The 230686-nt window shown below is 40.1% G+C and carries 190 protein-coding genes, 1 tRNA gene and 20 pseudogenes (2 of these 211 running past the window's edge); 99 read left to right on the top strand and 112 right to left on the bottom strand.

Annotated features, from left to right (window positions below):
* A protein-coding gene (psbA, locus tag ACX27_RS14195; protein ID WP_062293518.1) for a photosystem II q(b) protein crosses the window boundary here: on the bottom strand, nucleotides 1–377 show its 5' end (the start). 706 nt of this gene lie to the left of the window's left edge; the window shows 377 of its 1083 coding nt (coding positions 1–377); the start codon lies at nucleotides 375–377; its stop codon lies off the left edge, out of view.
* Between the two features lie 812 nt (nucleotides 378–1189).
* On the opposite strand from psbA, the gene ACX27_RS14190 reads away from it, so the two are divergent.
* On the top strand, nucleotides 1190–2335 hold the full coding sequence (locus tag ACX27_RS14190) for a hybrid sensor histidine kinase/response regulator (RefSeq protein ID WP_062293515.1): 1146 nt from the start codon (nucleotides 1190–1192) through the stop codon (nucleotides 2333–2335).
* A 125-nt stretch (nucleotides 2336–2460) separates the two neighbouring features.
* Nucleotides 2461–3844, top strand: a pseudogene (locus tag ACX27_RS14185) (aldehyde dehydrogenase).
* Between the two features lie 51 nt (nucleotides 3845–3895).
* On the opposite strand, the gene ACX27_RS14180 reads toward ACX27_RS14185, so the two are convergent.
* The 3 genes from ACX27_RS14180 to ACX27_RS14170 all read right to left on the bottom strand — a co-directional run bounded on the left by ACX27_RS14180 (nucleotide 3896) and on the right by ACX27_RS14170 (nucleotide 5742).
* The gene (locus tag ACX27_RS14180) at nucleotides 3896–4495 is read right to left on the bottom strand and encodes a sulfite oxidase-like oxidoreductase (RefSeq protein ID WP_062293514.1); all 600 of its coding nucleotides are present in this window, start codon (nucleotides 4493–4495) and stop codon (nucleotides 3896–3898) included.
* A 403-nt stretch (nucleotides 4496–4898) separates the two neighbouring features.
* Nucleotides 4899–5072, bottom strand: a complete 174-nt coding sequence (gene rpmF, locus ACX27_RS14175; RefSeq protein WP_062293511.1) for a 50S ribosomal protein L32 — start codon at nucleotides 5070–5072, stop codon at nucleotides 4899–4901.
* Between the two features lie 160 nt (nucleotides 5073–5232).
* Nucleotides 5233–5742: a hypothetical protein gene (locus tag ACX27_RS14170; RefSeq protein WP_062293508.1), complete on the bottom strand. Its 510-nt coding sequence runs from the start codon at nucleotides 5740–5742 to the stop codon at nucleotides 5233–5235.
* Between the two features lie 199 nt (nucleotides 5743–5941).
* On the opposite strand from ACX27_RS14170, the gene ACX27_RS14165 reads away from it, so the two are divergent.
* Entirely contained in the window at nucleotides 5942–7888 is a 1947-nt protein-coding gene (locus ACX27_RS14165) for a caspase family protein (RefSeq protein WP_062293505.1), read from the top strand.
* An 81-nt stretch (nucleotides 7889–7969) separates the two neighbouring features.
* Here the strand turns inward: ACX27_RS14165 and ACX27_RS30915 are convergent.
* Nucleotides 7970–8348 (bottom strand): annotated as a pseudogene (locus tag ACX27_RS30915) (Mo-dependent nitrogenase C-terminal domain-containing protein).
* A gap of 479 nt (nucleotides 8349–8827) precedes the next feature.
* Complete coding sequence (locus ACX27_RS14160; protein WP_062293502.1) at nucleotides 8828–9568, bottom strand: Uma2 family endonuclease; 741 nt, start codon at nucleotides 9566–9568, stop codon at nucleotides 8828–8830.
* 183 nt (nucleotides 9569–9751) lie between these two features.
* Here ACX27_RS14160 and uvrA point away from each other — a divergent pair, with 183 nt between their 5' ends.
* The gene (gene uvrA / locus ACX27_RS14155; protein WP_062293499.1) at nucleotides 9752–12637 is read left to right on the top strand and encodes an excinuclease ABC subunit UvrA; all 2886 of its coding nucleotides are present in this window, start codon (nucleotides 9752–9754) and stop codon (nucleotides 12635–12637) included.
* A 302-nt stretch (nucleotides 12638–12939) separates the two neighbouring features.
* On the opposite strand, the gene ACX27_RS14150 is transcribed toward uvrA, so the two are convergent.
* A complete protein-coding gene (locus ACX27_RS14150) occupies nucleotides 12940–13485 on the bottom strand; it encodes a cytochrome C (RefSeq protein ID WP_062293496.1) in 546 nt (181 codons plus the stop codon).
* A gap of 216 nt (nucleotides 13486–13701) precedes the next feature.
* Between ACX27_RS14150 and ACX27_RS14145 the strand changes: the two genes are divergently transcribed.
* From ACX27_RS14145 to ACX27_RS14125, 5 genes and pseudogenes are all read left to right on the top strand, one after another.
* Nucleotides 13702–14139, top strand: a complete 438-nt coding sequence (locus tag ACX27_RS14145; protein ID WP_062293493.1) for an RrF2 family transcriptional regulator — start codon at nucleotides 13702–13704, stop codon at nucleotides 14137–14139.
* 95 nt (nucleotides 14140–14234) lie between these two features.
* Nucleotides 14235–15196 (top strand): annotated as a pseudogene (gene cysK / locus ACX27_RS14140) (cysteine synthase A).
* A 15-nt stretch (nucleotides 15197–15211) separates the two neighbouring features.
* Complete coding sequence (locus ACX27_RS14135) at nucleotides 15212–15901, top strand: J domain-containing protein (RefSeq protein WP_062293490.1); 690 nt, start codon at nucleotides 15212–15214, stop codon at nucleotides 15899–15901.
* A 491-nt stretch (nucleotides 15902–16392) separates the two neighbouring features.
* A complete protein-coding gene (locus ACX27_RS14130) occupies nucleotides 16393–17847 on the top strand; it encodes a calcium-binding protein (protein ID WP_062293487.1) in 1455 nt (484 codons plus the stop codon).
* A 148-nt stretch (nucleotides 17848–17995) separates the two neighbouring features.
* On the top strand, nucleotides 17996–19462 hold the full coding sequence (locus tag ACX27_RS14125) for a diguanylate cyclase (protein ID WP_062293484.1): 1467 nt from the start codon (nucleotides 17996–17998) through the stop codon (nucleotides 19460–19462).
* 142 nt (nucleotides 19463–19604) lie between these two features.
* On the opposite strand, the gene ACX27_RS14120 is transcribed toward ACX27_RS14125, so the two are convergent.
* From ACX27_RS14120 to ACX27_RS14110, 3 genes are all read right to left on the bottom strand, one after another.
* A complete protein-coding gene (locus ACX27_RS14120; protein ID WP_062293481.1) occupies nucleotides 19605–20834 on the bottom strand; it encodes a DUF4336 domain-containing protein in 1230 nt (409 codons plus the stop codon).
* 120 nt (nucleotides 20835–20954) lie between these two features.
* On the bottom strand, nucleotides 20955–22397 hold the full coding sequence (cls, locus tag ACX27_RS14115; protein ID WP_062293478.1) for a cardiolipin synthase: 1443 nt from the start codon (nucleotides 22395–22397) through the stop codon (nucleotides 20955–20957).
* 9 nt (nucleotides 22398–22406) lie between these two features.
* On the bottom strand, nucleotides 22407–23243 hold the full coding sequence (locus ACX27_RS14110) for an endonuclease/exonuclease/phosphatase family protein (protein ID WP_062293475.1): 837 nt from the start codon (nucleotides 23241–23243) through the stop codon (nucleotides 22407–22409).
* A gap of 77 nt (nucleotides 23244–23320) precedes the next feature.
* On the opposite strand from ACX27_RS14110, the gene ACX27_RS14105 reads away from it, so the two are divergent.
* On the top strand, nucleotides 23321–23929 hold the full coding sequence (locus ACX27_RS14105) for a hypothetical protein (protein WP_062293473.1): 609 nt from the start codon (nucleotides 23321–23323) through the stop codon (nucleotides 23927–23929).
* A 91-nt stretch (nucleotides 23930–24020) separates the two neighbouring features.
* Here the strand turns inward: ACX27_RS14105 and ACX27_RS35730 are convergent.
* Nucleotides 24021–24356, bottom strand: a pseudogene (locus tag ACX27_RS35730) (DUF2887 domain-containing protein); the annotation flags it as partial.
* A gap of 54 nt (nucleotides 24357–24410) precedes the next feature.
* Here ACX27_RS35730 and ACX27_RS14095 point away from each other — a divergent pair.
* Complete coding sequence (locus ACX27_RS14095; RefSeq protein ID WP_062293468.1) at nucleotides 24411–24911, top strand: DUF1648 domain-containing protein; 501 nt, start codon at nucleotides 24411–24413, stop codon at nucleotides 24909–24911.
* Nucleotides 24912–24959: 48 nt separating this feature from the next.
* Here the strand turns inward: ACX27_RS14095 and ACX27_RS14090 are convergent, their stop codons facing one another.
* From ACX27_RS14090 to ACX27_RS14075, 4 genes are all read right to left on the bottom strand, one after another.
* Nucleotides 24960–26054 carry a serine/threonine-protein kinase gene (locus ACX27_RS14090; protein WP_062293464.1) on the bottom strand — a complete coding sequence of 365 codons (1095 nt, stop codon included), beginning with the start codon at nucleotides 26052–26054 and terminating at the stop codon, nucleotides 24960–24962.
* Between the two features lie 216 nt (nucleotides 26055–26270).
* Entirely contained in the window at nucleotides 26271–28505 is a 2235-nt protein-coding gene (locus tag ACX27_RS14085; protein WP_062293462.1) for a glycoside hydrolase family 57 protein, read from the bottom strand.
* Nucleotides 28506–28634: 129 nt separating this feature from the next.
* Nucleotides 28635–28865 (bottom strand): NifU family protein, encoded by a 231-nt coding sequence (locus ACX27_RS14080; RefSeq protein ID WP_062293460.1) that lies wholly within the window; start codon nucleotides 28863–28865, stop codon nucleotides 28635–28637.
* A 698-nt stretch (nucleotides 28866–29563) separates the two neighbouring features.
* Entirely contained in the window at nucleotides 29564–30142 is a 579-nt protein-coding gene (locus ACX27_RS14075; RefSeq protein WP_062293457.1) for a hypothetical protein, read from the bottom strand.
* 74 nt (nucleotides 30143–30216) lie between these two features.
* On the opposite strand from ACX27_RS14075, the gene ureE reads away from it, so the two are divergent.
* The 5 genes from ureE (at nucleotide 30217) to ACX27_RS14050 (ending at nucleotide 41226) form a co-directional block, all read left to right on the top strand.
* Nucleotides 30217–30657 carry an urease accessory protein UreE gene (ureE, locus tag ACX27_RS14070; RefSeq protein ID WP_144427457.1) on the top strand — a complete coding sequence of 147 codons (441 nt, stop codon included), beginning with the start codon at nucleotides 30217–30219 and terminating at the stop codon, nucleotides 30655–30657.
* Entirely contained in the window at nucleotides 30635–31324 is a 690-nt protein-coding gene (locus ACX27_RS14065) for an urease accessory protein UreF (protein WP_062293451.1), read from the top strand. Before ureE ends, ACX27_RS14065 begins: the two co-directional genes overlap by 23 nt.
* A 453-nt stretch (nucleotides 31325–31777) precedes the next feature.
* Nucleotides 31778–33199 carry a glycosyltransferase family 39 protein gene (locus tag ACX27_RS14060; RefSeq protein WP_062293448.1) on the top strand — a complete coding sequence of 474 codons (1422 nt, stop codon included), beginning with the start codon at nucleotides 31778–31780 and terminating at the stop codon, nucleotides 33197–33199.
* Nucleotides 33200–33281: 82 nt separating this feature from the next.
* The gene (ureG, locus tag ACX27_RS14055; RefSeq protein ID WP_062293446.1) at nucleotides 33282–33878 is read left to right on the top strand and encodes an urease accessory protein UreG; all 597 of its coding nucleotides are present in this window, start codon (nucleotides 33282–33284) and stop codon (nucleotides 33876–33878) included.
* Between the two features lie 667 nt (nucleotides 33879–34545).
* Entirely contained in the window at nucleotides 34546–41226 is a 6681-nt protein-coding gene (locus ACX27_RS14050) for a HAMP domain-containing protein (RefSeq protein WP_062293443.1), read from the top strand.
* Between the two features lie 185 nt (nucleotides 41227–41411).
* Here the strand turns inward: ACX27_RS14050 and ACX27_RS14045 are convergent, their stop codons facing one another.
* The 8 genes and pseudogenes from ACX27_RS14045 to ACX27_RS34655 all read right to left on the bottom strand — a co-directional run bounded on the left by ACX27_RS14045 (nucleotide 41412) and on the right by ACX27_RS34655 (nucleotide 47096).
* Nucleotides 41412–42008, bottom strand: a complete 597-nt coding sequence (locus ACX27_RS14045) for a Uma2 family endonuclease (protein ID WP_062293440.1) — start codon at nucleotides 42006–42008, stop codon at nucleotides 41412–41414.
* Nucleotides 42009–42072: 64 nt separating this feature from the next.
* Nucleotides 42073–42601, bottom strand: a pseudogene (locus tag ACX27_RS14040) (2TM domain-containing protein).
* 57 nt (nucleotides 42602–42658) lie between these two features.
* Nucleotides 42659–43465 (bottom strand): creatininase family protein, encoded by an 807-nt coding sequence (locus tag ACX27_RS14035; protein ID WP_062293436.1) that lies wholly within the window; start codon nucleotides 43463–43465, stop codon nucleotides 42659–42661.
* 90 nt (nucleotides 43466–43555) lie between these two features.
* The gene (locus tag ACX27_RS14030; RefSeq protein WP_158507381.1) at nucleotides 43556–43915 is read right to left on the bottom strand and encodes a pentapeptide repeat-containing protein; all 360 of its coding nucleotides are present in this window, start codon (nucleotides 43913–43915) and stop codon (nucleotides 43556–43558) included.
* Nucleotides 43916–44015: 100 nt separating this feature from the next.
* A complete protein-coding gene (locus ACX27_RS14025; RefSeq protein WP_256364402.1) occupies nucleotides 44016–45323 on the bottom strand; it encodes a trypsin-like peptidase domain-containing protein in 1308 nt (435 codons plus the stop codon).
* Between the two features lie 147 nt (nucleotides 45324–45470).
* Nucleotides 45471–46484: a hypothetical protein gene (locus ACX27_RS14020; protein WP_235526635.1), complete on the bottom strand. Its 1014-nt coding sequence runs from the start codon at nucleotides 46482–46484 to the stop codon at nucleotides 45471–45473.
* Entirely contained in the window at nucleotides 46423–46752 is a 330-nt protein-coding gene (locus ACX27_RS33830; protein WP_062293424.1) for a hypothetical protein, read from the bottom strand. Before ACX27_RS33830 ends, ACX27_RS14020 begins: the two co-directional genes overlap by 62 nt.
* Nucleotides 46753–46847: 95 nt before the next feature.
* On the bottom strand, nucleotides 46848–47096 hold the full coding sequence (locus ACX27_RS34655) for a caspase family protein (protein WP_062293421.1): 249 nt from the start codon (nucleotides 47094–47096) through the stop codon (nucleotides 46848–46850).
* A 483-nt stretch (nucleotides 47097–47579) separates the two neighbouring features.
* On the opposite strand from ACX27_RS34655, the gene ACX27_RS14005 reads away from it, so the two are divergent.
* A complete protein-coding gene (locus tag ACX27_RS14005; protein ID WP_062293417.1) occupies nucleotides 47580–48287 on the top strand; it encodes an ROK family protein in 708 nt (235 codons plus the stop codon).
* Between the two features lie 389 nt (nucleotides 48288–48676).
* Here the strand turns inward: ACX27_RS14005 and ACX27_RS14000 are convergent, their stop codons facing one another.
* The 7 genes from ACX27_RS14000 to ACX27_RS13970 all read right to left on the bottom strand — a co-directional run bounded on the left by ACX27_RS14000 (nucleotide 48677) and on the right by ACX27_RS13970 (nucleotide 57922).
* On the bottom strand, nucleotides 48677–49003 hold the full coding sequence (locus tag ACX27_RS14000; RefSeq protein WP_062293414.1) for an STAS domain-containing protein: 327 nt from the start codon (nucleotides 49001–49003) through the stop codon (nucleotides 48677–48679).
* Between the two features lie 112 nt (nucleotides 49004–49115).
* Nucleotides 49116–51101 carry a glycosyltransferase gene (locus tag ACX27_RS13995; protein WP_062298341.1) on the bottom strand — a complete coding sequence of 662 codons (1986 nt, stop codon included), beginning with the start codon at nucleotides 51099–51101 and terminating at the stop codon, nucleotides 49116–49118.
* Between the two features lie 103 nt (nucleotides 51102–51204).
* Entirely contained in the window at nucleotides 51205–54018 is a 2814-nt protein-coding gene (locus ACX27_RS13990; RefSeq protein ID WP_062293411.1) for a DUF3131 domain-containing protein, read from the bottom strand.
* A gap of 186 nt (nucleotides 54019–54204) precedes the next feature.
* Nucleotides 54205–55650: a DUF3131 domain-containing protein gene (locus ACX27_RS13985; RefSeq protein WP_200929946.1), complete on the bottom strand. Its 1446-nt coding sequence runs from the start codon at nucleotides 55648–55650 to the stop codon at nucleotides 54205–54207.
* Between the two features lie 110 nt (nucleotides 55651–55760).
* Nucleotides 55761–57059, bottom strand: a complete 1299-nt coding sequence (locus ACX27_RS13980) for a hypothetical protein (RefSeq protein WP_062293408.1) — start codon at nucleotides 57057–57059, stop codon at nucleotides 55761–55763.
* 373 nt (nucleotides 57060–57432) lie between these two features.
* Nucleotides 57433–57506: transfer RNA gene (locus ACX27_RS13975), tRNA-Pro, on the bottom strand.
* Between the two features lie 50 nt (nucleotides 57507–57556).
* Complete coding sequence (locus ACX27_RS13970) at nucleotides 57557–57922, bottom strand: DUF1818 family protein (RefSeq protein WP_062293405.1); 366 nt, start codon at nucleotides 57920–57922, stop codon at nucleotides 57557–57559.
* 158 nt (nucleotides 57923–58080) lie between these two features.
* On the opposite strand from ACX27_RS13970, the gene ACX27_RS13965 reads away from it, so the two are divergent.
* Nucleotides 58081–58506, top strand: a complete 426-nt coding sequence (locus ACX27_RS13965) for a hypothetical protein (protein WP_062293402.1) — start codon at nucleotides 58081–58083, stop codon at nucleotides 58504–58506.
* Nucleotides 58507–58663: 157 nt separating this feature from the next.
* Here ACX27_RS13965 and ACX27_RS13960 read toward each other — a convergent pair whose 3' ends face one another.
* From ACX27_RS13960 to ACX27_RS13950, 3 genes and pseudogenes are all read right to left on the bottom strand, one after another.
* Nucleotides 58664–59230: a hypothetical protein gene (locus ACX27_RS13960; protein WP_200929945.1), complete on the bottom strand. Its 567-nt coding sequence runs from the start codon at nucleotides 59228–59230 to the stop codon at nucleotides 58664–58666.
* Between the two features lie 386 nt (nucleotides 59231–59616).
* Nucleotides 59617–59853 (bottom strand): DNA-directed RNA polymerase subunit omega, encoded by a 237-nt coding sequence (locus ACX27_RS13955; protein WP_062293399.1) that lies wholly within the window; start codon nucleotides 59851–59853, stop codon nucleotides 59617–59619.
* A 99-nt stretch (nucleotides 59854–59952) separates the two neighbouring features.
* Nucleotides 59953–61153, bottom strand: a pseudogene (locus ACX27_RS13950) (SpoIIE family protein phosphatase).
* A gap of 185 nt (nucleotides 61154–61338) precedes the next feature.
* Here ACX27_RS13950 and ACX27_RS13945 point away from each other — a divergent pair.
* From ACX27_RS13945 to ACX27_RS35725, 4 genes and pseudogenes are all read left to right on the top strand, one after another.
* A complete protein-coding gene (locus tag ACX27_RS13945) occupies nucleotides 61339–61719 on the top strand; it encodes an ATP-binding protein (RefSeq protein ID WP_235526634.1) in 381 nt (126 codons plus the stop codon).
* Between the two features lie 194 nt (nucleotides 61720–61913).
* Nucleotides 61914–66555 (top strand): annotated as a pseudogene (locus ACX27_RS13940) (GAF domain-containing protein).
* Nucleotides 66556–66886: 331 nt separating this feature from the next.
* Nucleotides 66887–67081, top strand: a complete 195-nt coding sequence (locus tag ACX27_RS13935) for a CVNH domain-containing protein (protein WP_158507380.1) — start codon at nucleotides 66887–66889, stop codon at nucleotides 67079–67081.
* 52 nt (nucleotides 67082–67133) lie between these two features.
* Nucleotides 67134–67220: pseudogene (locus tag ACX27_RS35725) on the top strand (mannose-binding lectin); the annotation flags it as partial.
* A gap of 297 nt (nucleotides 67221–67517) precedes the next feature.
* Here the strand turns inward: ACX27_RS35725 and ACX27_RS13930 are convergent.
* The 7 genes from ACX27_RS13930 to ACX27_RS13905 form a co-directional block, all read right to left on the bottom strand.
* Nucleotides 67518–68801 carry a M16 family metallopeptidase gene (locus ACX27_RS13930; RefSeq protein ID WP_062293389.1) on the bottom strand — a complete coding sequence of 428 codons (1284 nt, stop codon included), beginning with the start codon at nucleotides 68799–68801 and terminating at the stop codon, nucleotides 67518–67520.
* A 95-nt stretch (nucleotides 68802–68896) separates the two neighbouring features.
* Entirely contained in the window at nucleotides 68897–70162 is a 1266-nt protein-coding gene (locus tag ACX27_RS13925; protein WP_062293386.1) for a M16 family metallopeptidase, read from the bottom strand.
* Between the two features lie 668 nt (nucleotides 70163–70830).
* Nucleotides 70831–71256, bottom strand: a complete 426-nt coding sequence (locus tag ACX27_RS13920; protein ID WP_062293383.1) for a hypothetical protein — start codon at nucleotides 71254–71256, stop codon at nucleotides 70831–70833.
* A gap of 213 nt (nucleotides 71257–71469) precedes the next feature.
* Entirely contained in the window at nucleotides 71470–72252 is a 783-nt protein-coding gene (locus ACX27_RS13915; RefSeq protein WP_062293381.1) for an SDR family NAD(P)-dependent oxidoreductase, read from the bottom strand.
* 109 nt (nucleotides 72253–72361) lie between these two features.
* Nucleotides 72362–72586 (bottom strand): hypothetical protein, encoded by a 225-nt coding sequence (locus ACX27_RS33825; RefSeq protein WP_235526633.1) that lies wholly within the window; start codon nucleotides 72584–72586, stop codon nucleotides 72362–72364.
* On the bottom strand, nucleotides 72579–73772 hold the full coding sequence (locus tag ACX27_RS13910; RefSeq protein WP_235526632.1) for an alpha/beta hydrolase: 1194 nt from the start codon (nucleotides 73770–73772) through the stop codon (nucleotides 72579–72581). The genes ACX27_RS33825 and ACX27_RS13910 overlap by 8 nt, the downstream gene beginning before the upstream one ends.
* A 143-nt stretch (nucleotides 73773–73915) precedes the next feature.
* Complete coding sequence (locus ACX27_RS13905; protein ID WP_062293378.1) at nucleotides 73916–75916, bottom strand: hypothetical protein; 2001 nt, start codon at nucleotides 75914–75916, stop codon at nucleotides 73916–73918.
* A 641-nt stretch (nucleotides 75917–76557) separates the two neighbouring features.
* Between ACX27_RS13905 and ACX27_RS13900 the strand changes: the two genes are divergently transcribed.
* Nucleotides 76558–77976 carry an NADH:flavin oxidoreductase gene (locus ACX27_RS13900; RefSeq protein ID WP_062293376.1) on the top strand — a complete coding sequence of 473 codons (1419 nt, stop codon included), beginning with the start codon at nucleotides 76558–76560 and terminating at the stop codon, nucleotides 77974–77976.
* Here ACX27_RS13900 and ACX27_RS13895 read toward each other — a convergent pair.
* On the bottom strand, nucleotides 77973–78152 hold the full coding sequence (locus ACX27_RS13895; RefSeq protein ID WP_062293373.1) for a hypothetical protein: 180 nt from the start codon (nucleotides 78150–78152) through the stop codon (nucleotides 77973–77975). The genes ACX27_RS13900 and ACX27_RS13895 overlap by 4 nt on opposite strands.
* Before the next feature lie 35 nt (nucleotides 78153–78187).
* Between ACX27_RS13895 and ACX27_RS13890 the strand changes: the two genes are divergently transcribed.
* From ACX27_RS13890 to ACX27_RS13855, 8 genes are all read left to right on the top strand, one after another.
* The gene (locus ACX27_RS13890) at nucleotides 78188–79660 is read left to right on the top strand and encodes a c-type cytochrome (protein WP_062293369.1); all 1473 of its coding nucleotides are present in this window, start codon (nucleotides 78188–78190) and stop codon (nucleotides 79658–79660) included.
* A 14-nt stretch (nucleotides 79661–79674) separates the two neighbouring features.
* Nucleotides 79675–80106 (top strand): hypothetical protein, encoded by a 432-nt coding sequence (locus tag ACX27_RS13885; protein WP_062293366.1) that lies wholly within the window; start codon nucleotides 79675–79677, stop codon nucleotides 80104–80106.
* A gap of 26 nt (nucleotides 80107–80132) precedes the next feature.
* Nucleotides 80133–81566, top strand: a complete 1434-nt coding sequence (locus ACX27_RS13880) for a c-type cytochrome (protein WP_062293363.1) — start codon at nucleotides 80133–80135, stop codon at nucleotides 81564–81566.
* Between the two features lie 51 nt (nucleotides 81567–81617).
* Nucleotides 81618–82574, top strand: a complete 957-nt coding sequence (locus ACX27_RS13875; RefSeq protein WP_062293360.1) for a hypothetical protein — start codon at nucleotides 81618–81620, stop codon at nucleotides 82572–82574.
* Between the two features lie 244 nt (nucleotides 82575–82818).
* A complete protein-coding gene (locus ACX27_RS13870; RefSeq protein ID WP_062293357.1) occupies nucleotides 82819–84459 on the top strand; it encodes a lipoxygenase family protein in 1641 nt (546 codons plus the stop codon).
* 82 nt (nucleotides 84460–84541) lie between these two features.
* Nucleotides 84542–84847, top strand: a complete 306-nt coding sequence (locus ACX27_RS13865) for a putative quinol monooxygenase (protein ID WP_062293353.1) — start codon at nucleotides 84542–84544, stop codon at nucleotides 84845–84847.
* 107 nt (nucleotides 84848–84954) lie between these two features.
* The gene (locus ACX27_RS13860; protein WP_062293351.1) at nucleotides 84955–86010 is read left to right on the top strand and encodes a saccharopine dehydrogenase family protein; all 1056 of its coding nucleotides are present in this window, start codon (nucleotides 84955–84957) and stop codon (nucleotides 86008–86010) included.
* Between the two features lie 103 nt (nucleotides 86011–86113).
* A complete protein-coding gene (locus ACX27_RS13855) occupies nucleotides 86114–86440 on the top strand; it encodes a hypothetical protein (RefSeq protein ID WP_200929944.1) in 327 nt (108 codons plus the stop codon).
* Between the two features lie 81 nt (nucleotides 86441–86521).
* On the opposite strand, the gene ACX27_RS13850 is transcribed toward ACX27_RS13855, so the two are convergent.
* Nucleotides 86522–86719, bottom strand: a complete 198-nt coding sequence (locus tag ACX27_RS13850) for a hypothetical protein (RefSeq protein WP_062293348.1) — start codon at nucleotides 86717–86719, stop codon at nucleotides 86522–86524.
* Nucleotides 86720–87136: 417 nt separating this feature from the next.
* On the opposite strand from ACX27_RS13850, the gene ACX27_RS13845 reads away from it, so the two are divergent.
* Nucleotides 87137–88333, top strand: coding sequence for an efflux RND transporter periplasmic adaptor subunit (locus tag ACX27_RS13845; protein ID WP_062293347.1), 1197 nt, complete (start codon nucleotides 87137–87139; stop codon nucleotides 88331–88333).
* A gap of 2 nt (nucleotides 88334–88335) precedes the next feature.
* Here ACX27_RS13845 and ACX27_RS33820 read toward each other — a convergent pair whose 3' ends face one another.
* The 7 genes and pseudogenes from ACX27_RS33820 to ACX27_RS13815 form a co-directional block, all read right to left on the bottom strand.
* The gene (locus ACX27_RS33820; RefSeq protein ID WP_235526669.1) at nucleotides 88336–89106 is read right to left on the bottom strand and encodes a cyclic nucleotide-binding domain-containing protein; all 771 of its coding nucleotides are present in this window, start codon (nucleotides 89104–89106) and stop codon (nucleotides 88336–88338) included.
* 30 nt (nucleotides 89107–89136) lie between these two features.
* Nucleotides 89137–89811 (bottom strand): annotated as a pseudogene (locus ACX27_RS33815) (DevA family ABC transporter ATP-binding protein); the annotation flags it as partial.
* A 19-nt stretch (nucleotides 89812–89830) separates the two neighbouring features.
* Nucleotides 89831–90997 carry an ABC transporter permease DevC gene (gene devC / locus ACX27_RS13835; protein WP_062293344.1) on the bottom strand — a complete coding sequence of 389 codons (1167 nt, stop codon included), beginning with the start codon at nucleotides 90995–90997 and terminating at the stop codon, nucleotides 89831–89833.
* Between the two features lie 248 nt (nucleotides 90998–91245).
* Nucleotides 91246–91911 carry a Uma2 family endonuclease gene (locus ACX27_RS13830; protein WP_062293342.1) on the bottom strand — a complete coding sequence of 222 codons (666 nt, stop codon included), beginning with the start codon at nucleotides 91909–91911 and terminating at the stop codon, nucleotides 91246–91248.
* Nucleotides 91912–92272: 361 nt separating this feature from the next.
* Nucleotides 92273–92719, bottom strand: coding sequence for a dCTP deaminase domain-containing protein (locus tag ACX27_RS13825; protein WP_062293340.1), 447 nt, complete (start codon nucleotides 92717–92719; stop codon nucleotides 92273–92275).
* A 69-nt stretch (nucleotides 92720–92788) separates the two neighbouring features.
* The gene (gene dcd, locus ACX27_RS13820; RefSeq protein ID WP_241270786.1) at nucleotides 92789–93340 is read right to left on the bottom strand and encodes a dCTP deaminase; all 552 of its coding nucleotides are present in this window, start codon (nucleotides 93338–93340) and stop codon (nucleotides 92789–92791) included.
* Between the two features lie 104 nt (nucleotides 93341–93444).
* Nucleotides 93445–93981: a P-loop NTPase family protein gene (locus ACX27_RS13815; protein WP_062293334.1), complete on the bottom strand. Its 537-nt coding sequence runs from the start codon at nucleotides 93979–93981 to the stop codon at nucleotides 93445–93447.
* Nucleotides 93982–94357: 376 nt separating this feature from the next.
* Between ACX27_RS13815 and ACX27_RS13810 the strand changes: the two are divergent.
* The 3 genes and pseudogenes from ACX27_RS13810 (at nucleotide 94358) to ACX27_RS13800 (ending at nucleotide 96791) form a co-directional block, all read left to right on the top strand.
* Nucleotides 94358–94919, top strand: a pseudogene (locus tag ACX27_RS13810) (adenylate kinase family protein).
* A gap of 177 nt (nucleotides 94920–95096) precedes the next feature.
* Nucleotides 95097–95837, top strand: coding sequence for a ribonuclease PH (gene rph / locus ACX27_RS13805; RefSeq protein ID WP_062293331.1), 741 nt, complete (start codon nucleotides 95097–95099; stop codon nucleotides 95835–95837).
* 579 nt (nucleotides 95838–96416) lie between these two features.
* Nucleotides 96417–96791, top strand: a complete 375-nt coding sequence (locus ACX27_RS13800; RefSeq protein WP_062293328.1) for a hypothetical protein — start codon at nucleotides 96417–96419, stop codon at nucleotides 96789–96791.
* A 157-nt stretch (nucleotides 96792–96948) separates the two neighbouring features.
* Here ACX27_RS13800 and ACX27_RS13795 read toward each other — a convergent pair whose 3' ends face one another.
* Complete coding sequence (locus ACX27_RS13795) at nucleotides 96949–97344, bottom strand: hypothetical protein (protein WP_062293325.1); 396 nt, start codon at nucleotides 97342–97344, stop codon at nucleotides 96949–96951.
* A 66-nt stretch (nucleotides 97345–97410) separates the two neighbouring features.
* Between ACX27_RS13795 and ACX27_RS13790 the strand changes: the two genes are divergently transcribed.
* The 4 genes from ACX27_RS13790 (at nucleotide 97411) to ACX27_RS13775 (ending at nucleotide 101463) form a co-directional block, all read left to right on the top strand.
* Nucleotides 97411–98097, top strand: a complete 687-nt coding sequence (locus ACX27_RS13790; RefSeq protein WP_062293322.1) for a response regulator transcription factor — start codon at nucleotides 97411–97413, stop codon at nucleotides 98095–98097.
* Between the two features lie 8 nt (nucleotides 98098–98105).
* Nucleotides 98106–99431, top strand: coding sequence for a sensor histidine kinase (locus ACX27_RS13785; RefSeq protein ID WP_062293319.1), 1326 nt, complete (start codon nucleotides 98106–98108; stop codon nucleotides 99429–99431).
* 109 nt (nucleotides 99432–99540) lie between these two features.
* Entirely contained in the window at nucleotides 99541–99882 is a 342-nt protein-coding gene (locus tag ACX27_RS13780) for a hypothetical protein (protein WP_062293315.1), read from the top strand.
* A gap of 225 nt (nucleotides 99883–100107) precedes the next feature.
* A complete protein-coding gene (locus ACX27_RS13775; protein WP_083468739.1) occupies nucleotides 100108–101463 on the top strand; it encodes an efflux RND transporter periplasmic adaptor subunit in 1356 nt (451 codons plus the stop codon).
* 105 nt (nucleotides 101464–101568) lie between these two features.
* Here ACX27_RS13775 and cobT read toward each other — a convergent pair whose 3' ends face one another.
* From cobT to ACX27_RS13760, 3 genes are all read right to left on the bottom strand, one after another.
* Nucleotides 101569–102696 (bottom strand): nicotinate mononucleotide-dependent phosphoribosyltransferase CobT, encoded by a 1128-nt coding sequence (cobT, locus tag ACX27_RS13770; protein ID WP_062293307.1) that lies wholly within the window; start codon nucleotides 102694–102696, stop codon nucleotides 101569–101571.
* An 85-nt stretch (nucleotides 102697–102781) separates the two neighbouring features.
* Entirely contained in the window at nucleotides 102782–103522 is a 741-nt protein-coding gene (locus ACX27_RS13765) for a DUF2232 domain-containing protein (RefSeq protein WP_062293304.1), read from the bottom strand.
* Between the two features lie 12 nt (nucleotides 103523–103534).
* Complete coding sequence (locus ACX27_RS13760) at nucleotides 103535–104236, bottom strand: Crp/Fnr family transcriptional regulator (protein ID WP_062293301.1); 702 nt, start codon at nucleotides 104234–104236, stop codon at nucleotides 103535–103537.
* An 881-nt stretch (nucleotides 104237–105117) separates the two neighbouring features.
* Here ACX27_RS13760 and ACX27_RS13755 point away from each other — a divergent pair.
* On the top strand, nucleotides 105118–109206 hold the full coding sequence (locus tag ACX27_RS13755; protein ID WP_062293299.1) for a hypothetical protein: 4089 nt from the start codon (nucleotides 105118–105120) through the stop codon (nucleotides 109204–109206).
* Nucleotides 109207–109314: 108 nt separating this feature from the next.
* Here ACX27_RS13755 and ACX27_RS13750 read toward each other — a convergent pair whose 3' ends face one another.
* Nucleotides 109315–112254: a CHAT domain-containing tetratricopeptide repeat protein gene (locus tag ACX27_RS13750; RefSeq protein ID WP_235526631.1), complete on the bottom strand. Its 2940-nt coding sequence runs from the start codon at nucleotides 112252–112254 to the stop codon at nucleotides 109315–109317.
* 41 nt (nucleotides 112255–112295) lie between these two features.
* Here ACX27_RS13750 and ACX27_RS31715 point away from each other — a divergent pair, with 41 nt between their 5' ends.
* The 3 genes from ACX27_RS31715 to ACX27_RS13735 all read left to right on the top strand — a co-directional run bounded on the left by ACX27_RS31715 (nucleotide 112296) and on the right by ACX27_RS13735 (nucleotide 115095).
* The gene (locus ACX27_RS31715; protein ID WP_144427455.1) at nucleotides 112296–112694 is read left to right on the top strand and encodes an RING finger protein; all 399 of its coding nucleotides are present in this window, start codon (nucleotides 112296–112298) and stop codon (nucleotides 112692–112694) included.
* A gap of 83 nt (nucleotides 112695–112777) precedes the next feature.
* Complete coding sequence (locus tag ACX27_RS13740; RefSeq protein WP_062293295.1) at nucleotides 112778–113515, top strand: dienelactone hydrolase family protein; 738 nt, start codon at nucleotides 112778–112780, stop codon at nucleotides 113513–113515.
* Between the two features lie 419 nt (nucleotides 113516–113934).
* Entirely contained in the window at nucleotides 113935–115095 is a 1161-nt protein-coding gene (locus ACX27_RS13735; protein WP_062293292.1) for an extracellular solute-binding protein, read from the top strand.
* Nucleotides 115096–115180: 85 nt separating this feature from the next.
* Here ACX27_RS13735 and ACX27_RS13730 read toward each other — a convergent pair whose 3' ends face one another.
* Nucleotides 115181–115702, bottom strand: coding sequence for a hypothetical protein (locus ACX27_RS13730; RefSeq protein ID WP_062293289.1), 522 nt, complete (start codon nucleotides 115700–115702; stop codon nucleotides 115181–115183).
* Between the two features lie 158 nt (nucleotides 115703–115860).
* Complete coding sequence (locus tag ACX27_RS13725) at nucleotides 115861–116688, bottom strand: carbohydrate ABC transporter permease (RefSeq protein ID WP_062293285.1); 828 nt, start codon at nucleotides 116686–116688, stop codon at nucleotides 115861–115863.
* 389 nt (nucleotides 116689–117077) lie between these two features.
* Here ACX27_RS13725 and ACX27_RS13720 point away from each other — a divergent pair, with 389 nt between their 5' ends.
* The 5 genes from ACX27_RS13720 (at nucleotide 117078) to folE (ending at nucleotide 121982) form a co-directional block, all read left to right on the top strand.
* On the top strand, nucleotides 117078–117773 hold the full coding sequence (locus tag ACX27_RS13720; protein ID WP_062293282.1) for an aldehyde oxygenase (deformylating): 696 nt from the start codon (nucleotides 117078–117080) through the stop codon (nucleotides 117771–117773).
* 209 nt (nucleotides 117774–117982) lie between these two features.
* A complete protein-coding gene (locus tag ACX27_RS13715) occupies nucleotides 117983–119002 on the top strand; it encodes a long-chain acyl-[acyl-carrier-protein] reductase (protein ID WP_062293280.1) in 1020 nt (339 codons plus the stop codon).
* Nucleotides 119003–119098: 96 nt separating this feature from the next.
* Nucleotides 119099–120079, top strand: coding sequence for an acetyl-CoA carboxylase carboxyltransferase subunit alpha (locus ACX27_RS13710; protein WP_062293277.1), 981 nt, complete (start codon nucleotides 119099–119101; stop codon nucleotides 120077–120079).
* Nucleotides 120080–120432: 353 nt separating this feature from the next.
* Nucleotides 120433–121158 carry an SDR family oxidoreductase gene (locus tag ACX27_RS13705; protein WP_062298334.1) on the top strand — a complete coding sequence of 242 codons (726 nt, stop codon included), beginning with the start codon at nucleotides 120433–120435 and terminating at the stop codon, nucleotides 121156–121158.
* A gap of 116 nt (nucleotides 121159–121274) precedes the next feature.
* The gene (gene folE / locus ACX27_RS13700) at nucleotides 121275–121982 is read left to right on the top strand and encodes a GTP cyclohydrolase I FolE (protein ID WP_062293274.1); all 708 of its coding nucleotides are present in this window, start codon (nucleotides 121275–121277) and stop codon (nucleotides 121980–121982) included.
* Nucleotides 121983–122036: 54 nt separating this feature from the next.
* Here folE and ACX27_RS13695 read toward each other — a convergent pair whose 3' ends face one another.
* On the bottom strand, nucleotides 122037–122669 hold the full coding sequence (locus ACX27_RS13695; protein ID WP_062293271.1) for a phosphoribosylanthranilate isomerase: 633 nt from the start codon (nucleotides 122667–122669) through the stop codon (nucleotides 122037–122039).
* Nucleotides 122670–122773: 104 nt separating this feature from the next.
* On the opposite strand from ACX27_RS13695, the gene psaK reads away from it, so the two are divergent.
* The 5 genes from psaK (at nucleotide 122774) to ACX27_RS13670 (ending at nucleotide 128120) form a co-directional block, all read left to right on the top strand.
* Nucleotides 122774–123025: a photosystem I reaction center subunit PsaK gene (gene psaK / locus ACX27_RS13690; RefSeq protein WP_083468738.1), complete on the top strand. Its 252-nt coding sequence runs from the start codon at nucleotides 122774–122776 to the stop codon at nucleotides 123023–123025.
* A 224-nt stretch (nucleotides 123026–123249) separates the two neighbouring features.
* Entirely contained in the window at nucleotides 123250–123804 is a 555-nt protein-coding gene (locus ACX27_RS13685; protein ID WP_062293266.1) for a CAP domain-containing protein, read from the top strand.
* Nucleotides 123805–123884: 80 nt separating this feature from the next.
* On the top strand, nucleotides 123885–124361 hold the full coding sequence (locus tag ACX27_RS13680; protein ID WP_062293264.1) for a TspO/MBR family protein: 477 nt from the start codon (nucleotides 123885–123887) through the stop codon (nucleotides 124359–124361).
* Nucleotides 124361–125491, top strand: a complete 1131-nt coding sequence (locus tag ACX27_RS13675; RefSeq protein WP_062293262.1) for an HhoA/HhoB/HtrA family serine endopeptidase — start codon at nucleotides 124361–124363, stop codon at nucleotides 125489–125491. Before ACX27_RS13680 ends, ACX27_RS13675 begins: the two co-directional genes overlap by 1 nt.
* Nucleotides 125492–125864: 373 nt before the next feature.
* Nucleotides 125865–128120, top strand: a complete 2256-nt coding sequence (locus ACX27_RS13670) for a DUF1796 family putative cysteine peptidase (protein WP_062293259.1) — start codon at nucleotides 125865–125867, stop codon at nucleotides 128118–128120.
* A gap of 98 nt (nucleotides 128121–128218) precedes the next feature.
* On the opposite strand, the gene ACX27_RS13665 is transcribed toward ACX27_RS13670, so the two are convergent.
* Genes ACX27_RS13665 through ACX27_RS13660 form a run of 3 tightly spaced genes read right to left on the bottom strand, consistent with a single transcriptional unit; the run spans nucleotide 128219 to nucleotide 129985 of the window.
* Nucleotides 128219–128491: a hypothetical protein gene (locus ACX27_RS13665; protein WP_158507379.1), complete on the bottom strand. Its 273-nt coding sequence runs from the start codon at nucleotides 128489–128491 to the stop codon at nucleotides 128219–128221.
* Nucleotides 128492–128493: 2 nt separating this feature from the next.
* Nucleotides 128494–129186 (bottom strand): AMP-binding protein, encoded by a 693-nt coding sequence (locus ACX27_RS34650; protein WP_250635699.1) that lies wholly within the window; start codon nucleotides 129184–129186, stop codon nucleotides 128494–128496.
* Complete coding sequence (locus ACX27_RS13660; RefSeq protein ID WP_250635698.1) at nucleotides 129083–129985, bottom strand: AMP-binding protein; 903 nt, start codon at nucleotides 129983–129985, stop codon at nucleotides 129083–129085. Before ACX27_RS13660 ends, ACX27_RS34650 begins: the two co-directional genes overlap by 104 nt.
* A 405-nt stretch (nucleotides 129986–130390) precedes the next feature.
* Between ACX27_RS13660 and ACX27_RS13655 the strand changes: the two genes are divergently transcribed.
* Nucleotides 130391–131389 (top strand): RNA polymerase sigma factor, RpoD/SigA family, encoded by a 999-nt coding sequence (locus ACX27_RS13655; protein ID WP_062293253.1) that lies wholly within the window; start codon nucleotides 130391–130393, stop codon nucleotides 131387–131389.
* Nucleotides 131390–131844: 455 nt separating this feature from the next.
* Here the strand turns inward: ACX27_RS13655 and ACX27_RS13650 are convergent, their stop codons facing one another.
* Complete coding sequence (locus ACX27_RS13650; RefSeq protein WP_062293250.1) at nucleotides 131845–132195, bottom strand: hypothetical protein; 351 nt, start codon at nucleotides 132193–132195, stop codon at nucleotides 131845–131847.
* An 83-nt stretch (nucleotides 132196–132278) separates the two neighbouring features.
* Here ACX27_RS13650 and ACX27_RS13645 point away from each other — a divergent pair, with 83 nt between their 5' ends.
* Both ACX27_RS13645 and cdf31 read left to right on the top strand, forming a co-directional pair.
* On the top strand, nucleotides 132279–133028 hold the full coding sequence (locus ACX27_RS13645; RefSeq protein WP_062293247.1) for an ATP-grasp domain-containing protein: 750 nt from the start codon (nucleotides 132279–132281) through the stop codon (nucleotides 133026–133028).
* Nucleotides 133029–133267: 239 nt separating this feature from the next.
* Nucleotides 133268–134158, top strand: coding sequence for a CDF family zinc efflux transporter Cdf31 (gene cdf31, locus ACX27_RS13640; RefSeq protein WP_062293245.1), 891 nt, complete (start codon nucleotides 133268–133270; stop codon nucleotides 134156–134158).
* A gap of 218 nt (nucleotides 134159–134376) precedes the next feature.
* Here cdf31 and ACX27_RS13635 read toward each other — a convergent pair whose 3' ends face one another.
* Nucleotides 134377–134784, bottom strand: coding sequence for a response regulator (locus ACX27_RS13635; RefSeq protein ID WP_062298333.1), 408 nt, complete (start codon nucleotides 134782–134784; stop codon nucleotides 134377–134379).
* Nucleotides 134785–135629: 845 nt separating this feature from the next.
* Here ACX27_RS13635 and ACX27_RS13630 point away from each other — a divergent pair.
* Both ACX27_RS13630 and ACX27_RS33805 read left to right on the top strand, forming a co-directional pair.
* Nucleotides 135630–137561 carry a hybrid sensor histidine kinase/response regulator gene (locus ACX27_RS13630; RefSeq protein ID WP_062293241.1) on the top strand — a complete coding sequence of 644 codons (1932 nt, stop codon included), beginning with the start codon at nucleotides 135630–135632 and terminating at the stop codon, nucleotides 137559–137561.
* A gap of 563 nt (nucleotides 137562–138124) precedes the next feature.
* Nucleotides 138125–138307, top strand: a complete 183-nt coding sequence (locus ACX27_RS33805; RefSeq protein WP_062293238.1) for a hypothetical protein — start codon at nucleotides 138125–138127, stop codon at nucleotides 138305–138307.
* Between the two features lie 61 nt (nucleotides 138308–138368).
* Here ACX27_RS33805 and rlmN read toward each other — a convergent pair whose 3' ends face one another.
* Nucleotides 138369–139436, bottom strand: a complete 1068-nt coding sequence (rlmN, locus tag ACX27_RS13620; RefSeq protein WP_062293235.1) for a dual-specificity RNA methyltransferase RlmN — start codon at nucleotides 139434–139436, stop codon at nucleotides 138369–138371.
* Nucleotides 139437–139813: 377 nt separating this feature from the next.
* Nucleotides 139814–140089, bottom strand: coding sequence for a hypothetical protein (locus ACX27_RS33800; RefSeq protein ID WP_235526630.1), 276 nt, complete (start codon nucleotides 140087–140089; stop codon nucleotides 139814–139816).
* A 391-nt stretch (nucleotides 140090–140480) separates the two neighbouring features.
* Between ACX27_RS33800 and ACX27_RS13610 the strand changes: the two genes are divergently transcribed.
* Both ACX27_RS13610 and ACX27_RS13605 read left to right on the top strand, forming a co-directional pair.
* Nucleotides 140481–141446 (top strand): acetamidase/formamidase family protein, encoded by a 966-nt coding sequence (locus tag ACX27_RS13610; protein WP_062293233.1) that lies wholly within the window; start codon nucleotides 140481–140483, stop codon nucleotides 141444–141446.
* Between the two features lie 145 nt (nucleotides 141447–141591).
* Nucleotides 141592–141963 carry a sulfite exporter TauE/SafE family protein gene (locus ACX27_RS13605; RefSeq protein WP_062293231.1) on the top strand — a complete coding sequence of 124 codons (372 nt, stop codon included), beginning with the start codon at nucleotides 141592–141594 and terminating at the stop codon, nucleotides 141961–141963.
* Nucleotides 141964–142335: 372 nt separating this feature from the next.
* Here the strand turns inward: ACX27_RS13605 and ACX27_RS13600 are convergent, their stop codons facing one another.
* Nucleotides 142336–143586: an HhoA/HhoB/HtrA family serine endopeptidase gene (locus tag ACX27_RS13600; protein ID WP_062293228.1), complete on the bottom strand. Its 1251-nt coding sequence runs from the start codon at nucleotides 143584–143586 to the stop codon at nucleotides 142336–142338.
* 324 nt (nucleotides 143587–143910) lie between these two features.
* Here ACX27_RS13600 and ACX27_RS13595 point away from each other — a divergent pair.
* Both ACX27_RS13595 and ACX27_RS35720 read left to right on the top strand, forming a co-directional pair.
* Nucleotides 143911–145579: pseudogene (locus ACX27_RS13595) on the top strand (alpha-amylase family glycosyl hydrolase).
* Nucleotides 145580–145677: 98 nt separating this feature from the next.
* Nucleotides 145678–146145, top strand: coding sequence for a hypothetical protein (locus ACX27_RS35720; protein WP_418006827.1), 468 nt, complete (start codon nucleotides 145678–145680; stop codon nucleotides 146143–146145).
* Here the strand turns inward: ACX27_RS35720 and ACX27_RS35715 are convergent.
* From ACX27_RS35715 to ACX27_RS13580, 3 genes and pseudogenes are all read right to left on the bottom strand, one after another.
* The gene (locus tag ACX27_RS35715; protein ID WP_418006826.1) at nucleotides 146117–146329 is read right to left on the bottom strand and encodes a hypothetical protein; all 213 of its coding nucleotides are present in this window, start codon (nucleotides 146327–146329) and stop codon (nucleotides 146117–146119) included. The genes ACX27_RS35720 and ACX27_RS35715 overlap by 29 nt on opposite strands.
* Before the next feature lie 233 nt (nucleotides 146330–146562).
* Nucleotides 146563–147955: pseudogene (gene asnS, locus ACX27_RS13585) on the bottom strand (asparagine--tRNA ligase).
* 2 nt (nucleotides 147956–147957) lie between these two features.
* Nucleotides 147958–148326, bottom strand: coding sequence for a sll0565 family protein (locus ACX27_RS13580; protein ID WP_062293227.1), 369 nt, complete (start codon nucleotides 148324–148326; stop codon nucleotides 147958–147960).
* Between the two features lie 180 nt (nucleotides 148327–148506).
* Here ACX27_RS13580 and ACX27_RS13575 point away from each other — a divergent pair, with 180 nt between their 5' ends.
* Nucleotides 148507–148785, top strand: a complete 279-nt coding sequence (locus ACX27_RS13575; RefSeq protein ID WP_062293224.1) for a DUF6439 family protein — start codon at nucleotides 148507–148509, stop codon at nucleotides 148783–148785.
* Between the two features lie 193 nt (nucleotides 148786–148978).
* Here the strand turns inward: ACX27_RS13575 and ACX27_RS13570 are convergent, their stop codons facing one another.
* The 3 genes from ACX27_RS13570 to ACX27_RS13560 all read right to left on the bottom strand — a co-directional run bounded on the left by ACX27_RS13570 (nucleotide 148979) and on the right by ACX27_RS13560 (nucleotide 150032).
* Nucleotides 148979–149383, bottom strand: a complete 405-nt coding sequence (locus ACX27_RS13570) for a type II toxin-antitoxin system VapC family toxin (RefSeq protein ID WP_062298331.1) — start codon at nucleotides 149381–149383, stop codon at nucleotides 148979–148981.
* Nucleotides 149373–149633, bottom strand: coding sequence for a hypothetical protein (locus ACX27_RS13565; protein WP_062293221.1), 261 nt, complete (start codon nucleotides 149631–149633; stop codon nucleotides 149373–149375). Before ACX27_RS13565 ends, ACX27_RS13570 begins: the two co-directional genes overlap by 11 nt.
* 99 nt (nucleotides 149634–149732) lie before the next feature.
* Complete coding sequence (locus tag ACX27_RS13560; RefSeq protein WP_418006837.1) at nucleotides 149733–150032, bottom strand: hypothetical protein; 300 nt, start codon at nucleotides 150030–150032, stop codon at nucleotides 149733–149735.
* A 763-nt stretch (nucleotides 150033–150795) separates the two neighbouring features.
* On the opposite strand from ACX27_RS13560, the gene ACX27_RS13555 reads away from it, so the two are divergent.
* Complete coding sequence (locus ACX27_RS13555; RefSeq protein ID WP_062293215.1) at nucleotides 150796–153678, top strand: GUN4 domain-containing protein; 2883 nt, start codon at nucleotides 150796–150798, stop codon at nucleotides 153676–153678.
* 106 nt (nucleotides 153679–153784) lie between these two features.
* Here ACX27_RS13555 and ACX27_RS13550 read toward each other — a convergent pair whose 3' ends face one another.
* From ACX27_RS13550 to patD, 6 genes and pseudogenes are all read right to left on the bottom strand, one after another.
* A complete protein-coding gene (locus ACX27_RS13550; RefSeq protein WP_062293212.1) occupies nucleotides 153785–154189 on the bottom strand; it encodes a helix-turn-helix domain-containing protein in 405 nt (134 codons plus the stop codon).
* Nucleotides 154173–154472: a type II toxin-antitoxin system HigB family toxin gene (locus tag ACX27_RS13545; RefSeq protein ID WP_062293209.1), complete on the bottom strand. Its 300-nt coding sequence runs from the start codon at nucleotides 154470–154472 to the stop codon at nucleotides 154173–154175. The genes ACX27_RS13550 and ACX27_RS13545 overlap by 17 nt, the downstream gene beginning before the upstream one ends.
* Nucleotides 154473–154640: 168 nt before the next feature.
* Nucleotides 154641–154724: pseudogene (locus ACX27_RS33795) on the bottom strand (Uma2 family endonuclease); the annotation flags it as partial.
* Nucleotides 154725–154846: 122 nt separating this feature from the next.
* Complete coding sequence (locus ACX27_RS13540) at nucleotides 154847–156061, bottom strand: DUF790 family protein (RefSeq protein WP_062293207.1); 1215 nt, start codon at nucleotides 156059–156061, stop codon at nucleotides 154847–154849.
* Nucleotides 155991–157571 carry a DEAD/DEAH box helicase family protein gene (locus tag ACX27_RS13535; RefSeq protein WP_062293204.1) on the bottom strand — a complete coding sequence of 527 codons (1581 nt, stop codon included), beginning with the start codon at nucleotides 157569–157571 and terminating at the stop codon, nucleotides 155991–155993. Before ACX27_RS13535 ends, ACX27_RS13540 begins: the two co-directional genes overlap by 71 nt.
* 455 nt (nucleotides 157572–158026) lie before the next feature.
* Nucleotides 158027–158386 (bottom strand): heterocyst frequency control protein PatD, encoded by a 360-nt coding sequence (gene patD / locus ACX27_RS13530; protein WP_062293201.1) that lies wholly within the window; start codon nucleotides 158384–158386, stop codon nucleotides 158027–158029.
* Between the two features lie 282 nt (nucleotides 158387–158668).
* On the opposite strand from patD, the gene ACX27_RS13525 reads away from it, so the two are divergent.
* Nucleotides 158669–160933 carry a RelA/SpoT family protein gene (locus tag ACX27_RS13525; protein ID WP_062293198.1) on the top strand — a complete coding sequence of 755 codons (2265 nt, stop codon included), beginning with the start codon at nucleotides 158669–158671 and terminating at the stop codon, nucleotides 160931–160933.
* A gap of 146 nt (nucleotides 160934–161079) precedes the next feature.
* On the opposite strand, the gene ACX27_RS30900 is transcribed toward ACX27_RS13525, so the two are convergent.
* The 5 genes from ACX27_RS30900 to petP form a co-directional block, all read right to left on the bottom strand.
* On the bottom strand, nucleotides 161080–161256 hold the full coding sequence (locus ACX27_RS30900) for a hypothetical protein (protein WP_235526629.1): 177 nt from the start codon (nucleotides 161254–161256) through the stop codon (nucleotides 161080–161082).
* A gap of 35 nt (nucleotides 161257–161291) precedes the next feature.
* Nucleotides 161292–161684 carry a Crp/Fnr family transcriptional regulator gene (locus ACX27_RS13520; RefSeq protein ID WP_235526628.1) on the bottom strand — a complete coding sequence of 131 codons (393 nt, stop codon included), beginning with the start codon at nucleotides 161682–161684 and terminating at the stop codon, nucleotides 161292–161294.
* 116 nt (nucleotides 161685–161800) lie between these two features.
* Nucleotides 161801–162850 carry a chlorophyll synthase ChlG gene (gene chlG, locus ACX27_RS13515; protein ID WP_062293196.1) on the bottom strand — a complete coding sequence of 350 codons (1050 nt, stop codon included), beginning with the start codon at nucleotides 162848–162850 and terminating at the stop codon, nucleotides 161801–161803.
* An 80-nt stretch (nucleotides 162851–162930) separates the two neighbouring features.
* Complete coding sequence (locus ACX27_RS13510; RefSeq protein ID WP_062298329.1) at nucleotides 162931–164031, bottom strand: Get3/ArsA fold putative tail anchor-mediating ATPase NosAFP; 1101 nt, start codon at nucleotides 164029–164031, stop codon at nucleotides 162931–162933.
* Between the two features lie 86 nt (nucleotides 164032–164117).
* Nucleotides 164118–164309, bottom strand: coding sequence for a cytochrome b6f subunit PetP (gene petP / locus ACX27_RS13505; protein ID WP_062293192.1), 192 nt, complete (start codon nucleotides 164307–164309; stop codon nucleotides 164118–164120).
* Nucleotides 164310–165105: 796 nt separating this feature from the next.
* Here petP and ACX27_RS13500 point away from each other — a divergent pair.
* The 18 genes and pseudogenes from ACX27_RS13500 (at nucleotide 165106) to ACX27_RS13420 (ending at nucleotide 185242) form a co-directional block, all read left to right on the top strand.
* Nucleotides 165106–165955 (top strand): annotated as a pseudogene (locus ACX27_RS13500) (ABC transporter permease).
* Nucleotides 165956–166043: 88 nt separating this feature from the next.
* Nucleotides 166044–167315 carry an ABC transporter ATP-binding protein gene (locus tag ACX27_RS13495; protein WP_062293189.1) on the top strand — a complete coding sequence of 424 codons (1272 nt, stop codon included), beginning with the start codon at nucleotides 166044–166046 and terminating at the stop codon, nucleotides 167313–167315.
* Nucleotides 167316–167440: 125 nt separating this feature from the next.
* Nucleotides 167441–168847, top strand: coding sequence for a class I SAM-dependent methyltransferase (locus tag ACX27_RS13490; protein ID WP_083468736.1), 1407 nt, complete (start codon nucleotides 167441–167443; stop codon nucleotides 168845–168847).
* 106 nt (nucleotides 168848–168953) lie between these two features.
* On the top strand, nucleotides 168954–169427 hold the full coding sequence (locus ACX27_RS13485) for a hypothetical protein (protein ID WP_144427453.1): 474 nt from the start codon (nucleotides 168954–168956) through the stop codon (nucleotides 169425–169427).
* Nucleotides 169428–169544: 117 nt separating this feature from the next.
* Nucleotides 169545–170162 (top strand): glycosyltransferase family 2 protein, encoded by a 618-nt coding sequence (locus tag ACX27_RS32865; protein WP_200929943.1) that lies wholly within the window; start codon nucleotides 169545–169547, stop codon nucleotides 170160–170162.
* Nucleotides 170163–170391: 229 nt separating this feature from the next.
* Nucleotides 170392–171177: a glycosyltransferase family 2 protein gene (locus ACX27_RS32860; protein ID WP_200929942.1), complete on the top strand. Its 786-nt coding sequence runs from the start codon at nucleotides 170392–170394 to the stop codon at nucleotides 171175–171177.
* Between the two features lie 37 nt (nucleotides 171178–171214).
* Complete coding sequence (locus tag ACX27_RS13475; RefSeq protein WP_062293183.1) at nucleotides 171215–172408, top strand: hypothetical protein; 1194 nt, start codon at nucleotides 171215–171217, stop codon at nucleotides 172406–172408.
* 218 nt (nucleotides 172409–172626) lie between these two features.
* Nucleotides 172627–175194 (top strand): hypothetical protein, encoded by a 2568-nt coding sequence (locus ACX27_RS13470; protein WP_062293181.1) that lies wholly within the window; start codon nucleotides 172627–172629, stop codon nucleotides 175192–175194.
* Between the two features lie 47 nt (nucleotides 175195–175241).
* Nucleotides 175242–176591, top strand: a complete 1350-nt coding sequence (locus ACX27_RS13465; protein ID WP_083468735.1) for a glycosyltransferase — start codon at nucleotides 175242–175244, stop codon at nucleotides 176589–176591.
* A 5-nt stretch (nucleotides 176592–176596) separates the two neighbouring features.
* A complete protein-coding gene (locus ACX27_RS13460) occupies nucleotides 176597–177664 on the top strand; it encodes an NAD-dependent epimerase/dehydratase family protein (RefSeq protein WP_062293178.1) in 1068 nt (355 codons plus the stop codon).
* A gap of 34 nt (nucleotides 177665–177698) precedes the next feature.
* The gene (locus ACX27_RS13455; RefSeq protein WP_062293175.1) at nucleotides 177699–178370 is read left to right on the top strand and encodes a class I SAM-dependent methyltransferase; all 672 of its coding nucleotides are present in this window, start codon (nucleotides 177699–177701) and stop codon (nucleotides 178368–178370) included.
* 67 nt (nucleotides 178371–178437) lie between these two features.
* Nucleotides 178438–179507, top strand: a pseudogene (locus ACX27_RS13450) (NAD-dependent epimerase/dehydratase family protein).
* A gap of 49 nt (nucleotides 179508–179556) precedes the next feature.
* Nucleotides 179557–180103, top strand: a pseudogene (gene rfbC / locus ACX27_RS13445) (dTDP-4-dehydrorhamnose 3,5-epimerase).
* Between the two features lie 265 nt (nucleotides 180104–180368).
* Nucleotides 180369–181232, top strand: coding sequence for a glycosyltransferase family 2 protein (locus ACX27_RS13440; protein ID WP_335337832.1), 864 nt, complete (start codon nucleotides 180369–180371; stop codon nucleotides 181230–181232).
* A gap of 61 nt (nucleotides 181233–181293) precedes the next feature.
* Nucleotides 181294–182188, top strand: a pseudogene (rfbD, locus tag ACX27_RS13435) (dTDP-4-dehydrorhamnose reductase).
* Nucleotides 182185–183260: pseudogene (locus ACX27_RS13430) on the top strand (glucose-1-phosphate thymidylyltransferase). The pseudogenes rfbD and ACX27_RS13430 overlap by 4 nt, the downstream one beginning before the upstream one ends.
* Nucleotides 183257–184108 carry a glycosyltransferase gene (locus ACX27_RS13425; protein ID WP_062293172.1) on the top strand — a complete coding sequence of 284 codons (852 nt, stop codon included), beginning with the start codon at nucleotides 183257–183259 and terminating at the stop codon, nucleotides 184106–184108. Before ACX27_RS13430 ends, ACX27_RS13425 begins: the two are co-directional and overlap by 4 nt.
* A gap of 39 nt (nucleotides 184109–184147) precedes the next feature.
* The gene (locus tag ACX27_RS13420; RefSeq protein WP_062293170.1) at nucleotides 184148–185242 is read left to right on the top strand and encodes a glycosyltransferase family 4 protein; all 1095 of its coding nucleotides are present in this window, start codon (nucleotides 184148–184150) and stop codon (nucleotides 185240–185242) included.
* A gap of 120 nt (nucleotides 185243–185362) precedes the next feature.
* On the opposite strand, the gene cysC is transcribed toward ACX27_RS13420, so the two are convergent.
* Together cysC and ACX27_RS13410 are read right to left on the bottom strand one after the other, a co-directional pair.
* The gene (cysC, locus tag ACX27_RS13415) at nucleotides 185363–185932 is read right to left on the bottom strand and encodes an adenylyl-sulfate kinase (protein WP_062293167.1); all 570 of its coding nucleotides are present in this window, start codon (nucleotides 185930–185932) and stop codon (nucleotides 185363–185365) included.
* 339 nt (nucleotides 185933–186271) lie between these two features.
* Nucleotides 186272–186484, bottom strand: coding sequence for a helix-turn-helix domain-containing protein (locus tag ACX27_RS13410; protein WP_062293164.1), 213 nt, complete (start codon nucleotides 186482–186484; stop codon nucleotides 186272–186274).
* 158 nt (nucleotides 186485–186642) lie between these two features.
* On the opposite strand from ACX27_RS13410, the gene ACX27_RS13405 reads away from it, so the two are divergent.
* Nucleotides 186643–187128: a hypothetical protein gene (locus ACX27_RS13405; RefSeq protein ID WP_062293161.1), complete on the top strand. Its 486-nt coding sequence runs from the start codon at nucleotides 186643–186645 to the stop codon at nucleotides 187126–187128.
* Between the two features lie 216 nt (nucleotides 187129–187344).
* Here ACX27_RS13405 and ACX27_RS13400 read toward each other — a convergent pair whose 3' ends face one another.
* From ACX27_RS13400 to ACX27_RS13370, 8 genes and pseudogenes are all read right to left on the bottom strand, one after another.
* A complete protein-coding gene (locus ACX27_RS13400) occupies nucleotides 187345–188247 on the bottom strand; it encodes a S1 RNA-binding domain-containing protein (RefSeq protein ID WP_062293157.1) in 903 nt (300 codons plus the stop codon).
* Nucleotides 188248–188351: 104 nt separating this feature from the next.
* Nucleotides 188352–189095 carry a dienelactone hydrolase family protein gene (locus ACX27_RS13395; RefSeq protein ID WP_062293154.1) on the bottom strand — a complete coding sequence of 248 codons (744 nt, stop codon included), beginning with the start codon at nucleotides 189093–189095 and terminating at the stop codon, nucleotides 188352–188354.
* Nucleotides 189096–189377: 282 nt separating this feature from the next.
* Nucleotides 189378–189578 carry a hypothetical protein gene (locus ACX27_RS13390; protein ID WP_062293151.1) on the bottom strand — a complete coding sequence of 67 codons (201 nt, stop codon included), beginning with the start codon at nucleotides 189576–189578 and terminating at the stop codon, nucleotides 189378–189380.
* A gap of 195 nt (nucleotides 189579–189773) precedes the next feature.
* Complete coding sequence (locus ACX27_RS13385; RefSeq protein WP_062293148.1) at nucleotides 189774–189977, bottom strand: hypothetical protein; 204 nt, start codon at nucleotides 189975–189977, stop codon at nucleotides 189774–189776.
* A gap of 10 nt (nucleotides 189978–189987) precedes the next feature.
* Nucleotides 189988–190552 (bottom strand): annotated as a pseudogene (gene def / locus ACX27_RS13380) (peptide deformylase).
* A 155-nt stretch (nucleotides 190553–190707) separates the two neighbouring features.
* Nucleotides 190708–190869 carry a hypothetical protein gene (locus ACX27_RS33785; protein ID WP_235526624.1) on the bottom strand — a complete coding sequence of 54 codons (162 nt, stop codon included), beginning with the start codon at nucleotides 190867–190869 and terminating at the stop codon, nucleotides 190708–190710.
* A 36-nt stretch (nucleotides 190870–190905) separates the two neighbouring features.
* On the bottom strand, nucleotides 190906–191058 hold the full coding sequence (locus ACX27_RS33780; protein ID WP_235526623.1) for a type II toxin-antitoxin system RelE/ParE family toxin: 153 nt from the start codon (nucleotides 191056–191058) through the stop codon (nucleotides 190906–190908).
* On the bottom strand, nucleotides 191042–191332 hold the full coding sequence (locus ACX27_RS13370; protein ID WP_062293142.1) for a type II toxin-antitoxin system Phd/YefM family antitoxin: 291 nt from the start codon (nucleotides 191330–191332) through the stop codon (nucleotides 191042–191044). The genes ACX27_RS33780 and ACX27_RS13370 overlap by 17 nt, the downstream gene beginning before the upstream one ends.
* Nucleotides 191333–191556: 224 nt before the next feature.
* On the opposite strand from ACX27_RS13370, the gene ACX27_RS13365 reads away from it, so the two are divergent.
* From ACX27_RS13365 to ACX27_RS13350, 4 genes are all read left to right on the top strand, one after another.
* Nucleotides 191557–193068, top strand: coding sequence for an AAA family ATPase (locus ACX27_RS13365; protein WP_062293140.1), 1512 nt, complete (start codon nucleotides 191557–191559; stop codon nucleotides 193066–193068).
* Between the two features lie 152 nt (nucleotides 193069–193220).
* Nucleotides 193221–193691 (top strand): SH3 domain-containing protein, encoded by a 471-nt coding sequence (locus ACX27_RS13360; protein ID WP_062293137.1) that lies wholly within the window; start codon nucleotides 193221–193223, stop codon nucleotides 193689–193691.
* A 340-nt stretch (nucleotides 193692–194031) separates the two neighbouring features.
* Nucleotides 194032–195543, top strand: a complete 1512-nt coding sequence (locus ACX27_RS13355; protein WP_062293135.1) for a peptidoglycan-binding domain-containing protein — start codon at nucleotides 194032–194034, stop codon at nucleotides 195541–195543.
* Between the two features lie 158 nt (nucleotides 195544–195701).
* Nucleotides 195702–195902, top strand: coding sequence for a hypothetical protein (locus tag ACX27_RS13350; protein ID WP_062293132.1), 201 nt, complete (start codon nucleotides 195702–195704; stop codon nucleotides 195900–195902).
* 61 nt (nucleotides 195903–195963) lie between these two features.
* Here ACX27_RS13350 and ACX27_RS13345 read toward each other — a convergent pair whose 3' ends face one another.
* From ACX27_RS13345 to ACX27_RS13335, 3 genes are all read right to left on the bottom strand, one after another.
* Nucleotides 195964–197739: a ribonuclease J gene (locus ACX27_RS13345; RefSeq protein ID WP_062293129.1), complete on the bottom strand. Its 1776-nt coding sequence runs from the start codon at nucleotides 197737–197739 to the stop codon at nucleotides 195964–195966.
* Nucleotides 197740–197982: 243 nt separating this feature from the next.
* On the bottom strand, nucleotides 197983–198867 hold the full coding sequence (dapA, locus tag ACX27_RS13340) for a 4-hydroxy-tetrahydrodipicolinate synthase (RefSeq protein ID WP_062293127.1): 885 nt from the start codon (nucleotides 198865–198867) through the stop codon (nucleotides 197983–197985).
* Nucleotides 198868–199007: 140 nt separating this feature from the next.
* The gene (locus ACX27_RS13335) at nucleotides 199008–200051 is read right to left on the bottom strand and encodes an aspartate-semialdehyde dehydrogenase (protein WP_062293124.1); all 1044 of its coding nucleotides are present in this window, start codon (nucleotides 200049–200051) and stop codon (nucleotides 199008–199010) included.
* A gap of 631 nt (nucleotides 200052–200682) precedes the next feature.
* Here ACX27_RS13335 and tig point away from each other — a divergent pair.
* The 5 genes from tig (at nucleotide 200683) to ACX27_RS13315 (ending at nucleotide 205771) form a co-directional block, all read left to right on the top strand.
* Complete coding sequence (gene tig / locus ACX27_RS13330; protein WP_062293121.1) at nucleotides 200683–202107, top strand: trigger factor; 1425 nt, start codon at nucleotides 200683–200685, stop codon at nucleotides 202105–202107.
* Between the two features lie 15 nt (nucleotides 202108–202122).
* Nucleotides 202123–202329 carry a hypothetical protein gene (locus ACX27_RS31700; RefSeq protein WP_144427452.1) on the top strand — a complete coding sequence of 69 codons (207 nt, stop codon included), beginning with the start codon at nucleotides 202123–202125 and terminating at the stop codon, nucleotides 202327–202329.
* A gap of 266 nt (nucleotides 202330–202595) precedes the next feature.
* Nucleotides 202596–203294 carry an ATP-dependent Clp endopeptidase proteolytic subunit ClpP gene (clpP, locus tag ACX27_RS13325; protein WP_062293118.1) on the top strand — a complete coding sequence of 233 codons (699 nt, stop codon included), beginning with the start codon at nucleotides 202596–202598 and terminating at the stop codon, nucleotides 203292–203294.
* Nucleotides 203295–203303: 9 nt separating this feature from the next.
* Nucleotides 203304–204644, top strand: a complete 1341-nt coding sequence (gene clpX, locus ACX27_RS13320) for an ATP-dependent protease ATP-binding subunit ClpX (RefSeq protein ID WP_062293115.1) — start codon at nucleotides 203304–203306, stop codon at nucleotides 204642–204644.
* A 218-nt stretch (nucleotides 204645–204862) separates the two neighbouring features.
* Nucleotides 204863–205771, top strand: coding sequence for an alpha/beta fold hydrolase (locus ACX27_RS13315; protein ID WP_062293112.1), 909 nt, complete (start codon nucleotides 204863–204865; stop codon nucleotides 205769–205771).
* A gap of 116 nt (nucleotides 205772–205887) precedes the next feature.
* Here ACX27_RS13315 and ACX27_RS32380 read toward each other — a convergent pair whose 3' ends face one another.
* The 12 genes and pseudogenes from ACX27_RS32380 to ACX27_RS13260 all read right to left on the bottom strand — a co-directional run bounded on the left by ACX27_RS32380 (nucleotide 205888) and on the right by ACX27_RS13260 (nucleotide 216474).
* Complete coding sequence (locus ACX27_RS32380; RefSeq protein ID WP_158507376.1) at nucleotides 205888–206031, bottom strand: hypothetical protein; 144 nt, start codon at nucleotides 206029–206031, stop codon at nucleotides 205888–205890.
* Between the two features lie 47 nt (nucleotides 206032–206078).
* On the bottom strand, nucleotides 206079–206753 hold the full coding sequence (locus ACX27_RS13310; protein WP_062293108.1) for a nitroreductase family protein: 675 nt from the start codon (nucleotides 206751–206753) through the stop codon (nucleotides 206079–206081).
* A 101-nt stretch (nucleotides 206754–206854) separates the two neighbouring features.
* The gene (locus ACX27_RS13305; RefSeq protein ID WP_062293105.1) at nucleotides 206855–207643 is read right to left on the bottom strand and encodes a DUF4058 family protein; all 789 of its coding nucleotides are present in this window, start codon (nucleotides 207641–207643) and stop codon (nucleotides 206855–206857) included.
* Between the two features lie 76 nt (nucleotides 207644–207719).
* Nucleotides 207720–208703 (bottom strand): GntR family transcriptional regulator, encoded by a 984-nt coding sequence (locus ACX27_RS13300; protein WP_062293102.1) that lies wholly within the window; start codon nucleotides 208701–208703, stop codon nucleotides 207720–207722.
* A gap of 138 nt (nucleotides 208704–208841) precedes the next feature.
* Nucleotides 208842–210461 carry a mucoidy inhibitor MuiA family protein gene (locus tag ACX27_RS13295; RefSeq protein WP_062293099.1) on the bottom strand — a complete coding sequence of 540 codons (1620 nt, stop codon included), beginning with the start codon at nucleotides 210459–210461 and terminating at the stop codon, nucleotides 208842–208844.
* Between the two features lie 185 nt (nucleotides 210462–210646).
* Nucleotides 210647–211576, bottom strand: coding sequence for a LysR family transcriptional regulator (locus ACX27_RS13290; RefSeq protein ID WP_062293096.1), 930 nt, complete (start codon nucleotides 211574–211576; stop codon nucleotides 210647–210649).
* A 274-nt stretch (nucleotides 211577–211850) separates the two neighbouring features.
* Nucleotides 211851–212649 (bottom strand): annotated as a pseudogene (locus tag ACX27_RS13285) (BMC domain-containing protein).
* Between the two features lie 137 nt (nucleotides 212650–212786).
* The gene (locus tag ACX27_RS13280; protein WP_062293094.1) at nucleotides 212787–213533 is read right to left on the bottom strand and encodes an LbetaH domain-containing protein; all 747 of its coding nucleotides are present in this window, start codon (nucleotides 213531–213533) and stop codon (nucleotides 212787–212789) included.
* 132 nt (nucleotides 213534–213665) lie between these two features.
* Nucleotides 213666–215333 (bottom strand): ribulose bisphosphate carboxylase small subunit, encoded by a 1668-nt coding sequence (locus tag ACX27_RS13275; RefSeq protein ID WP_062293091.1) that lies wholly within the window; start codon nucleotides 215331–215333, stop codon nucleotides 213666–213668.
* An 87-nt stretch (nucleotides 215334–215420) separates the two neighbouring features.
* On the bottom strand, nucleotides 215421–215723 hold the full coding sequence (locus tag ACX27_RS13270; RefSeq protein WP_062293088.1) for a EutN/CcmL family microcompartment protein: 303 nt from the start codon (nucleotides 215721–215723) through the stop codon (nucleotides 215421–215423).
* A 6-nt stretch (nucleotides 215724–215729) separates the two neighbouring features.
* Nucleotides 215730–216077 carry a carbon dioxide-concentrating mechanism protein CcmK gene (locus ACX27_RS13265; protein WP_015111750.1) on the bottom strand — a complete coding sequence of 116 codons (348 nt, stop codon included), beginning with the start codon at nucleotides 216075–216077 and terminating at the stop codon, nucleotides 215730–215732.
* 88 nt (nucleotides 216078–216165) lie between these two features.
* Nucleotides 216166–216474 carry a carbon dioxide-concentrating mechanism protein CcmK gene (locus tag ACX27_RS13260; protein WP_010995042.1) on the bottom strand — a complete coding sequence of 103 codons (309 nt, stop codon included), beginning with the start codon at nucleotides 216472–216474 and terminating at the stop codon, nucleotides 216166–216168.
* Nucleotides 216475–217131: 657 nt separating this feature from the next.
* Between ACX27_RS13260 and ACX27_RS13255 the strand changes: the two genes are divergently transcribed.
* From ACX27_RS13255 to ACX27_RS13245, 3 genes are all read left to right on the top strand, one after another.
* Complete coding sequence (locus ACX27_RS13255; protein WP_062293086.1) at nucleotides 217132–218988, top strand: NAD(P)H-quinone oxidoreductase subunit F; 1857 nt, start codon at nucleotides 217132–217134, stop codon at nucleotides 218986–218988.
* Nucleotides 218989–219156: 168 nt separating this feature from the next.
* The gene (locus ACX27_RS13250) at nucleotides 219157–220650 is read left to right on the top strand and encodes an NADH-quinone oxidoreductase subunit M (protein WP_062293084.1); all 1494 of its coding nucleotides are present in this window, start codon (nucleotides 219157–219159) and stop codon (nucleotides 220648–220650) included.
* Between the two features lie 74 nt (nucleotides 220651–220724).
* Nucleotides 220725–221855 (top strand): CO2 hydration protein, encoded by a 1131-nt coding sequence (locus tag ACX27_RS13245; protein ID WP_062293081.1) that lies wholly within the window; start codon nucleotides 220725–220727, stop codon nucleotides 221853–221855.
* Between the two features lie 40 nt (nucleotides 221856–221895).
* Here ACX27_RS13245 and ACX27_RS13240 read toward each other — a convergent pair whose 3' ends face one another.
* Both ACX27_RS13240 and ACX27_RS13235 read right to left on the bottom strand, forming a co-directional pair.
* Nucleotides 221896–222204, bottom strand: a complete 309-nt coding sequence (locus tag ACX27_RS13240) for a P-II family nitrogen regulator (RefSeq protein ID WP_062293078.1) — start codon at nucleotides 222202–222204, stop codon at nucleotides 221896–221898.
* A 4-nt stretch (nucleotides 222205–222208) separates the two neighbouring features.
* Nucleotides 222209–223180: a sodium-dependent bicarbonate transport family permease gene (locus ACX27_RS13235; RefSeq protein ID WP_062293076.1), complete on the bottom strand. Its 972-nt coding sequence runs from the start codon at nucleotides 223178–223180 to the stop codon at nucleotides 222209–222211.
* 629 nt (nucleotides 223181–223809) lie between these two features.
* On the opposite strand from ACX27_RS13235, the gene ACX27_RS33775 reads away from it, so the two are divergent.
* From ACX27_RS33775 to ACX27_RS13220, 3 genes are all read left to right on the top strand, one after another.
* On the top strand, nucleotides 223810–224817 hold the full coding sequence (locus ACX27_RS33775) for an HlyD family secretion protein (protein WP_235526622.1): 1008 nt from the start codon (nucleotides 223810–223812) through the stop codon (nucleotides 224815–224817).
* Nucleotides 224727–225374, top strand: a complete 648-nt coding sequence (locus ACX27_RS33770) for an efflux RND transporter periplasmic adaptor subunit (protein ID WP_335337831.1) — start codon at nucleotides 224727–224729, stop codon at nucleotides 225372–225374. The genes ACX27_RS33775 and ACX27_RS33770 overlap by 91 nt, the downstream gene beginning before the upstream one ends.
* A 70-nt stretch (nucleotides 225375–225444) precedes the next feature.
* A complete protein-coding gene (locus ACX27_RS13220) occupies nucleotides 225445–228576 on the top strand; it encodes an efflux RND transporter permease subunit (protein ID WP_062293071.1) in 3132 nt (1043 codons plus the stop codon).
* 84 nt (nucleotides 228577–228660) lie between these two features.
* On the opposite strand, the gene ACX27_RS13215 is transcribed toward ACX27_RS13220, so the two are convergent.
* The 3 genes from ACX27_RS13215 to ACX27_RS13205 form a co-directional block, all read right to left on the bottom strand.
* Complete coding sequence (locus ACX27_RS13215; RefSeq protein ID WP_062293068.1) at nucleotides 228661–228891, bottom strand: hypothetical protein; 231 nt, start codon at nucleotides 228889–228891, stop codon at nucleotides 228661–228663.
* Nucleotides 228892–229081: 190 nt separating this feature from the next.
* Nucleotides 229082–229840, bottom strand: a complete 759-nt coding sequence (locus ACX27_RS13210; protein ID WP_062293065.1) for a DUF928 domain-containing protein — start codon at nucleotides 229838–229840, stop codon at nucleotides 229082–229084.
* 24 nt (nucleotides 229841–229864) lie between these two features.
* Nucleotides 229865–230686 carry the 3' portion of a DUF928 domain-containing protein gene (locus tag ACX27_RS13205; protein WP_062293062.1) on the bottom strand. It continues 225 nt past the right edge of the window, so only the last 822 of its 1047 coding nucleotides appear in the window; its start codon lies off the right edge, out of view — the gene reads right to left on this strand; it ends in the stop codon at nucleotides 229865–229867.

Raw genomic sequence — 230686 nt, 5'->3', positions numbered from 1 at the left:
TAGCAAGCACATCCGATCAAGAAGTGGAAAATTACCAATTGGTATGGGCCACCGTTGTACAACCACTCATCTAAGGAAGCAGCTTCCCAGATGGGGTAGAAGTGCAAACCGATCGCGTTAGAAGAAGGAACAACTGCACCAGAGATGATGTTGTTTCCGTAGATCAAAGAACCTGCAACAGGCTCACGGATACCATCGATATCTACTGGAGGAGCAGCGATGAAAGCGATTACGAAGCAGGTGGTTGCAGCCAGCAATGTAGGAATCATTAATACACCGAACCAACCGACATAAATACGGTTTTCGGTGCTGGTGATCCAATTGCAGAACCGCTCCCATACGTTAGCGTTAGAACGCTGTTGTAAGGTTGTGGTCATTGTTTTATGAGTGCTATGTTTCGTTAAATATTGAACAGACAATTTTTTTTAATGCCTGCTGCAATAAGTCTACATGAATTTACTTTAATCCGATGTTTCACTTAATATTCTGTAATATTTTTCTGCTAGTTACTCGCGGGAATGTAAAGTTTTGATTTGATTTTACATCAGCCTTTCAAAGTATCCAAAGCCTTGATATTCATGAGTTATAGCTGTTTTAATGTGCCATGAATTTTGGTCATAAATTTTTTGGCAACACAGCTTTATATTTCTTTACAAATCTGACTTAAACTAATCAATAATTTAGTCAAGACTCTACAGGGCTTACTGGATAAGATATTTAGTATGTAAACCCTAAAAATCAAGGGTAAATTGTGAACGCAAATTTCTTAGAATCCTAAAAATATTCTAATTTAATAACTTTTATTAAAAATAGTAAATAAATAACCAATTTTTGCCATACACCCTTATGGAAGCTGCTGATGCAGCTTTATCGTTGCGTTGGAGGAATTAAAATACTAATTTTTTGGTTTGCTATAATGATTAACCCTAGATTCTATAAATAGATGCTAATTATCTGAGAATGATAATAAAAATCTGCTTGTAGAGGTTTGCGTTAAATGAAGCGATCGCCATTCCTCAAGCTAGAAGTATTGTTTTAATAGACTTGTAATTTTCTACAATTAAATTAAAATTGCTGATTGTGCCACTTTAAATGGCGGAATGTAAGCTAAAACACAAATCAGTAAAAAGTGGTAGCAATATAGCAGTTTTGGTCAAAAACTCACATCTACCAAAAACTTGCCCCACAAATGAGTTCACTATCGCCGCGCCCTGACAAAATTTTGGTGGTCGATGATTCACCAGATAATGTTTTTTTAATTAAAACCATACTAGAAGAAGAAAATTATACAGTTAGCACCGCAGAAAACGGTTTTGTCGCTTTAGCCCAACTAGAAGCATCTCCTTGCGACTTGGTATTGCTGGATTTAATGATGCCAGGAATGGATGGTTATGAAGTTACCAGGCGCATTCGTGGGGAGATGAACTTGCAGCAATATATTCCAATTTTGTTAATTACAGCGCACGATGCACCCAACGTTGCGCGCGGCTTAGATTTGGGTGCTGATGATTTTATTCGTAAACCTGTAACTGTAGATGAATTACTCGCCAGAGTGCGATCGCTCCTGCGACTCAAGCATAGTATGGATGAGCGTGATGAAATTGCCCGTCAAAGAGAAGATTTTGTTTCTCGACTCACCCATGACTTGCGTACACCCTTAGTCGCGGCTGATCGGATGTTAATGTTGTTTGAGCAAGGTGCTTTGGGTGAATTATCCGCGCAAATGCGGGAAGTACTAACCATCATGGCACGTAGCAATGCCAATTTGCTCTCGATGGTCAATACCTTATTAGAAGTGTATAGATTTGAAGCCGGACGCAAAACCCTGGCGTTTCAACCAGTTGATTTAAAGCTATTAATTGCCGAAGTAGTTGGTGAACTCACGCCTTTAGCAGCAGCTAAAGCACTGACTATTAAACAAGAATATGCAGAGGAATTAACCAACAATAACATTATGGGCGATCGCTTAGAACTGCATCGCCTGTTAACTAACCTCATAGGTAATGCCATTAAATTTACTGAATCTGGCTATATAGCAGTTCGCCTCTCCCCCGCAGATAAAAATCAAGAAATTTCCTCCTTGGGAAGCACGTCATCTATCTCTGGTAGTGACTATATTGATATTGTGGTAGCCGATACAGGTTCGGGTATTTCGCCTGAAGAACAAACAACATTGTTTCAAAGATTTCGTCAAGGTAGCCACAAAAGTTCCGGTAGTGGCTTAGGACTGTACTTATCTCGCCGAATTGTCGAGGCGCATCAAGGGCAGATTTCTGTTAATTCTGTATTAGGTAAAGGCAGCGAATTTGTTGTCCGTTTACCACTTAAACCTTGAAGAAATAATAAATTGATCAATTATGATCCTTAGCAGTCCTAAATCATTTATGAATAACAAGATACCCAGCTTCTTAAAGAATTCGGGAATCTCAGCCTCTCGATAAAATATTAGAGGATAACATCATGATTACTGCTGAATTATCTAATATTGCTAAACTGATTACTCAGCAACGTCAATTTTTTCAAACGGATAAAACAAAAGATGTAGCTTTTCGGATAGAAAAACTTAGAACTCTCAAACAAGCAATAATTGATAACGAAACTGATATTGTAAAAGCTTTAAAAGCAGATTTCCAGAAACCAGAATTTGAGTCTTACGCAACAGAAATTGGTGTTACTAAAGAAATTGATTATGCTATTAAACATTTGCACTCTTGGGCTAAACCACAGAAAGCAGAAGTGCCAATCGAGTTTTTTTCTTATTCAGCTAAAATTTATGCTGAACCTTTAGGAGTTGTTTTAATTATCGGCCCTTGGAATTATCCCTTTAATTTAATTATTGCACCCTTAGTCGGTGCGATCGCCGCAGGTAATTGCGCGATTCTCAAGCCTTCGGAAATTGCCCCTGCTACCTCTAGTTTGTTAGCCAAGATGATGGCTAAATATTTTGAACCGGAGTATATCACTGTAGTGGAAGGTGGTGTAGAAGCCAGTCAAAAGTTACTTGCAGAAAAATTTGACCACATCTTTTTTTACTGGTGGTGCGACTGTGGGCAGAATTGTTATGGAAGCAGCCGCAAAACATCTCACCCCAGTAACTTTAGAATTAGGTGGCAAAAGCCCTTGTATTGTTGATACTGATATTAATTTAGAGCATACCGTTAGACGGATTACTTGGGGTAAATTTATTAATGCTGGACAAACTTGCGTTGCCCCAGATTATCTTTTAGTTGATAAAAAAATTAAACCAGATTTAATTAATGGCTTGAAAAAAACTCTCACAGAGTTTTATGGTGAAAACCCATACGATAGTGCTGATTATGCCAGAATTATCAGTCAAAAACACTGCGAAAGATTAATTAAACTGCTTGATAAAGGTGAAATTGTTGCTGGTGGCGAAAGCAAACTAGAAGAACGCTACATTGCTCCGACCATTATTGATCAAGTCTCCTTAACAGATCCCGTAATGCAGGAAGAAATTTTTGGGCCAATTTTACCTGTAATTGAATATACAGATATTACAGAAGCGATCGCCTTAATTAATTCCAAACCAAAACCCTTAGCTTTGTACCTATTCTCTCAAAATAAAAATCTGCAACAGCGAGTTTTACAAGAAACTTCTTCTGGTGGTGTTTGTCTGAACGACACAGTAATGCACCTTGGTGTCTCATCTTTACCCTTTGGTGGTGTAGGTGATAGTGGTATTGGTAATTATCATGGTAAAGCGGGTTTTGACACCTTTTCCCACCATAAAAGCGTGTTACGTAACTCCTTCTGGCTAGATTTAAAATGGCGTTACGCTCCATATCAAGACAAATTAGGCTTTTTGAAGCGATTAATCAAGTAAAAAACAAGAGACGTTGCAATGCAACGTCTCTCATTTAACAAAATTCTAAAATCAAAAACTACTGCTATAACGTTCTTCTGCCCAAGGTTCACCCCGGCGATGATAGCCGTTACGTTCCCAAAAACCCAGTTCTTCTTTCTTGAGAAATTCTAAACCATTAATCCACTTGGCACTTTTCCAAGCGTAGAGATGGGGAACAACTAACCGCAGGGGGCCACCATGTTCTGCGGGTAATGGCTCTCCAAATAATTGAAAAGCAAAGAAATTTTCCTCGCGGATAAAATCTTCAATGGCGATATTAGTAGTGTAGCCACCATAGCAATGTTCCATGATGTGGGCGGCTTCTTCTTCTACCTCTATCAAATTCATAAAATCTGTTACCTTAATGCCAGTCCACTTGACATCCAGTTTTGACCAACGGGTAACACAGTGAAAATCTGCTGTAAATTCGTGCTGTGGTAGCGCCATAAAGTCTGACCAAGTGAAAACAGTCGGTTTAGCCGAACCCCAAACGCGAAATTCCCACTCTTCGATATTGACTTTGGGTGTTGCACCATAAGTTAGCACAGGGAATCCTTTAGCGAGGTGCTGTCCAGGTGGGACACGTTCACCCTGTTCTTTATCTGGCTTTTGAAAAAACTTGCCTAACATATTCTCAGCAAAATCAGGTTAATTGAAACACTTAGCTATTTCGAGATGATGATCTAAACCTTATTGTGAGTGTGGCAGAGCGCCTGAGCATCAACAACTAGACTCAGACAGAGAAGAAATATTAATTTTGCTGAACACCTACATCGTTAGGATATCCAGATAATTTACTGTGTGATTATGATTATCTGATCATCAGTCATGGGTAATAGGTAATGGATAATGGATTTTCCAAATTATTCATTACCGATTTTTTATGTATCCGATTACTTGCTGCACAATAGGCATAAACTATTAATGAGTGGAAGCAATTTTGGAAAAACTTTTGCTCAAATACCAGAAAGCCTGAGCGGTAAAAGTCACCGCTCAAATCTTCGGTGATGCTAGGGTTTTTCCTAATCGGAAATTATGATTCTTCTTCCTCTTCTTCAGCAGTAGGATAGACAAATGTAGAACGTCCAGTCAAAATAGACTTGCCCAGAGACAAAGCTTTTTGGGCTTCAATAGCAGCTTTATGTCTCCAAGTAGCTCGACGTTTATCGCGTTTAGATTTGGATGTTTTCTTCTTAGGGACAGCCATAGTAGCGGATATCGCAATTTTTGACAACCTTTCTATTCTAAGCCATCTCTTGGCATCTGCAATGGTCTACCCGTAATTCACAAGTGAGAAGCTAGAGGTTAGAGGCTAGGGGCTAGTATTGTTACTCAGCACTCAGCACTTTCACCTCAGCACTTTCTCGTCACGGTGTGGTGGTTGCTGGTGCAACAGTGTTGATGGGGGCAATATTGACGGGGTTAGTGGGGGTTTGTTCAAAAAATAATAGCGATCGCGCAGTTTTAAAGTAAGTCGCCCAAAGTTGAGCATCCGGACGGGAACGCCATTGGGGACGGCTGACTTCTAAAGCTAAAATTGGTGCGATCGCACCGTAGCTTTGTACGGAAACAATAATCGATACATCTGTAGCTAATATATCTTGGTCAAAACTGCGTTGTGCGGCGGCTCTAGCTGTGGCTTCGGCTCTCCGCAGTGTAGTTTCATAGTTTTCATCAGGTAATCTATCAATAATTAAATCAACTCTAGCGGTGTAAGCTCTTACCATCTGTGGTGAAATGATTTCTGCCACAATCCATACAGGTAGGCTAGAAAAGAGCAAAAATATTAATGGAAATATCCGGATTTGTTTGGTAACTTGGCTAATAAATAAAAAGGAAATGATCGATGATTGTTGATTAGCAACATTCTTGGTCATAACCTGAAAGCTCCTTACTAATTAATGGCCTGTAATTGAATTGTCTAAGAATTTTTACTGAAATTAAAGGCAATAAAAATTACTTAGTCTTGGAAATTTCTGATGAAATTTCGAGACTATAAGACATAGGTTAGCTTTGTTCTTTCGGCAAAGCCAACCGCAATTTTAGGCAAGTCAACCACAACCTACAAATAGCGGGATGGCAAATCACTGGGCGATCGCGATCGGCATCAATCAATATCAATTTTTTCAACCTTTACGTTGCGCCCAAGCTGATGCCGAGGCGCTAAAAGATTTTTTGGTTCAAGAAGCAGGTTTTTCACCCCAACGCTGTCTATTAATGACAGATACTTCGCCGCCAATTGGTGATAGGTCTACCTATCCCACAAAAGAAAATATTCTGCTGTTGTTAGAAGATTTAGCCGCAGCTTGTTGGCAACCAGGGGATTATCTGTGGTTTTTCTTTAGTGGTTATGGTGTTAACCATGCAGGCCAAGATTATTTAATGCCAGTGGAAGGCAATCCTGAGTTAATGCAGGAAACTGCCATCGAAATGCGATCGCTCTTGCAAAGCCTCCATATAGCGGAACTGAATGCTGTAGTGCTGCTTGATATTAACCGTGCTTCCAGTACGCAAGCAGATGCAACTGTTGGACAAGAAACCATTGAAATAGCGCAAGAATTACAATTAGCAACGATTCTATCTTGCGAACCAGAGCAATTTTCTCGTGAAAGTAGTGAGCTGGGTTACGGATTTTTTACTGCGGCTTTGTTAGCAGCGTTACGTTCTGGTCATGGCAGCAGTTTGGCAGATTTAAACAGCTATTTAAATGTGTTCACGCCAGAATTATGCCAACACTATTGGCGACCGACACAAAATCCAGTGGCGATATTACCTGCTAAATCTTTTGTTATCTTGCCACAGTCAGAGGTGAATCACCCAGTTACAGAAGTTCCCAGCACACTGGAACCAACAGAAGCCGCAACCCATGAATTAGAAGCAACTGAAGCTGAAGGTAGTATTTTTTCTGAAGAAAACTTTGCTGTGGCTTTAGCTGCTCCCCCTTTAGCACCAACATCAACCAAAAATCCCGTAAATTCGCCGCATATTGGGATTTGGGGAGAAGCATCAGTTTTACAGTCGGCTGTTGGTGCCAGATTACCAGATTTGAAGTTTCCCAACTTTACTTTCGGGGAAGCACAACTTTCTACATCACCCGACTTAATTGCCAACGAAGAATATGGCGACCAGCAACCCCAATTAGCGATCCCTTCCCCAGAAACAAGTGCAGGAAGATTCATTCCCGATGTTCCTCAACCTTACATCTCACGTTTATCGAAGAAAAAAGCCAACACCTTATGGTGGCAACAATTTTTCTTTTGGGGCGGAGGTATGATGTTAATAGCTGCTTTAGTGACAGTAGTTTTTCTCCGCAATCAAGAAAAGTTTGCGGCAGGTCGAGAAGCTTTATCGGCAAAGTCCCATGAAAATGAACAAGTAATTCCCACGAAAAATCAGTCTGCTGCTCAAATAGCTTCCCTTTCTGAGTCGAAGAAGCGCAATCAGGCTGTATTAGACTTGGCGAAAATGTCTCTGAGACAAACTCAAGCCAGTGACTTGAGTTTAGCGATCGCAACTGCACGAAAAATTCTGCCAGGTGAGCCACTTTACGAACAAGCTCAAGAAAATATCAATATTTGGAGTAACATGATCCTCAATTTAGCCGAGGGTCGTGCCAAGCAAAGACAATATACCAATGCGATTGCCGCCGCACAATTAATCAGCAAAGAAAGCTCCCTTTATCCCCAAGCCCAAGCAGTAATTAAACAGTGGCGACAAGAAGCCAAGCAATATCTCGCTAACAAAACTTTATTAGATGCGGCTAATGCCTTAATTAAGCCAGAGCAAGCCTCTACATACAATCGTGCCATTGAAGTAGCCAAGCGCGTTCCCCAAGGTCAGCCAGGGTTTGATCTGGCTCAAAAATCAATCAATAAATGGAGCGAGAAAATCTTAGACCTAGCCAAAACTCGTGCTGCTGAAGGTGATCTTCAGTCCGCCATTGCTACCGCCACCTTAGTTCCAGAAGAGACATCTGTTTACGAAGATGCTCAAGAAGCAATCCGTAAATGGCAGAAAAAATAGTTAGTAGTTCAAAGTCAATAGTCCATAGTCAAGAGTAATTAACTTTGACTATGGACTATTAACCATTGAATATTGATTGTATTAACAGTACTGGGAAACATCCTCGCCGCATTCATCAGCTAAATAGCACAAGGCGCGGAAACGCAAACTCACGACTTCCTCATATAAAGGGTTGAGTTTGCACATTGGCGGGATGTGTAGTATTGTTTTGCCGAATAATTTGATATCGCGTTCAAAAGGACATTGAGCGGGGATCAGTTGGCACAAACGATGAGCTAATTCGCGATCGCGGACTTCTATATTGTTTAACCACTGCCGCAGGGGTAAGAAAATATCAAAGCCTGAGTGAGAACTAGGACTGTGTAACTGGGTTACATAGGTTTTGCTAACCTCTGCCGAATTGAGTGAAACCCAGCTTGCCAGAAAAATTTTTTTTTGTGGTATTATCGAATACCTTCATGGTTTAGCCTCTATGTTATTGAGGTTATTCACCTTTCTGATGAATATATACAACGTGACAACCACACGTACCGGAAAAATCTTGTTCTGACTAAGGTACAATAGGACATTAAAGTAACTGTTGAAATCAGAACCTCTTTCTGTCTACGTTCAGTAAATCGCAATTTTCTCGGAAACGGTAGTGTAGTAATCCGATCTTGTTTATAACTTGACACAGTTTAAATTCTAATGAAGACATCTATCATTGGAGAGAATTTCGTCTAATAGTTATAAAACTTAATATAACAATTGAAATCAGTATTTTTCGCAGATTTAAACGTCAGCTACAGCGCGAAATTGGCAGATACACAAATTTTGCCGAGACAGAAACAAGCATATTTCAGATATTGCTGCCATAAATAACGCTATCGCCCTAGTGATTATCAAGTGACTTGCAATTTATCATCCGTCCCCTAATTTTCCCGACTAGTGGGCGTTGCTTTAAGACATCCTTTGCACTTCTTCCACAGACAAACTCAAAGCTTGGGCGACTTGTTCTATGCTTAAACCCATTTGTAATAGTTGAGGAATTGCATTGCGTCTTGCCTGTTCTGCTTGTTCGGCGCGTTGGTGTTCTTGTTCGGCACGTTGGCGTTCTTGTTCTAAGCGTTGGGAAATTTCTGCATAGCTTAAAAAACTCTCTCCATCGGGGCGATATAGTTGTAAACTTTCGGGAGATGGTACAAAGCGGATTTTTAACCGAGGACTCACCCAGTCTTCCATCTGGGGTATGACATCTAATCCATCTTCACCACGTAACCAACCCTGTAAGCTATTGCTGTCAGGATCGTAAATGTAATACTCTTCCACACCATAACGGTCATAGAAAAGTAATTTTTTGTCCATTTCAATTTGAGTATTACTAGGTGAAAGGATTTCAAATACTATCTGGGGAGGAATTCCGCCTTCTTTCCATTGCAGGTAAGATAATCTATCTCCTTTGGGTCTACCAAGAACGACCATAACATCAGGAGCATTGAAAATTTTATTGCGTCCTTCAACGGGATACCAAAACAAGTCTCCAGCAACAAATACATTGGGATCAGCTGCAAATAGCCAATCGATATTTTGCTTGATTTCGACAATCCATCGAAACTGTATGGTGTTATTTGCCACTGGTTGTCCGTCACTATCTGGGTAGATAACTTCTGGTTGGGTCTGCGGTTGGATTTGCGTTACCATAGCTTCGCCCTCAGCAGGATGTTTAATTGTGATGCCTTTAAATTAGCAGACATAGGCGGATGTCTGTAGTAGTAATATGGGCAATCACTACTTCAAATAGTACTATTGTTCTGGTATTAGGTGAGTAAAAATAGTATTATTAAGAACTGTTTCATACTGCCTCCCACTTATCAGCCTGCCAATATGTCAGATAACAAGTTAGCCGCTGCATCCCTCCTAAATGGACATCTTCCCCAAATTAACCAGAATAGCCAAAATACCATTAGGATTCGGGGTGCGAGGCAGCATAATCTGAAGAATATTGACTTGGAGTTGCCGCGCGATCGCCTGATAGTATTCACTGGTGTATCAGGTTCGGGTAAATCTTCGCTGGCCTTTGATACGATTTTTGCTGAGGGTCAACGGCGTTATGTGGAATCTCTCAGTGCTTACGCCAGACAATTTTTAGGACAGTTAAACAAGCCGGATGTGGAAGCCATTGAAGGTTTAAGTCCGGCGATATCGATTGACCAAAAATCTACCTCGCATAACCCCCGTTCCACTGTGGGGACGGTAACAGAAATTTACGACTATCTGCGGCTGTTGTTTGGTCGGGCTGGTGAACCCCATTGTCCGATATGCGATCGCTGTATTGCACCCCAAACTATCGATGAGATGGTAGACCGCATCATGGATTTACCAGACCGCACCAAGTTTCAAATTCTTGCGCCTGTGGTGCGGGGTAAAAAAGGGACACACCGCAAGCTGTTATCAAGTTTAGCTTCTCAAGGTTTTGTACGGGTACGAGTTGATGGCGAAGTGCGGGAACTGTCAGACTCGATTGAATTAGATAAAAATATTACCCACATAATTGAAGTCGTCATTGACCGTTTGGTAAAAAAAGACGGTATACAAGAGCGTTTAGTTGATTCTTTATCTACGTGTTTAAAGCAATCGGAAGGCATTGCAACTATCCTGGTCAGTCCGGCTACTGATAATCCAGAAGCAAAAGAAGAAGAATTGGTATTTTCGGAAAATTTCGCCTGTCCTGAACATGGCGCGGTGATGGAGGAGTTATCGCCACGGTTGTTTTCGTTCAATTCTCCCTACGGCGCGTGTCCGCACTGTCACGGTATCGGGACTTTAAGAAGATTTTCGGCGGAGTTAGTGATCCCTGATCCTGAAGCACCAGTATACGCTGCGATCGCGCCTTGGTCAGAAAAGGAAAATTCTTATTATTTGGAATTACTGTATAGTTTGGGTCAAGCTTACGGCTTTGAATTACAAACCAATTGGCATAAGTTGTCAGCAGAACAACAGCAAATTATTTTAAACGGCGAAGAGAATAACAAAGAAAATGCGAAAACTCAGTTTAAAGGTGTTTTGCCAATATTACAACGGCAATATGAAGGTGGTTCTGAGTTAATTAAACAAAAATTAGAACAATATTTAATCGACCAACCCTGTGAAGTTTGCGGTGGAAAACGCTTAAAACCCGAAGCCTTAGCCGTGAAGTTGGGACAATATGGAATTTTAGATTTAACAGGGGTATCAATTAGAGATTGTCGGGAGCGAGTTGAAAAGTTAAAATTAAGCGATCGTCAAATGCAAATTGCTGATTTAGTCTTGCGTGAAATCAAAGCTAGATTGCAATTTTTGTTAGATGTTGGCTTAGATTATCTCACCCTAGACCGTCCCGCCATGACTCTCTCTGGTGGGGAAGCGCAACGCATTCGCCTCGCCACACAAATCGGTTCTGGCTTAACAGGAGTTCTCTACGTTTTAGACGAACCAAGTATTGGTTTGCATCAACGAGATAACGGTAGATTGCTCAAAACTTTAATTAAATTACGCGATTTAGGCAATACATTAATTGTAGTTGAGCATGATGAAGAAACTATCCGCGCGGCTGACTATTTAGTTGATATTGGCCCCGGCGCAGGTATTCATGGCGGACATATAATTGCCCAAGGCGATTTACCAGCATTATTAACAGCAGAAAAATCATTAACAGGTGCATACTTATCAGGAAGAAAAGTTATTCAAACACCAGCTGAACGCCGCGAAGGTAATGGACGCAGTTTAATTATTAAAAATGCCCATCGTAATAACTTAAGAAATATCGATGTAGAAATTCCCCTCGGTAAACTTGTCGCCGTGACTGGTGTTTCTGGTTCGGGTAAATCTACTTTAATTAACGAATTACTTTACCCATCTCTACAACATCACCTCACCAAAAAAGTACCTTTACCGAAAGAATTAGAAAAAATTCAAGGCTTAAATGCAGTTGATAAAGCAATTGTAATTGATCAATCTCCTATCGGACGCACACCACGTTCTAACCCTGCAACTTACACAGGTGTTTTTGATGTAATTCGAGATGTTTTCTCGCAAACTGTCGAAGCTAAAGCCAGAGGTTACAAACCCGGACAATTTTCTTTTAACGTTAAAGGTGGACGTTGTGAAGCTTGCAGTGGGCAAGGTGTGAACGTCATTGAAATGAACTTTTTACCTGATGTATATGTACAGTGCGAAGTTTGTAAAGGTGCAAGATATAACCGTGACACTTTGCAAGTCAAATACAAAGATAAGTCTATTTCTGATGTTCTCAACATGACAGTTGAGGAAAGTTTAGACTTTTTCCAAAATATTCCGAAAGCGGTGACAAGACTACAAACATTAGTCGATGTTGGCTTGGGTTACGTCCAACTTGGACAACCCGCAACTACCTTATCTGGTGGCGAAGCACAGCGCGTTAAATTAGCCACAGAATTATCTCGTCGCGCCACTGGTAAGACACTTTATTTAATTGATGAACCCACAACGGGATTATCTTTTTATGATGTGCATAAATTATTAGATGTGTTGCAAAGACTGGTAGATAAAGGCAATTCAATTTTAGTAATTGAACACAATTTAGATGTAATTCGTTGCGCTGACTGGGTGATAGATTTGGGGCCAGAAGGCGGTGACAAAGGCGGCGAAGTCATTGCTTTCGGAACGCCGGAAGATGTAGCGAAGCATCCTCAGTCTTATACTGGGCAATATTTACAGCAGGTTTTAAAACAGTATCCAGCGATGAAACACTAGTTTAACCACCTACCCTATAGGTTTTTCTCGCGCAAAGGCGCAAAGGCGCAAAGGAAAAGTAGAAATTATGACTTTTTTTAGAAGTCTAATTTATTAGTGGAAATAATTTTATTGACAAAAAATACAGATAAAATATTACCTAATAAAATTTAACTAAGTGCGATCGCCTGACTTCATCTATACTAGCTGTGGCGACAAAAATCAGAAGATGTTCAAAACCCTGACAGTCTAGTTTAGGGGTGTATCTAAAACCCTTACACCCCACACCCTTACACTCTTACACCCATTTTTGGCAGTCCTGTTCAATTAGAATTTTCCCATTCGGCAGACAGGCGACGAAAATTAAATTCCTCGGCGCTGGGATGACAGCTAACACAACTACTGATTTGTAAGGGACGGGGTAAATCAACTTTGGGATGCAAAGCTTTGAATAAACGCGATTTATTCAATCGATAGGGTGTTTCTTCATCATTTCGTTGGCTGCGAGAGAAATTAGCCAGATATCGCCACACCACAATTCGCGGCGGATCAACTAATGGCTGGAGTTGTATACCATAGTGCTGGGAGTCTTCTAAAAGATTTTTCCAGGTTTGGGTAGGTAAAACCTGTGGCGGGATGGCTAGATGACATTTACCACAATTTTCGATGTATAGTTCTTGTCCTAGCTCGTATGCAGCCGGAACTACATCAACTGTGCCGATTTCTGAAGTAGGAGTCGCACTGTAAACACTACTTGCTGACGCAAATAGCCAACCCATCACCAGACTCCAAGCTACAATGACCAAAAATAAACCAAAAGGGCGGCGTTTTTTGAGTTGACGCGATTGGCGTTTGACAAGATTTGACATTCCTCACATCCCCAGAGACTTGTAGCTAATTATTGTGACTGATACGGTGTTGCTGATGTTGCGTCATATTGGATTTATTTAACTTCCCTCCTACCTTCTTCAACGTTAATCGCATTAATCCAAAAACCCCAGCAATGAACCGGAGTATACTAAAAGAAGTGTGAAAGATATATATTTCATACTTCATACCTCATACTTCAACTTTAATGACAGCCTGTGGAACTATCGTGTAAATCAGAATACGCAATTCTTGCCCTCATCGAAATGGCAACTCATTACGAAAACGGTGAACCGATGCAAATTCGGCAAATCGCAGCTCAACAAAACATACCCGATCGCTATTTAGAACAACTTCTGGCAACCTTGAGACGTGGGGGTATCATCAAGAGTCAACGCGGCTCTAAAGGTGGTTATCTGTTGTCGAAAGAACCTTGGAAAATTACGATATATGAAGTTTTAGAATGCTTAGAAGGTTTGGATGTACGTGTAAGCGAAGAAACTTCCAATGTCAAAAGTGTAGATAGTGCCGTTGTCGATGAAATCTGGCAAGAAGCCTGTTTAGCTGCAAATGCTGTTTTACAAAATTATACACTCCAGGATCTTTGTGAAAAAAGAGATGCCCGTAAACAGCTAGACATCATGTACTACATTTAGTTATTAGTCAATAGTCAATAGTCAATAGTCAATGGTCAACAGTTTTTACTCTTGACTGTGGACTTTTGACTATTGACTAATTACAAAGGAATATTATGCGAATTGCCCGTAACATTACAGAAATTATTGGTCGTACGCCCTTAGTACAGTTAAATCGCATTCCCCAGGCTGAGGGATGTGTAGCACAAATATTAGTCAAGCTAGAAAGTCTGAACCCATCAGCATCAGTCAAAGACCGCATTGGGATTAGCATGATTAATGCAGCCGAAGCCGAGGGATTGATTTCTCCCGGAAAGACTGTATTAGTAGAACCAACTTCTGGGAATACCGGAATCGCCCTAGCAATGGTAGCCGCAGCTAAGGGTTATCGCTTAATTTTGACAATGCCTGATACCATGAGTGGCGAACGACGGGCGATGTTACGCGCTTATGGCGCAGAATTAGAATTGACTCCGGGGCTTGAAGGTATGGGTGGTGCGATTCGCCGCGCCCAGGAAATAGTTAATACTACACCACACGCATATATGTTGCAGCAATTTCGCAATCCGGCGAATGCCAAAATTCATCGAGAAACAACCGCCGAAGAAATTTGGGAAGATACCGAGGGTCAGGTAGATATGATTGTTGCTGGAGTAGGTACAGGTGGTACGATTACTGGTGTAGCAGAAGTCCTAAAAGCACGGAAACCAAGTTTTCAGGCGATCGCAGTTGAACCAGCCAATAGCCCAGTTTTATCAGGCGGACAACCAGGGGCGCACAAAATCCAAGGAATTGCGCGGGGTTTGTGCCGCAAGTTTTAAAGATGAAGTTGATTGATGAAGTAATTACTGTGACTGATGAAGAAGCGATCGCTTATGGACGAAGGTTAGCTAGAGAAGAAGGTTTATTATCAGGAATTTCTAGTGGTGCGGCTTTATGCGCTGCAATTAAAGTTGCCCAACGCCCAGAAAACGCCGGACGCTTAATTGTGATGATTCAGCCCAGTTTTGGCGAAAGGTATTTAAGTACACCATTGTTCCAAGACCTGGAAGCAAAAATAACTACCAGTGTCAGCTAACAATTACTTAGACTAATGGTTAACTCCAAACACACTGAGAACCACTACGAAACTCTTAAAATTAATCGTAATGCCAGCCAAGCGGAGATAAAACAAGCTTATCGCCGCTTGGTAAAATTATTTCATCCTGACAGCAATCAAGAAACAGCCGATAAAGATGAAATTATCCGCATCAACGCTGCCTATGAAGTCTTAGGTGACAGTCAAAGTCGCCTTGACTATGACCAAAAATTGCAAGATGAATCTCAAAATCGCCAACAACGAGCAGCATCGGCGCAAAAACATTACCAAGCTACCAGGAAATCAGGGAAAAATGCTGATGAACAAGTTGAAGAATGGCTACGTTTAATTTATCAACCAGTTAACAGCGTTCTTGGTGAAGTGCTTGATTCCCTAGAAGAGCAAATTGAGCAATTAGCCGCCGATCCTTTTGATGATCAATTATTAGAAGAATTTCAGGAATATTTAGATACTTGTCGAGAAGAAATTAAGCAAGCTCAAGTTATTTTTCGCTCTTTGCCTAATCCCCCCAGTTTAGCCAGAACTGCGGCACATCTCTACTACAGCCTCAATCAAGTAGCCGATGGCATAGAAGAACTAGCATACTTCCCTATGAACTATGACGATCGCTATCTGCACACAGGTCAAGAAATGTTTCGCATAGCGACCAGATTATACTACGAAGCCCAAGATTCAGTGCATTAATAAAATTTAGTAACTTGATATTGATAGCTAAAGGAGAACAGTATGAATAATGCGATCGCTGCTAATACAACTTTAGCTGAAACATTACAATTTGATTTTATCCGTATTTACTGATATATACATAAATTTGTTTTTTAGTCTACTTACTTAAATTCAACAGTTGTTGATATTCAATTACCTAATGTAATATGTTTATTGTTTTATCAAAAGAATAAATCTCATCTCAAGCTTAAAATATCAACAGCTAAATTCAGGATTGCGGGTGAAAAATTGAGATAATTTTAAAAAATTGATTTGCATGGTTTATTTTTAGACATGATTTCTTTAGCAAAATAACCTTGAAATATAGAAGTTACTGATAAAAATAAATTTGTATTTATTGCTGATTTTATAAAACCTGAAATATAACTGAATTGATCATCAGTATTTTTTATAATTCTTCTTCAACCTTTATAGTCATCAATTTTTAGCTTACATAACCAAGAGCATTTATGAGTGACTTATTCAATCCTGGCCTGGGGTTGGCACAAAATCAACTGTCTGCTTTTTCTAGTTTAAATAACTTCTGGAACTTGTTTGATAGTGCTTTTGGTAAAGAATACAATCGTAGTATTACAAAAAATAGGCGATCGCAGTGGCAAAGCGGCGATTTTTTTCAATTGAGGCAAATTGAAGTCATTGATAGTAAAGTTCTGGGCAATATTAACGGAGCTTACGCCAGTGCTGTGGAAACATCAGATCCAGATGTACTCAATTTTAATATTACCTTTAATGATCCATCAGGAAAATTTTCTGCCTATTACTCTGCCATCAAATCTCATATATTAGCGGCTGGAGCTAGTTGGGACAAATATATTACAGGTAATGCCGACTTAGAAATTATTGTTAATTTTTCTAATCCCGAACCCACAGCGACAGGTAGAAGTTTAACTTCATCTTTTGTACATAAAAATGGCACTTTGTCAGTATATGAACCAGGTGCAATCTCAGAAATTCGCACAGGGGTTGATCCTAATGGTGCTACGCCTGACATTGAATTTAACTTTAATCCTGATTATCTAGTTAAAGAATTATGGTTTGACCCCGACCCAGTAACAAGAACTACATCTGTACCCATTAATAAAACAGATGCCGTTTCTTTATTACTTCATGAATTTGGCCATGTCTTTGGTTTTAACGCCTGGAAAGATAATTTTGATGGCACACTTTCAGGTAATTATCAATCTACATTTGATGAAAAAGTTGTTTTTGATGGCAGTAATTTTTTCTTTGTAGGAAAACAAGCAACTAGTGTTTATGGCTCTCCTGTACCTTTGACCTTTGGTAACATCACTCATGTAGGAAATGATGGTTCTAGACCAGGAGTTAATCTGATTAGAGATTTAATGAATGGTGTCAAATTTTATCGAGGATTTCGCTATAATATTTCTTCACTTAATGTTGCCATATTGAAAGATGTTGGTGTACCTATTATTGATGTCCCAATAGTTGGGCTGAGTAGTGCCAACCAAACAATATTTGAAGGTACGGGAGTGGATAATCAACTGTCTGGTGGCGATCATAATGACAACCTCAACGGTCGAGATGGCAATGGCACTCTAGTTGGTGGTAATGATATAGTGGTTAGCGGTGTGGGTAGCGATCGCCTAACTGGTGGTACTGGTAGTAAAAAATTCGTCTTTTCCAGTCAGGGTGAGGGTATTGATCCTATTACAGATTTCAACAGTGTCGATGATTTTTTAGCAGTACAAACTCTCTTGACTCATTTGAATTACACAGGTATTGATCCCATTGCTGATGGTTATATTCGAGGCATACAATCTGAGTCAAGTACTTTGATTCAATTTGACATTGATGGCTTAAATGGCAACTCAATTTTTAGCACTTTAGCCACAATCAGCAACTTCATTGCTAGTAACTTCAGCTTAAATAACTTGATTTTTTAATGTAGTAATCAGCTAATTTGCTTTGAGGTAACAATGCCCAGACTACGTATATTTTCATAGGACAGTACTTGTTTTAGTCATAGCTGAATTTACTTGTTAAACTTTAAGTTAACTATATACTGTTATCGGTTACTAAAGTTTAAAATTAATGAATGAACAAACGAAAGCAATTCGAGTTGCTTGGTGTAGTTCAATAGATTTACCTGAATCAACAAATATGCCCCTCAATTTTGAGTGGATTACGGTTGATAGTTCCAGCTTATTTGAGCAAGATTTTGACGTTATTGTACTCGACTTTAGCGTTGTTGAAAGCCTAGATAAAGTCAGACATCTGTATACTACTGTTGGGAAACCGACAGTATTATTAGTAGATACGATTGATCAAGAATCGGCTGCGCTTAGTTGGTTAGAAGCAGAAGATGAAACCTGTCAATATGATGCAATTAATCAGCAAATTGGTCTACGTTTACAGCGCAGTTTTTGGCACAATCAACAAAAGCATTTATTTAATCTTGATAAATTAACAGGAATTGCTAATTTTCGTAAATTTAATGATTATGCAATCAATCTTTTAACATCTAATGAAGATATTGAGCCGATATCTTTGATTTATTTAGATATTGACCGTTTTAAGTTTATTAACGATCGCTATGGTCACATTACAGGAGATCAGATATTACAAGAGATTGGACAAATTCTGCAAAAGTACTCATTAGGTGCAGGAATTGTGGCGCGGACAGGCGGTGATAAATTTGCTATTTGTATGCGTGGGAGTATTGAGCAAGGGAAAGCCTTTGCAGAGTTTCTCAGAACTCAAATCGAAACTCATGAATTTAACCCCAATGCTATGTCTTCTGTGCGTCTCACTGCTTCCTTTGGTGTGGTTTCGATGTTAGGACATGCTTCGATTGAGCAATTATGGCAAGAAATTAATCAATGTATATATGCAGCCAAGCAAAAAGGGCGTAATCAAGTTGTCACTTCTGAAGAATTTGATGCGATCGCCGATGCTTCGGGACAAGATAAACTCATAACTGATTTTGAGCATCGCATTCGTGTCACCGCAGAACGGATGATTAGTGAAATGGTGCTGAAAGCCAGTCGATTAGCCAATAAATACCGCGTCGAAGCCGAACTTGATGGTTTGACGGAAGTATTTAATCGTCGCTATCTCGATAGATTACTGGCGCGTGAAATCGAAAAAGCTCATAAATATCAGCAACAACTCACAATCTTACTTTTAGATTTAGATCATTTTGGTGCAGTCAATCGCACCTATGGTTTTCCCACAGGTGACCAAGCTTTAAAAACTGCTGCACAAGTATTTAAAACTCATATCAGAGCGGGAGATTGGGTGACACGCTACGGTGGAGAAGAATTTTGTATTGTTATGTCTAACACTGACCTGAATACAGGATGTCAGATAGCCGAACGAATTCGCCTCGCTCTGAGTGAGGAAATTATTACAGCCTACAATGGTCAACAGTTCCAACTCACCACCAGTATTGGGGTTGTTGAACTTATGGATGAAAATGACCTTGTTTCTTTTTTACAGCGTGCCAGCGATAAAGTGAGAGAAGCGAAGAAAAATGGGCGTAATCGCATTTGTTTTTGATAGGAAAGTATTGAGTTTTATTAGGCAAGGTAGACAAGGTAGAGGGGGTAGAAACATTACTCCCTTGTCCTCCTTGTCTCCCTTATCCCCAAATAATTCCATAATTCCTCTAATTAAAAGTCTCTAATAACCAAAGACAACCTCAAATTTTCTCCTTCGCTGGCGGGACAATACCAGTTTGATTTAAACCTGCATCAATATCACGGAGAAGTTTAAAATCATCCTCTGGTAAAGGATAACTACTACTGTTAAACAAGCCTGCACTTGCAACTGGTTGCTTTTCTAAAAAAGAGAATGCTTGGCGAAATTGCTGCGGTTGGGCTTTAATTGGTGCATCAAAATGACAGGGAATAATCCACTGAAAATCCCAACTAGCAACTTTATCAGCCCAATCCAGTGTTTCTCTGGGTGCGCGGTTGAGAATGAGAGCTTGCAAAACGGGCGCGACAAATAAACGCCCATCGCCGCGCAAGGCCTGAAATGACCTTTGCCAGTTATTTTGCCATTTAAAGGGAAATAAACCAAAATAAGCTTTGCGGGAACGTTCTGGGGCTTTAAGGGCATCGCGGAAGACTTCGCCCCAGGCGGGTACATCTAAAACGCTGGGTTGAAAGTATAAAGCAAATAAAGTGATGCGTTGCCATCCTTTGCAGCGGTTAGCTTGATTATCAGCAACAACATCAGAACCTTTTTCTTTGGCGTGGAAGAGTAAAGGATAAGGGTCGAGTTGAACGATCGCAGGTGGTTCTTCTGGTATAGATACTACTGCATCTGTGACTAATAAAGTGTGCGATCGCTTGTGCAGAAATGCCACTTCTGTAAACTTACCTGGGCCTAAATCAATCGTTTTCAAAATTGCATAGTCAAACTCATCACCAAAAGGCGCTTGACTACTATATTCTGGCAATACTTGAGTGCGTTTTCCAGGTAAACCCAACCAACTCAAGGGTAAATTTAGCGGGAAACTCCATTGATTTGGGGCGACAAATACCTGTGCATTGGCAAAGCATCTGGCGAAGGGGCCGACGAAAACCTTATGTTCAATACCAGAAATAGTTGGCAAAATAATATATTTCACATCACCATGTTCTGCAACTAACTCCTGCATCATTTGCAGACATTCTTTTGTTGGTGCGACAGGCGCATAAACCAATAAACCACCAGCATCTAGTCTGACAACTGTCATCCGAATCGGCACAACAACATAAAAAATGCCTTGCAATTGGTCAAAAGTCCAGATGGTGTCTTTGATGACTTCTTTGCGAATTGTCCGCCGTCTGCTATATGGGTAAAGTGGCACAATCGGCCAGAATGGCCAAGAAATATCTTGTGGATGAATTTGTTCTGTTACTACACGTTCATCAAAAGCCACCCTGAAACCCCTCCGAGAATTCCCAATACTTAAGTTTATTCTTTCTCTCCGAAGTTGGAGTTGAGCAAATTCTGAGTCTCATACAGAAACGCACAGACGCAAAGAGATTATGAAATGAGTTTACAACAAGGGGGTGAGTAAACGAGAGATTCTCACAGCTAACTTGAACCACAAAGGTTTTCTATCATATTCAGCAAAATCTACAGTGACAGCAGCCGCTAAATCGGTTTTTAGCATTTTCTCAACGCTCTTGACAAATTGAGCATTGATCATAAAACTCATAACTTCAAAGTTGAGAAAGAATGAGCGATTATCCAAGTTAACTGTGCCTACTCCTGCTAAATCATTGTCAATGAGGATAATTTTTTGGTGCATAAACCCATGTTTGTAGCGATAAAACTTGATATTTATGGGCTTCATTTCGTTGTAATAAGAAAAGGAACAAAGATAAACAAATAAGTGATCTGGTCGGTTTGGTAAAATAATGCGGACATCCACACCGCGCATTGCTGCTAACTTTAAGGCTGTGAGGGTAGAATCATCTGGAACAAAATAAGGAGTCGCTATCCACAGACGAGTTTGGGCTTGATTGATAGCATTCACGAAAAAAAGTTGACAAGCTTTGTGTTTGTCGGCAGGGCCTGTGGGTAAAATTAATGCTGTTTGGTTGGCTTCCCAGTTGGGTTGCACTTGCCAATTAACATCGATAACTTTACGATTTGCCCAATACCAATCTTGCAAAAAAGAACTTTGTAGACTTTGAACTGTCGGCCCTTGCAATTTTAGATGGGTGTCGCGCCAAGGACTGAGACGGCGATTTTTACCGACGTAATCATTACCAATATTTAAACCCCCAGTAAATGCAATTTCACCATCGACTACTAAAATTTTGCGATGGTTGCGAAAGTTAAGCTGGAAACGATTACCTCTACCTTTGGTGGTATGAAATGCACTGACTTGAATAAAATTTTGGCGTAGAGAGTTGATATAAGTGCGCGGTAATTTATTAGAACCAATTTCATCGTAGAGAAAATAAACCCGAATGCCTTGCTGTGCTTTTGCAATTAAAGCTGCTTGAAATTCATGACCTGATTCATCGTCATCAACGATGTAAGATTGCAGCAAAATATAGTTTTTGGCAGAGGCGATCGCACTTAACATCGCTGGATATGTTTGCTGTCCATCAATGAGTAATTCTGCCGCATTTCCCGATGTAAAAGAAATGCCTGTAAATGTTGCTGCTAATAGTTCTAGTGATTTTAATCTTTCTGGAACTGCAACTTGAAATTTAGTAATTTCACTATATGCTTGGCGAACTAATTTTTGATGTTCCGAAAAGACTGAACGTAAAGCTTCGGCATAGCCATGAAATTTAGTTCTGCCTAAAATCCAGTATAAAGGCAGCGCCAGCCAGGGAAATGTAACTAACGAAATACTCCAGGCGATCGCACCACGGGAAGAACGTACAGTCATTACCGCATGGGCAGCATGGGCAATTCCCAAGGCATGAACAACAACGGTAGCTGCACTAAAAAAAGTGAGGATGCTAATGTCTACAAGCATCTTTATTTCTTACATATCGACATAACTAAATTCTGCCAGCAATGGCTTGTGATCGGATGAATTAATTTCGTCTAAAACTTTGGCACTAGCTGACCTTTCAGTTAATCCTCGATAAAAAATATAATCTAGGGGGGGTGACAAAAGGAACCTTTTAATCTTTTTACTTTCATGTGGTGCAAATTCTACCGACTGTAACCCTAATTTAGTTACAGCTTTATCTAAAAGTATGGCTCTTTGACGGTTCCAAGTATTGAAATCACCAGCAAAAATAATCGGCCCGTGATGTGTAGATAATGCTAACTCTATTTCTTGTAATTGAGTTTTAAACTTGCTTAAATCTACAAAATTAATTAAGTGACTATTAATAGTTAACAGTGTTTTGTGCTGGTGAGATAAAGAATATTCTGTAATTAATGAAACCTTGGGCGTGTTTACTAAAGGTTCATAGTGTTTAGTAACTATAGCTTTTTTGCTGAGAGGACTGATATTAGCTGCTGTTAAAATTCCTGAGTAAGTTTGATGATGGGTATCAATAAAATTAGGCGCATAAGCCCAACTCAATTTATTAAACCCAATAATTTGTTCCACGCCTACACCCATTCTGACCTCTTGGCAGAAGATTAAATCAGGTTGGTGCTGTCGCAGAATGCGATAAAAATCTTTAAACCAAGTTTTTTCAAAGTTATTTTTAGCAATATTCCAGGTTAAAACCTTAATTGAGTGAGGCTTTAGTTCTGTTTGCAGTTCATGACTGTTACCAAGTGTAGATTCGTGGGTGCGAATGAATCGATAAGAGGGAACAAACTGTCTGGCGAAAGTAGCAATATTTTCTTTGAACTCAGACATGACTCAATTTAGCTAAACTTTATCTATGTTAAATTATTTCCTAGTTACTGATGTTTAAGCTAACAAGTTCGATTAATATGGCATTTAGTAATTATAAAAGTATTAGTACAGTCATCAAGAAATTTCAAATCAAATATATCCAGTCTAATTTTATGCTGGAATTAGATTTTCCTGTTCCCCAATCTTTTCAAGAAGAGTTGGATTTACTCTTTATAGATGGAGTTATAGATAATTCTGAAGATGCTATTTGTGAAAATTTAATCTATCCAGTTCTAAAAGAAGTTTGGAAACATTACCGTAGTAAATTAACACTTTGGAGCCATGAAACATTGACTTATGACGAAGATTTATCAGGTATTCCAGATTATACAGTTACCCAGCGCAATCCTCTAGGAACAATTGTATTTGATAAACCATATTTTTTGACAGTAGAAGCTAAACAAGACAAATTTGAAGAAGGTTGGGGACAGTGTTTAGCTGAAATGATTGCAGTCCAAAGAATTAACGATGATTTTGTCAGCGACATTTTTGGAATTGTGACTAATGGCAAAATCTGGCAATTTGGCAAGTTGACTGCTGATGTGTTTACTAGGAATAAAGATTTGTATGTTATTCAATACCTAGATAAATTGTTTGCGGCGGTTAATTATATTTTTCAACAGTGTGAATTGAAAACAGGGCGATGAAAAGTGCTGAGTACTAAGAATGATAAAAACAAAGCCTGCCTTTGCAGGCTAATTGTATGCTTATTAGCTATATTATAGGAGCGATCGCCAGCTATGAACTCTCCTGTACAGCCACCCGCACAGACTCTACATCAACCTTCAGTTGTTGAGCAATTTGTTCTATACTCATTCCTGTTTTTAGTAACAGAGGTACGGCCGCTTTCAAAATTTCAGCTTTCTGTTCTTCTCTACCCTTAGCTTTTGCTTCTTGATAAACTCTTGTTTCTTCTAAAGTTAGTCCCAGCATAGCTTCTACTTCCTCTCTACTCAAAGACGCAAACTTGTAAACAGCTATTGTCGTAATAATATCGATGATTTCAGTTTTCGTCAGTGTATCTGTTAATTCTAATTCTACTCTCTAAATTAATTGCTTGGCTTGCTCTGCCATTTACTTGTTTGACAAGATAGATTAGAACTGAATTACGTTCAAAAAGGTAATAATATGAGTCGTCATAGACCTGGTTTAGTAATTCCTCAATCTTCTTCAGATCAAATACTAAACTGGATTGCGATCGCCGGAATTGCCGGATTATTTGGTCTTGCAGTTTACACTTGGTTTGCGTTACCAGAAACTATACCCATTCATTTTGGATTTGATGGCAAAGTTAATGGTTGGGGGAGTAAAAAAATTATTTGGTTGTTACCAATTTTAAGTTTAGTAACTTATAGCTTTTTAACATTTATTAGTCGTTACCCACATACATTTAACTATGCAGTTACTATCACTGAAGTAAATGCTTTGCGGCAATATCAAATTGCTTGCTCGATGCTAAATTGGTTAAAAACTGAGATGGTTTACCTATCTGCATATATTGAATGGCAAATTTACCATCTAGCAACTACAGCCAATCCCTCTTTAGGTATCTGGTTTTTGCCTGGATTAATTATTATCATATTCGGCACGATTGGATATTGGTTAAGGCAATCGTTCCTGGCGAGATGAGATTTAGGGACAAGGCAGATAAGGGGGATAGTTGGAATACTCTAATATTTAGACTGAAGTTAAATAAGAATTTAATTGACGGTGCAATTGTTTATTGTTGAGTTTAGCTTTCCATTCTCGAATTGCGATCGCAGTTTTGGCGGTTGGTGAGATGTATGTTGGTGTCGGTGGTGTTGGTTCGGGTTGAGGCTGGAATGTTCGCAGGGGTTTTGTGGTTAAACAGTTGCTTAAATTAGGTAAATTCTTCTCTAGATTTAATGCTTTAATCACATCATCTACAGTCTTGAAGCGATCGTCTAACGAAAACTTCACCATTTTTCCTAAAATCCTGGCAAAGTGATCACTAATATTCACTTCTTTTTGCCAACTAATTTCCCCTGTGGATGTATCATGTTCAAAGTCTAAAGGCCCTTTACCAGTTAATAAATAAAGACAAGTTACTCCTACTGCATAGATATCACTGGCGTAAACTGGCCGCAACGCAAACTGTTCCGGCGGTGCAAACCCCATAGTCCCGACAAAATTAGTCGTGGCTGTTTTGTAACCAGAGTCTTCTTCAATATCAACTAACTTTTCTTTAACTGCACCAAAATCAATCATCACTAATCTTTGGTCATCTTCACAGCGCAACAAGTTTTGTGGTTTAATATCTCGATGAATTACCCGATTTTGATGGATATATTGCAATATCGGTAGAATTTCTCTTAAAAACAGCTTGACTTCAGCTTCGGTTTTCACACCATTACGTCTGACTTCTCGTGCTAAAGTACAACCCCGCACATATTCCTGCACTAAATAAAACTCACCATTTTTTTCAAAGTAGTCTAACAGCATAGGGACTTGCGAATGACTACCAAGTTGCGCTAGGGTTTTAGCTTCTTGTCCAAACCGCTGACAAGCTTTATCCCAACTTTTAGTACTAGTCGTCTTAGGACAAAGTTGTTTAATTACACACAGAGGACTTCCTGGTAAGCGGGCGTTTCTGGCTAAAAAGGTAATGCCAAAGCCACCTCTACCTAAAATTCGCAATATCATGTAGCGATCGCGGAATAGCTGCGTAGAACCACACAATCGAGCCAGTTGATTTTTTTGTAAACTGTACTCGTCTGGAAAAGGGGTAATGTTTTCAGAAAAGCGATTCATGGTTTTAAAACAGCTACTCTGCATTGTTTTCAATTTAACTTTAAAAATATTTTTTTGCCAGTATCATTACTGCCTGTTTGTAAAACTTTTTCAAAGTCTTCTATTGACCAACACTTGACGCTCTCAAGGGGAATGGATACGCGATCGCTTGATTCCGTTAGACTTAAAGTATAAAAGACTGAAGCAGTTGTTTCATACTTCAGCCTTCAGACTTCTCTACGGTACTTCAATCGGAATCAAAGCATTTTCTGGCAAATAATCGGAAAAACGCCCATTATCAGCCATAACTAAAACCAAGCGCAGGGGATAATCGGGCGGAACTTGCAAATCTGCCCAAGGCACTGATAATTCTAAACAAGTATCTAAAGCTACTTGAGCGCGGCTAAAGCGGGGTTGCCATTGATAATCTTCTGCGGCTTCGCGGAACTGTACTGATTGTGTGAGTAAATTAATTTCCAGATGGTGATGATACAAATAATTCACTGGTGCTTGTTGCGGCACATCTTTTAAGGGAATTGGGCTATTGTGCATGGTCTTATCAGGATAGAACCACAGTAAATTTAATTCTGGCGGTAATTCTTGTCCTGGTTTGACACCACTTTTGAAGTCCAACCTGATATAAAAGTTGAGGTGATCTACCCCATACCAAAGTCGTTGGATGAGGCTGCTATTGTGCATTGTGCCTCTTGCACCACCAACTTCGATTCTGCCGGCTTTGTCCCAATCTTGTTCGTCACCACGGCCATCAATGACGGGGTGAATAAAGCTTTCTGGCAGATGGTTAGCGCGAATTTCATGCACTTCTACAGCTTGAGAGAGATAGGCTGGTACAGGTTCGTTTAAGGCTTTGTAAATGCCAGCCAGATGCTCTCGAAATAATTCGTCAAAAATGGCATCTTGATTAGAAGAATGTCCTTCCCCAAACCACCAAAACCAGTCTGAACCTTCAGCCGCGTACAAAGCTTCCCAGGCGGCTGGGTTGGTTTCTTCGGTGGCTTCTGGATGGCTGGCTAACACGGCTCTGGCTTGGGTTAGGTAGTCCCAAGCTTTATTTTTTGCTGGATCGCCAATCCAAGTTGTGAAGCTACCATCTACCCAAGAACCACTGTGTAATTGTTCTTGGGGGATAGTGGCTGTGGGTGGGAATTTTTCGATAAATTCCGAGACGGTAACAAGTTGCAATTGGGGGTCATTGCTCAGGTTTTGATACAAAGCTTCCAGGAACAATTTGCCGTCTTGGGGATAAAATTCCCAACAATTTTCGCCATCTAAGGCAATGGTGACTAACCAAGGTTGTTCGCTGGGGTTTTCGCGCTGCTTTTTGGCGATCGCTTGCAGATGTCCCACTAAGTTGGCGGCGGCTTGTTTTGGCTGCATTGACCCGTAGGTAAAGCCAATTAAATCAGACAATCTATGGTCGCGGAAAACAATTGCTAAATCACCGGCTGGGGTTGTTAAGCGATAAGGTCGATACAGCATTTCTGGTTGCTGGACGTTCCCTGCACCATCTCGATGGAAGAAGTGTCGCAGTGTCCAACCCAAGACGGCTTCATCTGAGCAAATCCACTTAAAACCTTGTTTAATAATATACGGCAATACTTCTGGACTAACAGATTGTTCCGAAGGCCATAAACCTCTGGGTTCTTGACCAAAACGCTCTGTATACATATCCCAGGCTTTGCGTAGGTGGCGGGGGATGTCTTCTGCCCATTGAAAACGATACTCTGGTAAGGTCATATTCGGCACTGCTACCCGACCAGAGTTAGTATCAGCCAGCAAAGGCATAATGGGGTGAGTATAGGGCGTGGTTGTGACTTCTAATTGCCCTGTTTGCTGCATTTTCCGGTGTTGGGGAATAATGCGGCTTAAGATTTGGCGTTGTTTGGCGTAAATTTGCTGGCGATCGCTTAAACTAAAATTCCGCCCTTGTTTTAACCAAGCGGCAATTTCTGGGTCATCCCAAAACAAAGGATCTATCCAAGCTAAATTGTGCCAAGCCAGCAAATCGCTGTAATCTTGCACACCCCAATTTGCTAAACACCAAGTTTGTCCTTTGTCTTGCCTTTGTTGATACAACTCAGCATAACGCGGATGCGGATCAATCAACGTGTGGTGATTGGCATCAAAGAAATGTTGGACAATAAATTCGTGCTGTTCCCTGGTTAGTTGTTCTGCCGGAGTTAAACTGGCTGTTAAATAAGGGTCAAAAGCTGTACCAGCAATGTAATCTTCTAATTGCAATATCAAAGAAGGTACCAAATTCACCGTTTGGTGTAACTTGGGATATTGTTCCAGGATTAATATTAAATCTAAATAATCTTTAGTGCCGTGCAAGCGTACCCAAGGTAGCTTGTATTGTTGGGTAGATGAAAGTGAAACGCCGCTGTCAGGAGACTTGTACAGCGGCTGATGTTGATGCCAAATAAAGGCAACATAAAGTGGATGGGACATAATCGGTAATGATTAGGGATTAGGGATTAGGACTTAGGGATTGATCAAGTGAAAAGTTTAAAGGCAAAAGTAAAAAGCGTTAACTTTTGACTTTTTACTTTTGACTTTTTACTTCTGATCCCTCAGTCCCTAAATTACTTGTTCAACTTCAGCAATTTCGGGAATCATTTCCTTGAGGCGGCGTTCCAGACCCATTCTCAGGGTCATTGTGGAGCTAGGACAAGAACCACAAGCACCTTGTAACCGTAATCTGACCACAGGGCCATCAAGTTCTACAAGTTCCACGTTACCGCCATCAGACATCAAATAAGGGCGCATTTCATCTAAAACGGTTTCTACGTTGTCAATTGTCAATTCCATTGTTTTAGACCTGTGAAGTTAGTGATGGTGATGAGGTATGAGTTTTTCGTAGATTTTTGGCACTACTACCAACTCAACACCCATAGCTTTGTTTTTTAGCTTTGTTAAATCAATCCTAGATCCAATTGTCGCTAGATTGCTTGGCGTAGTTTTACCTTTGTTGTTTGACACAAAACAATCATCAGCGACTCAACAGCTAACATCTAGCCCTGTGACGGGATTCGTGAACTTACTAGTCAATAGAAGAGAAATACATCATAACTTTACCTTACTCCCCACCCATATATATAGTGTTTTCATATACAGTCACAAAAATTGGGTGTGGAAATTTAGGGGGTGTATGGGTAGAGAGGGTGTATGGGTGTGGGGGAAAGAAAATCTCGCTGTCACTTCTCTAGTCTAAGTTTCTGTAACCTATAACCTGTAACCAAAAAAGTGCTGAGTTAGAGAGCGTATATTACTCAGCACTCAGCACTAGTAGAGGTTGGCGTAAATAAACAGACCATAAAAAATAGCTAAAAGACTTGTTTTATTACTATTCTTTCTTTTTACTGTTGACTCTTTCAGAGTGACGCTCCTGCGTCGCTAACGCTGCGCTAACGCCACTTGCTACTCTGCGAGAAGCCGCGCAAAGCGCGTCTACAAGTCGGGAAACCCACCCAACGCAGTGGCCCACTTTTTACTTTTGCATTGTTTTACTAGTCTGGAAAAGCTAAACCTGTTCTGGGGTCGCGGATATATAGTCCTAGGGTGAGACTCCGCATCACTTCATCCCAAACGGGTGTTAACTGTTCGGCTTGGTCTGCCCAAAACTCAAAGGTAATTAAGCATTGTATATTTGAGCCTAAACCGATGCAAATTCGAGAAAAAGCTTCTCTTGGTTCGGCTTGGGTGTCAATAAACTTAAGTTCTGTCCACACAATTCTGGCAGTTTGGCGTTTGAGGGTGATAACTTCGCCTTTCTCAATTACATCGCGGCTGTCTTCTTCTACGATTTTCTTTAAGGTAGCTTTCAGGGGAAACAAACTCCAGTCGTGGGGCGGTAGGTGATTAAAAGATACTTCTAAACAGCAGTCATCTTTGGGTGGTTTTCTATCCATGAACTTGAAGGATTTTTCTTGGGGTTCAAACACCCAATTTTGGGGAACGTTGAAGCGAACAGCCCCCCGGTTGGCGACAAAGATTTTATAGCCTGATGGAGATTCCCAGTGATGGTCGGGTTGGAGATCAAGCGTTTCTTTAATCCACTGGAGATTGCTTTTTTTACGCTTTGCCATAGTTTTAGCGATCGCTCACTTCGTTAATAATATCAAATTGATGGATGTTGAATGTTTCGCGCAAAGGCATAAAGATGATCTTGACTCAACGGAAACCACCAGATGCTAATGCTGTGGTGAGTTTAACTTTAGCACTGACGGCAGAAGAACGGACTCGCAGCCGTCATCGATTTGAGATGGAAAATGGTCAGGTTGTGTTTTTGCGTTTACCCAGGGGGACGGTGTTACGGGATGGCGATATTCTACAAGATGAAAATGATGGTAGTGTAATGAGAATTGTTGCGAAACCAGAACCTGTGTTGACTGTATCTGCTAAATCACCACTGTTGTTAATGCGAGCAGCATACCATCTGGGCAATCGTCATGTGCCTGTGGAAATTACACCAAGTTATTTGCGCTTGTCACCAGATGGGGTTTTACAAACGATGTTAGTACAGTTGGGAATGGAAATTACGGAAGAAATTGCACCGTTTCAGCCAGAACTAGGGGCTTATGGACACCATCACCCTCACTGATAGTCATTTTTTGGGGATTTTGCAGTTAGCCAGCCCAGCTTTACCTGTGGGCGCTTACAGTTATTCTGAGGGTTTGGAAACTTTGGTAGAACATGGCATCGTTACTAATCAAGATACTCTCAAACATTGGCTAACCTCAGAGTTACGTTACGGTGCAATTCGGTTAGAGGCGGCGGTGATGTTACGGGCGGCTGCATCTGCGAAAATGGGGAATATTGAAACCCTCTGTTATTGGAATCGCTGGCTATCGGCGGCGAGAGAAACGCAAGAATTACGCAATTCTAGTTGGCAGATGGGACGATCGCTAACGCAATTACTTGGTAAACTACAGCCAGAGTTACTGCCGACTATTAATAGTGTGGGTAATCGTTGCAATTATGCAGTTGCTTTTGGGATTGCTGTTGCTCATTGGCAAATTCACCCCAATGCTGCTTTACTCGCATATCTGCATAGTTGGGCTACTAATCTCATCACCGCCGGAATCAAACTCATCCCCCTCGGACAAACCACCGGACAAGAATTATTACTCGGTTTACAACCATTAATTAGTGCAACTGTCCAAGAAGTTCTCGTTTTAGAAGATGATGAATTGAGTTGTTGTAGCTGGGGTTTATCTTTAGCAAGTATGCAGCATGAAACGCAGTATACAAGGTTGTTTAGAAGTTAATATGAATTACGCAGTGAGACGACAAATCAATGGTTTTGGGAATGGTATATGGGTATAGGGACTTCGCCGTAAGCGTCGGCCGAAAGGTGTAATTATTCAAAACCCTTTCACTCCCACACCCAGTCTCCACAAAAAATCTTTGTGCGTAAGTTCTGGTTAACAATAACTGAATTTTGTAGTAAATAAGATAACAACCTAAAAAATCTGATTCCGATAAAAGGCATAGGAATTTTATTTATCTCATAAGCTAGGAAATATTTATATAAAAATAGTAATCTTTAATGATTCACAAACATTTCTCTTCCTTGTCTTCCATATCTACTTTGTCTCTCTAGTATCTTTTGTTTATATCTCAAATCGGATTACTATACATGACTAGTAAGAAATTGAAAATATTTTTATTATTTAATCTTTTGATACCTGCTGTTTTTTTTTATTTTTGCTATTAACTTTATGCCGATTGAGCAGGTGTTTCAATTTGATAGCAGTGATGAAGGAATTGAATTAATTAAAGCTATTTTATATTTAGATGGCTTTTCCATGTACACACAAGTTTGGAATGACCAACCTCCTCTGTCAACAATCATTTTAGGGTTTTGGTTGAACTTGTTTGGAAAATCAATCTATTCTGCACGGCTGTTAACTTTGACTTATGCCACAGTACTGGTATGGTCTTTTGCTCAGACTCTCCGGATATGTTTAGGCAATTTTCTAGCAGTCATTGGCACTCTATTATTAATAATTTCCTGCAATTTCCTCCGATTGAGTGTTTCTGTGATGATTGGTTTACCTTCTTTAGCAATGGTTATGCTCTCAATTTTTATATTGAGTCTATATAAACACAATTTTTCTCAAAAAAACTCTCAACTTTTAATTCTGCTATCAGGTGGGCTTTTAGGGCTTTCTTTACAAATCAAATTATTTACTGCTTTTATCATTCCTTTAATAATATTTGATCTAGTGATTTTTAATTTTAATAAATACAAACACCAGATACAAAAACGGAAAATATTTTTACATCCTTTATTGTGGTTAGCCGCTTGTTTGATTGTCTTTATACTGATTGCGATCGCCAGCAATTCTCTCAATTATGAACAATTGCTTCAATCTCATTTATCTGAGGAAACCATCACAGCTTTTTCAGCCCAAAATAGTCAAATATTAACCTTATCATTTCTTTTGCAAGATTTTGATTATTTGCTTTTAGCTATTCTAGCAATTACAGTAATTATTCAAAAAAAACAATGGGAAAATTCTTTCCCGGTCATTTGGCTTGTCACCAGTTTCATCGCTTTAATGAATCATCGACCAGTCTGGTATCACCACTACCTTTTAATATCTATTCCCTTGACTTGGCTGGCTACCTATGGATTACAGCTATCACTAGATTTTTTCCGACAAAATAAATGGTATTCTAAATTTAAACTTACTAATTTCTCTCAAATTACCATTCCTTATTTAGCCGCGGTCTTGATTATTTTTTCAATTGTTGTCACTCCTATTAAATTAGGAGTCATGTTTGTGGAGAATCAGAAATATCTAAAACAGAACCAAAATCATATCCAACTTGTAGACATTCTCTTAAAACATAAGAAATATACTAACTGGCTATTTACAGACTATCCAATTTATGCTTTTTATTCAGGCTTACCTGTGCCTCCAGAGATTGCTGTTTTATCCCACATCAGGATAGAATCTAACAGCATAACTGCTGAACAAATGATCTCAGTTTTACAAATGTATCGTCCTGAGCAAGTTCTGTTATGTAAATCTAAAACTATTCAGCAATATTTAAGTGATTATCTTAATCAGAATTATGTCAAAACTTATAAAAATTCTCTATGTACTCACTTTTTATTAAAGGGAATACCTTAGTTATCTGAAAATTTAAAATCCTCAAGCCTCTAGATTTATCTATGGGGTCAATCTAAAATCTCAAATTCAAAATTGTGTGACTATGACCGCATTTCGAGTAGGTGTTGCAGGCCCGGTGGGTTCAGGGAAGACAGCTTTAGTGGATGCTTTATGTAAGGCGTTAGGTGACCAGTATCATCTTGCTGTAGTGACAAATGATATTTATACTCAAGAGGATGCACAATTTTTAGTACGTTCTCAGGCTTTAGCAAGCGATCGCATTTTGGGTGTAGAAACTGGAGGCTGTCCCCACACAGCGATTCGGGAAGATGCTTCGATGAATTTAGCTGCGATTCAACAGTTAGAAGAGCGTTTTCATAATTTAGATTTAGTCTTTTTAGAAAGTGGCGGCGATAATTTAGCCGCTACCTTCAGTCCAGAATTAGTCGATTTAACTATATATGTTATTGATGTGGCTGCTGGCGATAAAATTCCCCGCAAAGGTGGCCCAGGAATTACCAAATCTGATTTATTAGTGATTAATAAAACTGACCTTGCACCTTATGTCGGTGCAGATTTAAGCGTTATGGAACGCGATGCAAAAAGAATGCGCGGTGACAAACCTTTTATTTTTACTAATTTAAAAACTCAATCAGGTTTAACAGAGGTGATTAACTTCGTCTGTAAATATCTGGGTTAAAAATTTTACCTTTTGTAATTTATCAAAATATTAACGTAAAGTAACTCTGCATTACTTTGCGTTAACAATCTTTAAGAATATAGCAGAACAAAAGGGGTAGGGGAGACAAAGGCGACAAGGGAGAGAGATTTGTATAGCAGTATTGAGGTTGGTTAGAACATCGGTAAATTGCAACGATTCACCTCTCAGTAACAAATTTATCTCATCCTGTCCTCTATCTTGCGTTAGATACAAATAATCTATTATTACTCCTAAAGTTAGATAAATTCTATAGTTAAAATCATTGATAGTTATTAATAATGAGTCTGTTATATTAAAGAGGATTTTTAACTATCTTCAGCAAAAGTTTAGTTAAAAATAAACACAGAAATTATATTTTGAAAAGCGTTTCCATTTATACCAATTGAACATGAAGCTGTACCTATAAATTCTGTAGAGACTTGGTATACTAAGTCTCTACAACAACTGATAAATTGCATCTTCATCAATAAATGGTATTAACCATCAATTTACATATCCAAGACACATTAATTTTTGGAGTAGATGTCTGGCTTAACGATGATTCTTGGATAATTTAATTTGCAGCATAACGCTCTGAAACAGTATGAGCGTGCAGTATTAATATATTTTACCTCACAATAATCCCCAGTTTCCCAAGGATATAGCAATGGCAACCGAACAGTTAACCAGAGAAAGCGACAATCTTGATTTAAAACAATTGCTGAAAACACTCACTGCTGTGAAAAAAGGTGACTTTTCGGTTCGGATGTCTGTAGAAAATACTGGTTTAGCAGGTAAAATCGCTGACACGCTCAACGATATTATTGACCAAAATGAGCGGATGGCGTTAGAACTCCAGCGCATTGGGAATGTGGTTGGGAAAGAAGGGAAAATTACAGAACGCGCCTCTTTAGGAACTGTGCGGGGTTCTTGGTCAGATTGTGTCAATTCTGTCAACACTTTAATTACAGATTTAGTCCAACCGACAGCCGAGACGACAAGGGTGATTCGGGCGGTGGCGAATGGGGATTTGTCTCAAACCATCGCCACAGAAATAGATGGTAAACCCCTCAAAGGTGAGTTTCTGCAAACAGCCAATATCGTTAACACAATGGTAGAACGGCTGGGTTCCTTCGCGTCGGAAGTTACAAGAGTAGCGCGGGAAGTGGGAACAGAAGGGAAACTCGGTGTCCAAGCAGAAGTGCGGGGTGTGGCGGGAACCTGGAAAGACCTCACCGATAATGTGAATTTGATGGCGGGAAACCTTACAGGACAGGTACGTAATATTGCGGAAGTTGCCACAGCGATCGCCAACGGTGATTTATCCAAGAAAATCACAGTAAACGTCAAAGGTGAAATTCTCGAACTGAAAAACACCGTCAATACAATGGTTGATCAGTTAAATTCCTTCGCCTCTGAGGTAACAAGGGTAGCGCGGGAAGTCGGGACGGAAGGGAAACTCGGTGTCCAAGCGGAAGTGCGGGGTGTGGCGGGAACTTGGAAAGACCTCACCGATAACGTGAATTTAATGGCGGGAAATCTTACCGGACAGGTACGTAATATTGCGGAAGTTGCAACAGCGATCGCTAATGGTGATTTATCAAAGAAAATCACTGTAGATGTTAAAGGTGAAATTCTCGAACTGAAAAATACCATCAACATCATGGTGGATCAACTCAGTTCATTCGTGTCAGAAGTAACTAGAGTAGCGCGTGAGGTAGGAAGTGAAGGTAAATTAGGTGTCCAAGCCGATGTTAAAGGTGTGGCGGGTACCTGGAAGGATTTGACCGACTCTGTGAATTTCATGGCGGGAAGTTTGACAGCCCAAGTAAGAAACATCGCAGAAGTGACAACGGCGGTGGCGAATGGGGACTTGTCGAAGAAAATCACAGTGGATGTAAAGGGTGAAATTCTGGAGTTGAAGAATACGATTAATACAATGGTGGATCAACTCAATTCCTTCGCGTCGGAAGTTACAAGAGTAGCGCGGGAAGTGGGAACAGAAGGGAAACTCGGTGTCCAAGCAGAAGTGCGGGGTGTGGCGGGAACCTGGAAAGACCTCACCGATAACGTGAATTTGATGGCGGGGAATTTGACGGGACAGGTAAGAAACATTGCGGAAGTTGCAACAGCGATCGCTAATGGGGACTTATCGAAGAAAATTACTGTAGATGTTAAGGGCGAAATTCTGGAGTTGAAAAACACGATCAATATCATGGTGGATCAACTCAGTTCCTTTGCATCAGAAGTAACAAGGGTGGCGCGTGAGGTAGGAAGTGAAGGTAAACTCGGTGTCCAAGCAGATGTGCGCGGTGTAGCAGGGACATGGAAAGATTTGACTGACTCCGTAAACTTCATGGCGGGAAGTTTGACAGCCCAGGTAAGAAACATCGCGGAAGTGACAACGGCGGTGGCGAATGGGGACTTGTCCAAGAAAATCACAGTGGATGTGAAGGGTGAAATTCTGGAGTTGAAAAACACGATTAATACAATGGTGGATCAACTCAATTCCTTTGCATCGGAAGTCACCAGGGTGGCGCGAGAGGTAGGAAGTGAAGGTAAATTAGGTGTTCAAGCGGAAGTCAAAGGTGTGGCGGGGACGTGGAAAGACCTCACCGACTCGGTGAATTTCATGGCGGGAAGTTTGACAGCCCAGGTGCGAAATATCGCCGATGTCACAACGGCGGTGGCGAATGGGGACTTGTCCAAGAAAATCACAGTGGATGTGAAGGGTGAAATTCTGGAGTTGAAAAACACGATTAATACAATGGTGGATCAACTCAGTTCCTTTGCATCAGAAGTAACTAGAGTAGCGCGAGAGGTGGGAACAGAAGGAAAACTGGGTGTCCAAGCCGAAGTACGCGGTGTGGCGGGGACATGGAAAGACTTGACAGGTGCGGTGAATATGATGGCGGGGAACCTCACCGACCAAGTACGTAGTATAGCGGAAGTTGCCACTGCGATCGCTAATGGGGACTTATCGAAAAAAATCACTGTCCAAGTTAAAGGTGAAATTCTGGAGTTGAAAAACACCATCAATATCATGGTGGATCAACTCAACTCCTTCGCATCGGAAGTAACCAGAGTGGCGCGAGAAGTAGGAAGTGAGGGTAAGTTAGGTGTCCAAGCCGATGTTAAAGGTGTGGCGGGAACCTGGAAAGACCTCACCGACAGCGTGAATTTCATGGCGGGAAGTTTGACAGCCCAGGTACGCAACATCGCAGCAGTCACAACAGCCGTGGCGAATGGCGACTTATCCAAGAAAATCTCTGTGGATGTCAAAGGTGAAATTCTGGAGTTGAAAAACACCGTCAATACAATGGTGGATCAACTTAATTCCTTTGCGTCGGAAGTAACGAGAGTAGCGCGAGAGGTGGGAACGGAAGGAAAACTCGGTGTTCAAGCCGAAGTCAAAGGTGTGGCGGGAACCTGGAAAGACCTCACCGACTCGGTAAACTTCATGGCGGGAAGTTTGACAGCCCAGGTAAGAAACATCGCGGAAGTGACGACGGCGGTGGCGAATGGGGACTTATCCAAGAAAATCACCGTTGATGTGAAGGGTGAAATTCTGGAGTTGAAAAACACCATCAATACAATGGTGGATCAACTTAATTCCTTCGCATCGGAAGTAACACGGGTGGCGCGAGAGGTGGGAACGGAAGGTAAACTTGGTGTTCAAGCTTACGTCCGTGGCGTTGGTGGGACGTGGAAAGACCTCACCGACAACGTCAACTCAATGGCGGGTAACTTAACCGCCCAGGTAAGGAACATCGCGGAAGTAACCAAGGCGGTGGCGAATGGTGACTTGTCGAAGAAAATCACGGTGGATGTGAAGGGTGAAATTCTCGACTTGAAGAACACGATTAATACAATGGTGGATCAATTGAGTTCCTTCGCCAGTGAGGTAACGCGGGTAGCGCGAGAGGTGGGTACAGAAGGAAAATTAGGCGGTCAAGCTGTGGTACAAGGTGTGGCGGGGACATGGAAAGACCTCACCGATAATGTGAATTCGATGGCGGGTAACTTAACCGCCCAAGTGCGAGGAATTGCGCGAGTTGTCACCGCCGTGGCGAATGGGGATTTGAAGCGGAAATTGATGTTAGATGCGAAGGGTGAAATTGAAACCTTAGCAGAAACCATCAATGAAATGATTGATACCCTAGCGACCTTTGCCAATCAGGTCACAACCGTAGCGCGGGAAGTGGGAATTGAGGGCAAACTGGGCGGTCAAGCGAGGGTACCAGGGGCGGCGGGAACCTGGAAAGACTTAACAGATAACGTAAATGAACTAGCTGCAACTCTGACAACTCAGCTACGGGCGATTGCAGAAGTTGCGACAGCGGTAACAAAAGGCGATTTAACTCGGTCAATTTCCGTGGAAGCACTAGGGGAAGTGGCAATCTTAAAAGACAACATCAACCAGATGATTGCCAATTTGCGCGAGACTACCCAAAAGAACACCGAACAAGACTGGTTAAAGACCAACCTTGCCAAATTCACCCGGATGTTGCAAGGTCAGCGCGACTTAGAAACAGTATCCAAGCTCATTCTCTCAGAACTTGCACCCCTGGTAGGCGCACAACATGGCGTATTTTACTTAATGGATGCTGGTGAACAACAACAGGTATATCTGAAATTACTCAGCAGTTACGCCTACCGCGAACGCAAACATCTAGCCAATCGTTTTCACTTGGGTGAAGGTTTAGTCGGACAATGCGCTTTAGAAAAAGAGCGAATTTTGTTAACTGAAGTACCGAGTAATTATGTCAAGATTAGTTCGGGTTTGGGTGAAGCAGCCCCACTCAACGCTGTGGTTTTACCTGTGTTGTTTGAAGGACAAGTTACAGCCGTCATTGAGTTAGCCTCCTTCCGCCGCTTTAGTGAAATTCATTTAACATTCTTCGACCAACTCACCGAAAGTATTGCGATCGTTCTCAATACGATCGCCGCTTCCATGCGTACCGAAGAATTACTCAAACAATCCCAATCTTTGGCGGAAGAACTGCAAACTCAACAAAACGAACTCAAAGAAACCAACAAACGCCTCGAACAACAAGCCCAGTCTCTCAAAACTTCGGAAGATTTACTCAAGAAACAACAAGAAGAATTACAACAAACCAACGCCGAACTCGAAGAAAAAGCCGAATTACTGGCGCTGCAAAAGAAAGAAGTTGAACGCAAAAACCTGGAAATTGAACAAGCGAGACTTTCTTTGGAAGAAAAAGCCGAACAATTGGCGCTGTCATCCAAATACAAATCTGAATTTCTGGCGAATATGTCCCATGAACTGCGGACACCGTTAAATAGTTTGTTAATTTTAGCGAAGTTGTTAACCGATAACATTGATGGCAACCTCAGCACCAAACAAGTCGAATACAGCCGCACAATTTACTCGGCAGGGAATGACTTGTTGGCGTTGATTAATGACATTTTGGATTTGGCAAAAATTGAGTCGGGAACCATGTCGATTGATATGTCGCAGATGTTAGTCACCGATTTGCGAGATCAAACAGAACGCACATTTCGCCAAATCGCCCAAGATAAAGGACTCAGTTTCACTATTGAAATCGGTGCTGATTTACCCAAAGCCATTTACACTGACCCGAAACGCTTACAACAAGTCCTGAAAAATCTGCTTTCCAACGCCTTTAAATTTACCGAACGGGGAGAGGTACGCTTACGCATTGAAGTCGCCCAGCAAGGATGGAGTATTAATCAAGAAACCTTAAACCGCGCCCCAATGGTAGTCGCCTTTTCGGTGATCGATACAGGAATTGGTATCGCCCCAGAAAAACAAAAAGTGATTTTTGAAGCCTTCCAACAAGCCGACGGTACTACCAGCCGCAAATACGGTGGTACAGGTTTAGGTTTATCCATCAGTCGGGAAATTGCCCGTTTGTTTGGTGGCGAAATTACCTTGGTAAGTAACGTCAGCCAAGGTAGTACATTTACCTTCTACTTACCCCAATTTGATTCTGACTCCACCTTCATTTTGCCTGAACCCACATCTCAACTAGTTCCCACTCCCTCACTCCCTACTCCCAACTCAGCACTCAGTGAAAAGTTGCGTGCGGGGGTTCCTCCCATTGAGCAAACTTCGGTGACTCAGCACTCAGCACTCCCCACTCAGCACTTAGCACTCCTAGAAGACGATCGCATTGATATCCAAAATAGCGATCGCGTACTATTAATCGTCGAAGATGACATTCATTTTGCCCGCATCCTCTTGGATATGGCACAGCAGCAAGGTTTTAAAGTCATTGCCGCCCAAAGTGGTAGTAATGGTTTAGCACTGGCGCAACAATTTCAACCCGCCGGAATTTTACTCGATATCCGCTTACCTGATATGGATGGTTGGACGGTTTTAGACAGGTTAAAGCATGACGCAAATACCCGTCACATTCCTGTTCATATCATGACCGTCGAAGAAGGTAAACGCCGGAGTTTGCAATTAGGGGCGTTAGCATATCTGCAAAAACCAGCCAGCAGCGAAAGTATTTTTGATGCTTTAAATAAAATCAAAGGTTTTGTCGAACGGCGGGTGAAGAGTTTGCTGGTAGTGGAAGATGACGACACCCAACGCCATAGCATTGTTGAGTTAATTGGTAATAGCGATGTCGCAACTACCGCCGTCGCCACTGGTGCAGCCGCTTTAGAGGCGATAAATGCCCAACCCTTTGATTGTCTGGTTCTTGATTTAGGGCTACCCGATATGAATGGGTTTGAACTGCTTCAACAAATCAAACAGCAGCCCAATGGTGAATCATTACCCATCATTATTTACACTGGGATTGAATTAACCAAAGCCCAAGAAGTCGAACTGCGGCGCATCACCGAAACCATCATTGTCAAAGACGTGCGATCGCCTGAACGCCTCCTTGATGAAACTACATTATTTTTACACCGAGTCCAAGCAAATTTACCAGAACCCAAACGCCAAATCCTTGAAGAACTGCACGCCAGTGACTACATCCTGGCGAACAAGAAAGTATTAATTATTGATGATGATGTCCGTAATATCTTTGCCTTAACCAGTATGCTAGAACGCTATCACATGCAGGTGATGTATGCAGAAAACGGCAGAGATGGCATCACCATGTTAGAAACTACACCAGATATTGATGTGGTATTAATGGATGTGATGATGCCGGAAATGGATGGTTACGAAACCACCCGCTTAATTCGCCAAAATAACCGATTCATCACCTTACCAATTATTGCCCTCACCGCCAAAGCCATGCAAGGCGATCGCGAAAAGTGCATCGAGTCCGGCGCATCCGATTACATCACCAAACCCGTAGATATTGAACAATTGCTGTCTTTATTGCGCGTCTGGCTATATCGGTAAACTAACACGTAGAGACACAGCAGCGTTGTAACAGGATTCATCAACCTTTGCTTCGCTGTGTGTATTTATAGCAGGAGGCAGGAGGCGGAAGGCAGAAAGTAGGAGTTAAAAGTTTTACTACACCTGACATTCATACTTTTGAAATGTCCTCACCTATCCTTCGACTGCTGTATAGCAAAAGTCCGTTACTTTGCCAAAGCCTGTTGAAAAGTTTTGATGGCATCAACGTGGTTCACCATAGTAATGCAGCGTAGCAACAAATCCAAATCGATGCCTTTGACTTCTTCACTAGTAGATATTCTTTCATAGTCGAGTGTGTCGCTGTTTTGCCGCAGGTGATACACTTCCAAAGCTCCATCTTCCCAAAACCACACTTCAGGAATTAACAGCCGCTTGTATGCTTCCAATTTGTTGATACCGCCACTCGTAAACACTACTTCAATGACTAAATCAGGACGTACTCGACCATAAGCGAGTTTATAAGATTCATCTGCTTCTCGCTTTACTCCACCTGCTTCATTTTCTAAAGTCATCGAACCAGTGGGAGTAAAGTCAAATCCTGCCATGAGTAGGTATAGTTCTAACAATCCAGCAATTCTCTTTTTAACAGTTTCGTGTGGTTCTCCTGGCATTCTGCGAATCTCCAAAACTCCATCTAAAAAAGACAGTCGATATCCTGGACGGTCTAATAACTGCTCAACTGCTTTAAATTCTCTCCAGGTGACTCCCTCAAACAACAGAGGTGATTCTTTTGCTGGTTTGGCTATTGCTGCTACGGTCATAAAAAGTCTCCAGTCTGTTTCCAGATTTGGCTTGAGAGGGCAGGTTGTGTATTTTAACTATGTTTTAAGTCTGCAATGACTTCAGCCATTTATTTACCAGTGTATTGGCAGTCTTCATGACTGTATTGAAATTTTGTTTTAGCTGATGCTGGCGATACCATTTCTGAAAAGCAATTTCATAGGCTTCACCTTTGGCGTAAAAGTTATTCCAAAAATCTAGCCCAACTGTTAAACCCCAAAATAGCAAAATACCCAGTGACCAATGAATATTCGGCAAAATAATCAAATAATTAGCTAATATTAAAAAACTATTGACAATGGCAAAGTTTCCTAAACGTTTTTTTAAATTTTGCGAGACGGTAAGCATCGAAAGCTTGGCGCTGTTGAATTTCACTTTGTTGCGATCGCCAGTCTTGTTCTGCCAATTGTAAAGACTCTGGTGATATGTCTAACTCACCCGCAATTTCTACTAGTAATTCGTAAGAAAACTCTTTTTCTTGGTTATCAGCTTGACGAGCGATCGCTAACTGAAGAATACGTTGTACATCTTCTTGACTATAAGAATGATGGCTATTACTTGCAAATCCTGCCATAGTCTTGACTATTAATATATTTTTTAACTTGGAGTTACTATTTCTAGACTAGCAAATCTAGCTCAGGCTTTCTGGTAGCCTAAAAGCATAAATATCTTTGATGACTTGCACCCAACCGTCAGATACAGATTCTAAGATGCGATCGCCTTTTTCTTTAGTTGCAGTTGTTGGATCACCAATCACACCACTTTTACTGATATCCTTTGTTGTCCAAGATACTGGTAATTGACCTTCCCAACTAATTAAAGTACTGTCTGGCTGTTCTGGTGGGTATTCAGCCACAGCTTTTTCGAGTTTGACTTGTTCTGGTAATATTGCCAACATAATGCTAGTTTCCGCATCTCCGGCGTGCATACCAAGTTTAGCTTCTTTGGGTGTGAGCAATTCTTTGGTGATATTGGGCGCACGCCAAGTAAACAACGGAAATACTAAAAAGTCATCATACTGAACGTGTAAATCTCGCGCCGCCATTTGCATAATTTGGGGTTGTCCGCCGTGGGAGTTCATCAACACCAATTTTCTAAACCCAGCCCGGTAAAGACTTTCTCCCACTTCCATAATTGTGGCTGTCAGGGTTTCGGAACTGAGGGTAATTGTGCCAGGAAAGTGCCAGTGTTCGTTAGATTTTCCATAATACAGAGTCGGCAAGGCATAAGCGGGAATGTTTGCATCTAGCTTCGTCAAGGCTTTCCCCAAAACACCAACACCAATCGCCGCATCTACAATCAATGGTAGATGGGGGCCATGTTGTTCAATTGCGCCGACTGGTTGAATAATTACCACATTTTCTTTATGTGGCATATCTTGGATTTCAGTCCAAGTCAGGTAAGGAAAAAAGCGTTCTGGGGGAATAAAGCTGTGCATATCACTGCGATCGCGTCATTTTTATATTAATGGTTACTGGATATTGGATATTAGAAGTTCCAGCTTTTAATGATGCTGAGTGTAAATTTCTTACCAAGACGTATTTTTAATTTTTGCACCTTCAAAATTAGTTTTCTCATCTGTTTTTATATTCCGCAAACTGGCATAATTAAGATTTGCGTTGCGTAAGTCGGCTCCACGTAAATCAGCATTGTCTAGTTCTGCAAAAGAAAGATTAGCATTTCGTAAGTTCGTGCCACTTAAATCAGCTTTGTTTAATCTCGAACTTGAAATATCTAAGTTTTCTAAGTTTATTCCACGTAAATTAGCATTGTTTAATCTTGTACCTCTCAGATTCGCATTTTGTAAATTCGCTCCCAATAAATTAGCGTTATTCAAATCTGCATATCCAAGATTTGCTTTTTGTAAGTTTGCTTCTGATAAGTTCACATCTGACAGGTCAGCAAAACTGAAATTTACACCTTGCAGATTTGCTCTGTACAAATTTACACCCGGTAGTTTCAAGCCTCCAAAATCTTGTCCTGCCAGATTACAACCAGGGCATTTTTTTTTGGATTACAAGCGATGTAATACTTGCAGGTTGAGAAATAGGAGTAGAGGGTGAAGGATTGACGGTAGGTTGTGGAGTTAAGGGCGGATAAGTTATTGGTGGGCTACTTGGGTTTGACGGTTTTTTAATATTTCTTGGAGGTAAAAGAATATCTGGAGATATTGCAACCTTTGGAGCCTGTAAATTAAGTCCAAGAGAAGATGCCATTTTTGAGAGAGTATCAGAATTAATTGCTATACCACTAAAAATAGTTGTTTTAGAACTAATTGATTCACCTGCACCATGAATTCCTATTAAAGTTCCTTGAGAATCAAGAATAGCGCCTCCACTCATCCCAAAAGTTGCAGCAGCTTCAGAATCACTAGGAGTATATGTAATATCAAAACTTTTTTCAGAAGCAGCATCAAATTTTCCTTCTGAAATAAAAGCTTCTGTACTTTCACGAAGCTGACTCACCGGAAAACCTGCAATGTAAACTGTCTGTTTTGGTAATAAAGATGTCTGTTTTGCATTCCCTATAGTGGCAATTTCATATCCTGGTTTTTTATTACTTACAAACTCTAAAATAGCTAGGTCAATATTATTAGACGCTACTCTAGGGTTTTGAGCTTCGTATTGTATACCGTCAGGAGTTATAATCCTAATGCTTCTATTAAGCTGAATACTTGTGAAAATATTATGCTTGGCAGTAAGAACGCAGTAACTATTTCCTTGACGTGCGAATATTACACCTGAACCTTGTGATTCTAAAGCATCAATTTTGATAGTAAACTGTCTTGCATTCTTATATATAGTACTTTCTGTAATACTTGATTTACCTATATCTGATTGTTCAGAAGTAGAAGTTTTCTTTATAGGGCATGATATTTGATTTTTCCTCACTATTTGATTTCCAAACAGGAATCTTTCAATATCGAGAGAAAAATCACTATGTCTCAATGGCGGTGTATTACCATAAAATATACGTTTAAATAATTGTTGTGCTACTTCAACTGCTGTATTATCTCCAGGAAGAAGAGAATATAACGGGTAATCACATTGCTTACCATTTTGTGAGGCACAGATAATATTTCTACCATTATAATAAGCTGGAATAATGCGTTTTAATTTATCTTCCTGATAAGCTTTTTGAAAAGCTGCTGATACATCAATACACTTCTGCTTAAGAGTTGTGTAGTCTTTACTAATCCAATTTTGGTCTCTCCAAAAAATAATATTATCTATTCTATTATTATTTAACCATTTTGCCTGTGTTGCTAGTAATGTTTCATCACAAACAAACTTTATTTTATTTTTTTTTATCTAATCCAATAATTTTTTCACTTTTTAAAAGGGTGAATAGCAAAAATAATGATATTAAAGAAGTTAATTTTATTGCTTTTTTCATTTTTTTATATTTTTATTTATAAATTATGTTTATATAAATACTCTACCTTAATTTGTAATAATTGCCCTACTAGGACATTGATTCATTTGAATTAACGCCTCACCCGTATTAATTTTTCTTATTAATTCTGCCAGAGAATTTTCCATTTCTTGAGAACGATGCTTAATTTTTTCTAAATTTGCTTTCATCTCAATCCAATCACATCTACTTTCTGCTTCTTTAGCATCTCTATAATGTTTTAAATCAACGATTGATTCACGGGCTTCTGTAACTTCCTGAAAAAGAACACCTTGAGGAACTAAATCTAAAAGGCGCATTGCTTGCTCAAAGTCATTATTGACTTGAAAAATTTCTTTAGCCTGTGCAATTAAACCGTTATAACACTGTTGAGCAGTTTGAAATTCTGTTGAACGCAGTAAGAAATCTTGATTTATCTTTGTAATACATTCTTCATATTTTTTCTCTTTTATTAATGTTGTAATTGGTTTTATAGCCATTTTCTTGTAGAAAGAAATTGCGTTAGCTGCTACTATACCTAAACCAATTAGTAAACATGTTATGCTTAAGCACTGTAAAGAAGCTTTTCTCGACAGCTTAACAAACCTGTTTAATCCAGGCAGCATCAAAAGCAAGTTTTTTTCAATGAGAATAATATCTTCATCTCTCAACCCAAGAATCTTTTGATAATATTTGAGTTCATTGTAAGTATCTTGCTTTAAATGATATCGATGTTCAAGTGCCTCAACTAAAGCTTGTTCATATTTTTTTAACTTATTTTTGTATTCTTGATAAGGTTTTAAAACATCAGCTTCTATCTCCTTTGCTTGTTCAATTGTTAGTCCTGAAGCTTCTTGTAATGCTGCTAATATTCTATGCCCAGTACTAGAAATTTCTCCTCTCTTAGCATATTTTTCGACTTCTTTCCGATACTGAAGTTTTGGATCATTAGTAGGTGCTTTTGCTATGTAAATTCTGAATCCTTCTTCTGCAGTGAAAATTTTAGGTGACATCGTTGGTGCAACTTCCTGAACTTTTTTTCTGAGCATATCTATGTAATTCATCTGTTGAAATCAGTCCATCATTGTCTATATCAGCAGCACCAGTCTCAATACCTTCTACTATGAAACGAGTATATACTGAAAGGTCTTCTCCCTGTTGCTCTAAAGCATATTGTGTCGAAGTTGAAGCTGTGAGAACTGCTCGTCCTTTTCCACCTAGTTGACTCTGAATATCCACAGTTTCATCACCCTTAACTGTGAGTCCATCTGCAAAAGCTCCACTAAAACAACAGTCAAGAATTACAACTTGGCTACAGCGTGAACCACTCATAATGTACTGCACGAAACTGGCTGGTGTAGCTGTAGCCTCAATATGTTCACTGTTAGTAGCTCGATTAGAAAAGTAAAACTTGCCGTTTCTATCCTTTAATCCATGTCCAGAAAAAAAATAATAGTGCCAAGTCTTCTTTTTTTCCGTCCAGCAAATAGTGTTTTGATTTTTACTTGAATTTCTTGGAGATCAGGGTTGAGTAGCTGTTCTACCTGATCAAAACCACCTATTTCTGAGTTTTGCAATACTCTCTGCATTGCCTCAACGTCATTAGTAGCACAAGGCAGAGGCGATAAATTATACATATATTCACTGTTTCCAATTAGCAGTGCCACCTTTGCCATGTCGCTATCTTGATGTATTTCTGTGCAATCTGAATCACTGTAAGTTGAATCTTACATTCTATGTACTTAATTCTCTCATAAGTATTCGGTTAATACTGACATCCTAGATTAACAACATAAGTTTATGTATAAAGCTTCACAAAAGCTTCATCAAATAGATTCAGCCAAGAAGGAATTCAGGCAATCAAGGAGATTTGGAAAAGTGTGTATTGAAAAAGAATCTTAATATCAAGCATTGCTGTACATTTTTTTGATTAGCTCTTATTGCTGCTTTATATGCTGTTTACAACAATAATTAAGTCGTAACATATTGTGGACAAACTTAATGGTTTTAATATGGCAAAGGTTTCGTAATTCTTAATTGATACTTGGTAATTACTGTTTAAATATTGAAGATGAGGACTAAAAGAATTAGTTTCCTAATCTTTAGTCTTTAGTTAAAGCATAATAGCCAAAGAACAAATAGTAAGTAGGAAAAACTTAATGGTTGATGAAAATGGTTCAATCCGCACTTTATCGGTTGATATTGGTGGTAGCGGTGTCAAAGCAATGGTTTTGGATATTACCGGAACTGCAATCACAGAAAGGGCGCGGGTAGATACACCATCCCCAGCTAAACCAGATGTGGTAATTAATGCGATCGCACTTTTAGCCGATTCTCAAGGTAATTTTCATCGGGTTTCCGTTGGTTTTCCTGGTGTAGTGCGGTGTGGAGTCACAGAAACAGCAGTAAACTTGCATTCTGATTGGATTGGGTTTGATTTTGCCACAGCATTATCCCAACGTTTAAATAAACCAGTACGAGTAATTAATGATGCAGATATGCAAGGCTTAGGCGCGATCGCTGGCAAAGGTGTAGAGTTAGTAATTACCTTGGGGACTGGCTTTGGTTCGGCTTTATTTGTCGATGGTAAACTTGTGCCGAACATGGAAATGGGACACCATCAGTTTCGCAAAGGCCAGACTTACGAAGAACAATTAGGACGTGCAGCTTTACAAAAGTATGGCCAGAAAAGATGGAACAGGCGCTTAGAAAAAGCGATCGCTTCTTTGCAGCATTTATTTAATTATGATTGTCTTTATATCGGCGGTGGTGAAGCTGTGAAAGTAAATTTACAACTACCTTTAAATGTCAAACTCATACCCAATGTTACAGGTTTGTTAGGCGGAATTGCCTTGTGGCGTGATTAGAAATTTCATGAAGCATGAATTAATTAGTGGTAGTTTTTTAAGCCTGAAATATTGCGATAAAAAGTCGGTTACATCGCAGATTTTTTAAGCACTATTTTAGCCTTGCCACGTATATAGAGACGTTGTATACAACGTCTCTAATTCTCATAAAATCACTATTCACCTGTAATATTATGTCCGGTATATCCGGCAAATTAGTTAACCCGATTTGAGGTTTTTGGTAATTAAAATTACTTACAATAGTTTTCGCCCTAATGAGATACATTTATATAGCCTAAGCGCCTCTATCCCCTATCAACATAAATATTATAAATCAACTATCAAAGCCTAGGATATAGATATTGTGCCAATACCAACTAGGCTTTCAAGCATTTTATATTTTTGATTTTTCAAGAAGTTGTCAAAACTTGGCGTTTAAAATCATCTTGATCGACAAAAACTTGAATTACTCGATCAATTTTCGTTAATTCAAATAGCATTTTTACTTGATCACTCACAGAACAAACAAATAGTTTTGCATTAGTATTTCTGACCATTTGTGCGGCTGACACTAAAGACCCTAAACCAGAGCTATCGATAAAATTAACTTCTTTTAAATCAATCAAAACAATATCTGTACCATTATCCAGTAGATCGCTCACTTCACGCCGCAATTCATTACCTGTAATGCCATTTAAGATTCCTTGTGGCTGAATTATTTTGATTGAAGAATTCATGAGTTAATTACCTAATTTTTATGATAAAGCTTACACTTTTATATTTTGGCATTTGCATTGTATAACAGCAAGTTATCTAGTCAATTTCAACCGCTAGTTTTTGCAAAATTTTTTAATACTTTTGGGATGGTTGCCAAACAGCAGCACGAATAATCCCCCATAAAAGCAGTAGATTATAAATAGCCCAAGCACTATTGACTAGAGATGTCCAAGGATAATTGTTCTGCCCAATAACAAATAGGTAAAAACTCCACAGCATACCTAAAATAGTCAGGGAAAATACCAGTAATTGCGGCCATACCATACGCAGATAAATACCGGATTGTCTTTGTTTTGGTGTAACTTGGAAATTAATTTTTTGTCCTGTAAACACACTCCAGACAGCTTGAATTAGTAGTGGAAATAATGCGATCGCATATTGTTCTGAACGCCACAATTCACCAGCCGGAATCCCCCAAGACATTGCTAAAAATGTCAATCTGTTGATAATAAAAGCAGGAATAAAATGTATAGCAAAATCATCACCAAAGGTTTGCACAGGTGCAATTTCTGTAAAGAAATAAATAACTGGACAAACAATAAACACCAGAGTAGCAAAACCCGAAAAATAGCTATACATTGTTTTAAAGTATTGCAGACGTTGCCAAAAGGTTAGTCCTGGTTTAGCAAAGGGATTTTCTTTTGATAAAACTTGGATAGTGCCTTGCGCCCAGCGTAGTCGCTGTTTTAAGGTAGAACTCAAATCATCTGGTGCTAAACCTTCCGCTAAAAGTTCGTGATGATAAATCGATTTCCAACCAGCACCATGTAAGCGCATAGCCGTATTCATATCTTCTGTAATACTATTACTTGATACACCACCGACTAATTGAAATTCATCTAATTTTGTTTCATCTTTGCTAAACTCATCAGCAAAATATTGCAGCCCTACATTAATGAGTGCTTCCCGGCGGAGAATAGCATTTGTCCCTGTGTAAAATGCCGCATTCATTCCATCTTTTCCCTGTTGTAGTGGCCCATAAAATAAATTGGCTTTATGTCCAAAAGGATCACCAGATGGAATATTATAAAAATCTTGTGGTGTTTGCACAAAGGCAATACGGTTTTGTTCGTACTTGCCAGTGAAAAGATTATATGTATAAAAATATGGTAAAACTCGTTTGAGAAATTGTGGTTTGGGAATATGATCAGCATCTAAAGTGAGAATAAATTCTCCCGCAGTTTCTCCAGAAAAAATCGCATAATTAAGATTACCAGCTTTCGCATGGTGAGGCACACCTACAGGTTTAGGGCGTGCGATATAATGAAATCTTGCTAGTTGCACTAATTCCAATTCTTTGTGGTGAATTGCCTTTTCTAAAGCTCGTTTTTCAGTTGTTAGTCTTGCAGTTATACTTTGATGTTCTGGCGGCAACCACAAAATAAATTGTTGTAGACTTTCGACTAATTCTGCTGCTGATGTTGTCTCTTTAGTTTGAATTGACGATAATTCTTGTAACCAATCTTCAGCTGCTTGAATATTGAATTTAAGATTCTCTAATTTTTGCAGACGTTCTACTAAGCGAGAGCGTTCAGCATCAATGCGGTTTGCTTCTTGTTGTAGTAATGGTGATTGCAAATCTTGAATACATAACCTTTCGGTCATGGTTCGCATAGCTGGTGAGTTACCATCATCTAATACGTAAACATGCAATTTATTCGCAGGATAATCAATTGCCAAAGCCGCTGTTGCAGTTTGCTCAACAATTTCTGGTGGCTCATTGTAGCAAGTAATAAATACATCTACTGTCGGCCATTCAGATTGTTCTAAAGGCGGAATCATCTGATCAAGAGATTTAACCTGCCGCACTAAAGGCCGCCACAAACCAATGACAAACAACACACCACCAAAATAACTATAAATTTCAGCTAATAATAAGGGAATTGACAACCACAAAGCATCAAAGTTAATTGAATGAGTGATGCGCCATTGTAAATACCAAAAACCGAAGATTAAATTAATTTCGGCTAAATAGCGAAATAATAATGTGCGTTTTTTGAGTGTTGAGCGACTGTTACCAGAAAAATTAGCCGAATTGTCAAAAGATGTAGAAGTCATGGGAATACCAGTAATCAAAAAATCGATTTAAAGTATGCAGTCAGCCTCCAGATTTATCCGTGGAATTTATCTGAAATCTACAATTCCCAATGATTTGATTCAATTATTTTGCCTTGCTTTCATGTTCTTGAAGAGATGCCCAATAATTGCCATCCCTATCAGAAATAAATTTAATTTTTGGCTGAGGAATTATAGGAAGGCCACGGCCGGAATCTCCTTGGGCGATCGCTTTCCACCAGGGAGAATTTAAGGAAGTACGGGTACAAATTAAGGGTTTGTGGTTGGTGAGTGTATACAACAAAGATTGCAAAATCATACTGTTGGTGCTGCTGGTGAAGCCAACTGCTGTTTTACCTGTGGATTCATAAAAGCCTTCGTAAAAACCTGTGAGTGGGTTATATAAGTCAGTTGTACCTTGCAGTAATTTTTGGCTGTATTGATTGTCTGGTAACAAAGCAGCATATCCAAAAGCCACAGCAGTACTAACCATTCGTCCTTGGGATACAATTTGGCCATCATCGCTGACAGCTTCCCAAGGTTTACCCTGGGCGGTAATGGCGCTGTGGACTGTGTAAGGCTTGCGGTCAATTAGGGTTGTCGAGGCGGTTGTCAGAGTCCCGGTGCGACGGTAACGTTCGACTTGGGCTTGGAAAATTGGTTCAAAGAGCGATCGCATTTTCGGATCTAAACCAAACTCTAATCCATAAAGAATAAAAGGATTGCTGACGGTATACTGATTGACTTTGGAGTTAGTATCTGGACGTTGGCGCTCAGTCGGTATTTTCACTCCTTCTACTACAGTTGTTTGATATTTCCCACTTACAGCCGAACCTGGGACATCAAATCCCCACAATTGAAAAGCCCGCGCTGCATATTCTTCATAACCCAAACGAGTATCCAGGTTGACGCGAGTCAGATATCGCCCTTGGGGATTTTTAATCACTGTCGCACTGGAAAGCGCCCCATCCCGGACTACCCGCAGGTATGACCAATCCAAGACAATTTGATCAACAGCTTTGGTATATTCTGGATGGTAGCTTTTTAAGTTATACAACCCAGCTAACAGTCTGCCAATATCCAAAGCTGACCAACCATTGCCCTCTGTGACTGGGTTGCCGCCGTAGTCTATTGGTTGGAGCGATCGCGTATCATAACCCCGATTCGGTAATTCACCAGCAAATAACTGTAATTTTCCTAACGCTGCTAATAAATGGCGGGTGCGCTGGTCAAATTCTTTAGCAGAAATTACATCCAGCGATCGCGCGGCGTGCAGTGCGGCGAGATAATCGCCTAATCCCCACAGTGTTGCACCTTTAAAGTCGCTGCGATCGTCAACTAAGCCATTCTTGGCATGATAATTAGCTTGAAAATATCTCCATGCCGCTTCTGCATAACGCCGTTCCACCACTGTCAAAGGTCGAGTTAATTTCAACTGAGATGATGAATTTGGGCTATCAACTGGGGGAATGGGTGTAATCGCCACCTCCTCAACTTGGGGATTCTTGGCTGGGGGATTGGGTGTGACTTTCACCTCCCCAACATTAGGATTATTCCCAGATGTTTGTGGAGGATTTATGGGTGTGGGAGTTACCGCAGAAGTATTGTTACTGTGCGCTTTGGCTGGTGTATTTACAGAACTAGTAATTAAAGAACGATTCCCTCTGGCTTTGTAGTACAAAATCTCTAAAATTAGCCCGTTGGTATTCCCAGTTAAGGCTTTATTTGGCTGTTTCGTTTCCTCATAAATACCCGCATAATAACCACTGTCATCAGGGCTACGCAGATCCTTGACTGCATCAAACAGCTTTTGGGCGTAAGCATTATCTGGGTAGAGATAACGCCAACCAAAAGCCGCTTTGGTACTCAGGCTGCGAAACTGGGGATAAGGTTGGTTTGTATCGGTAATTGTTGCCCAACTCTGCCCGTTAGCGTAAACAGTGTTGTAGAGAAAATAAGGTGCTTGGTCGATGTTATCTTCAGTGACGGCTGTTAATTGACCTGTCGCTTCATAACGTCGCTTCTGCACTTCGAGAACTCTAGCCGCAAAATCGGCTAATTCACCTTGTAAGCCAAATTCAATGCCATCTAAAATATAAGACTCACTAACAATGTAATTATTGGCGTTAGTACTTTGAAAATCGCGGGTGTCAACAGGTATTTGTATACCGTTAATTTCAACCATCTTATAGGGTTCCAAGGCGATCGCTTTTGGTGCAGAAAAACCCCAGAGTTGATAACCTCTAGCACCATATTCTTCGTAGCCTAGTCGCCCTTCTTGAACTAATAATGTTTTGTTATCTGGGAGAACAGTCGCCCCATAAAGTTGTCCATCTTTGAGCGATCGCGCTACTTGCCACTTGGCTACAATGCCTTTGAGCCAATCATTATATTGGGGATGACAAGTGCGAATCACATCAAACGCCGCTAAAATCCGACCGATATCTAAAGCAGACCAGCCAATACCCCGTTCAATGGGATTGTTACCGTAATCAACCATCTGCCCGGTAGCCGTGTTATAGACTTTATTGGGTAAGGCATCTTCAAATAACTTGATATTGCTTATACCTGTTAAAAACTTATTTAGACGAGCATCAAAATCTGCTTGGTCGGTTAGATTCAGCCATCGCGCTGCATTCAAGGCCATTAAATAATTCCCCATATCCCACAGGGTTCCTGAAGGATAACCCCCCACAGAATTGGTAAATCCTGTTGCTGGTTGATAGTTTTTGACAAAATACTGCCAAGCCGAACGGGCATAAGTTTGTTCTTCGGCTGTCAGCGGCGCAGTAATATTGCCACAGCTATTAGCATTTTGCGATAAAACTGGTGTGGGGATGTAAACCAAAAATTGCAGGAATGTTCCAATTAGGAACAATGCAATCCATCTCCACAATTTTTGTGAAAAGTACTGACGCATAAGATTTTAAAAAATTTGTAATGGCACGAATTCCAAGTATTAATAATTAGCAATTGTTTAAGTAAGTCGGTGTAATAAAACCAAGCTATGTGCAGAAAAGTAAATAAGGATGAAACTCTTTCTCTCCCTACTCCCTGCTCCCCGCCCCCTGCCTTATTCCCACAATAATTATTTACGCTGACCTGCTTACTTGACTCCTGCCCAAATAATCAGAGGTTGACCAACTTGTTTATAAAGAAAACTTTCTAAAATCACCCCATTATTGTTAGCAGTCAGAGATTTATTTGGTTGACGCAGAGATTCGTATAAGCCGTTGTACCAACCTTTTTCGGACTTGAGTTGAGAGAAGACGGTATCAGTGAGAGAACGGGTGTAATCAGTTTGATAAAGTACGTACCAGCCGATCGCAGCTTTAGCACTGAGAAAACGTAAATTATTATGTTGTGCTTGAGTATCGGTAATTGTCGCCCAAGGTTGACCGTTGACAAACAAGCTGTTGTAAACAAAATACGGTGGACGATCTAAGTTATCTTCTGTTAAGGCGGTTAATTCTTGTGTGGCTTGATAACGCGCTTCTTGAGCAGCTAATATTCTTTCGGCATAAGCTTTTGGCAGTGCTTGGAATCCGGTTTCTATACCGTCTAGAATGTAGGGTTCGCTGAGGACGTAGTTATTTCCGCCAGAGTTTTTCGCATCCCGACGGTCATAAGGAATGCCTTGACCGTAAAGATTCACAAAAGCAGTATTCGATTGATAATCTAAGGCTTGCTTGACATCTAAACCCCAGAGTTTCAAACCATAAGCAGCATAATTTTCATAGCCCAAGCGACCTTCTTGGTTATACTGCTCTTTAGTTTCAACAACAGCAGTACCATACATTTGACCATTTTTGGTGAGGCGCTTGACTTGCCAATGTTGCCAAACAGCTTGCACAGGTGATCGCATTTTGGGATACTTGGCTTCCACAATCTTCAGCCAAATTGCCATTCTTCCCAAATCAATCGCTGACCAACCAATTTCTTCCCGTTTATCTAGTTGACCGTAATTAACAGGTATGAGAGTTTGAGCGTTGTAGACTTTGTTCGGCAGTTCACCTTTATATAAAGGTAAAGATGCTAAAGTCTGCAACATTTTGGTCATCTTCGTTTCAAATTCTGCGTTAGTAATAATATTGAGTTCTTTGGCGCTAACCAAAGCTGCGATCGCAGCTGCTTGATCCCAAATAGTTACAGATGCAAAACCATCAACAGAATTAACTAAGCCTGTTTTCTCGTTCCAGTTTTTTTGAAAATATGACCAAGCTAAACGCGCCGCCTCCATATCTGCTGTGTCGAGTTTGCCTACTCCTGGCGCAATGTAAGGTGTTTTACTGGACAGTTCACTGGCGGCGATTGGTGTTCCTGGTAAAACGACAGAGTTAGCATCAAGTTTGGCGATTTTTTGTGCTTGTGTGTCTATCTGATCTGTGGGAGTAGCAGTTTGAGAGGCTGATACTTCTGGTGTTTGTGTATTTTGGGAAAGACGACCAGACCAAAAATTTAACCCTGCGATCGCAATTACCGCTGTCACCACCCCGCCCACAGAACTGAGTATGGACAAGCCTTTAGGTGGTGGTTGAAAATCAGAACTCATGTTAGTAAAAGCCTTATGATGTAAGTCATTGTTTTAGTTATCTTGATAACAAGCTTATTTTTCCCAGCTTGGTGACATAAGTAACATTTGTTGTGACTAACAGTTAGTTATTAAAATTTGATACGTAATTGTCCTGTGAGAGAGTTACTACCATAGTCGCTTCCCCCCCTGTTTTGATTGCGAACATTACTAAAGCTATAGTTCAAATCAGCTTCTAGGGCGGGTGAAAACTTGACTGTACAGCGACTACCGTAACCAGAAGCATTATCAAATTCACCATTCAGCCGTTGCTGTCCTAAAGTTGCAAACAGCCGACAACGCAAAAAATCAGCAATATTGTCTTCCCACGCTACTTCAGCGTTGTATACCAAAAAATCTGGTGGAGAAAAATAGCCGCTTGTGCTTTCTGCGTTGCTGCTGTAACTCCAGTTGAACAAGTTAGCCGCTACCGAAAATTGTCCAAACTTGCGTTCTAATCTGCTAAATGATTGAATTTCAAAATTTCCATCACTGTAGTTACCCAAGCGTAAAGAAGAAAACAAACTTGTGTATCTATCAATTTGCCAATATAAATCAGGGCCAAACCGCCAAGCCGTAATTTGATTTTCTAAAGTTTGAGCATTAAATTTATAAGGACTGTGGTCTACATTGGCTGATATTATGACACCTGACAGTAATTTTCCAGAAGAAGAAACTTGAGGCGGCACAATTGGGAGTTCAACTTTGGCATTGAAATTTATTGCAGTGGGTAAGCGGTCAAAAAAATCAACTCCGGCTGTGGTGTGTAAAGTTGCTTCGCCGATTTTTCCTTGCCAGCCAAGTTTTACAGGAATATTGGTAACTGATTCTACACTCCGTTGTTCAAACAAATCAAATCCAGTAGTCAAAAATATTTTATTCCCATTAGGCGATCGCCACTGCAAAGTCGGTTCGATAAACAAATTATGTTGACCGAAGTTATCTGTATCATTGCGAAAATTAGTTTGAATACCTTCTAAAATTAAAGGCTTAATTGGGTTCCTCGGCTTTGATGCTGGAGGTGGACTAGGTTTTTCTGGTGGTTTTATAACTGGTGGTTTGGGTAATTGTGGTGGTACTCGCAACCCAGGATTAAAATTTTCTGGTGCAGCAATCAAAATTGGTGCTTGATTTAATTGTTCAATAAGTTTAATTTCCTGGATTTCTTGCTCCTGGAAAAGCACAAAATCAATTGATTTTGTGTTGCTTAATAATATTGGTAATGAACTCCAATTTTGATGCACTTGAGCCGCTTGAGAATTTCCTCCATATAAATTCCAAAAGCTCAATATTAAAACTAATTGCCATTGAATATATTGGTAATTCCCAATCCAGCCCTTGTGAAAACTATCCCGAAATCCAAAAACGTAATGTTTAAATATATTGCTCATTTGTAATGGCTGCAATTTAATACAAAAAAAAGTTACAAAACAAATACTTGAGCAACTCCTAAATTGCTGAAACTTGGCATTATGATGCCCAAAAATTACCGCATCACAACATTTCGCTGACGCAGTTGTATAATTAAATCGATATTGTTGCAGTCTTTTTAGTCTCGTAGTGGATTGACACAGCAAAATTTGGTGCAATCACAGAAATCTATCCGCGTTTATCTGCGATTAATTTCGACTTTCAGCAAGATTGTCAAAAAGCTACATTCATCAGCTTGCGCCTTTGTCGCCTTCAGGACACAATATGATCCTCAATTCTGTGAAAAAACCTGCTAATCTTACATCAAGATTAGCAGGCTAGGGATTTTATCAATCGGAGCGGCGGGATTCGAACCCACGACCTCCACTACCCCAAAGTGGCGCGCTACCAAGCTGCGCTACGCCCCGGTCAGAATTATCATTATATCGCAACGCTTCCGAAGAATCAAGGGTTAAGTTTAAAAAACTTTTAACATCCCAGCAGCTTGCAACAGACCAGGTATAGCAGAAGCATTCCATTTACCTTCTGCACAGCGTCCGGTATTGAGGATGAAGCGCAGACTGTATTCATGGGGATAACCTTCTACTTCCATCCATAATAAATTGCTTTCGGCCTCACAAGCAATCTTTTCTTCATCCATTAATTCTGCGGTGAGTTGTTTCATGGTTTCTGCTAACTGTGCTAACAAACGGCAAAATTCATTTAATTCAGCTTCTGTTAACTCAATAGCCCAATCATCTGTACCAACTAACCCTTTAAATTCCAGTGCATTAGGGTTCCAACCAATACGCCAACCCACACCGCTTTTAATGAGACGTTCCATCTGCAAATTTTAAATTTTGGATTTGAGATTTTAGATTCTATCTTGTTTTGTCTTACATGAGATTTTAGCGGCGATCGCTCTCTCACTACTGGATTGAAAGCCGTATATAATAAGACTATTATTAGAAATTCACTACTTATTAGTAATTATAAAAGTATATGAAATTAATTAAGCAGATTTTAGCAGTATGTTTTTTATTATTTGGTATTCCATTTTCGACTTTAGCAATTCTCGATATTCTCAATCCTAAAACTCCATCTCAAAGTAAAAACGATGCTGTTGCGGCTTTAGTTATTTTGACGATTCCATCAACAATTCTAGGAGGCTATTTGAGTTGGTCTTTAGTACAGCAAAAGCAGAAAGAACAAGCATTATTAGTTGCATCAGAGCAGAAGCAGCTGAATTTAGTTTTTTTAGAATTACTTGAGCAAAATTCTGGCAGAATTACGTTATTACAACTTGCGAAAAAGGGTGAAATATCAATTCCAAAAGCTAAACAATATTTAGATGAAAAATCAAAGGAACTCAATGCTTCTTTTGAAGTCGACGAAAACGGAAATATTTCGTATCGATTTTTTTTGTAATCCCGCTTCTTGATGAAGATACAATTTATCGGTTGTTGTAGGTAGAAACGTTGTATACAACGTCTCTACAAGTATTTCAGTAAGTCAGTGGAAAAAATAAAACTATGTTTAAGAGAGGTTAATGAACCTCTTGGCTCCTGCCTCCTGCCTTCTCATATCACTTCAAGAGTTCAGCACCACCTGTTTGGGGTGTTTGGGGAGTGGTGGAAGTGCTAGGACGCGGTTCTTTGCGAGTTTTCTGCTCGTTGGGGTTAAAAATATTGACTAATGTTTGGACTAAAGCATCTCGTTGACGGCGACTCAGGCGAGAAACGGCAGCGCGATCGCCCTCTATGGGATTCTGGCGTAATATATCATTACCTGGATAGGTAGTGTCATACATAATTTCATTGGCTCCTAGGTAATCAGCTATTGTTAGCTTCCAGTCCAAACGATAAATTGGCGATCGCTCTTTGACGTAAACGTGATAGCGTATCAGACGATTAGCCAAAGTATTATTTTCCGCCACTCTGCCAGTTTCTTTGTTGACGTACTGGTTTTCTTTCGGCAGGTCTGGTAATTGCTGATATACTAACTGCCAAACATCAGAAGGACTAATTCTTTGAGCTAGAGCAGGCCGAATGCCGATAAAACTAGAGCGGTGCAGTTGACTTGTGCCGAAACTCACAACAAGCCCACCCACAACCAACACCATAATTAATGCTGAATTCAACTTCACAACCATCAACGGGATAATTGAGCAACGCAGAATTATTCTTCTTGTACAATCAGGGACTTCCAATTAAGAATATATCCCATTATCCAGAGACAAGGCGGACAAGAAGGACAAGGGAGATAGCTTAGAAAAGCAACAAAATATGTTAAAACCCGCCTAGGCGGGTTTTGTTCATGTATCCGAGCCAGTCGCTACAACGGAGGGAACCTCCCTTTGGGTTCACAGTTCCTTCAAGTCGGCAAAGCAGCCCAACGGACTGCTCACCGCAACGCGCTGGCTCGACTTGAGGCGACTGTCGTCGGCTTTGCCGACTTGTAGATGCGCTCTGCGCGGCTTCTCGCAGAGTATCATCTGGCGTGCGACTTTAGTCGTTAGGTTGTAATTCTGGACTGATTTTACATTTCACCAATAATTTCTGGCTGAGTCAGTTCATCAGACATTTCGATGATTGCCCTTAGCACGGGTTTCATCATCACATCTTCAGAACTTTCAAAATCTTCATAACGCCGCCGCTTGGCACGATTTGCCACCTGAACCGTGATGCGGTAGCGATTCGAGGCTGCACTAATTAAATCCTCGGCGCGGTGCATGATTTGAGTTTGGGTTGTCTCGAACTTAGATCGCTTGAGCATAGTTAATGGCTCTTGGGGACATTCCCCAGTTTAGCAGTACTATACGAGATACAGCTTTATAACTGTTATGTAACATATTAAAAAAGTAAAAAATTCGATTTAGGCAGCACTACCAAAAGAAACTTTCAGCAAAGATAAATCGTCTTCTGGGGATTGTTGAATATTTAAAGTCATGATTTTTAGTAATAAATTATGGAGAGTACGATTCTTTACTTGGTTATCTTTGATTAGTATTTTAATAAAAGCATCAAGACCCAATTGCTTACCATTGGGTTGATTAACTTCATAAACTCCATCACTAAATATATAAAGAGTGCTGTTTTCGCTAATGTCAAAAACAGCCTCTGCAAAGTCAACCTCTGGTAAAAAACCTATGGGTAAATCTAAAGATGCTAGTTTTTGAACTTGGAAATTATTCGGAGATTGACCTGATATGAGTATGGCTGGTGGATGACCTGCGTTAGCATAGACAAGTTGCTGTTTAATGCGGTCATACACTCCATACCAAATAGTAAAATATTTAGCACCGTGGTTACTCATTTGAAAGTTATGATTGAGTGCTTTAAGAACTTCACTCGGTTGACAAAAATTAGTGTTAGCTAAAGATTGCGATCGCAACATATTTAGCACCGATACCGAAAGCAGCGCCGAACCTACACCATGTCCCGATACATCTAACAGATAAATTACGAGATGATCATCATCCAGCCAGTAATAGTCGAAGCAATCACCCCCTAACTGTGCAGAAGGAATAAACAGGGTTTCTGTGGTGACTACTCCTGTCAGTGGTGGTGGTAAGAGCGATCGCACATAATCGGCCGCCTCCGCTAATTCTGTTTCCATAATTTGCTTTTGAGTTTGCAAAGTTTGGTTGAGGATTTCTAGAGTTTGTTTTTGACTTTGCAAATCTTGATTTAATTGATGTAACCTCAACCCAGCCCGGACTCGCGCTTTTAACTCATTCATCTCAATGGGTTTAGAGATAAATTCATCAGCGCCCGCATCTAGCCCTCTGACTCTATCTTCTTCTTCTCCTCTAGCTGCACCCTTCGCAGTCAGCAAAATAAAAAAAAGTTGTCGCTAATTCTGGATCAGCTTTAATTTGTCTACATACCTCCAATCCATCTAAATGTGACATTACCCAATCACAAATAATCAAAGCTGGATGCAGTAGCTGCGCTTGGATAATACCTTCTTTACCGTTTTTAGCCACAGTAATCTCATAACCCTGATTCTGGAGTGTTCTTTTCAGTACCGCCTGCACAATTGGGTCATCATCAATAACTAAAATTTTGACCATATACTACAGCTAACTCAATAAAATATGATTAAGTATTTTCTTCATTTTAAAGTAACCATATTTGAATTGTTAATGTATAGTGAAAATACTCAAATTAAATAAATTAAATTGCGCGTATGATGTAAGTTAAACTTTTAATAGACTCAAAGTGGATAATAAATTTTTTTTTAAAAGTAAACACGGATTTGAACGCCTCATCTGAAATTTTGTCTTGGTTTGAACAAGTTCATCAAATACCAAATATTAATCAAGAAATTTGGTGGCAATGTCAAACCCTTTTAATAGAAGGGTTTGCCAACATCGTAGAACATGCCCACAAAAATCTACCCAAAGAAACTCCAATTGAGATAGAAGTTTTGTTATCAAATCAACAAATAGATATCCGCATATTATCACAAGGAAAAGCTTTTGATTTAGAAAAGCAATTACAACAAGTTGCTGAATTTGAAGATAATGATCAAGAGCGAGGGCGTGGCTTAAAAATTATGTCGGCGATCGCCGATAAATTAACTTATGAATCAACCGCAGACAATCGTTACTGTTTATTAATTAGTAAGTTTTATTAAGAATATTTAATCATAATATCTTCCTTAACTAAAAAGTCACGTATAGCATTAGCTAAGTTGTTTAGGAAATCTGTAAATGTCAACGACAGCAAAATACTTTTAACTCTGTCATCTACCATATTTCCAACTGACTAATCCTCACAAACTAATTACCTGTTTTTTAGGTATACGAGCAAGTTTATAAATCAAATAGGATGAAAGCACCATTACCCGATAACGAAGCACAAAGAATAGAGGCGCTTTTAGAGTATAAAATCCTCAATACTCCCTCGGAAGCAGCATTTGATGACTTGACTAATTTAGCTTCTTATATTTGCGGAACGCCAATTGCCTTAATTAGCTTAATTGATCAAAATCGTCAGTGGTTTAAGGCAAAAGTTGGTTTGAATGAGGCAGAAACACCTAGAGATATCGCATTTTGTGGGTATTCTATCTTAGGGTCTGATGTTTTTATTGTCCCTGATGCCACAAATGACGAACGCTTTGCGAAAAACCCCTTAGTTACTTCTGATCCTCACATTCGATTTTATGCTGGTGTGCCATTGATTAACCCTGAAGGTTATGGGTTGGGTACACTTTGTGTTATTGACCGTGTACCTCGTAATCTCTCTCCACAACAAATCGAAGCATTACGCATTCTGGGACGACAAGTCATCAAACAGATGGAAATGCGGCGGAATTTAGCAAATTTAGCCAGCATTGCAAATGAACGCAAACACAAACAAAAAGTACATAAAGATTTTTTTAAAAGAGTTGCTGGCGGTTTTGGTTTAGCTTCAGTAATTTTAGTTTTAATCGGCTTAATTTCTTATAAAAATACCAAAATATTTATTAACACCAACTATCAAATTCAAAAAACTCAAAAACAAATTACCCATCTAGAAACACTGCTTTCTGATGTCAAAGATGCTGAGGCTGGGCAACGAGCATATATTCTTACAGGAGATAATGCTGATTTAGCCACATATCAAGCAGCACTAACAAATATTAATAAACAAATCGTAAATTTGCAACAATTTACAGCAGAGAAGCCACATCAAAAACAGCAATTAATCATCCTGGAAAAACTAATCACCACCAAAATAACTGTCCTTAGACAAACTATTGCTTTGCGCCAAAGCAAAGGCTCTAATGTGGCATTGCCAGCAATGTTGGCAGATCGAAAAAACAATTTAATGGTTGATATTCGCCAAATTATTTATGCTCTAGAAAACGAAGAGAAGCAATTATTAAAAGAGCAGTCACAAACGGCAAAGGTTAGCACTGACTACACAATTTTAATTCTGGCTTTTGCTATTTGTCTGAGCTTTGTGATTTTAGCTGTGGTTTACTACCTAATTTATTGTGAATTCACAGCACGAAAGTTAACAGAAGATACACTCAACGAAGAACGCAACTTTATCTCCGCAATCTTAGATACAGCCAGTGCCTTGGTGATTGTACTTGATGCTCAAGGGCAAATTGTCCGCTTTAACCATGCTTGTGAGCAAATTACAGGTTACTCATTTGATGAAGTCAGGGGGAGATATTTCTGGAATTTGTTTTTGTTGCCTGAAGAAATTGAGCCAGTCAAAGTTGTTTTTGCTCAGTTGCAAACAAGTAATTATCAAAGCTATCAAAACTATGAAAGTTATTGGTTAACAAAAGATGGCAGTCGGCGACTAATTGCCTGGTCAAACGCTATTTTGCAAAACTACGAAGGTGGAGTGGAATATGTCATCAGTACAGGTATTGATATCACTGATAGCAAACGCGCCCAAAAGCAACTGAAGACACAATATGCAATTACCCGTGTTTTAGCAGAGTCTACAACGATCGCCGAAACCATTCCCCAGATTTTGCAAGCTATTTGTGAAAACTTGGAATGGGATGTAAGTGAAATTTGGATGCTTGATCAACAAGCAAATGTACTCAAATGTTCTGACTCTTGGCATCGTGACTCTTTGGATATGCAAGAGTTTACAACTGTGAGTGGGGAAATCACATTTGCACCAGGGATAGGATTACCTGGTTGTGCTTGGGCTAATTGTGAACTGGTGTGGTTTACTAATGTTGCCAATAACCCCAAGTTTTTGCGTCATCAACTAGCAAACCATATAGGATTACATGGCGCTTTTGGTTTCCCCATTCGCAGTGAACAAAAAATATTTGGGGTAATTACTTGTTTCAGCCAGCAAATTCAGCAATATGACCAAGAGTTAGGTAAAATTCTCAATTCGATTGGCGAACAAGTCGGGCAGTTTATTCAACGCAAAAAAGCAGAAGAAGAACTACAACGGCAAAACTTGCGATCGCAATTATTGACAGAAATTACTCTCAAAATTCGTCAATCTTTAGAAATAGCAGATATTTTGGAAATCACCGTCAAAGAAGTCCAAAAAATTCTGCAAACTGACCGAGTATTAATTTCGCAGATGTCTAGTGATGGCTCAGACAATATGTTAGTTGAGGCTGTAGTTTCTGGCTGGCCATCAATTAAAGAACAAAATATTGCTGACTCGTACTTACAAACAGAATATCAACAACAATACTATTTACAACAATATCGCAAAAAGCAAATCGCCATCAATGCCGAATTCGATTTACTGAGCATTCAACAAAGTCATCTTGAACTATTGCAACAGCTTGGGGTAAAAGCCAATTTAGTCATCCCGATTCTGCTTAAAGAGGAACTCTGCGGTTTATTAATTGTTCACCAATGTGTTTCTCCTCACCAATGGTCAAGTTTTGAAACTCATCTTCTACGGCAAATTGCTGATCAAGTTGGTATTGCCATTGCCCAAGCCCAATTACTCAAGGTAGAAACCCAACAACGAGAAGAATTAGAAGTAGCTCGTCGTCAAGCAGAATTAGCTTCTCAAGCCAAAAGTGCATTTTTGGCGAATATGAGTCATGAAATTCGTACTCCCATGAATGCTGTATTGGGTATGACTAGTTTAATGTTAGAAACTCCCTTAAACCAAGAACAGCGAGATTTCATCGAAACAATTCGGATTAGTGGTGATGCGCTGTTAAGTCTGATTAACGAGATTTTGGATTTATCAAAACTTGAGGCAGGAGAAATGACCTTAGAAACCCTCAATTTTGATTTGGCCAATTGTGTAGAAGAAGTCTTGGATTTATTAGCACCGCAAGCTCATCAAAAAAAATTTAGAAATTGCTGCTTTAATTTACCGCAATGTGCCGACGCAACTCCAAGGAGATGCTAGTCGTCTGCGACAAATTTTGATGAACTTGATTAGTAATGCCGTCAAATTTACTAGTGTGGGAGAAGTACTGATTAAAGCCGAATTGCGTTGGGAAAATAACACAACAGCTAATATCTATTTTGCCGTGATAGATACTGGTTTGGGTATGACGATAGAAAACCAAAACCAATTATTTACCCCATTTACCCAAGTGCATACTGCTAATAAATATAAGTATGGTGGTACTGGTTTAGGATTAGCGATTTGCAAGCAACTTGTGACTTTAATGGGAGGAGAAATTGGTGTAGAAAGTCAGTTAGGTAAAGGTTCAAAATTTTGGTTTGAGATTCCTTTTGTCAAGCAACTGCAACCAGTCACCATGATGGACGATCGCGGAATTTTGCGCGATCGCCGGATGCTTTTGGTAGATGACAACAAGACTAATCATCAAATTATCGATTATCAAGCCACCCACTGGGGAATGCAGGTAGACAAAGCTGATAGTGCAGAGGCTGTTTTCAGTGCTATGGAAGCGGCTGAGAAACAAAGAAAACCTTATGATGTAGTCTTAATTGATATGTTGTCCCAAATCAATGGGATGGCTGTGGCAGAAATGATCAAGGCTAAGTCTGCAATTGCGGCGATACCTTTAATCATGCTGATATCTACCAATCAACGGGATGAAATGCAGCGATCGCTACAAATGGGATTTGCAGCCTATTTAGTCAAACCAGTGAAGCCATCTCGGCTCCTTGATACTCTCATTACTATTTTAGGTTCCCTACCACAACAGCATCTAGCAAGTATTCAGGAGTTAGAAATGAACAATTTACAAAATAGTCACTCTCATCTGGCTACTGGTTCTTCTAAATTAAGAATTCTCGTGGCTGAAGATAATTTAGTCAATCAAAAAGTTGCTCTCAAGCAACTGAAAAGCCTGGGTTACAATGCCGATGTTGCTGCCAATGGTCAAGAAGTTTTACAACTATTAGAAAAAATTCCTTATGATGTAATTTTTATGGATTGCCAAATGCCAGTTTTGGATGGTTTGGAAACGACCAAAGAAATTCATCGTTGGTATGAAGGTGATTTTGCTAACCGTCGTCGTCCAGTCATTATTGCGATGACGGCAAATGCTATGAAAGAAGATAAACAATTATGTCTTGATGCAGGTATGGATGATTATTTAAGTAAGCCTGTAATCAGAGAAAATTTGGCAGCAGTATTAGAACATTGGAGTCAGTTTCTCATGACTATCCAAACCGAAAATACCTCTGATTATCAGGTGTGTGCCACTGACGGGGATGTCAATACATTACTCATTGATTGGGAACATTTACATCAGTTGTCTGAAAATGATGCTGAATTTGAATTGCAATTGTTGGAAATATTTGTTGAAGATATGAACTCTCGTTTAGAGTCCGTCAAAGCCGCGATCGCTAACAGTGACTTTCAACAAATGGCACAACAAGCCCATCAAATTAAAGGTACTACTAACAACATCGGCGCAAAATCTATGTACTTAGCGGCGGAAAAATTAGAACAACTGGCTATCTATCAAGAACGTCGCGGCAGCACTGAACTAGTTTCAGAACTAGAAGATTTTGTAAACCGTGTGAAAGTATTTTTAACACAATCCTGTAATTAATAGAATTGCCGCAACCAGCGACAATATTAGAACCTTAACCTTTGTATTACAAACTACAAGCGATACTCTTTTTTGAGCGATCGCTAAACTTCTCTGTCTACTGAAAATACTCTGAATACAAGTATAAAGTTTTATATCACTACTCTTGCCGCTTCAGAAATTATTGCTTGATAATAGCCCCGTACAAACCACTCACTTGCATAGAGTTTGTATAGAAGCGATAGCTGTAATGTCTATCGTTGTATAGATTTTCTTTATCTTGGAGATGAAAACAATGAAATCACTTCTGAAACTATGTATTGCCGTCCTGTTTACATTTGTTGTGTCTTTTATGACCACAAATTCTGCTTTGGCTTTGGGTCAGTTTAGTCTAACTTGCCGTAACACTGGTATTCAAGGTTCTGTTCTAACCTCTACTTGCGAAAGAGCGAGTGGTGGCGTTTACAAAACTAGTTCTATTGATTTGAACCCAGTAGTTGAAAATGTTGATGGTAGTTTGAAGTGGCAACCCAGCAACTTTTTTTGAGACTTGCAGAAACACCAAACTAGTAAGTTCAAATGAATTAAGTGCTGAATGCAAAACCCGCGCTCAACAGTGGGTTCCCACCAGAATTAACCTTGACTCTCATGTTGCCAACATTGATGGTACTCTGCGGTACGAGTAATATCTAGAGATAACAATCTTATTGAATGAGGACGGCAAACAGGGAACAGATTTTGCGAATCTCATTTAGAACTGTTATATACCGCCGATTGCAGGGAAATGAGGTACAAATTTCGAGAAACAACCGCATATTACAAAGGTTGCAACTTTGTTAGTTATCTTCTTTTCCTTGTTTCCTGTCCCAAAAGCATCATATTTGTAGGGTTGGAGAAGTCAGGACTGCTGTATAGTAGTCCTGACTTCCCTTATCTACTTTGTCTCCCTTGTCCCCTTTTTCTTGTCTTTAGTTATTCACATATCAATTCAATGCCAAATTAATTGCCTCTTCCTGACCAACTAAAGATAAGTAAGGGGTTTGTAAGTGGCGACTAGCAGCAGCTTGAGCATCTTCTACAGTCACATCCGCAATAAGCTGTTGAAATTGACTATCAAAATTAATCCCTAAGCCTAAAATTTCATACCAGCCGTAAATTTGGGCAATTTGTCCGTTAGTTTGTTTACCTAAAGCATACTGTCCGAGAATTTTATTTTTTGCAGCTTGAAAGGCGTTGACGGAAACTTCTGTTGTCGAAAGTAAATCTACCTCTGCCCGCAGTCCTTCAATGGCAATGGTGGTATTTTCTGGGGCTGTACCCATATAAACAACAAACGAACCAGGATACAAGCGCGTGGGATAAAAAGCAGAGACTTCGTAAGCAAGACCACGTTTTTCGCGTAATTCCACAAATAAACGACTAGATAAGCCATTGCCCAAATAGGTAGACAGCAGTTTCAGTGGGGCGTAATCTGGAGAATTGACGGCTGTGCCTAAATAACCCAACATCACAATAGATTGTTGTGTTTGTAGCGGCTTGAGTAGACGTTGGGGGTTCACAGGAATTTCGGGCAGGTGTAATACTGGTAGTGGTTGTGGGGGTATTTGCCAATCACCAAACACTTGCTCTACTAAGGCGATGGCTTCTGTTAAGGTAATTCTGCCAGCAATACTCACAACCAAATTATCGGGACGAAAATAAGCTTGATGATACTGCACCAAGTCTTGGCGAGAAATGCGGCTCATGGTAGTTTCATCACCTAGCAATGACATCGCATAGGGATGATTTTGATAGATTGCTTGCCGCATTTGCTCAAAAGCCAAAGTAAAAGGCTGTTCTTTTTGAGAGCGAATATCTTGTAAGGCTAATCGCCGTTCTAATTCTACTTGTTCATCGGGGAAGGTGGGCGATCTCAAAATTCGTCCCGTCAATGCCAATATCTCTGGAAAGTCCGAGGTAACAGTCTTCAAGGACAACAAAAAATAATCTGTAGAGGTATCTGCACTCAAACTAGCCCCTACAGATTCTACTTGTTCGGCAATTTCTAAGCTAGAAAGTCCTTCACAGCCTTTGGTCATCACCGCCGAAAGCAAATGTGCTAAACCTGCTTGTTCTCGTTGTTCGTAACAACTACCAGCCCGGAGAAAAATTCGCCCAGCAATAATATCCGCCGCCGGATTTTCTGCCACTAACACAACAATGCCATTGTTGAGTACGGTGCGATGAATCAAAGAATGAGACAGGGAAGGTTTTACAGTTGGAGTCATTTTTTAATCGTCAATGGTCAATGGTCAATAGTCAATGGTCATTTTGTATGCTTCCGCCTTCCTGCTTCCTTGTCTTTTCTAGAAAAACATCTGGACTAACATGGTTTCAGGATAGTAACTGCATAATTCTGCGGTGAAAGATACTGTTTAGCTAATTGTTGCAGTTCTTGGCTAGTAAATGACTGGACTTGCTGTGGATAAGTTGTGGCTACTTCCGCTTGAGCAATAGTGTTGTAGTAACCATACAGCCCTGTTAATTGGTTGGGCGTTTCCGTCGAAAAAGCATACTCATTACATAACAACCTACGCATTCTCGCTAATTCTTGTTCCCTAATTCCTTCAGTTTGCAAATCATGTAAATGATTGCGAATTAAGTACTCTACTTTCTCAATGTTTTCTGGCTCTAACCAAGCAGTGATGGTAAATAAACTCGATTCTTTTTGTAAGGAAAAATTACTGCACACTCCATACACTAATTGCTGTTCTTCGCGCAAGTCACGCACTAAGCGCGAAGTTCGACCCTCTGTTAAGAATACAGATAACACATCTAAGCCGTAAGCAGTGCGGAGTTGATCAACTCCCGGTGCTGTCCAAGCCATTAGTAACCGCCCTTGCTCTATCCTGGGTAAACAGAGTTCTTGACGCTGTATACCTTGAATTAACGGTTGTTTGGCTGTGATGGATGGTGGACAATCAATAGGTGGGGCAAAATTAGCAAATGATTGATTTACCAATTCCCAGGCTTTGGCTTGTTCAATTCCACCCACAATTACCACAGTCATATTTTCTGGCTGATAGTGAGCGCGATGAAAACAGCGCATATCATCGGCTGACTGCTGCATCAATTCCTGTTCTGTACCCAGCACCGAACGTCCATAAGGATGCTGCGGATAAACATTTTTGATCAAAGACTGAAATCCTAGCCATTCGGGATCATCATAACAAGAGCGAATTTCTTCTAGAACTACATCTCGTTCGCGCAGAAATTCATCTTCAGGAATAGCCGCATTTACTAGTAGTTCTGCCAGATAAGGCAAAGTATCTTCTAAATAAGGTGCAGCAGTTGTCACGCAGTAATGAGCATAGTCGTGGCTGGTGGCTGCATTACTCACACCACCACGGTTTTCAATTTTATAATCAAAAGCTCCAGGGGCAATTGTGGCTGTGCCTTTAAAAATCATGTGTTCTAAAAAATGAGCCATCCCAAACCACTGTTCTGGCTCTCTGGCTGCTCCAGCACGCACCCATACATCCGCCACAACCACGGGAGTAGTCGGAATCTCTTGATGGATAAATGTTAGGCCATTATCAAGTTTTAAAATCGAGGCTGGAAAAACAGGATGAATTAATTGTTGTGACAATTTTTTTGTAGATTAACCACAATTTAATGTAATTTGGCCATCTTAACTCTTAACTAAATCTAAATTAGAATCATTTGATACAGATTTATTAATATTTATAATGTAGTATTTTTAGCCAAAATGCGACAAAATACTTCATTTGTGTATATATTTCCGCTTTTAGCTCTTACCTAGAGCTTATAACCCGTTTTATTTGACTGAAGATTGAGTTATGGAAATATTGCTATTCAAAGGTTATATCTAAATTGTGGTGAATAGTTCTTGCATAGAATTTTCTTGGACTAACGCAAAGATGGAAAGAGTAATGCGAGAAGAACAACTACTGCAAGCAATCTCAAGTTCAAGGTCATGAAAAGGTAGATTCCCTGATCAGAAGTTTCTGTTGATACCCTTCTTTGCCTTAACTTCATAAATCTTATTGTGCTGTGTATCTCAGCATTTATCCACCGTACTTATGCTTAATTTTACGAAATATTTTTTAAGTAAAAATTCGGTGTTTCAAATTGGTAAGTCAAAACTTCAGTAATACTGCTAATGAGACTTTTGAAAGATGCGATCGCGGTGAAATTTCTGGTGTTGCTGATTAATGGGATGATTTTTGTTTCGCGTAAAGGCGCAAAAATTGATAGTTAACCTTGCTGGAGGTGTTGCAAGTAGCGATCGCACATTTAAAGCACGTTGATTCTACCATCATCTTGAATGTACACCGAGCGATCGCCAGGAACGCGCCAAGTTGGACGCAATTCTACGCGCAAGGTAGCTAAATTCGGTCGAGAAAGATTAGCTTCTATTGATCTGCCTGTTTCATCCCAGAATATTAAAGATGTGTTTGGTTCCGTACCTTCTAACTGATCTAAATATAAAATCTGTCCGGGATTGAGGGAAATGGGGTCAGTGATGGAAGGCTTTTGCAGTTTCAACACACGTGGAGTTCTGTTAATGACTTGCACACGGACACGCTGCCCTGGTGTAAATTGAAGTGGAGCCTTACCACAGTTAGAAGCGCAAGTTCCAGCCAATGAAATTTTCGAGTCATGGCTGGCGGTTAATAGTAAAGTAGCGGCAATTAACAAAGTTGATACTAATTTAGACATGGCATCAAAATTTACACAGTTGGTATTAATGTTGATTTGAATACCTCAGCCTAACATTGTACTTAGCTAGTTGTGTATTAGTGTAAATCCTGATGCGTGAAAAGTTCTGAGTTGAAAGTGCTGAGTGCTGAGATGGGGGAGGCAAGGGAGAGGGGGGAGACAAGGTAGAAATACTGCTTTCTTATCTCCCTTGTCTTCCTTGTCCCCCTTGTCTTATTTACTTTCTTGCATACTTCTAACTATTTTTGTCACAAGTTTTCTGGGTGTAAATCTCACAGTTTCAGTGAGTAGTTTATTTTTCAAGCCAGGAACAACCACAGTTTTGTTATCAAACAAAGCTTCATAGCCGATTTTAGCGACAGTTTCCGCATCCATAATTTTTTGACCACTGACAAGTTTTGAATCTTCCATTGCGGCGCGTTTTTGAAAACCTGATTCTGTTGGCCCTGGACAAAGTGCAGTTACAGAGACACCTGTACCTTCTAGTTCATTAGCGATCGCTTCTGAAAACGATAGTACATAAGCCTTACTTGCATAATAAACCGCCATTAACGGGCCTGGTTGAAAAGCCGCAGTTGAAGCCAAGTTCAAAATTTTGCCATAACCTTGCTTCACCATATCTTTGAGGAACAGCTTGGTTAAATGAGTCAAACACATCACATTAACTTGCAGCATTTGTAATTCCGCAGTTAAATCTGTTTCGTTAAATAAACCATAGCTGGCAAATCCTGCATTGTTAATCAGAATATCTACTTTAATTGATGCTTGTTGTAACTCAACAAAAATTTCTTCTGGCGCAGCAGGATTTGCCAAATCTTTAGCAATAACTTTGACATCAATCCTAAAGTTAGTTCTTAATTCAGCAGCAATTTGATGGAGTTTTTGCTCACTTCTGGCAACTAATACCAAATTGTATTTGTCTTGAGCAAATAATTTAACAAATTCATAACCAATCCCACTCGATGCACCAGTAATTAGGGCAGTTTTTTTTGCGATCGCTTTGCATAACTTTACCTTAGTTAAAATCTAGTAAATAGTAATGTTGTAAGTTTTATAAACCCTTACACCCATTCTTAAAGACAGTCTTGGTACTTCAGGAATAAAATTATTGCCATTGCGAAATTTCCAACTTGATAGCTGATTTTACACCAACAACATCTCGGCCGCGTTGCGGTAAGAGAATATCAGTACCTAAACTTAAGTCAATATTTGGTTCTAAACTTTCAGAATTCCAACAATATTTCGCTTTGTATATATTATCTTTTGCTGTAACATCCACAATTAAATAATCAGACCATAAAGGTAACTGGTCAATGTGGCTATCAAACAACCAGTCTCTTTCTTTTTTTTGTAAAAGAATGCAAAGCCAAACGAATTGCATATCTACAAGTATTATCACTATGAACTGCATAACGGGGAATTAAGAAAGCCGTAAACAATGGTAAAGGCTTATCCCGCATTAATTCCACTGTGATTGGACAATAACGGTCAATGGCTTGTTCATGTATGGGAGTAGGAAGACCACGTAAAGCCACCCGGACTTCCATTTGATAAAAAGTATTTTGGCGATCGCTCAATTCTACATTACTTAGAGACAGCTTTACCTTGATATCACCAAATAAAAATCTTTGTAGATTTTGATAAGCTTCTTCTGAATTCACCATTCCATAGCGGCCGCCATGAGTCCGATGAATATAAGCGCGATGCGCCCCTCTAACATAAGCTTTTTCTATTTGAACTAAACCATCACTCTGCGGCCCTACAGCCTTTTGTGAAAAGCCAGCAGCATTTTCATAATCACGCGCATTTGTACCAATAATACAAAAAACCCTGTCTGGTGAAAAAGCATTATCTAGACTTTGAGTATCAAAATTTTGGGGTAATTCTGGCATTAATTTCACTTTTGGAGTGAAATATTCGTACATTCTTTGCAGGCCAAAATCATCAGAATTATTCCATTTTAAAGTATCTCTGATACCTTCAATTAACCCGCTTCCGACTTGAAAATAAATTCCGCCATGTGGTGTACCATAAGTAAATAATTTATCAATATGGTCTTCAGCTTTTTCACCATGATCCGGATAAATTTTCTGAATTAAACTCCGACAAACCAGACCACCCATTGAATGAGCAATTAAATAAACTTTGTTTGCGCCACTTTCTTTTTTTACAACATTAATTAAATCTCGTAAACCTTCAGCAATTTCCTCCATTTCTAGTCTGACAGTTTTCTCCTCACCAAAACTCGGTGAAGTCATATCATAAAATCGATAAATCCAAATTGTTTTGATATTACTGCTCAACTGCTTATTATCAAACACGGGACGATAGCCGTGGTCAGTCATCAAACGCAACAAAGGACTTTCAAAAAAGAACTTTTCTGGAGTACCTTTTTCTCCCACACGAATATGAGTTGAACCACTATTAAATCCGTAAAATGGATCATTTACCGTTTGGTCAACATCTTTATCTGTACCTGCATAGCCACGCACATAAATAATTGGTAAATACTGCATTTATTTCCTCCATATTAGTTATTTATTGTTGGTCATTTATTTATATAAGAATCATTCATTTTTGACTCTTATTCCAAATATTTATCGTTCCTAAGTACTACTTAGGAACGATTATTTAAAGACCAAGCATTCTGACGAGTTGTTTAGAAAGTTTTCACAAACTCGATGAGTGCTTTTTTGTCTTCATCAGACAAATCGGAACCAAAAGTATGACCTCTGTCTTCAATAAAGTCAGGAGATTTATTCGCTCTCAATAATACACGGGCGAGTTTACCTTTGATGCCACCTTCTGGTCTTAAGTCTTGGAATAAGTTACCCAGATTGAGAGAAGTAATTGCCTCTCTCATATTGACGTTTGCCAACAAGTTTACAGGCATACCTTTAGGTACAGGTAAACGCAATCTCGGATTGGGATCTCCTGGGGGCAAATCTAATTTACTTTTGCGGTCAGTTCTGCTGATAATGTTTTCCCGTTTTTCTGGCCACAGCAGTTTTTCCATCCCATCGTTATAGGCTTCTAACCGACCTTTCACAGAAGGATCTTCGTTATATAAACCTAAAGTGTTGTTATGGAGAAATGGTGCAGTTGCCCAAACACTAATGAGTGAAGGTGTGCGGTAATATCCTAAGCCGCCTGCTGGTATTTGGAAATTAATTGGTTTGGCTTCGTCGAAGGGATTAGACAGCGTTAATTGACCAGGAGAAGGTAGTTCTTTATAAGTTTTAGAAGAGAACTGATCCCAAATATGGCCTTTAGTCGCGTTGGTTCCTAAAGAACGAGAAATGTTAGTACCAAGCAGTGTGACTGGGTAGCGTTGGTCATCCGATAAAAAGTTGTGGTCGAGGAAATTGCTACTGAGTACTGATTCTTCGTACCATTTCTTAGCTTGTTCGGGGTCAGCCGCAATTTCAGCAGGTGGCTTTTTACTAGAGTGACACGATGCACAGGTATCAGCAAAAACTATCTTGCCGCGTTCGATAACCTTTTCATCTTTGGTTAAGAAAGCGTCACCACCGGGTGCATCTTTGAGGTGCATCGGTTTGATAGTTTTGAGGAATGCTTCTGCATCAGCCATCCGTGCTTCTGTTTGTCTCCAACCTTCGCAATTTTTTCTGGCGGTTTCAATATCAAAAGGACGTTGGGGAGTTCGGCCTAACATGGCTTCGTGTAGGGTTAACCAATAGTCACCACACATCCCAATGTTGACGTACACACGTAAAGAAGCAGTAGCTACACCTGTGGAGTCTGCACCATCTTTGAGAATGTGATTAACATTTTTAGTGGAACCATCGTTCATCACTTCGGGATATGTGGGGCGATCGCCTAAATTAAAAATGGCATTAATCGCATTGGGATTATTAATATGATCTGTAGCAATTCTTGAGGTGTCAGATGTGCCGGGACGTTGTGCCATCAAGACTTGTTTGATGAAACTATCATCCCTGAGTTTGAGCGAAAATAATGCAGCTTCCTTAATGTATTGATTACCCAAAGCTGGAACGAGGTTTTCCCATTGGGGGTGTTCTTTATCTTTGGGCGGGTTCAGTGGGTCTAAAGCAACGTGACAAATAGCGCAAGACTGTCCAATTAGATATGGAGGCTCAATTGATACATCCTTGACGTATTTTTTAGCATCCCATTTTGCTGGTTCAAACTTGGGGTTGGGGAACTTGCGTAACCCAATCACACCAGTAGACAGAGGGTCTTTACACTTATCCAACAACAACCCATATTCATCTGGTTCTGTTGCTTTTTCACATCCAGGGTCGTTGATTGCACCAAATAGTTTCAAACGCTCGTCATGGTACTTCGAGTCAATTAGCTGGAGTAAGTCAACATTGCCATGAGTACGCTTGGCAATGTCCCGATAGTATTCACCATTACCACCAGTCCATAAATACCAAGTACAACGACCTCTTTTTTCAGCTTCGGTGAGATTTTCTTTAGTATATGGCGGGAGATATCCGATACCATCGCAGTTATCAGCATAACCCGCATCATTATACTCTTTAGAGATAGGAGCAGGTGTTTCACCATACTCACCAGCTAAAGCTGTTGGGGTACCGTACCAACCGCAAATGATCATTGCGATCGCAGCGCCAACCACCAAACAGCCCTTCCACAGTAGGCGTATTTTATTCATATAACTCTCTATGAGTAACACCTAAGCCTAATCAGGTGCATCTTAATAGCAAAGCTTCACCATTAATTCGCCAATTTCCTGATTTATCCTTCAGATATTTTTGGCAAATGGCAAATCAAGAATATTGCACCTTAATTTTAGGCACGGTCATATATGAAGTTACTACACAAATTAGCCAAACGTCACTAAAAAAACCGCTATTTTGTCAACTGATTTATTTAAAAAATGTAAATTTATCCTGGCATCATAAATATCATTTGTTATCGTGTAAGCGAGATTTTAGAATAGGTTAATTTTGTAACAAATTATGTTTGGGAGCGTGTATTAATGTTGCGTTAACCTTAGCATCAAAAACAGGATTTCTTAAGATTTGTTTTGTTGAGGATGCTAGTTTTACTCAATCATAAAAAATTCTGATTTAATTGCTTAACCTTTAACTGGTAAGCCTTTAGTTGAATATTTGGGTAGAAAACTAAGTAACAAAAACTTAATCTTTGTCCTCACATCCGAAAAACTCAATCTTGAACTTGTAAGTATTTCAAACAAAGCCCCAGAGTATCTATCAATGGTAGTTATCTGGGTAGTTTTTGATTACTTAATAATTTTGATACTTGATTCTATTGCAGACAGGGGGGGAGAGTATGGAAAACGATATTATCTTTAAGCCATTGCAATTTCGGAATCTCACAGTCAAAAACCGGATTTTTCGCTCCAGTATATCCGGTAGATGGGATAACTACGATGGTTCAGGTACTCAAGCCAGGATTAACTGGGAAGAAAAATTTGCCCGTGGTGGAGTTGGCGCGATTATTACTTCATTTGTACCTGTAGCAATTCGCGGCCGGATTATGCCTAACTATGCCACAATTCACTGCGATGACAGAATTCCTTTTTGGCACAAAGTAGGTGAAAAAGTCCATGAATACGACTGTAAATTAATTCTACAACTCAGTCATTCAGGAAGACAGCAAGACATTGGTGGTGTAGAAAACGATGGTTTAAAAGGATTAAGTTCTACCAGTAATACTGAATCATTTCACGGTTTACGTTGCCAAGCAATGACCTTGAAAGAAATTAAAGAAACCATCCAAATGTTTGCTGATGGAGCAAGAAGGGCGCGTTTAGCTGGTTTAGATGGTGTAGAATTACACAGTGCTAATGGTTATTTATTTAACCAATTTCTCAGTTCAGGAATTAACGATCGCACCGACGAATATGGTGGTTCACTCGAAAATCGGGCGCGGTTTTTACTAGATGTAATTCGAGCAATTCGGCAAGAAGTTGGCAATGATTTCCATTTACAATTTAAAATTAGTGCCATTGATTACAACGATGCTGTAATTCCTTGTGAAAAACCTGGAAATACTTTAGAAGAATCTGTACAAATTTGTAAATGGGCAGAAGCAGCCGGCGCTGATGCTGTTCACGTATCAGTCGGTAGTTTATTCCCTCACCCACTTAACCCCATTGGTGATTTTAACTTTGATATCATCACTAAAACTTATGACACAATGCTTTCCAGTGGGAATCAAACAATTCGCAACTACATCTTATTCCGTTACAAACTGCTACGGCCAATTTTCAAATTCTTGTGGAATCGGGTGAAGAAACAACTCCCACCGCCAGCATTTACTGGTGATTATGTTGCCGATGATGAAATGAGAAAACTATTAGCAGAAAACCAAGGCAGAAACTTACTTTCATCCCAAGCAATTAAACAAGCCGTTAATATTCCGGTTTTGTGTACTGGTGGTTTTCAACAAGGTTCATTTATTCGTAAAGCCATTGAAGAAGGCTATTGTGATGGTGTAACAATCGCTCGACAATTGATTGCCAATAACGATTTACCAAAACAATTGCAACAAGGCAAAGACTTACCCGATAGACCATGTACTTATTGCAATAAATGTCTACTCAATGTCATTGAAAATCCCTTGGGTTGTTATGAACTCAGTCGCTTTGATAATGATTATGAAGCGATGATGACAGAAGTTATGTCAGTCTTTCATAGTGATGAGTCGGCAAAACATGACGCAGAGGTTCCAGCATTACATATTTAATTTTTAAAAGGTAACAGGGAACGGGCAACAGGCAACAGGATGTATTGAAACTGAGTGGCTTCGCCATCTCGTTGCAAATGTTTGATTTTTATCCATTCATAAATTAAGGAACTTGTATCTTTTTTTTGGATGCTCCTTCTTTTCCCTGTTACCTGTTGCCTTTTAAATTTGACCATTGACTCTTGACTATTAACCAGAGAGTAATATCGTCATGACTCAAACAAGCCCTACACTAGTTCCCACCGTTGTTAAGGGAACGAAAGCGGTTTTTAAGTGGATTGTGGCTGCAATTTTGGGAGTGGTTGCAGTAGTTGTATTTTTAATTTGGCCTGCCATATCTAACTCCCCAGTTGATTATGCTGATATCCAAGAACATTTTAAGTATGGTTCCATTGGTAGTGAGGCGGTCAATGGAGTTCCTTACTGGATATGGAAAGTTCTGCCAGAATTATTTCCTGATAAATTGCCCGATAAAGGTTACACTTCCTTGGGATTTATTCAAGAACAGGGAAAAGATTTACCCATTGGGTTTTCGCAAAGGCGGGTGTTTATTAACCGTGTTGGCTTGAATTGTGCGGTGTGCCATACCGGGACACTGCGTGATACACCAAATAGCGATCGCCAAATTATCACAGCTATGCCTGCTAATGTCGTCAACTTGCAGGGATACATTAAATTTTTATCAGATATAGCGATCGATTCGCGCTTTACTGCCAACCGAATGCTGCCAGAAATTGAAAAAATTAGTGGCGGTTTGAACCCAATCGAAAAGCTAGTTTATCAGTTTATTGCCATTCCCCAAACCCGCGACGCACTAATTAATCAAAGAAGTCGCCTGAAATTTATTGATGATCAACCAAAGTGGGGGCCGGGTAGAGTCGATACATTCAATCCTTATAAAGCGATTCAATTTCATTTCCCAATGGATAAATTGCGTAAGGATGAATTAATCGGCACATCCGATTTCCCTTCCATTTGGAATCAAGAACTACGCAAAGGCATGGAATTACACTGGGATGGAAATAATAGTTCTGTTGATGAACGTAACAAAAGTGCCGCTTTAGGTGCAGGCGTTACGCCCACCACAATTGATTTAAATAGAATTCAACGAGTAGCAGATTGGTTATTGGAATTACCAGCACCCGAATATCCCTATCCAGTTAATCAAAATTTAGCTGCTACCGGAGAAAAGCTGTTTGCCAATAATTGCGCTAGTTGCCATGCCTTTGACGGAAAATATGTAGGTAAAGTGGTACCCATACAAGAAATTGGTACAGATCCCCATCGCCTAAATTCCTTTACCTACGAAACTTTATCTAACCAAAATACTTTGTATGCAGGCTATCCTTGGCGGTTTAACAATTTCCGCAAAACTAATGGCTATGCTAATTCACCTCTAGATGGTATTTGGTTACGCGGCCCTTATTTACATAATGGTTCAGTCCCCACTTTGCGAGATTTGCTAGAAAAACCAGAGAATCGACCCAAAGAATTTTATCGGGGTTACGACGTAATTGACCGCGAAAAAGTTGGGTTTGTGTCAACTGTTGCTGAGGAAAACGGCAAGCAATATTTTAAATTTGATACGACCAAACCTGGAAACAGCAACAGCGGCCATGTATATGGAACTGAACTCTCACCAACAGATAAAGATGCGTTGGTTGAGTACATGAAGCAACTATAAATTAGGAACTAATCATGAATATATACGCAAAGTGGTTTAGCCGTGTAACTTGGTTGGGAATTATTGTCAATATGTTGTTTGTGATTCCCTCATGCTTCTTTCCAGAGTTGATGTTGTGGTTTTTAAAGATGCACCAACCAGACCCCATTATCTGGGTAAGAACGGCGGGAATGCTGTTATTTATTATTAGTGCCTTTTACATTCCAGGTGCAATTGATCCTAATCGCTATCGGGCAACTGCTTGGATATCAATATTTCCATCTAGAGCTTTTGGTTCGACATTCTTTATTTGTGCCGTGTTGTTTTTTGGGCAAGATAAAGGCTTTTTATCGATTGCCTTTGTAGACTTATTTTTTGGTGTAGTAGAAGCAATTTTCTTAACTCTAGCTACGCGGAGTGAAAATGCTGAGGCGATCGCCAAAGAACCAGCCAAACAATTCTCCTAATTTCTACCAAGGAGCAATGTAATTTTATGAAAATATTTAAAGAGAAATTAGGCAGGATTCTCGCCAGCATTGCTTTAGTTTTTGTGTTGTTAGTCGGGGGCGTAGGCTACATAGCTTGGTATCATTTATTTCGGGATGTGCCGCTTACCTACGAATCACCAGAAGAACATTTTAAATATGGTTCCATTGGTACAGAACCAGCCCAAGGGATACCTTATTGGATTTGGTTAGTTTTACCCCGCATCTTTCCTGATAAATTACCAGGGCCAGGCGGTTACACTTCTTTAGGGATTACTTGGGAAGAAGGCAAAGAAACCCCTGTTGGTTTTACGAAAAAAACCATTGGTTTTCCTCGTGTGGGGATTACTTGTGCGGTTTGTCATACTGCTACCTATAGAACCAGTCCCCTAGAAAAACCTCATATTTTTCCGGCTGGGCCTTCTAACAAATTCAATTCCCAAGCTTATGTGCGCTTTTTGGGTGCAGCCGCCAGCGACCCCAGATTTACCGCCGACTATATTTTGGACGAAATCAAATATAATCATGAGTTTTCTTGGATAGAAAACTTACTTTATCGGTTTTTGATTATTCCCCAAACTAAAAAAGCCTTGCTACAACAAAGCACCGATTTTGCTTGGATGGATTCTCGTCCCGACTGGGGGCCTGGTCGAATTGATCCATTTAACCCGGTGAAATTTAACACCTTAAAACTGCCCAAAGATGACACTATCGGTAACTCCGATATGATGCCAATTTGGAATCAGAAACTACACAAGGGATTTGCTTTACATTGGGATGGTTTAGAAACTTCACTCAAAGAAACTGTGCAAACAGGCGCAATTGGTGATGGTGCAACCAAAGATTCTTTACCTGTGGCTGATTTGCAACGAGTAGAAGACTATATTACCCAACTCTCGCCACCTAAATATCCTTTCCCGGTGGATGAGAAATTGGCGACGCAAGGGAGTCAAATTTTTGCTAACAACTGTGCATCTTGTCACGCCTTTGGTGGTGAAAGAACAGGTACAGTAATTCCTGTAGAAGAAGTGGGAACAGACCGCCATCGTTTAGATATGTGGACGCAGCAAGCAGCCGACACCTACAATCACTTTGGTGATGGCTACCCTTGGGACTTCAGCCAATTACGAAAAACTGATGGCTATGTGGCTGTATCTTTGGATGGACTGTGGATTAGAGCGCCATATTTGCATAACGGTTCCGTTCCATCTCTGCAAGATTTGTTAGCAAAACCAGAGAATCGTCCCAAAACCTTTTATCGGGGATACGATGTTTACGATTCGCAAAGAGTTGGCTTTATTTCCGAAGGAGAAGAAGCTAAACGTGTAGGTTTTAAATATGATACGACCGTTGCTGCTAATTCCAATCAGGGACATACTTATGGCACTGATTTGCCCAGTGACGATAAAAAAGCACTGATTGAATACTTAAAAACTTTGTAGACATGAACAGCATCGTCGTTTCAATCAAACTTGCAGAAAAGGGGTATTGTAATGGCTACAGACTATGTGTTGTTTATTCATGGTGTAAGTATTCGCAACGATAAATACGCCGATGAACTGTTTGAACGTCTGAGAAAAAGTGCAAGCGATCGCCAACGGAATCTCAAAAAAATCGCTCTTTACTGGGGTGATGTGAATGAAGAACTAGAAAATAAACTTCTAGGACAACTTCGAGTCTCACCTTATTGGAAAGATGTGTGGTTTAAAGAATTTCGAGAAAAGCAAATTATTCCCTTTGCTGGTGATGCTGCACTTTATATTAGCCGTCATGTCGGTGCAAAAGTTGTCAACCGAATGAAAACTCAAGCGATCGCCAATGGGTTACATCAAGCCCAAACAGATGATCGTCTACACATAGTCAGCCACAGTTGGGGAACAGTGATTTTGTTTGATATCTTGTTTGCTAGCCGTTGGGATGAAGATAAAGCACCAGGTAAAGATGATGTGATGGCTATCCGCGATAGCATTTTTGGTGTAGCTGGAAAAAATAGCGATCGTCGTCAAGGTATTCCCATTGCGAGTATTCATACCCTCGGTTCACCTGTAGCCATCTTTAGCTTGACCAATATCAACCCCGGTAAAGACAGTACCGATTCACCCAGTAGCCACGATATTACACCCAACCTGCAAAAATTTTTAGAGTGTTTACAAGAATTACGCAGAGGTAAAAAACTACCTTGGCGCAATTATCTTCATCCTGGTGATCCAATTGCTTACCCACTTCAAAAACTGATGATCGATTTAGTGGATGGCAATACCAAATACTTAGATATTCAAGATATCCCCACCCACAACGCCGGATGGTTAGAAATCCCTCTTGCACAAACACTTTTACCCTTGCTTTCTGGTGGCGACGCACATGGTAGCTACTGGCGCAACAACAAAGTAACTCAAGAAATCATTAATGTTGTCCAACAAGAAACTCCCACATCTGGTTTAGTTTCCTGACCTCTCCAAGTCTAAATAATAATTCGTAATTATTCCAAGACTTACGCAAAATTATGAAAAAACGAACCGCAAAGGGCGCAAAGGACACAAAGTTATAAAAGTTTGAGAGACTTCTTGCGTAAGTCCTATATTCATTAGCTGGGCAAAGCCCAGCAAAACATAATAAACATCTCTCTACCTTATCTCCCTTTTCACCCTTGTCATCCTCGTCTCCCTTTTCTCTTTTTTCTCCTTAAAAACTATCATGAAACCATACTTACCCCAGGTAGACCCTAACCCAAACATCCGTAAAGATGAGCTAGTAAAAAATCGAGAAGATTATAAATTTAATCATGATTATTTAGCTCCTATTCCTGTTATTGATAAAGTCCCCCATCAAGAACTATTTTCGGCAGAATATACAGCTAAACGCCTCGCCAGCATGGCAAATTTAGCACCAAATATGTTAGCTGCCAAAGCCAGAAATTTTCTTGATCCTTTAGATGAATTAGAAGAATACGAAGAACTGTTGACACTGCTACCTAAACCAGCAGTGATGAACAATTATAAGACCGATTCATGTTTTGCCGAGCAAAGATTATCAGGTGCTAACCCTTTAGCAATTCGGAGAATTGATAGTTTACCAGCAAATCTAGGCATCACAAATGCCCATTTTCAAAAATCTGTCGGGACAGAAAGTAACTTGGAAGCGGCTCTCAAAGAAGGTAAACTTTATCTATTAGATTATCCTGCACTTTTTGATATTAAAGGTGGAACTTCTCAAAATGTGAGAAAGTATTTACCTAAGCCTCAAGCTTTATTTTACTGGCAGAGCAATGGTGTAGCAAATGGTGGTTCGCTCCATCCAGTGGCGATTAAATTAAATAATGATGCTGGGACAGATGGATTGATTTACACTCCCGATGACCCTTATCTAGATTGGTTTTTAGCAAAAACTTCTGTACAGATTGCTGACGGCAACCATCAAGAATTAGGTAGTCATTTTGCCTATACTCATGCTGTTATGGCTCCTTTTTGTATTGCCACAGCACGCCAATTAGCCGCAAATCATCCCATTGCTTTACTACTAAAACCACATTTCCGGTTCATGTTATTTGATAACGATTTGGGACGCACTCATTTCTTACAGCCAGGTGGCCCAGTCGATGAATTTATGGCTGGTTCTTTAGAAGAATCATTAACTTTTGTCGTCAAAACTTACCAAGAATGGAGTGTTGATAAATTTGTCTTCCCGACATTAATGAAAAGTCAAAACATGGATGACCCAGATGTATTACCACATTTTCCGTTCCGGGATGATGGGATGTTGATTTGGAATGCCATTCATAAATTTGTCACAGATTATTTGCAACTTTATTACAAAACTTCCCAAGACTTAAGCGAAGATTATGAATTGCAAAATTGGGCAAGAGAATTAGTTGCTCAAGATGGTGGACGGGTTAAAGGAATGCCGGACAAAATTGAAACTATCGACCAATTAATTCAAATTATTACGGTTGTAGTTTTTACCTGCGCTCCTTTCCATTCTGCTTTAAATTTTTCCCAGTACGAATACATGGCTTTCGTACCAAATATGCCTTATGCAGCTTATCATCCCACTCCTGAAAGTAAAGGTGTGGATATGCAAACTATCATGAAGATATTGCCACCATTTAAGCAAGCTGCTGACCAAGTAATGTGGACGCATATTTTAACATCTTACCATTACGATAAATTAGGTTATTATGATGAGGAATTTGCCGACCCATTAGCACAGGAATTAGTTGTGCAGTTCCAACAGAATTTACATGATATAGAACGAAAAATTGATATTAGAAATCAAACTCGTCCTATACCGTATAATTTCCTCAAACCTTCCCAAATTATTAACAGTATCAATACTTAAAAAGGGAGTGGAGAGTAGGGAGTAGTGAAAATTTTATTATTCTAACTCCCTATTTTTGTCTAATTAAACAGGAGAATCTATCATGCCAAGTCAACAAGTCACAGTCACAGCTCGGTTAAAAGTCAAACAGGGTTTAGAAGATAGGTTTAGAGAAGAATTTGAACCTGTAATTGCGCTCACCCGTGCGGAAGATGGATGTATTAATTATGATTTACATCAATCTATAGAAGACCCTTCTGTATTTTTACTACATGAAAATTGGGCTAATCAAGCAATTTTGGATCAACATTTACAACAGCCTTATATTCGGGCGCTGGGGGCTAAAGCAGAGGAGTTTTTGGTAGAGCCACCGGAAGTTAAGTTATGGCAACAGGTTGTTAATAATTAAGTCCAATTAAGTTTAGATCCCCCCTAACCCCCCTAAAAAAGGGGGGATTTGAATGTTTATGAATTATGGCTAAGGGGGAGTAATGAATATTTAATTTGGTAAAAATTATGACGGCAAAAGTGTTATTGTACGGTGCAACTGGCTATGCAGGGAAACTAATAGCGGAAACTGCAAAAATTCATGGTGTAGAGTTAATTTTGGCTGGAAGAAATCAAGGTGCATTGGTATCAGTTTCTGAGAAATTAAACTTTGATTTTCGGGTGTTTAGTTTGGATGACGCGCAGGCGATCGCACAATCTCTGCAAGATGTTACAGTTGTTCTCAATTGTGCCGGGCCTTTTGCGAAAACTGCCAAATCATTGGTTGATGTCTGCTTGCAAACTCACACCCATTATTTAGATATTGCTGGCGAAGTTCCCGAATTTCAGGCTTTAGCAGCACGAAATGACGAAGCAAAAAATGCAGGAATTATGCTGCTTCCTGGTGTTGGATTTGGTGTAGTCCCGACGGATTGTCTTGCAGTTTACCTCAAATCTCAGTTACCAACCGCCAACAGTCTCACCTTAATCTATGAAACTGAAGGTGGTGTCTCTCAAGGAACTGCTAATACTGTTTTGCCGAGTTTACATGAAATGGGTGTCGTCCGCAAAGCAGGTAAACTAATTTCATCTCGACCAGCAGAACAAAAACTTCAAGTTGATTTTGGTGCGGGTTTAGTCACCGCCGTAACTAACCCTTGGCGTGCTGATCTTGTTACCGCATTCCACAGTACAAATATTCCTAATATCGAAACTTACACAGTCTTTCCCAACCCGGTGAGCTTTCTGATGGAAAGTAGTCAGTATTTAGGCTGGTTATTTAACTCATCTCTTTTTCAAAGCGCCTTAGCTAATTTAATTAAACAACTACCACAAGGGCCAAGTGCGGCAGAACGCGCTCAAGGTAAAGTTGGAGTTGTTGGTATTGCAAAAGATGAATCTGGTCGTCAAGTTACAGCGAAACTCATCGGCCCCGAAGCCTACGATTTTACGGCTTTAGCTGCTGTAGTAGTGATTAAACACATCATTCAAGGTGAAGTCACGCCAGGATTTCAAACCCCAGCTAACGTTTACGGTGCGGATTTGGTATTAGAAATACCTGGAGTAAAAAGATGGAGTGATTAAACTGTGGTTGTTTAATTGGCTTGGGATAAATTGCAACTACTGAATTTATTTTTGAGTACCGGATCATATTTAAGATAAATCTGTAGTTAAAAAAATCACAATAATGCAAGCCGTGTCATCGGAACTCACCTTAGAAAAAGTCAACCAAGCCATTAACGCTATCCTGGAGGTCTTAGGAACTCCTGAAACCGAATTACATCGCCAAGCTTTAGCCGCTTTCCAAAATGGAGATCACCAAACTGTTAAACGTTTAGCTTCTACCAATCTGTCTGATTACTACGTCAAGGCTCTTGGGTATCTTGGTGGAGCATTAAAGTTAACTCCCAATACAGATACCATCCTTGCAGAATCAGCACGTTCCGCCGCAGATTTTGCCAAAGAAAAAGCCCTCAAACAACTTGGAGAAGCGTTAGCAAAAGCCTTGTCCTAGAATTTGAATATAAAATCCAAAATTTTTTCACCCTCTGTTTGATCAACCAGGGGGTATTTTTGTTGGCTATTGACTTTCTAATTAGGTTCTTACTGTCCGTCGCTGCTTTCTATTGCTTACCACTTGACTCACAGAAGCTCCCGTCCCCAGTCCAAACATTCCCGCACTGATGCTGTACATCGTATCTTTGCCGAGTGCTTGCACTCCGAAATAGCCAAAAGCGATCGCGGCTAATGTTCCAGTAGTAGTTGCAATGATGACTTGATAACGACGCTTCATAGTCTCTCCTATTGATACCCACCAACTAACCCTAATCCAAAGCCTAGCCTCAACACACCTACTACCCCACTAAACTCGTGCCAAAATTCTTTTACCAGATAATTGTTAGAGAAGCCATTGTTAAGGGAAAACTGAAAATAAGAATCGGTCAACCTGATGTCTAGAATTACAAACCTACAAAGTAATATTTTTAGCTGGGAAATACCTGGGTAAACATATTAATTATACATCTACAGCAATCCTCAATGATTTCCAAATATCTCTCCTTTGTCTTTCCTGTACGTCTGATATCCTTTGTCTGTGTTGTTCATATACTAAACAATACTGCTATATTTCATGCTCCTTAAAAGGAATATAATTTTATCATTTTGTTTGTAATCATGATATTTCATAACAGAATATTTCCCTAAAAAAACAATGGTTAAAATGGAATTTAATCAAAATAAATCAATATCGAAGCTACAAATAATTACAATAGGTTTGTCTATCATTACTGCGATTAGTATTCTTGCTGTTGTGATTATACATAGGCAATCAAGGAATACAAATCAGAATAAATTACAAGAAACATCAAGTAGTCAACAATCTATAGTTCGTGTAGCAGCTTTAGGAATATTAGAACCACAAGGAGACATTATTCATCTGTCTGCGACAGGCGCAAATCAACGTTTGGCGAAACTGTTGGTAAAAGAAGGTGAACAAGTGAGTGCAGACCAAATTATTGCAGTCATGGATAATTTGAATCAATATCAAGCAAGTGTAGAAAACGCCAGAGCAAAAGTGTATGTGGCGCGATCGCGTTTAGCGCAAGTGCAAGCTGGTGAGGAGTCTGGACAAATTGAAGCCCAACGGATGAAAGTTGCAGAAACACAAGCAGAATTAACTGAAAATATCAAAGTGCAACAATCTGTGATTGCTAGTCAAGAAATTGAATTACGCAAAACCAAAGATGACTATGAACGCTACAAGGATCTGTTAGATAAAGGAGCGGTTTCTGTAGCTGAAACAGAAAAGAGACGTTTACAAGTTGAGATTGAGAAACAAAAATTGCAAGAAGCCAAAGCTACTCTCCGCAAACAAGTTAGTACAGGTAAGGAACGTGTAAAAGCTGCGGAAGCAACACTAGATAGTTTAGATCATGTTAAACCAACAGATATTTCAGTCGCCAAAGCAGAATTGAATGAGTCTTTATCTCAATTAGAAAAAGCAAAAGTTGACTTGGAATCTCTTTATGTGAAAGCACCCATAGCTGGTCAAATTTTAAATATTAACACCAGAGTCGGTGAAGTTGTAGGTAGTAAAGGGATTGTCGATATTGGACAAACACAACAAATGTATGTGATTGCTGAAGTTTACGAAAGTGATATTCATTATGTAAAAATCGGTCAGGAAGCAACAATTGTCAGTGAATACGGTGGATTTACTGGAGAAATTAAAGGAGAGGTAGATCACATTGGATTGCAAATTGAACAGCCAGGAATCATTAATGATGATCCTACTGCCAAAGCCGATGTCAGAATCGTCAAAGTGAAAATTCGCCTTCATCCCGATGACAGTGAAAGGGTGAGAACATTGAATAAGTTACAAGTTAGAGCATCAATTCAGATTAATTGAAATCACAAGTTGAGAAATTGATGGTGGAGTACAGAAGCTACGATATCGGAATTTGTATTGGATTTTAAAATCAGACTACAAAAACTGTCTCGATTAATTGCCATTAATTCAACGTCAGTACAAGCTATGGCTCGCAAGTTAACAGGATAATTTTGACCATCGAAAAATTGTACATTACCAAAATGTTCACCCGATTTGAGTTGAATTGTTCTGGATTCCCCTTGATCAATCACGGATATTTCCACTTCTCCCTCTAATATCAAGTAAACGCGATCGCCAAATTCCCCTTGTTGAACAATAATAGAATTAGCTTTGTATTGACTTCCCTTAGATTGAGAAGCGATCGCCACAATTTCCGATGGATCAACATTGGGTAAGGCTTTGGATAGATGACTTGTCATTACCCGTTGATGCAAACGACGCACGACATCATTACTAGTCAATTCTGAGTTATTCACGAACAACTGAAATAATTCTTCTTCAATCACCATTACTTTCACTTCTGAGTTTTTGGTGACACGAACTGTTGCTGTACGTTTTCCACCCCGTAGCAAACCAACTTCCCCAAAATAATCTCCGCGACTCAGCCGATTTAATAGGCGAGTTGGCTGATCCGGAAAATCTTGGAAAACTTCTACATCTCCTTCCAGCAGAATATAAAATTTCGTGGCTGGTTCTCCCTGGCGAACAATGATTTCCTCTGATGCGTAAGTCAACACAGTTGGTTTAGTGTTGGCTTTTTCTAGTAAGGCTTCATCAAAACCCGGTAACATCAAAGACAGTTCTTGGTTTAAAGCTAAACCGAGTTTGCCATCTTCCACATGCACAATCCGATCCGCCAAATCCAAGATGCGGTGATCATGAGTCACCATGAGAACAGCACTGTTGTGTTCTTTGGCTAAACGGTGCATTAAAGCGACGACATTACGTCCTGATGATTTATCCAGTGCTGCTGTTGGTTCATCAGCGAGTACCAACTTGGGTTGAGTTACCAAAGCACAAGCGATCGCTACCCGTTGTTTTTGTCCCCCAGACAGATTTTTAGGATAAACATCGATTTTTTCTCTTAATCCCACAGATTCTAAAATAGCAACTGTTTTCGCCCGCGCCGCCTGTACAGAAAAATCCGGCTGTAGTTCCAAAGACATTTGAATATTCTGCTGGACTGTTAAAAAATCGAGTAAATTACTAGATTGGGTAATATAACCAAAATTCCGGCGCATTTGGACTAATTGCTCTTTGGTTGCACCGTTGAGTTCCTGTCCTAAAATATTTAAACTGCCTTGCTGTACGGAACGCAGACAACCAATTAAACTGAGCAATGTGCTTTTTCCTGACCCAGAAGGGCCAGTTAAAATGACAAATTCCTTGGCTTTAATGGTGAGATTAATATCAAATAAAATCTGCTTTTTGAGTGTGGCTTCCCCAAAAAAGTGATTGAGATTTTGAATAGAAATAACAGTTTGATTAAGCACAATGATTCAGTTAATTACTAATTTAAAATAGGTCAGCAGGATTAGAATCTCTGAGCTTATTCATACTAACGAAACCAGAGGTAAAGCACATAATTATTGTTAATAACAGTACCAGCGAAGCTCGCGGCCATGTCATATTCATCGGTAAAGATGTAGCACCATTGACAATGGCATATAATCCCAAAGACATGATTAAACCAGGAATGTAACCCAAGACTGCCAAAATCAATGCTTCTTGAAACAAAATATTTAAAAAGAAACGATGTTTATAGCCTCTGGCTTTGAGAACGGCGTAGTCTGGTAAATGGTCGGTAATTTCACCATAAAGAATTTGATAGACAATAATTACTCCTACTAAGAAACCTACAAAAACTCCCGTAGTAAAGACAAATCCAATTGGCGCACTAGTAGCCCAATAATGCTTTTCATATTCGATAAATTCTTGGCGTGTCATCAACCGCACTTTGCGGGGAAGTTGAGCGCGGATTTGTTGAGCGATCGCCTGTGAATTTACTCCTGGTTTAAGAGTCACTAAACCCAAGGTAATATTATTAGAAGAACGATGAGGAAATAGATAATTAAAAGTCATACTACTGGTAATCAAATTACCATCATCAGCAAAAGAAGCACCAGCAAAATTCACTAAGCCACTAATCCAAACTTTATGACCAGCAATTTCAGCCGCAATTGGTTTTCCTGGTCGCAAATCTTGGAAAATACTGCCATATTCTTTAGAGTCGGAGTTGCGATCAAATAAAACCACACCTCTAGCTTTTAAAAGATGAGCAACTGTCTGAAAGTCTGCAATCTCAAAAGGAACATTATCTGGGTTAATCCCTAAAATAATAATGCCTTTGCCGCCACGAACACTGCCATAGCGAAAATCATCTCGTGCGTGGTAGACATAATTTACAGATTCAACTTCCCGAAAATTGAGGGCGCGATATAAATATTGGCGGGAAAAATCTCCAGTGTTCGCCAAAGTTTTCATATCAGTGTTGATTAAAACCAAATCTGCTTTGAGAAGTTTATGCAGTGCTGTTTGGCTGTCATAAAGAGAATCTAAAAAGGCTAACTGCATAAAAATCAGAATGGCTGCAAAAGCAATACCTAAAATCGCTACAACTAGGCGTAGTTTATAACGAGTCAACTGCAACCAGGCTAACGGGACTCTGCCCAAAAAATTCATGTAAACTTTTGTACGTAAATTTGAATAGATTAATCTTAAATTTCCCAATTTTATGCGTTTGCTATCACTGTATACACATATTTTGCACCTAGCCCCTACAAATGGAATTCGCGGCTACAAAAACAAAGTCCGCCTTTGCGAACTAAGATCAAATCAAGGGTTTTGTCCGTGTGGCTGCGACTTCAATTGCTTGCTACAAGATGTGAATATAGGTAGGGAAAAATTGTCTATTCTAACTTTCTTTACACTTATTTTGTTTGTAATTGCTGCATCAACCAATTAGCGGCTGCGGTATTAGTTTCTTGAGCTAATCTCTCCAGTGTTTGTTCTACAAGGGCGATGGGTAAACCAGTCAATACCTGAGAAACTTCGATAGCTTGATAGATACCTGTTGCTGTTAAACCAAATGCAAACAATCGCATTCCTTTAACATCAATTACCCAGTATTCTGAAATTCCTAAACTAGCGTAAAGTTGCTTTTGCTCATCCAAATCAATTCCTAAAGTGGTATCAGCAATTTCTCCTACTAAATCAGGTAGACGATGACGGTCAAGAATAATCCGACGTGGTTCACCTGGTTGCCATTTCGGAATATCTTGACCTTTGTACAATACTAAATCTGGCGCACAGGCGTGGGTTTCGGGCTTTTCAATTAAACAGCGTCCGTAGGATTGCAATACCATCTCTGGGTGTAGGAACGCCCAAACAAAGAAAACTGCCGTCATCAAATCGCTAAAAGAAGAATGTCCTAGTCCTTCTGTTCCCATATCAACCCATAACCATCCCTGATGAAATGCAATTTTACGCCAATCAATATCCGGGTTATCTCGTACTGCCTCATAGTCCTGCCAAGTTGCATCATACTGCTGAAACACCAGAGAAGATTGGTTAAATTGTTCTAAGGAGATGGTCATTACCAGACACCTTACAAGTCCGATTGAGTGTAATGTGCGATCGCCTCTATGATAACGAGACTTTAATTTCTACGAAAAAGCTGCGAAATTACTAGTAGGTCATTAACGTCTTCCTATCATTCTTGACGCTATTACTGATACAAATCTTTCTACCGCTATACCTATTGTTACAGTTACTCCAAATCCTGTAGAATTACCAAACTTGTAATAACCAATAACACCAGCTATTCCTATAATAGCTGTCGATAATAATACTAGTTGAAGGTCTTTAAAGAAAGATTCACGGCTAGTCTGAGATAATAGTCTAAAGAATTTGGAACGACTTGAGCTTGAATTATACAAAGATGCTGGTGATTCATTTTTAAAAAAATACAATGGTACAAAATCTTGTATAGTTAAGTTTAATGACATCACGCGAAAAAATTATTTGTATTGGTATCAATAATTCTCCTTCTGCCCAACCTGGATCAACCTTAGTAGATATATTAGATAACCCCCTGGAAACTTGGGATACCCTTGACAATATTAAGGCAGAGATTGAACCATCTTTGGGCATTCTTAGTTTTTCGTAAGTACCTATTAAAGCTATATCTCCAGGTTTAATTGCTATTGATTTACCTTCTGATAAAACGTCTAAGTTAGGTTTAGCAATAAATGTTTTATAAAAGCCTCCTACTCTTAAATCATAGCCCATAGGTGTTATGCAATCATCTGATCCATCTTGAATTAAGAGTGTTTTAGTATCATTCCATTGTGCTTCGTCATAACATAATATCTTTTTCAAATCTGTATCTGTAAGTATCGACATCTTTTGAATAACCTTGACTTTAGCAATTGAATATTCAATCAGATAACTTAACTTTTTGCCTTTATAATTTTAAACCTTGGCAAGAGTTACCACGTCTGGCTGATCTTGGTATTTACCTCGACGTGCTTGGTAACTCACACTACAGGGTTCACCTTCCAAAAACATTAACTGTACTATTCCTTCATTGGCATAAATTCGACAGTCAGCACTGGAAGCGTTAGATAATTCTAGTGTTAAGTAACCGCGCCAAGCCGCTTCAGCAGGCGTTACGTTTGCAATTATACCACATCTTGCGTAAGTACTTTTACCTATACAAATTACTGTAATATTATCTGGTATTTCCAATCTTTCAAGAGCAACACCAAGGCCATAAGAATGTGCCGGAAGTATAAAATAACTGCCATTAGTGTCTTTATGAAGTTTTGTTGGCACTAAATTTTCAGGATTAAAGTTTTTAGGGTCAACGACTGTGCCTGGAATATGCCTAAAGATTCGGAAATCTTCTGGTGAAAGTCTAATATCATAGCCAAAACTGCTAAGTCCAAAAGAAATGACAGGAAATTCGTTGCATTGACGAATTAAACTTGGCTCAAAGGGCGAAATCATTCCTTTTTGAGCCATTTCAGTAATCCAGATATCGTTCTTAATCACAAGATCACAAGTAATTCAAACAAACAAGATTACTAAGATACCGTGATTTGCGACTAATAATCTATGCCCTTTGTTTAGGGGCGATCGCTCCGGCGAATTTCGGTAATTTGGTCGGCGACATCTAACAGGGATTTGGGCATTTCTGGGCCTGTGAGAATTATATCGATGTGGGGCGGACGTTTTGCTAAGAAAGCTAAAACATCGGCTTCGGGAATCAAACCAAAGTTGATGGCTAAACTTAACTCATCTAAAACTACCAGGGAATATTTACCTTCGTAGACGACATTTTGAGTGTGTTGCCATAATTTTTGTAAAGCTTGGTTTTCGGCTTCGTCTAGTTGTGGTGTATCGATACAGCGAGGCAAATCACAGCGTATCCAGTCAAGATTCTGCCCTAACTGAATTGGTTTGTCCTGTCCTTGACCAATACCGCCTTTGAGAAACTGTACTACTAATACAGATGTGCCTTGACCAGCAATTCTTAAGGCTTGCGCCATAACGGTGGTGAAAAAGTTACGGTGAGAACTGGTGAAAACCTGCACAAGCCCTTCTACTGGATTTGGCAAAGAAATTGTCGAATTGGTGCTAAAAGATTCTAACTGGGCAACCATAAGGAAAATTTATAAAATTACACAAAATGCGAGAATTTTTGCAGCTATTTATAACAAATTTGTCTGTAATAGGCAAAAACTAATAACGACTTGTCTCTTGCCTTTTAACCCTTCGGGTTCGCCATTTGCTTTATGCCGGGAAACCCGTCCACCGCAATGGCTCACTTTTTACTTTTGCCTTATTGTACTAGCTTTGTTCTCAGGTCAAGGTTTACAGATGAGATATTGACATTTTCGTTTTTTGGATGACACTAGTCGCAACACGATCGCAAAATTTGGAGCCATGAATGAAATTAGCCGAGTCTCATCAGAACTCTGAATTTGGAAAAAACAGAGTAGAATGTTGTGAATTTTACCAGATGAGGAGTGAAGTCAAGTGAAATTAGTGATTCTGGGAGGTTCAGGATCAGGTAAAAGCACTCAAGCGCAAAGGCTGGGCAGACACTTTGATATACCTCAGATTTCTACGGGTGAAATTTTACGGGAAGCGATCGCTAACTATAGCGAACTCGGTCGCCATGCACAACCCTACGTAGCCAGAGGCGAGTTAGTTCCCGATGAAATGATGATTGAATTAATGCGGCTGCGCCTGACAAAGCCTGATGTTATTTGTGGTTGGATATTAGAAGGTTATCCCCGCACAGCCTTTCAATCAGAAGAATTAGATTTTTTATTGGATACTTTAGAGCAGAAACTAGACTGGGCAATTTATTTACAAGTCCCGCAAGCCGTCATGGTCAGCCGTTCTTTGGGGCGTTCTCTACCAGATGACCAACCAGAAATCGTCCAGCGCCGCGTAGAACTTTTTTTACGATCGCACTATCCCCATCCTAGAATATTACGACCGTCGCCGCCGTCTGTTAACCATCAACGGCGATCAAATACCTGATATGGTCGAACAGAATATTCTGAATTTGCTGTTGAGTGCTGAATGTTAAGTGCTGAGTTTTTTATACTGAGCGACTTGTAGCGAGCGTTCGCGCAGCGTCTCCGCCAGGAGAAGTCGACAGGAGTCAAAGTGTGAGTTTTGAGTCAAAAGATAAAATTTCAGATTGCAAATTTCAGACTTCACACTTCACACAGTATCCTAATAGGAAAATCTTGAGGCAAATCCAATGGCATGGCAGCGTCCCGATGGCAGACAACCTTACGAACTCCGCCCTGTAAGCTTTCAGTCTGGCTTTACTCGCTTTGCACCTGGTTCAGTTTTAGCTAGATGCGGGGATACTCAGGTACTTTGTAATGTCAGTGTGACTGAGGGAGTACCAAGGTTTTTAACGGGAAGTGGCAAAGGTTGGTTAACGGCTGAGTACCGAATGTTACCCGCCGCCACCCAGCAACGCCAGGAAAGGGAATGGTTGAAATTGTCGGGAAGGACGCAAGAAATTCAACGGTTAATTGGACGCAGCTTAAGAGCAACTCTAGATTTTGAGGCTTTAGGAGAACGTACCATCACTGTAGATGCTGATGTATTGCAAGCAGATGCAGGAACCAGAACCACAGCCATTACAGGTGGTTTTGTGGCTTTAGCACAGGCCATTTCGCAATTATTACAGCGCGGGGTGTTAGAGCGATCGCCTTTATGTGGACAAGTCGCAGCCGTTTCTGTAGGCTTATTGGAAGGTAAACCATATCTAGATTTAAATTACCCAGAAGACGTAGCCGCTACAGTAGATTTCAACGTCGTCATGGATAATTGTCTGGGAATCATTGAAGTTCAAGGAACAGCAGAAGAAGGTAGTTTTACTCGCACTCAGTTAAATCAACTATTAGATTTTGCCGAAAAAGGTATTCAAGAATTATTAATTGCTCAACGCGAGGCTATTCCTGACTGGGAAAAACTTTTTGAAGTCTGAATTCTGAGGTGCGATCGCCTGACCATTTTAACGTGAAATGGTTTAGTGGAGTAGCTTGTTTGGGGTTTGGGAAGAAAGGCCTGCAATAGATAAGCTAGAAGCCCATCCCACAATCAGATTCAAATCAAAATTTAAAAAACAATTGTCAAGAAAATATCAATTATGAGAGAACTAGATAAAAATAATAATATAAGCATAAATGATACTTTGATTTCTGAAAAATATAGTACATCCACAAAACACTTTTTCCTATTCTCGACTCCCTAATCCTTACTCTCAGGCTGTACAGATAATTTCTAAAACAAACCAGACTAATGTAGCTTTTATCGTTTCAGTTATTCGTAAATAGTTTTTTAATTTTTAAGATTTCAAAATTTTCTAAAAATAAGTTAGCTCAAGTTTACATTTTTTAACATTAGTAATGGTATTCACTTCCAATTTTTTGGAGAAAGATTGATAATTAATGACTTAGGTATATCATTTCGACAGATTATTGGAATAATTAAATAATTCATAAGTATGTTTAACATTGCCAGTAAATTGAATAACATGGAGGAAATATACTGACGAGGGTATTAGATGGAGCCATTACAAAACCAGATTCTAACTTTGAGCCATAAACTGGATGCCCTCTACCAGGTAATTGAGCAGCTAGATATTAAAGTTGCTCAGGCTTTCACAGAGTGCTCCTTGGCTAAAACATCTGTAAAAGATAACTATCAAGAAAATAGCGAGACTTTTCCCTATCAGTTCAAAGGACAAATTAGTTTTAATCAAGAACTAGAACACAAGGATGTTCTGACAGATGGCGCTTATATAGATATGAATCGTCAAGGCGGGGATAAGATTTTAACACCAGAAATTCAAATACAAAGACTAACAGCGCAATTAACCGCAGCTTATAATCGAATTGCGGCATTAGAAGAACAATTACTCCGCGAAAGAATTCATTAATGGCTCATTAGTAGATATTCCCAAAGATTTACCGGAACTTGTTAAGTCCGGTATTTTTGTGTTTATATTAAGTATCTATAGGAATCCGTTTTGATTACTGAAATTATCTGCATAGGTAGGGAGTAGGGAGTAGGAATACTAGAGGTAGTATTTAGTATTAGTTTTCAAGGCGATAACGTATTAACTGTTTAATTGCTGTGATTGGTAGTCCTACAGCTTGAGCGATCGCGGCATCAACTTGAGCGAATTCAGTCACAGGAAACTCAAATTCCATTTGCTTTAACACTGAATCAGCAGTGTAAACTTTGACTTCAGTCAACTTTTCTTGACGTTGAATTAACGCTTCAATAGACATGACAGCCACGGAAACAGAAAACTGAATTTGATGTTTTGAGTCGGCGTGGATTTGAGCAGTTGTGCCATAGGTATAGCTCAATACTTGATGCGTTAGCAAACCTGTACTCAACCAAAAAAACAGTCCGATTAAAGGAATTGGCAGCCAAAACTCTAGTCCTAAACTATTGAGTAATTTTAGCCAGCGATTTCTAGCCATAATACAGCAAAGTTTGATGATGAATTAATCATAGGAAAATAAAAAGGAAGTACAGCGACGTGATGAATGAGAATCTTAGTTGTAGAGGATGATATCACTCAGTTACAACCACTACAGGGTGCGCTCTTGAAAGTCGGACATATTGTAGATGCGGCTGAAGATGGCGAAACAGCTTTGTGGTTGATGCAACAGACAGATTATGACTTATTAATTTTAGATTGGATGTTACCTAAGATTAGCGGTATTAGTCTGTGTCAACAGTATCGTCAAGCCGGAAAAACCTCTCCAGTACTGATTCTCACAGCTAAGGATGCAATTTTGGATAAAGTATCTGCTTTAGATGTTGGCGCAGATGATTATCTAGTGAAACCGTTTAGTTTACTGGAATTGTTGGCACGAGTCAGAGCATTAGGACGCAGAGCGCCACTTTGGCAAGGTGACAAACTAGAGTTAGCCGACTTACAACTTCATCTCAACACTCTCACCTTAAAACGCCAGGAAATTACAGTCCAGCTATCAGGTCGAGAATTTCAACTACTGGAATACTTTTTGCGACATCCTCAGCAAGTACTAACTCACGATCAAATCGAACAAGCACTTTGGGAGTGGAATAGACAACCAGATAGTAAAGCAATCACGATGTTAGTGCATCGACTACGGCAACGCTTACAGTTGGTGAAAGCAGAAGATTGGCTACAGACTGTTTACGGGATAGGATATCGATTAGTTGCCCCTGAATCATGCGATCGCTAATTCCTAAAATGTTTAGTCGTAGTCGGCGTAATCTAGCTCGCTGGTTTACGCTCTCGATGGGGAGTATTTTAGTGTTATTCGCAGCAATACTTTACTTTTTAGAAGCTAAAGACCAATTGCGGGCATTTGACCAAGAACTTTACAATACAAGTCAGCTGATGGCGGCTGGCGTTGAAGATGGACGTTACCAAGAACAGCAACGCATTAGTCTTGAAGATGTTCCGATCTTGGGCGGTGAAGCTTTACCTTTTAACAACAAAATTATTTATGCTCGTTGGTACACTCCCAAAAAGCAACTACTAGAGTTTTTTGGTGTCATTCCGTCAGAGCAGTTAAATAATCAACTAGGGTTTCAAACAATTAAGTTAGATGATGCTACACAAAAAGCATACCAAGAGGGCGATCGCGTTTCTAGCAGTATTGGTCACAGTAAACTGCTGCGTCAATTAACAGTTCCTGTTTTTCAGGATAAACAATTAATCGGCTATCTGGAAATAGCAGCTTCTCTAACGCCTGTTGAAGAAACTTTATGGTCGCTGAGACTGTTTTTAATAGTAGGTGTACCCATTGCCTTAAGTGTAATTGGTTTGACTGGTTGGTTTCTTGGTGGGATGGCCATGCAGCCAATTCGCCAATCCTACGAGCAATTACAACGTTTTACGGCCGATGCTTCCCATGAGCTACGCACACCGCTTCAAGCAATTCGCAATTATGCTCAGTTTGGTTTGCTCGAACCAATCGACCCTAGTCAACAACAAAGTTCCCTAGAAAATATAGACCAACTTGCGGAATCTATGGGAATGCTGATTAGCAATTTATTATTCTTAGCTCGGAATGAAGGAAAGTTAAAGCCAGAGGCACTTAAGCTTGTCCATTTGGTTAGCTGGCTTGAAACATTAGTAGAAGAATATGCTGACTCAGCCAAGGCAAAAAATTTAGAATTCACCAGCGAATTTCCTCAACAATTGGTCATGTTGAGAATCAATCCAGATTTAATGCGGCAAGCAATTACAAATCTTCTCAATAATGCCTGCCGATACACGCCGTCTGGAGGTAAAGTTCATTTACGAGTTGTTCTTGTATCTCGCTGGGTGATAATTGAAGTCCAGGATAGCGGTATTGGGATTCCAGAGGCAGATTTACCGCATATATTTGAGCGATTTTATCGAGTAGATAGTGTGCGATCGCGCCATACAGGTGGCTTTGGGTTAGGATTAGCGATCGTACAACAGATTGTTCAGGCACATGGGGGAGAAATCAGAGCAGTCAGCCGTTTGGGTGAAGGCTCTACATTTCAAATTACTCTACCATTCACACCTCAATCGTCACCATAACGAGCAATAGATTTTCCAGATTTAAAACCTTACTGTTACTTTCTTGTTACTTTTATCCGGCAATCTGAAAGTAAGCGTCAATTACACATCAGATTGGAGGATTTAACTAATGAATTTCAATCCAACACCCAGTATCGTCCTAACTGCTTTGTTTACGTTGCTAATTCCGTTTCAGGTAGGAGCGCAGAAAACACCCAACCAAGTTGAGAATTTCCCTAACGCTCGTGTTACTACTATTTCCGGCCAAGTTACTAAGCTTTTAGATGATGAGTTCATTCTCAACGATGGTAAGGGACAAATCATCGTTGAAGCAGAACCTCAGTTGGGGCAACCCATTAACCTGGCTGTAGGAGAAAAAATCACCGTAGTTGGCAACTATGACGACAATGAGTTCAAAGCTCTGAGTATTACTCGTGCCAACGGTGAAACTATTCAAATTAATGACGATTAAATTTTCTGCACTCCAGGATTTTTCCCACATCAGAAAACTAGGTAGGGTTTGATACTAATTTGCAGAACGCAAAGACCTTAATACACAATCTACCGTGGTGGGCTAGAAATTTTGTAACTAAACAGAGCGCAATGTTTACTCTTCTGACTACGCGCTCTGAAAGAAATCCTTAATAAATAATCGTTTTAATTTGTCTTGGGTTAGTACCACAGCAAAGGTAAGCGAATGAAATACGAGATGTTTTTTTTAGCAGCCCTTTTAGCAATCACAGGCTTGCGAGCTATCGTGTTATCCTTTTTTTCTAATTCTGCGGAATCTACTGGTACTATAACTAGCACTATCAAACCTATAGAAGTAGAAACGACGCTGACCAAGAAAGCATTCAGTCTGGGTAGAACCTCCTTGAATGGTGCTTTGGAAGCGGTAGAAACCGTTACTATTACCAGCCGCGTTATGGGACAAATTAAAACTTTGCCAGTCCAACAAGGCGACAGAGTTAAAGCAGGTCAAATCATTGCGATTATCGATGTTAGAGATATTGAGGCGCAACGCAATCACACATCGGCTGTGATTTCCCAAGTCCAAGCAAGTGTAACAGTTGCCACTGTCGCCGAAACTCAAGCCCTAGCAAACAAAACTCAGGCACAAGCACAACTCAACCACGCAGAGGCGCATTACCAGGAAGCCGAAACCAAATTACAGGAAGCACAAGCACAACTAGGAGAAGCCCGGTTAAATCAAGAACGTATGGCTATGTTGCAAAAAGCTGGTGCAGTTAGTCAATTACAACTAGATACAGCCAATACACAGTTAGCATTAGTTGAATCTCGCATTCAACAGACACAAGCTGGGATTGAACAAGCCAAGCGGGACATTGAGCAAGCCAAAGCTGCCGTCAAACAGGCAAGTTTCCAAGTCCAACAAGCACGAACAAGAGTAGAACAGGCGCGTTCTCAAGTTCAGCAAGTACAAGCAGAAGTAAAGCCAACGATCGCTCACTTAAACCACAGCATTGTTACAGCACCATTTGCTGGAGTCGTCACAAAGAAACATATAGAAGTAGGTGCAATAGCGAGTTTTGGACAACCTTTAGTAACATTAGAAAGTAGCGATCGCCTGCGCTTTAGTGTTGTTGTACCAAAATCAATGATGTCTGTGGTAAAACAAAAAGATGAAGTAGAAGTGCATCTAGATACTCTCAACCGTTCTGTACGAGGACAGATAAATCAAATTATTCTTTCAGCAAATCCCAACAGCCCTAGTTTTACTGTCAAAATAGCCTTGAAAAATACCGCAAATTTAATGCCAAGAATGATTGGACGAGTGGAACTACCTAATGAAAGTCACTCAGCAATTACAATTCCTCAGAGTGCTTTATGGAAAAGAGGTCAGTTACAAGGAGTCTATGTAGTTGGTGTAAATAACATTGCTCAATTGCGCTGGGTGAAAACAGGCAAAGTAAAAGATAGCAAAGTAGAAATTATTTTTGGGTTAAAAGAGCAAGAAAGAATTATTACCAGAAATATAGAACAATTAAGTAATGGACAACAAGTTATCAGTAATTTTGTGGGAAACAACTGAAGAACTCAATTTTTTTAGTTTAAAAATTTAAATTTTATGCAGTAATTTGTATGTTGATTACTGATATTATTTCCGGCTGATCAGTTGTTATTCGATAGAAAAACTTTATAACCCATGCAATCTTGAAAGACTCAGCCGTTGGAATTGGTCTTCAATAGCTGCTAAAAGTTGAGATTGTTGCCAATTTTGGTAAAGATAAGCTGCTATACAGGCGGCTCCAGCGCCTACTCCTTCTTTAACAAAACCCTGTTCATAAACTTGGAGTTGTGGATAACGAGAATTAGCAAAATTTAGCTGTGTTGATAGTAAGGGTGGGATTGTACCTGGATGTTTGCTGCTTTTATCTAAGCTGAGGGCTAAATCCACAGTCCCGCCCGTGGGGTCTTCGGCTACCCAACGAGTTGTACCGACAATTACTTCAGCAGGTTGCCAAAATAAGTTATGTGCTTGGGAAATTGCTGTAGTTAAAGCGTAAACTGCCAGCATTTGTGTTCCGCCTGCTAGTATTACTCCACAACGACGACTAGCTGCGATCGCCATTCCTGCCAATACCACTTGCATCGGATCACCCACAGCTGCCACAATTTTTAACGGATCAGCATCATCAGGAATGTGTTGTAAGCCAGATTGGACAACTTGCCATTTTTGTTGATGGTTACAAATTGGGTGACTGCTGTTAACTTTACCCGTTGCATCGATACCTAACGCAGTGAGTACAGCTAAAGCGGTTGTTGTTCCGCCAACAACACATTCACTCAAAATGACGTAACTTTGTCCAACTTCAGCCGCCAAGCGATCGCCCCAAATCAGCCCTTGTTCTAGCAAGTGTTTGACTGTGGCTAATTCCATCGCCTGACCCGTACTTAAACACCGAGCAGGCGCACCACCCAAATCAATAGCTGGTACAGCCGGAAACAAAGATAATCCCGCATTAAACAAACGCACAGGTATTTTAAGTCCTTCCACCACAGCGCGAGAAATTAACACAGGCGATGCTCCCGCCGTCAGTGGTGGTAAAGAATACTGCGGCTTATGTCCAGCACCATAGTATAAAAATTCGGCATCTGCACAAGCCGTATACTTGCGGTCTTCTGGCGTGCGTCCAGCCGCCGAAATTCCTGGAATTAAAGCAGTTTCTGTAAAACCTAAAACACAGGCAAACACAGGTAAACAACCACTATATTTAGCAATCCAGGTTTTACCTTGTTCTATTTGAGTATAAATCCGAATCATAAATTAAGAGTCAAGTGTCAAAAGTCAAGAGTAAATAGTGAAAAACTCCTGCCTCCTGCCTCCTGCCTTCTGCCTCCTGCCTTCTCTACCCTTCATAATCCATCATGACTTGTACCCAGCGTGGCGGACGGGGAATAGGATTGCCCAAACGATCTAGTAGTAGCCATGCAGCCAGATGTACAACAAATAAATAAATAAAGTTATTAATAACCACCAAGGCTAAAGCCCCGATTTGAATCAAAAATACGCTGGGACTGTTTAACAATCCGAGTTTGAGAAATATCCATTCAGTAATTTCTGTAACTTGATTAATTAAGTAAATCCATAAATCTTCCCCGGATAAGACAGACAGCAACCACATCCGAAAAAAGAAGCCCAAAGTGCCTAATAACGTAGCTAAAGTGATAGACACAATCCAAGGAACTCGACGATGCCAAGTTGCGCCTAACAGTACGCCCATGAGCGCAAAAGGTATGACAAATAATAGACTGCGAACAGGCCCCATCAGCACCGATAACAACAAGCCAGAAGTAACAGCCGCCATCCATGATGCTCTGTGTCCCCAACGCAGGTAAACTAGAGCGATCGGTACAGGAAAAAATATCCGCAAGACTGGCCCCAAAGGAAAATAAAAATTAATAAACCAAATTAAACTGGCAGTACTGGCTAAAAATGCTGTTTCTACCATCCGTAAAGGTGCTGCGGCTTTGAGTTGGGGAGGGTGTAATTGGCTGTGGTTTTGGGGTAACTCCTCTGGGTTAGGTGGTAAAGACACAGAAGATAAGCTTTCCTCTGGCTCATCGGGCAGAGAATCTATAATACTCATTTTGAAAATTTTTTATACAATCAATCTTTCCAGGGCTGACACATCAGGAATACAAATAGTTTCTTGATCCCGTTGAATTAGCCCTTTCTTTTCTAACCTAGTTAAGACTCTTGTCACTGTTTCTCGCGCCAACCCACTTAAACTACTTAATTCTCGATGAGGTAGATTCGGAATTTCTGTTCCTGTTTGCGCTCGTTTTCCCTGACCTTCAGCTAAGAATAACAAAGTATCAGCTACCCGCGATTGACTATCAGATTCTCTCAGCCGCAAACGACGGTTGACTTGGCGCAAACGCCTAGCCATCAACTTGGATAATCTTACACCTGCTAATGGTTCGATTTGGAGTAACTTGACAAAATCTTGAGCCGGCAAACTACCAATAACAGTAGTGGTGAGGGTAATTACATCGGTAGAACGAGGCACTTCATCTAAAGCCGCCATTTCGCCAAATAATTCGCCTTTACCTAAAATATTGAGAGTTACTTCTTTACCCTCCAAATTATAAGTACGAATTTTTACCCAACCTTCAAATATAAAATATACAGAACCACCCCAGTCATTTTCCAACAAAATCACTTGATTTGCTGGGTGTGTCCGCGTCACAAGATGGATAAGGGCTGGTTCAACAACAGATTCTGGCAACCCTTGAAAAAAGGGAGCCGTTCTGATCCACGGGTGAAAAGGTTCTTCTTGCAAGCTATATCTGTCTCCCATTACGGCATCTTCATTAAAGGTGTTACACACAAAACAAATAAAAAAGCTGATCGCAGCCTAAGCCATCAATGCCAATACTTTTTAAAATACAGACTTCAGCCATGTAAACAAAATTACAACAAAAGCATTTTCAGAACAGTCTTACTGACACAGTTTAAATAAAGCAAAACTTTTGCAAGTAATGTCTAAGTGCCTCTGGGATAATTTTGAAAACTCTAGCTGCATTGCAAAAATATTTACTTAAAAATATAGGCAAACCACATTAATGATACTCAAACTAGTTAATTTTTGCTAACGCAAAATTTTCGGATAGTTTCAGTTATCTGGAGATCAGGGGTATATGGGTGTGAGGGTGTAGGGGTTAGATGAGGCGAAAAATTAAGGGTTTGGGCAAGGTTATCAGGGGTTTATGTATCCAAAACCCTGACACCCCTATACCCTTTCGTCCCTACACCCAATTTCTACAGGCTCTCTTGGGAGTGAGTTGATTTGTGTTCTAGTTAACTTGCCATTCCTAGACTCCTTAGCTAGATTAATGGCGCTTGTGGATGTAAAGTGGAGGCAATTTGCTTATTGGGTTCGGACTCCTGGCTGATTTGTTGCATTTTTTTTATGTTTTTAATTGTGAAGTCCCAGAGACTGTAACATCGCCTGTATGGTAAAAGGTCAAACAAAGTACCTAGTCAACTTATTTGGCTGACAATTGGTAAATATTTTTGTATCCTGGTACTTCAATTAGCACACAAGCTAATTACTATGATGCCCAGTTATCATAAATTGCCATCAGAAGTCTGAAGGGCAGTTGCTACCGTTATTAACTTTGATAAGCGTCAATTTCTCACCCAAGTTAAAAATCCAGTTCTAGCTAAGGTAATTCTAAAGTGACTTCCCGCGCTGATGAAATTCAAAAACTGATCGCAGATATTGATAACTTACTCACTAACAATGGTAAGCGACTGCCGAAGTTGCTGTCTGGTCAAGCGCCAGAAGCCAGAGAGGTTTTAGAGAGGGTTCGTAATTTTCTGGTGAATTTGCAAGCAGCGGAGGCTTTGCAGGGTAATATTCCCCAGCTAACGGGACAGGTACAACAGTCACCTTTGTTGGCGAAGTTTGCAGAACAAGTTAATCACCAATCTTCAGTAGAGTTATATCCATCTGAGTCAGCAGAAAATATTGGACTGAGTAGCCAGCTAAAAAGTGAATTGGCGACATTAATTCAACCACTGCAAGCAGAATTAACGGCGCTGTTGCAAGAACGCTCGACTTTGATGCAAGAAATTCGGCAATTAGAGCAGAAACGGCTGCAAAATTATTCTTTAAGTCAGCAGTTAGCCAATCAAGAGCAAATTATTGGCGAATTTTTACAGGTGTTGATGAGTCGCCTTGTCCCCACGATCGCACCACATATTAACTCAACATCTGCCCATGATTTTCGTGCTGCTAATCCTACTCAGTACAACAGTATAGAACTAACCCCGGCTACAAGTACACCTACATTAGATTCATCGGCGCAGTTAGAACAGTTAAATCAGTTTGCCACGAAATTAGACCAACGTTTACTGTCACTGGATGGTACAGTAAATGTTGTGTTTGATGCCCTCCAGCGCAATATTAATACTTACCAAGAGTCTTTATCGCAAGCTCTGGCGAGAATGCACAGTACAGGCTTGCAAGGCGAACAGTTGCTGGTGAGTTTCCTGAATAATTGGACTCAGCAATTGCAGCAACAGATTAATAATATTCCAGCGACGACAGTAGTTAAAGAAACATCAGTAGCACCGCCGCGATCGCCATTTCCAACTCCCTTAGAAACTGCTACTGTAGAAACTGCTCAACCAGTAGTGATTACCAATACTGAAGTAGCCAACCCATCACTAGAATTACCCCAGCCGGAAGTAGAGTTTACAGCAGATGTGGTGGCTAATGATTTGGATGCGATGCTACTGGAATTAACTGGTAGCATTTCCCAAGGAATGGATGCTACTACTCCTCTAGAACTGGAGGGGTTGGAAGATTTAGAAACATTGGCGGATGACTCCCCACAACCATTAACTGCGCCGACACTTTTACCAACACCAGAAGCCGCAACACCACCACCAGAAATCTCTGGAATGTTTAGTGATTTGTCGCCACCAACTCTAGAGTTGAATGATGAGGTAGATCAACTTTACGCCAGTTTATTTCATATCAGTTCTGTAACTCAACCAAGTGTTGCACCAACTCCCACAGAACCAACACCCGATACTTCTACAAACATTCCTCCCGTAGAACCAGAAACATCGTTCACGAATGTTACAGAAGAGACTGCTAACTTAAATCCTAGCGACACCGCAGTCGCACCGTTATTTGAGGAAAATATCGGCTTACCAGAGTCGATATTTACTCAGTCAGATGCAGGCTTGTTAGAAGCAAATCATTTACCACCGCAAAACACAGCCAGTCATTCGCCGCCATTTATTGATTTATCCCCAGATTTTCAACAAAAGTTATTTTTTGAACAAGAACCGGAGTTTTCTAATACTACACTCAGCTATTCTCCGGCAATGCGGGAAAATATTCCTGTGCAGCCAGAACATACTGATACAATTACTTCTTTAACGGAACTGTTTGCGGATGTTAGTAGTGAAGAGAATTTATGGCCTGGTTTGTCGCCTGCGGAAATTGCATCGACTTTAGATGAACCTGAACCTACTCCTGATGTGCAAGTGACATCGGAGACGGAAGAGCTGGAGAATGCGTCCGATAGATATATCGCGGCTTCTCCCCAGGAGAATTTGCTTGCATCAGAGATGATGCAGTCGGGAAGCATACCGGATATTTCTTTGAATGAAGAACAGTTGCAGCAATTAAATCAAGATTTAGCCAACTTTGATGAGTTACTCAACTATCAGTTAGCCGATGTCTACACTTTGGCAGATATAGAAGAACCGCCAAATGTCACCTTACCCAATGCACAAACCCTAGACCATACGCCAAATGTGGCTTTTTCCCGTCCGGCTGTAGCGCCAGTTGCACCCATATCATCGCCACAAACCGAAGTTGATTTAAACTTCTCTCCTGTCAATGAAAAAAAAAAGGAAGACACATCGGGTTCCGGTTCCCCAACTCAGATAGAAATTCCGGTAGATGTGCATAACTCGGTTTGGTATTTAGGTATTGATTTAGGCACAACCGGAATTTCTGCGGCTTTGTTAAATCGCACTCAGTCGGTGGTATACCCAATATATTGGTCAGCCGAAAATATTCCTGGTGCGACTGCTTTTCAACATTCATTTCGTTTACCTGCGGAAGTTTATCTGCCGAATGCTTCCGTGGCGAAAGGTGGCAGTAATGTGAAGAGTAGCCAATGTTCTGCACAGTTAAAGCCTTATTTACAAATAGCTGTGCCTTACAAGAGTGAAGAGCAAAAATGGGAACCTGTACTGCAATTCAATGAATTTTCGGCAGGGCCATTAATTTGGGTGGTACGATCGCTTTCTAAATTACTATTAACCCTCAAATCCGATCGCCAGAGTACCACACAAGGTCTAATCGCTATGGCGGTGGGAATTAATCAGCCGACTTTCCACACCATTATGAGTAAAATCGCTGGAGTGATTTGTACTTGCTCCGCGAGTTGGTCAGAACAATATAGATTTAATGTGCGGGAAGCTTTGCTGACGAGCAAAATTGTCCAACATCCCCAGCAAGTCTTTTTTGTGGAAGAAGCGATCGCTAGTTTAATTAGTTTATTTGATAAAAGTGACAGCCAACTCATTCAAGTGAGCGATCGCAGTGGTTTACGTCCGGTCGAAACCACAGAACCACTGCTAGGCAATACTTTGGTAATTAATATTGGCGCAACCGCCAGCGAAATGGCTTTGGTTGATATCCCAGCAAATCTGCTGCAACTAGCGCACACAGATTTCATGCTGCACAGTTTTCCCTACGCCAGCAAAGGCATAGAACAAGATATTATTTGTCAGTTACTCATTCCAGCAAAATACCGAGAATCACGGAAGAACAACCAAGTTAATGGTCAAAAAAATACTAGTAATCCTTGGCATTGGCAACCAGCCTTTGCCAATGTTGACAAAATGCAGTGGCAAAGTTTGGGGTTAGACAAATTTGATTTACCAAGGGCGGGAGAGCCTGATATTGGCGTGCGGATTCGGTTACAGCAACGATTGGAAAGTTCAGTTTTAGGACAAGCTGCCCTCGAAGCGGCCTTGGCTTTGAAGTTAATTTTGCAACATCAAGAAAACTTCACCTTAGAACTAGCAGATCAACAGTGGACATTGCAACGGCGAGACTTAGAAAGTCAAGTGTTTGTCCCCTTTGTGCGCCGCCTGAACCGGGAATTGAATAAATTACTCGTAGCGCGGGGTATTCCCACAGAAGACATTAATCAAGCCGTGTTGACTGGTGGAGTTGCATCATTAGGAGTTGTTTATCATTGGCTACGGCAAAAACTCCCCAACGCCAAGATTATTCAAGACTCTTATTTAGGGGAGAATGGCGCACCAAATTGCAGCCGAGTTGCATTAGGTTTAGCGATGTTACCCTTGCATTCCCAGATTTTAGAAGAACCAAGACAACAGTACACCGATTATTTTCTGTTTACCGAATTGCTGCGCCTACTGCCAGAGCGGAGTTTATCATTTAACGAAGTGCTTCAGTTGTTTGAGGGACGAGGAATTAACACAAGTATTTGTCAGCAGAGATTATTGGCATTTTTAGAAGGAGAATTACCAGCCGGTTTGATTCCCGCACCACCGGAGTCAGCATGGCTAACCCTAAACTCATCCCAGAATTTAGATTATCAGGCGATCGCATCTGCACCATTGTTTGAAAAACAAGGTAATCTCAGCTATCGTCCCAACTCCCAGCAATTGTCTGCTTTGCGTCGCTATTTAGCCGCCGTCAAAGCCAGCACCCAGCAATCTTTAGAGGAACCATACACGGTTAACTTTGTCAATATTCTTTTGTAAGTTCTCTTTTTTCTCTCTGCGCCTCTGCGTCTCTGCGTGAAGATTAAGAAAACGAACCACAAAGGACGCAAAGAGCGCAAAGAAATGAGAGTTTAAGAGAGATTTTTCCTACTTCCCATTCAACGGAGTCCAATTACCAGAAGGAACAAACGCCGCCCAAAATTGCGGTTCGCTATACTCTTGACTATTGAGCAAATCCAACTGTGCAGCCCGCAAAGCTTCATGTCTCCCCTTCCCAGCTTGTAAATTCTGGTAATACTTCACCATCAATTCCTTCGTCGCCGCATCATCCACCAGCCACAGACTCAAAACTTGAGTTTGTGAACCAGCAATTACTAAAGCCCGACGCAAACCATAAACCCCATCGCCTACTTTCACATCACCTTTACCAGTTTCGCAAGCCGAAAGCACAACTAATTGATTAGAACGCAAATCTAAACCAGCTACCTCCAACGCCGTCAACACACCATCATCACTACCTTTTTTAACTTGATTGCGTTTGTTTGCACCAGCCAACGCCAACCCCGAACGCAATAACGGGTTTTCTACTTCTAGAATCTTCGGTTGACGTGGTGTTAATTCAAAATCTGCTGAGGCGTTGAAATTTTGTTCAACATCAGCGATGAAGAAACCGTGAGTCGCCAAATGTAAAATGCTGGGACTATGTAATTGTTTAACAGCCGTTTCCGTTGCATCTTTACCTAACAGTAACTTAGCATTTGGTAAAACTTTTTTAATCGCTGCTGCTTCCTCTTTAGTATTCTCTAATGGTGGAAATTCCAAAGTAGCTAATTCACCAGAACGGCGATTTTCAGTACCTCGGACATTAGTTGTTTTAGCAGAAGCTACAGTTTGTGTTTGGTTGTTGTAGTCAATATCTGCCAATACCACAGGCGCAGAAGCATTGTTAACATTTGATTGAAAATGCAACAAATCCCTTCCACTGGTGAGATAAGAAAAAGCATAACGTTGAATCAGAAATTTATCTTGCTCATCCTTTAATACTTCAAAGGGAATTAATGTTAATTGCCCATCAGGCGAGATTAAAATATGATTTGCATCACCCAATAAAGGACGAATGGGTGCGATTAATTTCTCATCTAAAGTACGGGCGAGTTTTTTATATGGTCTTCCTGTGGCTAACGCTGCACGAAAATCAATGGCTAACTTATCAATTTCTGCCGCTTCACCTAAATCAACCCACTTCGGCTCACCTTTAAAGCGTAATACCGCCGCCGCATAACGCGGTTTACCGAAATTCTGAGCCTCTGTTTTGGCTTTGGTGTTGAATGGTCGATACTGCACAATTTCTACCAAGGCTGCATCTTGGGGGATTTTGGCTTGAATGGCAGTTAATTCTACTGGTTGGGTTTGCTGACGGAACTCAGCACTTTTACTACTAATTGCGGCTTCTAATTTTTCTCTTTGTGCTTCCAGTTGTTCTAGTTGAGCTTTCGGGTTAGTGGTTTGTTTTTCTGACTGGGAGTATATTAATGCGGAGAGTTGCTGCTGTACTTGCAGCCATTGAGTGAATAATTTTTGAGTTTCGGGGCTGCTGTTGAGTTTAGAGCGTAGTATTTGGATGCTGTCAGCTACGGCATCTAACACCAGCCCTTTGCGACGGAGTACAGTAGTTAAAGCTAAAGATGCGGCGGCTGAATTTTTGGGGGCTTGTTGTAGGGAACGAGAAACGATAATATCCGTCGTACTAGAAAAAATCTTCACGTAGCTTTGTTTTCTCTGTTCTGAGCCAACAGCAAAAATCAAATTCAGATTTTGGGTATGAACTTCTAGCGCACGACGAAAGAAATCTGTAGCACGGTTGATATTATCTTGAGCTTCATACAGTAAAGCTAAATTGTTCAAGCTAGTGCCGACAAGAGGATGAACTTTACTCAGTACCTTCTCATGAATAGCAAGAGAGCGAACATAAAGAGGTTCTGCTTTTTGATAATTTCCTTGTACTCGATACAGTTCTGCCAAATTGTTCAAGCTTTGGGCAACATCAGGATGAACATTTCCCAATAGTTTTTCTCTAATAGCCAAGGAGCGGAGATACAAAGGTTCTGCCTGTTGATAATTCCCTTGTTCCTTATAAACAGTAGCTAAATTATTTAAGTTAGTGGCAACAAGAGGATGAACTTTTCCCAGTACCTTCTCATAGATAGCCAAGGAACGGAGATACAAAGGTTCCGCCTGTTGATATTTCCCTTGTGCTTGGTACAGTATTGCCAAATTATTCAAACTTTGGGCAACATCGGGATGAACTTTACCCAGTACTTTTTCTCTAATAGCTAGAGAGCGGAGATACAAAGGTTCTGCCTGTTGATAATTCCCCTGCGTTTGATACAGTAGTGCCAAATTATTTAAGTTAGTGGCAACAAAAGGATGAACTTTTCCCAGTACCTTCTCATAGATAGCCAGGGAACGGAGATACAAAGGTTCCGCCTGTTGATATTTCCCTTGTGCTTGGTACAGTATTGCCAAATTATTCAAACTTTGAGCAACATTGGGATGAACTTTACCTAGTATTTTTTCTCTAATAGCTAGAGAGCGGAGATACAAAGGTTCCGCCTGTTGATAATTACCCTGAGTTTGGTACAGTAGTGCCAAATTATTCAAGCTTTGGGCAACAAAGGGATGTGAGTTACCCAGTAGCTTTTCTAAGATAGACAGGGAGCGATAATACAGAGGTTCGGCTTGTTGATATTTCCCTTGTTCGCGATACAGTTCAGCCAAATCATTCAAGCTAGTGGCGACATCGAGATGCTCTTTTCCCAGCACCTTCTCTCTAATAGCCAATGCGCGTTCTGCTAAGGGAGTAGCAGTAATATATTTACCTTGTTGGTATAACTTGACTACCTGTTCATTTAGTTCATCCGCTTCCTGTAAAGCTGCTTGCTCCTCGGCTGAATATGCAGGAGTTTGCTGTTGCGCTATGCCTGCGACTGGCATACTTAACAATAACCCCGTTGTCATTGCACCTGCTATCATCCAAGGTGTAAGACACATACCCGCAGCATTAATCGCACTGAATAACTTTTTCACAGTCAACTCACACGCACGTAGGTTTAGCTAAGAAATAAATCATGCCGTCTTCAGCACTTTTTGCAAAGCCGTTGTCAAAAAATCCAAAACTCTCTTATTCCTCTCCGCGCCTCTGCGCCTCTGCGCGAAAAAATCTCCCATTCCACAACACCCAACGCAAAAAATTTCCTGACACTTCCACCTCAAAACCTCAACTTTCACCCTCAGAACACCAACCTTCGAGCAAAAAGGCTGAAATTTTGCCTTCCGAACACCAACCTTCGAGCAAAAAGGTTGAAACTTCGTCTTCCGAACACCAACCTTCGAGTAAAAAGCCTGAAACTTCGCCTTCCGAACACCAACCTTTGAGCAAAAAGCCTGAAACTTCGCCTTCCGAACTTCAACGTTCACTCTTGGAACTTCATTTTTACCCAGTTTTAAATGTATCTTTATTTCCGTAGTGATGGGTTAGCTCTACAATCCCGATATCACTACCTCATGCTGTAAAAGCTAATCAAAACAATTATGACTGGGAGCCAAACAAGTGCAAATCACTAAGCGCAATGTCGAGTTAAGGGTTGATGATAGCTTAATGCGGGTGTATGTCGCCTCTCCCAAGCCAGCCGGAACTTACCCAGGCATTTTGTTTTACAGTGATATTTATCAATTAGGTAGTCCGATGATTCGCTTAGTCAACTACCTAGCAGGGTTTGGTTATGTTGTCGCCGCACCCGAAATTTTTCATCGCATTGAACCCATTGGTGCAGTCATTGAGCCAGATGATTTGGGGAGAATGCGGGGTAATGATGATGCACGCAGAACGGCGATCGCAGAGTATGATGCAGATTGTCGGGCTGTGATTGATTTTCTCAAAGCCGACGCTGCGGTTAACCCCGATAAAATTGGTACCCTTGGCTTTTGCATCGGCGGACATTTATCTTTTCGCGCCGCCTTCCAACCTGAAATCAAAGCTGCTGTCTGCTGTTACCCGACTGGTATCTCTAGTGGCAAACTTGGTCAAGGAATAGCAGATACGATTCAGAGAGTGAGTGAAATTACAGGCGAATTACTGCTGATACTTGGTACTCTTGACCCTCACATTCCCGAAAGCGATCGCCATACATTAATTAAAGCAATTACAGAAGCCAATATACCTCATCAAGTATTTTTATACGAAGCCGAACATACATTTATGCGAGATGATGGTTATCGCTACGACGCTGTTGCAGCTACCTCCGCTTGGTCAGAAATCATCACTTTCTTAGCCAAAATTTTTCCCTAAATGAAAGGAACACAAAAGATTACCTGTTAGGACTGGGTGTAAAGGTTTTTCATCCCTACATCCTGGTTACCGAGCGCAGTCGAAGTACACCCCTACACCCTTTAGTGAAGGGTGACTGCCCTCATTTAACTTCAAACCGTCTATGTTATTGTTTCACCAGAAACATTAGGATGCTTTACGCTTTGCCTCCATGACTGGGAGGCATTTATTTTGGGAATAATGTGGGTAAATTAGTAGTCTCAACTCTCTGGTGTACAAGAAAAAATAGTTAACCGTAGATGAACGCAGTCGAATGGTAATTTATTTATGGCGTTCCCTCCTGCCTTTGTCCTCCCGCCTCCTTCAGCTATCTTGAAAATAGGGAGTGGGGAAAATTGTAAGACAATAGTCTAGAATCTAAGTTTACATATCCAAAATCAATGGATCGACGCTCATTTTTACTCAGTATAAGTGGATTGGCACTGTCGCAACTGCTGGTGGGTTGTGAAAATAAAAACCAAACCAAACTCAGCGTTCACTTATTGAAAAACTCTATTCCTGCTCAAGTAGTTGATCAATTTAGCAAATTTTTGCAGCCAAAGCCAAAGTTAAAATTTTCTCCAGTTGAGCAAATTCAAAATTTATATCAACAATTGCAACGTTGGCAAGAATCACCAAAAACCAACGATAAACAAAATTGGATGCGCTGGGTTCCATTTATTAATTCGCAAACAACTAATGTAGTAGACTTGGTAAGTTTGGGAGATTACTGGCTAAAAAGTGCCATTGAACAAAAATTAATTCAACCCCTAGAAGCAGCAGAAGTCCAACAATTAAAATCTTGGTCTAATTTGGATGAAAGATGGCGACAATTAGTAACTCGCAATGATCAAGGAAACTTAGATCCTCAAGGAAAAGTCTGGGCTGCGCCTTATCGTTGGGGTAGTACAGTAATTGTATACGATCGCCAGAAATTTCGAGAATTAGGCTGGCAACCCCAAAACTGGAGTGATTTATGGCGGGATGGGTTGCGATCGCAAATTTCTTTACTAGATAATCCTAGAGAAGTAATCGGTCTAGTCTTGAAAAAACTCGGACAATCTTACAACACAGAAAATCTCGACACCGTACCCAACCTGGAAAAAGAACTGCAAACCTTAAACCAACAAGTAAAATTTTACAGTTCTAACAACTACCTCGAACCTTTAATTACAGGAGACACTTGGTTAGCCGTTGGTTGGTCAAGTGATATATTACCAATCTTGTCACGTTATCCCCAACTTAATGTAGTCATCCCCAAATCTGGAACAGCCATTTGGGCAGATTTATGGGTACGCCCCACTAAAGCCAACAAAAACGAAATCTCATCCAAATGGATTGATTTTTGTTTGCAACAAGAAATCGCCAAACAAATCACTACCAAAACAAGAACCAATTCCCCAATTATTTCTGATATTACAATTACTAATATTGCAGAACCAATACGCGGTTTATTACAAACAAATCAGCAAATTTTTCCGAAAAGTGAATTTTTGCTCCCATTTTCAACATCAACAGAAAAACAGTATGACTCTCTGTTTACCAAAATCAAGACAAGTTAATTAAGTAGTTGGGAAAAGGCAGGAGGCAGAAGGAAAGAGGATTTTAGGTGAATTAACCTAAAAATACTACTAACACTCTCACCTATCACTCAGACGATTGCTGCAATACTAATCTATTTAAAGAATTAATTTGAATGCGGCATGATATTGGGCTGGTTTGAAAATTACAGGTATAACTCCCTAAAAGTTCTTGTTGATAATTAAACACCCGTAAATTATAAACATCCTTTCTGGCAACATTGCCGAGGCGATTTACAAAACTGTAGCGTTCTAGATAATCTAGTATGCTCCAAACTTGTTGATTAACAATGACATCTACTCTACCAGGTGTGTTTGCCGTAGCAGGATAAGCTATCCAATTATCCAACAACTTATTTTCGGAATTAGCTTGCGCTAACCATAAACTCGGAGTTGTTAGTCCTTGTGGGTTAATGGTGTTAGCTGTAATTACATTACTGTTGGGTTTTGTTAATAAATCTAGTTCCAATGGCGCATCTGAAGGTAACGGAACAGCAGCGATTTCTGCTAATACAGGAGAAATTGGTAACAGCAAAACTGCACCCAAGCCGAAGCCCAAAAGTATTGGCAAAGATTTTTGGCAAGACATAGACTAACCCCCTTTGCTGATTTAGCAGTCCTATTTGAGATAGGAATAAAAGGACAAGGGAGACAAGGGAGAGTATTTGATATCTAAAAAAAGTTGCAATAATCGCAGTGACGTTAAACTGACGATTAGCTTACTCAGCACTCAGCACTCTGTCCGCATCAATTCTTGATTCCCGTTGTGGCAATTCCCCGAATAAATTGACGTTGACCAATTAAAAATAGTGCCATCACTGGTACCGTTGCAATGGTTACTGCCGCCATCATCAAAGGCCAGTTGTTGGTAAATTGCTCTTGAAACTCGGCTAATGCCAACTGTACGGTTCTTAATTCTGGGCGCGTGGTAAATACCAAAGGTTTAAACAAATCATTCCATTCCGCAATAAAGGTGAACAAAAACAACGTCACCAAAGCCGGACGGGCTAAAGGTAATAACACCCGCCATAAAATTTGTAACCTGTTTGCCCCGTCGATGATGGCTGCTTCTTCTAGTTCTACAGGAATTGTCTGAAAATATTGGCGTAAAAGAAATATGCCAAAACCATTGACAGCCGTGGGTAAAATCAGCGCCCCATAGGTATTAATTAAGTGTCCCCACTTCAACACCAAGAATATAGGTATAACCAACAGCTGAAAAGGAATTACTAAGGTTGCTAAAACCACTAACAGCAATGCTTGTTTGCCACGAAATTTCAATCTTGCCAAGGCGTAACCAGCCAAAGCAGAGGTGATTAGCTGAAATGCGGTGACTGCGATCGCTACTAAAGTAGAATTAGCAAAAGCTAAGAGGAACTTCCCACGCTGCCACGCATCATTGTAATTATCTAACGACCAATTTCGCGGCATCGTGATATCTGGAGTCGCGCCAGGGGGTGCAAAAGAAGTGAAAAACACGACAAACAGCGGTAGTAAGACAATGAATGCTCCTAACAGCAGTACCGCTAAACTAAGAATATCGCCAGATTTGAAATTCCAACTTGATTTCATCATAAGTGTGAGATAGCAGAGCTTAGGGGCTAGAGGCCAGGGAATAGCGAGAAAACTGCCCTTCGGGTGAGGCAGAAAGGAAGACTTTTAATCAAATGTAAAGCCTGTTTGCTTCGCCCATTTGAGTTTAAGTCCCCCGCTACAATCTGAGATTTAGCAGTCTTGGACGAGCGAAGGTTTTGAATATTTCTCTTATCTGCCTCCTGCCTTCTTCAATCTAATCGACTCTTTGTATTTGTTTCTTTAGTACTAGAGCATCGCCCCCAGCAAAAGCTAATCTATTACATAGTGACTTGTTAAGTTAAATTAAACAACAGTGAAGATTGCCCTAAAATGACAGGGTAAATTAAGCGTTAGTATCAAATGATTCATTTTACAGGAGTGACGATACCATGCAGCAGTTGGCAGATGGATTAGAAATAGATTTCCAAAGTGAAACGTATAAAGATGCCTATAGTCGCATTAACGCGATCGTGATTGAAGGGGAACAAGAAGCTTATGAGAATTACATTACACTAGCTGAACTGCTGCCTGATCATCGTGATGATTTAATTCGCTTGTCGAAAATGGAAAGCCGCCATAAGAAAGGCTTTGAAGCTTGCGGACGCAATTTAAACGTCACACCAGATTTGCAATTTGCCCAGGAGTTTTTTGCACCTCTGCACGATAACTTTAAAGTCGCCGCCGCTCAAGGTAACGTTGTCACCTGCTTACTGATTCAATCTTTGATTATTGAATGTTTTGCGATCGCCGCCTACAACATTTACATCCCCGTAGCTGATGCTTTCGCACGTAAAATTACTGAGGGAGTGGTCAAAGACGAATACAGTCATTTAAACTTTGGTGAAGTTTGGCTGAAAGCTAACTTTGAAGCATCCAAAGCTGAACTAGAAGAAGCAAACCGCCAAAACTTACCCATTGTTTGGAAAATGCTCAACCAAGTAGCAGCCGATGCCGAAGTTTTAGCAATGGAAAAAGAAGCTTTAGTCGAAGACTTCATGATTCAATACGGTGAAGCTTTAAGTAACATTGGCTTTACCACCAGAGATATCATGCGTTTATCAGCCTACGGACTCTCAGCTGCCTAAACAAGTATGAAGGATGAAGCATGAGGAATGAAGGTTAAAGAATAACTCAAAAGTCAGAATCAAATTCATCATTTTGCTAAAATTTCAGACTTTACACTTCATACTTCATACTTCAGACTTCACACTTTGTTGTATTTTTAAGGATAGGTATTCTCACTTACCCATTCAATTCCACGCTTTCGACGCAGCAAACGCCTAATACACACTACATGTTTGGTCTAATTGGACATCTGACTAGTTTAGAACACGCTCAAGCGGTAGCTCAACAATTGGGATACCCAGAATATGCCGATCAAGGGTTAGATTTTTGGTGCAGCGCCCCGCCGCAAATTGTTGATCACATTAAAGTTACCAGTTTGACTGGAGAAACAATCGAAGGCAAGTACGTAGAATCATGCTTTTTGCCAGAAATGCTGGCAAATCGGCGGATTAAAGCGGCAACTCGCAAAATTTTGAATGCAATGGCTCATGCTCAAAAGCATGATATTGATATCACGGCTTTAGGCGGTTTTTCATCAATTATTTTTGAAAACTTTAATTTAGAGCAGTTCAGCCAAGTCCGTAACGTCACATTAGAGTTTGAACGCTTCACTACGGGTAACACCCATACAGCCTACATTATCTGTCGGCAAGTAGAGGCGGCTGCCAAACAAGTGGGAATTGAACTGTCGAAAGCAACAGTAGCTATCTGTGGCGCAACTGGGGATATTGGTAGTGCAGTCACACGCTGGCTAGATGCCAAAACAGATGTCAAAGAAATTCTGCTGATTGCCCGTAACCAAGAACGCCTGAAAAATTTACAAGACGAACTAGGGCGGGGCAAAATCATGGCTTTGGATGAAGCCTTACCCGAAGCTGATATTGTGGTTTGGGTAGCAAGTATGCCCAAAGGTGTGGAAATTGACACCAAGGTGTTAAAGCAACCTTGTCTGCTTATTGATGGCGGCTATCCCAAAAACTTAGCCACAAAAATTCAACATCCTGACGTTCATGTACTCAACGGTGGCATTGTTGAGCATTCTTTAGATATTGACTGGAAAATCATGCAAATCGTCAATATGGAAGTGCCAGAACGTCAGTTATTTGCTTGTTTTGCCGAAGCGATGCTACTGGAATTTGAGAAGTTACATACGAACTTTTCTTGGGGGCGTAATCAGATTACCGTAGACAAAATGGAGCAGATTGGTCAGGCATCGGTGAAACATGGCTTTAGACCTTTGCTGCTTTAAAAAAGTCAAAAGTTAAAAGTTAAAAGAATCTTTTTACTTTTGCCTTTTTACTTTTTACTTCTTTAATCCCCAATCCCTAGTTCCTCATCCCTAAATATGGCCACTACCGAGCGTAAACCACTACTGTTGGATTTTGAAAAGCCGTTGGCAGAACTCTCAAACCGTATTGAGCAGATTCGGCAACTAGCAGAAGAAAATGGTGTTGATGTATCTGGTGAAATTCGCAAGCTAGAAGCACGCGCCACAAAACTGCGGGAAGAGATTTTTAGTACATTATCTCCGGCTCAAAGAGTACAAGTCGCCCGTCATCCTCGTCGCCCCAGCACGCTGGATTATATTCAGGCAATTACCGATGAATGGATGGAATTGCATGGCGATCGCTGTGGTACTGATGATCCGGCTTTAATTGCTGGTGTCGCTCGTTTAGGTGGGCAGCCAGTAGTGATGTTAGGTCAACAAAAAGGGCGTGACACTAAGGATAACATTGCGCGGAACTTTGGGATGGCGGCTCCCGGTGGTTATCGCAAGGCAATGCGGCTGATGGAACACGCCAATAAATTTGGAATGCCGATTTTAGCTTTTGTCGATACCCCAGGCGCATTAGCCACAGTCGCAGCCGAACATCAAGGTGCCGGCGAAGCCATTGCTTATAATCTCCGGGAAATGTTTAGCTTAGATGTACCAATTATCTGCACAGTGATTGGGGAAGCAAGTTCTGGAGGGGCGCTAGGGATTGGCATTTGCGATCGCCTACTCATGTTTGAACATGCTGTTTACACTGTAATCAGCCCTGAAGGCTGTGCCGCAATTCTCTGGAAAGATGCCAGCAAAGCACCCCAAGCTGCTATGGCTTTAAAAATTACTTCCCATGACTTAAAAAATTTAGGGATTATTGACCAAATTTTGCCGGAACCTATTGGTGGCGCTCACTCTGACCCCTTAGAAGCCGCAACCACCCTTAAGCAAGCCCTTTTAGATAACTTAGATGAACTCAAACAGTTAACATCCCAAGAAAGACGGCAACTGCGTTACGATAAATTCCGCAAAATCGGTGTTTTTACAGAAATTCCCCACTAGCAAGCCCAAGCTAGGTCATTAATTCAAGAGCAATGCTATAATTGCCTGTGGTTCTTAAAGATTTTTAACAATCTTTTTAACCACAGGCATTTGTATTGGTGATCAATCGACTCACTTAAATGAGAAATTTCGTTTAGTTTTGCGAGTAGACAGCCTAAAATCCCAGATGAAGACTTAATTTTCATCTTTGGGAAAAATTTTACTGGGAAAATTTCCTACTCTGACAATTCAATATAGCAATTGTCAAAAAAAATGATCGGAATTTAAGGTTACTTTAATGTAGCCAATCCGAAGGACTTAAATAATTTGGTGGCAAAGGGCTGGGGTCACCTGCCAAAAAAATGGGGGAAAGTATGGGTAGTAAGCAGAAACAACGCGCCCTGATTACTGGGGCAAGTAGTGGAATTGGCAAAGCAACCGCCTTGGCATTTGCCAAAGCAGGCATAGATGTTGCCTTAGTCAGCCGTTCTTTAGATAAATTAGAGACGGTAGCAACAGCAGCCAAGCAAACCGGAGTAGAAGCTAAAGCATACACCCTAGATTTAGCCGAAATACCACAAATAGAAGCGAAAATTACCGCGATCACCCAAGATTTTGGCAACATAGATATTTTGGTAAATAACGCCGGAATAGGCTATACAGGTAATCTCAGCGACACAAGCTTAGAAGACTGGCAAAACGTTATTAACATCAATCTCACCAGTGTATTTGAGTGCATCAAAGGAATTTTACCGGGAATGCGCGATCGCAGCACAGGCACAATTATCAACGTCGCCTCAATCGCTGCCAAGCAAACCTTTGCTGGATGGGGAGCCTATTGTGTTAGCAAAGCCGGACTTCTAGCCCTTTCTCAAACCCTGGCTCAAGAAGAACGCGCCCACGGTATCCGTGTCACGGCTATTTGTCCTGGTTCTGTGAACACAGAAATTTGGGACACAGACACCGTTCAGGTCAACTTTGACCGTTCAAAAATGTTAACTCCAGAAATTGTGGCACAATCAATTCTCCACACTGTCTTATTGCCACCACAAGCAGTGATTGATGAATTAGTTCTGATGCCCAATGCAGGCACATTTTAGTCATTTGTTCTTGGTCATTAATCATTTGTTATAAGTGAATCACAAAGAACAAATGACCAATGACCAATGACTAATGACTGATAGCAAACATCCAAAAACTAACTAAAAATTACATCATGACTATTGCTAGTTCTAACGGTTCCAATCGTTTTCAATCTCCTCTGATTTCTGAATTGGCAGATGCCATCAATACCAGACCCGATCGCAACACCCACGACGGCAGACAACCGGATTTGCACCCGCCTTCTGAGGAACAGATGGAGCAAATGATGGATGCCGTCAGGAACATCATAGTCGGTGTCGGTGAAGACCCTGAGCGTGAAGGATTGTTGAAAACTCCCAAACGCGTGGCGGAAGCAATGCGGTTTCTCACTAGTGGTTATAACCAGTCTTTAGACGAACTAGTTAACGGTGCCATTTTTGATGAAGGGCATAACGAAATGGTACTCGTCCGAGATATTAACTTTTTTAGCCTCTGCGAACATCACATGCTACCTTTTATGGGTAGAGCGCATCTTGCTTATATCCCCAATCAAAAAGTTGTGGGCTTAAGTAAGTTAGCCCGGATTGTGGAAATGTATTCTCGCCGTTTGCAAGTCCAAGAAAGGTTAACTCGCCAAATCGCCGAAGCAATTCAAACGATTTTGGAACCTCAAGGTGTAGCAGTAGTCATGGAAGCCACTCACATGTGTATGGTAATGCGGGGTGTGCAGAAACCCGGTTCTTGGACTGTTACCAGTGCCATGCTAGGCGTATTCCAAGAAGAACAAAAAACCCGTGAAGAATTTTTTAACTTGATTCGCCATCAACCATCATTCTTTTAAGTAGGGAATGGGGAATTGGGAGTAGAGAGTGGGAAATTTACTACTCCCAATTCCCTACTCCCGACTCCGTAACTTCTGAAATAACTCAGCTACTTTATTTAAATCTTTATTTCCTGGTTGAATTTCAACCCCACTAGATAAATCGATACCGTCGGGTTTGACGTGGCTTAAAGCTTCTAAGATATTTGCTGGGGTTAATCCTCCGGCTAAAAGCCACGGGATGCTGGGGTGAAATTTTTCTAGCATTGCCCAATCTAAAGTTTGACCTGTACCCCCCAACTGTTGGGGATGATAAGCATCAAGTAATAAAGTATCTACGTATTGAACGTAAATGGCAGCTTGTTCCAGATGGTCAAGGCTGCGTATCCTCAGTGCTTTGAGAATTTCGACCTTGGAGAGATTTTGTCTAATTTGGTAACAAAATTCTGGTGATTCATCCCCGTGTAACTGTACGCCAGTTAAACCGCCATCTTGAACTATCTGCTGAATCTCCTGAATGTGAGCGTTAGCAAAAACGCCGATTTTATCAATGTTATCTGGTATTTGGGTAACGACTGCGCGGATTTGCGTTGCAGTTACGTAACGAGGTGAAGTGGGTACACAAATAAATCCTAGGGCAGTTGCGCCTAAAGATGCGATCGCAGTTGCTTGTTGTGGTTGAGTGATGCCACAGATTTTAACCCGCATAGTTCTAAAGAGCGAATTTTTGCTAACAATTTTTGGTTGCTGACTCACTAATTCTATAATTTGGGAGGTTTTATGAATTTTTTCATTTAGGAGACCAGACGTTGATGTTATCAAATTTACTGGCAGCAGCAGCTAATGTCCCCGCTACCCCCGCGTGGACTCCTACCGTTGGCATCATTATTAGCGTTACAAGCGTGGTGATTCTGTTGTTATCTACCCGCATTGAGAAACCTCAAGTTGGGCCTAAATTACCAGGGTTGCCCGTGAGTGTTACCACTTTTATCGCGGCTATGGCTTTTGGTCACATTGTTGGCATTGGTATTGTTTTAGGACTGACTAATATTGGTCGCCTGTAAATCCCAGATAACGGAGGAGTGAGAGAATCTCACAATCCCAGACTCTGGAACTCATTCTTGTTCTTTCTCCAGCAATGCAACTCTCAAATCTAGGTCAGTTGAATTTGGCGATTTTTGTTACCTTAAAGACAGAATTCACAGCAACTTCATCATGACAACTAAATTGATAGTTCTTGTCTGGAGAAAGAATTATGCAGGTGAGCAAATTGGGTTGTAGCAAGTAGATGCAAAATAAACTACCTCAAATTATCTGGTTAGCTTTAGCAGCGATCGCACTATTGCTGAGTGGCTGCGAGGATATGCTCAAATACGCACCACCATTGCCCGACATTGAATTACCATCTAACCAACCACCCCGTCCTGTAATTCCTCCAGCCTCTGCCAAAATTGCAGATATGGAAGCCGCAGTCCACCAAGGTATCAATAAAGTCAGACAAGACAAGGGACTTCAGCCTCTGCAAAATAACGAAAAACTCACCCAGGTAGCCCGCAACTACAGCCGCCAGATGGCGCAGCAAAAATTCTTCAGCCACACTGGTGCTGATGGTAGCACCTTAAAAGACAGAATAGGTGCAGGGAGAATCTCTTATTTGATGGTGGGAGAAAACTTATTTACCTGTACAAATGTAGCACAACCCGTACCAGCCGCCATTAAAGGTTGGATGAATAGCCCCGGACATCGGGCTAATATATTGCGTCCGGTGTTTCAAGAGACTGGTGTGGGAATTTGGCGAGTTGGGAATACATACTACATGACGCAGTTATTTTTGCGCCGATAACCTATCACCTGTCACAAGATAGGTGCAGCGATCGCAGATTCGATTTAACATACAGATGTATTATTTTAGCAGGAGTCGTTGTGAAAGCTAGATGGATAATTACAGCAGCTTCAGCAGCCCTGTTTTTTGGTGGTAGTTTGTTCACATCGCTGCGCGACCCTTGGTTTCAAAATCTGCAACGTCCTAGTTGGTTAACCTTTGAATTTCTCATTCCCTTTATTTGGACGTTCATTTGGGTTTGCCTGACGATTTCTGCAATTATTGTCTGGGAAAAAAGCAGTAAGAAAGGTTCTCGCCCTGGGAATTTGCTATTAGTTTATGCTGCTATTGCCTTACTAACATCACTTTACAGTCCGGTGGTGGTAGAACTCCGCAGTTTGATTGGTGGTATGATTGTGGGCGGTTTAGCAACTCTTTTGGTATACATTTTAGCTTTTGTTGTAAAACCAATTTCGCAAACAGCTGCGTGGCTATTTCTTCCTTATGCACTATGGGGGCCTTTCGGCACTTATTTAACTTGGTTATTACTACAACTCAATAGCCCCATCAACCCATAATGAAACGCCTGATTTCGCAATTCTCGCTTTATCTAACTTTGCTATTAACTGGATGTGTTGCCAATAGAGATGTAAAAAATCCTTTAGTTACAGCAACACTCAATCCAGCAGCACCAATTAATGCTAATCAAGATGCCAATTACATCACTCAAGTAGTGCAGAACGTTGGATCAGCAGTGGTACGCATCAATTCCACTCGTACTGTCGCAGTATCTCCCCAAGACTCTTATTTAGGGCGTTTTTTTGGCGAACAACAGAGTCGAGAAGAAGTACAACGGGGGATTGGTTCAGGATTTATTATTAGTGGTGATGGGATTATTTTGACTAATGCCCATGTGGTAGCAGATGCAGATAATGTTGCAGTTGTGTTAAAAAATGGTCGTAGTCTTCAAGGTAAGGTAGTAGGAGTTGACCGCGTAACCGATGTAGCAGTAGTCAAAATTAAAAGTACAGGATTGCCAACAGTAAAATTAGGTAACTCCGATAATTTGTTACCAGGAGAATGGGCGATCGCCATTGGCAATCCATTAGGATTAGATAATACAGTTACCCAAGGAATTATCAGTGCAACTCAACGTTCTGTTGCTGATTTAGGAGTACCCACAGAACGAGTTGATTTTATTCAAACGGATGCGGCAATTAATCCAGGTAATTCTGGCGGCCCCTTGCTTAACGCTCAAGGAGAAGTAATTGGGATGAATACTGCTATCATCCAAGGAGCGCAAGGATTAGGCTTTGCAATTCCCATCAAAACAGCCCAAAGAATTGCTAATGAATTAATCACTAAAGGACGAGTAGATCATGCTTATGTTGGCATTCAAATGGGAGAGTTAACCCCTGATTTACGCACCAAAATTAATCAAAGCGATACAGGTTTAAAAGTTAATCAAGATACAGGTGTGATTATTTTAGGAGTCGCCCCAAACTCCCCTGCTTCCCGTGCTGGTTTGCGTCCGGGCGACATTATTGACAGTATTAACGGTGTAGCAATTCAAGATATTCGACAAGTGCAACAACAGGTAGAAACTACCAAAGTTGGTGATGTCATACAAATTACCATTAATCGTAGTGGCAAAAAACAGGCGATCGCAATTCGCACAGTCGCCTTACCTGCAAGAGATATTAGTTAAACTTGGCGGCAAAACTGCAAGAATGTAGCTCATAGATTATTTGAGTCAGTATCACAGCTAGAAGAACTGTTAAATAAATGGCGAAATAAAGAAGGTCTTATTATTAGTATGACTTACGCAAAAAAATGAAAACTTAAGGTTTTAGAGCAGGGTGTAGGGGTGTAGGTATTCAAAACCCTTACACCCTTATACCCTTTCACCCCTAACCCCAATCCCCACAAAAAATTTTGGTGCGTAAGTCCTGATTAAATGGGATTGTACCCAAGGTTCCTGGAATACAGACTTTAAATGTAGTATGTGATACTGTCAAAGCATCTGGAGGATTCAACCTTTCCAGTGGCATTTTATTCTGAGAATTCACAAAAAAAATCTTATGTATCGCTTCCAGGTTAGTGCATATACACAAACTGGTGAATCCATTGGTCTGGTTGGTTCTACTTCCGAGTTGGGAGCGTGGGATATTACTAGATGTGTTCGCCTCCGCACCAGTGCTGCTCGCTATCCTCTATGGTGGACAGATGAAATTGACATTCAGCCATCTTTAGAAGCGGGCGATGATCAGAGAATTGAATATAAGTATGTGCGTTTTAATACTAATGATTATGGGGAATGGGAAGCTTTTGGGTGGAATCGTTGGATACCGATTAACCATGAGCATTCCAGTACTATTATTGTGGATGATGGGGCATTCGGTTATTTACAGCCTCATCCCTTCGGCTACCCTGAACAACCAACAACTATTAAACAACTATTCACAGCAGATTCTGACAGTTTAAAAATTGTGGTGATTGGTAGTTCTGTGGCCTTGGGTCATAAAGCTTGGTTGTTGAAAGGCTGGGTTAGTCTACTAGAGGAAGCTTTACAACAAAAATATGGACACAGAGTCGTTAATGTCTCTGAGGTGGGAGCCAATGTCAGCCGCACGATCGCCCGCTTTGCTTCAGTCGTTACACCAGAACAACCTGATGTAGTAATTATTGCTTTATCTCTAGGAAACGAAGGATTGGCTTATTGTGCGCTGCACGAACGGCGAGCCGTACAAAGGCGGTTTGAAAGCGGTTTGCAGCAGTTGGTAAAAATGACGCGCAAATTAGGCGCGTTGCCAATTTTAGGTGGCGTTTATCCTCATAACGATTATTCTTCTGAACATTACTGGCTGTTAAAAGATACCCACAATCGAATGTTAAATTGGGGTGTGCCGATTTTGAATTGGTTGCCAGTCTTAGATAATGGCCAAGGACGTTGGCGAGAGGGACTATCTTTTGACCCAGCGCATCCCAACACTGTCGGTCATCGCTTGATGTTTGAGGCGATAAATTTACAATTATTTGATATAGACAAAGCCCAATTAGCCAAAGAAAACCCCCATTTCTGGCAACCCAACGAAATCCCGATTTATCTTGATAATGCAGGATTTTATGTTTGTGCCTACATAGAAGAAAAGGGTCTGCGAATTAGTAATCCATCACCCCACAATTACACCATTGCGCCTTATTGGCAAGAACTCCAAACAGTTCTGCAAAGTAAAGCCAAGTTGCTTCCAGGTATTTATGTTGCCAAAAATCCCCAACCGGGAACACTGCCATTTTTTGCTGTGCAGGAAAATGGCGCGATCGCTACAACCGTAGAAATACCATCAAACTCTGATTTAGAATATACTGCTGCTTTTAATTTATTTGCCCCGAATGACTCCCAAGTTTTGTTTTATGATGGACATTTGGGAATCTTGCAAAAAGATGAACGCCACCTTTGGCTAATTAATGAATCAGACCATGAATATAATATCCATCCCATGTGGAAAGAAGTACGGCAAGCACTAAAAGGTGTACCAGCAGGTGTTTACGAAGACCCATTACACCCTGAGATTCCCTTCCGCACGATGATGATTGGTAAAGATGGGCTGGAAAGTCGGGTGAAAATTCCATCACAGTCGGCGGTGTTATTTCAATATCAATGTAAATTATCAGACATCAGTCGGATCGCAATTGTGCCATTGGGCGATCGCTGTGCTGTACGGATGATGTTATACAAAATGGAATATGATGGCCCGGCTTTTCCCTTTGACTTGACCCGCACTACCAAGATTGCAGACATCGCAGATATCATCGAAAATCGTTTTGATGATATGTGGAATCCGAGCTTGCTAGATTACAGTCCCGAAGCAGGGAGAATTTACCACAGCAAATGGTCTGGTTTATCTTTTGCCCATGAAGTTGAAGCCACAGACAACCCTGTACACGATATGTCTCCGGTGTATGAACGGATGCGGGTACGCTACACAGCACGTTCTCAACGGTTTTGGTACACAATTGAAAATTGCGACCAAGCACTTTTTGTCCGCACCGGGATTTGCGATCGCGGTGGCATGTTAGATTTAGTCAGCAAACTAGAAAAACACTGCCAAGGTAAACCATTTCAACTTTTGCTGCTGTCTCCCCAAGACTCTGATGAGTTTTTAGATATTCCCAATGTGCTGCATTACAATGCCGAGTTTAACCCCGACCGGATGTATGATGACTTAGAACATTGGATGTACTGCACCGAAATTATGCGCGGAATTTTAGAATCATTGGGTATTTCCAGCAAAAATTTATTTTGGTGTCCTCCCAACGTGCGCGTTAAGGAATGATATTGTGTCTGGTAAAAGACTTGTCATATAGACTGCAACGGTGCAGGGAGCAGGGAGCAGGGGGATAAAGAGTTTTTATCTTCCTGGACAGACATGCGTCAGTCATAACTGATTTGCCTGACATGACATAACATACCAAAATAACAAATGCGTTCACCGAAATAACAAATGCGTTCGCAGAAATAACAAATGCGTTCACCGAAATAACAAATGCGTTCACCGAAATAACAAATGCGTTCACCGAAATAACAAATGCGTTCACCGAAATAACAAATGCGTTCACCGAAATAACAAACGCGTCCGCAAAAATAACAAACGCGTTCACCGAAATAACAAATGCGATCGCTTTGATTGCCAAAATTGAAATCCACAATCAATCTGTACGAAATAACTCAACCACTGCTGGCTTTGTTACTTTCCCCATTGCGTTACGGGGTAACTCTGCAACTGTGAGAATTTTAGTTGGTACTTTATAAACTGCTAATTGCTCTTTTGCCCAACTCCGAAACGATTCTAATGTTAACTGGCGTTGGGGATGTAATACTAACGCCGCACAAACTCTCTCCCCCCACTCAACATCAGCAACTCCAACCACTGCACATTCGTGGATATCTGGATGATTTCTTAACACTTCTTCAATTTCTAAGGCAGATACTTTATAACCACCAGTTTTGATGATATCTACACTCATTCTGCCAAGAATGCGGTAATTTCCATCCTCAACTACAGCTAAATCTCCTGTACAAAACCAGCCATCTTGAAAGGTTTTAGCGGTTGCTTGGGGATTTTGCCAATATTCTAAAAACACGCCTGGGCTTTTGACTTGAATTTCTCCTGGTGTTCCTGGTAGTACTAATTTTCCGCTTTCATCGACTAATCTAACTTCTACTTGCGGTAAAGGCTGACCAACATAACCTGAATGACGTTGACCATGTAAAGGATTTGACAACGCCATCCCGATTTCAGTCATTCCATAACGTTCTAGCAGAAAATGACCGCTTATATTTTGCCATTTTTCTAAAACCTGTACTGGTAAAGCGGCGGAACCAGAAACCATCAGGCGCATTTTTTTTACAACCTGCGGTCATAATTTGTTGGCGTTCAACAGTGGCGCTTTCCCAAACTGCAATTAATTTTACATAAATTGTGGGGACTGCCATAAATAAAGTTAAGTCACCACCGCAAATGCGATTCCACACAACTTCCGCATCGAATTTATTTAACATAAGACATTCCGCGCCAGCCCACAAAGCGCAGGTGAGGACGTTAATAATGCCATGAATATGATGTAATGGGAGTACGTGTAAGATGCGATCGCTTGATGTCCATTCCCAAGCTGTAATTAAACTGGTAACTTGCGCTTGAATATTGTGATGAGTTGTCACCACACCCTTTGGTTTGCCTGTTGTCCCACTGGTGTAGAGAATTAAAGCACGTCGAGTAATTTCTATTTCTGGTAGATTAACAATATGATTTGGTAGTGCTTCGGAAGTTAGGATAAATCTGAGATTGTGTGCAGTTGCAATTGGATGTAATATCTCCTCATACTGCGGATGGGCAATAATCACCGATGCTGCTGAATTGCTAATTACATATTCTAATTCTGGTCTTGGGTGGGAAATACACAGAGGTACAGCTATCCCACCAGCCCGCCAAATTCCCCACTGTGTCGCTACATACTCAAACCCAGACGGAATCAAAAAAGCAACTCGTTGTTCTTGTAAATCTGCTGCATTTTGTAACAAATTTGCTGCTATTTTAACGGAAGCTTGTAGCAAATCTTGATATGTAAATACTCCTGTATCTGCAATAATCGCTGGTTTTTCTTTATGTGCTGCCGCACGAGTCATTAAAGGGAGATTCACTTTTGTTTACCAATTTATACTTAATTCAGTTTAATTACTGAAAGCATATAGCAATTTTAAATACTTTTTTGAAATTTTTAGACTTCATTTATCTTGATTATTTTTTAGTTATGTAGCAATCCTAAATGATTTACAAACATCTTTTACCTTGTCTCTTTTATGTTTCTTATCTCTTTTGTTCATATCTCAAATAAAACTGATATCATTTTTCCATAGACATAATTTTTTCAAATCTTTGACAAGTCTCTGTCACATAAAGCTCTTACCTTAAGAAAAGTTAATTCTCAAATAAAAAAGTGTATCTAGTTATCGCTGGATAAATTTTAGCGAATACTTAACCTTTGATATTTAGAACGCTAATCATTTTCTGATAAACCCAGAAATTCTTATAGGGATGATAGAAAAATGAAATACCTTTCTGATAAATCCATTGAAGTAAGCAATACAAACAAAAAATCATTGTCTCAGGCTGATTTGGTGCGTAGTTATCTGCATGAAATTGGACGTATACCTTTATTAAGTCATGAACAAGAAATCAAATTTGGCAAGCAAGTTCAACAAATGATGAATTTATTGGCTGCCAAGGAAAAATTAACTGTGCATTTACAACGCCAACCAACACAGTCAGAATGGGCGGAATATGTCCATCTGAGTGAAGCAGAACTATTGCAACAAGAAAAGCAAGGATATCAAGCCAAAGAAAAAATGATTAAGGCTAATCTGCGGCTGGTTGTTTCGATCGCCAAGAAATATCAAAAACGCAATTTAGATTTTCTGGATTTAATTCAAGAAGGAAGCTTAGGTTTAGAAAGAGGTGTTGAGAAGTTTGAACCTCAAAGGGGATACAAATTTTCTACTTATGCTTATTGGTGGATTCGTCAGGCAATCACAAGAGCGATCGCAGAACAAGCACGCACTATTCGCCTACCAATTCATATTACAGAAAAACTCAATAAAATTAAACGCACTCAACGGGAATTAGCACAAAAATTAGGTCGTACTCCTACCACCGTTGACATCGCCCAAGCATTATCTTTAGAACCGCAACAAGTTCGAGATTATCTGCTGTTAGCACGCCAACCCCTGTCTTTAGAATTACGGGTCGGCCCCGAAAGAGATACAGAATTATCTAATATGCTAGAAGATGAAAGCATATCTCCTGAATCCTACGCCGACCAAAGTTTTCTCAAACAAAATATTCAAGATTTACTGTTAAAATTAACTCCTCAGCAACGAGAAATATTAACCTTAAGATTTGGCTTGACAGGCGGAAATATCCTATCTTTATCTCAGATTGGCGAACAGATGGGTATTAGTCGAGAACGAGTACGACAAATAGAACTGCAAGCTTTAAGCACTCTACGCCGACATAAAGATAAAATCAGAGGCTATTTAGCTAGTTGATGACTCCCGCAAAAATACTTGATTTGAGTTTATGCACTCATTCTGCCAGTCAATCATATCAAGTCCGCTTAATCATTTACGATATTTCCGCCGCGAGTGCAACTAAGTGGAACGAAGCAATCGCCAGGACTCTGCGATTACTTCACTGCGCTATCGCTACGTTCGTAATGACAAGTAATTACCGGACATGATATCACGGGAAAAACCCAAAACCAAACATGAAAGAGAGACTCTTGACTCTTGACTAGTACAACAAGGCAAAAGTAAAAAGTCAAAAGGAAAAAGAAACAATATTGATACCACAAGCCTTTTAGCAATTCCTTATGGTCTGTTTATTTACGCCAACCTGTACTAGGTACTAAGATTTTTACTCAGCACTCAGCGAGAAGTTGCGTGCGCGGGTTCCCCGCGTTGAGCAAACTTCGGTGACTCAGCACTTTCAACTCACTACCCGTTTATCCAACTTGTTCTAGATATTGGTTAATGTCTTCAATGAGCCGAGTGAGTTCAGCTTCCGTAGTTAAGCGAATGGCGACATCTCGCACTGTCAACAAAACTTTAGCGGCGAAGGGAGTCGGCCAGATATTAGGATTACAGAAAATTTCTAAAAATACTTCGCCAGTGTAACGATATTCCAAAGGCGGTTGGGGGGTGACTTTACCACCAGCCGCAGGTTTAGCCGCAATAGCTTTCAGGCGTTCCATTAATTGATCAATCGCCGCTTTTAATTCTCGTGCGGCTTGGGTTGAAAAACTGAAGGATACAGAACCTTCAACTAAGTTTAATGTCAAAGGAGTTGAAGACATAAGCTTAATTAAATTTGTTTGATACTTACCTAATGTTACCGGAAGAGTTCGTCTAGACTGGGGCATCTCTACCAAAGGTCAAGATGATTCAGAAAGCATTTATCCAAGAAAACGGTAATGGACGAATGGAACCGGAAATGGCTGATTTATTGGCAGAGTTAGATCACCGAGGAATTCTGGTCGAGACTTTTACCGAAAAACGTTTACACAGACGACAGCTACCATTGGCTGTTGATACATTAGTTGCTGGTTATATCCCAGTAGTCTTAGGCGCATTACGACAGTTAGGTATAGATTTGCCAAATCTGTGCGACTGTCCCCAGTGTTTGCAAGCATTTCTATATCGGCAAATTTGGCAAAGCACAGTTGGGCAGATTATTCAGCAAATTTATGATGATCATGCACCCATATTTGCTAAACCTCAAAATCGCAAAAAGCAATTTACAGGTCATGTATTTGCCTCACCCAGCGATTTAATGTATTTACAAGGAACATCTCACCGTACACCTGTGTATTGTTCTGAGGTTGTTGAGTGGTTGTCAGAGTATCGGGTTTTTGTAATTCGTGGTGAGATTGTGGGAATTAAACATTACTGGGGAAATCCTTCTGTATCAATTGATTTAAGTGTGATTACAGAAGCAGTGCAGTTGTTAAACGTTTTTGGTGAAGGAACTGCTGCTTATGGAATTGATTTTGGTGTTTTGTCAGATGGTGTTACGGCGCTGATTGAGTGGAATGATGGTTTTGCTTTGGGTAGCTATGGTTTAGATAAGTCTTTGTATACAGACTTAGTTTTGATTCGTTGGTGTGAACTGACTGGAGTACTCATTTAAAAATAAAATTAATGAAATTTTTTCAGAAATTAATGATAATAAATCACGAATTATAAAACTTGAAGCATTGACAATACTAAGCTTATAGCTGACATTAATTAAAATTAGTCGCAACAAAATCGACAAAATATTTGAGTCTATATGGACAATTATTCTAAATAAGCAAAAAGTCATTATACCTAATTAACATTTTGAGTTTTACACTTATAAGTCATAGAACTTGTTGTTAAAAAATATCTATGACTTACGATAATCGGGGGACTGTTAGAAAGGTTTTAATAATTACCCTACTGCTAAATTTATTGGTGATGGGGTTAAAGGCTGTTGTGGGCTATTGGACTGGTTCGTTAAGCTTGTTAGCTGATGCTTTACATAGTGTGACAGACAGTGCCAATAATGTTTTAGGATTATTTGCTAGTAAATTTTCTTCGCCACATCCTGACCGTGAACACCCTTATGGACACCAAAAATTTGAAGCGGTGGGAGCTTTAGGAATTGCAGCATTTTTAGGGATAGCTTGCTTTGAAATTCTCCAAGGCGCAATTGAGCGGATTATTAAAGGTGGTGAACCTGTAAGGATTTTACCGCCTGAGTTGTGGTTATTACTAATAGTTTTGGGCGTAAATATTTTTGTGGCGTTTTACGAACGGCGAGTTGGTCAGCGTGTAGGTAGCCCAATTTTAATTGCTGATGCTATGCACACTATGAGCGATATTTGGGTGACGATTTCGGTTATTGGCGGCTTGATTGGGGTTTGGCTTGGCTATCAATGGTTAGATATAGTGTTGGCGTTTCCTGTGGGGTTGTTGGTGTTTTGGAGTGGCTGGTCAGTGTTACAAGCTAATTTACCTTGGCTGGTAGATCAAATGGCGATCGCACCAGAAGCAATCCATGAAATCGCCACTTCTGTACCGGGAGTACTAAACTGTCATGATATTGCTTCGAGAGGGATTTTAGGTAGACAAGTTTTCATCGAAATGCACTTAATTGTAGATGCACCAGATGTAGAAACTGCACACCGAATCACAGAAAATGTGGAAAGACTGTTGCAAGAACGCTTTCATCCTGTGAGGATATTAATTCACGTCGAACCGCCAGAGTATAAATCTGAACAGATTAGTTTTAGTTAGGGAGATGTGGAGGATAAGGGAGATATGGTAGACAAGGGGGACAAGGGAGAGATGTATTATCTATTACCTCTAACCTCTAGCCTCTAGTACGGTCGGCGTAAATAAACAGACCACACTTCGACCACGCTCAATGACCATCTGGAGTTGCTAAAAGGCTTGTGGTATGACTATTCTTTCTTTTTCCTTTTGACTTTTGCCTTGTTGTACTAACCTCTAACCTAATAATGTTCACTCTTCGTTACCGACTTAACTACGATCGCTACTAGTTCATTTGGGTCAACTGGCTTTGCAACATGAGTTTGAAAGCCTGCTTCTAAGGCGCGGATACGATCTTCTGTATCACCGTAGGCGGTTAAAGCGATCGCTGGGATTCTTCCTCCTTGGTCTGGTTTGAGCGATCGTACTTTACGGATCAGTGTATAACCATCTTCCTCCGGCATAGCAATATCACATACTAAAACTTCTGGCTGTAGCGTCATTAATGCTTCTAGTGCAGCTGATGCTGATGCTACTGCAATAACATTGGCTCCATCTGTTTCTAACACTGTAGTGACGTAAAAGCGGCTATCATCATCATCATCAACTACCAAAACATTTAAGCCAGCAAGCGGTAGAGGAGCTTCCATACAATCTCCGTTTACATTGAAAAATGCTGATTTTTCCAAGTTAAATTTTTGTTTTTCCTCAGCGAGCATACTATTAATAATTTTACTGCTTTTACAACAAATTTTACCTAAAAACCTGATTTTCTCCACGATAATTAGTATTTAATACTTTTTACTTGCTGGCTGTTTTTTTTAGCATATCAATTAATTTTTGTGAATAATTATTTACATATAAAATAAATAAGACTTTCATCAATATCCTGTTTAATATAACAGATGATTCAGATGAATCATCCTCTAACTTAAGTCTTATCTCTTAAGATATATAAAAATCAGATTTGATTTCTGAATCTACCTTTGTAGATAGAGATTAGGGGGCAGATTTGTTTGTAATTAATTGAGAACTGCTATCGTAGTCCGCCACGCAAATTATGATTGGTCATAGATATAGCGGTTCTCATTCTAGTGACATACAAACAAGAGTAATTCACTGCCAATTTAGATGCCGCAGGCTACGCAGAAGAACACAGATGGAAACTCCAACAATTATAGGACTTACGCATAAAAACCAAAAATCAAGGCTTTGAGCAAGGGTGTAGGAGTATAGGGGTGTATGTATCCAAAACCCTTACATGCCATACCCTCCCACCCTTAAATCCAATCTCCATAGACAACCTTTATGCGAAAGGACTAAATTATATTGACTGCTGTTTATCATCCAAAAGAGATAAAATATGCTATCGATATTGTGTAAACAGTTATATTTTCCGGCCAATTGATATCCACCGATAGGTATAAAAATTTGAAACTTTTATCACTCGTTGGTTAGATATTTTGATTTTCCCTGATGCTGCAAGCAACTAGTCATGGTGCAACCGCTAACCATTTTAATTATTGATGATTCCCCTGAAGACCGTGAGGCTTATCGTCGCTATCTGCTGCAAGACCAGGAATATAATTACAATATTCTCGAATCCGCATCAGGAGAGAAAGCCTTAGAAGTATATCGCCAATTCCCGACAGACTGCATTTTATTAGATTTTTTGTTGCCAGATATGGATGGGCTAGAATTTTTGGCAGAATTGTCAAAACTAGCCAAGCCAGTTCCAGCCGTGGTGATGTTGACTGGGTATGGTAATGAAGCCATTGCTGTTCAAGCGATGAAAAGTGGGGTTCATGATTATTTAGTCAAAGGACAAACAACAGCAGGACGTTTGCATTCAACCATTCACTCAGCAGTCGCACAAGTCAAGTTGCGTCAAGAACTACAGCAAAGTGAAGCACGCTTGCGCGAAAGTCAGCAGTTCATCGAACGCATTGCGGAAACAACCCCAGGAATTTTGTATGTTTATGATTTGCTAGAACAGCGCAATCTGTATCTGAATGGTCAAGTTAATAGATTGCTTGGTTATACTTCCCAGCAAGTTCAAGATTTGGGGAAGGAATTTTTGATACAGATAATGTATCCCGATGATTTGCCTTTATTCTTTTTACATCTGCAAAAAGTTGCCACAATTCAAGATAACGAAATTTTGGAATTTGAATACCGGATGCGTCATGCCAATGGCCAATGGTGTTGGTTTTACAGTCGAGATACGGTATTCACAAGAAATGAAGATGGTTCGCCACGTCAAATTGTCGGTACAGCTTATGATATTACTGCTCGCAAACATCATGAAGTTGCATTGCAAAAAAGTGAAACCAAGTTTCGTAGAATTGTTGAGTCAAATGTTATTGGCATTTATTTTGGTGATTTTAGTGGTCTGATTTATGAAGCTAATGATGCTTTTTTAGAATTGTTAGACTACAGTCGTGCAGAATTAATCGCCGGAAATCTGCGTTGGGATGCTTTAACTCCATCAGAATATCACTCTCTTGATCAGCAACAAGTAGAAGAATTGCAGACTTCTGGTGTTTGTGTTCCTTTTGAGAAGGAATATTTTCGCAAAGATGGTCAGCGTGTGCCGGTGCTGGTTGGAATTGCGCGAATTGATGATACAGATCAGAGAGGTTATAGTGTTTGCTTTGTGCTGGATCTCACTCAACGCAAACTTGTAGAAGCAGAACGTCAGCGATTGTTGCAATTAGAACAAGCCGCCCGTGCAGAAGCGGAAGCGGCTAACCGTGCTAAAGATGAGTTTGTGGCAATGGTATCCCATGATTTACGATCGCCTTTGAATTCCATTTTAGGTTGGACACAGTTACTGCGGACTAGAAAGTTGAGTCCAGAAAATATCAACCACGCCCTCGAAACAATTGAACGCAATGCCCAATCTCAGGCAAAACTTTTAGAAGACTTGCTGAATATGTCTCGAATTCTGCGAGGCAAGTTACAACTAGAATTGAGACAAGTTCATTTAGGCTCAATTGTCAGTCAAGCTATTCAGACTGCTTACCCCACTGCCCAAGAGAAGAACATTGATCTAAAATCTGTGATTGATCAGTCCATATCAACCATAAGTGGGGATTGCGATCGCTTGCTGCAAGTTTTAGGTAATTTACTCTCCAACGCCATTAAATTCACCCCAAACGGCGGAAGTATAGATGTAAAACTATTGCGTCAAGAATCTTATGTTGAAATTACTGTGACTGATACAGGTATTGGAATTAGCCCAGAATTTTTACCTTATGTATTTGAACGCTACTGCCAAGATGATCGCACTCACAAACAAGGCGGTTTAGGCTTGGGTTTAGCGATCGCTCGTTATTTAATAGAACTGCACGGTGGCACAATCCAAGCTATCAGTCTGGGCGAAGGACAGGGTTCTACCTTTAGTATTAAACTACCTTTGAAATGAAAAGTGCTGAGTGCTGAGTTAGAAGACTGCTCACAATTCATCATGGTATCAGCTTTCCCCCAATTATAAGAAAATACGGTTCAGTTAAGGTGATGAGAGTTTCATTCTCAATTTCTGCTCTATCTATCAGACCAAGGAGTAGTAGGATTTGGGGGATTCTGCAATATCTATACCCTCTAATAAAAATTAAGCAATGTTTAAAATTAGGATTTTGTTACCAAATATACAGTAATCCTTGGTGATTGACTTTTGAATACATAAATAGCGATGTAATAAATTTGAAATGACGTAAAATAAAGCTCTCTCAAAGTTTTAATCACAGGGATCATCTCATTTCTAAGTAAAAACTAGCTCTAAGTGAATTTATATATCTAAAGTGAGATGATAAAATCACCTACAGATTAAGATAATCAATAAAAGCATTGTAAAGGTTTATTAGCTAAAGTTTTTCTTAAGATTACCAGCAAATCTTCTGGCTATTTGTTAGGTTGGTTAAACCCAACATCGAAGTTAAGACTAACAGTTCAAAAACAAAAAAATTAGTTATCTCCAGGGGTTAAAAAATGCAGACAGTACACAATATTTACTGCCCAAATTGTGGTAGTAAAGCAGAGCGTTATTATATTTTGGATAGTGAATTAACAAGGACACAATGCTCAAGTTGTGATTACTTGATGATTAGTTGCACCCGTACTGGTAAAGTAATTGAAGCTTACGCCCCTGGAATTCAATTAAGTAAAAGATAAAAAGTAAAAAGGCAAAAAGATGAAGTATGAGTAAATTAATTTTCATACTTCAGACTTCAATTTACTTTTTGTTCATTCTCAATTGTCCACAAGCAGCATCAGCTTCTAAACCGCGAGAATAACGTACACTTACAGCAATTTTTTGTTGTTGAAGAATGTTAACAAAAGCTTGGATGCGATCGCGGCTAGGGCGTTGATAATCTACTTCTTGAATTGGGTTATAGGGAATCAAATTAACATGGCTTTGGAAGCCCCGGAGATGTTGTGCTAGTTCTAAGGCATGTTCTGGTAAATCGTTGACACCAGCCAACAAGATATATTCAAAAGTCACACGGCGGCCTGTAAGGGCTACATATTCCCGACATTCCGCCAATAAATCTTCTAGAGGATAGGGGCGGGCGCTGGGAATGAGTTGTTCTCTGAGGGCTTGGTTAGGGGCGTGGAGACTCACCGCTAGGGTAACTTGCAAATGATGTTGGGCGAATTGACGAATGCGATCGCGGATTCCCACTGTAGAAACAGTTAGCATCCGTTGTCCAATACCCACATCTTGATTTAACGATGTCAAGGCGGCTAAGACATTATCTGTATTTAGCAACGGTTCACCCATACCCATGAACACCACATTGCTAACTCGTTCTTGAAAATCTGCTTGGACAGTTAACACCTGATCGACGATTTCGTGACGGGCGAGGTTGCGTTTGTAGCCACCTTTACCAGTAGCACAGAAATCACAAGCCATCGGACAACCCACCTGAGTAGAAACACAGACAGTTAATCGTTTATCGGCGGGAATACCTACAGTTTCAATAATTTGTCCATCAGCTAGTTGCAGTAGATATTTGACTGTACCATCCGGTGCAACTTTGCGGTAATGGATGGTAGAACGACCAATGGGAATATCTGCAATTTCTGTACGCCATTGTTTTGGAAAAACGGAAATATCAGCGAGCGATCGCACCTGCTGATGATAAATCCAATCATGTAACTGTTTACCCCGGTAAGCCGGCTGTCCCTGCTGCTGTACCCAAGCAGTTAACTCGCTAACCGAAGCACCGAGTAAGGGAGGAATTGCTAATTTTTCCGTGGCGGGTGAGTCAACTTGAGAAATGGATGGCGTAACAGACATAGGGAGAGACTTACGAGTTGAGACTGGGATCTCTATCCTAAGCTGTTACGCCAGGAAATAGCATTAGGACTTACGCATAAAAACGAAAAATCAAGGGTTTTGGCGAGGGTGTAGGGGTGTATGTATCTAAAACCCTTCCGCCACACACCCTTACACCCAATCTTCATAGACAATCTTGGTGCGTAAGTCCTGAGTATATTGACTTTTAGTATCCGCTTACATATTTAAGAACTCGGTCTGTTTGAATCACCCGGCCATTTTTGACAATCTCAAGGCCTGCACCATTAACTACATATTCATAGTTATTATTCCGAGCTACATATCCTGTACCTTCTTCGGAGTAAGCACGGAGAGAACGGATACCTTTACCAGTTGACTTAGAAATCCCAGTGTAAAACAGATTGCCTTTTTTTATTGCAAATATGAATATAAAAATTAGTAGTTTCAATATAAGCTTCTAATCTTCCGCCACCTGCATAACGAGGACAATTAGATGCTTGGGCAATTTTCTGAATATTAACTGCTGAAACGGCAGTAGATTCTAATTGTGCAGCACTCACAGATGAAGATATACCCACAACTCCAGACAGTAGTGAAGCTGTCGCTAAAATTAAAGCAAAAGACTTATTTTGTACCTGATAAAAGCTATTCATAATCAGTCCTAAAGTTTGATTACTATCAGCTTCAAAGCTAACTAATGGGTTTTCGGATATTTGAGAGAAAAAACACGGAAATTTATATAAAGTCTTATCCCACAGGAATTTCCAGGATGAATTCTGTATGACTGGGTGATGAATATTGGTGGAAAACCTCGTCCCTCCCTGCGGGAAGCTACCGCGAACGTGGGCGAAATCAAAATAAAACTTTCTTCTTTGATTTAAAACTTCATTGCTTTATGGGTGGAGTAAGTAGGGCGACGTAAATATTTGTAGTTGGGAAAAGGCAGGAGGGAAGAAGATTTTAGCCTCATTAACCTTTATTAATATAGTTTGGTTTTTTCCCACCGACTTACTTATTCTGAATTCTGTCTTCTGACTCCTTTTTATGACGCATCACATCTTAAAAGCCACCACCGAAACAGTGCATCTTGGTGGGTTCTCCCATTTATTAAAACCAGCACTCATGGTTAATTCTGGCGACACCGTTGATGTCGAAACCTTCACTGGTTACTACATTTACGACAAAGCACCACCAGAATTTCTCACGCCAGAATTTGTGGATATCTGCCAAAATTTGCCAGCAGAACGCAAAATTGCTGGGGGGCCGCATTTACTCACCGGGCCGATTTATGTGCGGGATGCTGAACCAGGGGATGTTTTAGAAGTAAGATTAGAAGTGATCGCTCCAAGTTTACCAGTGGGTTTTAATGCTATTCGTACAGGTTGGGGAGCTTTACCACAACAATTTACCCAACCTGCACTAAGATTCATTCCCCTAGATTTAGCTAATAATATCGCCGAATTTCCCCCTAACAGTGGCATTAAAATTCCCCTCACACCCTTTTTTGGGATTTTGGGTGTCGCCACACCGCAAAGCGATCGCAATTCCATTCCTCCTGGTAACTATGGTGGTAATATCGATAACCGTGAACTCCAAGCCGGTTCGCGGATATTTTTACCGATTTACGTCCCTGGCGCGTTATTTTCCATTGGTGATGGACATTCCGCCCAAGGAGATGGGGAAGTAAATGTTACAGCCATTGAAACTTCAATGAACGGGAGAATTTCTCTCACACTCCGCAAAGATTTATCACTTACAACACCCATCGCCGAAACTCCAACAGACATCATCACAATGGGTTTTGCCGAAACCCTAGACGCAGCCTTAGAACAAGCTTTAAAAAATATGATTGCTTTTCTACAAGATTTCACCAATTTATCAGCAGAAGAAGCATATATTTTGTGTAGTTTAGCTGTAAATTTTCGTATCACCCAAGTTGTGAACAGTCCCCATAAAGGCGTTCACGGGATGTTACCCAAATCAATCTTCTCACCTAAAATGAGTTTGTAAGCCAGAATTCAGAACTCACAATCCAGAAGTCAGAATCGTGAAGAAGTTCAGAGTTGTCATTTGTCACTTGCCCTCTGCTATAGCTAAAATTCTGACTTCTGACTTCTGTATTCTTAATTCTGTAAGTCAACAACAAACATTTTGTATGTCTAATATTCTTGTACAAATGCTGCTCATTGGTTTAGCGGCTGGTGTTGCTGGTGGGATGTTTGGTATCGGTGGTGGTGCAATTATGGTTCCCGCAATGGTACTACTAGTAGGGCTAGACCAAAAATTTGCCACAGGTACATCCATCGCCGCCCAAATCTTACCCATAGGTATTTTAGGCGCAGCAGTTTACTACCGTAGCGGTAACATTAACATCAAATATGCAGTCATGATTGCTCTTGGTTTAGTAGTAGGAAATCTCTTTGGTGCATTATTTGCCAACCAGCCATTCATTAGCAGTGAAACCATGAAGAAGCTGTATGGCATCTTTTTATTGATTATAGGTGGAAGATACTTGTTCTTCCGTTAATTTGTGAGAGTGTGGGTGTATGGGGGTGTAGGGGTGTATGGGTGTGGGGATGTAGGGGTGAAACAGCCGTTTACCTATGCTGTCACTATAAACTGGCGCAAACTCTGAACTTTGACCTTATACCCTATACTCCAATACAGTTCAGATAAAACAATTAAATCACCACAAAACCAACAAATAATGACTCAACAAAAAACGAAAGAATAATTTTGGAGGGGGTTTGGGGGACGGTTGCGTCCCCCAATCGGGGGTTTGAGGAGCCACTGCGTTGGGCGGCTTTGCCGACTCCCTCAGTGGCGTGGAGAATCCCTCAAGTCTTGCCTATTATCTAATATGTAGAGCAGAAATTGAAAAATCAACTCTCAGCACTCATCATTGCACTTGAGTGGGGAAACTACCGGGACGGACAGATAAATTCAGGGTTTGTCCATTGCGGCGTAACTCTAAGCGCAAATCTGCACCAATTTGGCTTTTATCAACAGCTTTCTGGACACTCTCTGCTTCTGTGACAGTGCTACCTTCAATCTTTTGGATGACATCACCTGCACGTAAGCCAGCTTTGGCGGCGGGTGAATTAGGCATAACTTTCACAACTAAGACACCTTTATCTTCATTAATACTCAAACCACTATTGGGGTCAGAATTGATACTTTGTTTGAGTTGTGGTGTTAACCCAATCATTTGAATGCCAAGATAAGGATGCTGGACTTTACCTGTAGAAATTAATTGGTTAGCAATACGTTGTGCTGTCGCAATGGGAATAGCAAAACCTATACCTTGCGCTCCTTGAATAATAGCTGTATTCATGGCAATTACTTCACCACGGGCATTGAGTAATGGCCCGCCAGAGTTCCCAGGATTAATTGCTGCATCAGTTTGAATAAAATCTACTCGCTTATCAGATGCGCCAATTTGGTTGCTGCTGCGTCCGGTGGCGCTGATGATACCTGTGGTGACTGTATTATCTAATCCTAAAGGATTACCAATTGCGATCGCCCATTCTCCTGGTTGCAGTTGGTCAGAGTTACCCACGGTAACAGTCGGCAAATTGTTGGCTTGTATTTTGACAACCGCAACATCTGTTAATTCGTCTTTGCCTAAAACCTTACCTTGAAAACTCCGCCCATCTTTGAGGATGACTGTCACTGTATCTGCACCATCAACAACGTGAGCATTGGTGAGAATTTGACCATCACCACTGATAATAAACCCAGAACCAGTACCACGCTCTACTCTTTCTTGGCTTTCTGGTAGTTGTGAACCAAAAAAGCGGCGGAAAAATGGGTCGTTAAATTCCTCTGGTATTTGACTTTTGACGGTGCGAGAAGAATTAATTCGTACCACGGCTGGCCCTACCTTCTGCACTACCTGAGTCACAAAATTAGGATCTGTACCCGCAGCAATTGGCGGTGCTGCATTCACCCGACTCAAAGCCAAATTCGATGCACTTTGCGACACCTGTGACTGATGGTTCGCTAGATAACCACCTGCTAAGGTCATACCAGAACCTAGCAACACCAATGATAGAGAAGCCGCCGCCTTTCTCCAAGGTGCTGGTTTACGGTATTTGGCATCTGAAGTGCTATTTAATGGGTTATTTCCGTCTGGTATTTGATTTTGCATTGCCGTCTGAAAGGTTATTTTGAATCTATTACTAATGTAGACACCGTTTATTACACTTTTGTTACAGCCCTGTAGCAAAAATGTGAAAATGTGACAATTTTCCTACTCAGCAATCAGATTATGTATCAAAATAGGCTTTCTACTAGCTTAGAGTCTGAAATCTTGGTGCAAGATGTGAATTGACACACATTTCTCCCTTGTTTACCTTGCCCTTCTTGTCTCTGTTATTCACATATCAAATCAGACTGCTATATAACCTCCGAAAGAAGCTTTTCTTTTTCAATTCCAGAATAATGAAATATTATTTTGGTAAATATATATATAATGGCAAATTTAATTGAATTTAAATTATTTGCTCCTCGCAATGAACAGGCAAGTTTAATTGGTTCTTTTTCTCAATGGCAGGATATACCATTAGAAAAAAAATAAAAATGGTTATTTTCAAACTCAAATACCCTTGGAAGATGGTAGTTATGCTTATAAATTTCGTGTCCAGACGAAAAGTCCCCAGTTTCAACTTAATGAATGGGTAGATGTCATTGACCCTTATGCTACAAATATTGATGAGGCTAGAGAATACGGAATTATTCGGATAAAAAATGGTGAACGAATTGTTGACACATATAGTTGGCGGTATGATGATCAGCCTTTGCCAGATAATGAGGAATTAGTTATTTATGAATTGCATATTGCCGATTTTACTGGCGATGAAAGTGAGCCTGATCAACGTGGTAAATATTTAGCTGCGATCGCTAAACTAGATTATCTACGGGAATTAGGCATCAATGCAATTGAATTAATGCCTGTGAATGAATATCCTGGCGATTATAGTTGGGGTTATAAAGTCCGCCATTTCTTCGCTACAGAATCTAGTTACGGCACTACTGAAGATTTAAAATTATTGATTGATGAATGTCACGCTAGAGGCATTCGAGTATTTTTAGATGGCATTTATAATCACACAGATGAAGAATGTCCGTTAATGCTGATAGACAGAAATTATTGGTATTACGAACATAAACACTATCCTGAAGACCCTGATAATTATTGGGGGCCAGAGTTTAACTATAATAACTATGATGAAAAATTAGATATCAAACCAGCCTGGAAATATATTGGCGATGTCGTACAGTTTTGGATTAAGGAATATCACATTGATGGGATTCGGTTTGATGCGGTGCGCCAATTAGCTAACTTTGAATTTTTAGAATGGTTGGCACAGCAAGCCAAACAAAGCGCAGCACCAAAACAATTTTACAATATTGCCGAACACATTCCCGATACTAACACTGTAGTCCAACCAGATGGGCCGTTAGATGGTTGTTGGCATGAGAGTTTTCATTACTTTATTATCCCGCTAATTTGTGGAGAAAAATTAGATTTAGAAGAAGTAATCTCGGTATTAGACCCCAGAAAACAAGGTTACGCCACCAGCATCAACGTCATCAATTATTTAGCAACCCATGACCGTGAACATCTCTTGAGAGAATTAGGCGATCGCGGTATCTTTGATCAAGACGCATTTACCAGAGCTAAATTAGCAGCCGTCATCTTGATGACAGCAATGGGTATACCAATGCTCTGGATGGGAGATGAATTTGGTGAATATCAACAAAAAAGTGAAAGCGTCACTCAACCCAAAAAGATTAATTGGTCTTTACTAGCCAACGACCAAAATTACAAATTATTCCAGCATTATCAAGAACTCATCGCTTTACGTCAACAAACCCCTGCTTTACAAAGCAACAACATTGAGTTTTTTCACAGCAATAGCAAGGCTAAAGTCTTAGCTTATGTTCGTTGGGATGAACAAGGTTCTCAAGTTGCTGTCGTCATTAACTTTTCTAAACAAAATCTCACTGATTATCTTATTCCCGATTTTCCCATTGCAGAATCTTGGTGTGATTGGTTTGATAACTCGCAAGTCAAAGTTAATGAAGATAATTTAGTAACTAATATCCCAAGTTATACCGCCAAGATATTCATTTGTTAACAATACAGTCTCTACAGGATTTATCTAGTGTGGAATTGGCGCTGGGAAAAATTTTGTGTTATGGTGTCGTTTTTTACAGGGTTCCCTACTACCAAATCATGATTAAGCGCCACCAATTATCTAAATCTCTAGCATTTCTATGTTTATTCGCAGCATTAGGAATTGATTTAGTCAATCCTCAAGTTGTTGCTCAAACTAACACCCAATCTGCGATCGCTAAAAGTGTAGCATTTACCTGCAACGACAGTGAAGCCAGCATCAAAGCGAAAAACGGGCCGAAAATATCGATAGGAGGAAAAACTATCTATATTGGTTATCAACAAGTATCCTTTCTAAACAAAGACCCCCGCATCATTCGCTTTGATAATGGTGTGAAAAAATGGTGTCGCAGTGACTACGAAACCACCGTTGATGATGGTACAGGTTACGGGTTGTTATGGGATGGGGGGAAACGTTTTTATATGGCGTTTTCTCTTCGACTGGTAGCCAGAATGGTAACGATTTTCGTCGCTTTGCTAAGAACGGTTGGCTATCTTCTTATGGTAGTGGTGGCGGTGCAAAAGTAGCAGTTATCGCCAGGATTAATTCTAGCAATGGTAGCGTTTTATCTGCGACATTTGTCACTGCTAAAAAGCCAAATGATGGTAAAACTAACTCTTTAGTTGTCACTAACTTATCATGGAACGGCACCACCTTAAAAGTACTAGCAGATTCATGGTGGAGTCCACAGCGTGCTGATAAAAATTCCATGACTTGTACTGGTTCATCACCTTATAAATACACAGCCATATTTACTGGTGATTTAACAAAGGTAAACTCGGCTTCCGCAGTTAATTGTAAATAATCAGGTTACAGGTGATGACAAGGGGTGTAAGGGAGCATCCGAGCATACTGACGAGTTGATTAAGTTACACCACCCCTACACCCTTACACCCTATACCCATACACCCCGTTAATCCCTACACCCTGTTTCTTATTCCTGACTAAAATTCAGCATTTTGTGGTGTGCGTGGGAATGGAATCACATCACGAATATTTCCCATACCAGTCATAAACTGCACGAGTCTTTCAAAACCTAAGCCAAAACCCGCATGAGGTACAGTCCCAAAACGGCGCAAGTCTAAATACCACCATAAATCTTCGGGTTTCATTCCTTGCGCTATTACTCGACGTTCTAGCACATCTAAACGTTCTTCTCTTTGGGAACCGCCAATAATTTCCCCAATTTTGGGTGCGAGAATATCCATTGCACGGACGGTTTTTTCATCATCATTCAACCGCATATAAAATGCTTTAATTTGTGCGGGATAATCTGTGACAATTACTGGTTTTTTAAATAATTGTTCTGCCAGATAACGCTCATGTTCTGATTGTAAGTCTAAGCCCCAACTTACAGGATATTCAAATTTAACATCGGCTTTTTCTAAGAGTTTGATGGCATCTGTATAAGTCAGACGTTCAAATTGATTGTTAACAATATTTTCGGCTGTGGCTAAAACTGTATTATCAATGCGTTCATTGAAAAACTGCATATCTTCTGGGCATTGTTCTAATACATAATTAAAAAATATGTTTGAGAAATGCCTCGGCTAAATCCATATCACCTTCTAAGTCACAAAATGCCATTTCTGGCTCGACCATCCAAAATTCTGCGAGGTGGCGTGAGGTGTTAGAATTTTCGGCGCGGAAGGTGGGGCCGAAGGTGTAGACGTTAGAAAACGCCATCGCCATGACTTCGGCTTCTAACTGGCCGCTAACTGTTAAATATGTGGGTTTAGCAAAAAAGTCTTGAGTGTAATCTATAGCTTGGTTGTCAGTGCGGGGAACGTTTTTGAGATCGAAACTGGTGACGCTAAATAATTCACCTGCACCTTCGCAATCACTGGCGGTAATAATGGGAGTGTGTACCCACAAAAAGCCACGTTCTTGAAAAAATTGGTGAATGGCTGTTGAACAGGCGTTTCTGACGCGGAAAACTGCACCAAAAGAATTTGTACGCGATCGCAAATGTCCAATCGTGCGTAAAAATTCATAAGAGTGGCGTTTCTTTTGCAATGGATAAGTTTCAGGATCAGCTTCACCGTAGACTTTCACCGCCTCGGCTTTTAATTCAATACGCTGTCCTTTTCCTTGAGAAGCTACCAGCACGCCGTTAACTTCCACCGACGCACCTGTATTCAGCTTTTTCAAAATCGCCTCATAGTCTGGCAAATCTTGATTGATGACAACTTGCAAATTCGCTAGTGATGAACCATCATTGACTTCAATAAAGGCAAATCCTTTCAAGTCACGCTTTGTTCTTACCCAGCCTTGAACTACAAGAGACTCATCAGGTTGACCACTTCGCAATATTTCTGCAACTCGTCTATTTACCATATTTACCCAGCACAGGATTTTAATATCCAGCCTATGATAACGCCCATTCCACCAAAGCGGACGGCTTGCCAGAAAGGTTTTTTCAAGCTACGCCAAGAAAATAACCGACTTTCTAAATTGATTTCTAGCAAATCCAACTGCTTTTGAATTTGTTGTAACTCAGCTTTGATTTCTGGTGTTTGGGGTTTATTGTCCCTTAGCTCTTGTTGGCGTTGTTGCCATTCTGCCTTTTGCTGTTGATCCTGCTTAACTTGAGTGTATCGTTCTTTAATTAAGATGAGCGATCGCTCTACTTGGGCTAATTCTTGCTCAAAATCCGGTTCTTGATTTTCTTCGGCTGAAGGATTATGTGATTTTTTAGGCGGCTTCATTGACTGCTGGTAAATTAAGATAAATGTAGCTTTGCCAATAGTTAAAAGTTATAGCAAGAGGCAGGAGGCAGAAGGCAGAAGGCAGGAGGTAAAAGTTTTACCATACTTAGTGTTCATGCTTTTTTAAACGTCCTCACACATACTTCAACTGCTTACTAGTCAATCCCCAAACTTATAGATATGGAATCTCTTAATACTCAGCACTCAGCACTCAGCACTCAAGAACTAGCACAAGCCCTCATGGAAAGACTCACCATCTCTCCTAACGATTGGCATCGCCTCAAGTCTAACCGCAATTCTCGTGCTAGTGAACAAGTAGCAGCGGCGCTGGTATATCTCCTCAAAAATCAGCCAGAAGAAGCACTCCCCCGCTTAGAACAAGCTGTAGGTTGGTTAGATAAATCAATATCTGCACCTCCATGTCCGACACATGGACACAAGGACAAGAAGGTTAACTAGTACAACAAGGCAAAAGTAAAATAAAGAATAGTTAGAATATAAGCCTTTTAGCAATTTTAGATAGTCTGTTTATTTACGCCGACCTGTACTAGTTTTTAATAGTGCTGTTGATGAGCGATCGCATTTCTTACTTTACCGGAGAGTGCGATCACTTTGCCTGGAATTTCTCAATCGGGATTTAGGTTTATTGGAATCAAATCGAGGTAATTTGGATAGCCTTAACTCGGTGCATCGGTTTAGTTGGCTTTTCAGTAGTAATTAGTTCATCAGCTTTGAGCCAAAGAGCAGCAGAAACATGAAGTGCATCCATCGCCGCTAAACCGTAAATACAGGCTAGTTGATGAGCATCTTTTGTGATTTGCTCCAAGTCTGTAGCCCAATAACTAACAGCACTAAAGAATGTTTGGTAGAAGTCTGTTTCATCTTGCTGTTGGTTATAAATTGCTTTGGGGAGTACTTCTAACTTGACAAATTGACTCGATACAAATTCTCGATTTTCTTCATTAAGAATGCTATTTGCTCGAATACTGATTGATTCAACTCCCCTAAAAGCAGTGATCAGAACTCCAGAATCGATGTAAGTTTTCTTACGACTCACTGTATCCACCCCGACGTTCAGCAAGCTCTTGTTCAATTTCTGCTTCGTTAAGTAATTTTATTCCAGAGGCGATCGCTTGTTTACGAATTTCCCACAGTTTTTTGGCTAAAGGCGTTTGTGGAATATATTCTTTATTAATTGCTGTTGTTTTTGATTGAGATTTTAGGGTTTCAACAAACTCTAAAACCATTTGCTGCTTTTCGGGTGTAAGTTCTCGCCAGCTTTCAAGTAATTGTTCTTCTTTTCCCATAATCCACCTCACTATAAGATGTTTTAATTGTGACTCATATTGTTGCTGAACATTTGAAAATCACCCCGACTGTGAAAAAAAGCCGGGGTGGTTGTGGAGTTATGCAACTAAAATTTGACGGACTAAAATACTCATCACTTGATCAGGGTTGTCGGTTGAAATTAGTGGACTCCAATCTCCCACCTCGGCATAACCGATCGCCTGCAAATAATGTATTGTACTAGTGACAGCTTTGGGTGAACCAATCAACAAATGTTTAATGGGTTCTCTGTTGGGTAATGGCTGTTGATTAGATAATTTGGGAGTGGGTGCATCAAAATTTTCCCTTCTCAAAAATTGTTCTGGTGGTGTTTGAGCAGAATTTTGATCATCACTGAATTTATATTCTTGTGCCATGATAATAATCGACTCCTATTTAGGTGTTGAAAGAAAGGCGATTGCGGACTCTTCCCGGAGGGCGATCGCCTTTCTCATGTTATCTATATTAAAGTATAAAAATATACTTGTCAATTACTTGCTTAAATATTTTTAAAACTAATTAAATCTGCTTAAATTGCAGTTTATAAAAGAATTTGAATAAGGATGAGAAAAATTTTTAGAATTTATGGAGTGTATTAAAATAAAAAGTATATTCAGCAATTTCAGGTAGGTAGCACCTAGCCCCGACGAATGGAATTCGCGGCTATAAAAACAAAGTCCGCGCAGGCGGACTAAGATAAAATCAAGGGTTTTGAACCCGCGCAGGCGGGTTTTGTCCGTGTAGCCGCGACTTCAGTTGCTGGGTGCAAGATAGGACTTAATTGAGTAATAGCATCACAACTTTGTGTCCTAACGACAGAACCTTTTGTCCTTACGACAGAACCTTTTGTCCTAACGACAGACCTTTGTGTTCTAACGACAGACCTTTGTGTTCTAACGACAGAACCTTTTGTCCTTACGACAGAACCTTTTGTCCTTACGACAGAATGTTTATTAGTTGATGAGCGGTCGCATTTTTTACTTTATTGGAGATTGTGATCGCTTAATATTTAGCAAGAAGCTGAGTATCTGATTAAAACTTTCTAAAATTATTTATTAGGTAATTTTTTCGGAGGTAGCGATCGCTTATACTGCTATCAGCAGGTATTATTTCACAAACGATCCATAGTTTTCAACCTACACTATGACTCAAAGCCCAGATAATCAACCAGCTTGGTGGGAATCGGTACAAAAGATTTTAGACAACAAATTGGTTGGGTGGGGTATACCGGGTATTTTTGTTGCTATTGCGGCTGATCATGCTAAAAATGCTCGATGGCAAGAGTTTGTTATTTTTTTAGGAATCACTTTTGTTGTTGCGCTGATTATTAGAATTGGGAGTAAGTTGCTTCCCTATTTTGATAAATTTCTAGACTGGTTACTGGCTACGCAAATTCCCAAATGGTGGACAGCAACTACAGATAAATTTGGGGCAGAGTATCTCGCTACAATCACAGCAGAATGTCAAGAATACCAGGGACGAGGCTTTAGTGGTGAAGGGTTGGATTTGGAGAATGTGTTTGTCCCTTTAGGCTTTAATTGTGAACAGCCAGTTTATAACCCTCAAGATTTGACGGTTGATGAAGAAACTGAGCTAGAGAAAAATTCGGTTTTTGAACAAACAGAAATTTCTCGAAGTATTGCAGCTCAGAAAGAACCTGAAATTGGCAGTTTGTTGAGAGGAATTACAAACAAAAAATCGGCGTGGCGACGACTGGTTATTTTAGGCGCACCAGGTTCAGGAAAAACCACACTTTTAAGACACATTACTCTTTTGTTTGCACTGCGGAAACAATCAAAATTGTATCGGGGTTTGCCTCAACTTATTCCTGTTTTGTTGCGGTTGAGAGATGTTGCTCCTATTATTGTGGCAGATAGTAATGCTTCTCTGGCGCAAGTAATTGCTAAAGCTAAGAAAGATGAATCATCAAAAACTCAGGATTGGTTTAACAAGCAGCTAAAAGATGGCAAATGTCTGGTAATGTTAGATGGACTTGATGAAATTGCCGACGATGAGCATAGAAAACAGGTAAGCATTTGGGTTTCTCAGCAACTCCAAAGTTATAATAATAAATTACCTGTCATTCTCACGTCGCGGCCACAAGCATACAATCAAGCACCTCTGCCAAATACCCCGGCTTATTTTGTTAGGTCATTTACAACTGAACAGCGCAATGAATTTGTCTACAAGTGGTATTTTAATCTAGAGAAACGGCGAAACTCTGGGAAAGTATCAGAAAAACAACTGCGAAGAAATGCTGAATCTAAAAAAGATGAGTTAGTGCGCCAAATTAACGCAGTTCCTTCTCTGCGCTTAATGGCAACAAATCCGTTGTTACTGGCATTAATTATTAATACTTATAAAGAGAAAACCAGTCTTTCTCCCACTAGAATCGGACTTTATAAACAAGTTTGTGATGTGCTGTTGCAAGGAAGACAATCTATTTCTGGAACTACGCGATATCCACTCAAGCCAGAACAGAAGCAAGAAGCTTTGCAAGCACTCGCTTTGGAAATGACCAAATGCCAAGTACTTCAGTTTACCCTAGATGAGAAAAATCAAGACAGTAATATTTTTCTCGCCAAAGATTTTCTGCAAGAAGAACTAGCTCAGATGGTTGAAGGAGGACAAGAGTTTACACCAGAGGTTTTTATCGAGAAAGATGACCTTGGTGTGCGAGAATTGTTGAGTGATCGCAAACAAGAAAAACTCTATGAATTTACCCATCGAACATTTCAAGAATATTTAACGGCGGTTGAACTTACAAAAGCCGAACATGAACCTGATTTACTAGAAGTTTTTGCGAAAGATAAAAAATACCTGGACTGGTGGAGACAAACTATTTTATTCTATGCAGGTCAGGTCAAAATAGATAAACTAATTGATGCGGCATTAAACAAGCCAACTGTAGAAAACCTCACCCTTGCTTACGAGTGTTTGCAAAATAAGCTCAGAGTTAGTCCAGAGAAGGAGCAGGAACTACTAAGTAAGGTAGAACAGGGATTAAAGTCAAATGACGTAGAAGTTTTTAAGTTAGCCGCATCAGTGCAACTACAAAAACGGCTAAACTATCTCAACGAAGATTGTTTTCTTGGTAGTTCAGAAACCGAAGAACAGCCAGGAGTTAGCATAACAGCAACAGATGAAAAAATCTGGACATTACAAAAAGTCGATGATACTAACATCACTGAAGCAGAATATCGGTTGTTTTTATTAGAACAAAACAACAGTGACACAGACTTAACTCTGGAAATCAACCCAAGTCAGTTAGACTTTGTACAAAGTAATGCGTTTTGTGCATGGTTGAGTGAAAAAACCAGAGAACGATTTGGTGAAGCAGGAATCTGTTATGAACGGGAAACCTCAACAAACACATTCCGCTTAGTTCGGTTTCGCATACCAAAACAGTATCATCAACTCGCCTATTACTTAGCAGCAGGTAAGTGGAGAGAAGCTAATAAAGAAACTGTTAATATTATTCTTCATATAGCCAATAGAGAAAAACAAGGTAGCCTAACACTGAATAATATTAGGCAATTTTCATGTGCAGATATTAAAATAATTGACCACTTATGGGTGCAGTATAGTAGCGGGCGATTTGGTTTCAGCCAACAGAAAAATATTTACCTAGATGTAGGTGGAAGACTACAAGAAAATCGTTCAACTTCGCAATTGGGAAAATTTTTAGCTTATACAATGAAGATAATTAAGCTAGACAAACATACAGATTATACACTAAAGGATAAAGAGGAATATGAAATTTGGTGCCGACTAAGTGATTATGTTGGATGGAGAGATAATAAAATTGTAAAAAACTACTCTCAACTAAGCTTTAATATATCAGCACCTAATGGACACTTACCTTTTTTAGGCAATTTATTACCAATAGTATCTTCAGGTGGTTTAGGATTTGTTGATATTGGTTATAATATTGAGGCACTACTTTTGCGTCTTGAAATTTGTGAATTACACAGTAATGAGAGCTTAGGTTGGGTGAAACAAAGTGAAGCCCAACAATATCAATAATATTAGATGTTGGGTTACGCGATCGCGCTGCTTTTTTTTCTAAAAGTATAGCTTGTATTGATTGCGTGATAAAGCTTCCAGAATCTCTTAATCTGCTGTAACTCACTCAGACAATTACAAATAAACTTGCTTCCACATGAAAAAAGTCTCCCAGTTTTTGCGCTAATTCTGGAGTTATTTTTTGATTGCCGTTTAAAATATTATCAACCAAATTTTCTGAATCTAAAATAGCTTGTAAATCCGCTTTGGTTTTGTCTGATTGTTCTAAAAGAAATAACAGTATAGACTGAGGCGTATGTGGTTGCTCAGGTTGATAATATTCATGTTCAAATTTTTCAATTAAAGTTATTAATAATTGATAGAGTTCATTTTCTTCAGGAGTTCGTTCACGGTGCATTAAATCTTCAACAATGGCTAATACTTCTTCGTTTTCTGCTTCAGTCTTAATCAATTTAGGAAGATACGCTGTTAATAGTTCTTTATACTTTTCTGGATTAAAAGTAAGGGTCATTTTTCCAATTATCCTTATCGTATTCTGCGTGAGTGAGGATATATTTAATATAAATTAATTGACCTTCATAATCTATACTAACAATCAAGCGGTATTTATTGCCTTTAATATTGAAAACTGTAAAATTACCTACAGCCTCAGCTTTCGGAAAAACTTGCTGTAATTCAACCAAATTTGACCATTTAGCTTTACTAGCAATTTTATACCAGTTATTCAAAGTTTCCTGAGAATCAGCGTGATTTTCTGCATATTCTCTTAATATTTTAAAACTAATAACGTGCATCTTCCTGATGAAAGAAAGTGAGTAATTAGATATTACTGTAAACAGCAGTCAGAGTGTAGGTTGGGTGAAACGAAGTGAAGCCCAACAATATCAATGATATTAGAAGTTGGGTTACGCGATCGCTCCAGCCAACCTACTTTTCTTAGATAAAAGTCATAAGTAAATCTACTATATAGAATCGGAGTTAATACCTAATTCTTGCAGTTTTGCCGCCAAGCGATCGCTATGTTGTTTTTCTTGTTCGGCGCGTTGTGTCTATTGGTTTTTAATTCTTTCCCCCTGCGGTCTATTTGTATCAAACTTAAAGTGAAACGGTATAATTGGGCTGTCATTTTACCATTTTTGGTAACTGTGACGATTGTTTCTATACTTTCTTAATCCATTACTGCTAACACAGCCTTGGGTAATAACTTATCTTTAAACCACACAATTCTCGCGGGTACATCATTTAATTTCACGCCAGCTTTTTCTAAATTCAGCCGTTCGGAAATTGCCAAAATCAAATTATCACAACCCGCACGCCGCACTTGAGAAAATTTCTTTTGTAAATATTCTGGTCGCCAATAACCGACAATTTCTAATAGAAATTCCCGTCCATCAGGATGCACTAAGCGAAAATCAGGAATCATCACGCTACCAGGAATAGGAATTAAATCGACTTCTCGCTCTAATACCCAATCGGTTTTTAAAGCATCCCATTTATCAGCAAAGGACGCTTCTAGCATACTATCGTAAGGCTTACCTTTAGAATAATGTGATACTAAACCACATTCGGAATTGAGGGTAAATCTGCCAGTTTTCCAGGTATCTGTATAAACATCACGGGTTTGTAATGTTGCTGAAAGACTCCATTTGGTGACATGCAGTAAAGCCGGAATTAATTTAGCGATCGCCAGCCCATATCGTGTACTAGGATTAAATAAACTCGTCGGCCCATCCACTGTAATTGTAAACCCGTGGTCAGCATCACCTTCTATATAAGCCATGAGTTGAAATAATTTTAAATAGCGAAATAACAGCTTATATTCCCCTGGTACATTGCGATGAGCATTTAATACTAATTGACTCGCTTTATAAAAAATTCCTTGCACTTGAGACAAGTTATATCTATTTAAAATATCTACAGGCGAAGGTGTATCAAATTGCGTCAAAATTTTATTTTCTGATAAATCAGCATACAACCCAGTCCGCACCTGTTCTAACAAAACTTCTCGCTCTAATTCCTGACTTAATTCATCAGCAATTTTGCTTAAAGTTGCTTGGGTTGATTCTCGGCTGGCTACAGATTTCGCCGCCAAAGCAAACACCCGTTCTCTTAACATTGGTGGTTCCAAAGGACTCACCACTTCAAAAGTACAAAAATTACTCTTGATAATATAAGCTAATCCTCGCTTGACGCGATAATCTGTCGCATCACCTTCTAAATCTAAAAGCTGCTTTTCTAACTCCCCCTGAGTCTTTCCCTGTGCTGCTTGAAAACAAGCAATTAATTCATTAGTCAACGCCAAATGTCTATCATCAATCTTCAGTCTTTTCGGAATGATTTCTTCTCCGTTTAGGCGATGACTTAGTAACTCCGTTGGTAACATCTTCTGAATTTTTAGTTGAATATTTTATCTCTAATTGTTCCGCCGCCTTTAAACTTTTTTCCTGTCCAGTCCCATAGATAACCTGCAAATTTGCTTTCTTTTCTTTCTTCTCTTCGCGTTCTTTGCGTCTTTGCGGTTCGTAATCTTCCCCTCGTCGCCGCGCCGAAGTCCCTTCCTCACTCGTATCTTCCGCAATTACCTCATACAAAATCGCCTGTTTATTCTCCACATTTCCCTTACGTAAAACCCTCCCCAAACGTTGAATATATTCCCGCGTTGAACCTGTTCCCGAAAGAATAATTGCCACAGAAGCCGCCGGAACATCAACACCTTCATTCAAAACATGAGAAGCCACCAAAGTATTATATTCACCTTCGCGGAATTTAGTTAAGATTTCATGGCGTTCTTTGACTGGAGTTTGATGAGTAATTGCTGGGATTAATAAGTCTTGCGAAATTTTATAAACCGTTGCATTATCAGCCGTGAAAATTAACACTCGTTCAGGATAATGTGTTGCTAATAAATCAGCTAAAATTCGCAACTTACCATCAGTTCCTAAAGCAATTTCTTTGGCTTCTCGGTGTGCTAACATGGCTCTACGACCAACTTGCGATCGCGCACTCATCTGCACAAACATTTGCCAACCTTGAATACTACCCAAAGAAATTTTAGATTGGCGTAAAAAATCATTACGAGTTTGAATTAATTGATTGTATCTTTCCCGTTCAATTTGGGATAATTTCACCTTAATTTGGACAATTTCATGTTCAGCTAACGCTTTCCCCGCCAAATCTTCCGCGCGTTTGCGATATACCTCTCGACCAATCAAAATATTTAAATCAGCATGTTTCCCATCGGTACGTTCTGGTGTGGCTGATAATCCTAACCGATAAGGTGCGATCGCATATTCGGCAATTACCTTGCTAAAATCTGTTGGTAGATGATGGCACTCATCAAAAATAATCAAAGCATATTTATTTCCCAAAGATTCAGCATGAATCGCCGCACTGTCGTAAGTTGCTACTAATATCGCTGTCTTATCCCGCGAACCACCACCCAGCAACCCCACCTCCGCATCGGGGAACGCCGCAACTAAATGTGCATACCACTGGTGCATCAAATCCAAAGTCGGGACAACAATTAACGTAGTGCGGGGTGTTGCTTGCATCGCCATCTGCGCCAGATAAGTTTTACCCGCAGCCGTTGGTAAAACTACCACCCCTTGTCTTCCCGCCAACTTCCAAGCTGCTAAAGCTTCACTTTGGTGCGGGTAAGGTTCCATTTCCAAACTCGGAACCAACTCTATCGGATAAAATTCCTTCGCCTCATCAATAAACTCTACTTCTTCCCCTTGCAGTGCTTCCACCACAGCCCGGTAACGCATCGCCGGAATGCGAAATTTTTCCACGCGGTCATCCCATGTAGCATAATCCATCCAAGCTTTACCGCGTGGTGGTGGGTGCAGAATTAATGTACCGCGATCGAAGGTTAATTTGGAGATGCGAGCCATTCCGAATTGCTTGGGGATTTTCCTGTACTAAGTAACAATCCTACAGTTATTGAGGAAGTAATGGGTGGAAGGGGGTTAGGAGTCAGGGTGCAGGGGTGTAAGGGTGTAGGAGTTTTTATTGGTGTCAGGTTAATTTGAAAAGGGCGGTTAGAAACCGCGTCTACACAAACAAAACCTGCCTCCGCAGGTTCTAAATCCTTGATTTCACGTTAGTCCGCGCAGGTGGTCACTGAGCTTGCGATGCCCTGAGCTTGTCGAAGGGTCGAAGTGCAGACTTTGCCTGTATAGCCGTGAATTCCATTCGCCCTGCTTCTTTCTTCACACCCACACCCTTACACCCTCATACCCCTACACCCTAAATATCAGCATTAAATCTTCATCAACTTAAAAAGACTATGTTGGCTACCAGATTTCTTTGATCCTGATAAATTTAACGGCAAAACTTAACAGACAGACTAATCTTCTGTGACTTCTGGTGTCTCTTGTTGCAGTATGGCATGGCAATATTGAATTAAAGTAGTGAGGCGATCGCTCATGGTTTGGAGTCTGGTTTTTGCTGTTGCAGCCTGCCGTGCGCCCTGGAAAAATGTGATATCAATTTCCAATAAGCGCAGTTGTTTACTGATTTCCGTTTGATAAGAGAGTTCTTTGGAATCTGCTGTCGCTAAAGGCACAATCTCGCGTTGAAACAACTGCTGCAAATCAGCAACACGCTGTCGCAGTTGGGTTTTGTCAAATTCCCCAGCAGTAACATCAGAACGTAACTGCACTAATAACTTTGCTAGTGCTTGATATTTCTCACAATTTAAAGACATCTAGTGCCATTTAAGATAGTATTAATGACAAGAATTTTTTCTTCTACAGTATATCTTCTTGAACCACTATCACTATCACAAGCCTCAAATCCTCTTTTGAGGCTTATTCGCCATCGTAGGTTTTTCCAGATGATGCTTGTTGAAAGCTAAAATGGAGGACTACCACAAGGCAATAGACTCATCATCCTCACACTGCATTTATACCCCCACCAGGGATACAGGATCACCATCAGTTGATGCTGTAAACTTCGTCCATCTTACTATTTACCGATCACCTCTTGTATGAGCGGCATAGCTACTAGTACTTCAATTGACGTTACACTTCCAGAATGGCTCAACAAATGTTTACGCGAGTCATCACCCAGAAGTGTGGAACCAGAAGACCGAAGGCAGAATGATGCGTCGTTAATTTGCCAAGCATTTTCTTTTGCCTATCAACTCCATCATGGACAATTTCGCAAATCTGGAGAACCGTATATTTATCATCCCGTTGCCGTAGCTGGGTTGCTACGTGATTTAGGGGGCAGTCCTGCTATGATAGCAGCTGGATTTCTTCATGATGTAGTTGAGGATACAGATGTCACAATTGAAGAAATAGAAGAGCTATTTGGCTCAGAAGTGCGGCAGTTAGTCGAAGGTGTAACGAAGCTTTCTAAAATTAATTTCAAAAGTAAAACCGAAAGCCAAGCCGAAAATTTCCGCCGGATGTTTTTGGCAATGGCACAAGATATCAGGGTAATTGTAGTCAAGTTAGCAGACCGTTTGCATAATATGCGAACTCTGCAATATATGTCAGAAGATAGCCGTCGTCGCAGCGCCCAAGAAACACGAGATATCTTTGCACCTTTAGCCAACCGTTTGGGTATTTGGCATATTAAGTGGGAACTAGAAGATTTAGCATTTAAATATCTGGAACCAGAAGCTTTTCGCCAAATGCAGCAGCATGTTTCGGAAAAACGCACGGCGCGGGAAGAGAAATTAGCTAAAGCGACAGATATTTTACGAGAACGTTTACAACAAGCTGGAATTCGTTGTTTAGATATTAGCGGTCGCCCCAAACATTTATACAGCATTTATCAAAAAATGCAGCGACAGCAAAAAGAATTTCATGAAATTTATGATTTAGCGGCGCTGCGAATTATTGTTGAAAGTAACGAAGAATGTTATCGGGCTTTGGCGGTTGTCCATGATGCGTTTCGCCCCATTCCCGGCAGATTTAAAGATTATATCGGTTTACCCAAACCCAACCGTTACCAGTCTCTGCATACAGGGGTCATTGGTTTAACTGGTCGTCCTTTAGAAATTCAAATTCGCACCCTGGAAATGCACCATATCGCCGAATATGGTATCGCAGCCCATTGGAAGTACAAAGAAACAGGTGGTTCAAATAGTCCGTTGACGGCGGCTGATGAAAAGTTTACTTGGTTACGGCAATTATTAGAGTGGCAAAGCGACCTGAAAGATGCCCAAGAATATTTAGATAGCGTTAAAGATAACTTATTTGAAGACGATGTTTATGTATTTACGCCCAAGGGTGATGTTGTTTCTTTAAATCCTGGTTCTACTAGTATAGATTTTGCCTATCGCATCCATACAGAAGTCGGCAACCATTGTTCAGGTGCAAGGGTAAATGGGCGGATAGTACCTTTATCTACAAGGTTGCAAAATGGCGATATTGTGGAAATTCTCACCCAGAAGAATAGCCATCCGAGTTTGGACTGGTTAAATTTTGTCAGAACTTCCACCGCCAAATATCGGATTAAGCAATGGTACAAGCGATCGCGCCGCGAAGAAAACGTCACCCGTGGGAAAGACTTGTTAGAGAAAGAACTCGGTAAAACTGGTTTTGATAATCTGCTGAAATCAGACGCAATGCAGACTGTTGCGGAAAAGTGCAACTATCACAGCGTCGAAGATTTACTCGCAGGTTTGGGTTATGGCGAAATTACCTTAAATTTAGTCCTGAATCGCTGGCGGGATGTGGTCAAGGCACAGCAACCTGCCACAATGGTCATACCGCCATTTGTCCCCAAAGAATCAACCGCCAAAGCTTTACGGGATGTTCCCCACACTAGTTCTCGCGCCAGTGATTCGCCGATTTTGGGTGTCGAGGGTTTGGTATATCATCTAGCGGGGTGTTGTACACCAATTCCAGGAGAATCAATTATTGGTGTAGTGACACGCGGTCGGGGAATTTCTATCCATCGCCAAGGCTGTCATAATTTAGATAATGTCGAAGGCGATCGCTTAGTGCCGGTAAAATGGAATGCGGCGGTAGAAAATAGTTCTCGCCCCCACACTTACCCAGTAAATATCCAAATTGAAGCCCTTGACCGTGTAGGCGTTTTAAAAGATATTTTATCGCGGTTAAGTGATCAAGGTATTAACGTCCGTCATGCCCAAGTCAAAACAGCCAGTGGACAGCCAGCATTAATGGACTTAGGTATAGATATACGCGATCGCTCCCAACTTGAACAAGTGTTCGTCCAAATTAAAAAAATGAGCGACATCATCAATATTCGCCGCGTCGGTCAAGCAGAGGAGTAGCTAAATTAACCTGACTCTCCAACGGAGGCACACCTGCACCAAGGGCGAAAGAAACAAGTCAAATCCTCTTTTTTTCTGCCCTTTGGGTGAAGAACCTAACGTTGCTAACGCAGTCGTTCATGAGTAAAACCCCCAATACAGCAGTATCAAAAATCGTCAGGTATTGCGAAGATCGGTTGCGGTAATGCTTCTAGTGCCAAACCATAGTCGATGCCTTCATTAACTAAGCGTTTCAGCCTTTGGGTCAAAGCCACACGGGTGTATCGTAGATTTAAGGTGGTTTGTTTGGCGAGTTTTCTGGCGATTTCCCAAGCTCGCTCCATCAGTTTGTCTTGGGGTAATATTTCATTGACAACATTCAGTTCAAATGAAGTACCCGCTCCCGCGCCGAGCGAATACTCCGTAGTTCTAGCAAAACTTTGACTTGATGAAATCTTCGTGCCAGTTGTGCTATGAGGACTTCTGATAAATCTGGATATTGACGCAAAGTTGCCAGAAAAGCTGGCTTGGGAAAAGTCGCAATCCGAGATGGGGCATCAGCGATCGCAGTACAATCATAAAATTCATTGAACAATGCCGCTTCCGCAAAACTCTCTCCAGTTCTCACCTCATAATGCTTGATAGATTGACCCGCACTGGTATAGTGCATCAGTCGAATCTGTCCAGATATGACAACAAAAATGGCTCTAGTAAAATCACCTTGATGAAACAGAATCTGTCCAGGTGTTAAATTTTCATAGGTGATAGCCATTTTTGTTCTGATACTGTCTGGAAGTTGGTCAATGTTCAAAAAATTGATCATTTCCTTGACAAGGAGGTGAAAAAGTGTAGTACAAACACTGAAATTACCTCGGATTCAGCACTTTTTTAAACACCAGCGTGGCCTAATGCTAAACCAACCACCAGCATTCCCAGCACGAGGAATGGTTGGGCGCTGGCTTGATATTTCACATCATTGGCTAAGGGGTCACGTAAAAAATACATATCTTGGAAAGTGATCTGAGGAATGATTAACAATACCAAGATAGCTGCGTATAAATTCTCATGGATACTGACGAGATAAGCAGCCATGAAGCCTTGGAATAAGTCAATCATCAAGACACAAATCCAGGCGGCGGTGGTGACACCAAACATAACTGGTAGTGATTTTAACCCTAGTTGGCGATCGCCTTCGACACTCTTGAAGTCGTTGACAATGGCAATGCCCAACCCAGCCAAGCTGTAAATTAAGGTGAGAACCAAAACTTTCCAATTCAACTCACCAAACAAAGCATGACCAGCCCACCAAGGTAAAGCAATATAACTTGCACCTAAAGCATAATTACCCAGCCAGCCGTTTTGCTTGAGTTTCAGGGGAGGGGCAGAGTAAATATAAGAAACAAATGAGCCGAAAATTGCTAGGACTGCAACGGTCGGAAATTCATGACCAGCCCAGATATCCAGCACGTAGGCTAAACCAATCCCAGATACTAACAATACTAAAATTTGGGTGACAACCTGGGGTACAGAAATTGCGCCGGAAGGAATGGGACGGTAAGGTTCATTAATGGCATCAATTTCGCGATCGTAAAAATCATTCATCGTCTGGGTGTAACCAGCCAGCAGCGGCCCCGAAAGTAACATACAAGCTGCGGCTTTCAAGACATTTTCTAGAGTCCAGGTATAGTTACCAGAAGAAGCCGCACCGCAAACCACGCCCCAAATTAAAGGAATCCAAGTAATTGGCTTCATCAATTGCAAGCGAATTTTCCAAATGGAAGTTTCGCCTGGGGCTGCACCTTTCATTCCTAGTAATTGCCGAGTTTTAGCGGTGCGTTCGTTTGTGGTTACTGTTCCGGCTTCACCAGAATTATCTATTACTGAGTCTACCGTCTCAGCCGGGTTGGAATTGGGGGGTACGGGAGTTGATTCAGTCATAAGATTATGTATGGGAAAGTATGAGGTATGAAGTATGAAGTATGAAATTTTATGGTTCAGACTTCATCCTTCATCCCGGTTTAAAAAGAAATAATCAAATAATTATTTTGGAATTTTGCACCAGTTACAGGTCTACCAGTCAAGGCTGGCGGTAAGAAGATGTTCCGGCGTTGGTCGCCTGCTTCTACTGTGACTTCTGGCCCTACCTGGGTAAGTTTTACCTGTTTTTTATCAAATCCAGGCAAAAATAAGCGTACCTGACGGTTATGGACATCGATTTCGATGGGTTTGGGTACTTTGCTGGTTTGTTCTGCAAAGTTTGGTAAGGCATCTATTAGAGGTTGCCAGTTACCCTGCTTCACATCCGGCACAACATTCACAGCTAACGGTGCAAATTCCGCCGTTAAATCTGCTGTTGTCTGGTCGGCAATTTGGATAACACCACCTACTGTCAGACTAACTTGTTGTGCGCTGCCCCACAAATAACGGGCAACTGCAACTTCTATAGGGTCATTAGTAGTTACCAAAAAGGCGGCAACCCTTTTGGGGTCAGCTAAAGCCGCTTTTCCCTTATCTAAGAAATCGTTGACTTGGTTGGTGGGTTGAGCAAAGTTATCTGCTGTCCAATTAACGTTGAAAAAACTGGTAATCAGTGGTTGTATTAATGGCGATTCAGAAATTGTCTTGCCTAAATCGGAGTTGACAAACAACTGTCGAAATCGCCGTACATACCAACTGAGAGATTCTGGCAACCCCAACAGCCGCAAAGTAAAAGAATCACCCGTGCCATCGTAAATAATTGCATCATATTTGCCACTGGCATCATATTCACGGATAGCATTTAAGGCGAGGGCGCTGTCCATTCCTGGCAATGCTACCAGTTCTTGACCGTAAACCTCTTTAAAAATGGGTGTACGGAGGTACTGTGCCTCTAGTTTTTTAAGTTCTTCCCAATTGCGTTCTAAAAGTACAGATGCAGGCAACTGTACTGCTTGCAAGTTAGGAGCGATTTCTTGAGGGTCAGCCGAGAGTGTTGTTTCTAACAGGATAGGTAAAACTGGTTCTGCCAGTCCTGCTAGAAGTACACGCTTACCTTGACTTGCCAATAGTTTAGCTGCGGCGATCGCAACTTTGCTACGCGCGATGCCGCCTTTGCCCAAAAATGTCAATATTAGGGACATTTCGTGATTTCCAATTACCGCCTGTTGTTTCCACTCCAACTTAGCATTAGGCAAATACTCTTAGCTTCCGCCTTGAGTTAGCCTCACTATACGGGTTTGATTTCGTCTTCAAAAAACCAAGTTGCGCTATTATCTTCAAACTTCACCACTATGCCAACGCCGCTACCATCAGTCATTTTGTAGCCTTCGATAACGCCGACTTTGCCTAGTTTTTGAGCGACTGAGTTGGGTACGCGATCGCGTAAACGATACACCTTGACCTTTTGTCCGATTTCCATGCTGCCTGATTACAATGCAATAAACCAAGTCTCAGTTTAGCGGAATCTGGGACTCTTCTGTTATCCGATTTAGAGACTGTTAAGTGTTGACTGTTGGCTTTTGAGTGTGGAGTAAAAGTTTAAAATTAAGTCAAAACCACACTGGTACTATAGCTATGTATCAAATTATGTTGTTTATGACCGCGACGAAAGCAATTTGAGGGTTTTTAAACTCAATGGTGCTGGTTATGAGGCTATATCTTGACCAGAGCCAAATTTTGGTTAAAAAAGTTAGGTTGAAGCTTAGGTCTTTGGCAAGGTACTTATCAATAGACAACGGGTTTATGGTTAAGCTGGTATAACACCACAGGTTGGATATCAACGCTCAAAGAACAAGCCCAACAAGAACCGTAACGGGCTGATAAACTGGCAGAATATTTAAGAGCGCAAGGAATTGACCCAGATAGCATTGCTTAAAGCCTCATCCGCTTTAAAATCTAAATTTTAGAACTACATAAGATGGGCATGTTTTTGTAGGCCAATATAGTGGCTAATTCATTGTATGATGACACAAATCATTAATTTTGAATTAGAATCAATAGCTCCGCAAATGCAAATACTTAATCATTTGTGAGAACTTTAATCTAGTACATTTTTTTATGTATACGACTCATATAGAGTGTATAAATTGTCTGGAGTTATTCAAATTCAAACATTATCAAAGACTATATATTAGGGGAACTTTCATCTCAAGTTAGCTTCATAGAAGGCAATTAAGTGTGGGTAGTGAGTGAGGTAGCAAAAATTGGTGCAGATCATCCGCAAAACTCTACGTAAGGCAAGACAACTAAGGCGTATACTACCTATATCTGAACAATCTTGGGCAAAGTTTGATTTACTGAGAACTTTAGTCAGGCGAGATTTAGAAGCGAAGTATAAAGGTTCGGTTTTAGGCAATCTGTGGCCTTTAGTAAATCAGCTATCACAGTTATTAATTTATACTTATGTATTTTCAATTGTCTTAAAGGTCAAACTGCATAGTTTAAAAGGCTTACCAGACAATAATTTTACCTTTGGGTTATGGCTGTTTGCAGGTTTATTGCCTTGGATGGCGTTTACAAGTGGACTGATGCAGTCTGCTAGTTCTGTGATAGCACAGCCAAATTTAGTGAAGAAGGTGGTGTTTCCTTTAGCTTTATTACCTTTAGTACCAATTTTATCAACGTTTATTGAAAGCTCTTTTGGCTTGATGGCATTGATTTGTTTTGTGGCTTTGACTTCTGGGACTTTACATCCTACGTTGGCACTGTTACCCTTAGTCTGGCTGACACAGTTGATGTTAACAGCAAGCTTGGGTTACTTGGCTGCGGGATTAACAGTTTTTTTTGCGCGATATTCCCCAAACATTAGGGGTTATTTTAAATCTTTGGTTGTATGTGACACCAATTGTTTATCCAGCAACATCAATTCCTGAACAATGGCGGGGTTGGGTATTTTGGCTAAATCCCATAGCTGCGATCGCAGAAGTCTATCGTGATTTAATTTTAGTTGGGGAGGTGCGACATTGGGCAGAGTGGGGTTTATCAAGTGCAATCGCATCTGTGATATTGTGTTGTAGCTTTTTAGTTTATAAGCGATTGCGCCCAGCTTTTGCGGATGTACTATAGCAGTTTTCACTTCTAAACATTTAATAGGCTGGTATTCACGTAAAATCTACCTTTAATTAGGATGTGCTATTCGTAAGTGTGCAATGATATGGGTGAAGAAATAGCAATTTCACTAAAGAATATATCGAAATGCTATAAACGGTATGCTCGTCCGGTAGATCGGCTCAAGGAAATTTTGCTACCTAGCAAAAGCTACGCTCAAGAGTTTTGGGCATTAAGGGACATTAATATAGAAGTTCCTAAAGGTGAAACTTTGGGAATTATTGGTCAAAATGGCTCTGGAAAAAGTACACTACTACAAATTATTGCTGGGACATTAACCCCCACAACAGGAGAAGTATTTGTAAATGGAAGGATTTCAGCTTTACTGGAACTTGGTAGTGGTTTTAATCCAGAGTTTACTGGAAGACAAAATGTATTTTTTAATGGTCAAATTTTAGGTTTAAATAAAGAGCAAATAGAAGCTAAATTTGATGATATTGCTGCTTTTGCAGATATAGGAGATTTTATCGATCAGCCTGTTAAAACTTACTCAAGTGGGATGTTTGTCAGGTTAGCATTTGCTGTGGCAGTTAATGTCGAACCAGATATTTTAATCGTTGATGAGGCTTTAGCAGTTGGAGATATTAAGTTTCAATTTAACTGTTTTTTGAAGTTCAAAGAATTTCAAGAAAAAGGTATAACAATTTTATTTGTTTCTCATGATAGTAACTCTATTAAAAGATATTGTAACTATGCAGTTATTATGAATAACGGGCGCATTATTTATCAAAATAAACCAAACGAGGTTGTTAATTACTACACAAACCTTTTGTTCGCTAATGAAACAGTGAAAACTAATGAAGAACTCACAACAAAGGAAGAGAGAAATCTAAATCCACCAACCTCACTTACAGTTGGTGGTAACTTAGAATATCGCTATGGAGATGCTCGTGGTGAAATAAGTAAATTCTCAATTGAAAATAGTGAAGGAGTTTGCACACAAACTTTTATAAGTTGTGAAAAAATTAAGGTGCAATTAGAAATTATTACAAAAGAATTTATAGAGTTTCCGGTATTTGCTATGACATTAAAAGATAGTAGAGGTGAAGATATATACGTAACTAATACATATACCCAAAATTTAGATGTACCAAATCTACCAGCTAACAGTCTAGTTAAAGTTAGCTTTGAACAGTCCATTAATGTTTGCCCTGGTGATTACTTCATATCACTGGGTTTTGTATCTCTGTCCCAAGGAAATATTACTCCCATCGATCGCAGGTATGATGCTGTACAAATTAAAGTTTTATCATTAAATAATGACCATAGCAGTGGCATAGTTAATCTACAAAGTAAAATTCATTTTGAAATTCAATAATTAAGTTACTTAACTAAATATTTAAGTGAGACTGTTAGCCGAAAAACAATACAATATAATTTTTATTTGAAAATTTATTATTCTTATGAAGTATCCACAAGATTTTGAGTTGATTGAACAATTTAATGTATGGTTGCCCAAAGCAAGTAATACAAATTTTAACTACTCAGATGGTTCAAATGAAGAAAAAATATATAGAGGATTGCATAACTAAAGCCTCGGATATTAGCTCTCATTCTGCGGAATTAACGCGAGCTATGTGTAATTGGTCTTCTGAGTACCATTTCAGCCCAAAACGTAGCAATTTATTGCGTCCTCTTAAGTTGAATAAATCTAGTTCTGTACTAGAACTAGGATCTGGTTGTGGAGCAATAACTCGTTATTTAGCAGAAAATGTTGGGCGGGTAGTTGCCGTAGAAGGCAGTATGACAAGAGCTAAAATTACATCTTCCCGTTGTAGAGACTTAGGTAATGTTGAAACTATATGTAGTGAATTTCATAAGATAGAATTTGACGAAAAGTTCGATATAGTAACATTAATTGGAGTTTTAGAGTATAGCGGAGTATACATTAAGCATAGTCATCCTTATCAATATGCTTTAGAAATAGCCAAGCAATTTCTCAAAGAAGATGGGGTACTAATTGTAGCTATAGAAAATAAACTTGGTCTTAAATATTTTGCAGGATGCTCAGAAGATCATACAAGTTTGCCATTTGATGGGATAGAAGGTTACAGCAGTGGTAGTATGCTGAAAACCTTTGGCAAGCTAGAGCTACAATCTTTGTTAAACACATCTGGTTTTGCCTATACTGAGTTTTTCTATCCATTTCCTGATTATAAATTACCGGATGTAATCATGAGAATTGACAATAAAGATACTAATTCTTTATTGCTGAAAAAGCCTTTATTATATAATTGGTTAAATTATAATAATAACCGAGATTACAATAATAATAAAATAGAATTATTTAGTGAATTTTTAGTTGCTAAACAGTTAGAAATTAATGGGTTACTATCACAAATGAGTAACTCATTTCTCATATTAGCAAGTAATCACGAAAAAAATCTAAATCAATACTTTGACGCAGAGAAAATAACGTGGAAATATAATGTTCTAAGACGTAAAGAGTTCATGACTGAAGTAAATCTAGTCAAGGACATAAAAAATAACTCTCTGTTATTACAGCGTCAACCCATATATCCTGAGTTATCAGAAAGCTCCCAACATATCTATACAAATATCAAGCATACTGCTCAAGAAGTTTCTAGCTTTATAGATGGCGAAACTTTGATCGAGAAAATTATATTAGCTATCCGCTATAGCTCCACCAATAATCCAAATGCTTTCACCACTGCTATTCAAATATGGTATAAATTTTTAGTTAAAGAAGCATTGAGGCTATTAGGTAGCGAAGATGAAATACCTGGAAGTTATGTAGATTGTACACCTTGGAATCTGATTATTACTGTTGATGGAGATATACACTATATAGACAGAGAATGGAATTTTTTTAGAAAAAGTTCCACTTAAATACATATTATTTAGAGGTACTCTCTACACTTATCATAACCTTTATAAATGGTTGGAAGCTAGTTTAGATAGCAGAAATAAATATGATAGTTTTGAAAAATTTTTAATGTACTGTTTAGGCTTAATTCAAGTAAATCTAACTCATGAAGAAATTACTTACTTTTGGCAATTAGAGTATGAACTAACTCAGAAAGTAAACCTAAATTCTGATATGAGTTTTGATAAGTTCTTTACTACCTTTAATTTAATTAATAGTTCTGAGCTTATAACTACGAAGATTAACCGTTTAGAAGCTCAATTACAGCAAACTCAAGTAAAATTAGAGCGATCGCAGTCTCAACTTCAAAATACACAGTATGAGTTAGAGCGATCGCAAATTATGATAGCAGCAATGGAAAGTAGTAAATTTTGGCAGATACGAACAGTATGGTTTAATTTCAGACGTGCGATTGGTTTAGTCAATGCAAATGTTTCCTTCCGTCAAAGTTTATTTTCAAGAGCAAAATATCTTTTGCCTATTTTTCGAGCCAAGGGATTCAGCTACGGATTTGATCAAATACTCAAAAAAAAATATTCTTAAAGTTTAACTTTAAATTAAACCCTGTTTTAGCATTGCCAGGTGTTCCTCATGCTAATGACATTGACTATCAGAGGTGGTTGAACATAAACTACCCTACTCAGGATGCTTTAAAAAAAGATGCCTGCACAGGTAGATTTATTAACTTACAAGCCTCTCATTAGCATTGTTATGCCTGTTTTTAATACACCTGCAAATTTTTTGCGGGAAGCTATTGATTCAGTCTTAAATCAGGTTTATTCATATTGGGAGTTATGTATTGCTGATGATGCTTCTACAGATAATCAAATCAGACAAATTCTTGAAGACTATTCATCAAAAGACTCTCGGATAAAAGTTGTCTTTAGAAATGAAAACGGTCATATTTCGCGTTGTTCTAACTCAGCTTTAGAGCTTGCTACTGGTGAATTCATCAGTTTACTAGATCATGATGATATTCTGACTCCTGATGCCCTATATGAAGTAGCTTTATTGCTCAATCAGCATCCAGATGCAGATATGATCTATTCTGATGAAGATAAAATGGCTGAAAATGGGAAACTTCAAGATCCATTTTTTAAACCAGATTGGTGTCCTGACTCATTTTTATCTCGAATGTATACCTGTCATCTAGGCACTTATCGACGGGAATTAGTAGAAAAAATTGGTGGTTTTAGAGTAGGTTATGAAGGCAGCCAAGATTATGATTTGGTCTTAAGGTTAACAGAAAAAAACAACGCGGATTTTTCACATACCTAAAATACTATACCACTGGAGAATTCATCCTCAATCTGCTGCAAGCAAAGCTGATCAAAAGCCTTACGCTGTAATAGCAGCAGAAAAAGCATTAGCAGATGCACTTGTTAGACGAGGTGAAGATGGTAGAGTTACAGAAGCTAAAAGCCTGGCAGGACATCACATCATTCGATACACAATTAAAGACTATAAACTTGTCAGTATTATTATCCCCACAAGAGATTTAGGTAATATGTTAGACAAGTGCCTAACATCTATTTTTGAAAAAACAACTTACCCCAATTACGAAGTTATTCTTATAGACAATGGTAGCCAGGAAGAAAATACGTTTAGGATTTTTTCTAAATGGCAACAAAAAGAACCCAACAGATTCCAATGCCATCGCCTAGATATTCCTTTTAACTACTCCAAAATTAATAACTATGCTGTAAATCAAGCCAAGGGAGATTACTTACTGTTTTTGAATAATGACATCGAAGTAATTACTCCTGACTGGATAGATGCAATGGTTGAACAAGCTCAAAGACAATCTATAGGAGCTGTTGGAGCCTTACTTTTATATCCTGATAATACCATTCAACATGCTGGCGTAGTTCTAGGTATTGGTGGAGTGGCCGCCCATAGTCATAAAAATTATTTAAGTGATTCACCAGGATACTTTGATCAAATTGCAACTGTAAATAACTATTCAGCTGTGACAGCAGCTTGTTTAATGTGCAGACGAGAAGTTTTTGAAGCAGTAGAAGGTTTTGAAGAAAAACTTGCAATTGCTTTTAATGATGTTGACCTATGTTTAAAAATTGTTAAAAAAGGTTACAGAAACATATATTTGCCACACGTGATGTTATACCACTATGAATCTAAAAGCCGAGGTTACGAAGATACACCGGAAAAGCTAGCAAGGTTTCTCCAAGAAACAGAGTATATGCAGAAAAAGTGGAAAAAGTTTATTGACTACGATCCCTGCTATAGTATTAACTTGACATCTAAACACGAAGATTACAGCATAAATATTTGACATCATCACTATTTGATTATAAATATTGAAATCACGCATGAAAGCTTATTTGCTCAAATTTTTAAATATTCATAATAATCAGGCATCATTTTATACTCATTTGCTAATATTTATACTTGCTTTTGTATTATTAATAACTAGGCGACCTGATGCAATCTTCAATCCCCAGTTTTGGGCAGAAGACGGAAGTATATTTTATGCCCAAGCTTACAACAATGGAATAATAAAATCATTATTTTCACCGTTCGCAGGATATTTAAATATTGTCCCTAGGTTAACGGCTGCCTTTAGTACAATTTTGCCCTTAAAAGCAGCACCCCTTTTGTTTAATTTGATTGCCATCATAATTCAAATTTTACCAGTTAATTTTTTAATTTCCTCTAGATTTTCCAAAATTATGCCAAATCTAAATCATAGAATTGGCTTATCCTTTGTCTATTTAGCTTTGCCCGGATGCTCTGAAATTCATGCAAATATTACTAATGCACAATGGCATACAGCACTTTTGATGTTCATGGTAATTATTACACAGTCTTGTAAAACTCTAGTTAATTTATTTGACCTAATAGTTGTTTTGCTAGGAGGATTGACGGGGCCATTTTCAATAATATTAATACCTTCTATTTTATTTTTTCAATACTTTAAAAATAAAACAAAAAGCATTAATGGAATTAAAAACTTATTCTACCCAAAGTTTTTGATTTTAACAGTCACAGCCTTAATTCAAATGTTTGTTATTATTACTGATAATCGAGGTCAAGAACGACTCGGTAAAATAGATGGAAATAACATTAACATTTTATCCTTTGATTTTATATTTACATTTTCAAAAATTTTAACTAATCAGCTTTTTTTAATATCACTTTTAGGTAATAAATTTACAGATTATATAGTAAAGATTTTACCAGAAAATTTATATATTATATTGATTTTCATAGTGGTAATTATAGGAATGAGTACTTTAATTTATTTATTAATCAAAACGCCCATAGAGCTAAAATCATTTATTATATTTGCTGCTCTGATTCCGGTTACAATTTTAGTGTCTGAATTTCACAGTATAGATGTTTTTGCTTTTGTTGGTACTGCTGGACGTTATTGGTTTAACTTAATATTGGGCTTTGTAGTAGGAATTATATGGTTGTGTAATTTTTTTATACAAAAAAAAATATTTTCTTTTACGAAAAGGAATATTAATTACATTGTTAGTAATCTTCATGGGAATAATTAGTGATTGGCAGCATCCTCCTTTTACTGATTTCAGATTTTTTGACTATGCTGATAAATTTACTGCTTTACAACCTGGACGACAAATGACAATTCCAATTAATCCAAACTGGTCTATGAAATTAATAAAGAAATAGCAAATACTTTATATATTAGGAATTACTATTTTAGTACTTAAGCACTATGATTCAAAAATTTGATTTTAATAGTTAGTTAGAAGATATGAGATTAGATAAACTTATTAGTATAGTATCTATTATTATATGTTTATATATATTTTTTGCCTTTCTTACCTTGCCTTCAGGAGTAAGAATAGGACTTGATCCATCTTGGCAATATGCAATTAGTCGTGCTGCTTTAAATAAACTTTATTTTGGGAAAGATATTATATTTACCTATGGGCCATTGGGTTATTTAATTCAAGGTGCTGTAATTGAAAAAAACTTTTATCCTATATTGATATTTCGTCTAACTGTTGAATTAATAACCTTTTGTGTCAGTATTGCAACAATTAAAATTCAAAAAAATAACCTCAATAAATTCATACTATCTACTAGTATATTTTTAGCTTACTTACTTGGTTTATTCATTGATTACAAGATAATCTTTGCATTGATAATGGTTTTGTCTTGGGATAATGTTATTAACAACAAAAACATTAGAATATGGGCTTTGGGGCTTGGCTTATTATCAGGATTATGTTTGCTTATTAAGTTTAATATGGGAGTTTGTATACTAGGAATAACTATCTTAATCCTTCTATCCGAAGTCTGGAAAAGTTTCAAAGCTCAATCACACATATCCCAAAGTTTATGTGCTTTTTTAGATTTTATCATAGCAGCATTAACTACCTCTTTCTTATTGTTGAACCCAAATTTAGCAGATAATTTTAGACTAGTTATTTTATGTGTATTTTTTGCGATATTATTAGGAATTATATTGTGGGCAATTAAAACAAAAATACTAGAAAAAACAAGTAATTTTAATATTTCTATATCAAACAATGCAATATATAAAAAAATTAATTTCAAAAATACTTTTTATTTGATATACACATTTGCTATTTTTATAACAAGTTTTTATACATCTCCTCATTTATTAAATTATTTAAGGGGTTCGCTCGAAATTTCTTCTGGCTATTCTAGTGCCATGAGTATAGTTGGCTCTCCTTGGGAAGTAGGGTTTGCAATTGTAGGAATTTTAATAGTACTTTTAGTATTAATTCAACTCATACGCCAAAGTCAAAAATATTTAGGTCTGAGCTTGGCTTTAGCTATTACTTTGTGGATGAGTTTTAAGCATGGTTATGTGCGCCAAGATGGTCATGTTTATATTTTTATAGAATCCTTACTTATAATATCTTCTATAAGTATTACCAAATTAAACAATAAGTTTAAATTTTTTAAAAACATAACCTTAGTTTATCTTGGAATAATTATTTCTATATATTGTTTTGCATCATCTCCCTTAGTCAATTCCAATGCAAATGTTGGTTTAAAACTGTTTCAGTATTTTAAACCAATCAACATTATTAATAAAGTAGTAGCTTTAACAAAAACAGAAAATCTACGTCATAATATTAATACAAATAGTAGTTTAGAATTGGCAAAGGTTAAGCTTCCTGAACAGATATTAAAATTACTCAATAATCAAACAGTAGATATTTTACCCTGGGAAATTTCACTTGCTGAATCAAATAATCTTAAATGGCATCCAAGACCTATATTTCAGTCTTATGCTGCCTATACTAAATTTCTAGACAAAGCCAACTTTCATAGTATATCAAGTCAGCCACCTATTTACATCATATATGGTTTTAATGCTATTGATAACCGACATCCTTTCTTTGATGAACCATCTACTTTCTCTTACATAGTTTGCAATTATAAATTGTCATCGAAATTTAATGAAGTAATAAAATTACATACATCTGAAGTCTCTAATATGTTTTTGCTTGAAAAACTTGGTAAAAATATATGTTTATCCTCTATGGAGGGTGAAGAATTAACAAGAAAATGGAATGAATCCACGAATATTTCAGACTCATCTCATTTAGTTCGAGCATCTGTTAAATTCAACTACTCATTTTTAGGAAAAATATACAAAACGATATTTAGAGCGCCTCCTGTGAAGATTGATATTCTTTTCAAAAATTCTAGTAGCCACTCTTTTAGAATAATTCCTGAAAACTCTGAAAATGGTATTATCATCAGTCACTTACCGTTAAATGATATTCAAGCTCTTTCATTTTTTAAGGGAAAATGGAACCAGCGAGTACGATCCTTTAAGTTTTCGGCTGTTAATCCTTTTTTATATAAACAAGATATTCAGATAAAACTTGATACTTATCAAGTAGATCCATCTATTCAAATTCGAGATAAATCTCTTGATATAACCAACCTGAAAGGAATAAAGTTTCTACAAGAACCCACTGAAGAATATATAGGTTCATTGGACTCTCCAGAAGTAAGCTTTGAAAAAGGAGAAGAAATATATTTACATGGATGGACAGTGTCTAAGGTCAATCCTCAACAGCCAGTTTCAATTCTTGTAACATATAGCGATGCAAATATTCCTCTAGCGATGACTAAAACAAGTTGGGATAGATACGATGTTGGAGAATTTTATAAAAATCCAAACTATAATCAATCAGGTTGGTCAATATCTTTAGACTCAGATAATCTCCCTAAAGATACTCCTATTATTAAAATTTGGATTTACGATCCAGTAAATAAAACTGCTAGACGATTTAAAGAACAACAAGACTTAAAACTAAATTATATTCAATAATGTTAATTATATGTTGAATGAATGTTTTAGTATTTTAGTATTTAATCATGATTATTTCAGGCTTGCATTTAAGGTGTAAAATCAATTTATGTTCAAAAAACTTTTTTTCTCTAAAGGTTTTAAAGTTCCTCCTAGGTGGTGGTTTAGCGGCAGCACTAAATTTAGCGTTAATTTTTTTACTAATTGAAAAGTTAAACTATAATACCCCTTTATTACGAAATATCGCTAATGTATTTTCAATAGAAATTTCCCTGGTATTTAGCTTCTTCGTCTATAGAACTTGGGTTTGGACTGGTGGAATCTGGAATTTTAAAGAAGTATTTTTACGACAACTACCTCTTTATCATGTTTCTGCTGGTGTAGCGGTGATTGCTCGAATTTTTCTGATATTCCCACTTTTAGATTGGTTCGGTGTTAACTACGCTATCAATACTTTAATAGGCGTGCTTTTAAGTGCATCTATTAATTATTTAATTAGTGATAGGTTTGTTTTTAAAACTCCATCTAAAAATAATTACCATCAATCACAAATAATAAACTCATCAGATACATATTATCCCGAATCCTTAGCTCCCGCTTTATCAGGAAATTCAAAAGTCAGGAAGGCAGAACCTCAAAAGGTATCAAAACCAGTCAATAGTCTATCAATAGTGATTCCAGCTTATAACGAAGAAGATTGCATAGTTCAAACTGTTAATACTATTAGTCAATTCCTGGAACAAGAAAATATAGATTATGAAATTTTAGTTGTGAACGATAACAGTAAGGATAAGACTGAAGAATTATTGCAGCAGATGAATACTGAAAATGGTAGGCTGCGATATATAAATAATTATTATCCTAATGGTTTTGGTTTTGCAGTGCGCTGTGGGTTGGAGAATTTTACAGGTGATGCTGTAGCAATAGTTATGGCAGATAGCTCAGATGCACCAGAAGATATAGTATCTTACTACCATAAACTCCAAGAAGGTTACGATTGTGTTTTCGGTTCTCGCTTTATTAAAGGCGGTAAAGTAATTGACTATCCTAGCCATAAATTATTTATAAACCGTTTAGCAAATTTGTTTGTTCAAATATTATTTGGTCTTAAATTCAATGATACAACTAATGCTTTTAAAATTTATCGCAAAGAGGTAATCGAGGGCATTACACCATTAATATCTCACCACTTTAACTTAACAGTAGAACTACCTCTTAAGGCAATTGTTAGAGGGTATTCTTATACAACTATTCCTATAACTTGGCGCAACAGAACCACTGGAGTTTCTAAGCTAAAACTTAAAGAAATGGGCAGTCGATATTTGTTTATAGTTTTGTATATTTGGTTAGAAAAGCATTTAGCACGTGGTGATTATCATCTTAGTAATAAAAAAACTGTTATTAAATCAAAGGCTTAAAATAAATGTCAGACAGGATTTTAATTTTAGGAGGAGCAGGTTTTGTTGGTAGTTCTTTGGCAATTAGTTTAAAAAAGCAACATCCTCAGTGGACAGTTATATGTTTTGATAATTTACGCAGACGGGGTTCAGAATTAAACCTTCCTCGATTCAAACAATTGGGTATAGAGTTTATTCATGGAGATATTCGCTCTGCTAGTGATTTAGACCCTACAAATTTTAAAGTCGATACTATTATTGACTGTTCTGCTGAACCTTCTGTACTAGCAGGATTTTCCTCTCCCCAATATGTCTTACAAACGAATTTATTAGGAACTATCAATATTTTAGAATTAGCCAGACAAATTCGGGCTAGGTTATTATTTTTATCCACTAGCCGTATTTATCCTATTGAAAAACTGAAGTCAGTTAGTTTAATAGAATCAGCAACCCGCTTCAACATTGCATCGGAACAAATAATACCTGGGGTGTCTGAACTTGGGATTGCTGAAGAATTCACACTCCAAGGCCACCGCTCTTTATATGGTACAACTAAACTTGCTTCGGAAATGCTGATTGAAGAGTATAGACAGGCTTATGGTATTCAGGCAATAGTTAACCGTTGTGGCGTAATTACAGGCCCTTGGCAAATGGGTAAAGTTGATCAAGGTGTTTTTGTGTTGTGGCTGGCTGCACACTATTTTGAAAAATCTTTAAGTTACATAGGGTATGGCGGTGCAGGTAAACAAGTTAGAGATTTATTACATATTGATGATTTGTTAAGCTTGATTGATTATCAGCTAGAAAATTTCTCGGACTTAGACGGAGATGTTTTAAATGTTGGTGGAGGTATAGAAAACAGCTTGTCTTTGTTAGAGACTACTAAACTATGCGAAGCAATTACTGGTAAATCTATTTTAATCAAATCAGAAGCAACAGCTAGACAAGGTGACATACCTATATATATTACAGATGCTTCTAAAATAATTGCTAAGACTGGATGGAGACCAATCAGGAATCCAGAACAAACTCTGCAAGATATTTATGGTTGGATTCTTGAATTGGAAGACATACTTAAGCCCATATTATCTTAAAATTTAATTTATAATTCAACTGTGGGCAAAAACTATGAAAAAAGAAGAGTATATTGAAAAACTTTACTCTAATCGTTTCAATCCTCAACAGAAAAAGACAAAAATAATACTTTGGAGAGCTTTAATTGAAGAGTTTCTACAAAAACATATAGGAAAAAATTCTGTAGTTTTAGATATTGGAGGAGGTTATTGCGAATTTATTAATAATATTCAAGCAAGAGAAAAGTATTTAATAGATATCAACCCCGATTCTCAACTATTTGCCAATCCTGATGTCAATGTTATTAACCTAAATATTTTGGATATAGAAGAACAGAAGAGGATAAAAACAAGCTTCGATAGGATATTTATTTCAAACTTTTTTGAACATTTAAATAATAAGGAAGAGCTAATTGAAATTCTATTATTTTGTTTTAAATACCTCAACCCTGGAGGTTCAATATTAATTATTCAGCCTAACTTTAAATATTCTTTTAAGGAATATTATGACTTTATTGATCATCAACTACCAATTACTCACCTTGCACTTCAAGAATTATTACATACTCTAGGATTTAAAATTGATATTTTAATTCCTAGATTTTTGCCATATTCAACTAAAGGCAGACCAGGCTCACCTCATCTTTTAAAACTATACCTCAAATTACCATTTATTTGGAATTTGCTCGGAGGGCAGATGTTTATTAAAGCATCCAAACCAACATAATTCAATTTAATTTACGATGAACGTCCATTTTCTTTTAATCTATTAATTGTATTTTGAGGTAAATACTATGCCCACTGTTTTAATTACTGGTTCCTCTGGTCTGATTGGTTCGGAAGCTGTTCACTTTTTTTGCCCAACATGGTTTTAATGTTGTAGGTATTGATAATAATATGCGGGCAGTATTTTTTTGGTGAATCTGCTTCTACAGATTGGAATCGTCGTATCTTGGAAGACAAATATGGTGATAGCTATCGTCACTATGATATTGATATTCGCGATCGCTCCGCAGTAGAAAATCTGTTTCAAGAATATTCTTCTGATATTGCTCTGATTATCCATACAGCAGCACAACCATCCCATGACTGGGCTGCTAAAGATCCACATACAGATTTTACAGTCAATGCTAATGGTACTTTAGTACTATTAGAAGCAACTCGGCAATATTGCCCAGAGGCAACTTTTATATTTACTTCAACCAACAAAGTTTATGGCGATACTCCTAATTATTTGCCATTACAAGAGTTAGAAAATCGCTGGGAAATTGCCGCAGATCATCAGTACGCGGAGGGAATTGATGAATCAATGTCAATTGACAATTCTAAACATTCCTTATTTGGTGTTTCTAAAGTTGCAGCAGATGTATTAGTTCAAGAATATGGCAAATACTTTGGGATGAAGACTGCTAGCTTTAGAGGTGGTTGTCTAACTGGCCCTAATCATTCTGGCGCTCAGTTGCATGGGTTTCTAGCATACTTAATGAAATGTACTATTTCTAATGAAACTTACACAATATTTGGCTATCAAGGTAAACAGGTCAGAGATAATATACACAGTTATGATTTAGTAAACGCTTTTTATCACTTTTATCAAAATCCCCAGTGTGGAGAGGTATACAATATCGGTGGTTCTCGGCATAGCAATTGTTCTATGTTAGAAGCAATCTCAATATGTGAGAATATCGTAGGCAAAAAGTTGCAATATACTTATACAGAACAGAATCGCTCTGGTGATCACATTTGGTATATTTCAGATGTGAGAAAGTTTCGCCTTCACTATCCAAACTGGGAATACAAGTATAATCTTGAACAGATATTAGAAGAAATTTATTATGCTCAGGTATCTCGAAAAGCCAGTTAATTTTAAGTGATAAAATAATCACGTCAAAAGATACATTTCCTCAAAATCTGTGAAAGTTATCGATACAACAATACCTGAGATATTACTAATAGAACCGCAAGTATTTGCTGACGCACGCGGCTTTTTTTTTGAATCGTATAACCAACAAAAATTTACTGATAAACTTGGTCATCCTTTTAACTTTGTTCAGGATAACCATTCTTTTTCTAAAAAAAAATGTTTTACGCGGACTGCATTATCAAATCATTCAACCCCAAGGTAAATTAGTCCGTGCTGTGGTTGGTAGTATTTTTGACGTAGCTGTAGATGTTCGCAAAAGTTCACCTACTTTTGGACAATGGGTAGGGTATGAACTCAGCGCGGAGAACAAACGCCAATTTTGGATACCACCGGGTTTTGCTCATGGTTTTTTAGTACTTTCGGAAGTGGCGGAGGTGCTTTACAAAACTACAGATTACTATGCACCCCAAGGCGATCGCACTATTCTATGGAATGATCCAGATTTAGCTATAGATTGGCCTATCCAAGAACCACCAATATTATCAGCTAAAGATAGTCAAGGTCAGACATTTAAAAGTGCAGAAATCTATGAATGATTCAATCTGACTGCTGGGTGCCAACTGTAAAGGAGGTCAATAACTACACAAATCTCGCTCCAAAAGACAAAATCATGACTCTTGCATAGCTTGATATAGACCTACTTGACTCAACGCACTGTTGCAAAAGCTATTTTTGAGGTCATCCATGAAAATAACTTGAGGATAAAACATGAATAAGTATAGGCAAAGTAAATAATGGAGCAATACAAAATAGCAGCTTACATAACAGCTTATGAAGATTCAACAGCAGTAAAAAAATTGTATTAATGCAATTTTTAATCAATCTATAGCTGTTGATAAGCTACTCATAGTAGATAACTCCATACAACAACCTTTACTTCATCTTGCAAATCAAGAAAATATTATCGTCAAGTTTCATCCCGAAAATATAGGAATTGGTGCAGGACTAACTTTGGCAATTAAATGGGCAATTGAGGAAGACTATGATTTCTTATGGGCTTTTGATCAGGATAGTGTAGCCCATAAAGATTGTTTAATTAGACTTATAAGTACTTACAAAACTCTTACTAAGTCTGATTATTTAATTGGGATACTTGCGCCAGCCGCATTTGATCAGAGAAGTAATAAAAGCGTTGATGGAGCAATATTTGATCAATATCGCTTTCTTGCTTATAAACCTTTAAGTGAGGAGCAATATTATGAATGCGATTCACCTATTACTTCTGGTTCATTAATCGTTTTGAATGCAGCCAAAAAAATTAGTTATCCTCGTGCAGATTTATTCATTGATGGTGTTGACCTTGATTACGGCTTGCGACTAAAACAACAAGGTTTCCATAATCTGATTGTCCCTCAAGCCATCATGTATCACAATTTTGGTAATCCTATTAAAATAAATTTTCTCCAAAAAGAGCGTTACATACAAAAATACTCAGCTTTACGGCACTATTATATCTGTCGTAATCATACTTACTTAGAAACTCGTTATGCTCAAGGCTATTATCGTTTAACAAGTGTACTATGGCGGATAAAATATATGCTGAGTACTATGTTTTGGATTATGTTTTATGATTTGAATTTGGAGCATAAATATCTCAAACTCTGGGCTTGTCTATTGGGAACTTATCATGGTTTAAAAGGTAAACTTGGAAAAACTTGGACATGATTTAATATGGTTGAAATTTTGCAGAATAGCAACGTTCAGGCATTTAAAAGTGCAGAAGTCTATGAATGATTCAATCTTATTGCTGGGTAGTAACGGTCAAGTCGGTCAAGAACTACAAAAAAATCTTGACCCCGCAACACAAAATCATAGCCTTTGCACGCCCTGAAATAGACCTGACTCAACCTGATACTCTACGCCAAATCATCAGAGAGATCCAACCAAAAATCATTATTAATGCTGCGGCTTACACTGCTGTAGATAAAGCTGAAACTGAACCGGAACTAGCTACAGCCGTAAATGCAACAGCACCGGAAATCATTGCCCAAGAAAGTGCAGAACTTGGCTCGTTTTTAATTCATATTTCCACAGATTATGTATTTGATGGTCAACAAAGTCAGCCATACAAAGAAACTGACGCAACTAACCCATTAAATACTTACGGGAAAACTAAACTTGCAGGAGAAATAGCAATTACCCAAACAACTCCCCATCACCTTATTCTCCGCACAGCTTGGGTTTATGGCAGCTTTGGTAAAAGTAACTTTGTCAAAACGATGCTGCGACTGGGTAAAGAACGTCCAGAAATCAGGGTAGTTACAGACCAAATTGGTAGTCCTACATGGGCGCGAGATATTGCTGGGGTCATCGCCCAAATTATCCCCCAATTAACACCAGAAATTGCCGGCACTTACCACTACACCAACAGTGGCGTAATTAGCTGGTACGATTTTGCTGTGGCGATTTTAGAAGAAGCTCAACAATTAGGCCTTCCTCTCACAGTGCAGAACATTATCCCCATTACCACCGCCGAATACCCCACATTAGCCCGTCGCCCTGCTTATGCTGTGCTGGCTTGTGGGAAAATATCACAAGTTTTAGGAACTCACCCAGCTTATTGGCGACACAGCCTGAGACTCATGCTCCAAGAATGGCTCTCTAAATCTGGATCATTATGAAAGCACTAATTCTCTCTGGCGGTAAAGGCACACGTCTACGTCCACTCACTTATACAGGCGCAAAACAACTTGTTCCCGTTGCCAATAAACCAATTCTATGGTACGGAATTGAAGAAATGGTGGCGGCCGGGATTACAGATATTGGAATTATTATCAGCCAGAAACGGGGAAAGAAGTACAAAGCAAAACCGGAGATGGCAAACTTTTTGGAGCGAAGATTACTTACATTTTACAAGACCAGCCAGCCGGGTTAGCTCATGCAGTGGCGATCGCTCGTTCTTTTTTAGCAGATTCACCCTTTATTATGTATCTGGGCGATAACTTGATTCAGCAAGGCGATTTAAGTTTTTTTCTGGAAAAATTTACTCAACAACAACCAGATGCGTTAATTCTTTTACGTGAAGTTGTTAATCCTAGTGCTTTTGGTGTAGCTAAGGTTGATGATAACGGGCGAGTATTGCAATTAATTGAAAAGCCGAAAATTCCCCCATCAAATTTAGCCTTAGTAGGCGTTTATTTCTTTTCTCCCATTATTCATCATGCGATTTCTTTAATTCAGCCTTCACAACGAGGCGAGTTAGAAATCACCGATGCTATTCAATGTTTAATCAATCAGCAAAAACAAGTTTTAGCTTGTAATTTAGACGGGTGGTGGCTAGATACTGGGAAAAAAGATGATTTATTAGAAGCTAACCGTTTAATTCTAGATACTTATTTAACGACATCTAATCTAGGTGAAGTGGATGAGAAAAGCCAAATTATTGGGCGAATCCAAATAGGTGCTAATTCTCGAATTATTAATTCTACAATTCGTGGCCCAGTGATTATTGGTAGCGATTGTTATTTAGAAAATTGTTTTATTGGCCCTTATACTAGCATTGCTAATAACACCACCCTCATCGACACCGATGTAGAACATAGCGTAATTTTAGAAGGTGCTAAAATTGCTGGAATTGACCAGCGGATTATTGATAGCGTTATTGGTCAACGAGCAGAATTAACAATTGCTCCCCGCCGTCCTAAAGCTTTGCGCTTTTTGATTGGTGATGATTGTCACATCGAACTGACATGATTTACTTTTTAACAGTTAACTATTACTCGACTAATCTGTTAACTAAATTAATTAATTCGTTACCCTCCAGTAATCACAGTAATTATAAACTCATTATTGTCAATAATTCCTCTGATGATACTGAGATTAATAGTCTCAGAAATCAATGTGTGCAGATTATCCATGCTGAAACTAATATTGGTTTTGGTCAGGCTTGTAACTTGGGTATAAAATATATTTATCAAGAAAATAAGCAAGCAATTATTTGGATAATTAACCCTGATGCTTATTTACAAGAAAATTCTTTAGCAACAGCCCAGATATTTTTTGATTCTCATTCTGAACTATCAATTATTGGTTCTATAATTTATACACCTACAGGTGAAGTCTGGTTTGGCGGTGGTAATTTTATTCCTGCTACTGGTGTTATTTTCAGCCAAGATATGTTAACAAATACAGATATAGATTACATTACTTGTGATTGGGTTTCGGGCTGTAGTTTAATTATTAATTTAGGCAACTTCTCAGAAATACCTTTATTTGATCCAGCATACTTTCTTTATTATGAAGACTTTGATTTTTGTAGACGTTATGCCCAACAAGGGTATTTGGTAGCAGTCACAAAAAAATTTAGTGTCATTCATCAGCCTTCTTCCATTACCAATCGCAATATGTTCCTGAAACTTAAATACAGCACATACAGCTATTTATTAACATTAGAAAAATATACAAATAAAACAGTACAAATAGTTAGATTAGCTAGACTAATTCTGTATTCTTTCATTTTATTCCCGATTAAACCACAGATGGCATTAGGAAAAATAAATGGTGTGTTAATCTATTTGAGGCGATATCCACATCAGAGCTAGTGTGATTGTTAAGGGCTTTTCTTGTGCAAAAATATTTGAATGAATAAAACAGAGAATGACTCATCCCATCAGCTAATTATTAACTTATCGATACTTTTAGCTAAACCAACAGGCATCAGTAACTATGCCCAAAATCTTTTTCCTTATTTAAAATCTCTAAATCCTACTTTATTAACTGCCTATAATTACCCTGAGTTTAATTGCTATTCTGTACCAAATAATCTGACTCCTGCTGATGGTACAAAAGGGCATTTTAACCGCATATTGTGGACGCAGTTTCAATTACCTAAAATTTATAGGGAATTAAAATCGCATTTTTTATTTTCGCCTCTACCGGAAGCACCTCTATATAGTAACTGTCGTTTTGTCGTGATGTCTCACGATTTAATACCGTTGCGCTTTCCTAAACGCTTTTCACCACTAACGCCATATCATCGTTACTATATTCCCCAAGTCCTAAAACAAGCACAGCATATTATTTGTAATTCTCAAGCTACGGCTGATGATATTGTTAGTTTTTACCAAATTCCAGCTAGTAAAATTACTCCTATTCCCTTAGCGCACGATCGCACCCATTTTCGTCATCTCAATTTACCAACTCGCAACTACTTTCTCTACATTGGTCGGCAAGACCCTTATAAAAATTTACAACGCTTGATGAATGCCTTTGCTGCACTCCCAAACCATCAAGATTATGAACTATGGTTAGCAGGGCCAACCGATGCACGTTACACCCCTATTTTGCAATTACAAGTTGAGGAATTAGGTATCACTCATCAAGTCAAGTTTCTCAACTATGTTGATTATCAAGAATTACCCAGTATTATTAATCGTGCGATCGCACTGGTGTTTCCTAGTCTGTGGGAAGGCTTTGGTTTCCCTGTTCTAGAAGCAATGGCTTGCGGTACACCAGTCATCACCTCGAACCTTTCGTCTTTACCTGAAGTTGCTGGGGATGCCGCAATTTTAATGAATCCCTACAATATTGCAGAAATTACTGAAGCGATGCAATTGCTGGCGACAAATTCAGAATTGCGATCGCATCTCTCTATTAAAGGTATCGCCAGAGCAAATTTATTTAGTTGGGAAAACACAGGAAAAGCTACTGCTGAAGTTTTAGCACGCTATTTGTGAATATAGAAATCCTAAATGATTTACAAACATCTTTCTCCCTTGTCTACCCTGTCATCCTTGTCTCCCTTATCTCTGTTGTTCACATATCAAATAGGAATGCAATAATATTAAACCCTACAATTATGCTGTCAAACTGGGTTTTTCACTACTAACTGAAGTGGCTCGAATATATTCCCTTGTTTCTAAATATTTGATAACTTTATTAATACTTTCTGTAATATTTTCTTGCTGAGTATTACAAACAATTTCTGGATTTAAAGGTTCTTCATAGGGGCTATCAATTCCTGTAAATTCTGGGATTTTTCCGGCTCTCGCTAAAGCATACAATCCTTTGACATCCCTTTGTTCACAAGCTTCTAAAGATGCTTTGACATAAACTTCAATAAAGTTATCATTCATCTGCCGGACTTGAGCGCGGCTGTCTCTAAAAGGACTAATTGCTGCAACAATAGCAACAACTTGATTACGACTCAACAAACTAGCAACAAATCCAATCCGACAGACATTTGTATCTCTGTCTTGTTTACTAAACCCTAAACCCTGAGATAGATGAGTCCGCACTACATCCCCATCGAGGATTTCGACACGAGAACCTCTTGCTTTTAATTCCAATGCAACACCTTGTGAAATTGTGGTTTTGCCAGCACCAGAAAGTCCAGTAAACCACAAAGTAAATCCTAAATTTTTCATTATTCCGCCTGAATAGATTTCCAAAAAGTCGGGAATAAAATAGCAAAAACTGTGAATAATACCCCAATTGCAGAAGTATATAAACCTGCTTCCTTAAGGCGGAAATTGTATCTTAAAACAATTAGTTTGCCAAGATAATGATTCAGAAGTACGGCTGTTGAGGATTAACTATGTTTTACAGATTTCTGGAGGCATTCTCCTACAATTCTTCATGGTGCGATCGCACTTGTGTTTCCTAGTATGCTTTCTTCTTTACTTAGCCTGGCTAGGAACACAGCAATTTTCGTGAATCTCCATAACATTGCAGAATTATTGAGACAAAATCTGAAGTCGGAAATTTTATTCTTGAACAACTTCGACCAATTCCTCAATCATCACATCAAAAGTCCTGGCTAACTTTTGAATGGCTGTAAAATCTACAGTTGCTAGTCCCGGCGATCGCGCGTAAGTTCTGAGAGTGCTGTAAACTACACCAGAACGGTCAGAGACTTCTTTCAGCGTCCAGCCTTTCTCCGCAGCAAACTCTCGAATCTTCAGGCGAATCATTCCCATAAGTTAGTTGACAATTGACTGGTATAAGTCTTTTAATAATTATACTCTATAAAAAGACCGCCTTCCGGCCTGCAAAACTGAAAGGCGATCGCATTGTTTACAAAAAGCATACTGTAAACACCGATAGGGTTCATTCTACCGAAGTTACAGATATTTTCATGGTATCATCACTCAAGCCCAGGACACTTGTCATCCGTGCATCAAAAATTGTTCATAAATCGTTATCTATTAATTCACTAGCAAGATTTGTCACAGAAGAAGCAATTTGTTTGATGTTTCGCATTGGCTTTGGTGATATACATACAATCGAATGCTGGCGGTATGTAGTTTACATCCATGCAAAGGGTGTAAGTAGGTTTGTGAGTTATGCTGATTTTCCGCCGATTTTAGGCGTAGAACCACCTACACCTGCTGAGTTTGTTAAATGGCGTAGGCGGTGGCGGAAACAACATGACTATGCTTACAGAAAGCAAGCGCCTGAATGGTGGACAGAATTTTTTATCAATGAGTTTTGGCAAACTATTTCTGAACATAACTTGCAAAGTTGGGGGGAGTTAATTGCTTTAATTAAATTTGCCTTTACAGAAGAAACTTTGCAGGAACTTAGAAAGAGTTATCGCTTAGAAAAATCTTTATTAAACTGATGTTGATTTCAAGTAAACATCTCTGGTTGAGAGTGTCATTAGTCATTAGTCATTTGTCCTTTGGAAATACAAATAACTAATGACTATTTTGGACTTATTAAAGCTGATCTGTTTAAGGTACAAGCAAGAATAATTAACCGCAGATAAACGCGGATGTACGCAGATGGAAACAGATAAAAAATTTGTACCTTAGTAGGCTAGGAAACGCGAGAACAGCTATTCAGCAGCTTTATTTGCCGCACGATGAGCGCGTGCTTCGGCTGAAGCCATGACTTCATCGAGATTTTCTAGAATTTCGCCAGGGAAATTTTCTAAAATTCTTGTAGAAATGGCAACTCTACCTTTGCCTTCATCCAAGTCAATAATGACAGCTTTAATTGTTTGACCGACTTGAAAGACTTTTTCGAGAGATTCAATGAATTTTTGGCTGACTTGCTTAATATGTAGCAAGGCACTCATGCCATTTAAATCAACAAACACTCCGAATGGTTTAATCCCAGTTACTTTACCTTCAACTAGCTGACCAATTTCTAACAAACTGAAATTACTCGAACGAGTTGCTAAACGTTGAGAAAGAATAAGTTTTTTATTGTTGCGGTCTACTTCCAAAAAGCCAGCTGTTAACGTGTGACCCTTGAGTGCTTCTAAGTTATCACGTTCTGCTAAATGCGATCGCGGAATAAACCCGCGCAAAGATTGAAAATCAACGGTGACACCACCTTTATTCACACCTGTTACCCGGACTTCTACCGTCTGGGAATTTTCTTGCATTTGCGCGACTTTTTCCCAGATATGTTGAATTTCTAACTGTCGGCGAGAAAGAGTTACTTGACCTTCTGCATCTTGTTCGCGGATAATCAAAAACTCTAATTCTTCATGTAAAGGCAGTACCTCCGATAAATCGGTAACAGCTCTCAAAGAAGCCTCATCGCGGGGAATATAAGCCGACGACTTGCCACCAATATCAACATAAGCACCATCTGGGTCAAGCTGGAACACTTTACCGTGAACCACCTGTCCCTTTTGAAACTGGTAGTCGTGTTTTTCTAGTGCTTGAGCAAAATCGTCCATTGTAAACGACGAATTGGCTTTTTGAGAAAGTTTCGATTCGGAATTCATGACTAATGAAAATTAATTGTTATTTAGCTATGACCACTGAATTTTGAGATGGGTCATTGGTCATTTGTCCTTGGTCATTACCAATGACCAAGGACAAATGACGTTCAGTTCAATTGACTAAACAATTGTTGTACCTGAATCCAAGCATCAGCAGCAGCTGTTGGATTATAGCTGGCACGATGATCGCAAAAAAATCCGTGGTCAGCTCCATCGTAGCGGAAGACACGATGAGGAATTTTGTATTTTTCTAACTCTGCTTCAATTTCTTCAGTTTGTGCCTTGGGAATGCTGGCATCTGCCATTCCAAAAAAGGCGTAGAGTGTGCCGGGAATTTCTGGAGTCCGCGTCAAAGTAGCAGCACCACCTCCCGGTGTGCTATTAGTAATCCTCGCACCGTAAAAAGATGCAGTAGCTTTGATATCTGGGAGAGTAGCCGCTAGGTAGGCTACATGACCACCAAAACAAAAGCCAATACAACCAATGGCGTTTTGTTTGACTTGGGGTAGAGTTTTGAGATAATCAATGGCTGATTGAATATCGCTGAGTAATTGTGATGCTGTAGTTTGCTCCCAAGCGTATTTTCTGCCAACTTCAACATCTTCTGGGGTGTAACCCGTTTCAAAACCGGGAGCGAACCGATCAAACAACGCAGGTGCGATCGCAACATACCCTAACTTGGCAATTCGCTCGGTCACATCTCGAATATGGCTATTAACACCAAAAATTTCTTGTATTACCACAATTCCGGGATAAGTACCGGGTTCTTGTGGTTGCGCCAAGTAAGCCGAAATTTGCAAATTATTTTGTGAAAGCTTCACCCATGAAGTGCTGATTGCTAGTTCTGACATAGTTATTTCTACGAAGGCTCCACCGTTAATTGATCTAACTATGCCAGTATGTTTAAGCTATTCCTAGCAATTAATCAACTGCTCAGAGGTTATTTATAAAAATAAAATTCTCGTAGAGTTTGTTAGGCGCAGATTGTGAGTTAATTCATCACAAAAACTAGATACGAGCGCCTAACGCACCATCATCTAGCGGTGCGTTAGGCTGAAGCCGTAACACACCTTACCAATTTCCTCTAAGAAAACAAGACCCTGATTAGCGAATTTCGGTTTATCGCTCAATAATTAAGCGTCTTCCGGTAGCACCCATTTTGGCGGTTCCATCATCTTTTTACGCAGACGTTCTTCCGCAATAGCCAGCATTTCGTCTAAAGAAGTCTCTTTAATGAATTGTGAGGCTGCTTCTCTAAACTCGATATTGGGGCATTTATCCCCTAAAATACAACCATTAACGCAGGCTTGGGCGCAGTTAATTTTAGGTTCCACAGTCAATTCCTCTTGAATTAGGGCGTTTTCCTACCCACAAGATAAATTTTACCTGCTGACTTCAAAAGTATTGAGTGCTGAGTTACCAAAGTTGAAAAGAGAGGCTAGGACTGACAGGTGTAGGTAGAAAAATAAAAGGTAAAAGGGTGAACTTTGATTTTGGTCATCCTTTTACCTTTCTTATATACCTGATGCTTATTTTATGTTAGCCCTTGCGTCCCTCACTGCGGCAATAAAAAATAATCCTGTTAGAGGAATACTTAATCCTAAGATAATTGCAGTGGTTTCAAAGCCTAAATCTGGCTGTCCATAACTGAGTTCAAACACCGAACCGACGGCAGCGATCGCTGTTATGCAAGATGCACCGAGAAATAAACCGCTTTTTGGAGTTAAATACACTACTGGCCCCCTATGCTACTGGTTTCACCGCTTGATACGAGAAGCCATTTTTAGATAACTCCTGTGCCAAAGTCAAGGAATTCTCTACACGGTCAACGAATACCACACCGTTGAGGTGATCCATCTCGTGTTGAATGCAGCGCCCTAGTAAGTCGCCAGCTTTTAATGTCTTGGGACGGCCATATTCATCTTTGTAAGCAATTTCCACGACTTCAGGACGCTTCACATCCATGTAAACGTTCGGAATACTCAAACAGCCTTCTTGAGCAACGCAGATGTCTTTGCTGACTTGTTTAATTACAGGATTAATTAATACCAGTGGCGGATTTGCGGGGTTATCTGGTTCGCAATCAATCACAATCAGTTGTTTATTAATGCCTACCTGGGGCGCAGCCAAACCAATGCCATCACTGCTGTACATAGTTTGCAACATTTCTCGTACCAGTTGGCGCAGTTCGTCATCAATTTTGGTAATACGTTTGGCTGGTTGACGCAACGCGCGATCGCCCAGATAGTGCAGCTTCAGTGGCGGATTTTTTAACTTTTTTTTTCTCAACAGCAATTTCAGAGGGCATGATTATTTCAATGGCTCAATTGTGCAAATTCCTACTAACCTAATTCTATCAATCTCAGTTAGATAGGCGATTGTACTACAAGGTGAGACATAGCAGAAAGCAGCAGAACTTGAGATTTTGGATTGTTTAATTAAAAATCTTCAATGTCTTTCTTGCTATATTTCATCATCACCACGCAGCTGTGATAAATCTTGCAATCTTTCTTGGGCTGCACGCAGAACTCGATGAATCTGCACGATACCCTGGTTATCTTGGTCGTTTTCCGTAGTTACTGTAAATAGAATTCTGTATTGTTTTTTATACAGTAATTGGCGCACAGGTAAATTCAGGTATTGGCTTTCGATCGCAAGCGGTCAACGATTCGGAAAGTTTTCCAAGGTTAGCATGATTTCGTAGCAACCTCTAACCCACCGATGAGCTTGATCGACGGAGTAATCTTTCATCCACAAAAAAATATTTTCGACATCTGCTTTGGCTGTGGGTGAGATTTCAATCCGGTATGTCATACTTTTGGCGCAATTGCTGAAAGGCTTCGTCCAAAGGAATTCCTTGCCCCTGCTCAAATTCATCTATACTTTTGCGAATTCTGGCTAAAGATTCTAAAAGTTCTATGCGTTCTAGCAAGCGTTGATAGCTTTCAGCATCTTGGACAACAACTGCGGCTTTACCATTCACCGTCAAAACTATAGGTGATTGGGTGTCTTTCAGGGTGTTTAAAAAGGTTTTAGCACTTCGTTGAAAGTCAGATAAAGGATGAATGTTGCGAAGGTTAAAAGACATGGCTACTGCTGAGTAGACGAATAATTTTATGATAATTATTTGAAAATTCTTTGTCTACTTTATTATCTTACTCGGCAAAACTCTCCTCTATCTGAATTACTTAGCGTGCATCCGCGCAACTTCGTGTTGAAAAACTCTACAACGGCTAGACAGCATTTATAGCTGATTGGTGAAAGAAAGTTGTACATTGCCATCAAGAGCAACTCATAACTAAAAGCTTTAATATGAACTTCCGTGAAGAGTTTAAATTGCTGCTACGCGCCCGTTACCCGTTAATTTACATTCCCACCTACGAAGAAGAACGGGTAGAAGCAGCCATCAGGGAAGAAGCCGCCAATCAAGGTAATCGCCCTGTTTATACTTGGGATTTTGTCGATGGCTATCAAGGAAACCCCAATGATGCGAATTTTGGGCGACGCAATCCCCTACAAGCTTTAGAATTTTTAGAGAAATTACCAGCCGCAGCACCCGCCGTAGTGATTTTACGAGACTATCATCGTTTTTTAGATGATGTGGCGATCGCCCGCAAACTCCGCAATTTTGCCCGACTTTTAAAATCACAACCAAAAAATATTGTGTTGTTATCACCGCGCATCGCCATTCCTGACGACTTAACCGAAGTTTTAACGGTTGTGGAATTTCCTTTACCCGCCGCGCCGGAAATTAAAACCGAGATAGAACGGTTACTGCAAACTACTGGTAACTCTCTATCTGGCAAGGTTTTAGATGACTTGGTGCGCTCCTGTCAAGGGCTGTCTATGGAACGCATTCGGCGGGTTTTGGCGAGAGCGATCGCAACTCATGGTGAATTACAACCAGAAGATGTAGATTTAGTATTAGAAGAAAAGCGTCAAACCATCCGCCAAACCCAAATTCTTGATTTTTACCCCGCCACTGAGCAAATTTCTGACATTGGTGGACTTGATAATCTCAAAGATTGGCTGTTGCGGCGTGGTGGTTCATTTACCGAACGAGCGCGTCAGTATGGCTTACCCCATCCCCGTGGTTTGTTGTTGGTGGGGATTCAAGGAACAGGAAAATCTTTAACAGCTAAAGCGATCGCTCATCACTGGCACTTACCTTTGTTACGCTTAGACGTAGGGCGGTTATTTGGCGGTTTAGTAGGGGAATCAGAGTTACGCACACGCCAAATGATTCAGGTAGCCGAAGCCCTCGCCCCCTGTATCTTGTGGATTGATGAAATAGATAAAGCCTTTTCGGGGCTGGGTAGCAAAGGTGACGCAGGTACAACTAGCCGGGTATTTGGCACTTTTATCACCTGGTTAGCAGAGAAAACCTCACCTGTATTTGTTGTGGCTACAGCCAATGACATTCAAGCCTTACCGCCAGAAATGTTGCGAAAAGGGCGATTTGATGAAATTTTCTTTGTTGGTTTACCTTCTCAAGAAGAAAGAAAAGCAATTTTTAACGTTCATTTATCCAGATTGCGCCCTCATAACTTGAAAAGCTATGACATCGATAGGTTAGCTTATGAAACACCTGATTTTTCTGGGGCGGAAATTGAGCAAACTTTGATTGAAGCTATGCACATTGGATTTAGCCAAAACCGTGATTTTAACACCGACGATATTTTAGAAGCCGCCAGCCAAATCATCCCCTTAGCGCGAACGGCTGTAGAACAAATTCAAAAACTACAAGAATGGGCGGCGGCTGGGAGAGCGCGTCTCGCCTCAAAACACAGCCCCCTCAGCGATGCTTTCGGCAAGCTACGCTAAAGCATTTCCAGAGAATTAGAGTAAAAAAGGAACAGGAAACATATCCCCCTATTGTCCGTTCCCTGTTCCTTTTCATACTTCATACTTCACTATTGACTATTGACCATTCACCGTTGACCATTGACTATTGACTATTGACTATTAAATTAACTATGCTTTCTGGTCTACTGAAATTAATACTAGGTTTTATCTTAGCGATCGCCGTTTTATTAGGTACAGGTATGACGGTGGCACTTTATTTCATCAATCAAACTGCCATACCGCCCAATAAACCGATTTTTGCCAATGATAATCCTTCTTTGAAAAACCGAGCCACCAACGAACCTAAAAACGATTCTGTCATCACACCTGAATCTGAAGCCACTCCAACCCCCTCAGCAACTCCTACAAAATCTCCTGAAAAATTACCCCCTGGTGCTTATCAAGGGCGTGTTACTTGGTCTGACGGCTTAAGTTTACGTGCCGAACCTAATCAGTCAGCCGAAAAAGTTGGTGGAGTAACTTTCAATCAAAAAATCATCGTTTTGGAAGAAAACCCTGATAAAACTTGGGTGAAGATTCGCACAGAAGGTAGCGACCAAGAAGGTTGGGTAAAAATTGGCAACATTGAACGTACCAACTAAAGTTAGAAATCATTCACATCTTGACTCAATACTCCTTACTACCTATTTCCTACTCTCTAATCTTTATACTTTTTTAGTAAAAGTCTCAGTTATCACTTATAGGAAGTGGTATATTTTTATATAAGCTTGTTACTGTAATTAGCAATCGAAAAAATTTATAGATTCCTATCAATCCAATTAATTTCTAAGATAAAAATTTTTCACTCTTGCCGAAAAGCAGTTTGCGCCTTGTGATGTAAACACATAGCCAAACCCATAAAACCTTAAAATAAAAGTCAATCGAAATACTTTTTTATTTTACTCAGGGAATTGTCATCACCCGAAAACTTGGGAAAACATCATGGAAGCCATTGGTTATCTTCATGTCGCCTCAGCCTACGAAGCCTCGGAAAACATAGAGATTGTCCCGATAAAATTAGAATTTAAATTTTGGCATTGGCCTAAGCTGTCTAGCCCTGTGGCAATGCGGCTTTTATCTGTAGCACTGACTATCGGAATTTTAAACCTAGCTGACCAAACTTTCGCACTTCAGCAAGTAGGTAGTCGTGGTACAGCAGTTACAAACATTCAGCAGTGCTTAAAAAATTTAGGTTATTTTAATGGCCCTGTAACTGGCACATTTGCGAATTTAACTCGACAAGCCGTGAGTAGCTTTCAAAAAGCGCGAGGGCTGGCTGTTGATGGAATTGTAGGTGCTAGGACTCAGCAAGCTTTACAACAATCATGCCAAAGTGGGACTCCTAGTGAAAGTAGCAATGGACAATTGCGTTTTGGTAGTAGAGGTACAGCAGTTGCTCAGTTACAACAAAATCTCCGGGATTTAGGTTATTTTACAGGCCCCAAAACTGGCTATTTTGGCTCACAAACTCAGCAAGCACTCATCCGATTTCAACAAGCTTCTCGAATTCCGGCTAACGGAGTTTTTGATAGTAGAACAGCCCAAACACTACAAAGTAATTTAAGTGTTGGTGGCGAATATCCTACTCTGGCGGAAGGTAGCCGCGGCCCAGCAGTCACCAAACTGCAACAACGTTTGCGAGATTTGGGCTACTTTAAGATGAATCCCACCGGGAATTATAGAAGCATCACTAAAAATGCTGTCATTGCCTTTCAACGCAAAGCAGGTTTACCCGCCACTGGGGTTGCGAATGCCCAAACTTGGGATGCACTGTATAATCCTCCGGTTTCTAGTAGCCCAAATACTTCCAGTCAGCAAGTAAGAGATGTGCAGCAACTACTGGGGGATTTAGGCTACTATTATGGCGCTCCGACTGGGACTGTTGGCACATTAACAAGAAATGCTGTTGTGGAGTTCCAACGAGACAATAAACTCACAGCCGATGGCATTATTGATGCCCAACTTGTAAAAGCTGTTCGTCAAGTCTGGACAGCAAGATATTCTAATCAACCAACTAGGGTAGTTCTCTCAATGGGTGCAAAGGGAGAAAATGTCAAAGCAGTCCAAGAGCGTTTGTCGCAATTAGGATATTTTAATCGCTCATTAGATGGGGTGTTTGGCGAATATACCAAAGCGGCTGTAGTGGAATTTCAAAAGGAATATCGCTTAAATCCTACGGGTAAAGTAGATGCACAAACTTGGCAAGCACTAGGTTTTGATAATTCTGTGGCGCTAAATCGTCCTGTGAGCAATCGTTATTATGTAGCAGCAGTACCACTGCAAAATAGCGATACCCTCGACAAAGTGCGTCGCTTTGTTCCCAACGCTTTCCCAGATGTTTCTATGTCAGGAAATTATGTGAATGCTGGGGCATTTAGCGATCGCTCTGTTGCCGAAAATCTCACAAAAATGTTACGCTCCAAAGGCTTAAATGCCAAAGTACAATTTCTCTAAGATTTCGCTAGTCTAAGTATATAGTACAGGTTGGCGTAAATAAACAGACTATAAGGAATTGCTAAAAGGCTTGTAGTATTGTTATTCTTTCTTTTTCCTTTTGCCTTTTTACTTTTGCCTTGTTGTACTAGGCTGCCACATCCAATACCCGCAAAAGAATGCCAGACTCAGCATTTGTGATCTTTATTATCTTTGGAGTTGTCTGGATAGTTATGGGCGCAGTTGCAGTCATTGCGCTGTTCAAGTCGGAAGGCCAAAAATTGCGCTTTGATAAATGGGGACTGCTTGTAACTATCCCGATTATCGTCCCAATAGTGATTGTTTTGTTATATCAGGTAATTAGACCATTAATATTTTAAAGACGTTGCATCGCAACGCCTCTAAAATATTATTTACTCAGCACTCAGTACTCAGCACTCCTCAAGAAGCCACTTGCGCCGCCGTCCGCGTCCGTCTTCTTCTGCCATCGGTTACTTTCATTGGTGTTTCTGGTTCATCAGGAATTTGCATTAACAAAGTCACTGTTGGTTGACATTGCAATTCTCGCCGAATTGAACGTGCTAATTCTCGTTCTAAAGTTCCTTGCAATCCACCCCAGTCTACCTCTGGTTGCTCACCGCCCAAAGCAGCAAATTCTGACCAACGCACGCCGAGGATTTCCTCAATGCGTTGCTGTACCCATTTTTGGATCAGCGATCGCTCTACACTGGTAACAACACCCCGCAGATGGATTTCGGGCTTGGCCATCAGTTTACCAGTCCAATCAATCGCAGTCGCAATTGTGATAATTCCTTCTTCCGCCATCCGTTGCCGTTCTTGCAGCACTTTGGCACTCACCATTCCAGAACTAGAAGTATCTACCAGTTCAATCCCAGACTGCACTTGTCCCGCCACACTGATAGAATTTTCTGTTAGTTCTATAACATGCCCATTCTGGATAATTACCATATTTTCGGCAGGGATACCCATACTTTGGGCAGTTTCGGAGTGTTTCACTAACATCCGATGTTCGCCGTGAACGGGGACAAAGAACTTGGGACGAGTTAAAGCAATCATCAGTTTTTGGTCTTCCTGACAACCGTGACCAGAAACGTGAACCCCTTTATCTCTGCCATAGACAACCTTCGCACCTTGCAACATCAACTTATCAATGGTGTTCACAACTGCGATCGTATTGCCGGGAATGGGGTTAGCGGAAAAGACAACGGTATCGCCTTCGCGGATTTTGATATGAGGATGTTCTTTATTGGCAATGCGGGTCATGGCTGCCATTGTCTCACCTTGAGAACCTGTGGTGAGAATCAACACGTTTTCATCTGGCAGGCTGCGAACCATGTGTAGTGGTTGCAGTAAGTTATCTTCACATTTGACATAACCCAAGTTACGGGCGTGGGCAATCAAATTCAACATCGAACGCCCCACCACAGTGACTACACGGTTATGTTTCTGCGCCAGTTGCAAAATCATATTGATGCGATGGACAGAAGAGGCGAAGGTGGTGACGAACAATCGCCCAGTGGCTTGACTGAATACCCGATCCAAGTTGGGATAAACAGAACGTTCCGAAGGTGTAAATCCCGGCACTTCTGAGTTAGTGGAGTCACTCAATAAGCACAGCACGCCTTTTTCACCATGTTCTGCCAAGCGTTGCAAGTCGAATTTTTCGCCATCAACTGGGGTGTGGTCAAATTTAAAATCCCCTGTGTGAATCACGACACCCAGGGGAGTATGAATCGCCACAGTGAAACTATCCGCGATGGAATGGGTATTGCGAATGTACTCAACAAAGAAGTGTTTACCAATCCTGACAACATCACGGGGCATAACTGAACGCAATTCTGTGCGATCGCGTACACCTGCTTCTTCTAGCTTCCCTTCCAACATGGCCATTGCTAGTCTTGGCCCGTAAATCACTGGGATTTCAAACTGCTTCAGGTGAAAAGCAATGCCGCCAATATGGTCTTCATGACCGTGGGTGACGATCATCCCTTTGATTTTATCGCGGTTTTCTCTGAGATATGTCGTATCAGGCAGCACAATGTTCACACCGTGCATTGCTTCCGTCGGGAAGGCTAAACCTGCATCTAACAGAATAATTTCATCTTCGTATTCAAAAACACAGGTATTTTTGCCAATTTCATGTAAACCGCCCAAAGGAATAATTTTGAGGGCGGAGTCAGCTTCGTTTTTAGCCATTTTCTCCTTAGTTAGATTGTAGTTTAGTGTTAATAAATTGAAGGTTAGCAAGCTTGTATTAAAGACAACACTGGCTCTCTCTGGGAAAGCAGTCAAATTTCGTTTAGATTTTCAACTTTTGGCGCAATAAAATCGAAATCTTCAATATCTAGAGCAGTGGTAGCACTGTTTGGGAAAGTGCATCCTGAAAATCTGCCCATTATTCATATATAGATTTGCGGCAATTTGCCAATCATATACTGCCTAAATTAAATTCAGTTTCTGAAGCACCGCCTCCAGTATTTGGCTTATTTCTGAGTCAGCATCACATAGGGGCGGACGAGTTGAACCAACCTCCCAACCTTGAAGTTTGAGTGCTTGTTTAATGGGAATGGGGTTTGTAGTGATAAATAAAGCTTTAAATAACGGGAAGAGTTGAAGATGAATGTCTCTGGCTTCTGCAATTTTTCCCGCACTAAAAGCTTGAATCATCTGCTGTAGTTGGTTTCCTACCAGATGAGAAGCCACACTGACTACTCCTGTTGCCCCCAGTGCTAACAAGGGCAAGGTAAGAGAATCATCTCCAGCGTAAATCTGAAATTCTTGTGATGTCAAGCGACGGATTTCACTTGCCTGGTCTAAATTACCACTGGCTTCTTTTATTCCAACAATATTATCAATTTCCGCTAATTTGGCAACGGTTTCGGCACTGAGATTTTGACCGGTACGACCAGGAATGTTATATAACAACACGGGAGTATCAGGGCAAGATTGGGCAATTGCCTGAAAATGTTGATATAGACCAGCTTGGGGCGGTTTATTGTAATAAGGTACAACTTGTAATGTACCGTGTACTCCTATTTTAGCCGCCTTTTGGGTAGCTGCGATCGCTTCTTTGGTGGAATTGGAACCACATCCTGCTATCACTTTGGCTTTGCCAGACACAGCCTGCAATACTTCCAAAAATAGCTGGTATTCCTCCTCCCAAGTTAGGGTTGGGGATTCTCCTGTTGTACCGCATACCACCAACGTATCTGTCCCGTTGTTAGCTAGATGCGCTGCTAGTTCTGCCGCTACACCATAGTTAACACTACCGTCTGCTTTAAACGGTGTGATCATAGCGGTTAAAACTCTACCAAAATCTCCCACCCTCGTTTTTCTCCTGATTACCTGCTTGGTTTTTGTTATGTTGGTGGTTTTCTATAATGTAATAGCTTATTCGCCAATTACTTTCAAGAGTGAAGCACTCATTTGTTTGTTGTCATTGATGTTGGACTCATGACACAAAACTACTGAGAAATATATGCTGCTGCTGGCTTGAGCAGATTTTTTGCCACTAATAATTCTGCAATCTGCACGGCGTTTAAAGCTGCGCCTTTGCGAATTTGATCACCACAAAGCCACAGTTCTAAGCCGCAGGGATGAGATATATCCTGACGAATTCTCCCCACTAACACTTCATCCCGACCGGTAGCTTCTATGGGCATGGGGAAATGATTTGCCCGCCAATCTTCTACTAGTTTTACCCCTGGCGCATTACTTAAGATTTCTCTGGCGGTATCTGGGCTAAATGGAGTGTCAAATTCTAGGTTAATGGCTTCGGAATGGGCGCGAAGTACGGGAACCCGTACACAAGTTGCACTAATCCTAACTTCTTGGGTGTCAAAAATCTTCCGCGTTTCATTCACCATTTTCATTTCTTCTTCACAGTACCCAAAATCATTGATTGGGGTGTTGTGAGGAAATAAGTTAAATGCTAAAGGATAGGGCAGAACTTCCGCAACTGGTTCCTGTCCTTGGAGAATAGCAGCAGCTTGCGTTTTAACTTCTGCCATTGCTTTAGCACCAGCACCACTGGCTGATTGATAGGTGGCGGCAATAATCCGTTTTATCGGTTGGATTTGATGTAATGGCCAAATTGCCACTGTCATCAAAATTGTCGTGCAGTTGGGATTGGCGATAATGCCTTGATGGGCGGCGGCGGCTTGGGGGTTCACTTCTGGCACAACTAAAGGCACTTCCGGGTTCATCCGAAAAGCACTGGAGTTATCAATGACGACTGCGCCTTTTGCAACGGCCACTGGAGCCCATTTTTTGGATGTGGAACCACCAGCACTGGCTAATACTAAATCTACATTTTCTAGGGTGCGATCGCTGACTGGTTCTACTACTAAATTTTCGCCTTTAAATTTAAGTGATCGCCCCGCGCTGCGCTCAGAGGCCAGTAATTTTAATTCTGCCAGTGGAAAATTTCGACTTTCTAATAATTCCAGCAACTCTGTACCGACAGCACCAGTCGCACCCAAAATAGCTACACGATATGTTTTAGACAAATGAATTTCCTCCCTTCATTTAAGAGGTGATGAGTAATGTTTTGGAATTGAGATTTCTGGCAATGGCAATAGCAGATTTTGAATAATTTTTTGGTTTTAATTCAGCTTTTTAATCACGGTAGGTTAATTTTTGGGTTACATATCTTAATAAATAAATGAAAAATTTACAATTTTTTATAATTACCCAGTAAATTTTCTACCAACTAAAAAAGTATATATTATTCTACAACAAATTACGCTCAGAAAAAAAACGTCTAGCAAATCAGGATCAACCATTACCATTTTTGATGAGGAAGTTAACAAATGTTGTGCCTTCACCATGACAGGCATAGAGGCAGATCATCAATGTACTATGATTCAAGTGGCATTCAGCTAAACAAGTCAACTACCAAGCTACAAGGCAAGCTACATATTAAACTGGGACTTGTTGGGTAAACAGACCTCCCAAGTTTAGGTGAGAGGGTGTATAGATAAATTTATTGTGGTAAAGTGTCAAGTCCTTTGCCATTGGCAGTAAACTGGATATCTACTGAAGGCACTTGCCATTCCTACCTAGAGATATCAAAGCGCATAAGCGTTAAGTTGTGGCTTATGTGTTCTTGGAGTTAAAAATACTAAATAGAGACGAAGCATGAAAGTTACCCAGGAGAAACTTCCCGCCAGCCAAATCGGGCTAGAGATAGAGATTACACCAGAAATCACTCAGCAAACCTACGAACAAGTTATTAAAAACTTATCCAGTACTGTTAATATTCCTGGGTTTCGTAAAGGTAAAGTGCCTCGACCGATATTGCTTCAGCGCCTGGGGGTAAGTCGCATCAAGGCCGCCGCCTTAGAAGAATTGATTCAAGATGGCATCGAACAAGCGGTTAAACAAGAAGACATTCAAGCAATTGGTCAGCCGCAATTGCGCTCTTCCTTTGAAGACTTGATCAATAATTATGAACCGGGAAAACCCCTGACATTCTTGGTGGCTGTGGATGTGGAACCGGAAGTCACCCTAAACCAGTACACTGGGTTGCAAGCCCAAGCAGAAGAAATTAAATATGACCCCACCCAGGTAGATAATGTCCTGGAAAAAGAACGCCAACAAATGGCGACACTAATTCCAGTCGAAGGTAGAGCCGCCAAAATTGGTGATGTGGCTGTTGTAGATTTTCAAGGGGTAATAGCTAAAGCCGAAGGTGATGATCCTGATGCCGAACCAACACCAATTCCTGGCGGTGATGCGACTGATTTTCAAGTCGAGTTACAGGAAGATAAATTTATCCCTGGTTTTGTCACAGGTATAGTCGGGATGAATCCTGGGGAAACCAAGGAAATCTCCGCCCAGTTTCCAGATCCTTATGTCAACGAAGAATTAGCAGGCAAACCAGCAATTTTTACAGTCACCCTCAAGGAATTGAAGGAAAAAGAACTGCCAGAATTAGATGATGATTTTGCTCAAGAAGTCAGCGATTTTGAAACCTTAGAAGAACTGCGGAAATCTTTAGAAGATAGGTATCAAAAAGAAGCTGAAGACAAAACCAAAACCAACAAGCAAGAAGCATTACTGGCAGAACTACTGAAGCACGTAGACGTTGACTTGCCAGGGACTTTGATTGAGCAAGAAGTTGATGCAATGCTGACTCAAACTGCTATGCGCTTGGCGCAACAGGGTTTGGATGTGAGAAAGCTGTTTACTCAAGATATTATTCCGCAATTGCGGGAGAGATCACGCCCAGAGGCAATTGAACGCATCAAACGTTCTTTAGCCCTGCGAGAAATCGGCAAACGCGAATCTTTGGTAGTTACCCCAGAAGAACTCCAAGCCAGAGTGACAGAACTGTTAGAGCAGTATGCTGATGAAGATATTGACGAAGAAAAACTCAACTCAATGGTGGAAAATGAACTGCTGAGTGACAAAATTCTCAATTGGCTCTTAGACAACTCATCAGTTGAATTAGTCCCAGAAGGTACTTTAAACGCCCAAGAAGAACCAGCAGATGAAGCAACTGCACCTGAGACTGAGGCAAGCAACAGCGAAGCTACGGCAGAATCAGCAGTAGAAGGATAGGGGTAAGGGTGCAGGGTGCAGGGTGCAAGGGGAAAATATATTACTCAGCAACGCCAGTTGCTACAACGGAGGAAACCTCCCTTCGGGTTCGCAGTTCCTTCAAGTCGGCAAAGCCGCCCAAAGGACTGCTCACCACAACGCACTGGCTCCTCAGCACTCAGCACTCATAACTCCTCTTCGGCTATCTCTACTTTAGAGCGATCGCATTCCAGCTTTGGGTAGATTAGGCTAGGGTAGTAAGTATTTGGTTGGAATGTGAAAAATTATTACTCAGCACTCGGTGGTCAACATTTAAGGGAGGCTTAATATTGCTGGTATTTTAGACAAAATTCTTTACCTGTAACAACCTGAGCTTGATACTGTGTTACACGAGAAAAATCTGGATGAGGCATAATGGTTAACACATAGCTCAAATCAAAATCTCATCCGCGAAAAAAGCAGCGATCGCTGCCTTAAGCTAAGTCCTATTAGTTCTCAGATATTCTCCTATGCTTTTATCGCAGTCGGGAAATTACCCCATCATCAGTTCCAGTCACCTAGCTATTAACTCCCATCTAAATGGCCCTAACAGCATTGTGCCAACTGTGGTAGAGCAGTCGGGTATGGGAGAAAGAGCATTTGATATCTACTCCCGCCTATTAAGAGAGCGCATTATTTTTCTAGGAACAGCCATCGATGATACCGTTGCTAATTCCATCGTGGCGCAGTTGCTATTCTTAGATTCCGAAGACCCAGAAAAAGACATTCAACTGTACATAAATTCTCCTGGTGGTTCCGTCTACGCAGGAATGGCAATTTATGATACAATCCAACAAATCCGTCCTGATGTTGTGACGATCTGTTTTGGATTAGCTGCAAGCATGGGCGCATTTTTGTTAGCGGCTGGAACCGCAGGTAAGCGGATGTCTTTACCTGACTCTCGAATTATGATCCATCAACCTCTAGGTGGCGCTCAAGGTCAAGCCATTGATATAGAAATTCAAGCCAGAGAAATTCTTTATATCAAGGCACAGTTGAATCAGTTATTGGCTCATCATACTGGTCAACCTCTAGAGAGAATCGAAGCAGATACAGACCGCGACTTTTTCATGTCGGCAGAAGAAGCTAAAAATTACGGTTTGATTGATCAGGTTATCTCCCGACAAAATCTTCCCACAGCTGGGGAAAACGTCACCATTCTGAAATAAGAGGCTGGTATGTCTAAGTACGACTCCCATTTAAAATGTTCGTTTTGTGGCAAGTCTCAAGAGCAGGTGCGTAAGTTGATCGCAGGGCCGGGAGTTTACATCTGCGACGAGTGCGTTGACTTGTGTAATGAAATACTAGATGAGGAGTTACTGGACACCAATGGTGTAGCGCCACAACCAGCACCAAAGTCTGAAGCACCTCAAAAACGTCGGAATCGTTCTGCTAATCTCTCGTTTAATCAGATACCAAAACCCAGAGAGATTAAAAAGTATCTCGATGAGCATGTCATTGGCCAAGACGAAGCCAAAAAAGTTTTATCAGTCGCAGTTTACAACCACTACAAGCGGCTGGCAATCTTGCAGTCTAAAGGCAGTGGCAAAAACGGAGCAGATGATTCAGTAGAGCTACAGAAATCTAACATTTTGTTAATTGGCCCGACTGGTTGCGGCAAAACCCTGTTAGCACAAACTCTAGCTAAGATTTTAGACGTACCTTTTGCCGTGGCGGATGCTACCACATTAACAGAAGCGGGCTACGTCGGTGAAGATGTGGAAAACATCTTGCTGCGGCTGTTGCAAGTAGCAGACTTGGATGTAGAAGAAGCACAGCGCGGAATTATCTACATTGATGAAATTGATAAAATTGCCCGCAAGAGTGAAAATCCCTCAATTACACGGGATGTTTCTGGTGAAGGCGTACAACAAGCATTACTGAAAATGCTAGAAGGTACGATCGCCAACGTACCACCCCAAGGCGGCAGAAAACATCCGTATCAAGACTGCATCCAAATCGATACCAGTAATATTCTGTTTATCTGTGGTGGTGCATTTGTTGGCTTAGAAAAGGTTGTTGAGCAGAGAGCAGGTAAAAAGTCAATTGGCTTTGTGCAACCAGGCGAAGGACAATCAAAAGAAAAACGCACCGCCGATGTTCTCAGGAATTTAGAACCAGATGATTTGGTGAAATTTGGGATGATTCCCGAATTTATCGGGCGGATACCAATGGTAGCAGTGGTAGATCCTCTGGATGAAGAAGCCCTGATGGCAATTTTGACTCAACCGCGCAGTGCTTTGGTGAAACAATACCAAAAACTGCTGAAGATGGATAACGTCCAATTAGATTTTAAACAGGATGCCTTGCGAGCGATCGCTCAAGAAGCCTACCGCCGCAAAACGGGTGCAAGAGCATTGCGGGGTATTGTAGAAGAACTAATGCTAGATGTGATGTACGAGTTACCATCTCGTAAAGACGTGACTCGCTGCACAGTAACGCGAGAAATGGTCGAGAAACGCTCTACCGCCGAACTGATAGTACATCCATCTTCACTACCAAAACCAGAATCAGCGTAAATTAGTGCTAAGTGCTGAGTCACCGAAGTTTGCTCAACGAGGGGAACCCTCCGAACTTTGCTCAACGCGGGGAACCCGCGCACGCAAGTTCTCTCCGCACGCAACTTCTCGCTGAGTGCTGAGTATTGATTAAAGTTAGGAAAGAGGAGTTTAGAGTGAGGAATTAATTACAAACTCAAAACTCCTAACTTTTATCTTTTAGATGCTAACTCTCAAAAATGCCTTATATTGACGTTCGTGGCGTTGAACATTACTACGAGTGGGTGAAACAATCATCTGCTGCTGTGAACAAACCCGTGATGGTGTTCGTTCACGGTTGGGCTGGTTCAGCTAGATATTGGAAAAGCACTGCGGAAGCTTTATCAGACCAATTTGATTGTTTACTTTATGATATGCGCGGGTTTGGGCGTTCTGGTGGTAAACCAACTATAGTCCCCGCCAGTGAGTCTGTTGCTACTTCCCAGTCCAGTCAAGAAACATCAGCAGCAATTCAAGAATTAACCTACGAATTGGAAGAATATGCTGATGATTTAGCAGCACTTTTAGATGAGTTGCATCTTGGGCGTGTTTACATCCAAGCTCATTCAATGGGTGCGTCCGTTGCAACTTTGTTTTTTAACCGCTATCCCCAAAAAGTAGAGCGAGGAATTTTAACTTGTAGTGGGATTTTTGAATATGATGAAAAAGCTTTTACAGCCTTTCATAAATTTGGCGGTTATGTAGTGAAATTCCGTCCCAAATGGTTAGGTAAAATTCCATTTGTTGACAGGATGTTTATGGCGAGATTTTTACATCGCTCCATACCAAAAGCTGAACGTCAGGCTTTTTTACAAGATTTTTTAGATGCAGATTATGATGCTGCTTTAGGTACAATTTTTACATCTGTAAGTAAAGCACAATCTGAATTAATGCCACAAGAGTTTGCTAAATTAACAGTGTCAACGCTGCTAATTGCGGGTGAGTATGACCAAATTATTCCCGCCGCAATGGGAAGACAAGCAGCAGCAATGAATGACAAAGTTGAGTTTGCTTTAATTCCTAATACAGCACATTTCCCCATGTTGGAAGATGCGCCGACTTATTTACAACGGGTGCGAGAGTTTTTGCAAATTCCTTCAATTGTGTAAATATTTATCGAACCACAGAGGAGGACACTTGCGTGGGCGGGTTTCCCGACTTGAGCAAAGTGTCCGTCGCACAGAGAACACGGAGGAATAAGAGTTTTGAAGAGTCATTATTAAAGTTAAGAGCGATCGCTTGGTGATTGAAGTGAGAAAATCAAGAGGCGATCGCTTTTTAATATCTTGAAAAAATACTGATATTGAGAATTTCTTCTCGCTTTTCTGAGAGTAATTTGCTTTAAACCAATTTTGAGGTTTTCTTTCATAAATCTATAGATTAATCTTTCTGTCTATTATTTTTGTATAAACTACACTAACCATCGACCTCAAAAGGTTCGCCATAGGTTTCGCTGAAACAAACTTGGTTAGTGGAGAAGCGTCCGCCATAAGATTTGAAGGGTTCAGTTGCATAGCCAAGAGCTAGTAAACAGCATATATCTACTTCGTCTGGAATTTGAAATGCTTGTTTAACTTGAGTGCTGACAAACCCTTCCATTGGGCTGCTATCTACACCAAAGCTTTTGGCGACAATCATCATATAAGCGACTGCTAACATTGTATGGCGGTTAGTCCAGGCTTCCATTGTGTCAAAACTGGGGTGATTGCGGAAAAATTCAGGAATGCTAGAACGCATATAGCTGGCATAACTGGGGGTCATAATGCCTTGATCATCTCCAAGATGGATGACAGAAGTGATATTTGCCATCTCTGCGGCACGTCTATCACCACAACAAATTAACACAACTGGTGCTTCGCTTATTTGGCGTTGGTTAAATGCACAAGCTTGCAGTTTTTCTTTGTTTTGTTGGCTTTTAACAACAATAAATCGCCAAGGTTGGAGGTTAAAGCCTGATGGTGCTTGGGCTGCTAATTCCAGTATTTCTTGTAAAATGACTTCGGGAATGCGATCGCTCTTAAAAGCTCTAGCGGCTCTACGTTGCTTGATTGCTTCTATCAGGCCAATATAAGGGTGCATTTCTACAAACATAATCCTTGGGCTTTTGTTAAGTGTGTCTGCCTATCCCATTGTCCCCTTATCTTGTAACATCCCTCTTCTATCTGTGGGTTTACTCAAACCGCGAATTTATTTCAATGCCTTAATCCCTGCTCTTTCAGAATTGCATCTATCCAAGCTAAATTCTCTGCTGAAATTGGAGGTAATGGTTGTTGAGTATAGTCAATTACCAAATCATAGTTACCTTCTTCATAGAGTTGATTAATTAATGTTTGTAAATCGAGTAATGGTTCTGTATCACCTTCACGTAGAGGTAAGAGAAAAGCAGGTATAGGATTTGGTAAATTAAATGGGTATAAATCAGCCTTTGGACGTGTTGCCGCACGACTGACTAAAATTCTATAGTCAGTTTGAAGATTATTTTGGAGTGGCTGGATTGATTTACCATCCCGCAGAAAATCAATTTCTACCAAATTAGTGTAACTGCCTAAAACCTGTAACCGCTTTTTTATATAGGCACTTCTGCCTTCCCCTGGACATTTATTTTTTGGCAATAACATTTCAATTGTGGTGACAACTTCTTGGGTTGTTATATCTCGCACTTCTAAGTAAGTTTCTTTGACAGTTTCTGGCATAGCGACATCAACTGTCACAGCTTCAACAGAGGGTGATTTTATAGTTAAGGTAGCTGGTTCTGCTGATGATTTTTGTGTTGTACTCTGCACTGAGACATCAGCAATTCCAACTAACAATGAATCTTCATCAATTGTTTGATAGACTCGCTTTTCTATAGCAACTTTATATTTAGGACGCAGTTGAGGATTTAATATGCGGAAAATTGCCGCAATTAATAGGTTGTGAACTTCCGACCAAAATAGCGGATTTTCTAAATACGGGTTCATCCCTGGAAATGGTGAAGCCATCGCCACACCTCCAAATAGTTACTATTTTAATTCTTCATCAACTAATTGGTCTGAGCTATTGTGTCAGGGTTGCTGATTAACTTAAACCTAACTCGCGTTTTAGTAAGTTAATTGAATTCAACCCAATATAATTTTCTACCTTCATTAATTTTGGTGGTCGAATAATATCTTCAGCCGCCGCTTGCACTGCTAATTGTACTGCCCGAAAACTGGCGACATCACTGATAATAACTTCAGCCCGCTTAACAATTGCCTGAAGTTTATAAGCATCTTTTGGTTGTGCAGTCATCACTAGCAGTTCATCACCGCGTAAACCGTGCAAGATAACTTCAGCCGCACGAGCAATACCTGTACTCAGGCTGACGATGCCGATACAATTATCCTTGGGCAAATTTTTAACTAAATTCAGTTCTTTACTGTAGTCATAGATATCTAAAGGAATGACTCGCACTGCTTTTGGCGCGGCAATTTGTTCGACTTCACCAATAAAATAGCGACTGGTAACGACTGTAGCCGAGTTAGTTTTATCCAACACAGCTGCTAATTCTTCCATTGGAATGAGCTGGATGGGAATTTTGAGTGATTGCTCTAATTCATATACCATCAATTCCCCAGCACCAATATCTTGAGAAGGAACTGCAACTAGTACTTGGGCGCTACAACGCAAACGCCAATCCATCTCTGCTAAAAATAGCTCACGGGCTTGACTGAGAGAACAGCCTTGGGCAAGGAGTTGGTCAAGGGCTTGCTGTACGACTTTGTATGCTTCGGGGTGTTGTTGGAGAATGGGTGATTGTAATCTACTACCGCCCTCGTGACCTTGAGCGCGGACATAAATTCCTGAACCAGCCAGACTTTCTACTAAACCTTCATCTTCTAACTGTCGATAAACTTTACTAATAGTGTTGCGGTGTAACCCAGTTTGCATGGCTAATGCCCTTGTGCTGGGCAATTTGTAAGCAGGTGGATATTGGCGAGATGCGATCGCAAACCGGATTTGATTAAATAATTGGGTAGAAGCGGGAATTTCGCTGTCTGGCTGAATACGGAATTGAATCATCACCAAAACTCCTGAATCAAGTAACACTTAGCAATTAGCTAATTATGCTACTTGTAGTATTTTTTATTTGTAACACTTAAGAGGTAAGATCCGATACAGCACAAGTATAAAGCCATCTCATCTGGATTGGCGCAATATCTACATATCTAAACCAACTATGGTTACTTCCGGTGGGTGTTCCAAGGTAAATTGATAATATATCTCGCGTCGTTCTTGAGGTAAAACATTTAATTCCCATTCTAAAATTCCCATCTCTCCCAGGGGAATTTGCGGTTGAATGCGGGTGAGGCGAATTTTAATTTGCTCGTTGCGACTAACAGGTAATTGTTCTGTAATTTTTAAATTAGTTTCTTGATTGAGTAAGTTAGTAATTAATAACCGATAAGCGTAAGTAGTGCGGCATTGATTGACAATAATTCTTTTATCTACATGTCGCTCAACTAAGTTACGTTCAATTTTTAAATTTTCATCAATGCCTAAGTTCAAGCTAAATTCTTGCCCTGGCGTAATATTTTCTAATTGAGTTGTACCGACAAAAATACTATCCCGAAAAATATTGGCTTTTCCTGGTAATAAAGTTGTACCATCAGCACTGTTTTTGATATTAGCTTGTAAATAAGCAAAACTGACTAAACGCGGCATTGCGACATAATTAAAAACACAAGGGTAATCATCATTAAAAATTGTAGTTTTATGAGGCGCACCGTCACTAGGGATGTTGCCACCACCATTGAGTTTAAAAGTCACGACACTGCCTTGTTTGGCTACTGTCGCTTTGATATGTTCTGCGGTTATGAAAGCATCATCCGCTAAATCCTCTTCTTCTTGGGAAAACATAGCTTCAGCCGCTGGTGCAGCCGCTATGGTAGGTAATGATGGACGGGGTAAGACTCGTTGCAATGAGCGCGAACGTAGAGTGTCAATGTACCAGGGTTCTAGTTTTGGTGGTAATGTACCTAACCCTGGTTTCGCAGTTGAGAGGGTGAGTGCTACATCTAGCCAATCTTCGCCAGTATTTTGGGTAACTTCCGCCAGATAGCTTAAATGCACTGACTGACTGGCACTATCAACTCGTAAGTCATAAAGCGGAGTCCAGCCAGCACTATTGACAATGTAGGACACTTCTAATTCAAATTCACCAGCGCCAGCAACTTCAACACCAACAACCAAGTTAAAACTTTCCTTGGGATGGGGTGTTTGAATATTGTGTAATGTAGCGCGGAGTGCTTGCAGTTGCTTATCTAATTCTTGCTGTTGACTGTGACAATCACCAGATGCGATCGCATATTCACTGTACTGGCTGCCTAAAAAATTCAAAAAATCTAAAGTTTCGCTGAGACTGAGATTTTTGCGGGACAAACTTTGAGCAAATGGTTCTTCTGTTTTTTCCCGCAAACCCTCAATAAATTGAGTCTGCAAAGCTAAGGCATCAATTTGCGCTTGTAAATTGCGTTTTTCCGCTTCTATTTGTTGAATTTGGCGGATTAACTGTGCTGCTCGTTCGGCTACAGGTTCGGTAGTGTAGATGCGATCGCTACTTACTCCCAACAAGCTAACTCCTACAGTACCTGTACCGCTCACCCGCACAGAATCAGTTTCAAGAGTGACTGGCAGTGAATTAATCACCAATTCCCTTTCTACTCCTACCAAAGCAACTACACCTCGGCGTGTAACTAAGGCTTGATCGCCATACACCGTCACGGCTACTACCTGGGTTGGGACTGTTTTTCTCAAAGAAGGAGTTTCCAGGTTTGTCACTGCCAGCTTTCCCCCATATCAAATGACTCTGCTGGTTAACTAACTTTATTAATGGTTCAGGTACTTCCAGTCAAGCAAATGGAAGTATAGGTTAGGAGATTTAAAAAGTGCGAATGCCAAGAAATAGTAATAATTCTATCTCCTGCCTCTTGCCTTCTGCCTCCTGCCTTCTGCTATGTCAAAACTCAATCAACAGTGCTGTAAATAGGAGTTTCAGTTTGTTCAACAAATGTTTTCGCCGCATCCAGCAAATACTCATAATAAGTCCGAGCGACAATTGATAACTGTTTTCCGGCTGGATAAACCATATACCAAGCTCGTTTAATCGGGAAATGCTGCACATCTAAAATACTAAACTCCGAAGCATCTGAGAGTAAAGTATGACGTGATAAAACAGAGATGCCTAAACCACCTGCGATCGCTTGTTTAATTGCCTCATTACTCCCCAACTCTAGCTTGACATTTACCTTTACTTCATGTTCTTCTAACAACGCCTGCACAGCGCGTCGAGTTCCTGAACCGGGTTCACGCATAATAAAAGGTTCATCGTTTAACTCGTGAATTGGGATATTTTTCTCTTTTGCTAGACGATGATTTACTGGTGCAAACACCACCAGAGGATTGTCTAAAAATGGCTCACAATTGACATCCAAATGTTCTGGAACCTGACTCATAATGTATAAGTCATCCAGATTATTCATCATCCGATCAATAATTTTTTCGTGATTTGTGACTTGCAGGGAAATATCAATTCCTGGGTAACGCTGACAAAATGGCCCCAACAAACGTGGAATAAAATACTTGGCTGTAGTAATGACTGCTAAACGTAATTGCCCTTGCTTTAGCCCTTTCAAATCCGCCACTTTCATCTCAAACTGGGCAATAGTCTCAAAAATCTGTCGGCAAGTGGCAAACAGTTCTCTACCCGCCTCTGTCAAATACAAACGTTTCCCTACCTGCTCAAACAAGGGCAACCCTACAGATTTGGTCAATTGCTTAATTTGCATAGAGACTGTGGGTTGAGTCAGAAATAATTCTTCCGCAGCACGAGTAAAGCTACCATGCCGAGCCGCCGCTTCAAATACCTTCAGCTGGTGTAGCGTCGCTTGGTTCAAGGGTGATTCTCCTCTAATAGCGATCTATAGATATAAAACTAGTATCACTAAACACCTGCCAATCAAGCAGTGTCGCTCATACAAAGTTATGAGTTTTAGTATAGAGAAAAATCTATTTTCGCTATTAAAAGAAAGATATTTGATTTATAGTCCGTAAAAGTTATGATCAAAACAACAAGCGAAGCGTAAGATGCCTTCCAGCTAAAGATGAATGCTGAATGTTGAATGCTGAGGAGAATTTTCCCACGATTCATCACTCATAGTTCAAAATTCATCATTCATCCTTCCATAATTCTTCAGTAACTTTTGCAGGCAACTTAGCCAAATCTGGCAACTGAAGTACCTCTAACTCAGCAACTTGCTCCTTAATATTCACTGGCATTTTAATTGGTTGCCGTTCTTCTATCCAACAACTTGCCACAGGTAAAGTTTGTTCCAACTCATCCAAAGGCCGCGGAATCACCATCACTGCGTTCAATTCCCCAATGCGTTCTGCTTCATACATTCCAGCTTCCACTGCTACTGCGACATTAGCCACAGAACCACGAATAATAGCTGTACACAAACCCGCACCGATTTTTTCATAGGCTGCCAACTGCACATCAGCCGATTTAAGCATGGCATCGCAAGCTCCTACCATCGCCGGAAACCCCCGCGTTTCCACCAATCCAATCGCTAAATTACTCAGACGGCTGTAACTCCCTTCCTCCATGTATTTACTTAATCTATTTGTAATCGGCAGAACTACATCCAGATTGGGAAAAGGGCGAGGAATGACCAAACTAGAAACTAATTGACCAAACTGTTCAGCAGTTTGCACACCTGATTCTACTGCTAGCCGGACATCAGCAATACCACCCCGTACAATTGCTGTACAGTGACCACTGCCAATTTTTTTCATATCCCACTAGGTGAACCCCAGCAGATTTTAACATCATATCAGCAGTACCAACTATGGCTGGAAAGCTGAGGGTAGATACCATACCCAAGGCAGTATCCTTGAGGTTATCTCTATCTCGTCGACGTGATGCTGCCCGAACAGTACTAAGGGACTGTTGATTATATGTCTCCATGTGAATTCTCCAGGATACTCACAGTCTATGCTAAAGGTAAGCGAAAGGCTGAAGAATCAAGAATAAAAGATGAAAGCAGTTTTTTCATCCTTCATAATTCATACTTCATACTTTAGGGGACAACTTACAATTAACACTTATTCAGGCGGTTCGTCAGACTTAGGATTGTTCAAGGATTGTCTATGGGGAAACAATGTTGTTAACAGCCTGTGAATACTCCCTTGCCCATAAATTTGAGTTCCAAAAATATCAGGAGACTCAGAATTTTCCGCACTCACTTCTGATGAACTAGCAGCATTTTCATCGTTCTGGTTCGGAGGTGGTTGGGCAGAGGGTGTGGGCGAAGGTTGAGGAATCGAAATTGACTGGTGCGTTAACTCCAAGAAAGCAGAAGCGGAGAGATTCGTTGAGGAAATAGAAATCGGTTTTGCCTCAGTTTCTCCTAGATTATTGTCTTCTGGTGGTTGCTGTTGAGGATCAGGAACAGCAGCATTATTGATGGGTAGTGCTGGTGGTTCGGTAAGACTAATCTGACGACTAGTATCTCCTAACACTGAGCTTGGTGGTATGACTGTTCCCGGTGCAACAGAACAGTTAAAAACTGTTGTGGCTGCACCAATACAAGCATTTGTACCAATTTTGCCTGCTCCCACCATCAAAAAACCGGCTCCCAGGTTAGCCCCTGCTTCTATTTCCAGGGTTCCTTCATTGACTTGGAGAATTGACCCCATCCCAATACAGACACCAGGGCCAATCATGATTCTGCTATTGGTAGCCGCTTGGAGTATGACACCAGGTGCTAACACTGCACTGGGGTGAATTATCACCTCGCCACTAATATAAGGGTCAAAGTTATTATGGAGGCGCAGTGGCGGCACAGACATGGAAAATTAAACCTCGGAAGCCGGACAAATTTTTATGAGGGAGTGGGGAGTGTTGAATGTTAAGGGTAAGTGGTGAAAACATTTTAAACTTTCTATTCCCCATTCCCTACTTTCTACTCCTACTCCCTTTTCCTATGGACGTTGAATAATTGTTTCTAACACACGACGTTTGGCTTTAGGGTCAATGCCAATCAAGCGCACGTATTCACCTTGGTATTCAGACAGGTATGCTTCTAAAGCTGCGATCGCATCTCTTTCTGATCTAGCCTCTATTTGGCCACAGCTAGACCAAGAGCCAGTCCGAAAACGTCTTTGGTCTACATGTTCCGCGCTAATTTTGTAACCGCCAGCCAGTAACTGCCGTAGTTGGTCTACAACTTCTGCATTCAAACGGTTGCTGCTGCTTACAGGTGCTGTTGCTGTTGCCGAGCTATAACTGCTGGTAGCAGCGTAAGATTTTTGACCATTCGAGGGCGCAACTGGGCCGTTTGGTCTTTGAATAATACTTTCTAATATCCGGCGTTTAGCTTTCGGGTCAATACCAATCAAGCGGACATATTCACCTTGATGGTTTTCAATACATTCTTTTAACGCCGCTACCACTTGGTCGGTTGAAGTAGCTTCTATCGGCTTACAACTAGCCCAAGAGCCAGTCCGAAAACGACGCTCATCTACGTGTTCTGTACCAATTTTGTAACCACCAGCCAAGAGTTTGCGGATTTGGTCTACAGTTTCCGCACTAATTGAACCAATTCCGGCACCATTACTATGACCATTGCCGTTGTAGCCAGCACTACCTGTACTTGCCGGAGCTTTAAAGCTGGTAGTTGGTTGAACTACACCATCTGGGCGTTGAATAATTGTTTCTAACACCCGACGCTTACCTTTGGGGTCAATCCCAAATAAACGCACATACTCACCACTATGGTCTGCCAAACAGCCTTCTAATGCTGATAAGGCTTCACTCAAGGATCTGGGTTCAATTGGCTGACAGCTAGTCCAACAACCTGTACGGAACCGTCTTTGGTCTACATGTTCTGTACCAATTTTGTAACCTTGTTCCAGTAGATAGCGTACTTGATCGACTGTTTCTGCACCCAAGCTATTGCTCGCCACTTCACTACTCCTTTCCAACTCTAAAACAGTTAAACCATTACTACTTGTATAAGATTTCGCTAATTCATCCCGGATGGGTGCAATACATTTGTTATCAGCAGCACAGAGATAACCAGCCCGTAGTGCCTGATTAATTCCCACTACATGATGGGCAAACTGCTGGTCTTGATCTTGCACATCTGGCAGACGGTCAGCTTGCTGCTGGCTGGTGATTATCGCTCCCGACGGTACATATTTACCTGGGGGAATTTCTACATCTTGTATTAAAGCGTGCATCATCACGATGCAACCTGCGCCCACTCTGGCATTAAATACTGTGGAGCGAAAGCCAATAAAGCAACTATCCCCTACATAAGCTGGGCCATGAATCAGAGCCATGTGGGTAATAGAAGCATTCTTACCAATCCACACCGAGTATTCATTGCCATCATCACCAATTACTCGGCCTTGCTCTAACCCATGAATCACTACACCATCTTGGATATTGGTATTTTCACCGATGTAAAAAGGTGTACCTTCATCCGCCCTAATCGAAGTCCCTGGAGCGACGATTACATTTGCACCTACCCGCACATCTCCAATTACGTTGGAGAAGGAGTGGACAAATGAGGTTTTGTGGATTTCTGGCTCAGCTAAACTTCTTGACCACGGGGTTGGGGGTGCCGCCGTGCTGCTGACTGCCATTGCGAGATTCCTCCTGAATTAAGCTTTTGTCTTTTAGTCTTTGGTCATTTGTCCTTTGTCTCAAACCAATGACTTAATGACTAATGACTATCTATATTGGTCTTTTTTACTGTAAATAAGGCGATCTTGAACATGAATAGTATCAATTATCGCCACCACTGCTGCATCCAAAGGGCGTTGTTCGTTACCAAGAATTTGACGAGCGGCACTGCCACGGCTGACTAGCACCCACTCATCTACTCCTGCTCCTACGGTATCCGCTGCTACCTCGTATTTTGGTAAGGTATTTCCTTCTTCATCCACTAATTGCAACATCAGTAGTTTGACACCGCGAAGACTTGGATCTTTTTGAGTGCTAACTACTGTGCCACGTACTTTGGCAATTTGCATTATATGTTATGGTCTTCTACCGCCGAAAGGTCGAATTGCGTTAACATTTTCCCGGAATTGCTCTACGTCTTCTGTATAACGAATTGGCAGGACGTATTCCAAGTTTTCATGGGGACGAGCAATGATGTGTGTTGATAGAACTTGTCCGCCATTGACTCGCTTCACTGATTCCACACCTGCTGCTACAGAAGCTTGAACTTCGGAAACATCACCCCGGACAATTACTGTTACCCGACCACTACCGATTTTTTCGTAACCTACTAAGGTTACACGCGCAGCTTTCACCATCGCGTCAGCAGCTTCTACTACTGCTGGAAAGCCAAGAGTTTCTACCATTCCCACTGCAATTGACATTAGTTTTAATCCCTATTTAAATTTTCTCAAACAAACAAAAGCGTAGCTCAAGCAAGCAACCCCGTTAGTTATTTTGTATTATCGACTGTTAAGTGCGAAACTGTTCCACTGCTTCTGTGTAACGAATCGGCAAAACATATTCCAAGTTTTCATGGGGACGGGCAATGATGTGAGTGGAAACCACTTCACCACCATTCACTCTTCTGGCCGCTTCAATTCCAGCTGCAACTGAGGCTTGCACTTCCGAAACATCACCCCGCACAATTACGGTGACACGGGCGCTACCAATTTTTTCATACCCTACCAAAGTTACACGGGCAGCTTTGACCATCGCATCAGCAGCTTCTACTACTGCTGGAAAGCCCTTTGTCTCAATCATTCCAACTGCAATTGGCATCGCAGAAACTCCTAAAAATTTAATCCAATCAGTACTGTGGTTTGAAAATTGTGACGGGGATGCTCATCTTGAGCTAAAAGACACTTCCAAAAATAAGCATAGGAAAGCTTGGCTCCCCTGGCAATATAAATTAGTATAATAGTTTATAATAAAAAAGTTTAAAAAAACTTAATTCTTTGTCATACGGTGTTTCTGCTCTGTTTAAGTCCACTGATTCCAAGAGCAGGCGCTTATGCTTTATAATTTTTTTTATTACATATCCAAATCGCTGTTCATAGCCAAGACTAATCGTCTCTGGTGAGGAAGGTAAAACTACTGCATCTTTTACAGTTTCTATCTTTCCTCAGTTTTGTAGTATGTCAATAGGAATATCTAAAAAGCATATAACTTTTTTAAATATATCTTATAAATATCTCTGCTAAACGTTAGAAATAGAAATTTACAAATGAGTATAGTTCAAAATGAAAGGTGGGAAATTTAAATATGTAAATCAATTATATTAGCTGGAATTTAGGCAGTAATTTTGCAATCCGAAAAAGTATTACGCATTTTTTTAAAACCAAATTTAACATAGATTTTCATCCAAAAAACTAAGTCAAAGATGATTTTTCAAAAGGTAAAAAAATTAAGGCAGAGTTGTAAAGGTAAGCAAATTAAATGAACCAGTTTCTATTTTCAACAAGTTGGTGTGTGCCTTTGTATAGCTTGATAGGCGCACTTTTAACTTTGCCCTGGGCGATGGGAATCATTAGAAGGACAGGCCCTAGACCAGCGGCTTATATCAATTTGTTGACTACTGTTTTGGGTTTTACCCATAGCTTGTTTGTCTTTAAAGATGTTTGGGATAGAGAACCAGAGAATTTGTTAGTTAGTTGGTTTCAAGCGGTGGATTTAAACTTATCCTTTGCATTAGAACTATCGCCTGTGAGTATTGGGGCAACAGTTTTAATCACTGGCTTAAGTTTGTTGGCACAAATTTACGCTTTGGGCTATCTAGAAAAAGATTGGTCTCTAGCACGCTTTTTTGGGCTTCTTGGTTTTTTTGAAGCAGCATTAAGTGGTTTAGCCATTAGTGACTCTTTATTTCTCAGTTATGCTTTGCTAGAAGTCCTGACCCTATCTACATACCTGCTGGTGGGTTTTTGGTATGCACAACCTTTAGTGGTGACAGCAGCGCGGGATGCTTTCTTAACCAAGCGGGTGGGCGACTTGTTGTTGCTAATGTCTGTGGTAACGCTTTCGAGTTGGGCGGGCAGTTTGAATTTTTCTGATTTGTATGAGTGGGCGCAAACCGCAGAATTAAGCCCAGCGGTCGCCACATTGCTAGGTTTAGGATTAATTGCGGGGCCAGCAGGTAAATGCGCTCAATTTCCTTTGCATTTGTGGTTAGATGAAGCGATGGAAGGGCCAAACCCAGCTTCGGTGATGCGAAATTCGCTGGTGGTTGCTGGAGGTGCTTATATACTCTACAAACTACAACCGATTTTGGCTTTATCACCAGTGGCGTTGAATGCGCTGATAATCATGGGTTCAGTGACGGCAGTAGGAGCAACTTTAGTATCCCTGGCTCAAATTGATATTAAGCGATCGCTTTCCCATTCTACTAGTGCATATATGGGACTGGTGTTTTTGGCGGTAGGGATGCAGCAAGGAGGCGTGGCCCTGATGTTGCTATTGACTCATGCGATCGCCAAAGCATTATTATTTATGAGTTCGGGTTCGGTAATTTATACCACCAGTACCCAAGATTTAACTGAGATGGGCGGTTTATGGTCGCGGATGCCAGCTACCACTACCGCCTTTGTTGTGGGTGCGGCTGGCATGATTACATTACTACCACTGGGCAGCTTTTGGGCGATGCTGTCGTGGGCAGATGGTTTGGTGGCTATTAGCCCTTGGGTAATAGCCATTTTAGTTATTGTGAATGGTTTAACAGCCTTAAACTTAACGCGAGTATTTCGCCTAATCTTTTGGGGTACACCACAGCAAAAAACTCGCCGTACACCCGAAGTTGGCTGGCAGATGGCAGTGCCAATGGTGACGCTGACCATAATGACCTTGATATTGCCCTTGATGCTTCAGCAATGGTACTTACTGCCAAGCAGAGAAAGTATCAATTGGTATGTAGTAGTAACATTGCTGGTTTCGACTGTGGTCGGAGTAGGTGTTGGTTCAACTATGTACCTGCATAAAGCTTGGTCAAGATCCAGAATTTTGGTATGGCGATTCTTACAAGACTTGCTGGGTTATGATTTTTACATAGACAGGATCTATAGATTGACAGTAGTTGGAGCAGTAGCATTACTGTCTAAAATATCTGCTTGGAGCGATCGCTATCTCGTGGATGGCTTTGTAAACTTGGTAGGTATTTTCACCATTTTTGGTGGGCAAAGTTTAAGGTACAGCATTTCTGGCCAATCCCAAGGCTATATGTTGACCATCCTCGTAGTCGTTAGCATTCTCGGTTTCTTCATCAGTTGGTCATTAGGACTTCTCAACAACTTGCATTTTTAAAAGTGCTGAGTGCTGAGGAGCCACTGCGTTGCGGAGCCAGTTGCGTGGGCGGGTTCCCCGACTTGAGCAAACTGGCGTGAGGTTTCCTCCGTTGAAGCAAGTGGCGTTGCTGAGTAAGCAATACTAATCTCTAAGCCCAATTCCCTACTCCCTAATTCTCTCTAAACTATGCTGAGTGCATTAATTTTGCTGCCATTGTTAGGCGCAATCATCATTGGTTTTTGGCCTGCTATTCTTGATGGCAAATTTGCCCGTGGTATGGCGTTTGTCTGTGCTGGTCTTACTTTTTTGTGGTCAGTTTTTCTCGCCATTCAATTCAACCCAGGAGAAATTAATCAACAGTTTAGTGAGTTTATTCCTTGGGTAGATGCCATTGGGTTAAGTTACAACCTTGGAGTTGATGGTTTATCTTTGCCGCTACTGGTTTTAAATGGACTGTTGACTTGCATTGCTATCTCTAGCAGCGATAGTTCCCAACAACGTCCACGGTTGTATTACTCACTCATATTATTGTTAAGCACAGGCGTAACAGGCGCTTTTCTGGCACAAGATTTACTCTTATTCTTCCTGTTTTATGAACTAGAACTGATTCCTCTTTACCTGTTAATTGCCATTTGGGGTGGTGCGAGAAGAGGTTACGCCGCGACTAAGTTTTTAATTTACACAGCCATATCTGGCATTTTGATTTTGGCAAGTTTCCTGGGTATGGTTTGGCTGAGTGGCGGTTCCAATTTCGCCTTAGCCAACTTGAATGCTGCATCTTTACCATTAGCCACACAAATCTTACTGCTTGTAGGAATTTTGGTCGGCTTTGGCATTAAGATACCGTTGGTTCCCTTCCACACTTGGTTGCCTGATGCCCACGTTGAAGCCTCTACACCGATTTCTGTATTGTTAGCTGGAGTGCTATTGAAGTTGGGGACTTACGGCTTACTGCGGTTTGGGATGAACTTATTACCCGATGCTTGGAATTATATCGCGCCTTGGTTAGCAACTTGGGCAGTAGTGAGTGTGCTTTACGGTGCATCTTGCGCGATCGCCCAAACTGATATGAAAAAGATGGTAGCCTATAGTTCAATTGGACACATGGGCTATATCTTATTAGCCGCCGCCGCTTCTACACCTCTGAGTGTATTGGGTGCTGTGATGCAGATGATTAGCCACGGTTTGATTTCTGCCCTGCTGTTTTTGTTGGTGGGAGTTGTATACAAAAAAGCAGGTAGCCGCGATTTAGAAGTGATTCGCGGACTCTTAAATCCTGAACGGGGAATGCCGGTGATTGGTAGCTTGATGGTTTTGGGAGTGATGGCCAGCGCAGGTATACCAGGAATGGTCGGTTTTATTTCAGAATTTGTGATTTTCCGGGGCAGTTTTGCTATTTTTCCCGTGCAAACCCTACTATCTATGCTGGGGACTGGTTTGACGGCGGTTTACTTCTTAATTCTGATGAATAGGGCATTTTTTGGGCGCTTATCAGCACAGGTAGTTAGTTTACCACGAGTTTATTGGAGCGATCGCCTACCATCTGTAGTTTTAGCCATATTAATTGTGATTTTTGGCATTCAACCTGCTTGGTTATCTCACTGGACTGAACCCACAATCACCGCCATGATGAATGTAGATAAGGTAATGGCAACAGTCTCTGTAGAAAAATTAAAGTAAAAATTAAAAAGCAAAAAGTAAAATTTTTTACTTTTGCTTTTTTATTGACTCATTCCCAATTTGGAGAACTGGCAATGGTAACTATTAAAAATAAACCCGGCTCACATCCTTTAGATGAATATGTAAAAAGATTACAAACAGGTGGGGCATTATTACCTGAAAGCAAGGAAAATGTTTTAGAAGTAGTTGGTATCCTTAAAAGCTATGGTGTGGTTTTAGATGCCTACTCTAATAATCTTATATACATTGCTGACCATCAATTTTTAGTCTTTTTTCCTTTCTTTAAATACTTTAATAACGAATTTTCTTTTAATAAATTACTGCGCCACTGGTGGCACGATCGCATAAATTACGAATATGCCGAATATTGTATGAAAGCCATGATGTGGCATGGTGGCGGCGGCTTAGATGCTTATTTAGATACCAAAGAATTTCAAGAACGCGCCAAAGCAGTAATCACTGCTAAATTTAAAAATAATCCCTTTATTTTAGGATTAAACCAATTATTCCCTGATTTTTTAACAGAACAATTGCGAGTTTCGGCTTACTACAGTGGCTTGGGTCAATTTTGGCGCGTCATGGCTGATATTTTCCTCAGCTTATCTGACCGTTATGACAACGGTGAAATCACATCAATTCAGCAGGTTGTAGACCACATTAAAGCAGGTTTGGTAGCCGATGCTCTCAAGCCAATTACATACTCTGTCAAAATTCAAGATAAAACCTACGACATTATCCCAGAAAAAACTGGTTTAACATTTTTAGGAGATACAGCCGTACCTTATGTTGAGGCAGTTTTCTTCCGGGGAACTCCATTTCACGGCACAGTTTCTTACAATGCCCAAGCTTATCAAATTCCCCCAGATCAAGGACGATTCCAGTATGGTGCATTGTATGCTGATCCTTTACCAATTGGCGGTGCAGGCATTCCCCCTACCTTGCTGATGCAGGATATGCGCCATTATTTGCCAGAATATTTGCACGCTGTGTATCGCCGCCGCCTGCGTGGAGAAGATGATTTACGAGTACAAATCTGTATCAGTTTCCAAAAGTCAATGTTTTGCGTGACTACAGCCGCAATTTTAGGATTGATGCCTTACCCTGCTGACACTCAAGAACCATCTGAACAAAATGCCAACCGAGTTTACTTAGAAAAGTGGATGGATAGATTTACAACCTCACGCTTAAGTGATGTTAATGCTTAAAGTGCTGATGAAATTCATTTCATACTTCACACTTCATACTTCATCCCACACATCTAGTAGTCTCGATTTCGATTGCGTCAGAAATAAAACAAACTCCGCCAAACTTACTCAGAGTTTGTCGGACATTTGATTCTACCAAAGACAATTTTTCTGGTGGAAAAAAGGCAATGATATAAACATTGTCTAGCATTGTCATGGCTAAATCATTGGTGATGGTGCCTCTTGTACCTTTGCCGGCTACATCTTTGATAACTGAATGTCCCCTTACGCCTGCCTTTTCTAAAGATTCTAAGATTTTACCGAGTTCAACATAGTTGGCAAAGATTTCTATCCGTTTTACAGGCTGCATAATCTTACCTCCAAAATAGATTGATGCCGTATAAATAGAGCGGGATGCCGACAATGATATTAAAAGGAAAAGTCACAGCTAACGCCGTCGAAACATACAAACTAGGATTCGCTTCTGGGACGGTGAGACGCATAGCCGCTGGTACAGCAATGTAGGATGCACTGGCGCATAGCACAGAGAATAACAAGCTATCTCCTTGGGACATTCCGATTGCTTTCGCTATTAATAAAGATATGCCAGCATTGAAAATTGGTACTAGTATCGCAAACGAAATCAGGAAAAATCCAGTTTTTTGCAAATCTTTTATTCTTCTGGCAGCTAAAAGTCCCATATCCAATAAAAAGAACGTCAGCACACCATAAAACATATCTTGGGTAAATGGTTTTAAGGTTTGCCAACCATGTTCTCCGGTAAGGACACCCATGAACAAGCTACCAACTAACAAAAATACCGAACTATTTAGAAAAGCTTCTTGTAAAACTTCTGACCAATTAAATTCGCGTTCGTTTTCATCAACTGTAAAAACATTAACTAATATTAACCCCACGACAATGGCTGGTGATTCCATTAATGCCAAGGCTGCAACCATAAAGCCATCAAAACTCATTCCCAGTTGCGTTAAAAAAGAACTGGCAGTAATAAAAGTCACAGCACTAATTGAGCCGTAAGTAGCTGCGATCGCAGCTGCATTATAAGTATCCAGCTTAATTCTCAGAATAAAAAATGTGTAAACAGGAACAACACAAGCCATTAACATAGCGGCTAAAAGGGTGAGGATTACTGATTGATTAATCCCACTTTTAACGAGTTCTACTCCACCTTTAAACCCAATGGCAAATAACAAATACAAAGATAATAATTTCGGTATTGGTGCGGGAATTTCTAAATCTGTTTTAACTAATACCGCCAAAATACCTAAAAAGAAAGCTAACACAGGTGGATTCAAGATGTTAGATACAATTAAGCTGACATCCATAATTCCACCATGCCTCCAAAAATTAGCTGAATACTCATAAATAAGTTTAGGGTAATATCGTACACATCTAAAATTTTTTGGAATATATTCAACAAGTTTAGAGGTTAGGGGTTGGCGGCTAGTCAATAAGATTCAATTTCTTACTCAGCACTCAATACTCAGCGAGAAGTTGCGTGCGTGGTTTCCCCTCGTTGAGCAAAGTTCAGGAGGTTCTTCCCGCCCTTGCAAATTTCGGTGACTCAGCCCTTTTTCTTGCCTGTTTTGCTGACACACATTTCTATCGTCAGAAGGACGCGGGATTTGGGGAATTAGCTTACTTTTATGCTGGTGTTGATTACTTGAGTTTTTTAAGGTAGTGGCATTTGAAAGTTTTTTGATGGGTTTGTCCAATCAAGTCAGCTAAACCTTGCAGACACTTAGGCAAACAATAGTTTTTATTTATCTCAATTTTCCCTATCACTAAGATTTTTACTTAAATTTTAAATAATCAAAACTTATTATTACACTCACAAATTTAGGGGCTAAAACTACGAAAGCTGATATTGTCGCGATCGCCATTGTCTGACTTAGTTTATACACATTTTGGTCTCCTCCAGATATAATGCAAGCAAGTACTTGCATGAAAACCCATGTCCCAATCTGAGTTCCCTGATTCACAGTTTCCGCTTGAAATAGAACAGCCTGTTACTACGGACTCTCATCAGGCTCAACCAACAGATCCTTCAACCGAACCAAAACACATTTCCATAGCTAATAAAAAGCGGCCTTGGCCTGTAATTTTAGGTGTCGTGTTGTTAATTGCAGGTCTTGGTGTCGGTTGGCGTTGGTGGCAAACTAGTCAAGCGAGTAATGCACCTGCTGGGGCTGCTGCGGGTCAACCAATGGGAGTTCCTGTGAAATTAGCCACTGTGGAGAATGCAACGATTCAGGAAACGTCAGAATTAGTTGGGAATTTGGATGCACCACGCTCAGTTACACTCAAGCCAGAAATTGACGCAAGAATCACACAGATTTTATATCAAGAAGGCGATCGCGTTTCCCAAGGACAAGTAGTGATTCGTCTGCAAAGTGATGATGCCCAAGCACAGTTACTCCAAGCCAAAGCTTCCCTTGAACAAGCGCAAGCACGTTTAGCAGAACTGAAAGCAGGTACACGCTCAGAAGAAATTGCCCAAGCCAGAGCGCAGCTAGTACAAGCCCAGGCGCGTTTACGAGATGCTCAAACAGGTTCCAGTCCCGAAGAAATGGCGCAAGCCGAAGCTCAAATTGAAGCTGCTAAGTCTGACTTAGCACTAGCAAAATCTCGCGCCGAACGCTACGAAAACTTACAAAAACAAGGGGCAATTTCCGAAGATCAGATGGAAGGTTATCTGAAAGAACAACGAAGCGCCGCCGCCGCATTAGTAGTGGCACAAAAACGCCTAGAGCAACTCAGCAAAGCCAGACGTTCAGATATTAATGAATTAGAAGCAGCCGTTGAGCAGCAAAGACAAAACTTAAGACAATTAGAAAACGGCCCCCGTCAAGAAGAAATTGCCCAAGCGCGATCGCAAGTTACCCAAGCAGCAGCTCAAGTCAAAGCCGCCGAAGTACAATTGCAGTACACCACGTCCGCGCTCCCTTTACCGGCGTTTTAGGGGATATTCCAGTAAGAGTCGGAGAATTTGTTAGCAAAGCCGACAGCCTCACCACCCTCACCAGAAATGACTCCTTAGAATTAAATATCTCTGTACCTCTGACGCAAGCCAAGCAATTGCGTGTCGGTTTACCAGTGCAAATGCTTGATGCTCAAAGTCAACCCACCGCTACAGGTAACATCAGTTTCATTTCACCCAACGCCAATTCTAATTCGCAAACAGTTTTAGCCAAAGCCACCTTTAGAAATGGCGGCAGACAATTACTAAATCGCCAGTTAGTCCAAACAAAAATCATTTGGGATGAACGTCCCGGAATTTTAGTGTCTGTGACAGCCGTTTCCCGCCTTGGTGGAGAAGCATTTGTATTTGTGGCTCAAGCACCAGAAAATCCTAAACCAGGAGCGCCATCTTTAGTAGCTCTGCAAAAACCAGTCAAATTAGGAGCCATTGAAGGCAGTAATTACCAAGTGCTAGAAGGACTCAAAGCTGGAGACAAAATCGTAGTTTCTGGCATCCTCAACTTAACCAATGGCGCACCCATCGCTCCTACTCCCTAAAAAAGTATGAAGTATGAAGTCTGAAACTTCATACTTCATACTTCATACTTTACACTTCACACTTTTAATTATGTTTGTTGATTTCTTCATCAAGCGACCTGTGTTTGCTACGGTCTGTGCGGTCATTATCCTGCTGGTGGGATTAATTAGTATTCCCACACTACCCATTGCGCGATTTCCAGATATTAGTCCTACACAAATTAACGTTACAGCCAACTATAGTGGAGCCAGTGCCGAAGTTGTAGAAAGCGGTATTACTAATCTCTTAGAAAGACAGATTAATGGTGTTGAAGGTCTAAAATATATGACCTCCAGCAGCAGCAACGACGGTACAAGCAATATTACAATTACCTTTGATGCTTCACGAAATAAAGACTTAGCTGCTGTTGATGTGCAGAATCGGGTTTCTATTGCTGAGGCACAATTACCAGATGTCGTGCAGCGTACAGGAGTTAGAGTCAGCAAGCAATCCAGCAATATTCTTTTGGGCATAGGTTTATATACCGAAAATAACGAGTATGACAACACGTTTTTGAGTAACTATGCTGACTTGTACATAGCAGATGCACTCAAGAGAGTCAAAGGCGTTGGAGAGGTCAGAATTTTTGGTGAACGCCGTTATGCTATGCGCCTGTGGTTAGATCCCAATCGGTTAGCGACACGCGGACTAACAACAGATGACGTTACCACAGCACTGGCACAACAAAACTTGCAAGTTGGTGCAGGCAGAATTGGTCAAGAACCTGCACCCAAGGGACAACAATATCAAATTGATGTGCGTGCTGCCAGCAGACTTACAGAACCCTCAGAATTTGAAGAAATTGTTCTGAAAACAGAAGATGATGGCACTTTAGTCAAACTTAAAGATGTTGGTCGTGCCGAACTAGGGGCAGAAAATTACAACACATTTCTGCGATATCGGGGTAAAGATGCTGTTGGCTTGGGTATCAATCAGGTGCCTGGGAGTAACGCCTTGGATGTAGCCAAGGGTGTGAAAGCTGCAATGGCGGAATTGGCTCCGAGTTTTCCACCAGGGATAAAATATGAAGTCGCTTTTGACACAACTATATTTGTCGAAGAGTCGTTAGCAGAAGTAGTTAAGTCTCTGTTTGAAGCCGTAGTGCTGGTTGTGATTGTGATTTTCTTGTTTTTACAAAACTGGCGAACTACACTGATTCCGGCACTAACGATTCCCTTTTCTTTAGTGGGGACATTTGCTTTTGTTAAAGCTTTTAATTTTTCGATTAATAGTTTGACCTTATTTGGTTTGACTCTTGGAACAGGGATGGTGGTAGATGATGCGATCGTTGTAGTGGAGCAAATTAGCCGATTTATTCAAGATAAAGGCATCAATCCCCGCCGCGCCGCTAGTGAATCGATGGCGGAGTTGTTTGGTGCTGTAATTGCGACTTCCTTGGTATTGATGGCGGTGTTTGTCCCGGTAGCGTTTTTTCCGGGAACGACAGGCGCACTATACCAGCAATTTGCGCTGACAATTGCCTTTTCCATTGCTATTTCTACGTTTATCGCTCTGACGTTAACACCTTCGTTGTGTGCTTTGCTACTACGCCAAGGACAAAAACCTACTGGTTGGCTTGGCTGGATTTTTGGACATATTAACAGATTTTTGGAGTGGGTAAGACAAGGATATCAGCGATCGCTTGGTTTTCTCTCACGCATTAAAAGTGTAGTTATTGGTCTATTTATTGTTTCTTTGGGATTAACTGCTTGGTTGTATACCAGCGTCCCGACAGCCTTCCTTCCCGACGAAGACCAAGGTTACTTCATCACCATTATTCAAGGGCCACAAGGAGTATCGCTGCAATACACCAGCGATGTTATGTCCAAAGTTGAAAAAGAAATCTTGCAACTTCCCGAAATCGTGGGAACTTTTGCAGTTGGCGGTTTTGGTTTCAGTGGAAGTACTGCCAACAGTGGTATTATCTTTACTACCCTCAAACCTTGGGGAGAGCGGGAACGACCAGATCAGACAGTCCAAGCCCTCATCGGTAAACTACAAGGTAAGTTTTTCGCCATTCCCGAAGCCAGAGTCTTTGCAGTGAACCCACCAGCAATTCAAGGTTTGGGTAACTTTGGTGGTTTTACCTTTCAACTCCAAGACCGCAGAGGTAACGGCGGCTTAGATAACCTAGTGCAAACAATGGGTCAATTGCTGGGTCGTGCCAATCAAACCCCCGGACTAAAAGCTGTATTCACCACTTTTGCCGCCAATACACCCCAGCTACTTGTAGAAGTAGACCGAAACAAAGCCAACGCCCTGCAAGTTAACGTAGATGATATCTTTACTACCCTACAAACTGCCTTGGGGTCGCAATATGTCAACGACTTCAACCTCCAGCAGCGAAACTATCGGGTATATGTCCAAGCTGATGAACAGTTTCGTTCTAACCCCCAAGATATTGGCAAACTCTACGTCCGTTCCCGCAGGAATGAGATGATTCCGTTGAGTAATTTGGTGAAAATTACTCCCACCACCGGAGCGCAAACCATCAACCACTATAATCTATTCCGCTCCATTGAAATCAATGGTGCCGCCGCCCCAGGCTTTAGTTCTGGAGATGCTATCCAAAAAATGGAACAGGTAGCACAACAAGTTTTACCCCCTGGTTATGGCTACGAGTGGTCAGGTACATCTTTAGAAGAACTCGCCTCTGGTGGTTTAGCACCATTGATTTTTGGCTTAGGATTGGTCTTTGTGTTCTTAGTGCTAGCTGCTCAATATGAAAACTACATCGACCCTTTAATTATTATGCTGTCAGTGCCTTTAGCAATTTTTGGCGCACTGTTAGCACAATCAATGCGGGGTTTTCCTAACGATGTATATTGTCAAATTGGTTTAGTCATGTTGATTGGTCTAGCAAGTAAAAATGCGATTTTGATTGTAGAATTTGCTAACCAATTACGAGAACAAGGGCTATCAATTACCAAGGCTGTAATTGAAGCTTCTCAAGAACGGTTGCGTCCAATTTTGATGACGGCTTTTTCTACACTTTTGGGTATTTTTCCCTTAGCTGTAGCCACCGGTGCAGGTGCAGGTAGTCGTCAATCTTTAGGAACAGCCGTATTTGGTGGAATGTTAATTGCGACATTCTTAAGTTTGTTTGTTGTTCCTGTTTTGTACATTGTGATTAAATCACTGACAGAAAGATTGATTAAACCACGTCAGGAAGAAACAATCTAAGGGTGTAGGTATTCAAAACCCTTACACCCATTCTTAACAGGCAATCTTTGTGCGTAAGTCCTGATGCCAAGTCTCCTAGGCTGACTAACGACTACCACCAACAACTAGTCGCTCAGGAAAACCCCCATCTAACATAAACTCTGATTTTATATGAGACGCAGACATCTGATTTAATGATGCGTGATTAATTTCAGATGTGGAAGTCATATTAGTAAGAGTTGTTGCGGTATGGAACCCAAGTACAGAGTAACCTAAAGCAATTAATCCAGATGCCAGAGAGGAGGCAATTAACTGAGAATAGAATTGTGTTGTCATAGTATTCTCCTCTAATAAACAATGCTGGCACTACCGCCACAATTGTTAATAGGGAGAACATTCTCTGAGTATGCACGTTATAAATTTTTAGGGTGCGTCAGATTTGAAAAATTCCTAGATTTCTTGGGAATTATCGCTGCTGATGCACCCTACAGTTAATGTGATGATGAAGTTTCAGTCTTGCTTGGAATTAAGGTGTAGTCACTTCTGAGGTGTGATTAATTGGTTGCAGTAGATTTTTTTCTGAAACTAATGGTGCTTCAGCCACTTCAGTATCTAATTTTACGCCATCTGCGGTTAATAAACTTACCCAATCCGCTTTGAGTGCTGAATCTTGAGGGCTAGAGTAGCGTAACTGTGCCAAAGTATTTAGAGCATCTTGCCAAATGCCAGCATCAGCATAAAGTTTCAAGCGTTCTGGTAAAGAAGCTTTGTCTACTTTACTCATCAACTGTGGATTGTCAACCCGTTGGATAGTTCCTTGAACTAACTTATCCGAAGAACGGTCTTGAGTATTGCAAATAATTGAAAAATTCCATCGATATTTTTGACCTTTAGCAAGAGTATTATCTGGGAGGCTAACACCAACTACACCAGCATTACCATTGGGTTTGTACTTTTGTTTGTATACCTCTTGCTCATTGTCATCTTGAACTACTAATTCTACTTCCGGTGCTTTATTTTCCGGGATATAAAAATATAAGGTAGGGTTAGCTACAGTGGTTAAGCCAATATTTGAAATTGGCACAATAGCAGTCAAATACTGATTCTTCGCAACACAATTTACCCCGCGAGAACCTCCTGGAACTCTTCTACCAGGGCCTTTACCTAAGTCTGGTAAATTAATCTTTACTTCTGCTTGTACTGGTACTAAAGAACTGACAATTGCTAATCCGAGAATTGCCGAGATTGCAGTAGACAACAATTTTCGTGGTAAAAGGTTGTTCATAGTTATGTACTTGTGGGTTAGAGCTTAAAAGTTATGCTTGTTGTTGGGTTGTAATGCTTCTGGCGGAGAAATTAAAGGCTGCTGGACGATTTTTTGATTTAAGCGGATACCTGGTGTAGTTAACAATTCTTGCCAATCAGATGCTATTTCTGGATTATTTGGAAATAAATAACGTCTTTGTGCCACAGTTGCCAAGGCATCATGCCAAATACCTGCTGCTGCATACAAAACAGCACGTTCTTGTCGGTTTGCTTGTTGTAATTTTTTTACTAGTTGCAAATCTGGTAGGACACGTTGCACTACGCCAGCTACAACTTTATTTTGAGATTTATCTGTAGGATTACATATTACAGAAAATGTCCATTTGTATTGTTTGTTAACTGCTAAAGTATTAACAGGCAGTCGTATGCTAATTATGCCAGCTTTGTTATTTGGTTTATATTTCTGTGTGTAAACCTCTTGTTCAGTTTCATTTTGAACAACTAACTCTAACTCTGGTGCAGAAGTTTGGGGAACATAGAAAAACAAGCTTGGATTGGAAACTGTGGTTAATCCTAATTGAGATTCGGGAATTAAGGCTGTAAAAGGTATTTTACCTTGCAAACACTGGCCTGTAACTGGTACAGGTGCTGGGTTAGTGTTCTGCACTGGCGGAATTGTCCTTTCGACAGGATTACCTCTAATGCGATCGCGAGGCGCTACTATTGGTGCTGGCAGTGTTTGGATATCTTGGTTTATGTTACCGCCGTTACCGCCTTCAACCTTCATCGCATCGCCACCAGTATCAGGTTGGATATCTTGGTTTATGTTACCGCCATTACCTCTAACACGACTATTAGGCACTAC

The organism is Nostoc piscinale CENA21 (assembly GCF_001298445.1).
Lineage (GTDB): Bacteria > Cyanobacteriota > Cyanobacteriia > Cyanobacteriales > Nostocaceae > Nostoc_B > Nostoc_B piscinale_A.
The sequence above is the reverse complement of the archived record's forward strand: the minus strand, read 5'-3'. Positions and strand labels throughout refer to the sequence as shown.

What these genes read in the sequence shown, in the direction of transcription:
- ACX27_RS14190 (WP_062293515.1), top strand. Translation starts at nt 1,190, where the DNA reads ATGAGTTCACTATCGCCGCGCCCTGACAAAATTTTGGTGGTCGATGAT.
- ACX27_RS14180 (WP_062293514.1), bottom strand. Translation starts at nt 4,495, where the DNA reads ATGTTAGGCAAGTTTTTTCAAAAGCCAGATAAAGAACAGGGTGAACGT.
- rpmF (WP_062293511.1), bottom strand. Translation starts at nt 5,072, where the DNA reads ATGGCTGTCCCTAAGAAGAAAACATCCAAATCTAAACGCGATAAACGT.
- ACX27_RS14170 (WP_062293508.1), bottom strand. Translation starts at nt 5,742, where the DNA reads ATGACCAAGAATGTTGCTAATCAACAATCATCGATCATTTCCTTTTTA.
- ACX27_RS14165 (WP_062293505.1), top strand. Translation starts at nt 5,942, where the DNA reads ATGGCAAATCACTGGGCGATCGCGATCGGCATCAATCAATATCAATTT.
- ACX27_RS14160 (WP_062293502.1), bottom strand. Translation starts at nt 9,568, where the DNA reads ATGGTAACGCAAATCCAACCGCAGACCCAACCAGAAGTTATCTACCCA.
- uvrA (WP_062293499.1), top strand. Translation starts at nt 9,752, where the DNA reads ATGTCAGATAACAAGTTAGCCGCTGCATCCCTCCTAAATGGACATCTT.
- ACX27_RS14150 (WP_062293496.1), bottom strand. Translation starts at nt 13,485, where the DNA reads ATGTCAAATCTTGTCAAACGCCAATCGCGTCAACTCAAAAAACGCCGC.
- ACX27_RS14135 (WP_062293490.1), top strand. Translation starts at nt 15,212, where the DNA reads ATGGTTAACTCCAAACACACTGAGAACCACTACGAAACTCTTAAAATT.
- ACX27_RS14130 (WP_062293487.1), top strand. Translation starts at nt 16,393, where the DNA reads ATGAGTGACTTATTCAATCCTGGCCTGGGGTTGGCACAAAATCAACTG.
- ACX27_RS14125 (WP_062293484.1), top strand. Translation starts at nt 17,996, where the DNA reads ATGAATGAACAAACGAAAGCAATTCGAGTTGCTTGGTGTAGTTCAATA.
- cls (WP_062293478.1), bottom strand. Translation starts at nt 22,397, where the DNA reads ATGCTTGTAGACATTAGCATCCTCACTTTTTTTAGTGCAGCTACCGTT.
- ACX27_RS14110 (WP_062293475.1), bottom strand. Translation starts at nt 23,243, where the DNA reads ATGTCTGAGTTCAAAGAAAATATTGCTACTTTCGCCAGACAGTTTGTT.
- ACX27_RS14105 (WP_062293473.1), top strand. Translation starts at nt 23,321, where the DNA reads ATGGCATTTAGTAATTATAAAAGTATTAGTACAGTCATCAAGAAATTT.
- ACX27_RS14095 (WP_062293468.1), top strand. Translation starts at nt 24,411, where the DNA reads ATGAGTCGTCATAGACCTGGTTTAGTAATTCCTCAATCTTCTTCAGAT.
- ACX27_RS14090 (WP_062293464.1), bottom strand. Translation starts at nt 26,054, where the DNA reads ATGAATCGCTTTTCTGAAAACATTACCCCTTTTCCAGACGAGTACAGT.
- ACX27_RS14085 (WP_062293462.1), bottom strand. Translation starts at nt 28,505, where the DNA reads ATGTCCCATCCACTTTATGTTGCCTTTATTTGGCATCAACATCAGCCG.
- ACX27_RS14080 (WP_062293460.1), bottom strand. Translation starts at nt 28,865, where the DNA reads ATGGAATTGACAATTGACAACGTAGAAACCGTTTTAGATGAAATGCGC.
- ACX27_RS14075 (WP_062293457.1), bottom strand. Translation starts at nt 30,142, where the DNA reads ATGGCAAAGCGTAAAAAAAGCAATCTCCAGTGGATTAAAGAAACGCTT.
- ureE (WP_144427457.1), top strand. Translation starts at nt 30,217, where the DNA reads ATGATCTTGACTCAACGGAAACCACCAGATGCTAATGCTGTGGTGAGT.
- ACX27_RS14065 (WP_062293451.1), top strand. Translation starts at nt 30,635, where the DNA reads ATGGACACCATCACCCTCACTGATAGTCATTTTTTGGGGATTTTGCAG.
- ACX27_RS14060 (WP_062293448.1), top strand. Translation starts at nt 31,778, where the DNA reads ATGCCGATTGAGCAGGTGTTTCAATTTGATAGCAGTGATGAAGGAATT.
- ureG (WP_062293446.1), top strand. Translation starts at nt 33,282, where the DNA reads ATGACCGCATTTCGAGTAGGTGTTGCAGGCCCGGTGGGTTCAGGGAAG.
- ACX27_RS14050 (WP_062293443.1), top strand. Translation starts at nt 34,546, where the DNA reads ATGGCAACCGAACAGTTAACCAGAGAAAGCGACAATCTTGATTTAAAA.
- ACX27_RS14045 (WP_062293440.1), bottom strand. Translation starts at nt 42,008, where the DNA reads ATGACCGTAGCAGCAATAGCCAAACCAGCAAAAGAATCACCTCTGTTG.
- ACX27_RS14035 (WP_062293436.1), bottom strand. Translation starts at nt 43,465, where the DNA reads ATGCACAGCTTTATTCCCCCAGAACGCTTTTTTCCTTACCTGACTTGG.
- ACX27_RS14020 (WP_235526635.1), bottom strand. Translation starts at nt 46,484, where the DNA reads ATGAATTACATAGATATGCTCAGAAAAAAAGTTCAGGAAGTTGCACCA.
- ACX27_RS33830 (WP_062293424.1), bottom strand. Translation starts at nt 46,752, where the DNA reads ATGAGTGGTTCACGCTGTAGCCAAGTTGTAATTCTTGACTGTTGTTTT.
- ACX27_RS34655 (WP_062293421.1), bottom strand. Translation starts at nt 47,096, where the DNA reads ATGGCAAAGGTGGCACTGCTAATTGGAAACAGTGAATATATGTATAAT.
- ACX27_RS14005 (WP_062293417.1), top strand. Translation starts at nt 47,580, where the DNA reads ATGGTTGATGAAAATGGTTCAATCCGCACTTTATCGGTTGATATTGGT.
- ACX27_RS14000 (WP_062293414.1), bottom strand. Translation starts at nt 49,003, where the DNA reads ATGAATTCTTCAATCAAAATAATTCAGCCACAAGGAATCTTAAATGGC.
- ACX27_RS13995 (WP_062298341.1), bottom strand. Translation starts at nt 51,101, where the DNA reads ATGACTTCTACATCTTTTGACAATTCGGCTAATTTTTCTGGTAACAGT.
- ACX27_RS13990 (WP_062293411.1), bottom strand. Translation starts at nt 54,018, where the DNA reads ATGCGTCAGTACTTTTCACAAAAATTGTGGAGATGGATTGCATTGTTC.
- ACX27_RS13985 (WP_200929946.1), bottom strand. Translation starts at nt 55,650, where the DNA reads ATGAGTTCTGATTTTCAACCACCACCTAAAGGCTTGTCCATACTCAGT.
- ACX27_RS13980 (WP_062293408.1), bottom strand. Translation starts at nt 57,059, where the DNA reads ATGAGCAATATATTTAAACATTACGTTTTTGGATTTCGGGATAGTTTT.
- ACX27_RS13970 (WP_062293405.1), bottom strand. Translation starts at nt 57,922, where the DNA reads ATGGAACGTCTCATTAAAAGCGGTGTGGGTTGGCGTATTGGTTGGAAC.
- ACX27_RS13965 (WP_062293402.1), top strand. Translation starts at nt 58,081, where the DNA reads ATGAAATTAATTAAGCAGATTTTAGCAGTATGTTTTTTATTATTTGGT.
- ACX27_RS13960 (WP_200929945.1), bottom strand. Translation starts at nt 59,230, where the DNA reads ATGGTTGTGAAGTTGAATTCAGCATTAATTATGGTGTTGGTTGTGGGT.
- ACX27_RS13955 (WP_062293399.1), bottom strand. Translation starts at nt 59,853, where the DNA reads ATGCTCAAGCGATCTAAGTTCGAGACAACCCAAACTCAAATCATGCAC.
- ACX27_RS13935 (WP_158507380.1), top strand. Translation starts at nt 66,887, where the DNA reads ATGACCACAAATTCTGCTTTGGCTTTGGGTCAGTTTAGTCTAACTTGC.
- ACX27_RS13930 (WP_062293389.1), bottom strand. Translation starts at nt 68,801, where the DNA reads ATGACTCCAACTGTAAAACCTTCCCTGTCTCATTCTTTGATTCATCGC.
- ACX27_RS13920 (WP_062293383.1), bottom strand. Translation starts at nt 71,256, where the DNA reads ATGTCTAAATTAGTATCAACTTTGTTAATTGCCGCTACTTTACTATTA.
- ACX27_RS13910 (WP_235526632.1), bottom strand. Translation starts at nt 73,772, where the DNA reads ATGCAGTATTTACCAATTATTTATGTGCGTGGCTATGCAGGTACAGAT.
- ACX27_RS13905 (WP_062293378.1), bottom strand. Translation starts at nt 75,916, where the DNA reads ATGAATAAAATACGCCTACTGTGGAAGGGCTGTTTGGTGGTTGGCGCT.
- ACX27_RS13900 (WP_062293376.1), top strand. Translation starts at nt 76,558, where the DNA reads ATGGAAAACGATATTATCTTTAAGCCATTGCAATTTCGGAATCTCACA.
- ACX27_RS13895 (WP_062293373.1), bottom strand. Translation starts at nt 78,152, where the DNA reads ATGGTCAAATTTAAAAGGCAACAGGTAACAGGGAAAAGAAGGAGCATC.
- ACX27_RS13890 (WP_062293369.1), top strand. Translation starts at nt 78,188, where the DNA reads ATGACTCAAACAAGCCCTACACTAGTTCCCACCGTTGTTAAGGGAACG.
- ACX27_RS13885 (WP_062293366.1), top strand. Translation starts at nt 79,675, where the DNA reads ATGAATATATACGCAAAGTGGTTTAGCCGTGTAACTTGGTTGGGAATT.
- ACX27_RS13880 (WP_062293363.1), top strand. Translation starts at nt 80,133, where the DNA reads ATGAAAATATTTAAAGAGAAATTAGGCAGGATTCTCGCCAGCATTGCT.
- ACX27_RS13875 (WP_062293360.1), top strand. Translation starts at nt 81,618, where the DNA reads ATGGCTACAGACTATGTGTTGTTTATTCATGGTGTAAGTATTCGCAAC.
- ACX27_RS13870 (WP_062293357.1), top strand. Translation starts at nt 82,819, where the DNA reads ATGAAACCATACTTACCCCAGGTAGACCCTAACCCAAACATCCGTAAA.
- ACX27_RS13865 (WP_062293353.1), top strand. Translation starts at nt 84,542, where the DNA reads ATGCCAAGTCAACAAGTCACAGTCACAGCTCGGTTAAAAGTCAAACAG.
- ACX27_RS13860 (WP_062293351.1), top strand. Translation starts at nt 84,955, where the DNA reads ATGACGGCAAAAGTGTTATTGTACGGTGCAACTGGCTATGCAGGGAAA.
- ACX27_RS13855 (WP_200929944.1), top strand. Translation starts at nt 86,114, where the DNA reads ATGCAAGCCGTGTCATCGGAACTCACCTTAGAAAAAGTCAACCAAGCC.
- ACX27_RS13850 (WP_062293348.1), bottom strand. Translation starts at nt 86,719, where the DNA reads ATGAAGCGTCGTTATCAAGTCATCATTGCAACTACTACTGGAACATTA.
- ACX27_RS13845 (WP_062293347.1), top strand. Translation starts at nt 87,137, where the DNA reads ATGGTTAAAATGGAATTTAATCAAAATAAATCAATATCGAAGCTACAA.
- ACX27_RS33820 (WP_235526669.1), bottom strand. Translation starts at nt 89,106, where the DNA reads ATGTTACCGGGTTTTGATGAAGCCTTACTAGAAAAAGCCAACACTAAA.
- devC (WP_062293344.1), bottom strand. Translation starts at nt 90,997, where the DNA reads ATGAATTTTTTGGGCAGAGTCCCGTTAGCCTGGTTGCAGTTGACTCGT.
- ACX27_RS13830 (WP_062293342.1), bottom strand. Translation starts at nt 91,911, where the DNA reads ATGACCATCTCCTTAGAACAATTTAACCAATCTTCTCTGGTGTTTCAG.
- ACX27_RS13825 (WP_062293340.1), bottom strand. Translation starts at nt 92,719, where the DNA reads ATGTCGATACTTACAGATACAGATTTGAAAAAGATATTATGTTATGAC.
- dcd (WP_241270786.1), bottom strand. Translation starts at nt 93,340, where the DNA reads ATGGCTCAAAAAGGAATGATTTCGCCCTTTGAGCCAAGTTTAATTCGT.
- ACX27_RS13815 (WP_062293334.1), bottom strand. Translation starts at nt 93,981, where the DNA reads ATGGTTGCCCAGTTAGAATCTTTTAGCACCAATTCGACAATTTCTTTG.
- rph (WP_062293331.1), top strand. Translation starts at nt 95,097, where the DNA reads ATGGCATGGCAGCGTCCCGATGGCAGACAACCTTACGAACTCCGCCCT.
- ACX27_RS13800 (WP_062293328.1), top strand. Translation starts at nt 96,417, where the DNA reads ATGGAGCCATTACAAAACCAGATTCTAACTTTGAGCCATAAACTGGAT.
- ACX27_RS13795 (WP_062293325.1), bottom strand. Translation starts at nt 97,344, where the DNA reads ATGGCTAGAAATCGCTGGCTAAAATTACTCAATAGTTTAGGACTAGAG.
- ACX27_RS13790 (WP_062293322.1), top strand. Translation starts at nt 97,411, where the DNA reads ATGAGAATCTTAGTTGTAGAGGATGATATCACTCAGTTACAACCACTA.
- ACX27_RS13785 (WP_062293319.1), top strand. Translation starts at nt 98,106, where the DNA reads ATGTTTAGTCGTAGTCGGCGTAATCTAGCTCGCTGGTTTACGCTCTCG.
- ACX27_RS13780 (WP_062293315.1), top strand. Translation starts at nt 99,541, where the DNA reads ATGAATTTCAATCCAACACCCAGTATCGTCCTAACTGCTTTGTTTACG.
- ACX27_RS13775 (WP_083468739.1), top strand. Translation starts at nt 100,108, where the DNA reads ATGAAATACGAGATGTTTTTTTTAGCAGCCCTTTTAGCAATCACAGGC.
- cobT (WP_062293307.1), bottom strand. Translation starts at nt 102,696, where the DNA reads ATGATTCGGATTTATACTCAAATAGAACAAGGTAAAACCTGGATTGCT.
- ACX27_RS13765 (WP_062293304.1), bottom strand. Translation starts at nt 103,522, where the DNA reads ATGAGTATTATAGATTCTCTGCCCGATGAGCCAGAGGAAAGCTTATCT.
- ACX27_RS13760 (WP_062293301.1), bottom strand. Translation starts at nt 104,236, where the DNA reads ATGGGAGACAGATATAGCTTGCAAGAAGAACCTTTTCACCCGTGGATC.
- ACX27_RS31715 (WP_144427455.1), top strand. Translation starts at nt 112,296, where the DNA reads ATGCCGTCTTCAGCACTTTTTGCAAAGCCGTTGTCAAAAAATCCAAAA.
- ACX27_RS13735 (WP_062293292.1), top strand. Translation starts at nt 113,935, where the DNA reads ATGGATCGACGCTCATTTTTACTCAGTATAAGTGGATTGGCACTGTCG.
- ACX27_RS13730 (WP_062293289.1), bottom strand. Translation starts at nt 115,702, where the DNA reads ATGTCTTGCCAAAAATCTTTGCCAATACTTTTGGGCTTCGGCTTGGGT.
- ACX27_RS13725 (WP_062293285.1), bottom strand. Translation starts at nt 116,688, where the DNA reads ATGATGAAATCAAGTTGGAATTTCAAATCTGGCGATATTCTTAGTTTA.
- ACX27_RS13720 (WP_062293282.1), top strand. Translation starts at nt 117,078, where the DNA reads ATGCAGCAGTTGGCAGATGGATTAGAAATAGATTTCCAAAGTGAAACG.
- ACX27_RS13715 (WP_062293280.1), top strand. Translation starts at nt 117,983, where the DNA reads ATGTTTGGTCTAATTGGACATCTGACTAGTTTAGAACACGCTCAAGCG.
- ACX27_RS13710 (WP_062293277.1), top strand. Translation starts at nt 119,099, where the DNA reads ATGGCCACTACCGAGCGTAAACCACTACTGTTGGATTTTGAAAAGCCG.
- ACX27_RS13705 (WP_062298334.1), top strand. Translation starts at nt 120,433, where the DNA reads ATGGGTAGTAAGCAGAAACAACGCGCCCTGATTACTGGGGCAAGTAGT.
- folE (WP_062293274.1), top strand. Translation starts at nt 121,275, where the DNA reads ATGACTATTGCTAGTTCTAACGGTTCCAATCGTTTTCAATCTCCTCTG.
- ACX27_RS13695 (WP_062293271.1), bottom strand. Translation starts at nt 122,669, where the DNA reads ATGCGGGTTAAAATCTGTGGCATCACTCAACCACAACAAGCAACTGCG.
- psaK (WP_083468738.1), top strand. Translation starts at nt 122,774, where the DNA reads ATGTTATCAAATTTACTGGCAGCAGCAGCTAATGTCCCCGCTACCCCC.
- ACX27_RS13685 (WP_062293266.1), top strand. Translation starts at nt 123,250, where the DNA reads ATGCAAAATAAACTACCTCAAATTATCTGGTTAGCTTTAGCAGCGATC.
- ACX27_RS13675 (WP_062293262.1), top strand. Translation starts at nt 124,361, where the DNA reads ATGAAACGCCTGATTTCGCAATTCTCGCTTTATCTAACTTTGCTATTA.
- ACX27_RS13670 (WP_062293259.1), top strand. Translation starts at nt 125,865, where the DNA reads ATGTATCGCTTCCAGGTTAGTGCATATACACAAACTGGTGAATCCATT.
- ACX27_RS34650 (WP_250635699.1), bottom strand. Translation starts at nt 129,186, where the DNA reads ATGCGCCTGATGGTTTCTGGTTCCGCCGCTTTACCAGTACAGGTTTTA.
- ACX27_RS13655 (WP_062293253.1), top strand. Translation starts at nt 130,391, where the DNA reads ATGAAATACCTTTCTGATAAATCCATTGAAGTAAGCAATACAAACAAA.
- ACX27_RS13650 (WP_062293250.1), bottom strand. Translation starts at nt 132,195, where the DNA reads ATGTCTTCAACTCCTTTGACATTAAACTTAGTTGAAGGTTCTGTATCC.
- ACX27_RS13645 (WP_062293247.1), top strand. Translation starts at nt 132,279, where the DNA reads ATGATTCAGAAAGCATTTATCCAAGAAAACGGTAATGGACGAATGGAA.
- cdf31 (WP_062293245.1), top strand. Translation starts at nt 133,268, where the DNA reads ATGACTTACGATAATCGGGGGACTGTTAGAAAGGTTTTAATAATTACC.
- ACX27_RS13635 (WP_062298333.1), bottom strand. Translation starts at nt 134,784, where the DNA reads ATGGAAGCTCCTCTACCGCTTGCTGGCTTAAATGTTTTGGTAGTTGAT.
- ACX27_RS13630 (WP_062293241.1), top strand. Translation starts at nt 135,630, where the DNA reads ATGGTGCAACCGCTAACCATTTTAATTATTGATGATTCCCCTGAAGAC.
- ACX27_RS33805 (WP_062293238.1), top strand. Translation starts at nt 138,125, where the DNA reads ATGCAGACAGTACACAATATTTACTGCCCAAATTGTGGTAGTAAAGCA.
- rlmN (WP_062293235.1), bottom strand. Translation starts at nt 139,436, where the DNA reads ATGTCTGTTACGCCATCCATTTCTCAAGTTGACTCACCCGCCACGGAA.
- ACX27_RS33800 (WP_235526630.1), bottom strand. Translation starts at nt 140,089, where the DNA reads ATGAATAGCTTTTATCAGGTACAAAATAAGTCTTTTGCTTTAATTTTA.
- ACX27_RS13610 (WP_062293233.1), top strand. Translation starts at nt 140,481, where the DNA reads ATGACGCATCACATCTTAAAAGCCACCACCGAAACAGTGCATCTTGGT.
- ACX27_RS13605 (WP_062293231.1), top strand. Translation starts at nt 141,592, where the DNA reads ATGTCTAATATTCTTGTACAAATGCTGCTCATTGGTTTAGCGGCTGGT.
- ACX27_RS13600 (WP_062293228.1), bottom strand. Translation starts at nt 143,586, where the DNA reads ATGCAAAATCAAATACCAGACGGAAATAACCCATTAAATAGCACTTCA.
- ACX27_RS35720 (WP_418006827.1), top strand. Translation starts at nt 145,678, where the DNA reads ATGATTAAGCGCCACCAATTATCTAAATCTCTAGCATTTCTATGTTTA.
- ACX27_RS35715 (WP_418006826.1), bottom strand. Translation starts at nt 146,329, where the DNA reads ATGGAATTTTTATCAGCACGCTGTGGACTCCACCATGAATCTGCTAGT.
- ACX27_RS13580 (WP_062293227.1), bottom strand. Translation starts at nt 148,326, where the DNA reads ATGAAGCCGCCTAAAAAATCACATAATCCTTCAGCCGAAGAAAATCAA.
- ACX27_RS13575 (WP_062293224.1), top strand. Translation starts at nt 148,507, where the DNA reads ATGGAATCTCTTAATACTCAGCACTCAGCACTCAGCACTCAAGAACTA.
- ACX27_RS13565 (WP_062293221.1), bottom strand. Translation starts at nt 149,633, where the DNA reads ATGGGAAAAGAAGAACAATTACTTGAAAGCTGGCGAGAACTTACACCC.
- ACX27_RS13555 (WP_062293215.1), top strand. Translation starts at nt 150,796, where the DNA reads ATGACTCAAAGCCCAGATAATCAACCAGCTTGGTGGGAATCGGTACAA.
- ACX27_RS13550 (WP_062293212.1), bottom strand. Translation starts at nt 154,189, where the DNA reads ATGACCCTTACTTTTAATCCAGAAAAGTATAAAGAACTATTAACAGCG.
- ACX27_RS13545 (WP_062293209.1), bottom strand. Translation starts at nt 154,472, where the DNA reads ATGCACGTTATTAGTTTTAAAATATTAAGAGAATATGCAGAAAATCAC.
- ACX27_RS13540 (WP_062293207.1), bottom strand. Translation starts at nt 156,061, where the DNA reads ATGTTACCAACGGAGTTACTAAGTCATCGCCTAAACGGAGAAGAAATC.
- ACX27_RS13535 (WP_062293204.1), bottom strand. Translation starts at nt 157,571, where the DNA reads ATGGCTCGCATCTCCAAATTAACCTTCGATCGCGGTACATTAATTCTG.
- patD (WP_062293201.1), bottom strand. Translation starts at nt 158,386, where the DNA reads ATGTCTTTAAATTGTGAGAAATATCAAGCACTAGCAAAGTTATTAGTG.
- ACX27_RS13525 (WP_062293198.1), top strand. Translation starts at nt 158,669, where the DNA reads ATGAGCGGCATAGCTACTAGTACTTCAATTGACGTTACACTTCCAGAA.
- ACX27_RS30900 (WP_235526629.1), bottom strand. Translation starts at nt 161,256, where the DNA reads ATGGAGCGAGCTTGGGAAATCGCCAGAAAACTCGCCAAACAAACCACC.
- ACX27_RS13520 (WP_235526628.1), bottom strand. Translation starts at nt 161,684, where the DNA reads ATGGCTATCACCTATGAAAATTTAACACCTGGACAGATTCTGTTTCAT.
- chlG (WP_062293196.1), bottom strand. Translation starts at nt 162,850, where the DNA reads ATGACTGAATCAACTCCCGTACCCCCCAATTCCAACCCGGCTGAGACG.
- ACX27_RS13510 (WP_062298329.1), bottom strand. Translation starts at nt 164,031, where the DNA reads ATGTCCCTAATATTGACATTTTTGGGCAAAGGCGGCATCGCGCGTAGC.
- petP (WP_062293192.1), bottom strand. Translation starts at nt 164,309, where the DNA reads ATGGAAATCGGACAAAAGGTCAAGGTGTATCGTTTACGCGATCGCGTA.
- ACX27_RS13495 (WP_062293189.1), top strand. Translation starts at nt 166,044, where the DNA reads ATGGGTGAAGAAATAGCAATTTCACTAAAGAATATATCGAAATGCTAT.
- ACX27_RS13490 (WP_083468736.1), top strand. Translation starts at nt 167,441, where the DNA reads ATGTATGGTTGCCCAAAGCAAGTAATACAAATTTTAACTACTCAGATG.
- ACX27_RS13485 (WP_144427453.1), top strand. Translation starts at nt 168,954, where the DNA reads ATGTACTGTTTAGGCTTAATTCAAGTAAATCTAACTCATGAAGAAATT.
- ACX27_RS32865 (WP_200929943.1), top strand. Translation starts at nt 169,545, where the DNA reads ATGCCTGCACAGGTAGATTTATTAACTTACAAGCCTCTCATTAGCATT.
- ACX27_RS32860 (WP_200929942.1), top strand. Translation starts at nt 170,392, where the DNA reads ATGTTAGACAAGTGCCTAACATCTATTTTTGAAAAAACAACTTACCCC.
- ACX27_RS13475 (WP_062293183.1), top strand. Translation starts at nt 171,215, where the DNA reads ATGAAAGCTTATTTGCTCAAATTTTTAAATATTCATAATAATCAGGCA.
- ACX27_RS13470 (WP_062293181.1), top strand. Translation starts at nt 172,627, where the DNA reads ATGAGATTAGATAAACTTATTAGTATAGTATCTATTATTATATGTTTA.
- ACX27_RS13465 (WP_083468735.1), top strand. Translation starts at nt 175,242, where the DNA reads ATGATTATTTCAGGCTTGCATTTAAGGTGTAAAATCAATTTATGTTCA.
- ACX27_RS13460 (WP_062293178.1), top strand. Translation starts at nt 176,597, where the DNA reads ATGTCAGACAGGATTTTAATTTTAGGAGGAGCAGGTTTTGTTGGTAGT.
- ACX27_RS13455 (WP_062293175.1), top strand. Translation starts at nt 177,699, where the DNA reads ATGAAAAAAGAAGAGTATATTGAAAAACTTTACTCTAATCGTTTCAAT.
- ACX27_RS13425 (WP_062293172.1), top strand. Translation starts at nt 183,257, where the DNA reads ATGATTTACTTTTTAACAGTTAACTATTACTCGACTAATCTGTTAACT.
- ACX27_RS13420 (WP_062293170.1), top strand. Translation starts at nt 184,148, where the DNA reads ATGAATAAAACAGAGAATGACTCATCCCATCAGCTAATTATTAACTTA.
- cysC (WP_062293167.1), bottom strand. Translation starts at nt 185,932, where the DNA reads ATGAAAAATTTAGGATTTACTTTGTGGTTTACTGGACTTTCTGGTGCT.
- ACX27_RS13410 (WP_062293164.1), bottom strand. Translation starts at nt 186,484, where the DNA reads ATGGGAATGATTCGCCTGAAGATTCGAGAGTTTGCTGCGGAGAAAGGC.
- ACX27_RS13405 (WP_062293161.1), top strand. Translation starts at nt 186,643, where the DNA reads ATGGTATCATCACTCAAGCCCAGGACACTTGTCATCCGTGCATCAAAA.
- ACX27_RS13400 (WP_062293157.1), bottom strand. Translation starts at nt 188,247, where the DNA reads ATGAATTCCGAATCGAAACTTTCTCAAAAAGCCAATTCGTCGTTTACA.
- ACX27_RS13395 (WP_062293154.1), bottom strand. Translation starts at nt 189,095, where the DNA reads ATGTCAGAACTAGCAATCAGCACTTCATGGGTGAAGCTTTCACAAAAT.
- ACX27_RS33780 (WP_235526623.1), bottom strand. Translation starts at nt 191,058, where the DNA reads ATGACATACCGGATTGAAATCTCACCCACAGCCAAAGCAGATGTCGAA.
- ACX27_RS13370 (WP_062293142.1), bottom strand. Translation starts at nt 191,332, where the DNA reads ATGTCTTTTAACCTTCGCAACATTCATCCTTTATCTGACTTTCAACGA.
- ACX27_RS13365 (WP_062293140.1), top strand. Translation starts at nt 191,557, where the DNA reads ATGAACTTCCGTGAAGAGTTTAAATTGCTGCTACGCGCCCGTTACCCG.
- ACX27_RS13360 (WP_062293137.1), top strand. Translation starts at nt 193,221, where the DNA reads ATGCTTTCTGGTCTACTGAAATTAATACTAGGTTTTATCTTAGCGATC.
- ACX27_RS13355 (WP_062293135.1), top strand. Translation starts at nt 194,032, where the DNA reads ATGGAAGCCATTGGTTATCTTCATGTCGCCTCAGCCTACGAAGCCTCG.
- ACX27_RS13350 (WP_062293132.1), top strand. Translation starts at nt 195,702, where the DNA reads ATGCCAGACTCAGCATTTGTGATCTTTATTATCTTTGGAGTTGTCTGG.
- ACX27_RS13345 (WP_062293129.1), bottom strand. Translation starts at nt 197,739, where the DNA reads ATGGCTAAAAACGAAGCTGACTCCGCCCTCAAAATTATTCCTTTGGGC.
- tig (WP_062293121.1), top strand. Translation starts at nt 200,683, where the DNA reads ATGAAAGTTACCCAGGAGAAACTTCCCGCCAGCCAAATCGGGCTAGAG.
- clpP (WP_062293118.1), top strand. Translation starts at nt 202,596, where the DNA reads ATGCTTTTATCGCAGTCGGGAAATTACCCCATCATCAGTTCCAGTCAC.
- clpX (WP_062293115.1), top strand. Translation starts at nt 203,304, where the DNA reads ATGTCTAAGTACGACTCCCATTTAAAATGTTCGTTTTGTGGCAAGTCT.
- ACX27_RS13315 (WP_062293112.1), top strand. Translation starts at nt 204,863, where the DNA reads ATGCCTTATATTGACGTTCGTGGCGTTGAACATTACTACGAGTGGGTG.
- ACX27_RS32380 (WP_158507376.1), bottom strand. Translation starts at nt 206,031, where the DNA reads ATGAAAGAAAACCTCAAAATTGGTTTAAAGCAAATTACTCTCAGAAAA.
- ACX27_RS13310 (WP_062293108.1), bottom strand. Translation starts at nt 206,753, where the DNA reads ATGTTTGTAGAAATGCACCCTTATATTGGCCTGATAGAAGCAATCAAG.
- ACX27_RS13305 (WP_062293105.1), bottom strand. Translation starts at nt 207,643, where the DNA reads ATGGCTTCACCATTTCCAGGGATGAACCCGTATTTAGAAAATCCGCTA.
- ACX27_RS13300 (WP_062293102.1), bottom strand. Translation starts at nt 208,703, where the DNA reads ATGATTCAATTCCGTATTCAGCCAGACAGCGAAATTCCCGCTTCTACC.
- ACX27_RS13280 (WP_062293094.1), bottom strand. Translation starts at nt 213,533, where the DNA reads ATGTCTGTGCCGCCACTGCGCCTCCATAATAACTTTGACCCTTATATT.
- ACX27_RS13275 (WP_062293091.1), bottom strand. Translation starts at nt 215,333, where the DNA reads ATGGCAGTCAGCAGCACGGCGGCACCCCCAACCCCGTGGTCAAGAAGT.
- ACX27_RS13270 (WP_062293088.1), bottom strand. Translation starts at nt 215,723, where the DNA reads ATGCAAATTGCCAAAGTACGTGGCACAGTAGTTAGCACTCAAAAAGAT.
- ACX27_RS13265 (WP_015111750.1), bottom strand. Translation starts at nt 216,077, where the DNA reads ATGTCAATTGCAGTGGGAATGGTAGAAACTCTTGGCTTTCCAGCAGTA.
- ACX27_RS13260 (WP_010995042.1), bottom strand. Translation starts at nt 216,474, where the DNA reads ATGCCAATTGCAGTTGGAATGATTGAGACAAAGGGCTTTCCAGCAGTA.
- ACX27_RS13255 (WP_062293086.1), top strand. Translation starts at nt 217,132, where the DNA reads ATGAACCAGTTTCTATTTTCAACAAGTTGGTGTGTGCCTTTGTATAGC.
- ACX27_RS13250 (WP_062293084.1), top strand. Translation starts at nt 219,157, where the DNA reads ATGCTGAGTGCATTAATTTTGCTGCCATTGTTAGGCGCAATCATCATT.
- ACX27_RS13245 (WP_062293081.1), top strand. Translation starts at nt 220,725, where the DNA reads ATGGTAACTATTAAAAATAAACCCGGCTCACATCCTTTAGATGAATAT.
- ACX27_RS13240 (WP_062293078.1), bottom strand. Translation starts at nt 222,204, where the DNA reads ATGCAGCCTGTAAAACGGATAGAAATCTTTGCCAACTATGTTGAACTC.
- ACX27_RS13235 (WP_062293076.1), bottom strand. Translation starts at nt 223,180, where the DNA reads ATGGATGTCAGCTTAATTGTATCTAACATCTTGAATCCACCTGTGTTA.
- ACX27_RS33775 (WP_235526622.1), top strand. Translation starts at nt 223,810, where the DNA reads ATGTCCCAATCTGAGTTCCCTGATTCACAGTTTCCGCTTGAAATAGAA.
- ACX27_RS13220 (WP_062293071.1), top strand. Translation starts at nt 225,445, where the DNA reads ATGTTTGTTGATTTCTTCATCAAGCGACCTGTGTTTGCTACGGTCTGT.
- ACX27_RS13215 (WP_062293068.1), bottom strand. Translation starts at nt 228,891, where the DNA reads ATGACAACACAATTCTATTCTCAGTTAATTGCCTCCTCTCTGGCATCT.
- ACX27_RS13210 (WP_062293065.1), bottom strand. Translation starts at nt 229,840, where the DNA reads ATGAACAACCTTTTACCACGAAAATTGTTGTCTACTGCAATCTCGGCA.